The organism is Bradyrhizobium sp. STM 3557, assembly GCF_045571465.1.
Taxonomy (GTDB): domain Bacteria; phylum Pseudomonadota; class Alphaproteobacteria; order Rhizobiales; family Xanthobacteraceae; genus Bradyrhizobium.
The window spans coordinates 4595121-4818079 of sequence record NZ_CP120697.1 but is presented as its reverse complement, the minus strand read 5'-3'; the positions used below and the strand labels follow the sequence as shown (position 1 = coordinate 4818079).

General features: G+C 64.1%; 217 protein-coding genes, 5 tRNA genes and 3 pseudogenes (2 of these 225 cut by a window edge). 134 read left to right on the top strand and 91 right to left on the bottom strand.

Annotated elements, in window-relative coordinates; genetic code table 11:
* Positions 1–2407, top strand: the 3' portion of a protein-coding gene (gene clpA, locus P6U24_RS22075; RefSeq protein WP_407154609.1) for an ATP-dependent Clp protease ATP-binding subunit ClpA. 5 nt of this gene lie to the left of the window's left edge; the window shows 2407 of its 2412 coding nt (coding positions 6–2412); its start codon lies off the left edge, out of view; the stop codon is at positions 2405–2407.
* A 137-nt stretch (positions 2408–2544) separates the two neighbouring features.
* Here clpA and P6U24_RS22070 read toward each other — a convergent pair whose 3' ends face one another.
* The 3 genes from P6U24_RS22070 to P6U24_RS22060 form a co-directional block, all read right to left on the bottom strand.
* Positions 2545–3969: an MFS transporter gene (locus P6U24_RS22070; RefSeq protein ID WP_407154608.1), complete on the bottom strand. Its 1425-nt coding sequence runs from the start codon at positions 3967–3969 to the stop codon at positions 2545–2547.
* A 99-nt stretch (positions 3970–4068) separates the two neighbouring features.
* Positions 4069–4404, bottom strand: a complete 336-nt coding sequence (locus tag P6U24_RS22065) for a c-type cytochrome (protein ID WP_407154607.1) — start codon at positions 4402–4404, stop codon at positions 4069–4071.
* Between the two features lie 199 nt (positions 4405–4603).
* Positions 4604–6022 carry an MFS transporter gene (locus P6U24_RS22060; protein ID WP_407154606.1) on the bottom strand — a complete coding sequence of 473 codons (1419 nt, stop codon included), beginning with the start codon at positions 6020–6022 and terminating at the stop codon, positions 4604–4606.
* 253 nt (positions 6023–6275) lie between these two features.
* Here P6U24_RS22060 and P6U24_RS22055 point away from each other — a divergent pair, with 253 nt between their 5' ends.
* Positions 6276–6650: a hypothetical protein gene (locus tag P6U24_RS22055; protein ID WP_407154605.1), complete on the top strand. Its 375-nt coding sequence runs from the start codon at positions 6276–6278 to the stop codon at positions 6648–6650.
* A gap of 61 nt (positions 6651–6711) precedes the next feature.
* On the opposite strand, the gene P6U24_RS22050 is transcribed toward P6U24_RS22055, so the two are convergent.
* On the bottom strand, positions 6712–7647 hold the full coding sequence (locus P6U24_RS22050; protein ID WP_407154604.1) for a glycine reductase: 936 nt from the start codon (positions 7645–7647) through the stop codon (positions 6712–6714).
* A gap of 152 nt (positions 7648–7799) precedes the next feature.
* On the opposite strand from P6U24_RS22050, the gene P6U24_RS22045 reads away from it, so the two are divergent.
* From P6U24_RS22045 to tsaA, 3 genes are all read left to right on the top strand, one after another.
* The gene (locus P6U24_RS22045) at positions 7800–8921 is read left to right on the top strand and encodes a transglycosylase SLT domain-containing protein (RefSeq protein WP_407154603.1); all 1122 of its coding nucleotides are present in this window, start codon (positions 7800–7802) and stop codon (positions 8919–8921) included.
* 99 nt (positions 8922–9020) lie between these two features.
* The gene (locus tag P6U24_RS22040; RefSeq protein ID WP_407154602.1) at positions 9021–9311 is read left to right on the top strand and encodes an AzlD domain-containing protein; all 291 of its coding nucleotides are present in this window, start codon (positions 9021–9023) and stop codon (positions 9309–9311) included.
* 67 nt (positions 9312–9378) lie between these two features.
* A complete protein-coding gene (gene tsaA / locus P6U24_RS22035) occupies positions 9379–9873 on the top strand; it encodes a tRNA (N6-threonylcarbamoyladenosine(37)-N6)-methyltransferase TrmO (RefSeq protein ID WP_407154601.1) in 495 nt (164 codons plus the stop codon).
* 106 nt (positions 9874–9979) lie between these two features.
* Here the strand turns inward: tsaA and P6U24_RS22030 are convergent, their stop codons facing one another.
* From P6U24_RS22030 to P6U24_RS22015, 4 genes are all read right to left on the bottom strand, one after another.
* Positions 9980–10405 carry an HIT family protein gene (locus tag P6U24_RS22030; protein ID WP_407154600.1) on the bottom strand — a complete coding sequence of 142 codons (426 nt, stop codon included), beginning with the start codon at positions 10403–10405 and terminating at the stop codon, positions 9980–9982.
* Between the two features lie 49 nt (positions 10406–10454).
* Positions 10455–11666, bottom strand: coding sequence for a GNAT family N-acetyltransferase (locus P6U24_RS22025; protein WP_407154599.1), 1212 nt, complete (start codon positions 11664–11666; stop codon positions 10455–10457).
* Positions 11667–11760: 94 nt separating this feature from the next.
* Complete coding sequence (locus P6U24_RS22020; protein WP_407154598.1) at positions 11761–12513, bottom strand: glycerophosphodiester phosphodiesterase; 753 nt, start codon at positions 12511–12513, stop codon at positions 11761–11763.
* Positions 12514–12535: 22 nt separating this feature from the next.
* The gene (locus tag P6U24_RS22015; protein WP_407154597.1) at positions 12536–13003 is read right to left on the bottom strand and encodes a RidA family protein; all 468 of its coding nucleotides are present in this window, start codon (positions 13001–13003) and stop codon (positions 12536–12538) included.
* Positions 13004–13264: 261 nt separating this feature from the next.
* On the opposite strand from P6U24_RS22015, the gene P6U24_RS22010 reads away from it, so the two are divergent.
* The gene (locus tag P6U24_RS22010; RefSeq protein ID WP_407154596.1) at positions 13265–14122 is read left to right on the top strand and encodes a cell envelope integrity EipB family protein; all 858 of its coding nucleotides are present in this window, start codon (positions 13265–13267) and stop codon (positions 14120–14122) included.
* Positions 14123–14367: 245 nt separating this feature from the next.
* On the top strand, positions 14368–14637 hold the full coding sequence (locus P6U24_RS22005; RefSeq protein WP_407154595.1) for a hypothetical protein: 270 nt from the start codon (positions 14368–14370) through the stop codon (positions 14635–14637).
* Between the two features lie 78 nt (positions 14638–14715).
* Here P6U24_RS22005 and P6U24_RS22000 read toward each other — a convergent pair whose 3' ends face one another.
* Both P6U24_RS22000 and P6U24_RS21995 read right to left on the bottom strand, forming a co-directional pair.
* A complete protein-coding gene (locus P6U24_RS22000) occupies positions 14716–16041 on the bottom strand; it encodes a DNA polymerase IV (protein WP_407154594.1) in 1326 nt (441 codons plus the stop codon).
* Positions 16020–16319, bottom strand: a complete 300-nt coding sequence (locus tag P6U24_RS21995) for a DUF3572 domain-containing protein (protein WP_407154593.1) — start codon at positions 16317–16319, stop codon at positions 16020–16022. Before P6U24_RS21995 ends, P6U24_RS22000 begins: the two co-directional genes overlap by 22 nt.
* A gap of 218 nt (positions 16320–16537) precedes the next feature.
* On the opposite strand from P6U24_RS21995, the gene P6U24_RS21990 reads away from it, so the two are divergent.
* The 5 genes from P6U24_RS21990 to P6U24_RS21970 all read left to right on the top strand — a co-directional run bounded on the left by P6U24_RS21990 (position 16538) and on the right by P6U24_RS21970 (position 22726).
* A complete protein-coding gene (locus P6U24_RS21990) occupies positions 16538–16903 on the top strand; it encodes a response regulator (RefSeq protein ID WP_407154592.1) in 366 nt (121 codons plus the stop codon).
* Between the two features lie 10 nt (positions 16904–16913).
* On the top strand, positions 16914–18332 hold the full coding sequence (locus P6U24_RS21985; RefSeq protein WP_407154591.1) for a PleD family two-component system response regulator: 1419 nt from the start codon (positions 16914–16916) through the stop codon (positions 18330–18332).
* Between the two features lie 416 nt (positions 18333–18748).
* Complete coding sequence (locus P6U24_RS21980) at positions 18749–19849, top strand: IS4 family transposase (protein WP_407154590.1); 1101 nt, start codon at positions 18749–18751, stop codon at positions 19847–19849.
* A gap of 1059 nt (positions 19850–20908) precedes the next feature.
* The gene (locus tag P6U24_RS21975; RefSeq protein ID WP_407154589.1) at positions 20909–21886 is read left to right on the top strand and encodes a catalase family peroxidase; all 978 of its coding nucleotides are present in this window, start codon (positions 20909–20911) and stop codon (positions 21884–21886) included.
* Between the two features lie 429 nt (positions 21887–22315).
* Positions 22316–22726: a DUF1127 domain-containing protein gene (locus P6U24_RS21970; protein ID WP_407154588.1), complete on the top strand. Its 411-nt coding sequence runs from the start codon at positions 22316–22318 to the stop codon at positions 22724–22726.
* A gap of 279 nt (positions 22727–23005) precedes the next feature.
* On the opposite strand, the gene P6U24_RS21965 is transcribed toward P6U24_RS21970, so the two are convergent.
* The 3 genes from P6U24_RS21965 to P6U24_RS21955 all read right to left on the bottom strand — a co-directional run bounded on the left by P6U24_RS21965 (position 23006) and on the right by P6U24_RS21955 (position 25870).
* The gene (locus P6U24_RS21965) at positions 23006–23521 is read right to left on the bottom strand and encodes a DUF2231 domain-containing protein (RefSeq protein ID WP_407154587.1); all 516 of its coding nucleotides are present in this window, start codon (positions 23519–23521) and stop codon (positions 23006–23008) included.
* A gap of 301 nt (positions 23522–23822) precedes the next feature.
* Entirely contained in the window at positions 23823–25193 is a 1371-nt protein-coding gene (locus tag P6U24_RS21960) for a sensor histidine kinase (RefSeq protein ID WP_407154586.1), read from the bottom strand.
* Positions 25190–25870: a response regulator transcription factor gene (locus P6U24_RS21955; RefSeq protein ID WP_407154585.1), complete on the bottom strand. Its 681-nt coding sequence runs from the start codon at positions 25868–25870 to the stop codon at positions 25190–25192. The genes P6U24_RS21960 and P6U24_RS21955 overlap by 4 nt, the downstream gene beginning before the upstream one ends.
* 349 nt (positions 25871–26219) lie before the next feature.
* Here P6U24_RS21955 and P6U24_RS21950 point away from each other — a divergent pair, with 349 nt between their 5' ends.
* Positions 26220–27110 (top strand): MipA/OmpV family protein, encoded by an 891-nt coding sequence (locus P6U24_RS21950; RefSeq protein ID WP_407154584.1) that lies wholly within the window; start codon positions 26220–26222, stop codon positions 27108–27110.
* 8 nt (positions 27111–27118) lie between these two features.
* Positions 27119–27889 carry a hypothetical protein gene (locus tag P6U24_RS21945; RefSeq protein ID WP_407154583.1) on the top strand — a complete coding sequence of 257 codons (771 nt, stop codon included), beginning with the start codon at positions 27119–27121 and terminating at the stop codon, positions 27887–27889.
* Positions 27890–27909: 20 nt separating this feature from the next.
* On the opposite strand, the gene P6U24_RS21940 is transcribed toward P6U24_RS21945, so the two are convergent.
* The 8 genes from P6U24_RS21940 to topA all read right to left on the bottom strand — a co-directional run bounded on the left by P6U24_RS21940 (position 27910) and on the right by topA (position 39134).
* Positions 27910–29262: a protoglobin domain-containing protein gene (locus P6U24_RS21940; RefSeq protein ID WP_407154582.1), complete on the bottom strand. Its 1353-nt coding sequence runs from the start codon at positions 29260–29262 to the stop codon at positions 27910–27912.
* A gap of 204 nt (positions 29263–29466) precedes the next feature.
* Positions 29467–29634, bottom strand: a complete 168-nt coding sequence (gene rpmG / locus P6U24_RS21935) for a 50S ribosomal protein L33 (RefSeq protein WP_008960778.1) — start codon at positions 29632–29634, stop codon at positions 29467–29469.
* A gap of 119 nt (positions 29635–29753) precedes the next feature.
* A complete protein-coding gene (locus P6U24_RS21930) occupies positions 29754–31094 on the bottom strand; it encodes an LLM class flavin-dependent oxidoreductase (RefSeq protein ID WP_407154581.1) in 1341 nt (446 codons plus the stop codon).
* A 312-nt stretch (positions 31095–31406) separates the two neighbouring features.
* On the bottom strand, positions 31407–32744 hold the full coding sequence (locus P6U24_RS21925) for an amidohydrolase (protein WP_407154580.1): 1338 nt from the start codon (positions 32742–32744) through the stop codon (positions 31407–31409).
* A gap of 42 nt (positions 32745–32786) precedes the next feature.
* Positions 32787–33545 carry an NUDIX hydrolase gene (locus tag P6U24_RS21920; RefSeq protein ID WP_407154579.1) on the bottom strand — a complete coding sequence of 253 codons (759 nt, stop codon included), beginning with the start codon at positions 33543–33545 and terminating at the stop codon, positions 32787–32789.
* Positions 33546–33581: 36 nt separating this feature from the next.
* Entirely contained in the window at positions 33582–34037 is a 456-nt protein-coding gene (locus tag P6U24_RS21915) for a DUF983 domain-containing protein (RefSeq protein ID WP_407154578.1), read from the bottom strand.
* Positions 34025–36376, bottom strand: a complete 2352-nt coding sequence (rnr, locus tag P6U24_RS21910; protein ID WP_407154577.1) for a ribonuclease R — start codon at positions 36374–36376, stop codon at positions 34025–34027. The genes P6U24_RS21915 and rnr overlap by 13 nt, the downstream gene beginning before the upstream one ends.
* 4 nt (positions 36377–36380) lie before the next feature.
* Positions 36381–39134: a type I DNA topoisomerase gene (gene topA, locus P6U24_RS21905; protein ID WP_407154576.1), complete on the bottom strand. Its 2754-nt coding sequence runs from the start codon at positions 39132–39134 to the stop codon at positions 36381–36383.
* A 256-nt stretch (positions 39135–39390) separates the two neighbouring features.
* Here topA and P6U24_RS21900 point away from each other — a divergent pair, with 256 nt between their 5' ends.
* Positions 39391–39603 (top strand): hypothetical protein, encoded by a 213-nt coding sequence (locus P6U24_RS21900; RefSeq protein WP_407154575.1) that lies wholly within the window; start codon positions 39391–39393, stop codon positions 39601–39603.
* 51 nt (positions 39604–39654) lie between these two features.
* Here the strand turns inward: P6U24_RS21900 and P6U24_RS21895 are convergent, their stop codons facing one another.
* On the bottom strand, positions 39655–40152 hold the full coding sequence (locus P6U24_RS21895; protein ID WP_407154574.1) for a winged helix-turn-helix transcriptional regulator: 498 nt from the start codon (positions 40150–40152) through the stop codon (positions 39655–39657).
* A 135-nt stretch (positions 40153–40287) separates the two neighbouring features.
* Here P6U24_RS21895 and P6U24_RS21890 point away from each other — a divergent pair, with 135 nt between their 5' ends.
* Entirely contained in the window at positions 40288–41076 is a 789-nt protein-coding gene (locus tag P6U24_RS21890; protein WP_407154573.1) for an SDR family NAD(P)-dependent oxidoreductase, read from the top strand.
* A gap of 180 nt (positions 41077–41256) precedes the next feature.
* Entirely contained in the window at positions 41257–41433 is a 177-nt protein-coding gene (locus P6U24_RS21885; RefSeq protein ID WP_407154572.1) for a hypothetical protein, read from the top strand.
* Between the two features lie 68 nt (positions 41434–41501).
* Here the strand turns inward: P6U24_RS21885 and P6U24_RS21880 are convergent, their stop codons facing one another.
* Positions 41502–42116 carry an FMN-dependent NADH-azoreductase gene (locus P6U24_RS21880; protein ID WP_407154571.1) on the bottom strand — a complete coding sequence of 205 codons (615 nt, stop codon included), beginning with the start codon at positions 42114–42116 and terminating at the stop codon, positions 41502–41504.
* Positions 42117–42221: 105 nt separating this feature from the next.
* Between P6U24_RS21880 and P6U24_RS21875 the strand changes: the two genes are divergently transcribed.
* Positions 42222–42623 carry a winged helix-turn-helix transcriptional regulator gene (locus P6U24_RS21875; protein WP_407154570.1) on the top strand — a complete coding sequence of 134 codons (402 nt, stop codon included), beginning with the start codon at positions 42222–42224 and terminating at the stop codon, positions 42621–42623.
* An 8-nt stretch (positions 42624–42631) separates the two neighbouring features.
* On the opposite strand, the gene dprA is transcribed toward P6U24_RS21875, so the two are convergent.
* The 5 genes from dprA to P6U24_RS21850 form a co-directional block, all read right to left on the bottom strand.
* Positions 42632–43774 carry a DNA-processing protein DprA gene (dprA, locus tag P6U24_RS21870; protein WP_407154569.1) on the bottom strand — a complete coding sequence of 381 codons (1143 nt, stop codon included), beginning with the start codon at positions 43772–43774 and terminating at the stop codon, positions 42632–42634.
* A gap of 57 nt (positions 43775–43831) precedes the next feature.
* On the bottom strand, positions 43832–45154 hold the full coding sequence (locus P6U24_RS21865) for a patatin-like phospholipase family protein (RefSeq protein WP_407154568.1): 1323 nt from the start codon (positions 45152–45154) through the stop codon (positions 43832–43834).
* 203 nt (positions 45155–45357) lie between these two features.
* Positions 45358–45954, bottom strand: a complete 597-nt coding sequence (gene plsY, locus P6U24_RS21860) for a glycerol-3-phosphate 1-O-acyltransferase PlsY (RefSeq protein WP_407160547.1) — start codon at positions 45952–45954, stop codon at positions 45358–45360.
* Between the two features lie 34 nt (positions 45955–45988).
* Entirely contained in the window at positions 45989–47290 is a 1302-nt protein-coding gene (locus P6U24_RS21855; RefSeq protein WP_407154567.1) for a dihydroorotase, read from the bottom strand.
* Positions 47291–47309: 19 nt separating this feature from the next.
* Complete coding sequence (locus P6U24_RS21850) at positions 47310–48263, bottom strand: aspartate carbamoyltransferase catalytic subunit (protein WP_407154566.1); 954 nt, start codon at positions 48261–48263, stop codon at positions 47310–47312.
* A gap of 144 nt (positions 48264–48407) precedes the next feature.
* On the opposite strand from P6U24_RS21850, the pseudogene P6U24_RS21845 reads away from it, so the two are divergent.
* From P6U24_RS21845 to P6U24_RS21835, 3 genes and pseudogenes are all read left to right on the top strand, one after another.
* Positions 48408–48518 (top strand): annotated as a pseudogene (locus P6U24_RS21845) (peptidase M15); the annotation flags it as partial.
* 20 nt (positions 48519–48538) lie between these two features.
* Entirely contained in the window at positions 48539–50182 is a 1644-nt protein-coding gene (locus P6U24_RS21840; protein ID WP_407154565.1) for an acyl-CoA dehydrogenase family protein, read from the top strand.
* A gap of 60 nt (positions 50183–50242) precedes the next feature.
* On the top strand, positions 50243–51007 hold the full coding sequence (locus P6U24_RS21835; RefSeq protein ID WP_407154564.1) for a CPBP family intramembrane glutamic endopeptidase: 765 nt from the start codon (positions 50243–50245) through the stop codon (positions 51005–51007).
* A gap of 84 nt (positions 51008–51091) precedes the next feature.
* Here P6U24_RS21835 and ruvX read toward each other — a convergent pair whose 3' ends face one another.
* A complete protein-coding gene (gene ruvX, locus P6U24_RS21830; protein ID WP_407154563.1) occupies positions 51092–51577 on the bottom strand; it encodes a Holliday junction resolvase RuvX in 486 nt (161 codons plus the stop codon).
* A 22-nt stretch (positions 51578–51599) separates the two neighbouring features.
* On the opposite strand from ruvX, the gene P6U24_RS21825 reads away from it, so the two are divergent.
* Together P6U24_RS21825 and P6U24_RS21820 are read left to right on the top strand one after the other, a co-directional pair.
* Positions 51600–51797: an ATP-binding cassette domain-containing protein gene (locus P6U24_RS21825; RefSeq protein WP_407154562.1), complete on the top strand. Its 198-nt coding sequence runs from the start codon at positions 51600–51602 to the stop codon at positions 51795–51797.
* A gap of 456 nt (positions 51798–52253) precedes the next feature.
* Positions 52254–54521 carry a DNA/RNA non-specific endonuclease gene (locus P6U24_RS21820; protein ID WP_407154561.1) on the top strand — a complete coding sequence of 756 codons (2268 nt, stop codon included), beginning with the start codon at positions 52254–52256 and terminating at the stop codon, positions 54519–54521.
* Between the two features lie 15 nt (positions 54522–54536).
* On the opposite strand, the gene P6U24_RS21815 is transcribed toward P6U24_RS21820, so the two are convergent.
* Positions 54537–55427: a LysR family transcriptional regulator gene (locus tag P6U24_RS21815; protein ID WP_407154560.1), complete on the bottom strand. Its 891-nt coding sequence runs from the start codon at positions 55425–55427 to the stop codon at positions 54537–54539.
* A 124-nt stretch (positions 55428–55551) separates the two neighbouring features.
* Between P6U24_RS21815 and P6U24_RS21810 the strand changes: the two genes are divergently transcribed.
* The 6 genes from P6U24_RS21810 to P6U24_RS21785 all read left to right on the top strand — a co-directional run bounded on the left by P6U24_RS21810 (position 55552) and on the right by P6U24_RS21785 (position 60040).
* Positions 55552–56535, top strand: coding sequence for an NAD(P)H-dependent flavin oxidoreductase (locus tag P6U24_RS21810; RefSeq protein ID WP_407154559.1), 984 nt, complete (start codon positions 55552–55554; stop codon positions 56533–56535).
* 13 nt (positions 56536–56548) lie between these two features.
* Entirely contained in the window at positions 56549–57628 is a 1080-nt protein-coding gene (locus P6U24_RS21805; protein ID WP_407154558.1) for an NAD(P)H-dependent flavin oxidoreductase, read from the top strand.
* A gap of 111 nt (positions 57629–57739) precedes the next feature.
* On the top strand, positions 57740–58027 hold the full coding sequence (gene gatC, locus P6U24_RS21800; protein ID WP_407160546.1) for an Asp-tRNA(Asn)/Glu-tRNA(Gln) amidotransferase subunit GatC: 288 nt from the start codon (positions 57740–57742) through the stop codon (positions 58025–58027).
* Positions 58028–58059: 32 nt separating this feature from the next.
* Positions 58060–58284, top strand: coding sequence for a hypothetical protein (locus P6U24_RS21795; protein ID WP_407154557.1), 225 nt, complete (start codon positions 58060–58062; stop codon positions 58282–58284).
* Positions 58281–59756: an Asp-tRNA(Asn)/Glu-tRNA(Gln) amidotransferase subunit GatA gene (gatA, locus tag P6U24_RS21790; protein WP_407154556.1), complete on the top strand. Its 1476-nt coding sequence runs from the start codon at positions 58281–58283 to the stop codon at positions 59754–59756. Before P6U24_RS21795 ends, gatA begins: the two co-directional genes overlap by 4 nt.
* A complete protein-coding gene (locus P6U24_RS21785; RefSeq protein WP_407154555.1) occupies positions 59747–60040 on the top strand; it encodes a hypothetical protein in 294 nt (97 codons plus the stop codon). Before gatA ends, P6U24_RS21785 begins: the two co-directional genes overlap by 10 nt.
* A gap of 17 nt (positions 60041–60057) precedes the next feature.
* On the opposite strand, the gene P6U24_RS21780 is transcribed toward P6U24_RS21785, so the two are convergent.
* Positions 60058–60690: a CC0125/CC1285 family lipoprotein gene (locus tag P6U24_RS21780; RefSeq protein WP_407154554.1), complete on the bottom strand. Its 633-nt coding sequence runs from the start codon at positions 60688–60690 to the stop codon at positions 60058–60060.
* A 144-nt stretch (positions 60691–60834) separates the two neighbouring features.
* Here P6U24_RS21780 and gatB point away from each other — a divergent pair, with 144 nt between their 5' ends.
* Positions 60835–62319, top strand: coding sequence for an Asp-tRNA(Asn)/Glu-tRNA(Gln) amidotransferase subunit GatB (gatB, locus tag P6U24_RS21775; protein ID WP_407154553.1), 1485 nt, complete (start codon positions 60835–60837; stop codon positions 62317–62319).
* A gap of 1348 nt (positions 62320–63667) precedes the next feature.
* Complete coding sequence (locus tag P6U24_RS21770; protein ID WP_407154552.1) at positions 63668–63934, top strand: hypothetical protein; 267 nt, start codon at positions 63668–63670, stop codon at positions 63932–63934.
* 54 nt (positions 63935–63988) lie between these two features.
* On the opposite strand, the gene P6U24_RS21765 is transcribed toward P6U24_RS21770, so the two are convergent.
* Positions 63989–64465, bottom strand: a complete 477-nt coding sequence (locus P6U24_RS21765; RefSeq protein WP_407154551.1) for a winged helix-turn-helix transcriptional regulator — start codon at positions 64463–64465, stop codon at positions 63989–63991.
* 147 nt (positions 64466–64612) lie between these two features.
* Between P6U24_RS21765 and P6U24_RS21760 the strand changes: the two genes are divergently transcribed.
* The 4 genes from P6U24_RS21760 to P6U24_RS21745 all read left to right on the top strand — a co-directional run bounded on the left by P6U24_RS21760 (position 64613) and on the right by P6U24_RS21745 (position 66854).
* Complete coding sequence (locus P6U24_RS21760) at positions 64613–65533, top strand: alpha/beta fold hydrolase (protein WP_407154550.1); 921 nt, start codon at positions 64613–64615, stop codon at positions 65531–65533.
* 341 nt (positions 65534–65874) lie between these two features.
* Entirely contained in the window at positions 65875–66162 is a 288-nt protein-coding gene (locus P6U24_RS21755) for a hypothetical protein (RefSeq protein ID WP_407154549.1), read from the top strand.
* A 163-nt stretch (positions 66163–66325) separates the two neighbouring features.
* A complete protein-coding gene (locus P6U24_RS21750; protein ID WP_407154548.1) occupies positions 66326–66589 on the top strand; it encodes a hypothetical protein in 264 nt (87 codons plus the stop codon).
* A 28-nt stretch (positions 66590–66617) separates the two neighbouring features.
* Positions 66618–66854 carry a hypothetical protein gene (locus P6U24_RS21745; RefSeq protein ID WP_407154547.1) on the top strand — a complete coding sequence of 79 codons (237 nt, stop codon included), beginning with the start codon at positions 66618–66620 and terminating at the stop codon, positions 66852–66854.
* Between the two features lie 136 nt (positions 66855–66990).
* On the opposite strand, the gene P6U24_RS21740 is transcribed toward P6U24_RS21745, so the two are convergent.
* On the bottom strand, positions 66991–67146 hold the full coding sequence (locus tag P6U24_RS21740) for a hypothetical protein (protein WP_407154546.1): 156 nt from the start codon (positions 67144–67146) through the stop codon (positions 66991–66993).
* Between the two features lie 295 nt (positions 67147–67441).
* A tRNA-Ser gene (locus P6U24_RS21735) sits at positions 67442–67535 on the bottom strand.
* Between the two features lie 775 nt (positions 67536–68310).
* Here P6U24_RS21735 and P6U24_RS21730 point away from each other — a divergent pair.
* The 3 genes from P6U24_RS21730 to P6U24_RS21720 all read left to right on the top strand — a co-directional run bounded on the left by P6U24_RS21730 (position 68311) and on the right by P6U24_RS21720 (position 72668).
* Positions 68311–69870, top strand: a complete 1560-nt coding sequence (locus P6U24_RS21730; protein WP_407154545.1) for a porin — start codon at positions 68311–68313, stop codon at positions 69868–69870.
* Between the two features lie 296 nt (positions 69871–70166).
* The gene (locus tag P6U24_RS21725) at positions 70167–70949 is read left to right on the top strand and encodes a Crp/Fnr family transcriptional regulator (protein WP_407154544.1); all 783 of its coding nucleotides are present in this window, start codon (positions 70167–70169) and stop codon (positions 70947–70949) included.
* Between the two features lie 615 nt (positions 70950–71564).
* Entirely contained in the window at positions 71565–72668 is a 1104-nt protein-coding gene (locus tag P6U24_RS21720; protein WP_407154543.1) for an alpha/beta hydrolase family protein, read from the top strand.
* 1 nt (position 72669) lies between these two features.
* Here the strand turns inward: P6U24_RS21720 and P6U24_RS21715 are convergent, their stop codons facing one another.
* On the bottom strand, positions 72670–73209 hold the full coding sequence (locus P6U24_RS21715; RefSeq protein ID WP_407154542.1) for a MarR family winged helix-turn-helix transcriptional regulator: 540 nt from the start codon (positions 73207–73209) through the stop codon (positions 72670–72672).
* Between the two features lie 384 nt (positions 73210–73593).
* Here P6U24_RS21715 and P6U24_RS21710 point away from each other — a divergent pair, with 384 nt between their 5' ends.
* Entirely contained in the window at positions 73594–75153 is a 1560-nt protein-coding gene (locus tag P6U24_RS21710) for a porin (RefSeq protein WP_407154541.1), read from the top strand.
* Positions 75154–75883: 730 nt separating this feature from the next.
* Positions 75884–77428: a porin gene (locus P6U24_RS21705; protein ID WP_407154540.1), complete on the top strand. Its 1545-nt coding sequence runs from the start codon at positions 75884–75886 to the stop codon at positions 77426–77428.
* A gap of 149 nt (positions 77429–77577) precedes the next feature.
* On the opposite strand, the gene P6U24_RS21700 is transcribed toward P6U24_RS21705, so the two are convergent.
* Positions 77578–79863, bottom strand: coding sequence for a lytic transglycosylase domain-containing protein (locus P6U24_RS21700; RefSeq protein WP_407160545.1), 2286 nt, complete (start codon positions 79861–79863; stop codon positions 77578–77580).
* Positions 79864–80164: 301 nt separating this feature from the next.
* On the opposite strand from P6U24_RS21700, the gene dapA reads away from it, so the two are divergent.
* The 5 genes from dapA (at position 80165) to P6U24_RS21675 (ending at position 83049) form a co-directional block, all read left to right on the top strand.
* Positions 80165–81055: a 4-hydroxy-tetrahydrodipicolinate synthase gene (gene dapA / locus P6U24_RS21695; protein ID WP_407154539.1), complete on the top strand. Its 891-nt coding sequence runs from the start codon at positions 80165–80167 to the stop codon at positions 81053–81055.
* Positions 81056–81084: 29 nt separating this feature from the next.
* Positions 81085–81501: a large conductance mechanosensitive channel protein MscL gene (mscL, locus tag P6U24_RS21690; protein WP_407154538.1), complete on the top strand. Its 417-nt coding sequence runs from the start codon at positions 81085–81087 to the stop codon at positions 81499–81501.
* Position 81502: 1 nt separating this feature from the next.
* Complete coding sequence (gene smpB / locus P6U24_RS21685; protein ID WP_407154537.1) at positions 81503–81976, top strand: SsrA-binding protein SmpB; 474 nt, start codon at positions 81503–81505, stop codon at positions 81974–81976.
* A gap of 52 nt (positions 81977–82028) precedes the next feature.
* Entirely contained in the window at positions 82029–82313 is a 285-nt protein-coding gene (locus tag P6U24_RS21680) for a hypothetical protein (RefSeq protein ID WP_407154536.1), read from the top strand.
* A 160-nt stretch (positions 82314–82473) separates the two neighbouring features.
* Positions 82474–83049 (top strand): peroxiredoxin, encoded by a 576-nt coding sequence (locus P6U24_RS21675; RefSeq protein WP_407154535.1) that lies wholly within the window; start codon positions 82474–82476, stop codon positions 83047–83049.
* A 169-nt stretch (positions 83050–83218) separates the two neighbouring features.
* Here P6U24_RS21675 and P6U24_RS21670 read toward each other — a convergent pair whose 3' ends face one another.
* Together P6U24_RS21670 and P6U24_RS21665 are read right to left on the bottom strand one after the other, a co-directional pair.
* Complete coding sequence (locus P6U24_RS21670) at positions 83219–83917, bottom strand: uracil-DNA glycosylase (RefSeq protein ID WP_407154534.1); 699 nt, start codon at positions 83915–83917, stop codon at positions 83219–83221.
* A complete protein-coding gene (locus P6U24_RS21665) occupies positions 83898–84530 on the bottom strand; it encodes an NYN domain-containing protein (protein ID WP_407154533.1) in 633 nt (210 codons plus the stop codon). Before P6U24_RS21665 ends, P6U24_RS21670 begins: the two co-directional genes overlap by 20 nt.
* 386 nt (positions 84531–84916) lie before the next feature.
* Here P6U24_RS21665 and rpoZ point away from each other — a divergent pair, with 386 nt between their 5' ends.
* The 11 genes from rpoZ (at position 84917) to P6U24_RS21610 (ending at position 95105) form a co-directional block, all read left to right on the top strand.
* Entirely contained in the window at positions 84917–85309 is a 393-nt protein-coding gene (gene rpoZ, locus P6U24_RS21660; RefSeq protein ID WP_006612728.1) for a DNA-directed RNA polymerase subunit omega, read from the top strand.
* A gap of 169 nt (positions 85310–85478) precedes the next feature.
* Positions 85479–87776 carry a RelA/SpoT family protein gene (locus tag P6U24_RS21655; protein WP_407154532.1) on the top strand — a complete coding sequence of 766 codons (2298 nt, stop codon included), beginning with the start codon at positions 85479–85481 and terminating at the stop codon, positions 87774–87776.
* 83 nt (positions 87777–87859) lie between these two features.
* Complete coding sequence (locus P6U24_RS21650; protein ID WP_407154531.1) at positions 87860–88615, top strand: pyridoxine 5'-phosphate synthase; 756 nt, start codon at positions 87860–87862, stop codon at positions 88613–88615.
* On the top strand, positions 88612–89031 hold the full coding sequence (acpS, locus tag P6U24_RS21645) for a holo-ACP synthase (RefSeq protein WP_407154530.1): 420 nt from the start codon (positions 88612–88614) through the stop codon (positions 89029–89031). Before P6U24_RS21650 ends, acpS begins: the two co-directional genes overlap by 4 nt.
* Positions 89032–89393: 362 nt before the next feature.
* Positions 89394–90155, top strand: a complete 762-nt coding sequence (gene lepB / locus P6U24_RS21640) for a signal peptidase I (protein WP_407154529.1) — start codon at positions 89394–89396, stop codon at positions 90153–90155.
* Positions 90152–91081 carry a ribonuclease III gene (rnc, locus tag P6U24_RS21635; protein WP_407154528.1) on the top strand — a complete coding sequence of 310 codons (930 nt, stop codon included), beginning with the start codon at positions 90152–90154 and terminating at the stop codon, positions 91079–91081. The genes lepB and rnc overlap by 4 nt, the downstream gene beginning before the upstream one ends.
* Entirely contained in the window at positions 91071–92000 is a 930-nt protein-coding gene (gene era / locus P6U24_RS21630; RefSeq protein WP_407154527.1) for a GTPase Era, read from the top strand. The genes rnc and era overlap by 11 nt, the downstream gene beginning before the upstream one ends.
* 2 nt (positions 92001–92002) lie before the next feature.
* A complete protein-coding gene (locus P6U24_RS21625; RefSeq protein ID WP_407154526.1) occupies positions 92003–92383 on the top strand; it encodes a hypothetical protein in 381 nt (126 codons plus the stop codon).
* A gap of 163 nt (positions 92384–92546) precedes the next feature.
* Entirely contained in the window at positions 92547–93296 is a 750-nt protein-coding gene (gene recO, locus P6U24_RS21620; protein ID WP_407154525.1) for a DNA repair protein RecO, read from the top strand.
* Positions 93297–93328: 32 nt separating this feature from the next.
* Positions 93329–94315: a glutathione S-transferase family protein gene (locus tag P6U24_RS21615; protein ID WP_407154524.1), complete on the top strand. Its 987-nt coding sequence runs from the start codon at positions 93329–93331 to the stop codon at positions 94313–94315.
* A 166-nt stretch (positions 94316–94481) separates the two neighbouring features.
* A complete protein-coding gene (locus P6U24_RS21610) occupies positions 94482–95105 on the top strand; it encodes a glutathione S-transferase family protein (protein ID WP_407154523.1) in 624 nt (207 codons plus the stop codon).
* A gap of 105 nt (positions 95106–95210) precedes the next feature.
* Here the strand turns inward: P6U24_RS21610 and P6U24_RS21605 are convergent, their stop codons facing one another.
* The 3 genes from P6U24_RS21605 to P6U24_RS21595 form a co-directional block, all read right to left on the bottom strand.
* Positions 95211–95429, bottom strand: a complete 219-nt coding sequence (locus P6U24_RS21605; protein WP_407154522.1) for a hypothetical protein — start codon at positions 95427–95429, stop codon at positions 95211–95213.
* The gene (locus P6U24_RS21600) at positions 95413–95790 is read right to left on the bottom strand and encodes a hypothetical protein (protein WP_407154521.1); all 378 of its coding nucleotides are present in this window, start codon (positions 95788–95790) and stop codon (positions 95413–95415) included. Before P6U24_RS21600 ends, P6U24_RS21605 begins: the two co-directional genes overlap by 17 nt.
* 421 nt (positions 95791–96211) lie before the next feature.
* Positions 96212–97042 carry an alpha/beta fold hydrolase gene (locus P6U24_RS21595; RefSeq protein ID WP_407154520.1) on the bottom strand — a complete coding sequence of 277 codons (831 nt, stop codon included), beginning with the start codon at positions 97040–97042 and terminating at the stop codon, positions 96212–96214.
* Positions 97043–97532: 490 nt separating this feature from the next.
* Here P6U24_RS21595 and parC point away from each other — a divergent pair, with 490 nt between their 5' ends.
* The 3 genes from parC (at position 97533) to P6U24_RS21580 (ending at position 101916) form a co-directional block, all read left to right on the top strand.
* Positions 97533–99785, top strand: a complete 2253-nt coding sequence (gene parC / locus P6U24_RS21590) for a DNA topoisomerase IV subunit A (RefSeq protein ID WP_407154519.1) — start codon at positions 97533–97535, stop codon at positions 99783–99785.
* A gap of 240 nt (positions 99786–100025) precedes the next feature.
* Positions 100026–100991 carry a cation diffusion facilitator family transporter gene (locus tag P6U24_RS21585; protein WP_407154518.1) on the top strand — a complete coding sequence of 322 codons (966 nt, stop codon included), beginning with the start codon at positions 100026–100028 and terminating at the stop codon, positions 100989–100991.
* Between the two features lie 103 nt (positions 100992–101094).
* Positions 101095–101916, top strand: a complete 822-nt coding sequence (locus tag P6U24_RS21580) for an N-acyl homoserine lactonase family protein (RefSeq protein WP_407154517.1) — start codon at positions 101095–101097, stop codon at positions 101914–101916.
* On the opposite strand, the gene P6U24_RS21575 is transcribed toward P6U24_RS21580, so the two are convergent.
* Positions 101907–102086 carry a hypothetical protein gene (locus P6U24_RS21575; protein WP_407154516.1) on the bottom strand — a complete coding sequence of 60 codons (180 nt, stop codon included), beginning with the start codon at positions 102084–102086 and terminating at the stop codon, positions 101907–101909. The genes P6U24_RS21580 and P6U24_RS21575 overlap by 10 nt on opposite strands.
* Before the next feature lie 3 nt (positions 102087–102089).
* The gene (locus P6U24_RS21570; protein WP_407154515.1) at positions 102090–103238 is read right to left on the bottom strand and encodes an MFS transporter; all 1149 of its coding nucleotides are present in this window, start codon (positions 103236–103238) and stop codon (positions 102090–102092) included.
* 169 nt (positions 103239–103407) lie between these two features.
* On the opposite strand from P6U24_RS21570, the gene arsC reads away from it, so the two are divergent.
* Both arsC and P6U24_RS21560 read left to right on the top strand, forming a co-directional pair.
* Positions 103408–103812 carry an arsenate reductase (glutaredoxin) gene (gene arsC / locus P6U24_RS21565; RefSeq protein WP_407154514.1) on the top strand — a complete coding sequence of 135 codons (405 nt, stop codon included), beginning with the start codon at positions 103408–103410 and terminating at the stop codon, positions 103810–103812.
* Positions 103813–103854: 42 nt separating this feature from the next.
* Positions 103855–105114, top strand: a complete 1260-nt coding sequence (locus tag P6U24_RS21560; RefSeq protein WP_407154513.1) for an adenylate/guanylate cyclase domain-containing protein — start codon at positions 103855–103857, stop codon at positions 105112–105114.
* Here the strand turns inward: P6U24_RS21560 and P6U24_RS21555 are convergent.
* Both P6U24_RS21555 and P6U24_RS21550 read right to left on the bottom strand, forming a co-directional pair.
* Positions 105099–106358 (bottom strand): MFS transporter, encoded by a 1260-nt coding sequence (locus P6U24_RS21555; protein ID WP_407154512.1) that lies wholly within the window; start codon positions 106356–106358, stop codon positions 105099–105101. The two genes, P6U24_RS21560 and P6U24_RS21555, sit on opposite strands and share 16 nt — an antisense overlap.
* A gap of 135 nt (positions 106359–106493) precedes the next feature.
* Positions 106494–107288: a class I SAM-dependent methyltransferase gene (locus P6U24_RS21550; RefSeq protein WP_407154511.1), complete on the bottom strand. Its 795-nt coding sequence runs from the start codon at positions 107286–107288 to the stop codon at positions 106494–106496.
* A 210-nt stretch (positions 107289–107498) separates the two neighbouring features.
* Here P6U24_RS21550 and P6U24_RS21545 point away from each other — a divergent pair, with 210 nt between their 5' ends.
* Positions 107499–108839 (top strand): Nramp family divalent metal transporter, encoded by a 1341-nt coding sequence (locus tag P6U24_RS21545; protein WP_407154510.1) that lies wholly within the window; start codon positions 107499–107501, stop codon positions 108837–108839.
* An 88-nt stretch (positions 108840–108927) separates the two neighbouring features.
* Here the strand turns inward: P6U24_RS21545 and P6U24_RS21540 are convergent, their stop codons facing one another.
* From P6U24_RS21540 to hemB, 3 genes are all read right to left on the bottom strand, one after another.
* Positions 108928–109695, bottom strand: a complete 768-nt coding sequence (locus tag P6U24_RS21540; RefSeq protein WP_407154509.1) for an arginyltransferase — start codon at positions 109693–109695, stop codon at positions 108928–108930.
* 93 nt (positions 109696–109788) lie between these two features.
* A complete protein-coding gene (locus tag P6U24_RS21535) occupies positions 109789–110343 on the bottom strand; it encodes an RDD family protein (RefSeq protein ID WP_407154508.1) in 555 nt (184 codons plus the stop codon).
* 150 nt (positions 110344–110493) lie between these two features.
* The gene (hemB, locus tag P6U24_RS21530; protein WP_407154507.1) at positions 110494–111555 is read right to left on the bottom strand and encodes a porphobilinogen synthase; all 1062 of its coding nucleotides are present in this window, start codon (positions 111553–111555) and stop codon (positions 110494–110496) included.
* A 221-nt stretch (positions 111556–111776) separates the two neighbouring features.
* On the opposite strand from hemB, the gene P6U24_RS21525 reads away from it, so the two are divergent.
* The 12 genes from P6U24_RS21525 (at position 111777) to P6U24_RS21470 (ending at position 122636) form a co-directional block, all read left to right on the top strand.
* The gene (locus tag P6U24_RS21525; protein ID WP_407154506.1) at positions 111777–112229 is read left to right on the top strand and encodes a DUF6163 family protein; all 453 of its coding nucleotides are present in this window, start codon (positions 111777–111779) and stop codon (positions 112227–112229) included.
* 394 nt (positions 112230–112623) lie between these two features.
* A complete protein-coding gene (ldtR, locus tag P6U24_RS21520; protein WP_407154505.1) occupies positions 112624–113142 on the top strand; it encodes a transcriptional regulator LdtR in 519 nt (172 codons plus the stop codon).
* 718 nt (positions 113143–113860) lie between these two features.
* Positions 113861–114085 (top strand): hypothetical protein, encoded by a 225-nt coding sequence (locus P6U24_RS21515; protein WP_407154504.1) that lies wholly within the window; start codon positions 113861–113863, stop codon positions 114083–114085.
* 17 nt (positions 114086–114102) lie between these two features.
* On the top strand, positions 114103–114324 hold the full coding sequence (locus P6U24_RS21510) for a hypothetical protein (RefSeq protein ID WP_407160544.1): 222 nt from the start codon (positions 114103–114105) through the stop codon (positions 114322–114324).
* A 243-nt stretch (positions 114325–114567) separates the two neighbouring features.
* Positions 114568–115860 carry a serine hydroxymethyltransferase gene (glyA, locus tag P6U24_RS21505; protein ID WP_407154503.1) on the top strand — a complete coding sequence of 431 codons (1293 nt, stop codon included), beginning with the start codon at positions 114568–114570 and terminating at the stop codon, positions 115858–115860.
* A 12-nt stretch (positions 115861–115872) separates the two neighbouring features.
* Positions 115873–116361 carry a transcriptional regulator NrdR gene (gene nrdR / locus P6U24_RS21500; RefSeq protein WP_407154502.1) on the top strand — a complete coding sequence of 163 codons (489 nt, stop codon included), beginning with the start codon at positions 115873–115875 and terminating at the stop codon, positions 116359–116361.
* The gene (gene ribD / locus P6U24_RS21495; RefSeq protein ID WP_407154501.1) at positions 116358–117506 is read left to right on the top strand and encodes a bifunctional diaminohydroxyphosphoribosylaminopyrimidine deaminase/5-amino-6-(5-phosphoribosylamino)uracil reductase RibD; all 1149 of its coding nucleotides are present in this window, start codon (positions 116358–116360) and stop codon (positions 117504–117506) included. The genes nrdR and ribD overlap by 4 nt, the downstream gene beginning before the upstream one ends.
* Before the next feature lies 1 nt (position 117507).
* Positions 117508–118116, top strand: coding sequence for a riboflavin synthase (locus P6U24_RS21490; protein ID WP_407154500.1), 609 nt, complete (start codon positions 117508–117510; stop codon positions 118114–118116).
* Between the two features lie 77 nt (positions 118117–118193).
* Positions 118194–118685: a 6,7-dimethyl-8-ribityllumazine synthase gene (ribH, locus tag P6U24_RS21485; RefSeq protein WP_407154499.1), complete on the top strand. Its 492-nt coding sequence runs from the start codon at positions 118194–118196 to the stop codon at positions 118683–118685.
* Between the two features lie 4 nt (positions 118686–118689).
* Positions 118690–119190 carry a transcription antitermination factor NusB gene (nusB, locus tag P6U24_RS21480; protein ID WP_407154498.1) on the top strand — a complete coding sequence of 167 codons (501 nt, stop codon included), beginning with the start codon at positions 118690–118692 and terminating at the stop codon, positions 119188–119190.
* 114 nt (positions 119191–119304) lie between these two features.
* A complete protein-coding gene (gene thiL, locus P6U24_RS21475; protein ID WP_407154497.1) occupies positions 119305–120306 on the top strand; it encodes a thiamine-phosphate kinase in 1002 nt (333 codons plus the stop codon).
* A 209-nt stretch (positions 120307–120515) separates the two neighbouring features.
* The gene (locus P6U24_RS21470) at positions 120516–122636 is read left to right on the top strand and encodes a sodium-translocating pyrophosphatase (RefSeq protein ID WP_407154496.1); all 2121 of its coding nucleotides are present in this window, start codon (positions 120516–120518) and stop codon (positions 122634–122636) included.
* A gap of 168 nt (positions 122637–122804) precedes the next feature.
* On the opposite strand, the gene P6U24_RS21465 is transcribed toward P6U24_RS21470, so the two are convergent.
* A complete protein-coding gene (locus tag P6U24_RS21465; protein ID WP_407154495.1) occupies positions 122805–123266 on the bottom strand; it encodes an outer membrane protein assembly factor BamE in 462 nt (153 codons plus the stop codon).
* Positions 123267–123385: 119 nt separating this feature from the next.
* Here P6U24_RS21465 and P6U24_RS21460 point away from each other — a divergent pair, with 119 nt between their 5' ends.
* The 8 genes from P6U24_RS21460 (at position 123386) to P6U24_RS21425 (ending at position 129566) form a co-directional block, all read left to right on the top strand.
* Positions 123386–123937, top strand: coding sequence for a ubiquinol-cytochrome C chaperone family protein (locus P6U24_RS21460; protein ID WP_407154494.1), 552 nt, complete (start codon positions 123386–123388; stop codon positions 123935–123937).
* The gene (locus tag P6U24_RS21455) at positions 123934–124515 is read left to right on the top strand and encodes a YceD family protein (protein ID WP_407154493.1); all 582 of its coding nucleotides are present in this window, start codon (positions 123934–123936) and stop codon (positions 124513–124515) included. Before P6U24_RS21460 ends, P6U24_RS21455 begins: the two co-directional genes overlap by 4 nt.
* Before the next feature lie 255 nt (positions 124516–124770).
* Entirely contained in the window at positions 124771–125832 is a 1062-nt protein-coding gene (plsX, locus tag P6U24_RS21450; protein ID WP_407154492.1) for a phosphate acyltransferase PlsX, read from the top strand.
* Positions 125829–126803: a beta-ketoacyl-ACP synthase III gene (locus P6U24_RS21445; RefSeq protein ID WP_407154491.1), complete on the top strand. Its 975-nt coding sequence runs from the start codon at positions 125829–125831 to the stop codon at positions 126801–126803. The genes plsX and P6U24_RS21445 overlap by 4 nt, the downstream gene beginning before the upstream one ends.
* Positions 126804–126934: 131 nt before the next feature.
* Complete coding sequence (locus P6U24_RS21440) at positions 126935–127288, top strand: integration host factor subunit alpha (RefSeq protein ID WP_407154490.1); 354 nt, start codon at positions 126935–126937, stop codon at positions 127286–127288.
* Between the two features lie 104 nt (positions 127289–127392).
* Entirely contained in the window at positions 127393–127986 is a 594-nt protein-coding gene (locus tag P6U24_RS21435; RefSeq protein ID WP_407154489.1) for a MerR family transcriptional regulator, read from the top strand.
* Positions 127987–128301: 315 nt separating this feature from the next.
* Positions 128302–128811 (top strand): hypothetical protein, encoded by a 510-nt coding sequence (locus tag P6U24_RS21430; RefSeq protein WP_407154488.1) that lies wholly within the window; start codon positions 128302–128304, stop codon positions 128809–128811.
* A 5-nt stretch (positions 128812–128816) separates the two neighbouring features.
* Positions 128817–129566, top strand: coding sequence for a hypothetical protein (locus tag P6U24_RS21425; protein ID WP_407154487.1), 750 nt, complete (start codon positions 128817–128819; stop codon positions 129564–129566).
* Between the two features lie 133 nt (positions 129567–129699).
* Here P6U24_RS21425 and P6U24_RS21420 read toward each other — a convergent pair.
* The 3 genes from P6U24_RS21420 to P6U24_RS21410 all read right to left on the bottom strand — a co-directional run bounded on the left by P6U24_RS21420 (position 129700) and on the right by P6U24_RS21410 (position 132011).
* Positions 129700–129777, bottom strand: a tRNA-Pro gene (locus tag P6U24_RS21420).
* A gap of 164 nt (positions 129778–129941) precedes the next feature.
* Positions 129942–130841 (bottom strand): sterol desaturase family protein, encoded by a 900-nt coding sequence (locus P6U24_RS21415; protein ID WP_407154486.1) that lies wholly within the window; start codon positions 130839–130841, stop codon positions 129942–129944.
* A gap of 111 nt (positions 130842–130952) precedes the next feature.
* Positions 130953–132011 carry a helix-turn-helix domain-containing protein gene (locus P6U24_RS21410; RefSeq protein WP_407160543.1) on the bottom strand — a complete coding sequence of 353 codons (1059 nt, stop codon included), beginning with the start codon at positions 132009–132011 and terminating at the stop codon, positions 130953–130955.
* A 235-nt stretch (positions 132012–132246) separates the two neighbouring features.
* Between P6U24_RS21410 and P6U24_RS21405 the strand changes: the two genes are divergently transcribed.
* Positions 132247–133140 (top strand): class I SAM-dependent methyltransferase, encoded by an 894-nt coding sequence (locus tag P6U24_RS21405; RefSeq protein WP_407154485.1) that lies wholly within the window; start codon positions 132247–132249, stop codon positions 133138–133140.
* 395 nt (positions 133141–133535) lie between these two features.
* On the opposite strand, the pseudogene P6U24_RS21400 reads toward P6U24_RS21405, so the two are convergent.
* From P6U24_RS21400 to P6U24_RS21365, 8 genes and pseudogenes are all read right to left on the bottom strand, one after another.
* Positions 133536–133837: pseudogene (locus P6U24_RS21400) on the bottom strand (septal ring lytic transglycosylase RlpA family protein).
* Between the two features lie 126 nt (positions 133838–133963).
* Positions 133964–135523: an oleate hydratase gene (locus P6U24_RS21395; RefSeq protein WP_407154484.1), complete on the bottom strand. Its 1560-nt coding sequence runs from the start codon at positions 135521–135523 to the stop codon at positions 133964–133966.
* A 119-nt stretch (positions 135524–135642) separates the two neighbouring features.
* On the bottom strand, positions 135643–137172 hold the full coding sequence (locus tag P6U24_RS21390; protein ID WP_407154483.1) for an ABC transporter ATP-binding protein: 1530 nt from the start codon (positions 137170–137172) through the stop codon (positions 135643–135645).
* A complete protein-coding gene (locus P6U24_RS21385; RefSeq protein ID WP_407154482.1) occupies positions 137169–137852 on the bottom strand; it encodes a cysteine hydrolase family protein in 684 nt (227 codons plus the stop codon). Before P6U24_RS21385 ends, P6U24_RS21390 begins: the two co-directional genes overlap by 4 nt.
* An 11-nt stretch (positions 137853–137863) precedes the next feature.
* The gene (locus P6U24_RS21380; protein ID WP_407154481.1) at positions 137864–138790 is read right to left on the bottom strand and encodes an ABC transporter permease; all 927 of its coding nucleotides are present in this window, start codon (positions 138788–138790) and stop codon (positions 137864–137866) included.
* Position 138791: 1 nt separating this feature from the next.
* The gene (locus P6U24_RS21375) at positions 138792–139901 is read right to left on the bottom strand and encodes an ABC transporter permease (protein ID WP_407154480.1); all 1110 of its coding nucleotides are present in this window, start codon (positions 139899–139901) and stop codon (positions 138792–138794) included.
* Positions 139898–141007, bottom strand: coding sequence for a BMP family ABC transporter substrate-binding protein (locus P6U24_RS21370; protein ID WP_407154479.1), 1110 nt, complete (start codon positions 141005–141007; stop codon positions 139898–139900). Before P6U24_RS21370 ends, P6U24_RS21375 begins: the two co-directional genes overlap by 4 nt.
* Before the next feature lie 462 nt (positions 141008–141469).
* Entirely contained in the window at positions 141470–141610 is a 141-nt protein-coding gene (locus P6U24_RS21365; RefSeq protein ID WP_407154478.1) for a hypothetical protein, read from the bottom strand.
* Between the two features lie 202 nt (positions 141611–141812).
* Here P6U24_RS21365 and P6U24_RS21360 point away from each other — a divergent pair.
* Positions 141813–142780 (top strand): annotated as a pseudogene (locus P6U24_RS21360) (SDR family oxidoreductase).
* Positions 142781–143076: 296 nt separating this feature from the next.
* On the opposite strand, the gene P6U24_RS21355 reads toward P6U24_RS21360, so the two are convergent.
* Both P6U24_RS21355 and P6U24_RS21350 read right to left on the bottom strand, forming a co-directional pair.
* A complete protein-coding gene (locus tag P6U24_RS21355; RefSeq protein ID WP_407154477.1) occupies positions 143077–143568 on the bottom strand; it encodes a GcrA family cell cycle regulator in 492 nt (163 codons plus the stop codon).
* Between the two features lie 79 nt (positions 143569–143647).
* The gene (locus P6U24_RS21350; protein ID WP_006614936.1) at positions 143648–143845 is read right to left on the bottom strand and encodes a hypothetical protein; all 198 of its coding nucleotides are present in this window, start codon (positions 143843–143845) and stop codon (positions 143648–143650) included.
* Between the two features lie 302 nt (positions 143846–144147).
* On the opposite strand from P6U24_RS21350, the gene P6U24_RS21345 reads away from it, so the two are divergent.
* Positions 144148–144444 carry a hypothetical protein gene (locus P6U24_RS21345; RefSeq protein ID WP_407154476.1) on the top strand — a complete coding sequence of 99 codons (297 nt, stop codon included), beginning with the start codon at positions 144148–144150 and terminating at the stop codon, positions 144442–144444.
* Between the two features lie 470 nt (positions 144445–144914).
* The gene (locus tag P6U24_RS21340; protein WP_407154475.1) at positions 144915–145784 is read left to right on the top strand and encodes a transposase; all 870 of its coding nucleotides are present in this window, start codon (positions 144915–144917) and stop codon (positions 145782–145784) included.
* A 413-nt stretch (positions 145785–146197) separates the two neighbouring features.
* On the opposite strand, the gene P6U24_RS21335 is transcribed toward P6U24_RS21340, so the two are convergent.
* Positions 146198–147139, bottom strand: coding sequence for an acetamidase/formamidase family protein (locus P6U24_RS21335; RefSeq protein WP_407154474.1), 942 nt, complete (start codon positions 147137–147139; stop codon positions 146198–146200).
* A 139-nt stretch (positions 147140–147278) separates the two neighbouring features.
* Here P6U24_RS21335 and P6U24_RS21330 point away from each other — a divergent pair, with 139 nt between their 5' ends.
* The 3 genes from P6U24_RS21330 to P6U24_RS21320 all read left to right on the top strand — a co-directional run bounded on the left by P6U24_RS21330 (position 147279) and on the right by P6U24_RS21320 (position 150258).
* On the top strand, positions 147279–148070 hold the full coding sequence (locus tag P6U24_RS21330) for a YdcF family protein (RefSeq protein WP_407154473.1): 792 nt from the start codon (positions 147279–147281) through the stop codon (positions 148068–148070).
* Between the two features lie 106 nt (positions 148071–148176).
* Complete coding sequence (locus P6U24_RS21325) at positions 148177–148962, top strand: DUF169 domain-containing protein (protein WP_407154472.1); 786 nt, start codon at positions 148177–148179, stop codon at positions 148960–148962.
* A gap of 117 nt (positions 148963–149079) precedes the next feature.
* Positions 149080–150258 (top strand): saccharopine dehydrogenase family protein, encoded by a 1179-nt coding sequence (locus tag P6U24_RS21320; RefSeq protein WP_407154471.1) that lies wholly within the window; start codon positions 149080–149082, stop codon positions 150256–150258.
* A 3-nt stretch (positions 150259–150261) separates the two neighbouring features.
* On the opposite strand, the gene P6U24_RS21315 is transcribed toward P6U24_RS21320, so the two are convergent.
* The 3 genes from P6U24_RS21315 to P6U24_RS21305 all read right to left on the bottom strand — a co-directional run bounded on the left by P6U24_RS21315 (position 150262) and on the right by P6U24_RS21305 (position 154402).
* Positions 150262–151533 carry an O-antigen ligase family protein gene (locus tag P6U24_RS21315; protein ID WP_407154470.1) on the bottom strand — a complete coding sequence of 424 codons (1272 nt, stop codon included), beginning with the start codon at positions 151531–151533 and terminating at the stop codon, positions 150262–150264.
* Between the two features lie 69 nt (positions 151534–151602).
* Positions 151603–153129: an undecaprenyl-phosphate glucose phosphotransferase gene (locus P6U24_RS21310; protein WP_407160542.1), complete on the bottom strand. Its 1527-nt coding sequence runs from the start codon at positions 153127–153129 to the stop codon at positions 151603–151605.
* Positions 153130–153268: 139 nt separating this feature from the next.
* A complete protein-coding gene (locus P6U24_RS21305; RefSeq protein ID WP_407154469.1) occupies positions 153269–154402 on the bottom strand; it encodes a glycosyltransferase family 4 protein in 1134 nt (377 codons plus the stop codon).
* Between the two features lie 318 nt (positions 154403–154720).
* Between P6U24_RS21305 and P6U24_RS21300 the strand changes: the two genes are divergently transcribed.
* A complete protein-coding gene (locus P6U24_RS21300) occupies positions 154721–156913 on the top strand; it encodes a GumC family protein (RefSeq protein ID WP_407154468.1) in 2193 nt (730 codons plus the stop codon).
* Positions 156914–156925: 12 nt separating this feature from the next.
* Here the strand turns inward: P6U24_RS21300 and P6U24_RS21295 are convergent, their stop codons facing one another.
* Positions 156926–158110 (bottom strand): GNAT family N-acetyltransferase, encoded by a 1185-nt coding sequence (locus P6U24_RS21295; protein ID WP_407154467.1) that lies wholly within the window; start codon positions 158108–158110, stop codon positions 156926–156928.
* 249 nt (positions 158111–158359) lie between these two features.
* On the opposite strand from P6U24_RS21295, the gene P6U24_RS21290 reads away from it, so the two are divergent.
* Positions 158360–159445 carry a polysaccharide deacetylase family protein gene (locus P6U24_RS21290; RefSeq protein ID WP_407154466.1) on the top strand — a complete coding sequence of 362 codons (1086 nt, stop codon included), beginning with the start codon at positions 158360–158362 and terminating at the stop codon, positions 159443–159445.
* Here the strand turns inward: P6U24_RS21290 and P6U24_RS21285 are convergent.
* Complete coding sequence (locus P6U24_RS21285) at positions 159442–159663, bottom strand: DUF2842 domain-containing protein (protein WP_407154465.1); 222 nt, start codon at positions 159661–159663, stop codon at positions 159442–159444. The genes P6U24_RS21290 and P6U24_RS21285 overlap by 4 nt on opposite strands.
* 100 nt (positions 159664–159763) lie before the next feature.
* Between P6U24_RS21285 and P6U24_RS21280 the strand changes: the two genes are divergently transcribed.
* Positions 159764–160849 carry a COX15/CtaA family protein gene (locus P6U24_RS21280; RefSeq protein ID WP_407154464.1) on the top strand — a complete coding sequence of 362 codons (1086 nt, stop codon included), beginning with the start codon at positions 159764–159766 and terminating at the stop codon, positions 160847–160849.
* A gap of 763 nt (positions 160850–161612) precedes the next feature.
* On the opposite strand, the gene P6U24_RS21275 is transcribed toward P6U24_RS21280, so the two are convergent.
* The 9 genes from P6U24_RS21275 to P6U24_RS21235 all read right to left on the bottom strand — a co-directional run bounded on the left by P6U24_RS21275 (position 161613) and on the right by P6U24_RS21235 (position 167727).
* Positions 161613–162011: a hypothetical protein gene (locus P6U24_RS21275; RefSeq protein ID WP_407154463.1), complete on the bottom strand. Its 399-nt coding sequence runs from the start codon at positions 162009–162011 to the stop codon at positions 161613–161615.
* Positions 162001–162264: a hypothetical protein gene (locus P6U24_RS21270; RefSeq protein ID WP_407154462.1), complete on the bottom strand. Its 264-nt coding sequence runs from the start codon at positions 162262–162264 to the stop codon at positions 162001–162003. The genes P6U24_RS21275 and P6U24_RS21270 overlap by 11 nt, the downstream gene beginning before the upstream one ends.
* A 161-nt stretch (positions 162265–162425) precedes the next feature.
* Positions 162426–162926: a hypothetical protein gene (locus P6U24_RS21265; RefSeq protein ID WP_407154461.1), complete on the bottom strand. Its 501-nt coding sequence runs from the start codon at positions 162924–162926 to the stop codon at positions 162426–162428.
* A gap of 1 nt (position 162927) precedes the next feature.
* Entirely contained in the window at positions 162928–163248 is a 321-nt protein-coding gene (locus P6U24_RS21260; protein WP_407154460.1) for a hypothetical protein, read from the bottom strand.
* Positions 163249–163265: 17 nt separating this feature from the next.
* The gene (locus P6U24_RS21255; RefSeq protein ID WP_407154459.1) at positions 163266–164030 is read right to left on the bottom strand and encodes a hypothetical protein; all 765 of its coding nucleotides are present in this window, start codon (positions 164028–164030) and stop codon (positions 163266–163268) included.
* An 81-nt stretch (positions 164031–164111) separates the two neighbouring features.
* A complete protein-coding gene (locus P6U24_RS21250) occupies positions 164112–164435 on the bottom strand; it encodes a hypothetical protein (RefSeq protein ID WP_407154458.1) in 324 nt (107 codons plus the stop codon).
* Between the two features lie 185 nt (positions 164436–164620).
* Positions 164621–165904 carry an O-acetylhomoserine aminocarboxypropyltransferase gene (locus P6U24_RS21245; protein WP_407154457.1) on the bottom strand — a complete coding sequence of 428 codons (1284 nt, stop codon included), beginning with the start codon at positions 165902–165904 and terminating at the stop codon, positions 164621–164623.
* Positions 165905–166145: 241 nt separating this feature from the next.
* Positions 166146–166730 carry a CoA-binding protein gene (locus tag P6U24_RS21240; protein WP_407154456.1) on the bottom strand — a complete coding sequence of 195 codons (585 nt, stop codon included), beginning with the start codon at positions 166728–166730 and terminating at the stop codon, positions 166146–166148.
* A gap of 160 nt (positions 166731–166890) precedes the next feature.
* Entirely contained in the window at positions 166891–167727 is an 837-nt protein-coding gene (locus tag P6U24_RS21235; RefSeq protein WP_407154455.1) for an enoyl-CoA hydratase, read from the bottom strand.
* A gap of 251 nt (positions 167728–167978) precedes the next feature.
* Between P6U24_RS21235 and P6U24_RS21230 the strand changes: the two genes are divergently transcribed.
* The 5 genes from P6U24_RS21230 to P6U24_RS21210 all read left to right on the top strand — a co-directional run bounded on the left by P6U24_RS21230 (position 167979) and on the right by P6U24_RS21210 (position 171379).
* Positions 167979–168410: a PaaI family thioesterase gene (locus P6U24_RS21230; RefSeq protein ID WP_407154454.1), complete on the top strand. Its 432-nt coding sequence runs from the start codon at positions 167979–167981 to the stop codon at positions 168408–168410.
* Between the two features lie 156 nt (positions 168411–168566).
* Positions 168567–169031 (top strand): 50S ribosomal protein L13, encoded by a 465-nt coding sequence (gene rplM, locus P6U24_RS21225; protein WP_407154453.1) that lies wholly within the window; start codon positions 168567–168569, stop codon positions 169029–169031.
* A 1-nt stretch (position 169032) separates the two neighbouring features.
* Complete coding sequence (rpsI, locus tag P6U24_RS21220) at positions 169033–169518, top strand: 30S ribosomal protein S9 (protein ID WP_407154452.1); 486 nt, start codon at positions 169033–169035, stop codon at positions 169516–169518.
* Positions 169519–169772: 254 nt separating this feature from the next.
* On the top strand, positions 169773–170996 hold the full coding sequence (locus P6U24_RS21215) for a diguanylate cyclase (protein WP_407154451.1): 1224 nt from the start codon (positions 169773–169775) through the stop codon (positions 170994–170996).
* Positions 170997–171076: 80 nt separating this feature from the next.
* The gene (locus P6U24_RS21210) at positions 171077–171379 is read left to right on the top strand and encodes an antibiotic biosynthesis monooxygenase family protein (RefSeq protein ID WP_407154450.1); all 303 of its coding nucleotides are present in this window, start codon (positions 171077–171079) and stop codon (positions 171377–171379) included.
* Between the two features lie 18 nt (positions 171380–171397).
* On the opposite strand, the gene P6U24_RS21205 is transcribed toward P6U24_RS21210, so the two are convergent.
* Entirely contained in the window at positions 171398–172537 is a 1140-nt protein-coding gene (locus P6U24_RS21205) for an AI-2E family transporter (protein WP_407154449.1), read from the bottom strand.
* A 242-nt stretch (positions 172538–172779) separates the two neighbouring features.
* Here P6U24_RS21205 and P6U24_RS21200 point away from each other — a divergent pair, with 242 nt between their 5' ends.
* On the top strand, positions 172780–173547 hold the full coding sequence (locus P6U24_RS21200) for a gamma-glutamyl-gamma-aminobutyrate hydrolase family protein (protein WP_407154448.1): 768 nt from the start codon (positions 172780–172782) through the stop codon (positions 173545–173547).
* Positions 173548–173686: 139 nt separating this feature from the next.
* Here the strand turns inward: P6U24_RS21200 and P6U24_RS21195 are convergent, their stop codons facing one another.
* Positions 173687–174313, bottom strand: a complete 627-nt coding sequence (locus tag P6U24_RS21195; protein WP_407154447.1) for a TetR/AcrR family transcriptional regulator — start codon at positions 174311–174313, stop codon at positions 173687–173689.
* A gap of 144 nt (positions 174314–174457) precedes the next feature.
* On the opposite strand from P6U24_RS21195, the gene P6U24_RS21190 reads away from it, so the two are divergent.
* A complete protein-coding gene (locus tag P6U24_RS21190) occupies positions 174458–174763 on the top strand; it encodes a YciI family protein (protein ID WP_407154446.1) in 306 nt (101 codons plus the stop codon).
* A gap of 148 nt (positions 174764–174911) precedes the next feature.
* On the opposite strand, the gene P6U24_RS21185 is transcribed toward P6U24_RS21190, so the two are convergent.
* The 3 genes from P6U24_RS21185 to P6U24_RS21175 all read right to left on the bottom strand — a co-directional run bounded on the left by P6U24_RS21185 (position 174912) and on the right by P6U24_RS21175 (position 177593).
* Positions 174912–175082, bottom strand: coding sequence for a hypothetical protein (locus tag P6U24_RS21185; protein WP_407160812.1), 171 nt, complete (start codon positions 175080–175082; stop codon positions 174912–174914).
* A 184-nt stretch (positions 175083–175266) separates the two neighbouring features.
* Positions 175267–176676, bottom strand: coding sequence for a type I glutamate--ammonia ligase (gene glnA, locus P6U24_RS21180; protein ID WP_407154445.1), 1410 nt, complete (start codon positions 176674–176676; stop codon positions 175267–175269).
* Between the two features lie 578 nt (positions 176677–177254).
* Positions 177255–177593 carry a P-II family nitrogen regulator gene (locus tag P6U24_RS21175; RefSeq protein ID WP_009027873.1) on the bottom strand — a complete coding sequence of 113 codons (339 nt, stop codon included), beginning with the start codon at positions 177591–177593 and terminating at the stop codon, positions 177255–177257.
* Positions 177594–178112: 519 nt separating this feature from the next.
* Here P6U24_RS21175 and P6U24_RS21170 point away from each other — a divergent pair.
* Positions 178113–179612 (top strand): NAD(P)H-hydrate dehydratase, encoded by a 1500-nt coding sequence (locus P6U24_RS21170; protein WP_407154444.1) that lies wholly within the window; start codon positions 178113–178115, stop codon positions 179610–179612.
* Positions 179612–180049, top strand: coding sequence for a GNAT family N-acetyltransferase (locus tag P6U24_RS21165; RefSeq protein ID WP_407154443.1), 438 nt, complete (start codon positions 179612–179614; stop codon positions 180047–180049). Before P6U24_RS21170 ends, P6U24_RS21165 begins: the two co-directional genes overlap by 1 nt.
* A gap of 92 nt (positions 180050–180141) precedes the next feature.
* On the opposite strand, the gene P6U24_RS21160 is transcribed toward P6U24_RS21165, so the two are convergent.
* The gene (locus P6U24_RS21160; protein WP_407154442.1) at positions 180142–181230 is read right to left on the bottom strand and encodes an enolase C-terminal domain-like protein; all 1089 of its coding nucleotides are present in this window, start codon (positions 181228–181230) and stop codon (positions 180142–180144) included.
* A 72-nt stretch (positions 181231–181302) separates the two neighbouring features.
* The gene (locus tag P6U24_RS21155) at positions 181303–182604 is read right to left on the bottom strand and encodes a multicopper oxidase family protein (RefSeq protein WP_407154441.1); all 1302 of its coding nucleotides are present in this window, start codon (positions 182602–182604) and stop codon (positions 181303–181305) included.
* 186 nt (positions 182605–182790) lie between these two features.
* Between P6U24_RS21155 and P6U24_RS21150 the strand changes: the two genes are divergently transcribed.
* The 10 genes from P6U24_RS21150 to P6U24_RS21105 all read left to right on the top strand — a co-directional run bounded on the left by P6U24_RS21150 (position 182791) and on the right by P6U24_RS21105 (position 194348).
* A tRNA-Leu gene (locus P6U24_RS21150) sits at positions 182791–182875 on the top strand.
* 174 nt (positions 182876–183049) lie between these two features.
* The gene (gene tig, locus P6U24_RS21145) at positions 183050–184408 is read left to right on the top strand and encodes a trigger factor (RefSeq protein ID WP_407154440.1); all 1359 of its coding nucleotides are present in this window, start codon (positions 183050–183052) and stop codon (positions 184406–184408) included.
* A gap of 302 nt (positions 184409–184710) precedes the next feature.
* Positions 184711–185349 carry an ATP-dependent Clp protease proteolytic subunit gene (locus tag P6U24_RS21140; RefSeq protein ID WP_407154439.1) on the top strand — a complete coding sequence of 213 codons (639 nt, stop codon included), beginning with the start codon at positions 184711–184713 and terminating at the stop codon, positions 185347–185349.
* Positions 185350–185740: 391 nt separating this feature from the next.
* Positions 185741–187015 (top strand): ATP-dependent Clp protease ATP-binding subunit ClpX, encoded by a 1275-nt coding sequence (gene clpX / locus P6U24_RS21135; RefSeq protein WP_407154438.1) that lies wholly within the window; start codon positions 185741–185743, stop codon positions 187013–187015.
* 327 nt (positions 187016–187342) lie between these two features.
* Positions 187343–189766 carry an endopeptidase La gene (lon, locus tag P6U24_RS21130; protein WP_407154437.1) on the top strand — a complete coding sequence of 808 codons (2424 nt, stop codon included), beginning with the start codon at positions 187343–187345 and terminating at the stop codon, positions 189764–189766.
* Between the two features lie 84 nt (positions 189767–189850).
* The gene (locus tag P6U24_RS21125; RefSeq protein ID WP_407154436.1) at positions 189851–190252 is read left to right on the top strand and encodes a GFA family protein; all 402 of its coding nucleotides are present in this window, start codon (positions 189851–189853) and stop codon (positions 190250–190252) included.
* A gap of 39 nt (positions 190253–190291) precedes the next feature.
* Positions 190292–190368, top strand: a tRNA-Val gene (locus tag P6U24_RS21120).
* Between the two features lie 146 nt (positions 190369–190514).
* Complete coding sequence (locus P6U24_RS21115) at positions 190515–191912, top strand: cytochrome P450 (protein ID WP_407154435.1); 1398 nt, start codon at positions 190515–190517, stop codon at positions 191910–191912.
* Positions 191913–192158: 246 nt separating this feature from the next.
* Positions 192159–192605, top strand: coding sequence for a hypothetical protein (locus P6U24_RS21110; protein ID WP_407154434.1), 447 nt, complete (start codon positions 192159–192161; stop codon positions 192603–192605).
* A gap of 885 nt (positions 192606–193490) precedes the next feature.
* Entirely contained in the window at positions 193491–194348 is an 858-nt protein-coding gene (locus tag P6U24_RS21105) for a class I SAM-dependent methyltransferase (protein ID WP_407154433.1), read from the top strand.
* A gap of 15 nt (positions 194349–194363) precedes the next feature.
* Here the strand turns inward: P6U24_RS21105 and P6U24_RS21100 are convergent, their stop codons facing one another.
* The 4 genes from P6U24_RS21100 to P6U24_RS21085 all read right to left on the bottom strand — a co-directional run bounded on the left by P6U24_RS21100 (position 194364) and on the right by P6U24_RS21085 (position 196689).
* The gene (locus P6U24_RS21100) at positions 194364–194561 is read right to left on the bottom strand and encodes a hypothetical protein (RefSeq protein ID WP_407154432.1); all 198 of its coding nucleotides are present in this window, start codon (positions 194559–194561) and stop codon (positions 194364–194366) included.
* Between the two features lie 79 nt (positions 194562–194640).
* On the bottom strand, positions 194641–195903 hold the full coding sequence (pepT, locus tag P6U24_RS21095) for a peptidase T (RefSeq protein WP_407154431.1): 1263 nt from the start codon (positions 195901–195903) through the stop codon (positions 194641–194643).
* A gap of 242 nt (positions 195904–196145) precedes the next feature.
* Positions 196146–196222, bottom strand: a tRNA-Asp gene (locus P6U24_RS21090).
* 269 nt (positions 196223–196491) lie between these two features.
* Positions 196492–196689 (bottom strand): hypothetical protein, encoded by a 198-nt coding sequence (locus P6U24_RS21085; RefSeq protein WP_407154430.1) that lies wholly within the window; start codon positions 196687–196689, stop codon positions 196492–196494.
* 603 nt (positions 196690–197292) lie between these two features.
* Here P6U24_RS21085 and P6U24_RS21080 point away from each other — a divergent pair.
* The 21 genes from P6U24_RS21080 to mtnK all read left to right on the top strand — a co-directional run bounded on the left by P6U24_RS21080 (position 197293) and on the right by mtnK (position 220725).
* Positions 197293–199638 carry a TonB-dependent siderophore receptor gene (locus P6U24_RS21080; protein ID WP_407154429.1) on the top strand — a complete coding sequence of 782 codons (2346 nt, stop codon included), beginning with the start codon at positions 197293–197295 and terminating at the stop codon, positions 199636–199638.
* Positions 199639–200432: 794 nt separating this feature from the next.
* On the top strand, positions 200433–200798 hold the full coding sequence (locus tag P6U24_RS21075; protein WP_407154428.1) for an NADH-quinone oxidoreductase subunit A: 366 nt from the start codon (positions 200433–200435) through the stop codon (positions 200796–200798).
* Entirely contained in the window at positions 200789–201379 is a 591-nt protein-coding gene (locus tag P6U24_RS21070; protein WP_407154427.1) for a NuoB/complex I 20 kDa subunit family protein, read from the top strand. Before P6U24_RS21075 ends, P6U24_RS21070 begins: the two co-directional genes overlap by 10 nt.
* An 11-nt stretch (positions 201380–201390) precedes the next feature.
* Positions 201391–201996: an NADH-quinone oxidoreductase subunit C gene (locus P6U24_RS21065; RefSeq protein WP_407154426.1), complete on the top strand. Its 606-nt coding sequence runs from the start codon at positions 201391–201393 to the stop codon at positions 201994–201996.
* Positions 201993–203189 carry an NADH-quinone oxidoreductase subunit D gene (locus tag P6U24_RS21060; RefSeq protein WP_407154425.1) on the top strand — a complete coding sequence of 399 codons (1197 nt, stop codon included), beginning with the start codon at positions 201993–201995 and terminating at the stop codon, positions 203187–203189. The genes P6U24_RS21065 and P6U24_RS21060 overlap by 4 nt, the downstream gene beginning before the upstream one ends.
* Complete coding sequence (locus P6U24_RS21055; RefSeq protein ID WP_407154424.1) at positions 203189–204148, top strand: FkbM family methyltransferase; 960 nt, start codon at positions 203189–203191, stop codon at positions 204146–204148. The genes P6U24_RS21060 and P6U24_RS21055 overlap by 1 nt, the downstream gene beginning before the upstream one ends.
* A 12-nt stretch (positions 204149–204160) precedes the next feature.
* A complete protein-coding gene (gene nuoE, locus P6U24_RS21050) occupies positions 204161–204772 on the top strand; it encodes an NADH-quinone oxidoreductase subunit NuoE (RefSeq protein ID WP_407154423.1) in 612 nt (203 codons plus the stop codon).
* A gap of 43 nt (positions 204773–204815) precedes the next feature.
* Positions 204816–206141 carry an NADH-quinone oxidoreductase subunit NuoF gene (nuoF, locus tag P6U24_RS21045; protein ID WP_407154422.1) on the top strand — a complete coding sequence of 442 codons (1326 nt, stop codon included), beginning with the start codon at positions 204816–204818 and terminating at the stop codon, positions 206139–206141.
* 35 nt (positions 206142–206176) lie between these two features.
* Positions 206177–208249 carry an NADH-quinone oxidoreductase subunit NuoG gene (gene nuoG / locus P6U24_RS21040; RefSeq protein ID WP_407154421.1) on the top strand — a complete coding sequence of 691 codons (2073 nt, stop codon included), beginning with the start codon at positions 206177–206179 and terminating at the stop codon, positions 208247–208249.
* A gap of 10 nt (positions 208250–208259) precedes the next feature.
* Positions 208260–209330 (top strand): NADH-quinone oxidoreductase subunit NuoH, encoded by a 1071-nt coding sequence (gene nuoH / locus P6U24_RS21035; RefSeq protein WP_407154420.1) that lies wholly within the window; start codon positions 208260–208262, stop codon positions 209328–209330.
* Between the two features lie 19 nt (positions 209331–209349).
* Entirely contained in the window at positions 209350–209838 is a 489-nt protein-coding gene (gene nuoI, locus P6U24_RS21030) for an NADH-quinone oxidoreductase subunit NuoI (protein ID WP_407154419.1), read from the top strand.
* Positions 209839–210041: 203 nt separating this feature from the next.
* Entirely contained in the window at positions 210042–210680 is a 639-nt protein-coding gene (locus P6U24_RS21025; protein WP_407154418.1) for an NADH-quinone oxidoreductase subunit J, read from the top strand.
* Positions 210677–210985 carry an NADH-quinone oxidoreductase subunit NuoK gene (gene nuoK / locus P6U24_RS21020; protein ID WP_008968450.1) on the top strand — a complete coding sequence of 103 codons (309 nt, stop codon included), beginning with the start codon at positions 210677–210679 and terminating at the stop codon, positions 210983–210985. Before P6U24_RS21025 ends, nuoK begins: the two co-directional genes overlap by 4 nt.
* Positions 210986–211030: 45 nt before the next feature.
* Positions 211031–213142 carry an NADH-quinone oxidoreductase subunit L gene (gene nuoL, locus P6U24_RS21015; RefSeq protein ID WP_407154417.1) on the top strand — a complete coding sequence of 704 codons (2112 nt, stop codon included), beginning with the start codon at positions 211031–211033 and terminating at the stop codon, positions 213140–213142.
* Complete coding sequence (locus tag P6U24_RS21010) at positions 213139–214647, top strand: NADH-quinone oxidoreductase subunit M (protein WP_407154416.1); 1509 nt, start codon at positions 213139–213141, stop codon at positions 214645–214647. Before nuoL ends, P6U24_RS21010 begins: the two co-directional genes overlap by 4 nt.
* 24 nt (positions 214648–214671) lie before the next feature.
* A complete protein-coding gene (gene nuoN / locus P6U24_RS21005; protein WP_407154415.1) occupies positions 214672–216099 on the top strand; it encodes an NADH-quinone oxidoreductase subunit NuoN in 1428 nt (475 codons plus the stop codon).
* Between the two features lie 8 nt (positions 216100–216107).
* The gene (locus tag P6U24_RS21000) at positions 216108–216914 is read left to right on the top strand and encodes a biotin--[acetyl-CoA-carboxylase] ligase (RefSeq protein ID WP_407154414.1); all 807 of its coding nucleotides are present in this window, start codon (positions 216108–216110) and stop codon (positions 216912–216914) included.
* On the top strand, positions 216915–218585 hold the full coding sequence (locus tag P6U24_RS20995; protein WP_407154413.1) for a ribonuclease J: 1671 nt from the start codon (positions 216915–216917) through the stop codon (positions 218583–218585).
* Positions 218586–218628: 43 nt separating this feature from the next.
* A complete protein-coding gene (gene mce / locus P6U24_RS20990) occupies positions 218629–219033 on the top strand; it encodes a methylmalonyl-CoA epimerase (RefSeq protein WP_407154412.1) in 405 nt (134 codons plus the stop codon).
* Between the two features lie 19 nt (positions 219034–219052).
* A complete protein-coding gene (locus P6U24_RS20985; RefSeq protein ID WP_407154411.1) occupies positions 219053–219328 on the top strand; it encodes a DUF1467 family protein in 276 nt (91 codons plus the stop codon).
* Positions 219329–219435: 107 nt separating this feature from the next.
* Complete coding sequence (mtnK, locus tag P6U24_RS20980) at positions 219436–220725, top strand: S-methyl-5-thioribose kinase (RefSeq protein WP_407154410.1); 1290 nt, start codon at positions 219436–219438, stop codon at positions 220723–220725.
* 18 nt (positions 220726–220743) lie between these two features.
* On the opposite strand, the gene P6U24_RS20975 is transcribed toward mtnK, so the two are convergent.
* The 3 genes from P6U24_RS20975 to P6U24_RS20965 all read right to left on the bottom strand — a co-directional run bounded on the left by P6U24_RS20975 (position 220744) and on the right by P6U24_RS20965 (position 221548).
* The gene (locus P6U24_RS20975) at positions 220744–220989 is read right to left on the bottom strand and encodes an alpha/beta fold hydrolase (protein WP_407160541.1); all 246 of its coding nucleotides are present in this window, start codon (positions 220987–220989) and stop codon (positions 220744–220746) included.
* The gene (locus tag P6U24_RS20970; RefSeq protein ID WP_407160540.1) at positions 220878–221162 is read right to left on the bottom strand and encodes an alpha/beta fold hydrolase; all 285 of its coding nucleotides are present in this window, start codon (positions 221160–221162) and stop codon (positions 220878–220880) included. The genes P6U24_RS20975 and P6U24_RS20970 overlap by 112 nt, the downstream gene beginning before the upstream one ends.
* A 95-nt stretch (positions 221163–221257) precedes the next feature.
* Positions 221258–221548, bottom strand: coding sequence for a thioesterase II family protein (locus tag P6U24_RS20965; protein ID WP_407154409.1), 291 nt, complete (start codon positions 221546–221548; stop codon positions 221258–221260).
* Between the two features lie 117 nt (positions 221549–221665).
* On the opposite strand from P6U24_RS20965, the gene P6U24_RS20960 reads away from it, so the two are divergent.
* Together P6U24_RS20960 and P6U24_RS20955 are read left to right on the top strand one after the other, a co-directional pair.
* Positions 221666–222373 (top strand): MATE family efflux transporter, encoded by a 708-nt coding sequence (locus P6U24_RS20960; RefSeq protein WP_407154408.1) that lies wholly within the window; start codon positions 221666–221668, stop codon positions 222371–222373.
* A gap of 545 nt (positions 222374–222918) precedes the next feature.
* On the top strand, positions 222919–222959 hold the 5' end (the start) of the coding sequence (locus tag P6U24_RS20955) for an NAD-dependent protein deacetylase (protein WP_407154407.1). It continues 790 nt past the right edge of the window; the window shows 41 of its 831 coding nt (coding positions 1–41); its start codon is at positions 222919–222921; its stop codon lies beyond the right edge, outside the window.

Genomic DNA, 222959 nt, shown 5'->3' with positions numbered 1-222959 from the left:
GACTTTTTCTCAAAGCCTTGAACAATCCCTGCATCGAGCGCTGGCGATTGCCAACGAGCGTCATCATCAATATGCGACGCTGGAGCATCTCCTGCTGTCGCTGATCGATGACTCCGATGCGGCGGCCGTGATGCGCGCGTGCAGTGTTGATCTCGACAAGCTTCGCACCAGTCTCGTCAACTATCTCGAAACCGAATTCGAAAACCTGGTCACGGACGGCAGCGACGACGCCAAGCCGACCGCCGGCTTCCAGCGCGTGATTCAGCGCGCGGTGATCCATGTCCAGTCGTCCGGCCGCGAGGAGGTGACGGGCGCCAACGTGCTGATCGCGATCTTCGCCGAGCGCGAGAGCCACGCCGCGTACTTCCTGCAGGAGCAGGACATGACGCGCTACGACGCCGTCAACTATATCAGCCACGGCATCGCCAAGCGGCCGGGTGTTTCCGAGGCGCGCCCCGTTCGCGGCGTCGACGAGGAGACCGAGGCCAAGGGCAACGACGATTCCAAGAAAAAGGGTGAGGCGCTGGAAACCTATTGCGTCAATCTCAACAAGAAGGCGCGCGACGGCAAGATCGATCCGGTGATCGGCCGGAACTCGGAGATCAATCGCGCCATCCAGGTGCTGTGCCGCCGTCAGAAGAACAATCCGCTGTTCGTCGGCGAAGCCGGCGTCGGCAAGACCGCGATCGCCGAGGGGCTCGCCAAGCGCATCGTCGACAGCGAGGTGCCGGAGGTGCTGTCGGCTGCGACCGTGTTCTCGCTCGACATGGGCACGCTGCTTGCCGGCACGCGCTATCGCGGCGACTTCGAGGAGCGCCTCAAGCAGGTCCTGAAGGAGCTGGAGGCGCATCCGAACGCCATCCTGTTCATCGACGAGATCCATACCGTGATCGGCGCCGGCGCCACCTCCGGCGGCGCGATGGATGCGTCCAACCTGCTGAAGCCGGCGCTGGCCTCCGGAACGATCCGTTGCATGGGATCGACGACATACAAGGAATATCGCCAGCACTTCGAGAAGGACCGGGCGCTAGTACGGCGCTTCCAGAAGATCGACGTCAACGAGCCGTCGGTCGAGGATGCGATCGCGATCCTCAAGGGCCTCAAGCCGTATTTCGAGGATTATCACCGGCTGAAATATACCAACGAGGCCATCGAGGCCGCGGTGCAGCTTTCCTCGCGCTACATTCATGACCGCAAGCTGCCGGACAAGGCAATCGACGTGATCGACGAATCCGGTGCGGCGCAGATGCTGGTCGCCGAGAACAAGCGCAAGAAGACGATCGGCATCAAGGAGATCGAGACCACGATCGCGTCGATGGCGCGGATCCCGCCGAAGAGCGTGTCCAAGGACGATGCCGAGGTGCTCAAGCACCTCGAGCAGACTCTGAAGCGCGTCGTGTTCGGCCAGGACAAGGCGATCGAGTCGCTGTCGGCCTCGATCAAGCTGGCGCGCGCCGGCCTGCGCGAGCCGGAGAAGCCGATCGGCTGCTATTTGTTCTCCGGACCGACCGGCGTCGGCAAGACCGAGGTGGCCAAGCAGCTGGCGTCATCGCTGGGCGTCGAGCTGCTGCGCTTCGACATGTCCGAATACATGGAGCGCCACACGGTGTCGCGCCTGATCGGCGCGCCTCCCGGCTATGTCGGCTTCGACCAGGGCGGCCTTCTGACTGACGGCGTCGACCAGCATCCGCACTGCGTGGTGCTGCTGGACGAGATCGAGAAGGCGCATCCGGATCTGTACAACGTGTTGCTGCAGATCATGGATCATGGCCGGCTGACCGACCATAACGGCAAGCAGGTCAACTTCCGCAACGTGATCCTGATCATGACCACCAACGCAGGCGCGGCCGATCTCGCCAAGCAGGCGTTCGGCTTCACCCGCAGCAAGCGGGAAGGCGACGACCACGAGGCGATCAACCGGCAGTTCGCGCCGGAATTCCGCAACCGCCTCGATGCCATCGTGTCGTTCGCGCATCTGTCGGTCGACGTGATCGGCATGGTGGTCGAGAAGTTCGTGCTGCAGCTCGAGGCGCAGCTCGCCGACCGCGATGTCACTATCGAGCTGTCGGAGCCGGCCAAGGCCTGGCTGATCAGCCACGGCTATGACGAGCAGATGGGCGCGCGTCCGATGGGCCGCGTGATCCAGGAGCACATCAAGAAGCCGCTGGCGGACGAGGTGCTGTTCGGCAAGCTGAAGGGCGGCGGCCATGTCCGTGTCGTGCTGGTCAAGGACGAGGCCAATCCGGAGCTCGACAAGATCGGCTTCGAGTTCGTCGAAGGCCCGGTCACGCCGAAGCCGGAGGTGGCCGTGGCGCGCAAGCGCAAGCCAAAGTCCGGCGGGCCGGGCAGCGGCGGCGGAGGGGCTCCCAAAGGCCCGGCGTCGAAGGGACCGCTGGTCAAGGCTTAAGTTGCCAGACAAGTGAGATGCGAAAAGGCCGGCAGTCTTGCCGGTCTTTTTGTTTTGTCGCGGTCATCATCCCTCCCGTGCCCGTCGTCCTTGCGCGCGCTGCGCTTGGCAGGGACGACACGGGAGACAGCCCCGGCCTATTCGCCTTTCAGCCGCTGGCCGTCCTGGACCCGGACCTGCTCGGCGCCGCGGGCGCCGGCCGGCGAGAGGCGAAGCATGGACAGCGCCGCGCCGACCAGGGCGAAGCCGACGCCGGTCGCCAGCGACAACCGGGTGCCGTTATCAGGGCTGAGCGCCAGGAACATCGCGACCAGCGCAGCACCGGTGGTCTGGCCGAGCAGCCGCGCGGTGCCGAGCATGCCGCTGGCGCCGCCGGTGCGTTCGCGCGGTGCGGCCGCGATCATGGTGCGATTGTTCGGGGTCTGGAACAGGCCGAAGCCGCAGCCGGCCAGCGCCATCCGCCAGACCACCTGCAGCGGGCTGGGATCAGCCGGCAGCAGCGCCAGCGAGGCCAGCCCGCAGGCGAAGATCGCAAGCCCGATGCCGCCCAGGAGGCCCGCCGGCACACGCTCGACCAGGCGGCCGGCGATCGGCGCGGTCACCGCGACCGCGAGCGGCCAGGGCGTGATCAACAGGCCCATCTGTACCGCCGAATAGCCGAAATGGCCTTCGAGATAGAACGGGATCGCGACGAAGGCGAGCATCTGCCCGCAGAACGAGGCGATCGAGGTCGCGATCGAGAGCGCGAACACCGGGATGCGCAGGAGATCGAGCGGCAGCAGCGGCGAGGTCATGTGCGTCTGCCGGTGCACCAGCAGCACGCCTGATATCGCCGCGATGACGAGCTGGATCACGCAGGTCAGCACCGCCTCGCCATGGCCAAGGCTGTCGATCGCGGCGACGCCGACGCCGAAGGCCACCGCGCTGAGCCCCGCACTCTGCCAGTCGAACATATGCGGAGCAGGATTGGTGTGCGGCAGGCTGTGCGCGCCGAGCGCGAAAGTCACGAAGCCGAGCGGCACGTTGATGGCGAACAGCCAGGGCCAGGTGCCGAAGGACAGGATGCCGGCCGCGATCGTCGGGCCGACCGCGGCCGACACGGCGACAACCAGCGCGTTGATGCCGATGCCGCGACCGAGCAGCGCGTGCGGGTAGGTGAAGCGCACCAGCGCCGAATTCACGCTGAGAATGCCGGCAGCGCCGAAGCCCTGCAGGATGCGGGCGACGGTCAGCAGCAGCAGCGTGTGCGACAGCGCGCAGAAGGCCGAGGCGAAGGTGAACAGCACCAGACCGGCGAGATAGACGCGTCGATAGCCGATGATCTCGCCGAGCGAGGCCAGCGGCAGCAGCGAGATGGTGACCGCGAGCTGATAGCCGTTGACGATCCAGATCGAGAAGGCCGGGCTGGCATCGAGGTCGCGGGCGATCGTCGGCAGCGCGACATTGGCGATGGCGCCGTCGACCACCGCCATGATGATGCCGAGTGCGATCGTCAGGATAGCCCAGTTTCGTTGCGGCAGCGGCAGGCCGTCGGGATGTTCGGTCGGGCTGGCTGGGGTCAACGAACGAACTCCGGAACGGTCCACAGCGGCGCTGCGGAGCAGAATGACGCACCTGCAATGACAGCTACGCTGCCGCGTTCCCAAGACGCGCGACCCGCCTCATTTCGGCCTTTGGTGAATCTGGATCGCCCTGAGATAGCCGACCACCGCCTCGGCATCGGCCGGGCCGAACCGGAAGGTTGGCATGTCCTTGTGGATCGTCGATAGGCCGGTCTGCAATCGCTGGGCAAAGTCTTCGTCGTATAATTTCTGTTCGCCAAAAGTCCGGAAGGGCGGCGCGTCCGGATGCGGACTGACGCCGGTGGTTCCTATCGCATGGCATCTGCTGCAAAGCTTTTGCAAGAGCGCTTTTCCGTGCTGCTGCCCGCTGTCCAGCGCATGGCTGGCAGCGCTGGACAGGCAGAGCATCAGACATGCGAGGCAAAGCTGTCTCATGGGCGCGCGCCTTTCGACTTAAAACCGTCGGCGAGGCTATCAGCGGCCGGTCATTCCGGCATAGAGGGTTTGGCACCCGTAGGGCGGCCGTGGCGGTCGGAGCGACGCCTACAAGTGGCGCCGGATGTGCAGCGGCAGCGTTCGCGCACAGCTTTGGCCGATTCCGCTTCGAGCTCGGCGCGCTGCGCCGTCGCCCCGTCTAGCCTTTGACGCCCCGGGCGCCGATGGGCGATAGCCGCAGCACGCTCAACATCGCGCCGAGCAGCGCAAAGCCGGTCGCCGTGAACAGCGCGACCTCGGTGCCGCTGGCGGGATCGCGGCTGAGACACAGCGCGACCAGCGTGGTGCCGATCGTCATGCCGAGCGTACGGGCGATGCCTTGCATCCCACTGGCGCCGCCCGAACGTTCGCGCGGTGCAGCCCCGATCATGGTGCGGTTATTCGGCGTCTGGAAGAGGCCGAAACCGGCGCCGGAGAGCAGCATGCGCCAGATCACGTCGAGCCGTGCGGGATGGTCTGGAATCATCGCAAGTGTGCTGAGGCCGATGCCGAACAGGACGAGGCCAATGCCGCACAACAGGCCCGCCGGATAGCGCTCGACCAGACGTCCGGAGATCGGCGAAGCGAGCGCGACCGCGATCGGCCAAGGCGTCATCATGAGCCCGATGTCAACCGCCGAGTAGCCAAAGCGGCTGGCGAAGTACAAGGGGATCGCGGTGAGCGCCAGCATCTGGCTGCAAAATGAGGGAATCGAGGTGGTGACCGACAGCGTGAAGAGAGGGATGCGCATGAGGTCCAGCGGCAGCAGCGGCGAAACCATATGTGTCTGCCGATAGACCAGCATGGCGCCCGCCCCGGCCGCCACGACAATCTCCACCACTGAGATCGTGGATGCGGTGCCATGGCCTGCGCTACCGATGGCGACAACGCCGAGCCCGAACGTCACGGCGCTGAGGATCGCGCTCGGCCAGTCGAACTTGCGCGGCGCGCGCCGCGTATGCGGCAGGGAGCGCAAACCCAGCGCGAAGGTCAGAAGCCCGAGCGGAATGTTGACCGCAAACAGATAGGGCCAGGTCGCGATCGACATGATACCGGCCGCGACAGTCGGGCCAATCGCCGAGGACGTTGCGACCACCATCACATTGGTGCCGAGGCCGCGGCCGAGCTGCGCGCGCGGATAGATGAAGCGGACCAGCGCGGTGTTGATGCTCAGCATGCACGCGGCGCCGAAGCCCTGCATGATGCGCGCGACGATGAGCAGCGCCAGCGTATGCGCGACCGCAGCGATCGCCGACGTCACGATGAACAGAGCGAGGCCCGCCAGATAGACGCGCCTGTAGCCGATGATCTCGCCGAGCGAGGCGAGAGGGAGCAGGGAGATCGTGATCGCCAACTGATAGCCATTGATGATCCAGATCGCCGCGGCGGGGCTCGCGTTCAGATCCGCGGCGATGGTCGGGAGTGCGACATTGACGACGGTGCTGTCGATCACGCCCATCGCAAGCCCAAGCGCAATCGTCAGGATCGCTTGATGGCGCAGAGGTGAAGGGAGGCCGTCGGGCTGCTCGGTGGTGGAGAACGACGTCTGGAGAATGGCGATTGACCCTGCTTGAAACAACTTTCGTTCCAGCTAGGGCGTCCGATCAATCATGCAACGCGCCAAACGAAGCGATCGGGTTGCAGACGTCGCGCGGAAAGCTGCACGTGTAACAATCGATGGGCGAGTAGGAGCGGTTCGGGCAAGGGTTGCAGTATCGCAATACTGCATCTCAAGGAGGAGATTGTGTATAGCTGTCCTCAGGCTGTAGTTCTTCTTGCGCTCTCGGCTGAATTGCTCCACCGTTTTACTGGCTGAGGGGGGACCTTATTTTATGAATTATCGCGTCATGATCCCGTTGCTGGGATTAATTCTTGCTGGCTGTGCGTCAAGCTCGGCTGATATTGCGCCGAGTTACGTTTCGCCGGTGATGTACCAATCTTATACGTGCCAGCAGCTTGCTCTCGAGGCTCAGGGCGTATCAGCGCGTGCGGCTGCTCTTTCGGGAGCTCAGGATAAGCAGCGCACCAATGATACGATCGCGACCACAGCGGCCGTCATCATCTTCTGGCCAGCAGCATTCCTGGTCGGCGGCGACAAGCAAACCGCAGCCGAACTCGCACAGATGAAAGGACAGATGGCTGCCATTGAGCAGGCGTCCATCGTGAAGAAGTGCAATATTCAATTCCAAGGGAAGCCGGAAGGCTAACTGCTCAACGACAGAAGGTCCTTTCTGCCGTTGCGTCGCCGCGCTGCATGACAGACTTGCCTCATGCCGCGCCTTCGGGGATGCCCTTGGCGATCGCCTTTTGCGCCTCGAACTCGGCGCGCCGCTGCGCCAGCTCGCCCTCGCTCAGCAAGGCCGGGTTGCTGTAGTCGCGCTTCCAGCCAGGGTCTTCGCTCCAGCGCAGCGGCGACTGCACCGATGTCTGCGGGCCGGGGGCGCTTTCCAGCACGCGCAGCGCCAGCTCGAGCGTGAAGGCCTGCGAGGCGGCATCGTGCGGCTTGCCGGCGGAATTGCCGAGCGGGAAGTCGGAGAACAGGAAGCGCGGCACCGCGACGTGCTCGACGATGTCCTTGGCGCAGCCCATCACGATGGTGGAGATGCCATTCGCTTCCAGATGGCGTGCGATCAGGCTGACAGTCTGGTGGCAGACGGGGCAGTTCGGCACCAGGACTGCGGCATCGATCTCGTCAGCGCGGCAGCGCGCCATGATCTCGGGCGCATCGGTCTCGATGGTCACGCGATGGCTGCGGTTGGTCGGCGCGCCGAAGAAACGTGGCGCGACTTCGCCGACGCGGCCCTTGCGCGCGAGGCGGATCAGTTGTGGCAGCGGAAACCAGGTGCCGCTATCCTTGGCGGAGGTGTGCACGCGATCATAGGCGATGTGGGAGATGCGCAGGTCGTGCGTTTGTGAAGTGTCACCGGCGTAGACGCTGTAGAACTTCGCGCTGCCATTGTATTTCGCGCCCGGTCCCTGGTCGCCCTTGGCAGGATCGTAAGGCGCGGCCGTGGTGATGATGGTCACGCGGGATTGATTGAGCGGTTTTCTCAACGGCTGAAATGGCGCCGACGTGTAGTGGGCCCAGCGATACGGACTGTCATAGCCGATCGCGAGATAGTACTCGCGCGTGCGCGCCATATAGGGCAGGGGCACGTCCTCGTCGGACGCGAAGCCAAGCCTGTCGTCGGAAGCTGCGGCCATCTGTTGCGCTCCTTGCCACACAAAATCAGATTGCTAGACAACGTGCCTCATGTGTCAAGCCGCCGCGCCAGGGAACCCAGATTTGCCGTGGCCGTTTTTGACAGCGTGAAAGGATGTCGACACGGGGAACGGCTGTGCAGAGTGTCGCAGCGATGCGTGCCATCTTGGGTCTTTGCCTCTGCCTCGCGCTGGCAACGCCGCGTTCGGCTGACGCGGAGGACGCAGCCGCGCCGCCGGCTCCTGCCGAACCCTCGCAACCAGCGGAGCCGCCGAAACCCGCAGAGCCCGACAAGGCGCAGCCGCTCCCCGAGAATTCGCAGCAGGGCGCATCGCCGGGGCCTGCGGCCGATCAAGCCAAGCCGGCAGATGCGAAACCGGAAGACACGAAGCCTGCGGATGCAAAGCCTGCGGATACAAAGCCGGACACCGAGAAGGCCAGCACCGACCAGCCCGACGCCAAGGAAAGCGATACCCGCGAGGCGATCTGCCTGATGATCGAATCCGCGGCGAAAGCCAACGACCTGCCGCTCGAATTTTTCGCGCGCGTGATCTGGCAGGAGAGCCGCTTCCAGCCCAACGCGGAAGGGCCCGTGACGCGCAATGGCCAGCGTGCACAGGGCATCGCGCAATTCATGCCGGGCACGGCGAACGAGCGGCGGCTGCTCGATCCCTTCGATCCGGTGCAGGCGCTGCCGAAATCGGCTGAGTTTCTCGCCGAGCTGCGCAATCAGTTCGGCAATCTCGGGCTCGCCGCAGCCGCCTATAATGCCGGCCCACGCCGGGTGCAGGACTGGCTGGACGGCAAGGGGCAGATGCCCTGGGAGACGCGCAACTACGTCTCGGCCATCACCGGCGCGACCGTCGAGGACTGGAAGGATGCCGGCAAGGGCGGCAAGATGCCGGCCAGCGCGCCGCCGACCTCATGCCATCAACTGATGGCGCTGCTCAAGCGCGCGCCGAACCCGTTCATCACCCAGCTCGAACAGCATGTCGCGCTGTCAGCTGCAAAGCTCTGGGGTGTGCAGCTCGCCGCCGGCTTCGATCGTAACAAGGCGATGGCGATGTATGCGCGCGCGATCAAGGGGCTCGGCGCAATCATCGGCGACCGCGATCCCAGTCTCTTGTCCTCAGTGATGCGTACGCGCGGCTCCCATCCCTTCTACCAGGTGCGGATCGGCGCCGATACGCGCGGTGAGGCCGACGATCTCTGCAACCGCATTCGCCGCGCCGGCGGCGCCTGCTTCGTGCTGCGCAATCGCGGCGTCAGGGGCTGACCGACATCGTCATTGCGAGGAGCGTTTGCGACGAAGCAATCCAGTCTTTCTTGCAGTTCTGGATTGCTTCGCCTTCGCTCGCAATGACGGTTGACGTCGTTGTCCACTCCCAGCGTTATAGCGGCCCTGGGACTCTGGCTCGGCGGCGGCCTCGACGAAGGCTCCGATCTGTTGATGTGGGTGAAGGCGGTGGCGACCGCGATCCTCGCCGGCGTCATCGCCCAGGTCATCGTGCAGCCACCGGGCGCTCTGGCGAGCGTGCCCTGGTTCCTGCGCTACGGCGCGCTGGCGGCCGGCTTTGCCGCTTTCATGGCGACCCGCCGCTCGATCTTCGCCGGCGTCGTCTGCGGTGAACTGGTGATGCTCGCGGGCAAATGGTGGCTCCGCTGATTTGCGCGATCATTGCGGTCGGTCGGCAATGGGATAGACTCCAGCTTCGATCAAGCGGACCAGTTTCATGATTGCAGATACCGATCTCCGTCCCGGTGAAGTTACCGTCGATGTGGCGCCGCCGCGCGATGCGGCGCTCTATTTCATAGGCCGCATCCGCACACCCTGGACCTCGCGGCTGGATACGCCGCGGCAGGGCAGCCCCGAGGGGCCGGTGTGCCGGCTCGAGATCTTCGACCCATGGGTGCCGGCGCTCAAGGGCATCGACTTCTACACCCATCTCGAGGTGATCTATTGGCTGCACCGCTCGCGCCGCGACCTCGTGATTCAGCGGCCGAAGCATGAGGAGGAGAAGACCCGCGGCACCTTCTCACTGCGTTCGCCGGTGCGGCCGAATCCGCTGGGCACCTCGACGGTCAGGTTCGTGGCACTGGAAGGAAACACCGTGCTGGTGCGCGGGCTCGATTGTCTCGATGAGACGCCGCTGATCGACCTCAAGCCCGACCGCTGCGTGTTCTCGCCTCTGTCACAGCAGCAGTTGCAAGGAGCGGATGGGACGTAAGGCTCATGCCGTCATTGCGAGCGAAGCGAAGCAATCCAGTGCAACGCCAAGAGTCTGGATCGCTTCGTCGCTTGCGCTCCTCGCGATGACGGTTGGATAGCGAGGGTTAGCCCCTCAGCGCCGCACTCAGCCGGGCGGCATGCTCTTCCAGCACCTTCGGGTCTTCCTTGCGGCTTGCCGGCGCGAGCAGCGCGACACCGTCTTGGCGGGGCATGATGTGGACATGCAGGTGAAACACCACCTGGCCGCTGGCAGGCTCGTTGTGCTGCTGAACGGTGACGCCGTCGGCCTTGAACGTGGCCATTGCCGCAGGCGCGATCTTGCGCGTGGCGCGCGCGACATGGAGATAGTCCTCCTCGGTGATGTCGAGGATGTTACGGGATGGGGCCTTCGGGATCACAAGCGTGTGGCCCGGCGAGCGCGGCATGATGTCGAGAAAAGCGAGCACGTGCTCGTCCTCGTAGACCTTGTAGCAGGGCAGCTCGCCGCGCAGGATTTTTGCGAAGATGTTGTTGCTGTCATAGGCAGTCATGTCCGGCTCCTGAAATTCGGCCCTGAATGTCGCCGGTCCTATCGAAAGGTCAAGATGGCTCGTCGGCGCTCTTGCGGAACGGACCCGCCTCGGCGAGCTCGCGGCCGGCTTCCTCGACATAGGCGCGCTCGCGCGCGAGATAGTCGTCAATCGCACGCCGCAGGCCGCGGTCGGCGATGAAGTGCGCCGAATAGGTGGTCTGGGGCAGGTAGCCGCGTGCGATCTTGTGCTCGCCTTGCGCACCGGCCTCCACGACCTTGAGCCGGTGCTGGATCGCGAAGTCGATCGCCTGATAGTAGCAGACCTCGAAGTGCAGGAACGGATGGTGCTCGATCGCACCCCAGTTGCGGCCGAACAGCGTATCCGAGCCGATAAAGTTGATGGCCCCCGCGATCCAGCGGCCGTCGCGTTTGGCCATGACGAGCAGCACGTCCTTGGCCATGCTCTCGCCGATCAGCGAGAAGAACTTGCGATTCAGATAAGGGCGGCCCCATTTGCGCGAGCCGGTCTCCATATAGAAATCGAAGAAGGCGTCCCAGGCGTCCTCGGTGATGTCCTTGCCGGTGAGCCAGTGGATGGTGATGCCGGCAGCCCCGAGCGCGTCGCGGCGTTCGCGCTTGATGGCCTTGCGGTGACGTGAATTCAGCGTGGCGAGGAAATCGTCGAAGCTGGAAAAGCCCTGATTGTGCCAATGGAACTGCTGGTCGGTCCGCTGCAGGAAACCATGTTCCGCGAGCAGCTCCCATTCCTCCTCGCGGGCGAAGGTGACATGGACCGAGGAGGCCTTGCTGACGCCGCACAGCGCGATCAGTCCCTGTGCCAGCACTGATCCGATCTGCGCGCGATCCTCGCCGCTGCGGATCAGGAGCCGCGGCCCGGTCGCCGGCGTGAATGGAACCGAGGCTTGCAGCTTGGGGTAATAACGGCCGCCGGCGCGCTCATAGGCGTCGGCCCAGCCGCGATCGAAGACATATTCGCCTTGCGAATGCGATTTCAGATAGCAGGGCACGATCCCGACGATGCGCTCATCGATCTTCGCAACCAGATGGCGCGGCGCCCAGCCGGTGCGGATCGTGGCGGCGCCGGAGGTTTCAGCCGCCGAGAAAAACGCGTGCGATACGAAGGGGTTGTAGGCCTGTGACGCGCCGTTGCACGAAGTGGCGGGGATCTCGGTGAGCGGATTGGCGCAGGCGTCCCAATCCGCGGCGGGGATGTCGCTGACCGAGGGCAGCGCTTCGAGCGTGATCTCAGATGATGCCATCGAACCCCAAAGAACGAGCGGGGAAACGGGCGATGCCCGCTCCGTGAGCCCCTCCCAAAGATTGTGCATGACGGCAGCGACTTCAAGGCCGCTGTCAGCTCCCTGGCGTAAAGCCCTCGAAGATCATCTGGTCCGCATAGCGCCCTGCCGCCGCGCGCTGCGCGGGTGTACGCACCGTCCAGGCCAGCAGTGGGCAGCCGAACAGGTTCCGTGCGATCCAGGGCGCTGGCGCCGGCAGTTGCTCCACCCAATAGGCGACGAAATGGGGCTGGGTGCGGAAGCCGTGCTTCAGATGCAGCATGGAGTCACGCTGCGCCTGCGTCAGCTTCTCCCAATAGCCGTCATCGTAACTGCGCTGGGCGACGATGCCGCGCGTCAGCTTCGGCATGATCTCGCGCAGCGCGACCACCTGGTCGGGATCGAAGGACATGCCGACCACAGGGCCGGAATAGGCGGCGAGCACCTCGGCCATCCGCTTCACCAGCCGCCGGTCGCCGTTGAACTGGCTCTTCACCTCGACCACCAGCGGCACCTTGCCCGCGACCAGCGCGCAGAGATCACCGAGCGTCATCATCTGCTCGTCAGTCGCCTTGAACCTGATCGCCTTCAGCTCGGCGGCCGTCTTCTCGACAAGGGGCCCGGAGCCCTCAGTGAGGCGGCCGAGCTCATGGTCGTGATGCACCATGGCTTCGCCATCGGCGGACAGCTGGATATCGCATTCGATGGCGAAATTGCCGGTCACCGCGGCCCGCGCCGCCGCCGGCATGTTCTCGATCACGCCGCGTGCGGCGTCATGCAGGCCACGATGGGCGACGGGACGGGCCGTCAGCCAGTCAGGTGCACGCATCTCGCCCGTCCTTACGTCGTTATCAGGCGACTTCAAACACGCCTTCGACCTCGACAGCCGCGTCCGATGGTAGCGCGGCGACGCCGACGGTGGTGCGGGCGTGGCGGCCCTTGTCGCCGAACACGGCCACCATCAGGTCGGAGGCGCCGTTGAGAACCTTCGGCCCGTCGAGAAAATCGGGCGCCGAGTTGACGAAGCCGCCGAGCCGGACCACGCGCACGACCTTGTCGAGATCGCCGATCGCGGCCTTGACCTGCGCGAGCAGGTTGATCCCGCAACCGCGCGCGGCAGCTGCGCCTTGCTCGACGGAGAGGCCGGCACCGAGCTTGCCCTTGGCGATCAGCTTGCCCTCCGCGTCGAAGCAGACCTGGCCGGAGACGAACAGCAGGTTGCCGCTGCGGACGAAGGGGACGTAATTCGCCACCGGTGCCTTGGGCGCCGGCAAGACAATGCCCTGAGCCGCCAAATTCTGTTCGACCGTACCTGCCATGGTGATTCCCGCCTGCTCATGAAAGCCGGCCCGCCCTCGGACCGGTGGCTTTCTTTGGCGCATCGGGAGGTCACATGCAAGCTGCGGGGCGGACAGGGTAGGTGCACAGCCGTGGTGCGCAAATCTTGAGCGGTTGTCGGGATTTGACCTGCAACACCGCACTTTTACGTGAGCCGGCCCCAGTTGCGACGCAATGCGTCGGTCTTTAATGTGACACTTTCTTCCGCCGACCACAGGCTTGCGGCGCTCACGGGGAAAATCATGGCGCAGTCGTTTCGATTGTCGATGGCAACGCTGGCTGTTGCCGTGGTCGCGTTCGGCCCGGCAAAGGTCGCGGCCGCGGTGCCATTCCTGCCCCATCAGGCGCTCTATGAGCTTAGCCTGGTCAAGACGCGGGGATCGAGCCCGATCAACAGCGCACGCGGCCGCATCCTTTACAATTTCTCCGGCAACGCCTGCGAGGGTTACACCTCCGAATTCCGCCAGGTCTCCGAGCTTGACGTCGGCGAGGGCAAGGTCACGCTGAGCGACCTGCGCTCGACCGCCTGGGAGGACGGCGCGGGCAAGAGCTACCACTTCAAGATCGACTCCCGGATGAACGATTCCGAGTCGAGCCCGATCGACGGCGTTGCCGAGCGCAACGGCGACAAGATCACGGTCAAGTTGAAGCAGCCGGCGGCCAAGACCTTCACGCTCGATGGCTCGACCGTGTTTCCGACCGAGCAGATCCGTCGCATCGTCGCGGCTGCGCGCGAGGGCAAGTCGGTGCTCGAGCTTTCCGTCTATGACGGCTCCGACAATGGCGAGAAGGTGTACAACACGCTGACCGTCATCGGCCAGCCGGTCGCGCCGGACAAGGCGGTCGCATCGCCCGATCCCGCCACGCAAAGCGACCAGATGAAGCAGCTGACCCGCTGGCCGGTCACGGTCAGCTACTACGATCACGACGCGAAAAAGGCCGAGGGCGAGCAGACGCCGGTCTATGCGATGTCGTTCGAGCTGTATGAGAATGGCGTGTCGCGTGCGCTGGTGCTGGATTACAATGATTTCGTCATTGCCGGTGCGCTCAGCAAGTTCGATATCAAGGATGTCAAGGAAGGCAAGCCCTGCAGCTACTGACCGCCGAGCGCTCTTCGGCTGCACGTCAGCTCCGGGTCTGACATCGGTAACAACACTTGCTGCAATCTGAGACGGATGTAACGAGCTCACGACATCCTCGCATCAACGTGTTTGTCGTCCGCAAGCTTCTCCTCACGCGTTGAAATGATGTGACGCGCCGCTCTCTTTCGGCGCGCGCACCTGCCACTCATCTCCATTGCGCGAGCCGGTCTGGGATCGGCTTCACCAAGCAATGGAGAATTCAGATGGCCAAGTTGAAGCTTCTGGTTGCAGCGCTGTGTGCGACGGTCGTGATCAGCGCACCGGCGATGGCGCGCGAACATCATGCGCGGCACCGCGTCATCGTTTCCGGATCGGCGGAGCCCGGTGCAATCTATCTTGAGGGTCGTGCCTGCATTCCGGCGCCGCGCGTCGGCTCGTTCGCGACCGCGCCGTGGGACAATGGCAACATTCCGTGCGAACCGTATGGCTACGGCCATTACGCGTACGACGGCGGAGACGCCTGGAGCTACTGATCCATCGCCCAACGGGCGAGGCGAGCCGGAGCAATCCATCATGACGGTCGTTGGGTTGCTTCGGCGCGAAAGCCCATTTCAGTCTGCCTTCTCCGGGCCGTCATAGGCGATGCCGCGGAAAACCGCGCCGTGGCCGAACTTCTTGCGCAGGGCATCCATCGCGCGTTCGGCGGAGGCCGAACGACGGTCGAGCATGTCCGTGTCGGTGGCTTCCGAGCCCGGCCGGAGCGCGCTGACGCCGGCGCCCATCAGGCGGAACGCGGTGCCGTCGGTCTCGCGCGCCAGCATCTCGCGGCACACCGCAAAGATCTTGCCGGCGAGCTGGGTCGGCGCGGTGATCGATTGCGAGCGCGTGCGCTGGCGGAAATCCGCCGTCTTCAGCTTCAGCGTGATGGTGCAGCCGGACAGCCCGCTCGTCTTCAGCCGAGAGGAGGTCTTCTCGCAGAGCCGCCAGAGCAGCTTCTCGAGGGTGGCGAAATCGCGGATGTCGGTCTCGAACGTGGTCTCGCTTGAGATGGTCTTGGCGCCGCGGTCGGCGACGACCTTGCGCTCGTCGATGCCCCGCGCCAGCCGCCACAGCCGGCGGCCGTCGGACGGAAACTGCTTCATCAGCTCGATCTCGTCGGCGCGCTGCAGATCGGCGATGGTGCGGAAGCCGCGCTGCGCCAGCCGCTCCTGCGTGGCGGGGCCGACGCCGAAGATGAACCCCACCGGCTTGTCGGAGAGCATCTCGCGCGCCTCGTCCTGATCGAGCGCGGCAAAACCGCGCGGCTTGTCGAGATCGGAGGCGATCTTGGCCAGGAACTTGTTGCAGGACAGCCCGACCGAAACCGTGATGCCGATGTTGCGCTCGACTTCGCGGGCGAAACGCGCCAGCACCTTGGCCGGTATCATGCCGTGCACGCGCTCGGTGCCCGACAGATCGAGGAAGGCTTCGTCGATCGACAGCGGTTCAACCAGCGGCGTCAGCCCCTGCATCGCCTGCCGCACCTCGCGCCCGACCCGGACATATTTTGCCATGTCAGGCGGGATGACGGTTGCGGACGGGCAGAGCTCCAGCGCCTTGAACATCGGCATCGCCGAACGCACGCCATAGGTACGGGCGATGTAGCAGGCGGCCGAGACCACGCCGCGCTTGCCGCCGCCGATGATGACTGGCCTGTCGGCGATGTCCGGATTGTCGCGCTTCTCGACCGTTGCGTAGAAGGCATCGCAATCGATATGCGCGAGTGACAGGGCGGGCAGGGTGCGGTGGCGGACGAGGCGGGGAGAGCCGCAGGCGCCGCAGCGCCTGGCCTTGGCATCGAGGTCGGCGAGGCAGTCACGGCAGAAGCAGGTCGGCTGCGGCACCGCGGGCGGTCCTGCCTCGGTCCCGGATGCGCTCACGGCACATCGCGCTCCCATTTGCGGTCGCTCAGTACCTCTCGCGCCGCCATGATGTTCGTTGGATGTAACTTGGAGGCTGCCGCGAAAGCCTTTACGCTTTCGTCATCGCGCAGGACGAAATCGAGCACGCTGACGAGGAAATTTGGGTCGGACGCGGACGACCGCAGGGTTTCCGGGCCGATCCCGGTCTCCGCCAAAAATTGGCCCAGCCGCTCGGGCTCGCCGGCGAGGAAAGAAAGCGCCTGAACCGCAACGATTTCAGCCACTTCGCGGGTTTTTTGAGCAGGCTTTTTCAAAGACCGATTTGCCTTTCCGTTAACTTCTGGTCTCTACTTTAGCAGCATCATGCCCGAGTCTTCGGAATTGGTTCAAGCAATCGGAAACCATCTCGAACGAAAGATGGAACATCGCCTTAACGGCTTGGAGCGAATCTGGGGCTAGTTTGAATTAGATAGGAACGGCGGGCGAATGGTCCGCCGGAGGGCAGGCCGGTGTCAGAGAGTCGGAGGGACGGATGGGTAAGACCGTCCTGATCGTGGAGGACAACGAGCTCAATATGAAGCTCTTTCGCGATCTGTTGGAAGCACATGGGTATCAGACCTCCGGCACCAGTTCAGGCGTCGAGGCGCTCGACATCGTGCGCAAGACGCGACCTGATCTCATTTTGATGGACATCCAGCTTCCGCAGGTCTCAGGCCTCGAGGTGACGCGCTGGATCAAGGACGATCCGGAACTGCGCGCCATTCCAGTGGTCGCCGTCACCGCCTTTGCGATGAAAGGTGACGAGGAGCGAATCCGCGAAGGCGGCTGCGAGGCGTATTTGTCCAAGCCGATTTCAGTAGGCAAATTCATTGAAACGGTACGTCGTTTTATAGGCTGAGGGATTTTCGATGTCCGCGCGTATCTTGGTGGTCGACGACATCCCGGCCAATGTGAAGCTTTTGGAAGCGCGCCTGTCGGCCGAATATTTCGACGTGCTGACGGCGGCGAGCGGGACCGAGGCGCTGCAGATCTGCCAGCGTGCCGAATGCGATATCATCCTGCTCGATGTGATGATGCCGGACATGGACGGCTTCGAGGTCTGCCGGCGACTGAAATCCAATCCGGCAACGCATTTCATTCCCGTGGTCATGGTCACGGCGCTCGACAGCCCGTCCGATCGCGTGCGCGGCCTCGAGGCGGGCGCCGACGATTTCCTGACCAAGCCGGTCTCCGACGTCGTGCTGATCGCGCGCGTGCGTTCGCTGACGCGGCTGAAGATGATGGCCGACGAGCTGCGCATGCGCGCGCTGACCTCGCGCGAGATCGGCGTGCAGGCACCGGAGCGCAGCGCCATCGCCGACACGGGGAAGAGCGGTCGCGTCCTCCTGGTCGACGACCGGCCGTCCTCCTATGAGCGGCTGGCGCCGATGCTCGCCACTGAGCACAATGTCGATGTCGAGGTCAATCCGGCGGAGGCGCTGTTCAATGCCGCCGAGGGCAGCTATGACCTTGTGATCGTCTCGCTCGACCTCAACAATTTCGATGGACTGCGGCTGTGTAGCCAGATCCGCTCGCTGGAGCGGACCCGCCATATTCCAATCCTGGCCATCGCGGACGCCGAGAGCAATTCGCGCCTGCTGCGCGGGCTCGAGATCGGCGTCAACGACTATCTCCTGCGCCCGATCGACAAGAACGAGCTGTTGGCGCGCTCGCGCACGCAAGTACGCAGGCGCCGTTACACCGATCATCTGCGCGACAACGTCCAGAACTCGATCGAGATGGCAATCACGGACGCGCTGACCGGTCTGCACAATCGCCGCTACATGGAGACCCATCTCGCGACGCTTGCCGACCAGGCAGCGGGCCGCGGCAAGCCGCTGGCGCTGATGATGCTCGACATCGACTTCTTCAAAGCCATCAATGACAGCTATGGCCACGACGCCGGCGACGACGTGCTGCGCGAGTTCGCGCTTCGCATGCGCAAATCGATCCGCGGCATCGATCTCGCCTGCCGCTATGGCGGCGAGGAGTTTGTCATCGTGATGCCGGAGACCGATTTGCATGTTGCCGGCATGGTGGCCGAACGCCTGCGGCGCTCGATCGCCAACGAGCCGTTCTCGGTGCACAAGGGCAACAAGCGCATCGATGTCACGGTGTCGATCGGCCTCTCGACCCTGGAGCACAAGGGCGAGCCGCTGAGCGATGTGCTCAAGCGCGCCGACACTGCGCTCTATCGCGCCAAGAACGACGGCCGCAACCGCGTCGTCATGCTGCCGCCACCGAACGAGCCGAGCCGTCTGCCGCAGGCGGCCGGCGGAGGGCGGTGAGGGGGAGGGCGGCTGTTGCGTCATGGCGGCGGCCCCGTCGCGATGCGAATGAGATTCTCCGCTGTCATTACCCGCCACCGGGTCTCGCCTTCGGCGAGCCCGATGACAGGCTCCGGCGGGTGATCAAGTATTCCAGCGACGCTCGTGATCAACCGAGAGGCCGCGGCGTACTGGATCGTCCGCCGGAGCCTGTCATCCGGCCGGCCAAAGGCCGGACCGGGTGGCGGACGATGACCATTGAGTGTGTCGTTGCATCATCGCCTCACATGCGCCAAGGCGCGTCACTCCGTCCTCGCCACGCATCCTGCGTCCGAGCTTTGAAATTCGTCACGCCCTGAGATGGAGGGCGCAGGGAAGGCCGCATAGGCGTTAAGTTTAGTCTTGCGTGTTGGAATCGTTCGTGATTCGAACATGGGATGACACGAGATTCGCTTTTGAACGAAGACTGGGCGAGCGTCGTTACGCAGCTAGGTGGGGCTGCGCAGCTCAAGAGCAGCGCGCGCCAGACGAAAGCTTTCGTGCGGCAACGGCGGATCCCTGATGCGGTGGCGTTGCTTCGGCTGATGCTGGCTTATTGTCTGGGTGAAAGAGGGTTAAGATCGACGGCCGCGTGGGCTGCTTCTGTTGGCCTTGCCAATCTGAGTAGCGTGGCGCTGTTCTACCGCCTGCGTCAATGTGGCGATTGGTTTACCGTGCTTGTGGAGCGCTTGCTCGCGGCGGCGGCGCCAAAGGCGAGCCGAGGCCGTCTGATCCGTATCATCGATGCCACGACAGTGCCTCAGGCAGGGCCGGCTGCGCGCAAGAACAGCGAGCTTTGGCGCATTCATAGTGCATTTGATCTGCCATATGAGCGGTTTGGCCATTTCGAACTGACAGATCAGCAAGAGGGCGAGACGTTTGACCGCATACCAGTGGTCAAGGGTGAGATCCGTATTGCTGACCGCGCCTATCTACAACCTGATCGGATCTCGGCAGTGCTCGAAGCTGGTGCAGATGTTTTGATCCGAGCGGGCTGGAAGAACGCACGTTGGCTTGATGCCAAAGGCTGTCCGCTCGATCTGATAGCCGAATTACGGGCGGGGAACGCCCGCGGACTGATCGATCGGCCGATTTGGATCAAACGCAAGGCCGGCGCGCCTCTGGCTATGCGTCTGATCGCAGTCAAGAAGTCTGCCGATGCGGCTGCCGCGTCGCGTCGTAAAGCCCGGCGAGACGCCCAAGACGAAAACCGCACCATCTCTAAAGAAACTTTGGAAGCGGCGGATTGGGTCATCCTGGTCACCTCGCTAGCGCCGGACGAGTTCACCGTCGAAGATGTGCTTGCGCTTTACAGACTGCGATGGCGGATCGAACTCGGCTTCAAGCGATTGAAGAGTTTGATCGGCCTCAAGACACCGCCTGGAACCGATCCGCGCTCCGCCAAGCCCTACCTGCTGGCTCATCTCTTGATCATTTTGCTGCTCGAACCGCTTGTCCGCGAGTTCGAGGACTCTCCCCACTGGACGCAGGCCGCCTGACGACACCTGGCGCCTGGCGTGTCTTGCAGCAACTCATTGCGTCCTTGCTACAAGCAATCATTCCACAACCAACCATCCGCCGCCTCCATCACAGCAAACGGGTACTGGACCGGCACCTCTACGAGCCACCTCGAAAACGACGATATCAATCGATGCCCGCATTATCTTAACGCCTATGGGGAAGACCGGGCGTTGGCCTCGCCCATGGCCCGCCTGCAGAAAAGAAAGCAGGCGGCAGTCACCACAGGTCTGGCCGAAACTCCCGGCCTTCCCTGCGCGATGGCTTTACGGCTTATACGAGGTCTCCCCGGGGACCGGCGTTCTTGCCCCCGTATTCGCGACGATGCTTCGCATCATCGCGTCCGCGACCATGCGTAAACGCATTGTGCGGGACATCAGCACCGGGATGTCAGGACCACACGGCTTGACCGTGCGCATCGGATCGTTCGTCCACGCGACAGAAATCGCGCTGCAACCCGACACGCCCACCGCATCCCACCTCCACGTTCGTGACGATCGCGATACGCCCCTCTTAGGTCGAAGCGGGATGACGAGACATAAACATGATTTCTGAAAAAAAGAAAGAAGAAAATTGCGGTCGACGGAGCCGGCGGGGCGATCCGATTGAAGGAGTTTGCGAAATTAGTTTTTCCGGGCAGGCTGGGTCGAGGCAATGGACTCATAGCCACCGTCGGCGAATGGCGGACTTGACTGGACATAGCTCAATTCGTAGGGCGGATTGGCCTTAGCGTAGCTCGCCATTCCGCGACGAATGAGTGCGCCGCGGTGGTGCGGCACAGGAGGCAAGCTCATCCGCGAATTGGAGCAAGGGAGATGGTGCCGATAAAAGCGGGTCCTGATGCGATCGTTTCGACACGCGATCGTTTCGACCAGAAAAAAGTTCGAAAGCGCTCCCGCCGTGACGCGGATCGCGCTGGTTTCGTCGCCGCGATCAGCGGCTCTGGTCCCCGGGCTCACGCGTTTCGCCGTGCTGATATGAAAGGCGCTCGTGCCGATTCATGCTGTTATGATGTGCTCGCGACAGGAGGAGCCTCCAAGATGAATTGCAAAATAGCTGCTGTGCTGATCGGGTTTGGCTCGATCTTGCCGGGCGTTGCGCTGGCGCAGGACGCGCCGCTCGAGGAACGGCTCGTCAACGACATGAACAAGGTGTTCGGAGTCCATGCCGGATTCCGCGCCAATCACGCCAAGGGCGTCGTGGTCGAGGGGCATTTCAAGCCGTCCGCGGAAGCTGCCGGGTTGAGCCGCGCGGCGCTGTTCGGCGGCGCCGAGATTCCGGTGACGGTGCGCTTCTCCGACTCCACAGGCGTGCCGGACCTGCCTGACGGCTCCGACGACGCCAATCCGCACGGCATGGCCGTGAAGTTTCATCTGCCTGATGGCAGCGACATGGATATCGTGATCAATTCGCTGAAGTTCTTCCCGGTGTCGACAAGCGAGGAATTTCATGACCTGCTCGTCGCCATCTCGCAAAGCCCGCCGGACGCGGCCAAGCCGACCAAGTTGGAGCAGTTCGCCGCGAGCCACCCCACCGTCCCGGCCGCCCTTGCCACGGTCGCCACGCCGGACAGCCTGGCCCATGAGGCCTATTTCGGCATCAATGCGTTCGTGTTCGTCAACAAGTCCGGCGAGCGGCAGGCCATTCGCTATCAGATGCTGCCCGAGACGATCGTGCATCTGGACAAGGCTGAGGCTGCGAAGCGCGCGCCGGACTTCCTGATGCAGGAGCTGCCGCAACGGTTGAAGCAGGGCCCGGTGACGTTTCACTTCAAAGCCCAGCTCGGTGCGGCCGGCGACTCCACCAAGGATCCGGCGAAGCCCTGGCCCGACGACCGCAAGCTGGTCGAGCTCGGCGTGTTGACGATCGACAAGGCCGTGCCCGATAGCGACGAGGCGCAGAAGAAGCTGCTGTTTCTGCCGGGGCAACTCACAGAAGGCATCGAGCAGTCTGATGATCCGATGATCGACGTCCGCAATGGCGCCTATTCCGTGTCGTTCTCCCGGCGCAATCCGTGAACTTCCCGTTCTTGCTCGCGCGACATGCCAGATGTCGTGCATGCAGCGAACATCGCGTTTACGCTGGCGCCGATCCGCCCTGCGACCTGCAAGGGTTTGATAAATCAGTTATTTGGCGCAGGGATTTGCATTTCGCTCAGTCGAGCTCAGAACCAGGGAGATTTCGCGTTGGGCTAGGGGAGCTCGTCTCCACGATGCGGGCAACACCGGAACATCGCTTGATCTTGCGCGATCTCCGTGGTAACTACGTAGCATGATCAACGTCGTGCGCACCGCCAACCGTAAAAACATGACCCGCTCTCGCTGGGCCGTGGAAGGAGACGTGCGCTAGGATTTCGACGACGCGATCGTTTCACCAGGCCCCGCCGGCATCGGACGGGGCCTTTTGTTTGGCCATGCTCCTTGCCGGCACAACAGCAGGAGCATCCGATGCCACCCCACACGACGAACCCCACATCCGAGCGCGGGCGCGATGCCGCAGGGCTAAGCCTCGACGTCGCCATCGCGTTGGTGAAAGACGTCATGGGCGACGCTTTGACAGCTGCGCGCCCCGATGCGTCCATCGCAACGCTGAGAGACGCTTCGACGGAAAAAGACGCTGCTGGACCACCGGCTGCACCGGGGCGGAGCCTGTTCGGCTCGCTCAAGCAGCACTGGCGTGCGCTTCAGGAAGGGCGTCGACGTCGGAGGATGAGAGTTAGCCTGCGTGACCTTGATGAGAGGCAGCTGATGGATATCGGCCTGACGCCCGGTGAGATCGACTACATCACCGCTCACCGAGCTCTTGAGAGGCTCAGAGATGACACGAAATATCTCTGGTTGTCCCGAGGTGTGACGTAACGGATGGCAGTCGTCACCAATTCTGCATGTCGTAGCCGCAACATGTAGGGCGGATCAGCGAAGCGTGATCCGCCACTTTTCTCTAGAGCCTTTTCCGTTCCGATTGAATCGGAACGGGGCTCTAGTCTTTTGTTTTGACGCGTTTTCTTGACGCGAACCGGTGTCCACTTCGCTTGAAAACGCTCTAAGCGTCGTGAAAGGGCGGACTACGCCAACGCTATCCGCCCGACAAGCCTGGCGCGTGTTTCCGCCTGACAATTGCGGTGATCCCGGGCTAGACTAGGCCGCGCGCCGTCCTGGGCCGCCCCGGGGTGTCGTCATCGGCTCCGAACCGGTCTGGCCCGGTGCATCGAGGACGGCGACGTGATGGCTATAGACCATCTCCCAGCCTTTCCACCCCGTGAATAGCAGGATGCCGACGACCACCAGCGACAGGATCCAGCCCCAGGATCTGATGGTGGCTTCAGCGCCCTGACCGTAGCGGAGGACGAAGTTGATGAGCGCAATCACGACCGCGGTGAGATTACCTAACATGTGATACCAGGCATCGTTCAGTGCCCGGATTCGGGGCTCACCAAAAAAATCGGTAAAGCCGGCCGCGGCGGCAACAAGTGCCATCACGACGCCTGCACCGATCAACCATGTCGATGCTCTCGCCCAGAAACCGTCACCCGTTGCGATGAACGCAAGGTCCGTGACCAGCGCTCCGACCAGGAAGGCGACAGGAAATGGAATCAGCATCGGATGTAGCGGGTGAGTGCCGAGCTTTGCTGTACTAACAGGATTGATGCTCATGGCGGACCTCGCTCTCGAAGCAATCTCTCGGAACAATCTCCAATGGTCCCGCTGGTTCCTGTTGGACATTGATGCGGCGCAGGAATTTGGCTCCTTTCGCAAATGCGCAAGCGCCTGCGCGCATATCCACGATCGGCTCGGGTCAGATGCAGATATCCGCGAATGCGAGTTGCTTTGGGATCGGAAGCCATGACGTTTCGGAAAGCAGAACAAACAACCCTGTGTTCTCCAAATCCACGAGCTGTCCACTTCGAAGGGACGAGCAGCCGTCCGCCGGTGCTTGCAGCGAGGGGCGAGCCGATCAGGCCGTCTCCACACTGCCGGATCTGCTTTCGCCCGGCATTCCGGCGGTCGCTTCCGGAAAGCGCAAGCTCGCAGTTGTTCCGCCGCCTGGTGTGGAGGTGATGATGAACTCCCCGCCATGAGCGGCCATGATCTCCTGGACGATCGACAGGCCAAGGCCGGCACCGCCATCTGCAGCGTTGCCGGTCTGGAAGGGCTCGATGAAGGTGCGCTCGTCGCCGGGCGAGAATCCGGCTCCGTCATCGCTGATCGACACGCTGCCGCAACCGATTGTTGCCGTGATGCGTCTGGCGCCCCCGGCGTGGATCAACGCATTGCCGACCAGATTGGCGAGGGCGCTGCGGACGGCGGCCTCCACACCTTGCACGACCGTGCCATCCTCGTCCTGCTCCAGCGCCAGTTCGATTCCCGCATCCAGCGCCGACGGGCTGAAATCGGCAAGCACGTCGCGCGCCACCTCGGCAAGATCGATCGGCCGCTTTGCAATCGCATGATTTTGCAGCCGTGCCAGGTCCAGCATGGCCGAGACGAGTGAGGTGAGCCGACGCATGTCGCGCACCAGCGCGATCCTCAATTGAGGATCGGCGACATCCTCGATCTTGGCCCGCAGCAGCGTCAGCGGCGTTCGCAACTGATGGGCCGCATTGCCGAGGAAACGGCGCTGCATCTTGATGTAGGCGTTGATCTCGTCGAAGGCGCGGTTCAGCGCCTCCACCAGGGGCTTGAGCTCCACCGGGACTTCATCGAGCGAAATCGATCCCTGCGGCGCCGACGGGTCGATCGCAAGCGCGCGCCGCGTCACGCGATCGATTCCGCGCGCGACGAAGCGCCCGGACAACCATACGCCGATCAACACCATCAACGCGAAGGCGAAGGCGACAAGAAAGAGGGGGAAAATATTGCGGCCAACGAACGACATCAGCATCTGGCCGAAACGCACCTGCGCTCCGCCGACCATCATGACCAGATCGGAGGGCCCCCATGGGATCACGGCCAGGCAGAATGTCGCGTTCTGATCGAGCGTGTTGAGGACCGAGAAACCGACCGGTCCGCCATAGGGAAGCGAGAACGGCAGGGCCGGCCGGTGCTCACCTCCGAATTCGGTGATCATCTTCTCGTAGGACACGACGTACCACAGATTTGGGCTGATCGATTTCAGCTCCTCGACGCGGGGCGTGGACCGGATGGTCAGCGCATGGCCGGGATCGACGACTGCAGAATCGTAGAGAATGCCGGCCGCGACACGGCACACCACCGGCTCATATTCGCGCAGTTGCGATTGCCAGACGGCGATGGCGATCATGGCGAGGAAGAGGACGGTTGCGGCAAGGCCGAGCGACAGCGTAAACGTCCGGGCGATCGACTTCATCGGCTCTGCGCCAATCTGAGCAGATAGCCGATACCGCGCATGCTGCGGATCTCGACATTGCCGCCGAGCTCGGACAGCTTCTTGCGAAGCCGCGAGACCTGCGCCTCCAGCGTGTTGGATTCGATCTCGTCATCGAAGCCGTAGATCTCATCGATCAGGGCGGCGCGGGTGACGACGCGCTCGCGCCGCGTCAACAGCGCGGCCAGGATCAAGGCTTCCCGCCGCCGCAATAAGACCTTATGGCCGCCAACCACGGCCTCATTACTACCGAGATGCAGCTCGACGTTTCCGAACGACAGTGCCGGCTGAACGAGGAGCCGCGGCCGCCGTAGCACCGCCCGGACGCGGGCGATGAACTCATCCGGCTCGAACGGCTTGCCGAGATAGTCGTCCGCGCCGCCATTGAGGCCCTCGATCACGTCTTCCTTGGCATCCTTCGCAGTCAGCATGATGATCGCCGGCCGCTCCGGCAACTGGCTCAAGGCCGTGACGATCGCAAGTGCATCGCCATCGGGCAGCATGCGGTCGACGATCGCCAGATCGTATTTGAAGGTTTTCAGCGCATGCCGGGCGTCGCAAATCGAATCCACCGTATCGACCACACCGTGCAATTGCGTCAGCAAGCGACTGAGATAGGCGCCGATCTGTGGTTCGTCTTCGATCACCAGGGAGCGCACGATGAAACTTCCTTGGGTCTTCCTTAGCGGGCCGCCAACAAATGCAGGGATCGTGACACGCGCTCTTTGGCCCGATTGTGGCGCTCGGGTTCGGCAGACATCTTTCCTTACGCAGCGCGATTGACGAGAGCAAGCGACGGCGGATTGGCCATCGGCCGGCACTGCGTAAAGAAAAGCGATCAGCCGCGGCTCAGGCAATGTTCGGGCAATGTTTGGCAGCCGCTCGCTCACGTCATCGTCGAGCATGGCGCGCGGCAATCTTGGGGCAATGTTGGCCGGCGATCTGGAGCGGGTTCGAATCGACATCAAGCGGCCCTGACAGAGAGGCCCGCCGTCAAAGGTCCCTTCAATGAAGCTTACGATCGAAGCCGCTCTCTGCATCCTCGCGAGGGGCGCGTGCCGAACTCTCCTCGCCGCAACGCTCAACGCGATGCTAGCCGCTTGCGACCGCGCATCGGCCCAGACGGCATTCACCTTACCGGCGCCTCCTTTTGAGCTGCCGTTGCTGCCGCCGGTCTCCGGCAGCGCCTGGACCGTCATGATCGGCGCGGAGGGCAGATACCGGCCGGACTTCGAAGGCGCGAACCACAGCGCGTTCAGCCCGGTCCCGATCTTCTCCATCCGGCGAGCCGGCTCGGTGGAGCAGTTTCGCAGCCCGCGCGACAACCCAAGCATTGCGCTGATCGATTTCGGCAATTTCCGTGCGGGCCCTGCGGGCAAGTTCGTGCCGTCGCGCAAGGCAGGCGACTATGCCGGGCTGAGCGGCCTCGGCGACGTCAAGGCAGCGTTCGAGCTCGGCGGCTTCATCGAATATTTTCCTGTCGATTGGTTTCGCCTGCGCAACGAGACGCGCGGCGGCTTTGGTGGTCATCAGGGCGTCGTCTCCGACTTCTCGGCTGATTTCATCGTGCCGGTGACGCGGGCAATCACCGTCTCGGCCGGCCCGCGCTTCACCTGGGAGAGCACCAAGGCGGTCGCGCCCTATTTCAACGTCGATGCCGCTCAGGCGATGGCGACCGGGCTTGCGATGTTCGATGCCAAGGGTGGTGCGCATTCCGCCGGCGCGGGCGCGCAGGTGAAATATCGTATCAATCCGCAATGGGAGGTGCATTCCTACGTCGAATATGATCGGCTGCTCGGTGACGCGGCAAAAAGCCCGATCGTGACGGCGCGCGGATCGGTGAACCAGATGACGGTCGGCATCGGCGCGTCCTACTCCTTCGACTTCAAGATCCGGTAGGGGGCGCGATGCACACCGCCAGTCGATTTGCCTGGATCGCGATGATCATCCTGTTTTGTATCGCGATGACCATCCTTCTTGTCCTCAGCAGCGACGCGCATGCGTTGTTCGAGACGCGGGACCAGAAGCTCAGATCGGTGAAGACGATCGGCGTTATTTCGGCGATCGGCGATCAATTCACTCTGGCAAAGGCGGGGCTCACGGGTCTTGGCAACAGCGCGCGAAGCGTGTCGATCGCGTCCTGGGGGCTCGACGAGCTGATCGCGCAGCGGGTCGCCGAAGCGCTGAGCGTCCGCTTCCAGGTGCAGCCGGTCAGCTATCCGCGCGCCACCTTCGCGGCGATCCAGGAGTCAGCCATCGCTGCCGTCGATCTCGTTCGCGGCGATCGCTTCAAGAAGCTCGTTCAGACCGACGTGTCGCCGCAAGGACTCGACGCTTACATCGTCATTACCAAGGCCAAGGCCAATTTCGGCGGCGGCAACCGGAAGGTCGAAGGTGTCGGCCTGATCACTTACAGCGCTGTTCTGGAGTCATTCGGCCTGCTCCATGCGCTTTATGAGGTGAGGGTCATCGATGGCAAGACATTCGACGTCATTGAGAAACTGGCAGCCGGGCCGGCCGACGATGCATCGAGCATCCGGCTCGCCGGCCCCAGTCTCGTGATCGACGCAAATGTCGACGAACCGAATGAGACGCTGCGTCGCGCGGTCGTAGACCTTCTCATCCGCAGCCTTCCGAACACGCTGAGCGACCTGCACCTGGTCGATCAGAAGCAATAGACCTGCCGCGCCGGTCTTGCTTACGCGGCGCGGACGTTCTTCAGAAATCTTTCCAGCTCCTGCTTGAGCAGCCCGCTCTCCTTCGACAGCGCGTGGGCGGAGGAGAGCACCTGCGCCGAGGCCGCGCCGGTCGCATTGGCGCCCTGGCTGACATCGCCGATATTGCCGGCGACCCGCGCGGTGCCGCCCGCGACCTCCTGGACGTTGCGCGAGATCTGACCCGTCGCCGCGCCCTGCTGCTCGACCGCGGCGGCGATCCCGGCGGCAATCTCGGAGATCTGCTTGATGGTGCCGCCGATCCGCTTGATCGAGGCGACCGAGGATTGCGTCGCCGACTGGATGCCTTCGATCTGCTGGCTGATATCCTCGGTGGCTTTCGCGGTCTGCGAGGCCAGCGCCTTCACCTCCGAGGCCACCACCGCGAAGCCGCGGCCGGCATCGCCGGCGCGCGCGGCCTCGATGGTGGCGTTGAGCGCGAGCAGGTTGGTCTGCGCGGCGATCGAGGTGATCAGCTTCAAGACGTCGCCGATCCGCTCGGCCGTGCGCGACAGCTCGCTGATGCCGATGTCGGTCTGCTCGATCTGCCGCACCGCCTCCTCGGCGATCCCGGTCGAGGCTGTCACCTGCCGTCCGATCTCGTTGACGGAGGAAGTCATCTCCTCGGTCGCGGAGGCGACCGACTGCACATTGCTCGACACCTGCGCCGAGGCCGAGGCCGCGCTGGTCGAGAGCTGCTGGGTCTTCTCGGCCGTCTTGGTCAGCGTGCCCGCCGCCACTGCGAGCTCTTGCGAGGCGGTCGACACGTTGTTGATGATGCGGCCGACAGTCGTTTCGAAATCATCCGCCATCTTGCGCATGGCGATGTGCTGCTCCTGCCTGGCGGAGTCGAGATAGACCGTGATCGCAAGATCCATGTCGAGCATCGCGGCACGGGTGATCGCCGCCTGCATCAGCGTCTTCTTCTCGCGCGCTGCTGCGCTTGCAAACCAGCCGTCGGCCAGCTCGGTGTCGATCGCTTTGTTGAGGCCGGTGACGATCAGCGAATAGCCTGCGATGTACCAGCGCGGCTCGATGCCGAGCTTGCTGTGGGTCTGGCCGATCCGCGTCACCGATGTCACGTAGGCGTCGTCGAACTTGGCGTTCGCGATCGCGCTCCAATGATCGATCTGCGCCTGCTTGGCCCGGCGGACCGTGGCCGGGTCGGCGAACAGCCGTGCGACCTGCGGATATTTGCCAAGATGGGCGTAGAATTTGTCGAGCAGGCCAGGAAGGGCCTTGCCGATCAGCGGCCGCAGCTCGCGAAGCGCGTCCCTGCTGGCGCGATCGATACCGATGAAGTCGAGGCGGGTCTGAAGGCTGTGAGCGTCGGTCATCGGTGATCCGGAATGCGAGGCGGAGGCGCGCGTTGAAGGGCTGCTTCTTAGCTACTCCGGCAATTGCAAATGTTTGGTTTCCGGTTTCTTACCCGACGCGCAAAATTCGACCGGAGCGGCCTCGCCGATCGCGCGCACGGCATCGCCTAAAATAAAAACGGGGCCCAGAAGGCCCCGTCGGAAAGTCGGTAGATGTCCCGCGTCTTACTTGATCTTGGCTTCGCGGAATTCGACGTGCTTGCGCGCGACCGGGTCGTACTTCTTCTTGACCATCTTCTCGGTCATGGTGCGCGAGTTCTTCTTGGCGACGTAATAGAAGCCGGTGTCGGCGGAGGACACGAGCTTGACCTTGATGGTGACCGCTTTGGCCATGTCTTGAAACCTCAGGAATCGATAGGGAATGGGGCGCCGGCCAAAGAGGGGGCGCAGATGGCGCGCAACCTAGCCGCCCGGCGCCCAAAGTCAAGGTTTCGGGGCCGGATTCGAGGGGCTTAACCCTCGAAAAAGCGGTTTTTCGGACGCGGCAGGCCCAGATTTTCCCGCAAAGTCCGTCCCTCATACTCGGTCCGGAATATCCCGCGCCGCTGCAGCTCCGGAACCACCCGGTCGACGAAGTCGGTCAGGCCCTGCGGCAGATAGGGGAACATGATGTTGAAGCCGTCGCTGCCGCGGCTCTCCAGCCATTCCTGCATCTGGTCGGCGATCACTTGCGGCGTGCCGACAAATGAGAGCCCGCCATAGCCGCCGACCCGCTGCGCCAGCTGGCGCACCGTGAGCTTGTCGCGTGCAGCGACATCGACCAGGCGTTGCCGGCCGCTCTTTGAGGCATTGGTCTCCGGGATCGGGGGCAGCGGTCCATCAGGGTCGAAGCCGGAGGCATCGGTGCCAAGGATCACCGAGAGCGAGGCGATCGCGCTGTCGTAATGCACCTTGCTGTCGAGCAGCGCGCGCTTCTCCTTGGCCTCCTCGACGCTGTCGCCGACCACCACGAAGGCGCCGGGCAGGATCTTCAGGTGCTCGGGGTCGCGGCCGATCTTTTCCATTCGGCCCTTGATGTCGGCATAGAGCTTCTGTCCATCGGCGAGGCTGCCGCCGCCGGTGAACACGGCCTCCGCGGTCTCGGCGGCGAGTTGCTTGCCATCCTCGGAAGCGCCGGCCTGCACGATCACGGGCCAGCCCTGCACGGGACGGGCGATGTTCAGCGGTCCGCGTACTTTCAGATATTTGCCCCTGTGGTCGAGCACGTGCATCTTGTCGGGATCGAAGAACAGCCCGCTTTCGACGTCGCGCACGAAGGCGTCGTCGGCGAAGGAATCCCATAGACCGGTGACCACGTCATAGAATTCGCGGGCGCGCTTGTAGCGTTCGGCATGCTCCATATGGTCGTCGAGGCCGAAATTCAGCGCAGCGTCCGGATTGGACGTGGTGACGATGTTCCAGCCGGCGCGGCCGCCGGAGATGTGGTCGAGCGAGGCGAAGCGGCGCGCCACGTGATAGGGCGCATCGAACGTGGTCGAGCCCGTCGCGATCAGGCCGATGTTCTCGGTCACCACCGAGAGCGCCGACAGCAGCGTAAACGGCTCGAACGAGGTCACGGTATGGCTGCGCTTGAGCGCATCGATCGGCATGTTCAGCACGGCCAGGTGATCGGCCATGAAGAAGGCATCAAACTTGCCGGCCTCGAGCTTGCGGATCAGGTCCTTCAGGTGCTGGAAATTGAAATTGGCGTCCGGCCAGGCTCCGGGATAGCGCCACGCGCCGGTGTGGATCGAAACCGGGCGCATGAACGCGCCGAGCTTGAGTTGACGTTGGGCCGGTTGATTGGGGGCCATGGGCGCTTGTCCGCGGTGATTGCTCCTGCCATTGACATAGGAACCGTGTGGGGGCGCGCCATCAGATGACCCGCAGAACACGATTTTGTTTTTCACGGTGTTTGTAGCATCGCCATTCCGGGCGACGCAAAGCAATGCAGGAAACGCTGTCGTCCCGGCCTTGAGCCGGGACCCATACCGCGAAATCCATCGATCGGCCCGAATGGCCGAGACTATGCCTCACATATCGTTCACGGCGTATGGATCCCGGCTCGCACTCGCTACGCTCGTTGGCCGGGACGACGGCGGAGTGAGATGGCCGGGTGGCTCGCTCTACCTCCCTCTTGCGTGCTCGTCGAAGGCCGAGAGCACGGCGAGGGTCATCGCGGTGACGCCGGTCTCGATGGTCGGCTTCGGCACCGGCGCGAACAGCGGCGAGTGGTTGGACGGCAGCGGCGGGCCGCTGCCGTTGCGCGCCGCAGTGACGCGCTCCGGCTCATAGACGCCGATGTTGAAGAACATCGACGGCACGCCGGCATTGACGAACTCCGAATAGTCCTCGCTCGGCGTACCCGGGGGCGAGGTGTTGAACTTGTCGCCAAAGGCGACCTTCAGCACCTTCTCGGCGGTGGCGACCACGCCCGCGTCGTTGATGACGGCCTTAGCGCCTTCAACGATCTTGATCTCGGGAGGCGGCGCATCCGCCATCGCGGCGACTGCCTTGGCGGTGCGCTCGATGCCGGCCAGCATCTTCGTGCGGACCTCCGGCTTGAAGGTCCTAATTGTGCCGAACAGGGTGACGTCATCAGGAATGATGTTCTCGGCGGTGCCGCCGTGGATCGCGCCGATGCTGACGACGCCGAACTCGGTCGGGTCCTTCTCGCGGCTGATCACGCTCTGAACGTCAACGACGAAGCGCGACGCCATCATGACAGGATCGATCGTCATCTGCGGCGCCGCGCCATGCCCGCCGCGGCCATGGAATTTCACAAAGAGGCTGTCGGAGTTCGAGGAGCCGATGCCGACCCGATAAAGGACGTTACCATAGGCGAAAGGGCCATCATGCAGGGCGAAACCGAAATCGGGCTTCGGGAAACGGGTGAACAGGCCGTCCGCGATCATCGCCTTGGCGCCCGACACGATCTCCTCGGCGGGCTGGGCAATGAACATCAAGGTGCCGTGCCATTTGTCCTTCAGCTCAACCAGCGTCTTCGCGGCGCCGACCCAGCTCGCCATGTGGATGTCGTGGCCGCAGCTATGGTCGACGAAGGTTTCGCGGCCGTTCCAGACGGTCTTATCGTGGCTCGCGTAGGGGAGCCCGGTCTTCTCCTCCATCGGCAGCGCGTCGAGCTCGGTGCGCACCATGATGGTCGGGCCGTCGCCGTTGCGATACAGCGCGACGAGGCCGGTCTTGCCGACATTCTCGGTGACCTCGAAGCCGAGCGCGCGCATCTCGGCGGCGAGTTTGGCGGCCGTCTTGACCTCCTGGAACGCGAGCTCCGGATGGGCGTGGATGTCCTTGTAGAGCGCATCGAGCTTCGGGTAGTCGCGCTCGACCGAGCTGGCGATGGTGTTCTTGAGTGCGGGTACGTCGAGCTCGGCGCGGGCCTGCGCCGGCAGCAGCGCGCCCAGCGCAGCGGATAGGAGCAGGGCAGGGAGAACGTGCTTCATCGATCGGCCTCCGGCGTCTGTGACGCTCGATCTTAGCGCCACTCAGCTCGCGTCGCCCAGCACGTCCTTATGCATCCGGCCGCCATAGAAATGGAAGAACGGCACCTCGGCGTCGTGGCGTAGTGGCCCGGCGGCCAGCCGCCTCTCCAATTCGCCCAGCACATTCTTCGTCATGGCATGCAGGTCGGCGAGCGGCTTCGAGCCGAGCTCGACCCAGACCAGCTCGACCAGCTCGGCATCCGCATGCACCACGCCATCGACCCGATGGGCGATCGCTGAGGCATCGGCGGTGAAAAAGCGGGTGTCGAAGCGCTTGATGCGGCCGGGCGGGGTGATCGCGCGCGCGATCAGGAACAGGCCGGAGGGATCGGGCAGCAGGCCGGCCTCGGTGAAGGGGGCCCAAGGACCTTCGAGGCTGGGAAGCTTGCCCTCAACCTTGCGCCCGAGGCAAAGTCCGGTCTCCTCGCAGGCCTCACGGATCGCGGCGATTGCCAGCGACTTGGCGCGCGAGGCTGACGTCTTTGGGCTGCCCTTGAGCAGATTGGCCTCGAGCTCGCTGGGCATCGGTGCGGCCACCGGCACACGATGATCTGATTTGTCGACGCGGCCGCCTGGAAAAACGAACTTTCCGGGCATGAACACGACCTTGTCGTGGCGCTTGCCGACCAGCACTTTCGGTACCGCCCCGCTGCGGTCGATCAGGATCAGGGTCGCCGCATCCTTCGGCTTGGTATAGGGATGGTGATCGGCTTCCTTCTCCTCAGGCTTTGGCGCAGCGGCTCCCTGTGCGATGTCGGTCATTTCCATCCCTGAATGATTGTTGTCGTTTGGTGTGGTTCACACCGGAGGAATGCCGCTCTCGGGCGCCTCGTCAAAGCCGTGCATCCGGAGCGCCCATTGCAGGGCGACCACGCCACCCTTCACGGGCTGTAGCAACAGCAGCGACGAAACCAGCGTCAGTGGCAGATAGATCGCAAGCTGTAGCGCCACCGGCGGCGAGTAGTTGGTCTCGATGTAGAGCGCGAGCGGCACCACGATATGGCCGACGATGACGATCACGAGATAGGCCGGCAAATCGTCGGCGCGATGATGCGAGAAATCCTGTCCGCATCTGTCGCAGCCATCGGCAACCTTCAGGAAGGCGCGAAACAGCTTACCCTCGCCGCAGCGCGGGCAGCGGCCGCGGAAGCCGCGCTTCATCGCGGTCCAGAGATCGCGCGATTCCGCACCGCTGGTCTCGCGAGTCCAGGTCTTTGCGGGCAACGTGGTCGGCGTCGTGCTCATGGCGTCCATGACTTGCCTTTCTTCGATTTGCCGGACTTGGATGCGCTCTTCGGCTTGCGGCTTTTATCGCGACGTGCCTTGGAAGCTTCCTTCTTCACGCGCTTCGAGGATTTCTTTGTCGTTCTTCCGGCCGGGGTCTCACGCCGCCTGTGGCGCGGCACCAGCACGTCGGCCTCGGTCAGCAGCTCGAAACGCAGCGCGCCGGCCACCGGCGCAGCTTCTACCAGACGGACGTCGACCACGTCCCCCAGCCGGTGCATGGCACCGCTGCGCTGGCCGATCAGCGCGTGCCGTGTCTCGTCATAGGTGAAATATTCCGTGCCGAGCGTGCGGATCGGCACGAGGCCATCCGCGCCGGTATCCTCGAGCTTCACGAACAGGCCGGCACGGGTGACGCCGGAGATGCGGCCCTGGAAGGTGGCGCCGATGCGATCGGCCAGATGGTGGGCGATCAGCCGGTCGGCAGTCTCGCGCTCGGCCTTCATCGCGCGCCGCTCGGTGACCGAGATCTGCGCTGCGACCTCGCTCAAATGGTCGGCGGTCTCGCCGTCAGGCAGGGCACCATCGCCGAGGTTCAGCGCACGGAGCAGGCCACGATGCACGACGAGGTCGGCATAGCGGCGGATCGGCGAGGTGAAATGCGCGTAGCGCCTGAGGTTCAGGCCGAAATGCCCGTAATTCTCCGCCGAATATTCCGCCTGTGCCTGCGAACGCAGCACCACCTCGTTGACCATGTTCTCATAGTCCTGGCCGGCGACCAAGGTCAGCACGCGGTTGAACAGCGAGGGCCGCAGCGCGCCGGACTTCGCGAAGGGCACGTCGAGCGTCTTCAGGAACTCCTGTAGCGCATGGACTTTCTCGACCGTCGGCTCGTCATGCACGCGATAGATCAGCGGCAGCGCCTTCTTCTCCAGCATCTCGGCCGCCGCGACATTGGCCAGAATCATGAACTCCTCGATCAGCCGGTGCGCGTCGAGCCGTTCGGGAATGACAACGCGGTCGACGGTGCCGTCCGCCTTCAAGAGGATCTTGCGCTCGGGCAGATCGAGCTCGAGCGGATCACGCGCGTCGCGGCCGCGCTTGGCCACCTCATAGGCGGCATAGAGCGGTTTCAGGATCGGGTCGAGCAGGGGACCGGTGACATCGTCCGGCTTGCCGTCGATCGCGGCCTGCGCCTGCGCGTAGGAGAGCTTTGCGGCCGAGCGCATCAGGATGCGATGGAACGAGTGCGAGCGCTTGCGGCCGTCTGCCGACAGCACGATGCGCACGGCGAGTGCGCCGCGCGGCTCGCCCGGCACCAGCGAGCAGAGATTGTTGGAGATGCGCTCGGGCAGCATCGGCACGACGCGGTCCGGGAAATAGACCGAGTTGCCGCGCTGGAGCGCATCGCGATCGAGCGCCGAGCCGGGGCGGACGTAATAGGCGACGTCAGCGATCGCGACGTGAAGGATGTAGCCGCCTTTGTTGTTCGGATCGGGATCGGGCTCGGCATGAACCGCGTCGTCATGATCCTTGGCATCCGGCGGATCGATGGTGACGAGCGGCAGCTCGCGCCAGTCCTCGCGGCCTTTCAGCGTTGCAGGCTGGGCCGCTTCCGCCTCCTTCACGGCGGCAGCCGAGAAGTCGAGTGGGATCTCGTGGGCATGGATCGCGATCAGGCTGATGGCCTTCTCGGTCGCGATCGAGCCGTAGCGTTCCTTGACGCGCGCTGACGGCAGCCCGAAGCCGCGGCCGCGCAAGAGATCGACGCTGACGAGATCGCCATCCCTAGCCTCGCGACTGTCGGCATCCGCGATTGAGAGCTCGCGTCCGGCTTGTTTCTTGTCGATGGGAATCAACCGGCCGCCACCGCCGGGCAGCGCGCGGAAGATGCCGAGCACGCGACTGCGCGCCTTGTCGAGCACCTTGATGACGCGGCCGCGATAGGCGGCGCCGTCGCCCTCGTGCAGGCGCTCGATCCGCAGCAGCGCGCGGTCGCCGACCCCGGCGCTGGCGCCGGCGCGAGCATGGCGCGGTGTATGGATGCGGATGCGCGGCGGCTCGGATTGCTCGGCCTCGTCCCATTCGGCAGGCCTCGCGATCAGCTCGCCATCGCTGTCACGGCCGGTGATGTCGGCGATCAGCGTGGCCGGGAGGGTGTCGGTTTCGATGATTGTCTTGCGGCCGCTCTTCCTGACGGCGCCTTCGCCAATGAGTTCGCGCAGCAGTCGCTTCAGCTCCGCGCGGTCGGCATTCTTCAGGCCGAACTCGCGCGCAATTTCCTTGGTGCCAACCTTGCCCGGATTGGCGCGGACGAAGGCGACGATGGCTTCCCGTGACGGGAAGCCCTGGTCGCGCTTTTTGCTCATTTTCTCATCCGCGGGCCTTGCCGGCGCTCTTCTTGGGCGGCGCCTTCGCGGCCGGCTTGGCCGAGGTCTTGGCAGCCTTACCGACCGGCGCACGCGCCTTGCTGGTGGATTCAGATTTCGGTTTAGCGGCGGCCTTCTTGGCCGCAACCTTCTTCGCGGGCTTGGCCTCGGCCTCGCCTTCGCCGGCATCGGACTTGGCCTTGGACGCCTTCTTGGCCGGCTTCTTCGCCGCGGCTTTCTTGGCCTTGCCGCCACCCTTGGCGGCACGCTCGTCGAGCAGCGCGATCGCCTCGGGCAGCGTGATCGTATCCTTGTCCTTGTCCGACGGGATCGTCGCGTTGACGCCGCCGGCGGTGACATAAGCGCCATAACGGCCACTCTTGACGGCGACCGCGCCGAGCGAAGGATGATCGCCAAGCGCCTTGCCCGGATCGGCGCCGAAGCGCCGGCTCGGGCCCTTGGCGACCTTCTCCGCGATCAAGGTGACGGCGCGGTTCAGCCCGATGTCGAACACCTCGTCACCGGCCTCCAGGCTCGCATAGGTCTTGTCATGACGGACAAACGGCCCGAAGCGGCCAAGACCGGCGGTGATCGGCAGACCCGTCTCGGGATGGATGCCGACCTCGCGCGGCAGCGACAACAGCTTGAGCGCCAGATCGAGGTCGACGTCCGAAGGCTGGGTGCCCTTCGGAATGCCGGCGCGCTTCGGCTTCTCGCCGTCTTCGTAATCCTTCTGCTCGCCGAGCTGGATGTATGGCCCGAACCGGCCCGCCTTCACGGCGACGTCGAGCCCGGTGTCCGGGTCCTGCCCGAGAATGCGGTCGGCCGTCGCCTCGCTATCGGCCGCGAGCGGACGTGTATAGCGGCATTCCGGATAGTTCGAGCAGCCGACGAAGGCGCCGAACTTGCCGGCCTTGAGGTTCAGCCGGCCGGTGCCGCAGGTCGGACACTGGCGCGGATCGCCGCCATCCGCGCGCGGCGGATAGATGTGCGGCCCCAGCATCTCGTCGAGCGCGTCCAGCACCTGCGCGACGCGCAGATCCTTGATGTCGTCGACGGCGCCGATGAAGCCGGTCCAGAAATCCTTCAGCACCTGCTGCCAGGAGATCTCGTTGTTGGAGATGCGGTCGAGCTGCTCCTCCAGATCGGCGGTGAAGTCGTATTCGACATAGCGACGGAAGAAGTTCTCCAGGAACGCGATCACGACGCGGCCCTTGTCCTCGCCGTGCAGACGCTTCTTCTCCAGCTTCACATAGCCGCGGTCCTTCAGCACCTGCAGGATCGAGGCATAGGTCGAGGGCCGGCCGATGCCGAGCTCCTCCATGCGTTTGACCAGCGAGGCTTCTGAGAATCGCGGCGGCGGCTCGGTGAAATGCTGGGTGACGGAGAGATCCTGCCGCTTCAGCGGCTCGCCCTGGCTCATCTGCGGCAGGCGGCGGCTGTCCTCGTCCTCCTCGTCGTCGCGGCCTTCCTGGTACAGCGCCAGAAAGCCGTCGAACTTCACGACCTGGCCGGTGGCGCGCAGCTCCAGCATGCGCGCGCCGGCCTTGGCCGTGATGTCGACCGTGGTGCGTTCCAGCTCGGCCGATTCCATCTGGCTTGCGATGGTGCGGGTCCAGATCAGCTCGTAGAGCTTGGCCTGGTCGTCATCGAGGCGCTTGCGCAGATCGGCCGGGCGCCGCGACAAGTCGGTCGGGCGAATCGCTTCGTGCGCCTCCTGGGCGTTCTTGGCCTTGGTCTGGTATTGGCGCGGACTGTCGGGCACGTAGTTGTTGCCGTAGATCTCGCCGATCACCTTGCGGGCCTGGGTGATCGCCTCCGGCGCGATCTGCACGCCGTCGGTTCGCATATAAGTAATGAGACCGGTGGTCTCGCCGCCGATGTCGATGCCCTCGTAGAGCCGCTGGGCGATGCGCATCGTGTGCGCCGGTGCGAAGCCGAGCTTGCGGCTCGCCTCCTGCTGCAGGGTCGAAGTGGTGAACGGCGCCTGCGGATTGCGGCGCGCCGGCTTGGCGTCGACGGTCGTCACTGTGAAGGTCGCGGCGTTCAGCGCCTTCTTGAAGTCCTCGGCTTCAGCGCCGGTGCCGATGTCGAGCCTTTGAATCTTCTTGCCGTCGGCGCCGACCAGGCGCGCCTCGAAGCTGTCGCCGCGCGGCGTCGCCAAGGTCGCGATCAGCGACCAGTATTCGCGCGGGACGAACTTCTCGATCTCGAGCTCACGGTCGCAGACCAGCCGCAGCGCCACCGACTGCACCCGGCCAGCCGAGCGTGCGCCCGGCAGCTTGCGCCACAGTACGGGGGAGAGGGTGAAGCCGACCAGATAGTCGAGCGCGCGGCGCGCCATGTAGGCGTCGACCAGCGCGCCGTCGATCTGGCGCGGATGCTTCATCGCGTCGGAGACGGCCTGCTTGGTGATGGCGTTGAACACCACGCGCTCGATCTTCTGATCCTTCAGCGCGCGCTTTTCCTTGAGCACCTCCAGCACGTGCCAGGAAATCGCCTCGCCCTCGCGATCAGGGTCGGTCGCCAGAATCAGGCGCTGGGCGCCCTTGAGCGACTTGGCGATCTCGTTTAGCCGGCCGGCCGCCTTGGGATCGACCTCCCAGATCATCCGGAAATTTTCTTGCGGATCGACCGATCCATTCTTTGCGGGGAGGTCGCGGACGTGACCAAAAGAGGCTAAAACCTCATAGGAGGAGCCCAAATACTTATTGATCGTCTTGGCCTTCGCCGGCGACTCCACGATAACAATATTCATGTATTTCCAGTAGCTTACGGGAAGGATTGAGGCTGGTTTCGCGGGATTCGCGCCAACGCTCGCTGACCCCGAACATGGGTGGTGAGGGGGTTCCTGTCAAATCGTCAGATGTCGAAACCCAGCGTCGGTCGGCCCGATCCTATCTGAATGGTTGTGGAATACCACGCAAGGGTTGTGGTTTTTTAATAGGTAATTTGTCAACTCAACACGGATTCGGATGAATTTTTTGACCAAGCCAGCGCGCAAGCGAAAGCGCATGTCCTCCAGCCGAGAACGGCGCGAACTTCACGACGACATCCCCGAGGACGGCGGAGTCGATGAGGCGACGGCACTCATTGCCGAGACCACGCAGCGGCTCGCCGGGATCGCCCGGCGCCACAATCTTGAGATGCTCGATTACCTGTTGCGGATGACGCATCTCGAAGCCGAGGAGCGGCTGCGCCTGCGCAGCCGTCGGAAATTGTCATAACGCACTGGGACCGGTGCGTTCCTGACCGGTGGAGCGAAGGTCTCCGGCCTTCTATCTTGACCCATTTTCTCCCGACGCCCCCGCGCCGCCGCCCGCGAGTGCCCCTGACCGCGGCTTGAGCGTCGTATCGCTTGCCGCGAGCACGCGGCCGTCCTCGGAACACAGCATGAGTCTGCGTACCGGCCGTTCGTTCCTGCGGTCGACCAGCATAGTCGCGATTTCCTCAGGCCTTTCGTCGAACTCCTCGCTCCATTGCCGCAGGGCCACCAGGATCGGGAACAAGCCGCGGCCTTTGGCGGTCAGCACATAATCGCGATAGGCGCTGCCGTCCGATGCGGGTTCGGTTGCCAGGATCCCGCGCTCCACGAGATTGCGCAGCCGCACGGTCAGGATGTTCTTGGCGAGGCCGAGGCTGCGCTGGAACTCGCCGAAGCGGCGCCGCCCCATGAAGGCATCGCGGATGATCAGCAGCGACCACCAGTCGCCGATCGCGTCCAGCGATCGCGCGATGGGGCAGGCGTCGCCCTCCAGGCTCGTGCGCTTGACCATATGGGTGGCTCCTCAAATCCCGTTCGATCCCGTGTCGACGGCGATCACGCGCTTGTGTGGTTGCATTATAAAACCGATCCGACTAGATGGCTATATGGTTTCATGATGAAACTGATCAACATATGGAGACTGGTCGTGAGGCTCGCAAACAAGACGGCATTCATTACGGGCGGCAATAGCGGCATTGGCTTTGCGACCGCGAAGCGGTTCGTGGCCGAAGGGGCCAGGGTTGCGATCACCGGACGCAATGTGGAGCGACTGGAGGCCGCGGCCCGGGAGCTTGGGCCGGAGGCACTGGCGCTGGCGGCCGACGCGACCGACATTGCCGCCACCGAGGCCGCGATCGCCAAAGCTGCCGATCGCTTCGGCAAGCTCGACATTCTCTTTGCCAATGCCGGCATTCCCGGCCAGACCCCGGTGGGCAGCGCCTCGCTCGAGGTCTTCGAGCAGGTGATACGGACCAATCTGACCAGCGTCTTCTTCACGGTTCAGGCGGCGCTGCCACATCTCAAGGATGGCGCCTCGATCATCCTCAACGGCTCGGTGATTTCAGTGCTCGGCAATCCCGGCTACGCCGCCTATGCCGCGAGCAAGGCGGGCGTGCGGGCGATCGCGCGAGTGCTGGCCTCCGAATTGTCACCGCGCGGTATCCGGGTGAATGTCGTGGCGCCCGGTGCGATCCGCACCCCGATCTGGGGGGCCGCCACCGCGACGCCGGAGGCCGAGAAGATTTTCGAGGCGCGCATCGGCGCGACCACGCCGCTCGGCCATATCGGTGAGCCGGAGAACATCGCAAATACCGTGCTGTTCCTGGCGTCCGACGAGGCCGCGCATATTCAGGGCCAGGAATTGTTCGTCGACGGCGGCGCTACCAGCTCACCCGCCGGTGCGCCAATCTTTCGAGGCCAGGCGGCGAGGCAATGAAATAACGGAATAATAAGACGTCTGTCATATTCTATCGGTCAGCGCGCTTCTCCCAGTCGGTGAAGGCGCTGACCTCTCCGATCCGTGAAGCCGAAAGCTTTACGCTGCGTTGAACCGTCGTTGTCGCAGCGAAGACTTCCGGAAGGGCATTTTACTTACGCATTCATATTGGAGCGCATGATGGCCAAGGCTGCGCGTTCTTTTTTCATGATGTCGACACCGGCCGCATCGGCCGGGCGATCGGCGCGCGATCAATCGGTGACCGACATCTTCATGAGCGTCATGATCTTCTCGCTGGCGGGCCTGCTGGTCTCGCTGGGGGCTCTGGTGCTCGGCCTTCCGCTGGTCTGGGACTGATCCTGCGCAGGGCAGCCGGAGATGAAAAGGCGGCCGCCGCGCGAGCGAAGGCGGCCGCGATCACATCACTACGCCGCCTGCAGATGGCTCACCGCCTCGAGCGCGCTCGCCAGCGCCTTCTCGCGATGTTCGGGTCCGATCTGGATGCCATCGGCCGCGATGAATTCGAGGTTCTTGACGCCAATGAAGCCGAAGATGCCGTGTAGATAGCTCTCGAGGTGTTCGAGCACGGCCATCGGCGTCTCGGCTCCATAGTATCCGCCACGCGAGAGCGCGACGATGACGCGCTTGTCGCCGGCCAAGCCCTGCGGTCCCTGCGCGGTATATTTGAAGGTCTTGCCGGCGATCAGAATGCGGTCGATCCAGGCCTTGAGCTGGCTCGGGATGGAGAAATTGTACATTGGTGCGCCCAGCACCACGATGTCGGCAGAGAGAAATTCTTCCAGCACGGCCTGGCCGGCCGCGAGCTCCTGCTGCAGCAGCGGATCGGATGGCGCATTGCCTTGCGCGGCTGCAAGGTGCGTCCCCGACAGATGCGCCAGCGGCGCCGTCGTGAGGTCGCGATAGGTGATCTCGAGCCCGGGTGCCATCTGCTGCAGCCTGGCGACGATCGCGGCCGAAAGCTGCCGGCTCACGGAGTGGGGGCCGAGCACGCTGGAATCGATATGGAGGAGCTTGGTCATTGCCAGTTACCTTTTGGGTTTTGGTATCGGTTTGTGACTGGCGCTATATGCGTAACTGTGCGATGAGCGCGCAAGAACGCACATTTTTGAAACCCGGGCACATCCGTGAAACCTGAGAACATCTGTGGTCCCGCCGCTCCGCCGCACTCGCTGGATGACCATGACTGTCGCGGCGTCGCCTCGGTGCTGGCGCGCGTCGGCGACAAATGGAGCGTGTTCGTCATCATGATGCTCGGCGACGGGCCGAAGCGCTTCAATGAGCTCAAGCGGATGGTCGGCGGCATCTCGCAGCGGATGCTGACGCTGACGTTGCGCGGGCTGGAGCGCGACGGGCTGGTGACACGAACGGTGTTTCCGACCATCCCGCCGCGCGTTGATTACGAACTCACCGATCTCGGCCGCGGGCTTTGCACTCCCGTGAAGTCGCTCGGGGAGTGGGCGATCAAGCACCAGGATCAGATCGAGGCGGCGCGTTCGCGTTTCGACGAACGCAATGAGACGGACTGATCGTTTTCCTATTGGAGAGATACCAATCCGCCGCGATGCCGGATCAGCTTGCCGGCCAGCTCGAGCTCGAGCAGCACGGTGCGGACCACGCCGGGTGCGATGCCCGAGATGCGGATCAGATCGTCGAGCGAGACCGGTGTCGGCCCGAGCAGGCTGAGGATCTGGTCGCGGTCGTGGCTCTCGGGATCGGGCGCGAACGGCTCGTCATCTTCCTCGCGCAAGGGCAGGGATAATGGCCGCTCCATGATCGGCCCGACAGCCTCAATGATGTCGGAGGCGCCGGTCACCAGCGTGGCGCCCTGCTTGATGAGATCGTTGGTGCCGGCCGCGCGCGGATCGAGCGGCGAGCCGGGGACGGCGAACACCTCGCGGCCCTGCTCGCCGGCCATCCGCGCCGTGATCAGCGAGCCCGAGCGATGGGCGGCCTCGACCACGACGACGCCGAGCGCCGCGCCCGAGATCAGCCGGTTGCGGCGGGGAAAGTCGCGGGCGCGCGGCTCGTGGCCGAGCGGCATCTCGGAGATCGCAGCGCCGTCCGCCGCCAGGATCGCGGCCAGCAGGTCCTCATGCTCGGGTGGATAGATGCGGTCGTGGCCGCCGGCCAGCACCGCGATGGTGCCGCTCTTGATGCTTGCGCGATGCGCCGCCTGGTCGATGCCGCGGGCGAGGCCGGAGATGACGGCGAAGCCGGCCTCGCCCAGCTCGTGCGCCAGCTGGCCGGCGAATTTGAGCCCGGCGACAGAGGCGTTGCGCGAGCCGACGATGGCGATGATGGGACGCATCATGGTCTCAGTAGGGCCGCGCACGCCGAGCAGCGGCGGCGCATCGTCTGTTGCGGCAAGTCGCGGCGGATAGCCCGCCTCGCCCGGCGCGAGCAGGCGGATGCCGAGTCCATACGATGCGGCCAGTTCGGCGCGCGCCTCGTCCTTGCCGCAGATCCGCAGGTCGCGGCGGCCGCCCCGACGTGCCAATTCGGGTAGCTGTTCGAGCGCAGCACCCGCGCTGCCGCAATGGTCGAGCAACGAGCGAAACGTCCGCGGCCCGACATTGTCGGAGCGGATCAGCCGCAGACGGTCGAGCCGCTCGGCCTCGGTCAGCTCGATGGCAGTGGTGATGGCGTCCACGCTTGGGCCTCCGGATGGAGGTAACATGAAGAAACCTGAGCGCGCAGGGAAGGGGGCGCGTCACGAGCGCCCCGCGATGTCAGATCAGACCAGCAGCGAGTCCAGGATGGCTGCGTCGAACTCCGCCCGGCGCTCCTGAGGCGCGAGCGTGGTGCCGCTGGGCGCCTCGCGCAGCCAGCAGTCTGCCGCCTCGCGACCGCGCTGATGCAGCATCGCGATGAAGGTCGCTCCGAAATCTGTGGCGCTCTGCTCGGCGAGGCCCTCGACCGCGTCCTCCGCCGCCAGCCGGTGCACGCGCGGCGGATGCAGCCCGTCGCTGCGCGCCCATTCGAGCGCGGCAAGCTCGGCGTTGAGCACGGCATTGGCGGTGATCTGGTCGAGCCGGCCGTCGATCGCGGCCGGGCTGTCCGGAATGGCATCATCGCGCGTCGGCGTCACCTGCACCACCAACAAGTCGGCGGCGCTGGATTCGTGCACCAGGCTGACGATCGGCGGATTGGCAGCGAAGCCGCCGTCCCAATAGGCTTCGCCATCGATCCTGATCGGCGACTGAAGCTGGGGCGGGCAGGTCGAGGCGAGCAGTATGTTTGCCGTGATCTCCGCATTGCGGAAGATGCGCTGGCCGCCATCGCGCACGCGCGTCGCCGCGATCAGCAGCCGCGGCGCGGCCCGGTCCTGCACGGCGGCGAAATTGATGGTGCCGGTCAGCATCTCCTGCAGCGGCGCGAGGTCGAACGGATCGAAGCGCGAGGCGCGTATTCCCGAACCGACAGAGATCTCGCTGCTGGCGGGCGAGAAGCCGCCGACGAGCAGCAGCGAGCGGAACGAGGCTTCGCTGGTCATGCTGTTCCAGAACCGTGCGAGCAGCTTGCGCGCTGCCTCGCGGCCGCCATCGGCGAGCCCGCAGACGAGCAGCGCGGCATTGATGGCGCCGGCGCTGGCGCCGCTGATGGTGTCGAAGTCGACACCGGGCTCTTCCAACAGCCGCTCGATCACGCCCCAGGAGAAGGCCGAGAACGTGCCGCCGCCCTGCAGCGCCAGCGACAGCTTGCGCGGCGGCCAGATGCGGGGCGCAGGCGTGAGCGCGGGTGTCGCGGCGATGGTCTGCGCGAGCGATCGTTCGCCGGTCGCGGGCAGCTTCACCTCGGTGACGGTCGGCCGCAGCTCGGCGACGGGCTTCATGCCCGTGGCAGCGAGGATCAGCTCGGTAACGGCAGGCTGGCTCGCGACCTTCGGCGCCTCCGCCACAACGTCGTTCGGCCGCGGAGCTTCGACAGCTGGCGCGGGCTCGACGACCGCCGCGGCCGCGATCGGAGCCGGACTCGTGCTGTCTCCGGTCGACCAGATCTGGGCGGCGGAGAGCAGGGCGGTGGCATTGGAGCAACGCGGTGCGGCCTGCCGCTGCACCGGCTGTTGCTGTGTTGTGAGGTCATCGCGCGTGGCTGACGACCCACTCGAATTGGTCTTTCTGAACCACATGATTCGACGATGACAGGCTCGGCTGATTCCCGCCAGAGTCTCGCGTCGATGCGACCTGGGAACTTCGCGCAGTGTTGCTGCAATGCCGCGGAAATGCAGGGAAGACCGCAATGTCCGTAAGAATGCGGTGTCTACTTCTTCGCGCCGATCTTGCTCTCCGTTCCAGCTCGCAACCGCCTGATGTTCTCGCGGTGCATATAGAACATCAGGACAGTGAGAACGGCTGACAATGCGGCGAGGGCGGTGTGGCTGAAGGCCAACAGCATGATCGGCGTGAGCAAGGCTGCGACGAAAGCTGCTACCGAAGAGTAGCGGAAGGCGAAGGCGGTTGCGAGCCAGACCAGGCAGAAGAACAGCGCGGCGGGCCAGAACAGGCCGAGCAGGATGCCGATATAGACCGCAACACCCTTGCCGCCGCGGAATTTCAACCAGACCGGAAAGAGATGGCCGAGGAAAGCGCCGAGGCCGGCGAGCATTGCCGCGTTCGGGCCGCCGAGATAGCCGCAGAGCACGACCGCGGCGGTGCCCTTGAGCGCATCGCCGAGCAGGGTGCCGACCGCCAGCCCCTTGCGACCGGTGCGCAGCACATTGGTGGCGCCGATATTGCCGGAGCCGATGGTGCGCAGGTCCTGGGTGCCGGCGAGCCGGGTCAGGATCAGGCCGAACGGGATCGAGCCGAACAAATAGCCGATGCCGAGGGCGACGGGCAGGAAAGCGTCAGATCCCATCACGCATCACTCCTTGCATGCAGGCCGCAGCATATCAGACGTGTTCGAACACGGTACGGCCGCCGACGATGGTGCGCACGACGCGCCCGGTGAACCGCGCCTCGTCGAACGGGGTGTTCTTGCACAGCGACTTCAGATCGGCCGGATCGAGCACCCAGGGCACGTCCGCATCGATCACGATGATGTCCGCCGGCGCGCCCGCGCGCAAGGTGCCGCCGGGCAGGCCCAGAAGCTCGGCCGGGCGGGTCGCCATCGCGCGGATCAGCGTGGTCCAGGAGAGCTCGCCATTATGCGCGAGCCGCAGTGCGGCCGGCAGCATGGTCTCCAGGCCGACTGCGCCGCTGGCGGCCTCCGCGAACGGCAGCCGCTTCACCTCGACGTCCTGCGGATTGTGGTCGGAGACGATGGTGTCGACCAGGCCCGACGCCAGCGCCTCCACCAGCGCGCGCCGGTCAGTCTCGGTGCGCAGCGGCGGCGACAGCTTCAGGAAGGTGCGGTAGGGGCCGATGTCGTTCTCGTTCAACGTCACATGATTGATCGAGACTGAGGCGCTGACGGCAAGGCCGGCGTCGCGCGCCCGCTTGAGGATCTCGAGCGAGTCGACCGAACTCAATGACGCCGCGTGATAGCGGCCCTTGCTGAGCGCGACCAGCCGCATGTCGCGCTCCAGCATCACGGCTTCCGCCGCAGCAGGAATGCCTTCCAGGCCGAGACGGGAGGCGAACTCGCCCTCGTTCATGACGCCTTCGCCGACGAGGTCCGGATCCTCCGTGTGATGCACGATCAGCGCGTCGAAATCGCGCGCATAGGTCAGGGCGCGGCGCATGACCTGCGCGTTGGTGACGCTGGTATGGCCGTTCGAGAAGGCGACCGCGCCGGCCGCCTTCAACAGCCCGATCTCGGTCATCTCCTCGCCGCGCAGGCCCTTGGTCAGGGCCGCCATCGGCTGGATGTTTACCACGGCGGTGTCGCGGGCCCGCCGCAGCACGAAATCGACCGTCGCCGAATTGTCGATCACAGGCGCGGTGCCGGGCTGGCAGATGATGGTGGTGATGCCGCCGGTTGCGGCAGCGAGGCTCGCCGAGGCAAAGGTCTCGCGGTAGTCGTAGCCGGGCTCGCCGACAAAGGCGCGCATGTCGATCAGGCCGGGGGCCACGATCTTGCCGGCGCAGTTGACGATGTCGGTGCCCTCCGGCACGCCGGCGGCGCCGATGCCGCGCCGGCACTCGCGGATCATGCCATCGGCGATCAGCACGTCGCCGATGCCGTCGAAATCGCGCGACGGGTCGATGACGCGTGCGTTGGCGAGCAGGATCGGGCGGCGGTCGGTCAGCATGGTCGTTCCCGATTCTCGTTCAAGCATTCGGCAGGTTGCGGGCGAGCGCCTCGAGCACCGCCATCCGCACTGCAACGCCCATTTCCACCTGTTCCCGGATCAGGGATTGCGCGCCATCGGCGACGATGGAGTCGATCTCGACGCCGCGGTTCATCGGGCCCGGATGCATCACCAGCGCGTCTGATTTGGCGTAGGCGAGCTTCTTCTGGTCGAGCCCGAAATAACGGAAATATTCGCCCGACGACGGCACGAAGGAGCCATTCATGCGCTCGCGCTGCAGCCGCAGCATCATCACGATGTCGGCACCATCGAGCCCCTCGCGCATGTCGCGCGCGACCTCGACGCCCATCCGCTCGATGCCCTGCGGCAGCAGCGTGGAGGGCGCCACCACGCGCACCCGCGCGCCCATCGTGTTGAGGAGAATGATGTTGGAGCGCGCCACCCGCGAATGCAGCACGTCGCCGCAGATCGCGATCACGAGCCCTTCGATCCGGCCCTTGTTGCGGCGGATCGTCAGCGCATCGAGCAGCGCCTGGGTGGGATGCTCATGCGCGCCGTCGCCTGCATTGATCACCGAGCCGTCGACCTTGCGCGCCAGCAGTTCCACGGCCCCCGAGGCATGGTGGCGCACCACCAGGATGTCAGGATGCATGGCGTTCAGCGTCACCGCCGTGTCCATCAGGGTCTCGCCCTTGCGCATGGACGAGGAGGATACCGACATGTTCATGACGTCGGCGCCGAGCCGTTTTCCCGCGATCTCGAACGAGGACTGGGTCCGGGTCGAGGCCTCGAAGAACAGGTTGACCTGGGTGCGGCCGCGCAGCACCGTGCGCTTCTTGTCGACCTGACGGTTCAGTTCGACATACTCCTCGGAGAGGTCGAGGAGGCCAGTGATGTCGTGCGCGGAAAGGCCCTCGATTCCCAGCAAATGCCGGTGCCCAAGGACAAATGTCGATTTCGGAGAGGCTGTCATTAAAGCCAGAGCTATAGGCGCGGTTGCCATGGGGGGCAAGGGCGAAAGCCGGTGTTCCGAGTTATCCCCCGTTCGCCGCGGCGGCGCCTGGCCTCGCCGCGGGCGCTGCTTTCCCTCCAGCGGCTCTGACGCGTGAGCTCGCCAGCGATGGCGCGGCAAGGGTTTGTGAACTATGCAAGGGACTGGTGGCACTTTTCGCTGCCGGGTGCGGGCGCGACGGCCTATGATTTTCGCATTCGGCGGCACCGATCGTAAGAGCCAGACGGAACACGGCCATGACACAGCCTTCGTTCGCGACCCACGAGGTTTTCAACCAGTCGCCGCCGCTCGAGGACGTCGATCTGTATATGTGCGATCAGCCGCTGCTGGCGGCGGTCGCGGCCAATGGCGGCGCCGGCGCACGGCAGGAATTGTCGGAGTTCGGATCCCTCTGGGGCTCGGCGGCCATGGCCGAGCGCGGCCGGCTCGCCAATGAGAACACGCCGAAGCTTCGCACCTATGATGCCAAGGGCTACCGCCGCGACGTGGTCGAGTTTCACCCCGCCTATCACGACCTGATGGCGTGCTCGGCGCAGGCAGGCCTGCATAATTCAACTTGGACCAAGGAGGGCAAGCCGCACGGCGCTCCTTTCGAGGTGGTTCGCGCGGCGAAATTCTACATCGCAACCCAGGTCGAAAGCGGCCATCTCTGTCCGATCACGATGACGCGCGCCTCGGTGGCGGCACTGGCCGCGCAGCCGGACCTGCTGGCTAAGACCATGCCGGTGATCGCAAGCCGCGACTACGATCCGACGTTTGCGCCGTGGTGGCAAAAGCGCGGCATGACGCTCGGCATGGGCATGACCGAGAAGCAGGGCGGCACCGATGTGCGCGCCAACATGACGCGCGCGATGCGCACGTCGGATGGCTATCGCATCACCGGCCACAAATGGTTCATGTCGGCACCGATGTGCGACGCCTTTCTCGTGCTGGCGCAGGCCGATGAAGGACTGACCTGCTTCTTCATGCCGCGCTTCGCGCCGGACGGCTCGGTCAATGCGATCCAGTTCCAGCGGCTGAAGGACAAGCTCGGCAATCGCTCCAACGCATCGTCCGAGGTGGAGTTCATCGGCGCGCATGCGACTCGGGTGGGCGAGGAGGGCAAGGGCATCCGCACCATCATCCAGATGGTGCAATTGACTCGGCAGGACTGCGCGATCTCCTCCGCAGGGCTGATGCGCTCGGGGCTCGCGCACGCGCTGCATCACGCGCGGCATCGCAGCGTGTTCCAGAAGCATCTCGCCGATCAGCCGCTGATGCAATCGGTGCTATCGGACATGGCGCTGCATGTCGAGGTAACAGTGGCGCTGGTGATGCGGATGTGCCGGGCTTTCGACCACGCGCCAGTCGATTCCGGCGAAGCCGCCTATGTGCGGTTGCTGACGCCGGTGATCAAATATTGGGTTTGCAAGAGCGCGCCGGCGTTTCTCTACGAGGCCATGGAGTGCCTCGGCGGCAACGGCTATGTCGAGGACGGCACGCTAGCGCGGCATTTCCGGGAATCGCCTGTCAATGCGATCTGGGAAGGCTCCGGCAATGTGATGTGTCTGGACGTGCTGCGCGCCTTGTCGCGCGAGCCGGAAGCCGCGATGACCGTTCTGACCACGCTTAGTGGCGAGACCCGTGGCCTGCCTGGCGCCGCCGAGACCATCGGCGTCATCGGGCAAGCTTTCCGCCGGCCCGATTCCGAGCGTGTCGCCCGGCTCGCCGTCGAGAGGCTGGCGCTGCTCGCGGCAGCAGCGGCCCTCAGTCCCGTCATGCCGCGTCATGCCGAATTGTTTGCCGCCACCCGTCTTGCCCTGACCCATCCCGGCTTGTACGGCGCCGTCGATCTCGATCCCGCCGATGCGCGCGCATTGCTCGAGCGCGCGCTGCCGTGACAACCAGCTGAAAGCGCAGTGATGGATTCACTCGATCCCCATAGTCCTCTTGTCGCCGTCATGCCCGCATCTCGGGCGCCGCGCACGCTCGGCTTCTGGCGCACGGCGTCATGGGGTCTCCTCATCATCGCCGCGTTCTTCATCGGCCAGTTGACGCCGATCGGCTATTTGCTGTTCCTGCTCAGCTCCGCGGGGCCGCTTGATAGCCTGAACGCGTACCAGCAGGCCGTGATCAAGATCGCCGGCTCGCCGGCCACGGTCGCGTTGTCCGCCATCATGGGCCTGCCGGGGCTGTTGATCCCGATCTATTTCGCCGTCCGCTACACGCGCTTGTCGTTTGCGGAGTATCTTGGCCTGCGCTGGACCAGCTGGAAGAATGTGGCCTTCGGCATCGTCGGCATGGTCGTCATCCTGGGAGCCTGGGAGCTGATCCCAGGGCTGACGGGACGCGAGGAGGCGTCGTCGAGCTTCATGGTCGAGATGCTGAAGTCAGCCGAGGGCGACGGCTCGGTGTGGCTCCTGGTCATCGCCTTCTGCGTCGCGGCGCCGATCTCGGAAGAGCTGATGGCGCGCGGCTTTCTCTATCGCGGCTGGTCGGACTCCTTTCTGCGGGTCCCCGGCGCGATCATCCTGTCGTCATTGATCTGGACTGTGCTGCATCTCCAATACGACTGGTATGCTTTGCTTAATGTCTTTTCGCTCGGTCTGTGGTTCGGCTATTTGCGCTCCCGCACACACTCGACCTATCTGACGATGGTGCTGCACGGCCTCAACAACCTCGCGGCCACCGTGCAGACCATGTGGCTCGCGAGCGGGCATTCCTGACCGCGATTCCTCAGCTCACGATGGCTATGATGGCTATGGTGAGCGGCATCGTGACGGCGGCGCCGCGATGACGACGCCCATCGGTCAGCGCCTCTCGTCCCGCAATCGGCCGAGCCGGTCGAGCGCGCCCTGCAGGATGAAGATCGCGGCATGCTCGTCGATCACCTCGGCGCGTCGCGCGCGGCTGACATCCATGCCGATCAGCTCGCGCTCCACGGCAGCGGTCGAGAGCCGCTCGTCCCACAGGCCGATCGGCAGATCGGTCAATTTCGACAGGTTGCGCGCGAAGGCGCGGGTGGATTGCGCACGCGGCCCCTCGCTGCCGTCCATGTTGATCGGCAGACCCAGCACGAAGCCGGTCGCCTTGCGCTCGGCTGCAAGCGCAAGCAGCCGCGCGGCATCGGCCTTGAACGCCTTGCGCTGGATGGTCTCGACGCCGGTGGCGAGCCGCCGGTCGGGATCGGAGGCGGCAACACCGATGGTCTTGGTCCCAAGGTCGAGCCCGATCAGCGCGCCACGGTCCGGCCAGTGCGCGGCGATTTCGACGAGGGAAAGAATGAGAGCGGGCATAGATTGCGCTTAGCACGCACGCGTGCGGCGAGCCAGCGGGGCCCGGTCCGGGCGCGTCGGCCTCGTCGGCCGCAACGGATCCGGCAAATCGAGCTTGCGACGGATCATCGCAGGAAAGATTCCTGCCGCGGGTCACGATCGGTGGGATCTTCTCGATACCGGCCAAGCCCATCGCTCTGGCTCCGGATCCGACCCAGGTGTCGTGATGTCGTTATTGTAGGTCGCTCTGTTCGGACCGATTCCGGGGCTGCCAACAACGCGATCGAACAGCACAGCGCGCTTGTTTCGCGTTTGCAGGTGGTACATCCTGACGTGGCAGTATCTGCCATACAAAACTTTTTATTGTGCGGTGCGCCCGGATGCAACGGTTTCTGTCACCGGGCCACGAGGACACCGTCATCTTGCTGTAAAGCCTGAGCGTTTTCGTACCCGGCGATTCAGGGCGGTGGATGTGGGCGGGGCACCGGAATGATTTGTTTGCTTGCCGCGCCATCGAACAAAAGAGCCCGGACGACGACTAAGAAGGAGTCGGTGACGTTGATCCGGGCCGGATCGGCAGTGCGAGCTTTGCAGGCACGATTGCCAGGCGCGGAGCGAGGCTCGCGGCCAGGCAGGCGCGCTCGGTCGAGCGCCAACATTTTTGCCCGACACAAGATATTCATAGGGGAGACGACTCATGCTGATTAAACCAAATCTGATTGCGGCCTCGGAGAAGCGGCTTTCACAAGCGGCCATTGCCCCCAAGGAACTGGACAAGAAGCTTGGCGACGGCCGTCCGATCAAGATGTCAGTCGAGCGGAAACAGCTTCGCCAGCGCCAGTTGCTGGCCCAAACCGACAATGTTCAGGCAGCGCAAGTCGGCCTCGAGCGGATCATCCAGGGCAATGATCTCGACAGCATCAACTACCTGGCCAAGGGGACCTTCGTCTCGCGTTCGGTTTGCCGCATCCAGCTCAAAGACGTCCAAGCCAATCTGCTGGGCTACGCGACCGGCTTTCTGATTGGTCCTGGTCTGCTGATGACCAACAACCATGTTTTCGGCAAGCCGGGTGATGCCAGGACATCGCTGGCCGATTTCGACTATGAACTCGATATTCAGGGCATGGAGCGCGCGCCGGTTCGGTTCGGCTTCGAGCCCGACAAGTTCTTCTACACCAACAACAAGCTCGACTACACCGTTGTCGCGGTCGCTCCGAAATCCCAAGACGGCAGGCGTGATCTGCTTGATTGGGGGTGGTTGCCGCTGAGCGGCGAGCCAGGCAAGGGCGATCCTGGCGAGTATCTCACCATCATCCAGCATCCGGGCGGGCAGGCGAAACAGATCTGCGTCCGCGAGAACAAGCTCCTGCAATATGTCGGTGACTTCGTCTGGTATCTGACCGACACGTCCGCCGGCTCGTCGGGCTCGCCGGCCTTCAATCGTTTCTGGCAGGTGATCGCGCTTCACCACAGCGGTGTGCCGAAGAAGGACGCAAAGGGCAACATCTTGACCACGGACGGCAAGATCTGGGATGCCTCGATGGATGAGACGACCATTGACTGGATCGCCAATGAGGGCGCGCGAGTCAGCGCCATCGTCGCCGATCTCAAGGTCGCGGTCGGCACCAATCCGCTGATGAAGGCGGTGCTCGATCAAGTGCAGCCGCCTGCGCCTATTCTGGTGGCGACAAATGGGGAAAAGGCGACGATAAATGTCGCTCCACCACCCGGCGCCGACATCTGGCTCGAGCAGTCCGGCGAGGCGGCCTCGCTCGTGATTCCGATCCGGGTACCGATGCCGGTCTTTCAGCGGCAGCCATTGCATGCGGGTGTGATCGCCGCAGCGGGACTGCAAGCGCCGCCGGCGATGCTATCTGCTTCGCCCGCGATGCTGCCGGCACCATCCTCGATCGTGCCGGGGTCGCCGCCGCCGCTGCCACTTCCACCGCCCGCGATGATCCCGGCTGGTCCGCGCGTTGGCCCCGTTACCGGCATGTTGGTCGAGGTCGTCCATATCGATCAGAGCACGTTGAAATCACGGCCCGGATACAAGGCGAACTTTCTCGGGAGCGGCAAGTTCTCGGTGCCTCTGCCGAAGATTCCGGCTTCGCTGAAGTCCAAGATCGCGATGCTGAAACGCAACTCGGGCCAATCGGAGCTGAAATATTTCAATTACAGCGTGGTCATGAACAAGGACCGCAAGCTCGCCTTCTTCAGTTGCGTCAATATCGACGGCAGCGAGCAGCAGGATGTCGGCAAGCGGGAGGGCGACCGTTGGCTCCGCGATCCGCGGATCGACGACGACTTCCAGATCGGCGACGAGTTTTATCGCAAGCAATCAACGCTTGAGGCCGACCGTACTGCCAACCCGTTCGACCGCGGCCACCTGGTGCGCCGCCTGGACGCGACCTGGGGCGAAACGGTCGACGAGGCCAAGGAACACGGCGACGATTCTTTTCACTTCACAAATTGTTCGCCGCAGTTCTTCTCCTTCAATCAGGGCAAGCAGTTGTGGGCAGGGCTCGAGGACTACACGCGCGACGTCCTGCTTAAGAATGAGGAGAAGGGGATCGTCATGAACGGACCCGTGTTCGATGGTCCCGATGCAAATGATGCCGATCTGCCTGATCCTGCGGGGAAGCCGCACCCGGATCCCAGCTTCGGTGGCGTGAAAATCCCGAAATATTTCTGGAAGATCCTGATCACCAGAGACGACGACGAGTTGAAGGCGGCGGCATTCCTGATGAGCCAGCGCAATCTGATCATGGGCATCGACCGCATCAAGGACGAAGCGGACATACTGGAAAAGTTTTCGCAGGAAGACGTCAGTGTCTTCCAGGTGTCGATCGCCGATCTCACCAGGCTGACCAAGCTCGATTTCGGTCCGCTCGCCGCTGTCGACACCCATGAGGCGACCTCGGTCGGGCCGCGAAAAATCGAGGGTTATGACGATATCCGGATTTAGCCTAAAGACGAGCGATCAGGCCGCGATCTCGCGGCCCTGATCGCCGAGGCAGGAGATGAAGGCCGCCAGCGCGCTGGTGTGATGCTGGGTCCGGCGATGAATGAACAGCGTCTCGATGCGCGCGAACTGCGGATCCAGCGTCAGGATGCTGATGTCCTTGGCAAGCTCGCTGCGTTCGACCACTGCGCGCGGCAATAGCGCCACGCCCATGCCGGCGGCGACGCAGCCGATCATGCCGTCGAGCGTGCCAAGCTCGCAGCGCGCGGCGGAGGGCCAGCCCAACGCTGCAAAGAGGTCTTCCAGCCGGTGGCGATAGGTGCAGCCGATCCGGAACACCAGCGCCGTCGGTCCGGATTGCGACGTGCCGGCGCGGAGCGCGGCGAGACTGCCGAAGCGCCGCGCTGTGATCAGCACCAGCTCCTCGCGGAAGGCCGTGATGCCCGACAGCTCGGCATGGTCGATCGGGCTGGTGACGAAGGCGCCGTCGAGCGCGCGTTCGAGCACGGCCGTGGCGAGATCGGCCGTCGTCGCGGTACGCAGCGTCAGCGCGACATTGGGGAAACGGCGGTGAAAGCCGGCGAGCAGCGAGGGCAGGCGCACGGCAGCCGTCGTCTCCATCGAGCCGATCGCCAGCGGGCCCTTGGCGTCGCCGTCGTCACGCGCCGCGAGCAAAGCCTCCCGCGACAACGCCGCCATGCGCTGCGCATAGGGCAGCAGGCGGCGGCCGGCGCCGGTCAGCGTCATGCCGCGGCTGTGCCGCTCGAACAGCGCGGTGCCGATCTCCGCCTCCAGCGCCTTGATGCGCTGGGTGACGTTGGACTGCACCGTGTTGAGCGCTTGGGCAGCGCGCGTGATGCCGCCGGTGCGCGCCACGGCTGCGAACGTCTGCAGGTCGATCAGTTCCACGAGATCACAATCCGTTTCAATTTCGTGATGTCTGAGTTCTCAAGTATTCATTTCCGGAGAATGCTAGCGCGACCTACTGTCGGCGTCCAGCGCATGGAGAAATGTTGGCGCATGGAGCATGCTGATGTCGCTGAGGACGCCGCTGACGACGAAGCTCGGAATTCGCCATCCGGTGCTGCTGGCGCCAATGGACATCGTTTCCGGCGCGCGCTTGGTGCGTGCCGTCAGCGAGGCCGGCGGGTTCGGCATCCTTGGCGGCGGCTACGGCAATCGAAGCTGGCTCGAACAGGAAAGCGCGAAGCTGAAGGGGCTTTCGGCGCCTTTCGGCATCGGCTTCATCACCTGGTCGCTGGCAAAGCAGTCTGAACTTCTGGATATCGCGCTTGCCGCACGACCCCGCGCGATCATGTTGTCGTTCGGTGACCCCGCACCGTTTGCGCCTGCCATCAAAGAGGCCGGGGCGCTGCTGATCTGCCAGGTCCAGGACGAGGCAATGGCGGTGCAGGCGCTTGAGGCTGGCGCCGACATTCTGGTCGCGCAGGGCACGGAAGCCGGCGGGCACGGTGCCTCGCGCACCACGCTCGAGATCGTGCCGGCGATTGTCGATCGGGCTGCAGGGCTCGTGCCCGTGGTCGCTGTCGGCGGCATTGCCGACGGTCGCGGATTGGCGGCGATGTTGATGCTCGGCGCAAGCGGGGTGTTGCTCGGCACGCGATTCTACGCGAGCCAAGAGGCGGATGGAGCCGACGAGGCCAAGCGGCGGATCTGCGCAGCCAAAGGCGGTGACACGTTCCGGAGCATCATCTTTGATCTCTCGCGCGACATTGTGTGGCCGGCGCCATTCACCGGGCGTTGCCTGGTCAACGACCATGCCCGCCGCTGGATGGGCCGGGAGATCGAATTGCTGCAACAGAGCCGCGCCGTTGCGCCGGGCTATCTCGCGGCGCGCGCATCCGGCGATTTCGATGTCGCCGCCGTCATTGCCGGAGAGGCCGTCGCCTTCATTCATGATGTGCCGCCAGCGGCCGAGATCGTTGAACGCATCGTCACCGAAGCGGATCAGATCGTCCAGGGCCGGCGCAATTCGTCGCTTTCGTCTGCACTGTAGAAGGACATGCACCATGTGGCCTGATCGCCGTTTCCTTGATATCGTCAAGTCCGAGCATCCGATCGTGCTGGCACCGATGGCCGGCGTGATGGACGCGGGCCTTGCCATTGCAGTTGGGCAGGGCGGCGGCGTGGCGTCGCTGCCATGTGCGATGCTGTCGGCGGAGAAGGCGCGCGAGCAGGTCAAGGCGGTGCGCCAGCGCGTTCCCGGCGCGCCGGTCAACATGAATTTCTTCTGCCACATGGCCGTCGACGCAGACCCGGCGCGCGAGGCCGGATGGCGCAAGCGGCTCGCCTCCTACTACACGGAGCACGGGATCGATCCAGCAGCGCCGGTCAATGCGGCCAATCGCGCGCCATTCGATGCGGCGATGTGTGCGGTGGTCGAGGAGCTGAAGCCTGACATCGTGAGCTTCCATTTCGGCTTGCCCGATCAGGCGCTGCTGAGGCGCGTCAAGGCGACCGGCGCGCTCGTGATGTCGTCCGCCACCATCGTGCGCGAGGCGGTCTGGCTAGAACAGAGCGGCGCGGACATCATCATCGCGCAAGGCGCAGAGGCCGGCGGCCATCGCGGCATGTTCCTGACCGACAGCCTCGCCCAGCAGGTCGGCACTCTTGCGCTGGTGCCGCAGGTGGTCGACGCCGTGAAGGTGCCGGTGATCGCCACTGGGGGCATCGCCGACGGGCGCGGCATTGCGGCGGCCTTCGCACTCGGGGCATCCGGCGTCCAGATCGGCACCGCCTACCTGCGCTGTCCCGAATCCACCGAGAGTGGCCCCGCGCGCAAGGCGTTGGCCGAGGCCGATGACGAGTCGACCATCATCACCAACGTCATGACCGGCCGGCTCGCGCGCGGCATCGCCAATCGCGTGATGCGCGAGGTCGGACCGATCTCGCCCGATGCTCCGGCCTTTCCGCATGCGGCGACCGCGCTCGCACCTCTGAAGGTCGCTGCCGAAAAGCAAGCCAGGGTCGATTTCACCAATCTGTGGGCCGGGCAGGCGGTCCGGCTGGCACGCGAACTGCCGGCGGCGGAGCTGACGCGCAAACTGGCAGCTGAGGCTCAGGCGCGGCTGCGCCAATTGGCGGGGTAAAGACCCCTTCTTTACCGCCGCGGTCCGCGCCATGGTCCGGGCCGTGGTTGCGGCGCGAAAGGTGCCTCTGCTATACCGCGGGCTGAATTTCCCCGCATGAGGCTCTATATAATGTCGGTCGATGCCGCCACCGTCCGCCGGATCGCGCAACTCGCGCGGATTGCCGTCGCAGATGCCGAGGTTCCGCATCTGCAGGGCGAGCTCAACACCATGCTGGCCTTCGTTGAGCAGCTGTCGGAGGTCAATGTGGAGGGTGTCGAGCCCATGACCTCGGTGACGCCGATGGAGATGAAAAAGCGGCAGGACGAGGTCAATGACGGCGAGATCGCCGACGACATCGTCAGCAATGCGCCGGCGACCGAAAACCATTTCTTCCTGGTGCCGAAGGTCGTGGAATAGCCGAAACGCCGCAACAACCGACGAGCCAAACCATGTGTCTGCTCTGCGACGATGAAAAGGCCTATCAGGCCTATATGAACTATCTCGACGCGATGGAGCGCCAGGGCAAGTCGGCCGATCCCGACAAGGCTGTCGATGCCGTGCTCGATGTGCTGCAGGCGCAGGTCGATGCCGACGCCAAGGCTCGTGCCAAGCAAGACGACCCCGCCAACGACAAGACGCTTTCCCCCTTCTTCTGCAGCCCGATCAATAAATGACTGATTTGACTTCTTTGACGCTGGCCGACGCCCGCCAGGGCCTCGCGAGCAAGACCTTCACGTCGCTCGAGCTCACCGATGCCCATCTGAAGGCGATCGAGGACGCGCGCGTGCTCAATGCCTTCGTGCTGGAGACGCCGGATGTAGCGCGCGCGATGGCGCGCGACGCGGATAGCAAGATCGCGAGGGGCGAGGGCGGGCCGCTCGCTGGCATTCCGCTCGGGATCAAGGACCTGTTCGCCACCAAGGGCGTGCGCACCACGGCCTGTTCGAAGATCCTGGGCAATTTCGTGCCTCCTTACGAGTCCACCGTGACCTCGCAGCTCTGGCGCGACGGGGCCGTGATGCTCGGCAAGCTCAACAATGACGAGTTTGCGATGGGCTCGTCGAACGAAACCTCGTGCTTCGGGCCGGTCGGCAATCCCTGGCGGCGCGAAGGATCGAACACCACGCTGGTGCCCGGCGGCTCCTCCGGCGGCTCGGCCTCCGCGGTGGCGGCACTGCTCTGCATGGGCGCGACCGCAACCGACACCGGCGGCTCGATCCGCCAACCAGCGGCGTTCACCGCCACCGTCGGCATCAAGCCGACCTATGGCCGCTGCTCGCGCTGGGGCATCGTCGCCTTTGCCTCATCGCTCGATCAGGCCGGCCCGATCGCGCGCAGCGTGCGCGACGCCGCGATCCTGCTGCGCTCGATGGCCGGTCATGACCCCAAGGACACGACCTCGGTCGACCGCGCCGTGCCGGACTACGAGGCCGCGATCGGTAAGTCCGTGAAGGGCATGAAGATCGGCATCCCCAAGGAGTATCGTCTCGACGGCATGCCGGCCGAGATCGAGAAACTGTGGAGCGAGGGCCGTGCGTGGCTGGAAGCGGCAGGTGCCGAGACCGTCGAAGTGTCGCTGCCGCACACCAAATACGCGCTGCCTGCCTATTACATCGTGGCGCCGGCGGAGGCCTCGTCCAACCTCGCGCGCTATGACGGCGTGCGCTACGGGCTGCGCGTGCCTGGCCGCGCGATCGGCGACATGTACGAGAACACCCGTGCCGAGGGCTTCGGCGACGAAGTGCGTCGCCGCGTCATGATCGGCACCTATGTGCTCTCGGCAGGCTATTATGACGCCTATTACCTGCGAGCGCAGAAGGTCCGCACCCTCATCAAGAAGGATTTCGAGGATTGCTTCGCCAAGGGCGTGAATGCGATCCTCACCCCGGCGACGCCGTCGGCCGCCTTCGGCATCGGCGAGAAGGGCGGCGCCGATCCGGTCGAGATGTATCTCAACGACATCTTCACGGTGACCGTGAACATGGCCGGCCTGCCCGGCATCGCGGTGCCGGCCGGCAAGGATGCACAGGGCCTTCCCCTCGGCCTGCAGTTGATCGGCCGTCCGTTCGACGAGGAGACGCTGTTCTCGCTCGGCGAGGTGATCGAGCAGGCGGCGGGCCGCTTCACGCCGGTGCGGTGGTGGTAGACCTCGCGCAATTCAAGGCAAGCCTCGCGGGCGATGCGCCCGCAGGCAACGTCGCGCCGCCGCTCGCCGGCCTGTGGTGGACAGCGAAGGGCGATTGGGACCGCGCGCACAGGATCGTGCAGGACGAGGATACGCGCGAGGCCGCCTGGGTGCATGCGCATCTGCACCGGATCGAAGGCGATCTCGGCAACGCTTCGTATTGGTATCGGCAGGCCGGACAGCCGGTCGCCAAGGATGCGCTTGATGTCGAGTGGGAGCGGATCGCGACCGCGCTCCTGGCCTGACCTGTTTCGGCTTCCCGCTATTTGAGCTTGCCTTCAGGCAGCAGATATTCGTGCACATGCGGGCAGATATTACCCGCGCACTTCTCGCCCTTCATCAGCGGCTCGAGCTGCGCCAGCAGCGCCTTGGCGTTGAACACCTTTGGTGGCGCTGACTTGACCGGCGGCGGCAGGAAATGCACATCGCCCTCGATGGCCGGCTTCGGTGGGCCCCCGCCGCTGGGGATGAAGATGACAGCTGCTGTCTTGACCGGTGTGGCCGGCAGACTGATGAGGTCGCGCTGCTCTCGCCACGACGCGAAATCGGCGGCTTCGTCTGCCGAGACCGGGATATGGGTGCGCAGCGATGGAATCGCGCTCGCAAGCTGCGTTCTGACTGGCTCCTCGGCGGGGCGCCGCATCGCGAACTGCATGTCCGACAGGATCTCGAACCCTGCATAGCCCTTCGCGATCGCAAGCTCGGCGCAGCGGTTGAGCCAGTACACCTGCACGCTTTCCTTGGTCGTGAAGCCGTTACCCCGGAAGGCAACGCGATAGACATCCGGCCGCAATTCCTTGGCATCCGCGCCGCCCAATAGACTCTCGTCTTGATAAGGCGTCGCGCACGACGCAAGCGTGACGGCCGCGGCCGCCAGCAAAACCCAACGCAACATTGCACTCGTCCCCCTGCTGCTGGAACTCTAGGGGACAGATCGACGGTGCGTCAATGCCGGCACGGCGCGATTGGCTTGACTGGTGTAGTCTGTTGCGCGAAGCCCACCACGACCCAGATATCCTTTATGTCCGGAAAAGACACCATGAGCGCATCCACCACTCCTCACAAGCTGATCAAGGGCGCAACCGGCGACTGGGAGGTCGTGATCGGCATGGAGGTTCATGCCCAGGTGACCTCGAAGTCGAAACTGTTCTCCGGCGCCTCGACCGCGTTCGGCGGCGATCCGAACAGCCACGTCTCCCTCGTCGACGCGGCGATGCCGGGCATGCTGCCCGTGATCAACGAGGAATGCGTGCGCCAGGCAGTGCGCACCGGCCTCGGGCTCAACGCCAAGATCAACCTGCGCTCGGTGTTCGACCGTAAGAACTATTTTTATCCCGACCTGCCGCAGGGCTACCAGATCAGCCAGTACAAGTCGCCGATCGTCGGCGAGGGCGAGATCGAGGTCGAGCTCGACGGCGGCAAGACCGCCACCATCGGGATCGAGCGGCTGCACCTTGAGCAGGATGCCGGCAAGTTGCTGCACGACCAGTCGCCGACCATGTCCTATGTCGACCTCAACCGCTCAGGCGTGGCGCTCATGGAGATCGTCTCCAAGCCCGACATTCGCGACGCCGAGCAGGCCAAGGCCTACGTCACCAAGCTGCGCTCGATCCTGCGCTATCTTGGTACCTGCGACGGTGACATGGAGAAGGGATCCTTGCGTGCGGATGTGAATGTTTCCGTGCGCAAGCCCGGCGGTGAGCTCGGCACCCGCTGCGAGATCAAGAACATGAACTCGATCAACTTCATTGGCCAGGCGATCGAATACGAGGCGCGGCGCCAGATCGAGATCATCGAGGATGGCGGCGTCATCGAGCAGGAAACCCGGCTCTACGACCCGGGCAAGGGCGAGACGCGCTCGATGCGCTCCAAGGAGGAGGCGCACGACTACCGTTACTTCCCCGATCCCGACCTCCTTCCGCTCGAGTTCAGCCAATCCTTCGTCGACGAGCTGAAAGCGCAGCTGCCGGAGCTGCCGGACCAGAAGAAGGCGCGCTTCATCGCCGATCTCGGCCTCTCGCCTTATGATGCCAGCGTGCTGGTGGCCGAGCGGGAGAGCGCCGCCTTCTACGAGGCGGTGCTGTCGAAGCTCGAAAACCGCGCCCGCGATGGCAAGCTTGCCGCCAACTGGGTGATCAACGAGCTGTTCGGCCGCCTCAACAAGGAAGGCCACGACATCTCGGCCTCTCCCGTTTCGGCCGAGCAGCTCGGCGCCATCATCGAGCTGATCGGCGAGGGCACGATCTCCGGCAAGATCGCCAAGGACCTGTTCGAGATCGTCTGGACGGAGGGCGGCGATCCGCGCGAGCTCGTCGAGACGCGCGGCATGAAGCAGGTCACCGATTTGGGGGCGATCGAGAAGGTGGTGGACGAGATCGTCGCTGCCAACCCCGACAAGGTCGCGCAGGCGAAGGCGAAGCCGCAGCTGGTCGGCTGGTTCGTCGGCCAGGTGATGAAATCGTCCGGCGGCAAGGCCAATCCGCAGGCCGTCAACGACCTCTTGAACAGCAAGCTCGGCATCTAAACGACGTTACGTCGTCTTCGTTCCGGCGGCGCGCAAGCTTGCGCGCCGCATCTCGACACCCGGCGAGATGCGAATCGGTTTTGCGCGATTCTCAAAAAAGCCGCCTTTGACGACGCTCGGATCAAGCCCGGATCGCTGGCACGGGCGATATCAACGAAAATTTTTTTCGTGCCAAAATTCCCGACTCGGCGCCCGCATAGGCCGCTCTTGCCTTAAGTCCGTCGGCCGCGATGATGTCGTGCATGCTTCCTGCCCATCGTGATCGATTGCGAGAAATGCCTGCAGTGAAGGCGTTTCCTGCAACATCTATTAGTTCGACGGTTTTGCGTTCGTGCATTCGCCGCTTTCTCGGACGCGTCGTTCGTCGGCGCATGTCGCGAACTGCTTCGCTCTCTCGCGCCGTCGCGTGTCAACACTTCTTTAAGTCGGACGCTGTTTTTTTTGGTGCGTTGGTGTATTCGAGAAGGAGTGCATCTCGATTCCCGAATGCACGCAGCGACTAAGCCAAACTCATCGGAGGGCAAGATGGCTAAGAAAGCGAAGAAGGCGAAGAAGGCAGTGAAGAAGACTGCGAAGACCGCGGCCAAGAAGACCGCGAAGAAGACCAAGAAGGTCTCGAAGAAGAAGTAACTGACGTCTCGCGTTCGCGCGAGATGAGCCGGCGGCTTCTGATGCCGGCACGTCGCTGGAGCGCCAGGCCGGCCTGTTCCTCTTGAGCAGTTTAGGCCAATAGCCTCCAGTCGATGAAGAGGGTGTCGGCGAGACATCAGGTCGACGGCCGGATCGGACTTCAGCGGCTTTGCCGCTCGCATCCCGGTCCGGCAGAAGAAACGCGTTTTCTTCGTTCGGTGCAGATCCGCTGTTCGGTCTGCAATTTTGCCAAGGCGTCACTGCTGCGGCGAGATCTGATCCTGACGTGTTCGCCGACGCCCTCGTTCTGGTTCTGAGGGACGCTTGGTCCTGACGGGAGTGTCTGCTGGATTGTCCGCGGCTCCGCTTTTGTTTCCCCTGCAATAATCTTGCTTCGCAATCGTCCCGCTGGCCGCCGGCTCGCTTTGCGGGTTGCCCCGCGAGCGGTCGCCGCCACGGATGGTTATGGGTTTGCCAAGCAGAACGGTAAACCGACCCTTGCCAAGTTCGAAAACGATAGCGGAATCAGCGGTGTCGTGAACGGCTTAGCTGTGTGCGCCGCGTCACGTTTACACGTCGTTCAGCGCGATACTTAAACTGCCATTCAAACTTGATCGGTCATGATCAGCCCATAAGCCGGCAAACGGCATGGGGTGTTGAACAGGTGGACGGGGCCGCGCTCGCATGCGCCGCTCCCCTTGAGGAATGGAGAGCGACGATGTTTCAGGGGCAATTCAATCTCGATACGGCGGTCTCGGCGGAAGCGGCTGCGAATGGCGACGTGCTGTTCGAACTCGGCATGCTGCATGCGAGCGGACGCGAAGGTCCGGTGGATCTGATCGCCGCGCATAAATGGTTCAATCTGGCCGCCCTGAAGGGCCGACGGGATGCGATCGCGATGCGTCGCGAGATCGCCGAGATGATGTCGGACGCCGACATCGCCGCCGCGCAGCGCGAAGCCCGCGCCTGGATGACCGCGCACTGAAGCGCCGGCGTCGAACACGTCTTCAGGGTGCTCGCTTTCCGCAGCGCTCTGCCGTCATCGCGACGCGCGTCCTCGTCTGGCCGGCGGTGGCGGCATGCGTACCTCTGTGTCCTCCGGCCCGAGTACGCGGCCGTCCTGGGCGCGCAGCTCGAGACGTCGCACCGGCAGGCTGCTCCTTTTGTCGACCAGCAGCACATGGGCCTCATCGGGATCGAAGAAGTAGTCTTCGCCCCATTGCCTGAGCGCAACCAGCAGCGGGAACATGCCGCGACCCTTCGCGGTCAGCACATACTCCTGATAGGGGCTGCCGTCGGCGGCCGGCACGGTGTCCATGATGCCGTGCGCCACCAGATTGCGCAGCCGGGCTGAGAGGATGTTCTTGGCAAGCCCGAGGCTCTTCTGAAACTCGCCGAAGCGGCGCAGCCCATCGAAAGCATCGCGCACGATCAGCAGCGACCACCAGTCGCCTATCGCATCCAGCGGGCGCGCCACGCCGCACAATGAATCCTTGTGGCTTATTCTCTTGGCCATCTCGCCTGCCTTGCCACCTTGCACGTGTTGATCGTCGCGGGCTCCAGCCGAAGCGCTGCCCTATGGGTCTGAATATGTCGGTTGCAAATTGAAACCTCAAGCGCTAAGACTCGAACGGTTTCAATTTGCAACCACGTGGGAGAGGCCATGATCCCGTCCGATGCCACCTTCGCAGGCAGCTTTCCGTTCGATCCGCACTTCACCACGGTGCCCGCTTTCCGTATGCATTACCTGGACGAGGGACCGCGCGATGGCGAGGTCGTGCTGTGCCTGCATGGCGAGCCGACTTGGGGCTACCTGTTTCGCCACCCGATCGCGGCTCTCAGCCAAACCCATCGCGTGATCGTGCCTGACCACATGGGCTTCGGCAAAAGCGAGACGCCGCCGGCGCGCAGCTACTGGCTGCAGGATCATATCGACAATCTGGAGCGCTTCGTCCTCGCGCTCGATCTTTCCGGCATCTCGCTCGTGATGCATGATTTCGGCGGCCCGGTCGGAATGGGGCTGGCCGCAAGGCATCCGGACCGCATCCGCCGGATCATCTCGACCAATGGTCCGACGCCATTCGGCCAGCCCGATCTGCTCGATCGCGTGATGGCGAATGCAAGCGTATCGCCCTGGTTTCAATGGATCGCGAAGGCCGAGGCGGACGGCAGCCTCGAGGCGGTGCTCGGGCAGCTCGGCTTCAACATCCTCAGCACGCTGAAGCTCAACGGTTTCGAGAACAATGCCGTCATCACCGACGACTGGCTGCGCGCTTATGCTGCGCCTTTCGTCAGTCCCGCCGAATGTCTCGGCGCTATCGGCTGGGCCAAGGGCTTTGCTACTGCCGCCCACAGGTTCGAGCAGCCCGATCCGGCCGCCGACCGCGACATTCGCCGCAAGCCGGCGCTCGCGATCTGGGGCGAGGCGGATCGTACGCTGCACGCCGAGCACTTCCTGCCGCTCTTTGCAGCGGTCTTCCCGACAGCACGGATCGAGCGTCTCCCAGGTGTCGGCCATTACTGTCTCGAAGACGCGCCGTCTGCCATCACGGCGCTGATCGCGCAATTCCTGCATCAGACCTGATCGCCGCGCGAGTGCTCACGACCGGGCAGGGGGGCTTCCCGCTCACTTGGTTGCAAATCGAAACTTAGAGGGCGCGAGCCGGAGGACTGCAGGGCCGCCGCTGCGGCCCGCATGGGACATGCGAGAGCTCAACCTCCGCCGACAGCCGATCTCAAGGAAACAGTCGTCTCGCGACAGCGCGGCCTTCGCCCGCGGCCGTTTCACGGTGGCCTTATCTCACTCTGCTGATGCGTTCCTCCTCAGCCTCGGATTGAAAACCGCCTCGCCGTGCCTCATCTTCAGTCCACATGAACAAGAGTTTGCGACGAGAGCTGATCGCCTGCCACGATTGCGGAGGACGGGTGTCGTTCACCGCCGCGAGTTGTCCGCATTGCGGTTCGTCCGAGCCGACGGGACCGTATGTGCACAGCCGGCAAGAGCTGCGGAAGCTGCGGGCCGAGGCGATGAATGATCGCCGGCTCGTGATCGTGACGCTGGTCTGCTGCGCAATTGGCTTCGCCTATGGCGCGCTGATGGGGCCGGGCGGGGCGGCCTCCCTTTGGGGCGGTCTTGCCTATGGCTTCGTCGGGGCCGTCATCGGCGTGCCGGCGGCCTTCGTCATTAATGTGACGCGACATCTGCTGGAGTGATCGACGGCGGACGGTCGGTAGTGCCTGATCGCGATACCGATGCTGACCAGCGATCGTGCAGCTTGACCGGCTCGCTCATTTGCCGGGCGACGCTCGTGCGCGGGCTCAGGAACCTGCGCTGACGCTGCGAGTTTCTTTTTGGGGGCAATGCAGGAGTGCCGCCATGAAAGACCAGACCCTGGGTGCGATCGCACTGGGCGTCGTCGCGGTCGGTGCCGCATGGACCGTGCACACGCTCACAAGCACGGATTATTATTGTCCTGGTCCGTCCGCCGCGTCGGTCGTGGCGCTGTTGGCTCCGTGCCAGGCGTTCGATACGGCGCTTGGTCATACCGTCTCGGGCGATGAGGCGGTCCGGATGGCGCTGCCTTGGGGAAGCAATCCCGATCGCACCGATCCGCCGTCCACGCAATTTGCCGAGAAGTGATCCGCGGCGCAGACGAACGAGGTTGAGAATGAAGGCATGGCTCTTTGCGACAGTGCTGACGGCTGTGTCCGTGGGTATCAGCCCGGCAAGTGCCGAGAGCTGCGGACCCGGCTGCCATAACGCCGTGAACGGCGGCTGCGTTGTCGATGGCTGGGAAAGCGGCGCGCGCGTCTGGAACGAGTGTCCGGCTGGCGCTCATCCGCGTCCACCCTGCGGCGAGGGCTATGTCTGGAGACGGCACGCAAAGGCCTGCATGGTCAGGTGAGCTGCATCAACCTGCTCGCCCGCATCAGGGCCGGGCGGTATGGTCTTGCACCAGAACGGTCTCTCGTGAACAAGGCGCACTGACTTCACTACGGCGCGCGAGAAGTGTCGCCCCGCAGATCCAGTGCGGTCCTGTTTCAGAAGAAAGCCCAGCTCATGTCCAACTCATGGCGTGCCGCCACGACCGCGACCAGGAGGCCGGTCAGGCAGAAAATAGTCAGGATCTTGAGCGTCTCGTTATCATCGGTAGCCTTGGAAACGCGCGCAATAACCCGAGCGATCGCAGCGACCATCGCAACATCTCCAAGCATGTTCCTGACCCACGACGAGTTGTCGCATTGGCTGCTGAACTGGTTCACCCCGCGCAAGACGTTTTGTGAGTGACGCGGAATGTGAGTGAGGCGGAAGACGTTGACGCGCGGATGCCCGCACGTCCCAACCGGTGCTCGGTGCCGCGCAGGGCTCTCTCTGCGCAACGAAACGCCGCGATCGTGACAACGGAGAGCGCAAGAGCCACGCTTGCCGGGCGGGAAGAGGTCTGGCTGGGGGATCGGGAAAGCGCGAGGTTCTCGGCATTCCGCGGGGGACTGGCGGAGACGGAGGGATTCGAACCCTCGATAGGGCTTTACAACCCTATAACGGTTTAGCAAACCGCCGCCTTCAGCCACTCGGCCACGTCTCCGGCTGCGGTCGGTATGCCCGACGTCGCGGCGGGCCGCAAGCGGCAGATTGAAGACGCACAGAAATCTGGCGATCGAGGGCTCCGAAGAGGCATCGCGCCGGCACCTTTGCTGGCTGCATCGCGAGCTGGTTGCTGGAAGGCCCGCTGCTCCCGCGCGACCATCAATGATGTCCCGACCACATCTAGTCTAAAGGTCGGCACCCTCGGGCCGGTGTGCGTGCGAATCCTTCTGCTGCGGGCCCGCGCACACGAGCCGGGAAGGCCACTTCAGGCCGTTTGCCCTGCGCTGGTCCCGGGATGATCTGCCATCGCGATTCTATAACGGGGGCGCTTTCGCTCGTGCCGAATCCGGGCGGATGCGCGTCGAAGGTGCGGAGCCCTAGCCGTGCTGAATTTGTGGCCGGGAGAGGATCGAAATAGCCGACGCGCGAAAAATCTCACGAAAACAAAAGCTTGTGAGGCCGGGGGTGATCAAGACTTCGTGTTATTTGTGCAACACCGCCCCAAAAACGCCGCGCGGGACGGCTGGCCGAGCGGTTCCTTTGTTGCGTGTGCAATCTTGTTCGGTAATTCTGCCCAAGCGACGAAGGGGGGCATCCCGACGTCGTCCCGTTTAGGTCGTTCGCTCAAGTCCCTCGCGTTCACGCGGGTGTGTCCGAGTGCGCGGTGCGGCTGAGTGACGGGTCGAAGGGGTCAAGGGGACCAAACCTCAAGGGTGTCTCACACCCGGCGGAGCCGGAACCTTCCCTGACTGAGCAACTTGGAGGTTTAACATATGAACGTGATGAAGAGCCTTGCTCTGGGCTCTGCGGCGGCTCTGCTCGCTGTGGCCGGGGCGCAGGCGGCCGATCTGCCGATCAAGGCGAAGGCTGTCGAATATGTGCGCGTCTGCTCGCTCTACGGCGCGGGCTTCTACTACATCCCCGGCACCGACACCTGCATCAAGCTGGGCGGCTATGTGCGTGCCGACTTCCTCGGCAATGCCGGCAGTGACTTCGGCGGCCAGTTCACCGGTTCGAGCGCGGCGCATAATCGCCTGACGAACTACTACATGATGCGCTCCCGTGAAGACTTCAACGTCGACACGCGCACCGCGACCGAATACGGCGTGGTCCGCACCTTCGCCGACGTCGTCTTCACCTGGACTTCGGGCACTTACTCCGGCAACGGCGGCGGCAACGGCTCGACCTTCTACTCGACCGGCTCCGCCAACAGCGGCAACCTGACCAGCGTCAACGGCCTCAGCAATGACGGCATCGCCGGCGGTTCGCTCGGTGTGTACTACGCCTTCATCCAGTTCGCCGGCTTCACGATGGGTAAGGCCGTGTCGCAGTTCGACGCGCCCTGGACCAACTATCCCGGCAACAACTACGACTCGCTGTACGGCGGCTCCGGCACCGTCACCGGTGTGAACCAGTTCGCCTACACCGCCGATTTCGGCCAGGGCATCACGCTGTCGGTCTCGGCCGAAGACCAGGCCCTGTACTACCAGACCAACATCTGGAACACGTCGGGTGCTTCGGCTTCCGGCATTGTTGGCGGTAACTACGGCGTTTCCAACTACGGCGGCCTCGTGTCTCCGGACTTCATCGCCAGCGTGCGTGTCGACCAGGCTTGGGGTCTGTTCCAGGCGTCGGTGGCTGCGCATGACAACCATGTCGGCTATTACGGCGCCAACGAGCTCTCCGGTCATCCCGGCGACAAGTGGGGCTGGGCCGGCCAGTTGGCTTTGTCGATTAAGAACATCCCGACGGGCCCCGGTGACACCTTCTCGATCCAGGGCGTCTACACCAACGGTGCGGGCCGCTACAACGCGCAGAGCCTGGCTCCGATCGCGTTCTCGATGTTCGGCAGCAGCGGCATCGCGTATCAGAGCGTCGGCTTCGCCGGCCTATCCGATGCCGTGTATGCCGGCACCTCGGCCGCCAACGGCACGGGTCTTGAGCTGACCACGACCTGGGGCTTCCGCGGTGCGTTCACGCACAACTGGAACCCCTACTGGAACACGGCGATCTACGGCGCTTACTCCGGTGTCCAGTATAGCGGCACTGCCAAGGCGCTGATCTGCGGCAGCGCCGGTATGGCTGCCCTCGGCATCACCGCCGCGAACTGCAACCCGGACTACAATCTGGGCCAGGCTGGTATCATCACCCGCTGGACCCCGGTCAAGAACCTGACCTTCTCGGCTGATGTGGCCTGGACCCACCTCGACCAGAAGTACACGGGCGTCGCGACGGTTCCGGCTCTGAACGGTGTCGCCAAGCCGGCCACGACCTACGAGCTGAAGGACCAGGACACGGTCAGCCTGATGCTCCGTGCTCAGCGCAACTTCTGATCTGATCGTCCGATCTTGATCACGAAAACCCCGGCAGGCGACTGCCGGGGTTTTTTGTGCTGGGTGCCGATCGCTACCGGCAACGGAAGTGGGCGGTCGCTCCTGCGACCTCATTGCAGGAACAGTATGGAACGATCCCTCTCTCGTAAATTGCAGGTCCGCGTGCTTGCAGGGGATGCGAGATTATTCCAAATTGCGTTTCAGCCGTAGCGAAGCGCTCGCTTCGATTTTTGACAGGCAATGCAGCTCAATCGCCGCTAAGAGCGAAGAGCAATGGGATGGAGTTTCGTTGCAGGATGTTTGAGACCGCTTCCGCGGCGCCGGTCGTCGCGCCGTCATCCGCCGCACCTGCCGTGCGCAACATGGTGCTGGCGACGCTTCCCGAGGCGGAGTTTGCGTTCCTGCGTCCTCACTTGAAATCGGTGCAGCTGCGGCGAAACGAGATCCTGCATGACGCGTTCCGCTGCCCGCAGATGGTCTATTTCATCGAGAGCGGAATCGTCTCACGCGTTCTGCGCACGGGCAAGGACGGTGTGGCGGTCGAGGTCGCCAGCGTCGGCCACCGCGGGTTTGTCGGCGTTTCGGTTGTGCTCGGCACGATGCAGGCGCTCCAGCGCACCGTCGTTCTGGTGCCGGGAATGGCGCTTGCGATCGAGGCGGAGCGGCTGCGGCTGATTCTCGCGGAGCGGCCGACGATCAAGGAGCATCTGCTCAAATACGTGCAGATCCTGATGGCTCTGAAGGCGCAGATCGCGCTGTGCAACGCCAAGCACGAAATCCCCGAGCGAGTGGCGCGCTGGCTGTTGCTGGCGCGGGAACTGGCCGGCAGCGACGTGCTGCCGGTGACGCACGGCCTCATCGCCAGCGCGCTCGGCGTGCGCCGGCCCGGCGTCTCGCATGCGCTTGCGGAGATGGAGGCGGGCGGGTTCATCGCCTGCGCCCGCGGCTCGCTTGAGATCCGCGACGTCGCCGCACTGCAACGTCGTGCCTGCGAGTGTCATCTGGTCGTGAAGGACCGCTTCCGGCTGTTCTGCGACATGCCGCGATATGCGCATGATCTGCCGGAGCCGCAGGGCTAGAGCGTTTTCAAGCGAAGTGGATACCGGGTTCGCGTCAAGAAAACGCGTCAAGACAAAAAGCTAGAGCCCCGTTCCGATTCAATCGGAAGGCTCTAGTCTAGGGCGATTTGCGTCAAACTGCTCCCGAAGAGGACCGCCGGTGCGCCCGCAAGCGGGTCGGTGGCGCGCATGGCCGCGAATTCTTACGTCGATTCATCAGCTTATAAAGCGATGCGCAAAAGGCGAAGAAATGTGTTGAACATATATGAGTTGATAAGGTAATTTCATCTCGTGTCATCGCCCAGGAATGGGCATCCGGTCTCAGAGGAGACACAAGCTTATCTGATGTTAGACCTCCGAAGCCTCCAGCGATGCCCCGCTGGAGGCTTTTCGGTTTTGGCCGCCCGCCGACCAGCTAAAACGTAGTAAGAATTGAACACCTTATGCCGTGGGGCTGTGATTTGCCTTTCCGGCTCTTTCCGTCTTTGCGCGACAATTCCGCATCGCGGCAGTGTCCGGTAGCGTACCAACAAAGATCTCGCGAAGTCTTGACGGTAAATTCCTGGTGAAGTCACTCTACCTTAGTTGTGTGACGGTTCTGGTTCCCCAGGGAGGGAGCACGAAAGTGATCTTGCCATGCGGTCGGGAGACTTTCTGAAGACCTACAATCACTGGTTGGAGCGGGAAGATCTCTCCAACGAGTTCATGCGCCTGTTGGGCTCCGTGCCCCACGCCGGGCCGGACCTCGCCGACTGTCTCGCGGCAGCGCGGCGCATCGACATCGATGACGAGAATTCCTGGCACCGCGAATGGGGCATGATGGCGCATCAGGCGAGCACGGTGGCGGAGAACGCCATCGGTCGCGGCTGCCCAGAGACCGCCATGGGCGCCTGGCTGCGCGCCATCGCCTACTATCAGGCCGCCGCGTTTCCGTTCGAAGACGACGATCCACGCCACCAGGCCATGGTCGCCCGAATGCGGAGTTGCGCGCGGGCCGCGTTGCATTGCCGTGAGCCGCAGGGCGAGGTGGTCACGATTGCCTGGCGTGCGGACTATCCGCTGCAGGGCTACTTCCTGCCGGCGCGGGCCGAGGCGGGCCGGGCGCCGGCAGTGATCTGCATCAGCGAACCGGGGCAGCGCAAGGAGGCCTGCCTGCCCAAGCTCGCCCATCTCGCCCTCGAGCGCGGACTGTCGCTGCTCGTGGTCGACCTGCTCGGGCCCGGCACCGGCGCACGATTCGCCGAGATCGTCGGCAGCCGCGAGCTCGAATCGTCGGTCGGCTCCGCCATGGACTATCTGACGGCGCGCGAAGACGTCGACGAGGACCGAATCGCCGTGCTCGCCGACGAATGGGGCTCGTCCTTCGTCGCGCGCGGCATCGCCTTCGACCAGCGCTACGCCGCCGCGGTCTGCGATGCCGGCCTCTGGGACATGCACGAGCGGGCGTTCCTGGCCTGCTGCGCGGCCTCCGGCCGCGCCGTAGTGGACTCGGGCCGCGACGCGAGCCAGGTGGCGCGGCACATCATGTGCCCCGTCCTGATCGCGCTGCGCGAGCAGGGATGGCTGCAGCCCGACCACGTAACCAAGCTCGTGGCGCAGATGAAGCAGGACCACCCGGACATCACGCTGAAGCTCTTCGCCGGCGAGCAGGGCAGTGCCGACAATCCAGCGCCTGCCAACGCCTTCGTGTTCGACTGGATCGCGGCGCGACTGAGCAAGCCGCGCCGGCTCTGGAGCTGACTCAGATCCCGAGCGTGACCTTCATGCAGGCCTTCTCGATTCGGCTCTTCAGTGCGGCGAGCTTGTCGGTGAAGGCGGCCAGCGACTGCTCGTCGAATTCCTCGAAGATGAAATCGTTGATCGCGTTCTGCTGGGCCTCGAGATTGGCGAGCTGCTTGTAGGTCTTATCGGTCAAGGACATCCGGACGACGCGCGCATCGTCCGGCGCGGGCTTTCTGCGCATGAAGCCCTTCTTCTCGAGCAGCTTGGACTGCGTCGTGACGAACGACGAATCGACGTGCAGCATCTTGGAGACGGCATTCACCGGAATACCGTCGCCCTGATCGAGTTCCGAGACCGCCATCAGAATCATCCATTGCGGCCCGCTGACGCCGAGCGCTTTGGCCCAGAAGTAGCGCAGCTCTTCCAGATGGACGCTGATCGAGGCGATCTCCCAGGTGAATCGGCGGGCGGCGTCGCGATTCTTGTGCGCCGATCCGACGTGTTGCGTCGTTTGCGCCGGCTCTGCAGAGCCGGTCTTCGGTGGATTGCTAGGCGACATGACTCGCGATCGTATGACTTGCGATCATGACCCTAGTTTAAAAAAATCCATAATGAAATCACCCAACTAGAATGGTTCTGGCAGCCATGTGTGCGGTGCAGGCAGTATCGCACCGGTGTTGCCGGCACGACACATTACGGCTTCATTCAATTACCTGAGCCAATAAACTGTTTTGCTTACCAGAAAGGCGCAGGCATAGTTCCTGACGACGGCGGGGGTTACTCGATCGTCCCGTGGCAGATGTTTCGCTTAAGTCCCTCGCGTGATGCGGGTGTGTCCGATGGCGCGAAGCGGCTGAAGCGGTTTTTCGGGATGGGAAAGGCGGATCGTCCTGGGGGATTTTGGTCCGGACCTTTCCCAAGAGAGCAACTTGGAGGTTTATCCATGAAGACGGTGAAGAGCCTTATCCTCGGCTCAGCGGCGGGTCTGCTCGCCATGAGTGGGGCCCAGGCAGCCGACCTTCCGATCAAGGCCAAAGCGGTCGAGTATGTGAGGGTCTGCTCCCTGTACGGTGCCGGTTTCTTCTACATTCCGGGCACTGACACCTGCATCAAGCTGGGTGGTTATCTGCGCGTCGACGGTCTCGCCAATGCCGGCAGCGACTTCGGTGGCCAGTTCACCGGCGTGAATGCCGCGCACAATCGCTACAGCAACTACTACTTCGCCCGGTCCCGTGAGGACCTCAACATCGACACCCGCACCGCGACCGAATACGGCGTGGTCCGCACCTTCGCCGATCTGACCTTCAGCTGGACCACCGGCACCTACAGCCCGAACGGCGGTGGCAATGGGTCGAGCTTCTACTCGACCGGCTCGGCCAACACAGGCGGCCTGACCAGCGTCAACGGCCTCAGCAATGACGGCATCGCCGGCGGTTCGCTCGGTGTGTACTACGCCTTCATCCAGTTCGCCGGCTTCACCATGGGTAAGGCCGTGTCGCAGTTCGACGCGCCCTGGACCAACTATCCCGGCAACAACTACGACTCGCTGTACGGCGGCTCCGGCACCGTCACCGGTGTGAACCAGTTCGCCTACACCGCCGATTTCGGCCAGGGCATCACGTTCTCGGTCTCGGCCGAAGACCAGGCCCTCTACTACCAGACCAATATCTCGAACACGTCGCTGGCTTCGGCTGCCGGCATCGTCGGTGGCTCCTACGGCGCCAGCAACTACGGTGGCATGGTGTCTCCGGACTTCATCGCCAGCCTGCGTGTCGACCAGGCCTGGGGTCTGTTCCAGGCGTCGGTGGCTGCGCATGACAACCACGTCGGTTATTACGGCGCCAACGAGCTCACCGGTCATCCCGGCGACAAGTGGGGCTGGGCCGGCCAGTTGGCTTTGTCGATCAAGAACATCCCGACGGGCCCCGGTGACACCTTCTCGATCCAGGGCGTCTACACCAACGGCGCGAGCCGCTACAACGCGCAGAGCCTGGCTCCGATCGCGTTCTCGATGTTCGGCAGCAGCGGTCTGGCCTACCAGAGCGTCGGCTTCGCCGGCCTGTCCGATGCGGTGTATGCCGGTACTTCGGCGGCCACTGGCACGGGTCTCGAGCTGACCACGACCTGGGGCTTCCGCGGTGCGTTCACGCACAACTGGAACCCCTACTGGAACACGGCGATCTACGGCGCTTACGCGGGTGTCCAGTATAGCGGCACTGCCAAGACGCTGATCTGCGGCAGCGCCGGCATGACTGCCCTCGGCATCACCGCCGCGAACTGCAACCCGGACTACAACCTGGGCCAGGCTGGCATCATCACCCGCTGGACCCCGGTCAAGAACCTGACCTTCTCGGCCGACGTGGCCTGGACCCACCTCGACCAGAAGTACTCGGGCTTCGCCACGGTTCCGGCTCTGAACGGTGTCGCCAAGCCGGGCACCACCTACGAGCTGAAGGACCAGGACACGGTCTCGCTCCTGATCCGTGCGCAGCGCAACTGGTAATCCCAGTCGCCTGACGACGATCCAACAGACCTCCGGCGGGCAACCGCCGGAGGTTTTTGTTTGGGTAGGCCACTTGGCAGGCCATTCATATGTGTTGCGAGCGGCAGGCACTGTTCTTTTCCACCTGAAAGAGCCTTTGCACTGCGCGCGCTGAACTCTTCCCGGAGCATTGCTGCGAATTCGTCCAATATTGCGGAGAGTTGTTGGGCGGCCGGTGCTCATCTGATTTCGGTTTCGCGTTGACCGTATGGCAGCCGCGCCCAAACTTGCGGTCGCCACGTCAAAGCTGTGTCACGTCCGAGGCGGGACCTTTGCTGGGCAGCCTTGCAAGTCCGGCGAACGCCTGGAGCGTTTTCAGGCGAGGCGAGTCCCGGCACCCTCCAGGAAAAACGCGTCAAGAAACAACGCGCAATGGCGTGTTGTTCAGGTGTTGCCCCATTGCCAGGCGCAGCGGGGCTCGGGATCAATCGAGACAAATCCGCGGAATATTGACGTCGCACTCCGGGGAAGACCGGGGCATGCACGGGGCAAGCGGCAAAACCCCGTCTCGGCGTCGTCACGACAATGGTCCGATAAAACACCAAAAACGCCCCCCGATTGTTGCGAGCGCAACGTTAATGGCCGGCACTGTGTGGATCGTAGGTGATCGACCGGCGCTGGTGGGCGGCGAAGCCCGGCATCGTGATCCAACGTCGTGAGTAAGAGTTAAGAGAACAGTTCGGAGGTCGGAATGAATACGGGGAAGAGCCTTATATTTGGCTCGGCGGCGGTGGTGCTCGCCGTGAGTGGAGCGCAGGCAGCCGATCTGCCGATCAAGGCCAAGCCGGTCGAGTATGTCAGAGTCTGCTCTCTGTACGGCGCGGGCTTCTTCTACATTCCCGGGACCGACACTTGCATCAAGCTGGGCGGCTATCTGCGCGCCGAGACCGCCTTCGCAACAAACGCCATGTTTCAGAACGCGACCAACGGCGTCGCTGGCGCCCACAATCGTCTCAGCAACATCTACACGAGCCGCGCGCGCACGGACCTGAACATCGACACCCGCACGGCGACCGAATACGGCGTGGTGCGCACCTATTTCGAAGGCGTGTTTCAATGGACCACCGGCACTTATGCCGGGGCTGGCAACGGCTCGACCTTCTATAACACCGGCGCTGCCAATACGGCAGGCCTGACCACAGTGAACGGTCTTTCCAATGACGGCATCGCCGGCGGTTCGCTCGGCGTATTCTATGCCTTCATCCAGTTCGCAGGCTTCACGATGGGCAAGGCGGTGTCGCAGTTCGATGCGCCCTGGACCAACTATCCCGGCAACAATTTCGACGGCCTGACCGGCGGTGGCGGGACCGTCACCGGCGTCAATCAGTTCACCTACACGGCGGACTTCGGCCAGGGCGTCACGGCGGCGATCTCCGCGCAGGATCCATCGCTCTACACCCAGTCGAACCTTTGGAACACATCCATCCAGACGGCCGCCGGCGTGATCGGCGGCGCCTATGGCGGCAACGCCTTCGGCGGCACCACCTCTCCTGACATCGTCGGCATGGTGCGCGTCGACCAGGCCTGGGGCCTGTTCCAGGCATCGCTCGCCGCGCACGATAACCACGCAGCCTATTTCGGTGCGACGGAGGTCACGGGCCATCCGGCCGACAAATGGGGCTTTGCCGGTCAGCTTGCTCTGTCGATCAAGAACATCCCGACAGGCCCTGGCGACACGTTCAACGTTCAGGGCGTCTACACTAACGGTGCGAGCCGCTATAATTTCCAGAGCTTGGCGCCGATCAACTATGCGATGTATGGCGGCACCAACCTCGCAGGCGCCTATCAGAGCCTTGGCTTTGCCGGCGTGTCCGACTCCGTTTTCGCCAATGGGACTCAGCAGCAGCTGACGACGACCTATGGCGCCCGCGGCGCCTTCACCCATAACTGGGATCCCTATTGGAATACGGCGCTGTATGGATCCTGGAGCGCCGTCAGGTACAACGCGACAGCGAAGGGACTGATCTGCAACGGCGCAGGCATGGTCGCGCTGGGAATCGTGGGGCCGAACTGCAATCCGGACTTCAACATTTCCACGGTGGGCCTGATCACGCGCTGGACGCCGGTGAAAAATCTGACCTTCTCGGCCGATGTGGCCTGGACCCATCTGGATCAGAAATTTGCCGGCACCGCGACCTCTCCGGCCGCTGCGGCGATCGCCAAGCCGGCAGCCGTCTACCAGCTCAAGGACCAGGACTCGGTCTCGCTGCTGATGCGTGCTCAGCGCAATTTCTGATCTCGGTCACGCAATCTGACTAATCCCCCGGCGGCTAGCCCAGCCCGCCGGGGATTCTTGCTGGCGAAGGGATTAGCGAGTAGCGAATAGGGAATGGCCTGCTGCGACGACGCGCTATTCGCTATTCGCCACTCCCTATTCGCAACTCGCTATTCCACCGTCGCGCCGCGGCGCAGATCGGCCTCGATCTGCAGCCGCGACGAGCCGCCGAAGCGGGCGCGATAGACCTGCAGGTTCTCCATCACCCGCTGCACGTAGTTGCGGGTCTCGGAGAATGGAATCAACTCGACCCAGTCGACCGCATCGACTTTGGGATCGCGCGGATCGCCGTAGCGATCGATCCATTTCTTCACGCTGCCGCGGCCGGCATTGTAGGCCGCGAACGTCATGATGTAGGAGCCGCGATAATCCTCCAGAAGGCCACCGAGCTCCGCGGCGCCGAGCTGCGCGTTGTAGACGGAATCGGTCTTCATCCTGTTGAGGTCGAAACCGACGCCGGCGCGTTTGCAGACGTAACGACCGGCATCGGGCGTGACCTGCATCAGGCCATAGGCCTGCGCCGGCGACACCACGGCCGGGTTGAAGGAGCTCTCCTGGCGCGCGATCGAGAAGATCACGCTCGGCTCGACCTCGGGACCAATCGCGCGGAACGCCGGAACGCCATTGACCGGATAGGCGTAATGGTCGAACGGCAGGCCGCGATTGAGCGCGGACTTGCCGACCAGCAGCATCGCGCGCGCATCGCCGTGCCGCGCGGCAATCTCGGCAAGGCCGAGCAGGGCGTCCTGGTCGCCATTGTCGCCCATGTCGGCGAAGATCGGGATCGCGATCTCGCCTTCGTCAAGATCGTAGAGCAGCTGCACCGCGCGCACGATCTCTAGCCGCTCGACGCCACGGCCGCGTCCGGCGAGCGAGGCGTTGAGCGCGAGCTGCGGCATGCCGAGCTTGGCGCGCGCGAGCTGGCCATAATAGCTGGTCGATTGCGCGGCGGCTGCACTGTAGGCGGCACGCGCCTCCTGCATATGGCCCATCGCCTCGGCGGCACGTCCCTGCCAATAGCCGGCGCGCGCCAGCGTGGTCGGGTTGACGCTGCCGACACCGATCCGGGCAAAGTGCTGAGCGGCGGTGGCGGGGTCGTTGAGGAAGCGCAGCGCGATCCAGCCCGCGGTAAATTCCTGCTCGGTCTTGTAGATGTCGCGATTGGGCAACGCCGCGTCGCGCGCGATCTGATAGGCCGTGCGATATTCGCCGAGGTCGATCATCTTGCGCGAGATCAGGCGGCGCTCGATCCACCATTCGTCGACATTGTAGAGGCGGTTCGGGTCGCGCGGCGCGCTCATCATCAACTGGGCGGCTTCCGCGAACTTCTCCTCGCGCCGCAAGAGCTGGATCTTGGCGAAGATATAGCCGGTGTCGTTGTGCAGCTCGGCCGGCACGGCCTCGAGCAAAGCACGGCTGTTCGCGGCCTTGTGGTTGGAAGCGATCCGCGCCTTGGCCAGCGCGACATAGCCCGAGCCGAGCCGCTTGGCGGCTCGCAGCGCGGCTTCCTGCTCGCTGCCATAGAGCAGGGTATCCATCCGCGCCTTGTGGTCGCCGCCCGACAGTAGCGATCCGAACAGGTCGAGGGCGTTGTTTTCGGTCTCCTCCGACATCGCGTCATTGCGCCAGGCCTCGCGCACCAGCCGCTCGGCATTGGTGCGATCGCCGCGCGCCAGCAGGGCGCGGGCGAGCGAGAAGCGGCCCTTGGCCGACAGGGGCGATTCGTTCTCGAACCAGGACCACACCACCTGGTCCTCGCGCTTGTCGTCCCACAACGCGGCCTCCAGACGCCGCCGCATGAAGCTCTGCGACGGCCAGCTCGGATTGGCCGTGATGAAGGCGCGGTAGCGCTCTACGCTGGCGTTGTTGTTGTCGCTGCGCAGGATGATCCATTCGGCGAGCTTGCGCGCCACCGGGTCCGAGATATTCGTTTCGACCTGGGTGGCATCGTCAGGCTTGTGCTTGCGCACCAGCTCGATCACGTTTTCTAGCGTATCCTTGTCGCCCTGCGAGGTCGACGAGGTGGCGGCGACGGCGGACGGCAACACCGGCTTGCGTGCTGGCGGCAGGGCGGCGTGCTGCCGCGGCGCCGGCGGGATGCTGGCCGTCGCGCCAGGGACGATATCTTTCGGCCCGGGCTTCCTGGCATCGGTCTTCATCTCGGCTAGGGCGTCCGCCTTGGTATCCGCCTTGTTGGAAGCAGCGTTCGAATCAGACTTGTTGGCAGCAGACTTGGCGCTGGATGAGCTGCCGGCCTTGCCGCCGTCACCTGATGCGGTCTTCGGCACCCCCGCGCGCGAGATCGGGCGGGGCTTCGGCACCGGAACCTTGTCCTTCGCCCAGGCGTCGCCCCAGATTGCGGCAAGACTCACGGCGAGACAGGCTGTCAAGGACATCGACACGGCGGTCGATCGCAATGCGGCTGAACGGGCAAAGGGGGGCACGGCGTTCCTTCGCGGGGCTGGTGTTCAATCCCTGTCGGCCTTGGTCTATCGAAAAGGTGAACAAATCCTAAATATACCCTGAGCTTGCGCCATACTGCGCCGACTCCGCGGCAAAATCACGACCGGAGAACGGCGGGGTGCTGTTGACAGGGCTCGTTCACAGGCGGCGGGCCTTCCGCCGGGTCCTAAGACCCGGTATGAAGTGGCGTTTCGGCAAAAATCGGCGCGCGAGCTTGCGTCCGGGAGGAGTTTGATGGCGGCCAAGACCAATTTCCGGGGCTCTTTCACAGCCCTGGTGACCCCGTTCAAGAATGGATCTCTGGACGAGGCCGCCTTCCGTTCACTTGTCGGCTGGCAGATCGCCGAGGGCACCCACGGCCTCGTTCCCGTCGGAACCACCGGCGAGAGCCCCACACTGAACCACGACGAGCACAAGCGGGTGGTCGAGTGGTGCATCGAGGAGGCCAAGGGCCGCGTCCCGGTGATTGCAGGAGCCGGCTCCAACTCGACGAAGGAGGCGATCGAGCTCGCCCAGCATGCGGAGAAGGCCGGTGCCGATGCCGTGCTGGTGGTGACGCCTTATTACAACAAGCCCACGCAAGAGGGCATGTACCAGCACTTCAAGGCCATCAACGACGCGATCGGCATCCCGATCATCATCTACAACATCCCGCCGCGCTCGGTGATCGACATGTCCGTCGATACCATGAAGCGGCTGTTCGAGCTGAAGAACATCGCCGGCGTCAAGGACGCCACCGCGAGCATGGTGCGGGTGTCGCAGCAGCGCGCCGCGATGGGCGAGGATTTCAACCAGCTCTCCGGCGAGGATGCGACCATCATCGGCTACATGGCGCATGGCGGCCATGGCTGCATCTCGGTGACCTCGAACGTCGCGCCGCGGCTGTGCTCGGAGTTCCACACCGCCTGGCAGAAGGGCGATCACGCGACCGCGCTGAAGATCCACGACAAGCTGATGCCGCTGCACACCAACCTGTTCATGGAGTCGAGCCCGGCGCCGATCAAATATGCGATGTCGCTGCTCGGCAAGATGGACGAGAAGCTGCGCCTACCGATGGTGCCGGCATCCGAGCCGACCCGTGTCGCGGTGCGCGCAGCGATGGTGCATGCCGGGCTGATCAACTGAGGTCGTTCGCGTCATCAGCGGGGTGATCGATGCTGAAGGAGTTTCGTGAGTTCGCGATGAAGGGCAATGTCGTCGACCTCGCGGTCGGCGTCATCATCGGCGCGGCCTTCGGCGCCATCGTCAACTCGCTGGTCGGCGATATCATCATGCCGATGATCGGCGCGGCGACCGGCGGGCTGGATTTCTCCAACTACTTCCTCCCGCTGTCCAAGGCCGTGACCGCGACCAATCTAGCCGATGCCAAGAAGCAGGGCGCGGTGCTGGCCTACGGCAATTTCATCACCCTGACGCTCAATTTCCTGATCGTCGCCTTCGTGCTGTTCATCGTGATCCGCCTGATGAATCAGCTCAAGCGGCTGCAGGAGACGGCGCCACCGCCGCCGGCAAAACCCTCGCGTGAGGTCGAACTGCTGACCGAAATTCGCGATCTCCTGAAGAAGGCCTGACGTGGCTGAGAAGAACGAACCCGCAATCAAGGTCGTCGCCGAGAACCGCAAGGCGCGGTTCAACTATGCGATCGAGGACACCATCGAGGCCGGCATCGCGCTGACCGGCACCGAGGTGAAGTCGATCCGCGGCGGCAAGTCGACGATCGCTGAATCCTATGCCGATTCCCGCGACGGCGAGATCTGGCTGATCAACGCCAACATTCCCGAATATCTGCAGGCCAATCGCTTCAATCACGAGCCGAAGCGGCCGCGCAAGCTGCTGCTGCACCGGCGGCAGATCAACAAGCTGATGGGTGCTGTCGAGCGCGAGGGCATGACGCTGATCCCGCTGAAACTCTATTTCAACGAGCGAGGCCGGGCCAAGCTGCAGCTTGCCGTCGCCAAGGGCAAGAAGCTGCACGACAAGCGCGAGAGCGAGAAGAAGCGCGACTGGGGCCGCGAGAAGGGCCGCCTGCTAAGGGCGAGGGGCTAGTTCACCTCTCCCCGCTTGCGGGGAAGGATCAGCAGGACTCTGAGGTGCTAAGGTGTCGAATGACATTCAGGTTGGCGACCGTGTGAGGCTGCTTGGATTGCCTGATTGGCTGGTGCATGACCTGCCCGCGAGCGAGCAAACGGAAATGCGCAGCTTTGTTGGCCAATCATGCGAGGTGAGTGAAATCGACGCTTATGGCTACTATTGGCTTGGATTCGGTACGACTGTCGACGACACAGATGTAGCTTACTACAGCGGCCACTCATTCTGTGTTCCGCGCGAGTTCATTGAACGAGATCCAGAGGTCGGTTCGCATCGTCAGATGCAATCTGGGTGAGGGGACAGGACTAACGATATGCACCGAGCAAGCGTCTGCCCCTCACCCCAACCCTTTCAGCGCGAGCGAAGCTCGTCGCTGGCGCGGTAGGAACCGGGAGAGCGGGAGCACACCACCTTCCGCGCGACAGGTCCGCGCATCTTGTCCAAGGGACATCGTGATGAACCAGAAGAGCCTGCAGGACGTCGACTGGAGCAAGATTCCGGCCCCTCACGACGACGGCGCGGCTGCGCATCTTGTCGGCATGACGATCCCGCCGATCGGGCTAAGGGCCACCGACGACCGGCTGGTGACGCTGTCGCAACTTGAGGGACGCTCGGTGGTCTTCGGCTATCCGCGCACCGGCGAGCCCGGCAAGGTGGCGCTGGTCGAGGACTGGGACATGATCCCGGGCGCCCGCGGCTGCACACCGCAGACCTGCTCCTTCCGCGACCTGTTCGGCGAGCTGAAGGCCGCCGGCGCCTCGCACGTGTTCGGCCTCTCGACGCAGAGCAACGACTACCAGATCGAGATGGCCTCGCGGCTGCACCTGCCGTTTCCGGTGCTGTCGGATGAGAAACTCGAGCTGACGAGCGCGCTCGATCTGCCGACCATGGAGGTGGCGGGGCTGACGATGATCAAGCGACTGGCGCTGATCGTCGATGACGCCCGGATCACGCACGTGTTCTATCCGGTGTTTCCACCCGACCGGAACGCGGCGGATGTGCTGGCCTGGCTTAAGGACAATCGGGCGTAGAGCGCCGTCATTGCGAGCGAAGCGAAGCAATCCAGAGACGAACGGGAAGTCTAGATTGCTTCGTCGCTTCGCTTCTCGCAATGACGAAGCTCATGATGAGCGCATGGTGGGGCAAGGCTGCAATGGCGGGGACGCTTTCGCTTTGCCCACCCTACGAGACCTGCGAGGTCTAATCCAGCTCAGCCTTCACCCGCGCGAACACCTGGTGGAACATCTCGGTGGTGAGAACGCCGGTGTTCGTGTTGTAGCGTGAGCAGTGATAGCTGTCGTAGAGCCTGAGATGGCCCGCCTGGTGAACCGCACCGTGGGCGAACGGCGCGGCCGCGGCGCGCAGGCCGAACACCTTGAGCAGCGTGTCGTGCGAGATCCGGCCGAGCGCGACGATTGCGCGCAGGCGCGGCATGGTGGCGATCGTGGCGGCAAGAAATGTCCGGCAATGATTGATCTCGGCCGGCAGCGGCTTGTTCTGCGGCGGCACGCAGCGCACGGCATTGCTGATCCGGCAGTCGACCAGCGTCAGGCCGTCGTCCGGACGGGCGAGGAATTGCCCTTTGGCGAAGCCGAACTGCAGCAGCGTGCTGTAGAGCAGGTCGCCGGCATAATCGCCGGTGAAAGGCCGGCCGGTCCGATTGGCGCCCTGCAACCCCGGGGCGAGCCCGACGACCAGGAGCCGCGCACCCGCGTCGCCAAAGGACGGCACAGGTGCGTTGAACCATGACGGTTCGCGCGCGCGCTGCGCATTGCGGAAATCCACAAGGCGCGGGCAGAGCGGACAGTCGCGATCGGGCGCGGTGGGGAGGGTGTGGGCAGTCCCGGACGCAACCGCGCCGGTTCCGGTTTTTTTATTCTTAATCGTCGAAATCGTCATCGTTGCCGCCACGCGGAGCCACCGGGGTCGCGCGCTGCAGGAACTGCGGCGAATGATGGCGCGGCTCGCGCGGCGCCGGGCGTTCGGACGGATCGCGGCCGAGCTTGGACTGCAGCTCGACGAGATCGGTGAAGACGTCGGCCTGGCGGCGCAACTCGTCGGCGATCATCGGCGGCTGGCTGGAGATCGTCGAGATCACGGTCACGCGAACGCCGCGGCGCTGCATCGCCTCGACCAGTGAGCGGAAGTCGCCGTCGCCCGAGAATAGCACCATCTGGTCGATATGCTCGGCCAGCTCCATGGCATCGACCGCGAGCTCGATGTCCATGTTGCCTTTCACCTTGCGGCGGCCCGAGGCGTCGATGAATTCCTTGGTGGCCTTGGTGACGACGGTATACCCGTTGTAGTCGAGCCAATCGATCAGCGGCCGTATCGACGAATATTCCTGATCCTCAATGATCGCCGTGTAATAGAAAGCGCGGAGCAGCGTGCCGCGGCTCTGGAATTCTTTGAGGAGGCGCTTGTAATCGATATCGAAACCGAGCGTCTTGGCCGTCGCATAGAGGTTGGCGCCGTCAATGAAGAGCGCAATCTTGTTGGTAGAAGATGACATTCAGTTTCTCGCGTTGAGTTGAGCTTCTGTTTTTTGGCGCGGCTGGAGCAGCCAGCGCATTTGTTAAGGTACTGTCAGGTCGCGCTGCCAAGTCGCACTGCCAAGTCGTATTGCCAAGTCGCGCGGACCGTCAGGTGTGACGCTACCGCAAACGGGAGTAGTCAGGGTAACAAAGCTGCACTTTTGACGACGCAATAAAGCGTTTTCTTGTCCAAAAGCCGCATTCTGCCCATTCGGCCGCCCGAGACCAGACAATTCCAGAAGAGGAGCGTTCCGAGCGCGTCAGGAGGCCGCCCGCCAGATAAGCCTTGCGAAAAGCGAGCAGTCCCTATAACTACCCCAACATAATCAGCAAATTACGCAAACGAAAGACCGGAGCGACATCAATGGCGCGCGTCACCGTGGAAGACTGCATTGATAAGGTGGACAATCGGTTCGACCTCGTTCTCCTGGCGGCCCATCGCGCCCGCATGATCTCGTCGGGTTCACAACTTACGATTGACCGAGATAATGATAAGAATCCGGTTGTGGCACTCCGGGAGATTGCGGATTCAACCATCTCCCCGGAGGACCTGAAAGAGGAATTGGTGCATTCGCTGCAGAAGTTCGTCGAGGTCGACGAGCCGGAGCCCGATACGGTGCCGCTGATCGGCTCGGCAGGCGCCAGCGTGGATGCCGACGACACCGAGGTGGCGGTCGAGCGGATGACCGAGGAGGAGCTCCTGAAGGGCCTCGAGGGCCTGGCTCCGCCCGAGGAGCAGCCCGAAGAGGACGAGTGAGGGCTTACGGCATCGCCGCCTCCGATCTCAAATCAATTCAAGCAAATGCGAGGCCCGGACCGTGTCCGGGCCTTTGCATTTGCAGGTGATTTCGTGGTTACCATGTGCTCTGCACCGCGCCCGAAGCGGGCGCTTGCGTTCCAATTTCCGAGATAAAGGCCTTTGATTCATGGCGGCTTCGCGCCAGAGCCCACCGCAGATGCACGCCGCAGCCGATTCGGTTGTCGCGGCGTCGCAACAGCCCGTGCAACCGCGCACGCCGAAGACGCCGCGGTCGCGGATGATGCGGCAATATGACCTCGTGGAACGGGTGCGTTCCTACAACCCCAACACCAACGAGGACCTGCTCAACCGCGCGTATGTCTACGCCATGAAGGCTCACGGCTCGCAGACCCGTGCGTCCGGCGATCCCTATTTCACCCATCCGCTGGAGGTCGCGGCGATCCTGACCGACCTCAAGCTCGACGACGCCACCATCGTCGCGGCGTTGCTGCACGACACCATCGAGGATACCGAGGCGACACGGGCGGAGATCGACCAGATCTTCGGCCACGAGATCGGCGCGCTGGTGGAGGGCCTCACCAAGCTGAAGCGGCTGGAGCTGGTGTCGCGCGAGGCCAAGCAGGCCGAGAACCTGCGCAAGCTCCTGCTTGCCATCGCCGACGACGTGCGGGTGCTGCTCGTCAAGCTTGCCGACCGGCTGCACAACATGCGGACCCTGGAGTTCGTCCCGGAGGCGTCGCGGCGGCGCATCGGCGAGGAGACGCTCGATATCTACGCGCCCTTGGCAGGCCGCATGGGCATGCAGGAGATGCGCGAGGAGCTGGAGGACCTGTCCTTCCGCACCCTGGACGCCGATGCCTACAATGTGGTCATGCAGCGGCTCGACGCGCTCACCGAACGCAACCGCAACCTGATCAGTGAGATCGAAAGCCAGCTCTCCAAGAAGTTCCGCGACAACGGGCTCAGCGCCCGCGTCACCGGCCGGCGCAAGAAGCCCTTCTCGATCTGGACCAAGATGGAACGCAAGTCGGTCGGCTTCGAGCAGCTGTCCGACATCTTCGGCTTCCGCGTCATCATGCCGGATGTCGCGTGCTGCTATCGTGCGCTCGGCATCGTACATACCACGTGGCCGGTCGTTCCGGGCCGCTTCAAGGACTACATCTCGACTCCGAAGCAGAACGACTACCGCTCCATCCACACCACAGTGATCGGCCCGGGGCAGCAGCGGGTCGAGCTGCAGATCCGCACCGAGGAGATGGACCAGATCGCCGAGCTCGGCATTGCTGCCCATGCCTTCTACAAGGACGGCGTCGGCTCGCCGACCGAGCTTTTGAAGCGGGAATCCAACGCCTTTGCCTGGCTGCGCCACACCATCGGCATCCTGTCGGAGAGCGCAAATCCGGAGGAGTTTCTCGAACACACCAAGCTCGAGCTGTTCCACGACCAGGTGTTCTGCTTCACGCCGAAGGGCAAGCTGATCGCGCTGCCGCGCCACGCCAATGTGATCGACTTCGCCTATGCCGTGCACACCGATGTCGGCAACAGCGCGGTCGGCTGCAAGATCAACGGCAAGTTCGCGCCGCTGTCCTCCGAGCTGCAGAACGGCGACGAGGTCGAGGTTCTGACCTCGGACGCGCAGTCGGCGCCGCCTTCGGCCTGGGAATCGCTCGCGGTGACCGGCAAGGCGCGCGCGGCGATCCGCCGCGCCACCCGCACCGCGGTGCGCGACCAATATGCCGGGCTCGGGCGGCGCATCGTCGAGCGGCTGTTCGAGCGCACCAAGCTGGAATACGCCGACGACAAACTGAAGGGCGCGCTGCCGCGGCTGGCGCGCGCCTCGATCGACGATGTGATGGCGGCGGTCGGCCGCGGCGAGATCAAGGCTTCCGACGTCGCCCGCGCCATGTATCCCGACTACAAGGAAGAGCGGGTGGTGCGCTACGGGGCCAAGAAAGGCCCGGCGCCCGCCGCGGCGGCAGTGAAGGCGCCGCCGGACCCGCATCGCGCGCCTTCGGCGATTCCGATCCGTGGTATCAATTCAGGGTTGCCGGTCAAATTCGCACCGAATGGCGGCGCGGTGCCCGGCGACCGCATCGTCGGGATCGTCACGCCGGGCGAGGGGATCACGATCTATCCGATCCAATCGCCAGCGCTGAAGGATTTCGAGGAGGAGCCGGAGCGTTGGCTCGACGTGCGCTGGGACGTCGACGAAGCCTCGCCGCAGCGTTTTCCGGCCCGCATCCGGGTCGAGAACGTCAACGAGCCCGGCAGCCTCGCCCAGGTCGCGACCGTGATCGCCGAGCATGACGGCAACATCGACAATATCAGCATGAGCCGCCGTTCGCCCGATTTCACCGAGCTCACCATCGATCTCGAGGTCTATGACCTCAAACATCTCAGCGCGATCATCAACCAGCTCCGCGCCAAGACCATCGTCGCTAGGGTCGACCGCGTGAATGGCTAATCTGCTGCATTCGGTGCGGCGCCGCGGCTGAAGATAGGGTAGAGCTGTCGGACTGCCTTATTGACGTTCTTGCGAGTCCTTCGATGTCCAAAGCTGCCCCGCTGCGCCTCGGCGTCAATGTCGACCACATCGCCACCCTGCGCAATGCCAGGGCCGGGGCTGCGCCGGATCCGGTGCGCGCCGCTCTGCTGGCGATCGAGGCCGGCGCCGACGGCATCACCGCTCACTTGCGCGAGGACCGGCGGCACATCCGCGATTCCGACATGGCACGGCTGAAGGCCGAGATTTCCAAGCCGCTCAATTTCGAGATGGCGGCGACCGACGAGATGGTGGGCATTGCGCTCGCGACCAAGCCGCACGCCGTCTGCCTGGTGCCGGAGCGGCGGCAGGAACTGACGACCGAGGGCGGGCTCGACGTGGTCGGCCAGCACAATGCGCTGGCCCCTGTCATTGCCCGCTTCAACGATGCCGGCATCCGGACGTCGCTCTTCATCGCGGCCGATCCGCGCCAGATCGAGGCGGCGGCCCGGCTGCACGCCCCCGTGATCGAGATCCATACCGGCGCCTGGTGCGACGCCATCACCGACGGCGAGACCGCCAAGGCGGAGGCCGAATGGCAGCGCATCGTCGCCGGCGCGGCGCTGGCACGCTCGGCAGGGCTCGAGGTCCATGCCGGCCATGGGCTCGATTATGCCACCGCCGAGACAATCGCGGCCCTGCCTGAGATCGTCGAGCTCAACATCGGCTACTTCATGGTCGGCGAGGCGCTGTTCGTCGGCCTCGCCGAAACGGTGCGGCAGATGCGCGCGGCGATGGACCGGGGCCGGAGCAAGCTATGATTTTGGGCATCGGCTCCGACCTGATCGACATCCGCCGGGTCGCCAAAGTGATGGAACGCCATGGCGAACGTTTCCTCGCGCGCGTCTTCACCGAGGCCGAGCGCGGCAAGGCCGCACGGCGGGCCAAGAACCAGAACATGGTGGTTGCCACCTATGCCAAGCGCTTCGCGGCCAAGGAGGCCTGCGCCAAGGCGCTCGGCACCGGCATCCGGCAGGGGGTCTGGTGGCGCGACATGGGTGTCGTCAACCTGCCCGGCGGCCGTCCGACCATGCGATTGACGGGCGGGGCGCTGGCCCGGCTGCAGGCGCTGACGCCGAAGGGCTACGAGCCCCGGATCGATGTGTCCATCACTGACGATTGGCCGCTCGCGCAGGCCTTCGTCATCATTTCGGCCGAGAGCGCCGGCGGGTCCTGACGCCCGTCCTCCGCGGAGTCGCGTAAAACTAAAATAATCCATTGTAGTCAGTGGCTTATAAAGTTTTGATGCGGCCGTTGATTGCGCGCGTGGAAACAAACGTCTAAAAGTCCGCGCGTATCGAGCAACGGCTGCATGGGTGAACTCGGGTTTTTGCGCCGGAGTTGGCCTTGACCACCAGAATCAAGACAGAATCTCCCCGCAAACCGCGACACGGCAGCTGTTCGCGGGACGGGCGGTCTGTCGTGAGCGGGCGGGCCGCCGACGCCCGATTCGCCATAAGGACTGCGAAAGAAAGTCGGTAGCGCAGGGGCACGCCGGTTCGGTAGAAGCGGATTCGCCAAAAGGATATTGGAAGAAGCATGAGCGTGACGTCCGGAACCAAGACTGAGAGCGGCCTCGGCGAAACCGTTCGCGTCGTCGTTCATGCGCTCCTGATCGCGCTCGTGATTCGGACCTTCCTGTTTCAGCCGTTCAACATTCCGTCGGGATCGATGAAGGCGACGCTGCTGGTCGGCGACTATCTCTTCGTGTCCAAATATTCCTACGGCTACAGCCATTTCTCGATTCCGCTATCGCCGCCCTTGTTCTCGGGGCGGATCTTCGGCTCCGAGCCTCGTCGCGGCGACGTCGTCGTATTCCGCCTGCCGAAGGACACCGACGTCGACTACATTAAGCGCGTGATCGGACTGCCAGGCGACCGCATCCAGATGCGGGACGGGCTGCTTTACATCAACGACACGCCGGTGCAGCGCGAACGGCTCAGCGACTATGTCGGGGAGGACCCCTGCGGCGCCGTCGATTCCACCGCGCGGGTGAAGCGCTGGAAGGAGACGCTGCCGAACGGCGTCAGCTACGAGACGCTCGATTGTTTCGACCACGGCTTCTACGACGACACCAACGTCTACACGGTGCCGCCGGGGCATTTCTTCATGATGGGTGACAACCGCGACAATTCCAACGACAGCCGCGTGCCGTCGGCGGTCGGCTATGTCCCGCTCGAGAACATCGTCGGCCGGGCCCAAATGATCTTTTTCTCGATTGCCGAAGGTGAGCATGCCTGGATGTTGTGGCGCTGGCCGGTCTCGGTGCGCTGGAACAGGCTGTTCAAAATCGTGCGATGATCGACGATACGACCGATATCCAGATCGCACAGGCGGCAACCGCCTCCAATCCGGCCGCGCAGGGGTCTGATGCCCGAAGTTCGGACGCCAGAGGCCCTGAAGCGTCTGCGTCCGAGTCTGCGCCAGCCGACGCCGGCCAGTCGCCCAAGACGAAGCGCAGCCGTAGCGGCGTCAAGGGAGCCAAGGGAAAAGGCGCGGAGAAGGGCAGCGAGAAGTCTGCTGCGAAGGCGGCGGCTGCTGCAATCGAGGGGCGTATCGGTCACCGCTTCGCTGACCCCTCGCTGCTCGTGACGGCCTTCACCCATGTCTCGGCGCTGAAGTCGACCAAGAAGCGCGGCGACAGCTACCAGCGGCTGGAGTTTCTCGGCGACCACGTGCTCGGCCTGATCGTGTCCGACATGCTCTATCGCGCCTTTCCGAGCGCCGATGAGGGCGAGCTGTCGAAGCGACTCGCCGATCTCGTGCGCAAGGAGAGCTGTGCCGATGTCGCGAAATCGCTCGGCCTGCTCGACGACATCAAACTCGGTGCGGTCGGCGCCGGCGCGGGTGCGCGCTTACGCAAGTCCGTGCTCGGCGACGTCTGCGAGGCCGTGATCGGCGCGATTTTCCTGGATGGCGGCTATCAGGCCGCTGCCGGCTTCGTCGAACGCAACTGGACCGAGCGGATGCACAAGCCGCGCCGCCCCTTGCGCGATCCGAAGACGGTGTTGCAGGAATGGGCGCAGGGCAAGGGCCTGCCGACCCCGGTTTATCGCGAGGTCGAGCGCACCGGTCCGCATCACGACCCGCAATTCCGCGTTGCCGTCGACCTGCCGGGGCTCGAGCCGGCGGAGGGCGTTGGCGGCTCCAAACGGGCGGCAGAGAAGGTCGCGGCGTCCGTGATGATCGAGCGTGAAGGCGTGAGCGGCGGCAGCAATGACGGATGAGTCCCAGGCTGCTGCAGTGCCGTCCGAGACCCGCTGCGGTTTCGTCGCGCTGATCGGCGCGCCAAATGTCGGCAAGTCCACGCTTGTCAACGCGCTGGTCGGCTCCAAGGTCACCATCGTCTCGCGCAAGGTGCAGACCACGCGGGCGCTGATCCGCGGCATCGTTATCGAGGGCGCCTCGCAAGTGATCCTGGTCGATACCCCGGGCATCTTCGCTCCGAGGCGCCGGCTCGACCGCGCCATGGTCACCACCGCCTGGAGCGGGGCCCATGACGCCGATCTCGTCTGCGTGCTGCTCGACGCCAAGAAGGGCCTCGACGCCGAGGCCGAGGCGATCCTGACCAAGGCGGGTTCGGTGGCGCACAGGAAGATCCTGGTCGTCAACAAGGTCGATCTGGTGCCACGCGAAACGTTGCTGGCGCTGGTCAAGACGGCCAACGAGCGGCTTGCCTTCGTCAGCACCTTCATGATCTCGGCGCTGTCGGGTGACGGCGTCGACGATCTGCGCCGCGCGCTCGCCGAAATGGTGCCGCCGGGGCCGTTCCATTATCCCGAGGACCAGATGTCGGACGCGCCGCTGCGCCAGCTCGCGGCCGAGATCACGCGGGAGAAGATCTACCAGCAGCTCCATCAGGAGCTGCCGTATCAGTCGACCGTGGAGACCGACAGCTGGACCGAGCGCAAGGACGGCTCGATCCGCATCGAGCAGACCATCTTTGTCGAGCGTGACAGCCAGCGCAAGATCGTGCTGGGCAAGGGGGGCGCCACCATCAAGTCGATCGGCGCAGAGGCGCGCAAGGAGATCGCGGAGATCACCGGCGCCACTGTGCATCTGTTCCTGTTTGTCAAAGTGCGCGAGAACTGGGGCGACGATCCCGACCGCTACCGTGAGATGGGGCTCGAATTCCCCAGGGAATAGTAATGAACGTGCCCAGGAACGTGTTGCGGTTCGAAGTCCTGATGTACATCTCGCTGATGCTGGACGCGATATCGGTGGCCGTGCAGGACCGCTCGCCGACGGCAGAGAATACCGACACCGCCATCATGGTGCTGACGATCCTGAACGGCATCGAGATCGCGGTCCTGACATTCTTCGTCTATCTGGCGGCGCAGGGCCGCAGGAACTGGCCGCGCTGGGTGCTGCTGGTGATGCAGGTGCTGGCAAGCATCTCGCTATGGCTGTTCCTCCGGGACAAGGGAATGACGCTCGATGCCGGCATCGAGATCATCTCCTGCGTGCTGACGACGATCGGGCTATATTATTCCTTCACCGGCGACGCGCGGGGCTGGTTCAATGCCTGATGCAGTGCGCCATTCGTGACCGTCATTGCGAGGAGCGATAGCGACGAAGCAATCCAGACTTCCTCCTTGTCCCTGGATTGCTTCGCGGAGCCTGTCATCGGGCCGCGCGTTCGCGCGGACCCGTTGGCTCGCAATGACGGAAGCAAGATAGGCACGAGCAGCGATGGAATGGACCGATGACGGCATCGTGCTAGGCGTGCGGCGGCACGGCGAATCCTCCGCCGTCGTGGAGCTGCTCACGCGCGAGCACGGCCGACATCTGGGCTTGGTGCGCGGCGCCAGCGGGGCGCGGATGCGTCCCGTCCTGCAACCGGGCAATACGGTGCGGGCGGTGTGGCGCGCCCGGCTCGATGAGCATCTCGGCATGTATGCGATCGAGGGGCTTGAGCTGCGCGCCGCCAACCTGATCGCCGCCGCGCACGGCGTCTATGGCGTGACGCATCTCGCCGCCTTGGCGCGGCTGCTGCCGGAGCGTGATCCGCATGAGGAGATCTATGCCCAGCTCGCGCATGCGCTTGACGATTTCGAAGAGGCCGGCGATGCCGCGGTCCATATCATCAGGTTCGAGCTGGCGATCCTGGCCGAGCTCGGCTTCGGGCTCGATCTGTCCAGCTGCGCGGCCACAGGCGAGACATCAGACCTGATCTATGTCTCGCCCAAATCCGGCAGCGCGGTGTCGCGCAGCGTCGGCGAACCCTGGCGCGACCGGCTGCTGCCGTTGCCAGCCTTCCTGCGCGAGGATGGCGAGGCGCATCATGGCTGGTCGGACCAGGACCTCGCCGACGGGTTCCGCCTTACCGGGCTGTTCCTGCTGCGTCACGTGCTGGAGCCGCGCGGGCAGGGCCATTCCGACGCGCGCGAAGGCTTCATCAACGTGGTGGCGCGCATGCGGGCGCGCTCGGCACCGACATAGAGGCACCGCCGGCATCGGCAGGGAGAACAAGCATGGGACTGCTCGTCGATGGACGATGGCGCGACGTCTGGTACGAGACCGCGTCGACAGGCGGCCGTTTCGTTCGCAAGGAGTCCGCCTTTCGCAACTTCGTCACGCGGGACGGCAGCGCCGGTCCGAGCGGCACCGGCGGCTTCAAGGCCGAAGCCGGACGCTATCACCTGTATGTCAGCCTGGCCTGCCCTTGGGCGCATCGCACGCTGATCATGCGGGCGCTGAAGGGGCTTTCCGACATGATCTCGGTTTCGGTGGTGCACTGGTTGATGCGTGAGCACGGCTGGACCTTCGCCGACGGCCCTGGCGTCGTGCCCGACAGCATCAACCAGGCGCAATTCCTGCATCAGGTCTATACCGCCGCGGAGCCGCGCTATTCGGGGCGGGTCACCGTTCCCGTGCTGTGGGATAAGGCGCGGCACACCATCGTCAACAATGAGTCGGCCGAGATCATCCGGATGCTGAACTCGGCGTTCGACGGTGTCGCTGCCATGCCCGGCGATTATTATCCCGCTGCCCTGCAGGGGGAAATCGATGCCATCAATGCCCGCGTCTACGAGACGCTGAACAACGGCGTCTACAAGGCGGGCTTTGCGACCTCGCAATCGGCTTATGAGGAGGCGATCGGTCCGTTGTTCGCGACGCTCGACTGGCTCGAGGACCGGCTGGCGACGCGGCGCTTCCTGCTCGGCGATGCGCCGACGGAAGCCGACATCCGGCTTTTCACCACGCTGATCCGTTTCGACGCGGTCTATGTCGGCCACTTCAAATGCAATATACGCCGCATCGCGGACTATCCGCATCTATCGGCTTATGTGCGCGACCTCTACCAATGGCCCGGGATCGCCACGACGGTGAATTTCGAGCACATCAAGCGGCATTACTATGAGAGCCACCGCACCATCAACCCGACCGGCATCGTCCCGGTCGGGCCAGAGCAGGATTTCACCTTGCCGCACGGGCGAGAGCGCTTGTCTCTGTCCTGAGACGGACGAACAGGGGCTGTCATCAGGCGAACGTGAGCTGGAGACGTCCGGCTGAGCAGCGGATCGTCCTTCGGTGAGGGATTGGCGACGCCAAATTTTTTGCGGGAAGGCTGTCGATCCGGCCCGCCTCCGTTCGTCTTGAAGTCATCACGGATGGAGAACCGGCATGAAAATCTACTGGATCAAGGCTCAGGCGCCGCGGCGTGTCTTGGCGCTGGTCAAGCATCTCGGCGTGCAGGCGGAGTTCGTTGATATCGGGAGGGAACTGAAAACGCCGGAATTTGCCGCGCTCAATCCCAACCTGAAGGCGCCGGTGCTCGTCGATGGCGATACCGTGTTGTGGGAGTCCAGCGCCATCATGGCCTATCTCTGCGTCAGGGAGAGCTGCGACATGTGGCCGGCCCGAAATCCGCCAGAGCAGGTCGAGGTGCTGCGCTGGCTCTCATGGAACGATTGTCATTGGGCGCCTGCGGTCGGGCCGTTTTATTTCGAGCACATCGTCAAGCGGACATTCGGATTCGGCAAGCCCGACCGCGCCGCGCTGATCGACAAGGTGCCCAATCTGAAGACGTTCGCGGCCGTCCTCGACGGTCATCTGAAATCGCGTACGGCTGTCGCCTGCGACCGCCTCACCATTGCGGATTTCGCGCTGGCCTCGATGGCGACGGACTGGCGCGAGACGGAGATGCCGCTCGATGCGTTTCCCAATATCGTGCGATGGCTCGACGGGCTGATGCGCCTGCCGGCCTGGGCCGAGCCGTGGCCGGACCTGCAATCGGCTGCCGCTTGAGACGCGGGATCTCCCGCAAGGCCGAGGCACGCACTCTGGACCGCAACGTACCCGGCCTCGGCAACTCCTGAGGTCATCGGGTTCGCGAGGTTTCGGCTTTGTGTCTTACATCCGCGGCATGAGCTGTAGTTCGAGCAGCGCCAGCCGCTGCAAGGCAGCGACGTCGCGTTCGCCGGCCTTGGCGGCGCGCAGCACCGCTTGCGCGAGCAGGTTGACATGGGTCGAACTGACCGGCTCCGGCAGCGCCGAGACCGCGGCGTCGAGCGCCTGGGTCATCAGCGCAATGACTTCGGGAGAGAATGCGGCGTCAGAGAAGTCTTTCATCGGACTGCTCCTTGGGGCGCTCGCGCTCCCAGCCGATTGATCTGATGACGGTTGCGCGGAGCGCGACGAACCGCGCCCAGAGCCGAGCAAACCACGGCAGCATCAGCAGCTTCGGTTTGACAATCAGGAGCAGGCGTTCGATCAGCAGCAGGCTCGCAGCATAGGTGGCGACGATCATGTCGGTGCCGGAAATCCAGTGCCCGGCGATCGCCACCGCTGCGAGCTTCATCGGTTCGACCAGGCAAACCGGTGCGATCAGCAACAGCAAGGATTGATGGGGTCCAAGACTTTCGATCCACGCGCGGGCGCGTGTCCCAGGGCCATTGCCGGCCCCGCTAGCGTCGACGTCAACGCGCGACATTCAGGTCTCATGCTTCGGTCGGTTGGGTCTAACGCGGTGACTACTTGATAGAACAAAACGCGCTGGGACAGGGCGAGTTCCGACCGTAGAAACGCGGGGAAAGTCGGCCACCGGTCGGCGGCCGGTGATCAGATGATGGCTTCGAGTTGTAATTCTTTAACTGCTCAACTTATCAGCAGGGCGGGATCGACGAGCCATGTTCGAGTGGTGGTGCAACAATATTCAATGTCATTTTCCGGGCTCGCCGTGCGGCGCCCCGGAACGACGGGAGGAGAGGGCGGCCAATTTCGGGTCGCCATTGCGAGGAGCGAGGCGGGCGAAGCGATCCAGAATCTTCTTCCATAATTCTGGATCGCTTCGCGGAGCCTGTCATCGGGCCGCGCTCGGCGCGGACCCTCCGGCTCGCGATGGCAGCTTCGAGCTATCCCTTGATGAACGCCAACAGGTCCGCGTTGATCACGTCGGCATGGGTGGTGGCCATGCCGTGCGGGAAGCCCGGGTAGGTCTTGAGCGTCCCCTGCTTGAGCAGCTTGATTCCGATGCGCGCGGAATCGTCGATCGGCACGATCTGGTCGTCCTCGCCATGCATCAGGAGCACCGGCACGTCGATCGCTTTCAGATCCTCGGTGAAGTCGGTCTCGGAGAACGCCTTGATGCAGTCGTAATGGGCCTTGGTGCCGCCCATCATGCCCTGCCGCCACCAGTTGCGGATCACGCCCTCGGAGACCTTCGCCCCGGTTCGGTTGAAGCCGTAGAACGGCCCGGTCGGGATATCCAGGAAGAACTGCGCGCGATTGGCGGCAAGCGCGGCGCGAAAGCCGTCGAACACCTCGATCGGCAGGCCGCCAGGGTTCTTGTCGGATTTGACCATGATCGGCGGCACGGCGCCGAGAAGGGCGGCCTTGGCTACGCGGCCCTTGCCATGGCGCGCGACATAGCGGGCGACCTCACCGCCGCCGGTGGAGTGGCCGACATGGATGGCATCCTTCAGGTCGAGCTTGGCGGCGAGCGCCGCGACATCGGCCGCGTAGGTGTCCATCTCGTTGCCGGTCTCGGTCTGGCTGGAGCGGCCATGGCCGCGGCGGTCGTGGGCGATGACGCGATAGCCCTTGTCCAGGAAGAACAGCATCTGCGCGTCCCAATCGTCCGCCGACAGCGGCCAGCCATGGTGGAAGACGATCGGCTGGCCCTTGCCCCAATCCTTGTAGAAAATCTGGGTGCCGTCGGATGTCGTCACGAAGCCTGAGCTCATCGGATACTGCCTTTCTGTCTTGGCCGAACATGCCGCCTTGAAGGAGCGGGATGGAGTGAAGATTGCGGCGGCTTCGACCGACCTATCTGCCGCCATCATGGGCGTGTTCTAACTGATGTCGGTGACAAGGCTACACAGCAGGAGGCCTTGCTTTGTCATTCCGAACGATTCAATTGCCTCTCGTCACGATGCCGGTCTTTGCGGCGGCTGCCGCTGGAGCGCAGTTGCTCAGTGCGGCGCCAGGGGATCGGCCGCCAGATGATCGCTCGACAGCAACGGACGCGCCTTGCACCTTGCACCAATTGATTCGTCAGCTGCTGCCGCAGGGGTGCGGTTCCGAATCGCCGCAATTCGAGCCCCGCGCGCACCTGCCGCTATGCCACTGCGGCCGCTCAGGATTTGCACCGCGCCGCCCAATCGCATAAAGCGTGGTCCAAACCTGATCCAGGACATCGATTCTCCGACTTAACCCACTGAAAGCGCGAAGCTAATGGGAAAAGCAACACCGCCGCCGGAGCCGGCTGAAATCCACGAGGTCGCACTGCGCGAGGCGCTGGAAGAGCGCTATCTCGCCTATGCGCTCTCCACCATCATGCACCGCGCGCTGCCGGATGCGCGCGATGGCCTCAAGCCGGTGCACCGGCGCATCCTCTACGGCATGCGATTGCTGCGGCTCGATCCCGGCACCGCGTTCAAGAAGTCGGCCAAGATCGTCGGCGACGTGATGGGCTCGTTCCATCCGCACGGCGACCAGGCGATCTACGACGCCATGGTGCGTCTGGCGCAGGACTTCTCCTCGCGCTATCCGCTGGTCGACGGCCAGGGCAATTTCGGCAATATCGACGGCGATAACGCTGCGGCCTACCGCTATACCGAAGCGCGCATGACCGATGTCGCGCGGCTCTTGCTCGAAGGCATCGACGAGGACGGCGTCGAGTTCCGCCCGAACTATGACGGCCAGTCGAAAGAGCCGGCGGTGTTGCCCGGCGGCTTCCCGAACCTGCTCGCCAACGGTGCGCAAGGCATCGCTGTGGGCATGGCGACCTCGATCCCGCCGCACAATGCGGCCGAGCTCTGCGACGCCGCGCTGCATCTGATCGAGAAGCCGGAAGCGAAGTCCCGCGCGCTGCTGCGCTGGGTCAAGGGCCCGGACTTCCCGACCGGCGGCACCGTCATCGATTCCAAGGAATCGATCATCGAAGCCTACACCACCGGCCGGGGCTCGTTTCGTGTTCGTGCGAAGTGGAAGCAGGAAGAGGGCTCGCGCGGCACCTGGGTCGTGGTCGTCACCGAGATTCCCTATCTGGTGCAGAAATCGCGATTGATCGAGAAGATCGCCGACCTTCTGAATGAGAAGAAGCTGCCGCTGGTCGGCGACATCAGGGACGAATCGGCCGAGGACGTTCGCGTTGTCATCGAGCCGAAGTCGAAGAACGTCGATCCCGAGCTCATGATGGAATCGCTGTTCCGGCTCACCGAGCTGGAAAGCAAGATTCCGCTGAACCTCAACGTGCTGATCAAGGGCCGTATTCCCAAGGTGGTGGGCCTTGCCGAGGCCTTGCGCGAATGGCTCGACCATCTGCGCGACGTGCTGCTGCGCCGTTCGAACTACCGCAAGAAGCAGATCGAGAACCGGCTGGAGATTCTCGGCGGCTATCTGATCGCCTATCTCAACATCGACGAGGTGATCAGGATCATCCGCACCGAGGACGAGCCGAAGCCCGTCTTGATGAAGCGGTTCAATCTCACCGAGGTGCAGGCCGACGCCATCCTCAACATGCGCCTGCGCAGCTTGCGCAAGCTCGAGGAAATGGAGATCCGCACCGAGGACAAGGACCTACGCAAGGAGCTGAAGGGCATCAACTCGCTCTTGGCCTCCGAGACCGAGCAGTGGGCCAAGGTCGGCGAGCAGGTCAAGACGGTGCGGGAGATGTTCGGGCCGAAGACGCCGCTCGGCAAGCGCCGCACCAATTTCGCCGACGCGCCCGAGCACGATCTCGCCGCGATCGAGGAGGCCTTCGTCGAGCGCGAGCCGGTCACAGTCGTGGTGTCGGAGAAGGGCTGGGTACGTACGCTCAAGGGGCATGTGGAGGATCTCTCCAACCTAGCTTTCAAGACCGACGACCAACTCGGCCAGGCGTTCTTCGCCGAGACCACCTCGAAGGTGCTGCTGTTCGCCAGCAACGGCAAGTTCTACTCGCTCGATGTCGGCAAGCTGCCCGGTGGCCGCGGCCATGGCGAGCCGATCCGCATGTTCATCGATCTCGACCAGGACGCCTCGATCGTCTCGATGTTCGTCAACAAGGGCGGCCGCAAATTCCTGGTGGCGAGCTCGGATGGTCAAGGCTTTGTCGTCAGCGAGGATGACTGCGTCGGCACCACGCGCAAGGGCAAGCAGGTGCTGAACGTGTCTGCGCCGGCGGAAGCGCGCGCGATCGCGACGGTCGCGGGTGACCACGTCGCTGTCATCGGCACCAACCACAAGATGGTGATCTTCCCGCTCGACCAGGTGCCGGAGATGGCGCGCGGCCGCGGCGTACGATTGCAGAAATACACCAGCGCGCAGCTCTCTGATGTGGCGACCTTCGACCAGAAGGACGGGCTCACCTGGAAGGATTCGTCCGGCCGCGATCAAAGCCTTTCCTGGAAGGAGCTCGCCGACTACCGCGGCAACCGCGCCGACGCGGGGCGCATCGCGCAGGGCCTGCCGAAGTCGAACAAGTTCCTGAAGCCGATCGAGTGAGAGTCGAGATACATCAGATGCCTCATGGTTCTCAGGCGATGCGAAGCATCGTCCGGAGACGCGCCTGCGGCGCTCCTCACCATGAGGATCCACAGGGTTGGTGACGCTACAAGCGTAGCCCTCGTCCCGAGGAGCCCGGGCGTCTCGAAGGACAGCGGCAGAGTAATAGTATTCGGTCGGCGACTAGCCATATAGGAAACCTGCGATCGTGAGGTGCGATCGCAGGCGGAAAGCTGTCGCATGGCCCATTCTCACAGTCATTCCCACGATCACGGTCATCATGATCATGGACACGGCCACGATCATTCGCATGGTCATCACGGCCACAGTCATGCGCCGGCCAATTTCGGCATGGCCTTCGCCATCGGCGTGACGCTGAACAGCGTTTTCGTCATTGCCGAGCTGATCTTCGGCTATGCCGCGCACTCTCTCGCGCTGATCTCGGACGCGATCCATAATCTCTCCGACGTCATGGCGCTGCTCTTGGCGTGGGGCGGGTTGTGGCTGTCGCGCCAGCAGCCGACCGACCGGCACACCTATGGCTACCGGCGCGCCTCGATTCTGGCGGCGCTGGCCAATGCGGCGCTGCTCTTGATCGTTGTCGGCGGCATCGCGGTCGAGGCGATCGACCGCCTGCGCGCGCCCGCGGACGTGGCTAGCGCAACGGTCATGTGGGTCGCTGCGCTCGGCATCCTCATCAATGGCGCGACTGCGCTGTTGTTCATGCGCGGCCGGCATGACGATCTCAACATCCGCGGCGCTTACCTGCACATGGCAGCGGATGCCGGCGTGTCGTTCGGCGTCGTGGTCGCGGCGGCGTTGACGATGGTGACCGGCTGGCTCTGGATCGATCCGGTGGTGAGTCTGGCCATCGCCGCCGTCGTGCTGGTCAGCGGCTGGGATCTGGCGCGCGACAGCGTCAATTTGGCGCTCGACGCGGTGCCACGCGATATCGCGCTGGGCGAGGTCCGCGACTATCTCGCCGCGCTCGATGGCGTCAGCGAGGTCCATGACCTGCACATCTGGGCAATGAGCACCAACGAGACCGCGCTGACTGCGCATCTGGTGCGGCCCGGCGGCTCGAATGACGCCTTCCTGCACCGGGTCTGCGAGGGCCTGTCGCAGCGTTTCAACATTCATCACGCCACCTTGCAGGTCGAGTCCGACGGCGATGCCTGCAAGCTGGCGCCGGCCAGCGTCGTGTGAGGGGACGTCGTCGGATCAAATCGGCGTCAGCACCAGCCTCTGTTGCGGTGCTGTCGTGTGGGATGCCTTAGTCTGTACATCAAACGACGCGGGAGGCATCGCGATGAAACGAATTGCAGGCGTGGTGGCATTGGTGGTGTCGAGCGTGCTCTGCGGCACGGCGGCCTTGGCCCAATCAGGCGTCGAGAAGCTCTACATCCTCAATTGCGGCGAGGGCGCAGCCGGCGACATCTCGCGCTGGTCGCCCGGCGTCAACGAAGGCCAGTCGATGGACTTCGTTGACAATTGCTATTTGATCAAGCACGGCTCCGATTGGTTTCTGTGGGACACCGGCATCCCGGACGCGGTCGCGGCGATGCCGAACGGCCTCGCGCCTTCAGATCCCAAGGCGGTGACCTGGCATCGTCCGAAGACGCTGGTCTCCCAACTGGAGGCGATCGGCGTCAAGCCTGCCGATATCAAGGCGATGGCGGTGTCGCACACCCACCCCGATCACATCGGCAATGTCGAGCTGTTTCCGGACGCGATGCTCTATGTGCAGAAGGCGGAATATGAATGGCCCAGCGCCGACGGCAAACCGCGTTTCAACAAGGCCCATCCGGTGACTCTGCTGGAGGGCGATCGCGACCTGTTCGGCGATGGCAGCCTCATCATCCTGTCGACGCCTGGCCACACGCCGGGGCATCAGTCGCTGCTGGTCAAGCTGCCGAAGACCGGCACCGTGGTGCTCTCGGGCGACGCCGTACATTTCAAGAGCAACTGGGACAACCGCCGGGTGCCGGCGCTGAATGTGAGCAAGGAGCAGACAGTCGCCTCGATGGAGAAGATCGCGGATGTTCTGAAGAACGATCACGCGCAGCTCTGGATCAATCACGACAAGGCGCAGCGCGACACGCTGAAGATGGCGCCGGAGTTCTATGAGTGAGGCGTGGTGAGCTGGGATGATGGCGCGGGCGGCGCCTTCTTCGGGCTCAAGGTCCCGGCATAAAAGGAGATGCCCCAGACCAGGATCAGCGCAATCAGATAGACAAGGTAGGCCTGCGGCGGGGTCGTCGCCCACCGAACCAGCTCTTTGAAGCTGCGATCCCCTGCCATGGCCTATTTGTGCTTCGGCAACAGCGAGAGCGCAAGCAGTGCACTGAGGCTCAGCGCCGAGGAGACGATGAGGACCTTGCCGCCGAGCAGGTCGGTCAGCAGGCCGAAGGCCAGCGGGGCTCCGGCCTGCGCCATCCGTGCCGGCGCCCCGATCAGGCCAAGCCGGTAGCCGTAATTGCCCGGACCGAAGATCGCAAGCGGCAGCGTCCCGCGCGCAATGGTAAGGACGCCGTTGCCGGCGCCGTGGAACAGGGCGAAGACGCTGGCCGCGCCGCCGCCGGCAAGGCCGATGATGGCGGCGCCGAGCGGATGGGTGATGCAGGCAAGCTTGGTCGAGAACAGGGGATGGTGACGGCTCAGCACGAAAGCTTCGACGATGCGGGCTGCCACTTGCGCCGGGCCGATCAGCGCGCCGGCCGTGACCGCCTGCAGCGGCGTGGCGCCGGTCGCCTCTAGGATGCGAGGTAGATGCGCCGCCATCGCGCCGGTGACGCTCCAGGCGGCGGCAAAGGTGATGGCGAGCAGCACCATCGGCCGGTCGATCGGGATCTGCGGCGTCGCTGCGGCGGCCGCCTTTTTCGCGCCGGCCGGGACCGGCGGGATGATCAGGAGATTGAGCGGCAGGCCGATCACGAGTTGCGCCGCAGCCCAGGCAAAGCAGGTGTCGCGCCAGCCGAGATGGGCGAGGCCGAAGGCCGTCAGCGGCCAGCCGATGGTGGAGGCAAAGCCCGCCATCAGCGTGATGCCGGTGATCGGCTTGCGCGCGGCCTCGCCATAGATGCGCCCGAGCGCGGCAAAGGCGGCGTCATAGAGCCCGGCGCCCATGCCGAAGCCGAGCAGCAGCCACGCGAACGTCATGGTCCAGATCGATTGCGAGACGCCGAGCAGCGCAAGGCCCGCGGCCATCGCCAGATTGGAGGCGGCGAGCACCGAGCGGCCGCCGACCTGGTCAATCTGGCGGCCGATGCGCGGGCCGAGCAATGCGGAGAGCACCAGCGATGCCGAGAAGGCGGCAAACACCCAGTTGGAGGAGATGCCGAGATCTTGGGCGATCGGATCGGCCAGGATCGCCGGCAGGTAATAGCTCGAAGCCCAGGCCAGGGTCTGCGTCGTGCCGAGCGCCAGGACGATGATGAGCTGGCGTCGGTTCAAATCGCTGGTACTCCTGTCGTGGCGGCCATGGGAATCCGCTGCGGCCAAGTTGCGGCTAGGTGCATTTGCAGGCCGCGTGCCGTATGCGTCAACATCGTAAAAGGGCAGGGCTCGGTTGCCCGAATGCGAGCGCTATCCGTAGGCCGAGCTTGCGAGGGGAAACATCTCAATGCGCGTGACGATCTACCATAACCCGTCCTGCGGGACCTCGCGGAATACGCTGGCGATGATCCGGGCGAGCGGCGAGGAGCCCGAGGTGATCGACTATCTGAAGACGCCGCCGAGCCGGGAGCAGCTGATCGCGCTGATCACGGCGATGGGGATTCGCGTGCGCGACCTGCTGCGCGAGAAGGAAGCAGCTTATGCCGAACTCGGTCTTGCCGATCCCGCCCGCGGCGACGACGCGCTGCTCGATGCCATGCTGGCGCATCCGATCCTAATCAACCGGCCGATCGTGGTGACGGAGAAGGGCGCACGGCTCTGTCGGCCCTCGGAACTGGTGCTCGATCTGCTCGACCGTCCGGTCGCACGTTTCACCAAGGAGGATGGTGAGGTGGTCGCGCGCTCGGGCTAGACCCGCTTTCGTTCTCCGCGCCGCTCCGGCATAATCACGATCATGGACATTCCATCCCGTCTTGAGATCATCAACTGGCTCATCGGCCAGAGCCTGACCGGCCTGCCGGAAACCGACATCCTGCGTGGCTTCTGCGAGCGCTGCCGTGCGGCCGGCGTGGAACTGTCGCGCGGCCTCGCTTTCATCGACACGCTGCATCCGATCTTCGAGGGCCGCGGCTTCCGCTGGAGCGACCGGCCGAGCAACGAGAGCGATACGTTCGAATATGGCTCGACCAACGAAGGCGAGGCCGCGCAGAACTGGCGACGCTCGACCTTCCATCACATGCTCGAAAAAGGCCATGACGAGTTCTCGATCGACCTGACCGATTGCGCCCATCTCGACTTCTCGATGATCCATGAGCTCGCAGAGAAGGGCCACAAGCATTTCCTCGCCTTCGTGCACCGCTTCGGCGAGGCCGGCACGCTCGGCCAGATGGACTGCTTCTATTCCTATTGGACGACCCGCCGCGACGGCGGCTTCACCGAGACGCAGATGGCCGCGCTCCGCGATCTGGTGCCGCCGCTTGCGCTCGCGATCAAGTCGGCGCAGCAGGTCGACATCGTGCGGACGCTCGGGCGGGTCTATCTCGGCCGCGATGCCTCGGAGAAAGTGCTGAGCGGCCGGATCTCGCGCGGCGTCACCGAATGGATCAATGCGGTGCTGTGGTTCTCCGACCTGCGCGGCTCGACCGCGATCTCGGAGAGCATCTCACCCGACGAGATCATCCCGTTCCTCAACGATTATGCGGAAGCCTCGATCGAGGCGATCCACGACGCCGGTGGCGACGTGCTGAAGCTGATCGGCGATGGCGTGCTGGCGATGTTTACCGGCACCGACATGGCGCAGGCGCGGCGTGCCGCGCTGCGGGCCGAGCATCGTTTTCGGCTCAACATGAGCGCGCTGAATGTGCGCCGCGCGCATGAGGGCAGGCCGGTGACCTCGGCCTATGTCGGCCTGCATGTCGGCGAGGTGTTCTATGGCAACATCGGCAGCGACGAACGGCTCGATTTCACCGTGGTCGGGCCGGCCGTCAACGAGGTCAGCCGGATCGCCTCGATGTGCCGCTCGATCGACCGCGATCTGCTGGCCTCGGCCGAGTTCTGCGACGGGCTCGATGCCGAGGCCCGCCGCTACCTCGTATCAACCGGCCGTTATGCGCTGCGCGGCATCGGCCGCGCCCAGGATCTCTACACGCTCGATCCTGACATAGCCGCCAGCGACGCGGTCGCCGGCGGCTATGAGAACTATCTGGCGAACTGAGGCCGTCCGCTGCACGCGCCGATCATGTCCGGCTGGCGGTCGAGCGCCACCGCCGGCGAGAGCCAGATCACCAGCGCCTGAACTGCGAAGATCCCGGCTGCAAGATACAGGCACATGTCCGCGCCATAAGCGCCGCCAACTACCGCCCCGAGCAGCGAGCCAAGCGGACGCGCGCCATAGCTCAAGATGTTGATCGCGGAGACCCGCCCGAGCAACCCGGACGGCGTCACCGACTGCCGCAGCGTGGTGGTCGAGATCACCCACAGGATCGGGCCGGCGCCGAGCAGGAAGAAGCTGAGGCCCGCCAGCCATGGCGACGGCACGAGTGTGGTCAGCGCCATCACCAGCGCAGCGGCAAAGCCGGCGACGGGTCCGAGCCCGATCACCCTGCCAAAGGCGAGGTGACGCATCACCCGCGTTGCGAGCAGGGCGCCTACGACCATGCCGACGCCATACATCGACAGTGTGACGCCAACCTCCGTGGCCGACAGCGCCAGCCGATGCACCGCATAGGGCACGAACACGGCGAGCAGCAGGAACGAGGCGGTGTTGAAGATGAACTGGGTGATGAACACCGGACGCAGCAGCGGATGATGCAGCACGAACACCGCGCCTTCCTTGATGTCCTGCAACGGATGTCTCTGCGGCACCGCCGGCCGCGCCGGCTCGTCGATGCCGGCCAGGAAGACGACAGCAACGGCTGACAGCACCGCAGCGCAGCCGAAGGCGGGGCCGCCGCCGATCCAGCCGACCAGCAGGCCGCCGAGCGCAGGCCCCGAGGCGAAGGCCACGGTGCGCGCCAGCTCGATTCGGGCATTGGCCGCCGGCAGCAGTTCCTTCGCCACCAGCGACGGAACCAGCGCCGGCGCCGCAACGCTGAAGACCACGGTTCCGCAGACCGCGACGAAACCCAGCATCGCGAGCCCGGAGAGCGTGATCTCGCCGAACCAGATCGCCGCGAGAATGGCAAGCAGAGCCAGCGCGCGCAGCGCTTCGGCCACGGCCATCAGCACGCGCCGCGAGATGCGATCAGTCAAAAGGCCGGCCGGAATGGCGAACAGCACGAACGGCGCCGTCAGCGCGGTCTGCAGCAGACCTGTCTCGCCCTCGCCGACGCCAAGAAAGAGCACGGCCACGATGGGCGCCGCGGCAAGAGCGATCTGCTCGGCGGATTGGGCCGCGAGGTTGGACCAGGCGAGGCGATTGAAGGTCGCCGGAAGGGCAGGCGTGTCGGAGCGGGGCATGGCGGATTCCTTGGACGGTGATGGCCGGCATTCTCCGCAACGCCGGGGCATCACCCACCCGTTTTCCGATCTGCTTGCTGCCGGCAGCCTCGTGTCGCCTGCAGCAAACGCCCCGTGCCGGGGACCGGCCGTTGCCTACGCCGCCGCGCTCTGGACCTCCGTCAATCCCCAATGAGCCGGCAAGTTGCGGAACGCCAAGTGTGATCCGGGGCTGAGCGCTGCGGTCTTGAAGCCGTAACGTGCCCAGGCGGCGGCCAATGCTTCCTTGGTGAAGATCGAGATGTGACCGTTGCGTGGTCCAATGTACCACCACGACATGCCCTGGGCGTGGAAGTCATCAGGCTGGGTCAGAGTCGAGTAGAACACGGCGCCCGGATCGGCCACGCATTCGGCGATCTTGCCGATCGTGGCGAGCGGATCCGGCACATGCTCGAGCGTTTCGAAGCAGGTCACGAGGTCGAACTTGCCGTCCGGGCGGGCGGCATGCTCCGGCACCATGGGGTCGTACGTCACGGCTTGCTGGAAACCGCTGGCGCGCAAGCTTGCGCAGAAAACGTCGTTGCCGCCGCCGAAATCGAGCACGCGCATGCCGGCCTTGTGAGGCGCCCAGAAGCGTGCCACCGCGCCTGCATTCGCGGTTGGCCGCGTGACCTGGTAGTCCGGATCCACCGCGACATAGCCATCATTATAGATGTGCGCCTTGAACTGATCGACGCTCCAGTCATCGAATGCATCGGTAAACAGGAAGCCACAGGCCGCGCAGCGCCGGTAGTAGATCGGCACGCCGGAGAGGGGGGCCCTGTGCGCATGATGGGTTTGGCAGGGCCGGTTCATGTCGACCACGCCGTACAGGTTCGAAGGACCGTCACAGATCTTGCAAGACACGGCGGTGGTCGAAACTGGCCTGAGGCCCAATTGGGTTGAGAACACGTCTGCTCCAAAAAGCCGTGCTGCGGTCGATCAGCATCGAGCGTTCGCACCACGCGAACCGTGGCGGCGCGATCGAATCAACTGGTGCGCCGCGACTCGATGAAACAGCGGTATCATGTAACTTATAGTTAATAGCGTGCATTTGAGGTTCTTCTCAGCTGCAGTTGCAAATCAGTTGCATTTAAGTGAGGCTTCGTTCAAGATCGCGCGATGGATGCACAATCGTCAGATTTTGCCCGCGCATGGCGCAGCGAGCGTGGTAACCCGTCGCTCGGCGAGATGTTCGGCACGGTACGGACCGCCGGGCGTGGCTCGTTCTGGCGCAAGCTGCTGGCGTTTCTCGGCCCCGGCTATCTCGTGGCGGTCGGCTATATGGACCCCGGCAACTGGGCGACCTCGCTCGCCGGCGGGTCCAAATTCGGCTACGCGCTGCTGTCGGTGGCGCTGCTGTCCAACCTGATGGCGATCGTGCTGCAGTCGCTCTGCACCCGGCTCGGTGTCGCCACCGGGCGCGATCTCGCCCAAGCCTGCCGCGACTCGACGCCGCGCTGGGTCTCGGTGCCGCTATGGCTATCGGCGGAAGTCGCCATTACAGCCACCGATCTCGCCGAAGTGATCGGCACCGCGATCGGCCTCAATCTGCTGCTCAACATCCCCTTGGCGATCGGTGTCTGCATCACCGCGCTCGACACCTTCCTGATCCTGGCGCTGCAGGCGTTCGGCTTTCGCTGGATCGAGGCTTTCGTGGTGGCGCTGCTCGGCGTGATCGCGGCCTGCTTCGCGGCCCAGATCGCGCTGGCCGATCCGGATTGGGGCGCGGTGGTCAGGGGCTTCGTGCCGAGCGGCCAGCTCATCACCAATCCCGAGATGCTGTATCTCGCGCTCGGCATTCTCGGCGCGACCGTGATGCCGCATAATCTCTATCTGCATTCCGGCCTGGTGCAGACCCGCGGCTATGGTACCTCGGTGCAGGACAAGCGCGAGGCGATCACGCTATCGACGATCGATTCCACGATCGCGCTGTGCCTTGCGCTGATCATCAACGCCTCGATCCTGATCCTGGCTGCCGCCACCTTCCACAAGGCGGGCCGCGTCGATGTGGCCGAGCTTGACCAGGCGCATTCATTCCTATCGCCGCTATTGGGCTCGGCCATCGCGCCGACCCTGTTCGCGATCGCGCTGCTCTGCTGTGGTCTCAACTCGACCATTACGGCGACCCTCTCGGGCCAGATCGTGATGGAGGGATTCCTGAATTGGCGGATCGCACCCTGGCAGCGCCGGCTGATCACACGCACGATCGCGATCCTGCCGGCGGTGATCGTCACCGTCTGGGCCGGTGAGAAGGCGACCGGACATCTCCTGATTTTGAGCCAGGTGGTGCTCAGCCTGCAATTGCCGTTCGCCGTGGTGCCGCTGGTGCTGCTCACCGCGAGCCGCGCCAAGATGGGCATATTCGTCGCGCCACGCTGGCTGACGGCAACCGCGACGGTGATCGCGGTCGCGATCATCGGGCTGAATGGGAAACTGGTTTTTGACTACGTGGTGGGATGAAGAGGGCGAGTAGCGAATAGGGAGTAGCGAATGGCGGACGTCATGTCCCGGTCCCTATTCGCTATTCCCTATTCGCCATTCGCTTCTCTCAATCCTGCGGCTCGGACGCCATGTTGCCGGCGGCGTCGACACGGAGCCAGCCGGCAGCCGCCAGCCGCTGCTGCGGCAGATAGCGGCTTTTGTAGTCCATTTTCTTGGAGCCCTCGATCCAATAACCGAGATAGACGTAAGGCAGGCCCTGACGCCGGGCGCGCGCGATGTGGTCCAGGATCATGAAGGTGCCGAGTGAGCGGGTGGTCTCGGACGGGTCGAAGAACGAATAGACCATCGACAGCCCGTCGCTGAGCACGTCGGTCAGGGCAACCGCGATCAGTTCGCCACCACGACCGGATATGGCATTGCGCCGACGGTACTCGATGATTCGGGTTTCGACATGGCTGTCCTCGACCATCATGGCGTAGTCGAGCACGGTCATGTCGGCCATGCCGCCATGACGGTGACGCTGGTCGAGATAGGAGCGGAAGATCGAATATTGTTCGGAGGTCGGTACTGCACTGCGCTGCTCGCCGACGATGTCGGCATTGCGCGCCAGCACCTTGCGGAAATTGCGGGACGGGCGGAACTCGTTGGCGATGACGCGCACCGAAACGCAGGCCCGGCACTGGTCACACGCCGGCCGGTAGGCGATAGACTGGCTGCGGCGGAATCCGCCATGGGTGAGCAGGTCGTTGAGATCGGTGGCCTTGTCCCCGACGAGATGCGTGAAAACCTTGCGTTCCTGGCGCCCGGGCAGATACGGACAGGGCGACGGCGCGGTCAAATAGAACTGCGGGGTGTCACGCGAGTGCTGGGTCAAGGACGGTCGTCAGCCTCCAAGGCAATCACCGATAGAATTGCGCGTCCGAAGGCTGGCGGTCAATCAGTTTGATCTCAATCAGTTTGATCATTTTCAGTACGGCCGCGCTGACTCGGCGAGCTGTGATCGGACCGACGTGTTGATGACAACGGTTCCTAACAGGAAGTCATGCAGCAGCCGGCGCCGGCTGTTGAACAGACCGATCAGCAGCACGAGCGGCGACAGCACCGAGATCGAGATCCAGAAGCAGACCGCGTGCACCGCGCCGAGCACGAAATAGCCGGGAGCGCCGTACCAGGTGCGCAGCTCGAGATCCATCACCCGCATGCCGATCGTGGCGGAATGTGGTCCGCCGATTGTCGAGCCGTAATAGACGAGCGCCCAGATCACCGAGGCCGGGGAGACCAGCCAGAACAGCGCCCAGCCCAGCCCAAGGGTCACCAGTCCGAAGATGGCGATGAAGATCACGGCGAGTATGATCGGGACGGCGAGCACGAACAGATCGATCAGGAAGGCGATCATCCGCCGCGTCGCAACACCGCGAAACAAGTCCGGCTGCGTATAGGGATCGAATGCGTGTGGATACAGGTGTGATCCGCCGCCGCTCGACCAGCCACCGCCAACATTACCAGAACCCGTATCGGTCATGGATCGCTCCTCCACATCTGGCCATGCAGACATGGGAACCAGCAGGCGGCCCGCAAGGGCCTGTGGCGAAGCGGTCGCTGATATTCCGGCGATTCCGCGGCCGGTGCGGCATGTGATCGATCGCGCGGCGAAAGGCGCGCGATCCTGGCCTCAGCCCTGCTGCCGCAGCTTCTCGGCTGCCTGGGGCGCAAAATAGGTCAGCACGCCATCGGCGCCCGCGCGCTTGAAGGCGACGAGACTCTCCATCATCGCACGCTCACCGTCGATCCAGCCGTTATTGGCCGCGCCCGCGATCATCGCGTATTCGCCCGACACCTGATAGGCGAAGGTCGGCATCGCGAAGGTGTCCTTCACGCGCCTGACAACGTCGAGATAGGGCATGCCGGGCTTGACCATCACCATGTCGGCGCCCTCGGCGATGTCGAGCTCGACCTCGCGCAGCGCCTCGTCGGTGTTGGCGCTGTCCATCTGATAGGTGCGCTTGTCGCCGGTCAGGGTCTTGGCCGAGCCGATGGCATCGCGGAACGGGCCATAGAAGGCCGAGGCATATTTGGCTGCGTAGGCCATGATCTGCACGTCGAGGAAACCGGCCCCGTCGAGCGCCTGCCGGATCGCGCCGATCCGGCCGTCCATCATGTCGGAGGGCGCGATGATGTCGCAGCCGGCCTCGGCCTGCACCAGCGCCTGACGCACCAGCACTGCGACGGTCTCGTCGTTGAGAATGCGGCCGTCCTGGAGCAGGCCATCATGGCCGTGGCTGGTGAACGGATCGAGCGCGACGTCGCAGAGCACGCCGATCTCAGGAAATTCCTTCTTGAGCGCGCGCACCGCCTGGCAGACCAGATTATCAGGGTTGCAGGCTTCCGACCCCGTCTCGTCGCGCAGCGACGGCTCGGTGTAGGGGAACAGCGCGATGCAGGGGATGTTCAGCTTCGCCGCGCGTTCGGCGTCGCGCACGATCTCATCGACGCTGAGCCGCTCCACGCCCGGCATCGAAGCGATGGGGGTGCGGGTCTTCCTGCCCTCGACCACGAACAGCGGCCAGATCAGGTCGTCGGTCGTCAGCACGTTCTCGCGCACCAGACGCCGGGCCCACTCGGCTTTGCGGTTGCGGCGCAGACGGATCGTCAGATCGAGGGCAGGGGCCGCGGCGGTGGCCGGTTGGCGCGAGGTCTCGCGCAGTTCGATCGGACGCCCGAATTTGATCGCCATGGGAGCTCGGTTCCTTGAGAAGGCTATCGGAGGCTGGCTGCTTTGAACTGATGTAATTCGAATGCTTCTAGCACCCAGGGCCGCTTTCGTCACTTGACCTTGCTCAACCCAGCCATTGATTTCGGCTCGGATTTTGGCTTGGCTCGCGGCCAAGAATCGCCATGCTGTTCGTGACTTAAAGACGTTTATGAAGATGCATTACGAGGCCATGCGGGCTGACCATGCCTGAGATACCCACCTCGCGGGACGGCGCCATCTCGGTGGCGGCGCTGTCGGCGGAACGGACCGAAAGCGACGACAACGTCTGGACCCGGCGACTCGTGCTGTTCCTGCGCGTTATGGCCATGCTGTCGATCATGAAAGGCCTCTATCACTGGGCGCAGGTGACGGGCTTCATCGGCGGCGAAGACGACGCCTTCGAGAGCCAGACCATGGCCTGGCAGGCGGCCACCGTCTATTTCGCGGTCATCGAACTGGTCGCCGCCGTCGGGTTGTGGCTCGCCACGCCCTGGGGCGCCGTGGTGTGGTTGACCACCGTGGTCTCGATGGCGGTCATCGAGCTGATGTTTCCTGCCATCTATGGCGGCAGCCTGGTCGTGGTCGGGATCGAGGCCGTAATGCTGGCTGCCTATCTGGTGCTGGCCTGGATGGCGGCGCGCGAACGCCCGCCATAGCGGCGAATTTCGACGCGATTTGCGCCGATCGGGACGCCCCGCGCACAGATATTTCCGTCTATCAATATTTCACGCTGCTTACGGGTAATGTTTCGAACACCTTAAAGCCCGCCGCCACAGCTGTTACGCGCTTCTTAGCGGTATTCGCATCACCTGTGTTGGAATGCGACAGGCGGTGAGACGAAGCGTGAACATCGGGGTGCTCACCGTCAATGGAAAGTTGCAAAAGTCCCTGTAATCACAGGCTTAAAGGACGATTCACTTTCATCGATTCATTCTCTCTTTATGCTCTTATTTAAGCGGATCTTCAAATCGGCCCCCTTAAGCTCGGTTTATCAGGCGGGACAAAAGTTTCGTCGAAAAAGTCGATAAAACCGACGACAGGGGAAGTGTCATGATGAAAGCCGTTGCAACGGCCGTCGAGACTGTTGAGCGCGCGCCTGGTCAGGGCGGCGCTGTGCAGTCGTTGTATCTGGAAGCCTTGACGCTGGTCGAGCGGCTGCATCGCCGCCTGCTGGACGTCATCAAGGATGAGTTCGATCGCCGTGGTCGCTCGGACATCAACTCGGTGCAGGCGCTGCTGCTCTATAATATCGGCGACAAGGAACTGACCGCCGGCGAACTGCGCACCCGCGGCTACTATCTCGGCTCCAACGTGTCCTACAATCTGAAGAAACTGGTCGAGCTCGGCTTCCTCGATCATCAGCGCTCGCGCGTCGATCGCCGTTCGGTGCGCATCCGCCTGACCCCGCAGGGCCAGGAGATCCGCCGTATCGTCGACGCGCTGTATCAGAAGCACGTCAAGACCGTGGAGCAGGTCGGCGGCATCTCCAACGAGGAGTTCGCGACGCTGAACAAGTCGCTGCATCGTCTCGAGCGCTTCTGGACCGACCAGATCCTGTATCGGCTCTGATCGCCGCATCATCGAGACAGGCGGAGCCGGCGCCAAAGACCGGCACGCCTTCGCTTGGCGAAAACTGACATTGTCCGCGCTGGCTCACTCAGGGCCGGCGCTTTGTTTTTGTCGTCGGGGAAAGCGTGCCGCCGTCGCGGGCGCTGCGGGTCTTCAACCAAGAGGGCGCGTGCTGCAATCACCCAAGGGGTACAACCGCAAGGCGAGCAATATCTCGCTCCGAAGCGTGAATGCTTGCTGACGTGCATAGGTTCGAAGACAAAAGAAAACCCCGCGGGGCTGGTAGCGGGGTTTTCTGCAGCCGGCAGCGGGATTCAGGGCCGGAGCCGCCAACTGTTTTCCGTCACATATGATTCAATTTCAACAAAAGCAACAGCGTTGCCCTGAGGAATATGTTCTCACGGCAACGCTGTTCTGATTACTGGGCCCTGAAATCCCCAGCAAAGGTATGTCTGCCGGCTGCTCTCAAGGTTCAAAAGAAATTCAGCTCGCATAAAGAATTCTCGCCGACCTGAATCAATGACTGTCTGTCTGCCCAGCGCGTAAGAAAGTCCGAAGTCGCGGACGGTTCCAAATCATCGCATCGGCCCGGCATGTTTTCGGTCGCCGGTGCTGTGATGCTACGCCCCGCGTTCGGTTTGGCATCCGCAAAACATCGGGGCGAAACGGAACCCGTTCCCTGTCGAGGGCTTATCTCTCCGATACCGGAGGACAGACGATGCTGGTCGAACGGGGAATGCAGGTGCCGAGCGTGGAGGTGGTGAGCGATGCCTATGCCATCGCCGCCAATTACCTCCGCCGGTCCGGCGCGATTCCGGACACGGTCCATCCCAACGACGAGCTCGTCGACATCGTCGTTCAGCTGTTTCAGCGAGGCGAGTTCAACAAGCTCAAGCTCGCCAACAAGGCGATCTCGGTCTTCGAGGCAGAGCACGCCGCGTGATCAAAAAAGGGGAAGAGATGGAAGCTGCGATCGATCGCATCATGCACACTTATGATCTGCTCGCGAACCGCACCGCTGCGGCGAGCGAGGAGGCCCGTCAAAAGGTCTCGACCTATATCCAGACCTTGTTCGAGGCTGGCGAGCGTGATCCGCATCGGCTCACCGTGTGCGGTCTGACCTATCTGCGCCAGCTCGAGGGCCGCATCGATCCGGTGAAGGCGGGCTATACGGGTCTCTGATCACGGGCGCAGATTTCCATTTCAGCGAAGAGCCGGGCGAAGCCCGGCTTTTTTGCGTTGATACCGCCGCTGCTAGCCCTCTGGTAATTGCCGCCGTCCACCATATCTGGCCCAAATATCCGGTTTGACCCGCAAGTGCTTGGCCTGACACCGGCGCTGTGGTAATGGCGAGGGTCTTTCCGACCGCCTCTAGGAAACCGACCGCATCCCTTAAGGGCTTGCGGCCGTGGAGATATTTCACCCATGACCACCTCCAGCGCCACATCCGATTCCTTTTTCAACGCCACGCTCGCCGATGCCGATCCGGAAGTCGCCGCCGCCATCAAGGGTGAGCTCGGCCGGCAGCGCCACGAGATCGAGCTGATCGCCTCGGAGAACATCGTCAGCCGCGCTGTGCTGGAGGCGCAGGGCTCGGTGATGACCAACAAATACGCCGAGGGCTATCCGGGCGCGCGCTACTATGGCGGCTGCGAATGGGTCGACGTTGCCGAGAACCTCGCGATCGATCGCGCCAAAAAGCTGTTCGGCGCCAATTTCGCCAATGTGCAGCCAAACTCCGGCAGCCAGATGAACCAGGCGGTATTCCTGGCGCTCTTGCAGCCGGGCGACACTTTCATGGGCCTCGACCTCGCGGCCGGCGGTCACTTGACCCATGGCTCGCCGGTCAACATGTCCGGCAAGTGGTTCAAGGCCTCGCACTACACGGTGCGACGCGAAGACCAGATCATCGACATGGACGCGGTGGCCAGGCAGGCGGAGGAGGTGAAGCCGAAGCTGATCATCGCCGGCGGCAGCGCCTATTCGCGCGCCTGGGACTTCAAGCGCTTCCGCGAGATCGCCGACAGCGTCGGCGCCTATTTCCTGGTCGACATGGCGCATTTCGCGGGGCTCGTTGCCGGCGGAGCGCACGCCTCGCCGGTGCCCTACGCCCATGTCACCACCACCACGACGCACAAATCGCTGCGTGGCCCGCGCGGTGGCCTGATCCTCTGGAACGACGAACAGCTGACCAAGAAGCTGAACTCCGCAATCTTCCCGGGCCTGCAGGGCGGCCCGCTAATGCATGTGATCGCGGCCAAGGCGGTGGCCTTTGCCGAGGCGCTGCGTCCGGAGTTCAAGGTTTACGCCAGGAACGTGGTCGAGAACGCCAAGGCGCTCGCGGAGGCGCTGCGCGGCCACGGCTTCGATATTGTTTCCGGCGGCACCGACAACCATCTGATGCTGGTTGACCTCAGGCCGAAGGGCCTGAAGGGCAACGTGTCCGAGAAGGCGTTGGTCCGCGCGGGCCTGACCTGCAACAAGAACGGCATTCCGTTCGATCCCGAGAAGCCGTTCGTTACGTCGGGCCTGCGGCTCGGCACACCGGCCACCACCACCCGCGGCTTCGGCACAGCCGAGTTCAAGGAAGTGGCTGCCATGATCTCCGAGGTGCTGAACGCGATCGCGCAATCGTCCGACGGCAGCGCGCCGCTGGTCGAGGCCGCTGTCAAGGAGAAGGTGAAGGCGCTGACCAGCCGCTTCCCGATCTATCAGTAAGGCGTCGTCAAGATGCGTTGCCCGAGCTGCAACAGCCTCGATACGCAGGTCAAGGATTCCCGTCCCACCGAGGATTCTGCCGTCATCCGGCGGCGGCGGGTTTGCGTCTCCTGCAATTTCCGCTTCACCACCTTCGAGCGCGTGCAGCTTCGGGAGCTCACTGTCATCAAGCGCAACGGCCGCCGGGTGCCGTTCGATCGCGACAAGCTGATGCGCTCGGTGCAGATCTCGCTCCGCAAGCGCCCGGTCGATCCGGAGCGGGTCGAGAAGATGGTCTCCGCGATCGTGCGCGAGCTCGAAAGCGCGGGCGAATCGGAAGTCTCGTCGGAGGTGATCGGCGAGATCGTGATGGAGCATCTGCGCCAGCTCGATGACGTCGCCTATGTCCGCTTCGCCTCGGTCTATCGCAATTTCCGCGAGGCCAAGGATTTCGAGGCCGTGCTTGGCGAGCTCAGCGCGGAAGACGACACGCCGCCGCGGCTGGCGCCGGTCCGCAAATGATCTTCCGCATCCTGGAAGATCAGATCGGCGAGAAGCTGCGCGCCCAGAAAGAGACCGATCGCCGCTTCATGCAGCTTGCGCTCGCGCTCGGCCGCCGCGGCCTGGGCCGGACCTGGCCCAATCCGGCGGTTGGCGCTGTCGTGGTGAAGAATGGCGTGATCGTCGGCCGCGGCTGGACGCAAGCAGGGGGCCGGCCGCACGCCGAGCCCGAGGCGCTAAGGCGGGCAGGCGAGGCGGCGCGCGGCGCCACGCTTTATGTGAGCTTGGAGCCGTGCTCGCATATCGGCCGATCGCCGCCCTGCGCCGACGCGGTCATCGCCGCCGGCATTGCCCGCGTCGTCACCGCGATCGAAGATCCCAATCCGCTGGTGGCGGGACAGGGTCATGCGAAGTTGCGCGCGGCCGGAATCGCGGTCGATGTCGGGCTCTGCGCCGGCGAAGCCACGCAGGACCATGCCGGGCATTTCCGCCGCGTTCGCGATCACCGTCCGCATGTCATCCTCAAGCTCGCAGTCTCCTTGGACGGCAAGATCGCCGCAGCCGGCTACAAGCCGGTCGCGATATCAGGTGAAGCCGCGCGCACGCGCGTGCATCTCTTGCGCGCGCAGTGCGACGCCATCCTGGTCGGCATCGGCACCGTGCAGGCGGACGATCCGCTCCTGACCTGCCGGCTCCCCGGCATGGAGAAGCGCTCGCCGGTGCGCGTCGTATTGGACACTGCGCTGCGCATCTCCGGGGCGAGCAAGCTGGTGCATTCGGCCCGGACCACGCCGCTGTGGGTCATGACCTCGGAGACCGCGGAGGCAGCCGCCGCTGCGCGGCTTGGCGCCGCTGGCGCGCAGGTCGTCCGCCTGCCGCCGCGCCAGGCGCCAGGGCTTGATCTCGCCGCGGTGTTGCATGCGCTGTCCGAGCGCAACATCACCCGATTGATGGTGGAGGGCGGCAGCCGCGTCGCCTCGGCGTTCGTCGCGGCTGACCTCGCCGACGAGATCTGGCTGTTCCGCGGTCCCAATGCGATCGGCGAGGGCGGTATCGCTGCGCTGGATGCATTGCCGCTCGACGCAATCACACGGTCGCCGGCCTATCGCGTTCGTGCTAGCGACACGTTCGACCAGGACACTCTCACGATCTACGAGCGCGCGTAAAATGTTCACCGGCATTGTCACCGATATCGGCGAGATCGTAAGCCTGACGCCAACCGCGCAGGGCCAACTGCACCGCCTGCGCATCGCCTGTCATTACGATCGCGCAGGCATCGCGGATGGCGCCTCGATCGCCAATAACGGCGTCTGCCTGACCGTGGTGCAGTCGGGCGTCACCGACGGCAAGACCTGGTTCGAGATCGATGCCGCTGCCGAAACGCTGGCCCTCACCACGGCCAAGCATTGGTCTGTTGGCACCAGGCTCAATCTGGAGCGGGCGCTGAAGATCGGCGACGAGCTCGGCGGCCATGTCGTCGCCGGCCATGTCGACGGCATCGCCACCATCGAAAGCCGCGAGGACCTGCCGGACATGGCGCGCTTCGTGCTGAAGACGACGCGCGAGCTCGCACGCTTCATCGCACCGAAGGGCTCGGTCACGCTGGACGGCGTATCGCTCACGGTCAACACCGTCGACGACGTCACATTTTCGGTGCTGATCATCCCGCATACACTGGCGGTGACGACATTGTCATCCTGGCAGGCCGGCAGCGAGGTGAACCTCGAGGTCGATCTGATGGCGCGCTACGCCGCGCGCCTGACGGAGATGAAATAGCGACGTCGAGCTTTATCCTTGGCATTGCAGGCGCATGCGCCTACAAGGCCGACCCAATTGTATCCAGGACAGTTCCGATGGCAGACGCACGGCGCGCGCCGCTGAAAGATCAGACCGACATTTCCGGCGCAAAAGCGCTGATCGTCGAGGCGCGGTTCTATGACGACATCCAGGACGCGATGCTCGAGGGTGCGGTGGCGGAATTGAAGGCGGCAGGCGTGTCGCACGACGTCATCACCGTCCCCGGTGCGCTGGAGATCCCGGCGGCGATCGCGATCGCGCTGGATGCTGCCGAGAAAAACGGCAAGCCCTATGATGCGGCAATCGCGCTCGGCTGCGTGATCCGCGGCGACACCATCCATTTCGAGATCGTGTCGAACGAGTCCTCGCGCGCGCTGATGGACCTCGCGGTTCAAAGGCGCTTCCCGCTCGGCAACGGCATCCTCACCGTCAATAGCGAGGACCAGGCATGGGCGCGAGCGCGCGCCTCCGAGCTCAACAAGGGCGGCGACGCCGCGCGCGCGGCGCTTGCGATGCTGCGCATGAAGCGCCGCCTGGCGCAGGGCTGACGATATGGCCGAGAGCAAAAGCAAACCGGGCGCCAAAGGCTCCGACCGCAAGGCCAACCGCCGCGGCGCCGCGCGGCTCGCCGCCGTGCAGGCGCTTTACCAGATGGACATGGCCGGCACCGGCATCAACGACATCTTCGCCGAGTATGAAAGCCACTGGATCGGCAGCGAGGTCGAGGGCGAGCAATATCTGCCGGCCGAGGCCGCATTCTTCCGCGACATCGTCTCGGGCGTGGTGCGCGACCAGATCCGCCTCGACCCCGTCATCGATGAGGCGCTGGAGCGCGGCTGGCCGCTGAAGCGGATCGATGCCATCCTGCGCGCGGTGCTGCGCGCCGGCGCCTATGAGCTCGAGCATCGCAAGGACGTGCCGGCCCGCGTCGTGGTGTCGGAATATGTCGACGTCGCCCACGCCTTCGTCGAGCGCGAGGAGACCGGCATGGTCAACGCCGTGCTCGACCAGATCGCGCGGAAGTATCGCGGCGATGAATTCGAACAGAGGTAGTTTCCGTCATTGCGAGGAGCCGAGGGCGACGAAGCAATCCAGACTGTTTCTGTTGGACGATTCCTGGATTGCTTCGCTCGCTATGACGGCGTTCCCGGAGGAGTTGGGTCACGCATGTCCGACAGAAGCGACGCCCCCTCCGGCGAAGACTCCCTGATCGCGCAATACTTCAAGCCGCTGGCCACCGATCCCGGCGCTTTCGAACTGCGCGACGATGCGGCGATCATCAAGGCCGAGGGTCACGACCTCGTCGTCAACACCGACGCCCTCGTCGAAGGCGTGCATTATCTTCCCGGCGATCCGCCCGACACGATCGCGCGCAAGGCGCTGCGGGTGAACCTGTCCGATCTCGCGGCCAAGGGCGCGGAGCCGGCGGGCTTCGTGCTGACGCTGGCGCTGCGCGAGAAGAACGACGCCTGGCTCTCGGCCTTCGCGCAGGGGCTCGGAGAGGATGCCAGAGCGTTCGGCTGCCCACTGCTCGGCGGCGATACCGTCTCGACGCCAGGGCCGGTGATGATCTCGATCACGGCCTGGGGCAGGGTGCCTGTGGGGCGCATGGTGCATCGCTTCGGCGCCCGGCCCGGTGACCGCGTGATGGTGACCGGCACGATCGGCGACGCCTCGCTCGGGCTTGCCGTCCTGCAGGGCAGGCCCGCTGCGGCAGCGTTGGCCGCTGATCCCGCCGCGCGGGAGATGCTGATTGGCCGCTACCGTCTGCCGCAGCCGCGCAACACGCTGTCGGCCGTCGTGCGCGACTTCGCCAGCGCATCGATAGACGTCTCCGACGGGCTGGCTGGCGATCTCGCGAAGCTCTGTGCTGCATCAGGCGTGACCGCCGATATCGATGTGTCGAAGGTCCCGACCTCGCCGGCCGCAGCGATGCTGCTCGCTCGCGGGGCGGCCGACATCGAAGCGATGATCACTGCTGGCGACGATTTCGAGATCCTGTGCACGGTTCCGGACAGCCGCTGCCAGGCTCTCGCTGCTGAAGCGCGGCGCATCGGCGTCGCTGTGACCCAGATCGGGGCCATTGTGGCGGGCGAGGGGCTGCCGCGCTTCCGCGACGCGCAGGGACGCGCCGTCACGCTGCAACGGCTGTCCTTCAGTCACTTTTGAGAGGCATTCGCAACCGCACATTGCGGCCTGGAAGAGGCCGAATTTAAAGCGGTTCGGCCTTTCGCGGCGTTGCGCCATGAAGGCGATTTTGGCAAGCTTGCAGCGTATTGAGGAACTTCCCTTCAGCGGAAGGTCTCTTACGGGGGACGTGCGCCGCGATATCAGCGGCGACGCGCGGGCATAAATAAGCAGAAAGCCGAGGAAACTACATGTCAGCATTATGGGTGATCGTGCTCTGCGGAGCGCTTTCGGTCGTCTACGCGATCTGGGCCACACAATCGGTCCTGAACGCGGACGCCGGCACTGCGCGAATGCAGGAAATCGCAGCGGCGGTCCGTGAGGGCGCGCAGGCCTATCTGCGCCGCCAATATACGACGATCGGTATCGTCGGCGTCGTGATCTTCGTGCTCCTGGCGATTTTCCTCGGCATTCCCGTCGCGATCGGCTTTGCCATCGGCGCCATCCTGTCGGGCGCGGCCGGCTTTATCGGCATGAACGTCTCGGTGCGCGCCAATGTCCGCACCGCGCAAGCGGCGACCACCTCGCTCGCCGGCGGCCTCGAGCTCGCCTTCAAGTCCGGCGCCATCACCGGTCTTCTGGTCGCGGGTCTCGCACTGCTCGGCGTCACCATCTACTTCGCCATCCTGACGCAGTTCGCGAAATACGCACCCGACAGCCGCACCGTGGTCGATGCCATGGTCGCGCTCGGCTTCGGCGCCTCGCTGATCTCGATCTTCGCCCGTCTTGGCGGCGGCATCTTCACCAAGGGTGCCGACGTCGGCGGCGATCTCGTCGGCAAGGTCGAGGCCGGCATCCCCGAGGACGATCCGCGCAACCCCGCGACCATCGCGGACAATGTCGGCGACAATGTCGGCGACTGCGCCGGCATGGCCGCCGACCTGTTCGAGACCTACGCGGTGACCGCGGTCGCCACCATGGTGCTGGCGGCGATCTTCTTCGCCAAGACGCCGCATCTCGAGAACATGATGATCCTGCCGCTTGCCATCGGCGGCATCTGCATCATCACCTCGATCATCGGCACCTTCTTCGTCAAGCTCGGCGCCAGCCAATCGATCATGGGCGCGCTCTACAAGGGCCTGATTGCGACCGGCATCCTGTCGCTGGGCGGCGTGGCGCTTGCGATCTCCTGGCTGGTCGGCTTCGGCAAGCTCGACGGAGCCGACTACACCGGCGCGGCGCTGTTCGGCTGCGGCGTGGTTGGCCTTGCCGTTACCGGCCTGATCATCTGGATCACCGAGTACTACACCGGCACCGATTATCGGCCGGTGAAGTCGATCGCCCAGGCCTCCGTCACTGGCCACGGCACCAACGTGATCCAGGGCCTCGCGATCTCGATGGAGGCGACCGCGCTGCCTGCGCTCGTCATCATCGCCGGCATCCTGATCACCTACAGCCTGGCCGGCCTGTTCGGCATTGCGATCGCCACCACGACCATGCTGTCGCTGGCCGGCATGATCGTTGCGCTCGATGCTTTCGGCCCCGTGACCGACAATGCCGGCGGCATCGCCGAGATGGCGGGCCTGCCGAAGGAGGTCCGCAAGTCCACCGACGCGCTGGACGCGGTCGGCAACACCACCAAGGCCGTCACCAAGGGCTATGCGATCGGCTCTGCTGGTCTCGGCGCTCTCGTGTTGTTTGCTGCCTATAACCAGGATTTGCAGTTCTTCATCTCGGACTCTGCGAACCACGGCTACTTCGCCGGCATCAAGCCGGACTTCGCACTGACCAATCCTTACGTCGTGGTTGGCCTGTTGTTCGGCGGCCTGTTGCCCTATCTGTTCGGCGCCATGGGCATGACGGCGGTCGGCCGTGCAGCCGGCGCGATCGTGGAGGAGGTGCGGCGCCAGTTCCGCGAGAAGCCCGGCATCATGCAGGGCACCGACAAGCCTGACTACGGCAAGGCGGTCGACCTGCTCACCAAGGCGGCGATCAAGGAGATGATCATCCCCTCCCTGCTGCCCGTGCTGTCACCGATCGTCGTCTACTTCCTGATCTATGCGATCGCGGGCGGCGGGCCGGCTGGCAAGTCGGCAGCGTTCTCGGCTGTCGGCGCGATGCTGCTCGGTGTCATCGTCACTGGCCTGTTCGTGGCGATCTCGATGACCTCGGGCGGCGGCGCCTGGGACAACGCCAAGAAGTACATCGAGGACGGCCATTTCGGCGGCAAGGGCTCCGATGCCCATAAGTCCGCGGTGACCGGCGACACCGTCGGCGATCCCTACAAGGACACGGCGGGACCGGCGGTCAACCCGATGATCAAGATCACCAACATCGTGGCGCTCCTGCTGCTCGCGATCCTGGCGCACTGAGACTCGGTCCTTGGCTGAAACGACAAACCCCGCGGTGCGAGCCGCGGGGTTTTGTTTGTCTGTTTCGCTGTCATTCGGGGCGCGACGACGTCGCGAACCCGGAATCTCGCGCTATCACAATCCCGGATTCGAGGCCTGCGGCCTCGCTCCGGGATGACGGCTTCGCCGTCAGTTGAAGCTGAGCAGCTTGAACAGCGGCGTCAGGTAGCTGAGCTCCTGGCCCGATGTCGGGGTGGTGCGGCTGATGAAGTCGAAGATCTTGCCGTCCTTCAGGCCGTAATTGGCCAGCCGGCGCACCTGGCGGTTCTTATCGAAATAGATCGCGATCACGCGCTGGTCGACCACCTTCTGGTTCATGAACGCAACCGGGCGCTCGGCGCGCTGCGAGATGTAATAGAACACCTCGCCGTCCAGGGTGGCGACTGTGGAGGGCGTGCCCATCACGATCAGCACCTGGTCCTGGCTCGCCCCGATCGGGATCTGCTCGAGCGCGCCGGGGGGCATGATGTAGCCCTTCTGGAACTGCTCGCCGGTGCAGGCGCCGAGCAGCAGGCAGGTCAGCGCGACCGCGCCGGCGACGCGCAGGCGCGCGCCAAGGCCACGGGAAGCCGTAGGAGCAGAAATTCGCATTGTCTGGGTCATCTCACGAACGAGTCCCGGTCCCCTTGCGTCGGGCAGGGCGTTGACGTACCGGGCAGCGGCACGGATTGCAACAGGCGGCCCAGCAGGGGGCACGCGTGGAACCTCGGATGCTCTGGCCGTTCAACCATTTCAGGAAATCCCCGAAGTCGCCGCGCGGGACCATCGAGGCCATCTATGGCATGATCGTGGCGCAGGCGCGAGAACCGTTGTTTTATAAACACTTGGACGTGCCCGACACGGTCGATGGCCGGCTCGATCTGCTGATTCTGCACCTCTGGCTGATGCTGCGGCGGCTGCGCCAGGTCGCAGCCGGCCGAGAGCTGTCGCAGATGCTGTTCGACCATTTCTGCGACGATATGGACGCGAACTTGCGCGAAATGGGGGTCGGGGACCTTGCCGTCCCGAAGCGCATGCAGAAGTTTGGCGAGGCCTTCTATGGCCGCACCGCCGCCTATGACCTCGCCTGGTCGGACAGTGAGGCACGGCTGGCAGAAGCGCTGCAGAAGAATATCTTGAACGGAAAGCATCCGGAGAGCGCGCAACGGCTGGCGGCCTATGCGGCACGCGCCGCCGCGGTCCTGGAGGCGTGCGACGAGGCGGCGCTGCTGCGCCCCGCCTGGCGCTTCCCGGCGCCGGTCGAGCAGGATTTGACGACATGAGCAGAAACAGAGATCTAGCCAGGGACAAGGATCCTTGGCGTGCGGCCCCCGTCATCGTGGCGCAGATCCCCGAAGCCGGGCTGCACCGGGAGCTCCAGGCCGATGTCGCTGCCCGGAACGCTATGGCGGCGATTGCGGGTCTGCGCGAGATTGTCTCGGCCCAGGCTGCGTTCGACCTGACGCTGAAGCCTGATGGCAAGGTCCATGTCATCGGCCGGGTGCGGGCGCGGGTTGGGCAGGAGTGCGTGGTCACGCTCGACCCGGTCGAGAACGAGATCGATGAGCCCGTCGACCTGATTTTCGCCCCGCCGGAGCAGATTCCGCAGTTGGCGGACCTCGTCGACGACGATCCGGACGACGATGCCGAGGTTCCGGACCCGCCGGAGCCGATCGTCAACGGCCAGATCGATCTGGGGCGGATCGCAACCGATGCGCTGTTCCTCGGCATCGATCCCTATCCGCGCAAACAGGGCGCGGTATTCGAGGCTGAAATCGAGGCCAAGGACCCCGAAGATCATCCGTTTGCCGCGCTGAAGGTGCTGCGATCCCAAGGGGCGAAGAAGGGCGATAAGGAGTAGGCCGGCTGCCGAATCGGCTCGAAAAGCCGTCACAAGGCCTTGATCCCTTTCGGCTAACTGACTATTCGGGCTTGCCGGTACGACGCCGCGGGCCAGGAAAAGGCCTGTGGTCAAGAGGTTGTTTCGGCTCCGAGAGACGTTATTGTCGCGGCCCGGCCGGAGCGGTGTGTGGTGCTTGGGCCGGCTGTGCGCGCCTTATCCTTGTCGTGAAGCGCCGCGCGACCGCATGAAGAAAGATCAGGTTTCCGGGACGTCATGCCTCAAAAGGTTCGAATCGCGCTGGACGCCATGGGCGGGGACGTCGGCGCGGATGTCGTCATTCCCGGTGCGGCGCTGGCGCTTGCGCGGCATCCGGATTGCGAATTTCTGTTGTTCGGCGACCGGGCGCGGATCGCGCCGCAGCTCGAGCAGCACGCGGCACTGAAGGCGGTCGCGCGCGTGATCCACACCGATGTCGCGGTGGCCAATCATGACAAGCCGAGCCAGGCGCTGCGGCGGGGCCGGAAGACCTCCTCAATGTGGCTGGCCCTCGAGGCGGTGAAGAAGGGCGAGGCCGACGTGGCGGTGTCCGCCGGCAATACCGGCGCGCTGGTGGCGATGGCGCGTTTCTGCCTGCGCACGCTGGACGGCATCGACCGGCCGGCGCTGGCCGCGATCTGGCCGACCACGCGCGGCGAATCGGTCGTGCTCGACCTCGGCGCCACCATCGGCGGCGATGCCCGCCACCTCGTGGCGCTATCGGTGATGGGCAGCGCGCTGGCGAGCGTGCTGTTCAACAAGCCGAGGCCGACGGTGGGGCTGCTCAACATCGGCGTCGAGGAGATGAAGGGCCACGAGGAGATCCGCGAGGCGGCCGAGCAGCTCCGTGCGATGAACCTGCCGCAGCTCGACTATATCGGCTTCGTCGAAGGCGACGGGATTGGCAAGGGCGCGGCCGACGTGGTCGTGACCGAGGGCTTCAGCGGCAACATCGCGCTGAAGGCGGCCGAGGGCACGGTGCGCCAGGTCACGGAGTTCCTGCGCGGCGCGATCCAGGCGAGCCTGCTCGCGCGGATCGGCTACCTGTTCGCGCGCGGCGCTTTTGCGGCGCTGCGTGCCCGGCTCGACCCCCGTAAATCCAACGGCAGCGTGCTGCTCGGCCTCAAGGGCATCGTGGTCAAGAGCCACGGCGGAACCGACGCCGAGGGCTTTGCTTCGGCCGTTCGGGTTGGCTATGAGATGGCCCGCTACGATCTCCTGACCAAGATCAATCAAACACTCAATCGCGACGGCGGTGCCCTGGCTTCCATGCCGGCCGCCCAGGAGGCTGTCTCGTGACAATACGTTCGGTGGTGCTCGGCTGTGGTTCCTACCTGCCGCAGCGAGTGGTGACCAATGCCGAACTGGCAGGCCGGATCGATACCTCCGACGAGTGGATCGTTCAGCGCACCGGGATCCGTGAGCGGCATATCGCTGCCGAGGGCGAGTTCACCTCGCATCTTGCCCTCAATGCGGCGCGCGCGGCGCTCGCGGCCGCCGATGTCGACCCGCAGTCGATCGAATTGATCGTGCTCGCGACCTCGACGCCGGACAACACCTTCCCGGCGACGGCAGTCGCCGTGCAGAACGGGCTCGGCATCCATCATGGCGCGGCGTTCGACCTGCAGGCGGTCTGCTCCGGCTTCGTGTTCGCGCTCGCCACGGCGGACAATTTCCTGCGCACCGGGGCCTACAAGCGCGCGCTGGTGATCGGTGCCGAGACTTTCTCCCGCATCCTCGACTGGAACGACCGTGGCACCTGCGTGCTGTTCGGCGACGGTGCCGGCGCGCTGGTGCTGGAGGCGCGAGAGCAGCCGGGAACCTCGGCCGATCGCGGCGTGCTGACCACGCATCTGCGCTCCGACGGCCGCCACAAGGCTAAGCTCTATGTCGACGGCGGCCCGTCTTCGACCCAGACCGTCGGCCATCTGCGCATGGAAGGGCGGGAGGTGTTCAAGCACGCCGTCGGCATGATCACCGACGTGATCGTGGATGCCTTCAACGCCACGGGGATGACGGCCGAGGACATCAAGTGGTTCGTGCCGCACCAGGCCAACAAGCGCATCATCGATGCCTCCGCCCACAAGCTGCACATTGCGCCGGAGAAGGTGGTGCTGACCGTCGACCGCCACGGCAACACCTCGGCCGCCTCGATCCCGCTGGCGCTCGATGTCGCGGTCAAGGACGGCCGGATCAAAAAAGGTGACGTGGTGCTGCTCGAGGCGATGGGCGGCGGTTTCACCTGGGGCTCGGCGCTGGTGCGCTGGTGAGGCGGCATCATGGAACCGGCCTCCTTCCGATGAGCGCTTTTGACTCCGATTCTCTTCACAGTGCTGTTGACCAACGTCCCTTAAGCCCTTAATTTCAGAGCTAAATTATTCGCCATGGTTTGGGGCAGGCGATGTCGGGAACGGGCAAGACAGTTACACGCGTCGATCTCTGTGAGGCGGTCTACCAAAAAGTGGGGCTATCGCGGACGGAGTCTTCGGCATTCGTCGAGCTGGTGTTGAAGGAGATCACGGATTGCCTCGAAAAGGGCGAGACCGTGAAGCTCTCCTCGTTCGGCTCGTTCATGGTACGCAAGAAGGGCCAGCGCATCGGACGTAATCCGAAGACTGGCACCGAGGTACCGATTTCGCCTCGCCGAGTCATGGTGTTCAAGCCGTCCGCGATCCTCAAGCAGCGGATCAACGGCCATGCGTCCGGCAAGGTCAATGGCGAGAGCAAGGCTGAGCTGAGCGCGGAGCCGGAATAGGTGCGCGCGGCCGCGCCACCGCCATTGCGTCGTTCTGAAAATGTCTGGTCCTGAGTTCCGAGTAAGCTAGTCTCTTGGCAGCACGATCGAAGGGGAACGGGCATTTGGACAAGGCGCCGGATGCTTTTCGGACGATCAGCGAGGTCGCGCAGGAGCTCGACATTCCGCAGCACGTGCTGCGCTTTTGGGAAACGCGGTTCTCCCAGATCAAGCCGATGAAGCGGAGCGGGGGCCGCCGCTATTACCGGCCCGACGACGTCGACCTGCTCAAGGGCATCCGCCGTCTGCTCTATGGCGAGGGCTACACCATCCGTGGGGTGCAGCGAATCCTCAAGGAGCACGGCATCAAATCGGTCCAGGGTCTGGCGGACAGCTCCGCGGCGGTATCGTTCGGCGCGCTGGAGGAGACGCTCGGGCAGGCGCTGATGGAGGACGACCATGGCGAGGAGGCCGAGGTCGAGACCGCCGAGGAGGACGAGGAGTACGAGGGCTCCGACGACGAGGGCATCGATTTCCGCTTCGTCGAGACCGAGGACGACATCCTTGAGACCTTCCGGGTCGGCACCCACCACGGCAATAGCGCAGCCACGAAACCAAGCCCTGGGATGCGCCCCGAGGACCGCGAACGGCTGGAGGGCGCGCTCAAGGAGCTGCTCGACTGCAGGCAGCTGCTCGATCGAGTCATGAAGGACGGGTAGGGCCGGGACTCCTTGTACCACCGGCCTCAGCGAGATGGCTGGCGGCGGTGCCCAGGTCATCGAGATTGAGTTCGGCTGATCGGCATCGGCGCGCACTGCAGGACGCTCCAAGATCTTGCCGACATGCCGGATTTCATCATGTCACAGCAGCGGCCGGCATGAGTGATGCGGTGATCCGTAATTTCACGCCGGCTGAATTTATTCATTTGCTTACGATGATCTTCTTTGATGACACCATCGCTTCAATGCCGTGTGCAACGACGCTTGGATGCAACGGGCCGGTTGTCCGATCAGGTGGAGCGGAACCGCGTGGTCATGAGAGAGGCCGATCGGATTGGCGATTATTTGCGGCAACTAACCCCGCATGCGCGCAGCTGTCTGCTTGAACGGCTGGAGGCCTGCGGAGCGGAGGTGCCGGGAACTGCGGCACTGCTCGAAAATTTGCGTGCGGAATTTCGCGAAAGCGGAAAAACGCACCACCGTATCGCCAATCCGTCGCGACACTTCTTCTATCTTGTCGAACCGTTGCTGGTCGATGGTGCGCCGGAACACGAAAACTCGGGTCGCATCCTTCGCAGTTCGCTGGCTCCTATCTGGGAATGGATCAGCCGGGACTTGCTGCCGAGAATGGCAGACGAATATATCGCTCAGATGCGGCCGTTGATCGCCGCCGACAATCAAACGGAGATCCGAAAGGCCGCTGCTGCGTTTCAGACCAAGGTCGTCAATACCTCGACAATGTTCTTAGCTCGCCTCAGGGGGCCGCGAGCGCTCGCAACAAGCTGGCGACCTATACGGCTTCGCACGCGGCCTACGGCGATCTAGCCAAATTGCTGTGTGTGCTGCGTGCGCGCGACGCGTTGGCCAGGTTCAATGAGGCGCTGCCGTCGTCGATCGAGAAGTTCGACGATGCGAAGGTCCTCAAGACAACCAGGCTACTGCACGCGTTCAGAACAGACCACCCCGAGGAAGTCCCTTTCGCGCTGGCCCTCATCGCCAAGCGTCTGAAAAGTCGCTGGCAGCTGATACGCTTGGCCACCAAGGCTGCGCCGAGCAAGAGCGCCGCAGATGTCGCCGCCGCACCTTATGCGATCGTCGTCCCGATGGTGCTCGACCGTCTGGAGGACAGGCTGTCGGAATTGCGCGTCGCTCTCAAGAACAACCGGGTGCTGGTCGCCAAGGAAATCCTGACCGACATCTACGACACCGAATATGCGCTGCAAGTTCGCATCGATCGGCTCGACCACTGCGAATGGGGGAAGCGGCTCGACCGTCTGATGAAGTCGACCGCCGCGCTGGTACAAACGGAGGTCGCCCGGTTTCCCGATAAGGTTGGACACGTCCTTGGATCGATCAAGCTGCGCGATCATCATCAATCGCCTGTGGGTCGCCTGATGAGCTATCTGGTGCGGAAGGCACGAGACGTATTGAGCCCGCGGAACTGTCCGCTGCCTGAAATTGATCAGCCAGCATCGCGCCTGATTGGCCTGCCTCCATTCGGATCCCCGAGCGGGCAGCTTTCCGCGGGCTCGAGCAGAGGTGGCAGGCATGGCCGTGAAGGCTCCACAGGCACGTCTTGATGGGCGCCAGCCCGCGTCAGCGGAGCGGGGCGGCTGACGAATCTCCGGGGCAAGTCTTGCAAAACCGTCTGCAAGCGGGCGCTGGGCCGCAAACTGATCGCGAACTTGGGCTATTGATTTTATTGAAGAAAAATGGTCGGAGCGGCGGGATTCGAACCCACGACCCCTAGTCCCCCAGACTAGTGCGCTAACCGGGCTGCGCCACGCTCCGATGCCGTTCCCTTAGCCGCGATCAGGCCGCGACGCAAGGCGTGACCGCAGGCTTCCAACGGATGCATCTGGCGCGCAGCGCACGTCCGGTCCGCCGACAGCCGTATCCGTCTTTTGTCCCGCACCAGGACTGTCCACAAGCTCTCCGGCCGGACAGGAAACTTTTCATGCCGCGGCGCGACCGACTTGCCGATCCGCCTCCTGGACTACTGCTGCGACCAACGGCGCCGCCGGATCGTCCCCAGGCGGACCGATCAGGCAGGCGAGCCGTTCGCGCCAGGAGCGCGCGCGCCAGAGATCGCGGGCGAGCGCCGCCCATTCGTGAAACGCAATGACGATCGGATTGTTGGAGCGCAACGGTGTCACCAGGCCGTAGCGACAAGGCAGGTCGTCCCGCTCGGCCACGAAGGTCCCGAACAGGCGATCGAACACGATGAAGATGCCGCCGTAATTGCGGTCGAGATATTCCGGATTGGCGGCATGGTGCACGCGATGGTGCGACGGCGTGTTGAGCACATATTCCAGCCAGCCGAGCTTCGGAATCCACTCGGCGTGCAGCCAGAATTGATAGAGCAGATTGATCGCCGCAGCGATGAACACCGGACCCGGCGCAAATCCGGCCCAGATCATCGGCACGAAGAAGAGTCCCGCCCCGGTCAATCGGCCGGTCCAGCCGAAACGGCTGGCGGCCGCCAGATTGAACTCGTTCGAGGAATGGTGGATCGCGTGCGTCGCCCAGAACCAGCGGACGCGATGGCTGCAGCGATGAAACCAGTAATAGCTGAAATCCTGAACGATCACGAGCAGCACGACCGCGGCCGCGCTGTTGAGCGGGATGGTGAACAGGCGATGACGCCAGGCAAGATCGATCGCCGGGCCCGCGAGGCTGAGCGGCAGGAACGCGTAGACGAGGTATTCGCGGCCGAGCGCGTCGGCGAGCGAGGCCAGATAGGCGCGCCAATTGTAGCTTCGCCGCATCACGACGGCGATGACGATGGCCTCCAGTGTCGCTATCGCAATCACGGCCGGAAAGGCGAATCTGAGCACCTGGATCAGTTGGGCCATGGCGTTTCTCCGGATCGGCGGGACCTGTCTGGCGATTCAGGCTCGCACATGCGAAATCCTGCAGCGCGCCGATTTCGGAAGCGCGGTTCGCCGAATTCGACAAACGGCCAGTCAGTTCGGAATCGGCGAGCGCTCGCCGCCGCTCGGGGCGAGGTGAGCGCGTCGATACTCCGTCGGTGTCAGCCCGGTATGTGCCTTGAAGGCGCGATTGAAGGGCCCGATCGAGCCGAAGCCGGCGTCGAGCGCGATCGTCAGGATCGGGACATCGGCCTGGTCGGGATCGCTCAGCGCTGCCTCGGCTTCCGTCAGGCGATAGCCGTTCACGAAGGTGCTGAAATTGCGCTGGCCGAGCTGCCCATTGATCAGATGGCGCAGCCGATATTCCGGAATGCCAAGTTTCTGCGACAGCGAAGCGACGCTCAGGTCCGGCTCACGATAGACCTTGTCGTGCTCGATCAGCTTCCGAAGCGCCGCGATCAGCGCAGCGTCGGCTCCGGTCGTCGCGTCTGCGCCAGGAGGGGACGGCACTGGCGGCAGATCGTTGCCGAGCGAGGGCGTCGAGCCGGCCGTTGCCGCGGCGGGTACGAATGGCTCTGCAGTCGATAGCAGCGACCCCAAGACCGCGAACAGGAAGATCAGCGTGAGCAATCCGGCCGCATTGGCGAGACTGAGCGGCGCAGCCGACAGGCCGCCCGGCCAGAGCCAGTCCAACGCGACGGTCAGGGCCGTATACAGCGCGGTCGCAACCGCAAGCAGGATGCGAAGCCGCCGGCGTCCCTCCACCAGGTCGGCCGCGCGACCGGCCAGCGCATGCCAGACGCCGAGCAGGACGAAGAGCAGCAACAAGGCCGAGTGCAGTGCATAGATCGGCGTGCGATGGACGAAGAGCTCGACCGTTCCGAGCGTGGCGAGCGCGAGCCAAGCGAGAGCGTGGTACCAGCGCAGGCGAAAGTCATCGACGAATATCGCACCCATCGCAATCCAGAATATGGCCAGCGTGCCGCAGTCCACGACATGGATGGGAAGCCTCCAGCCTAAGGCCAGCGTGCCGAAGCCGGGAGCCGACTCGACGACATAGGCCGCGATGCCCAGGAGCAACAGGGCCGAATAGCGGCTCACTTGATCGCTTCGTGCGCTCCGGGTGAGGACCACCACGCGGAGAAGGAGCATCACGACGGCGCCTCCGCGCAATGCGGCTTCCAAGGTGGACATGCAATTCAATGGCTCGATGTGGGACGGTCTCGAGAGAAGAGCATCGCATCCGGATCGCTCGTGTCAACGGCTCGTAAATCTCTTCCGGGGCAGCCTCAGCGTGCTCTGGCTTTTCAAGCCAGCGGCAGCCCCCTACAATCCGGACCCGGGCTGCTCGCAGGCCAATGCGAGCGCTCGTTTTTGTTCGAGACATATGCAAAGCGATACGACCACCATGGACAACGGCCCCGATACTTCCTTCGGCCATTTCGAGAATGCCGCGCAGATTGCATTCTGGAATGGCTCGGGCGGGGCGCGCTGGGTGGCGCGGCAGGCGGCGCTCGACGGCATGCTGGCGCCGATCAATGCGCTTCTCATGGATCGTGCCGCGATCCAGGCGGGCGAGCGCGTCGTCGATATCGGCTGCGGGTGCGGTGCCACCACGATCGCGGCGGCGGAGAAGGTGGGCCCTGGTGGTAGCGTGCTCGGGATCGACGTTTCGGCGGCGATGCTGATCCGCGCCAATGAGCTTGCGTCACAGGACGCGCCGGTCAGCTTCGTCCAGGGCGACGCGATGGTGCATCACTTCAAGGCGGCGACCTGCGATCTGATGATCTCCCGGCTCGGCATGATGTACTTCGCCGATCCCGTGCGCGGCCTGCTCAATATTCGCAACGCGCTGCATTCCGAAGGCCGCGTGGCCTTCGCGGCCTGGGGCGACCTGCGCGACAATGCATGGGCGCTGGAGCCGCTGCAGGCAGCCTATGATCACGTGCCGAAGCTGCCGGGCCTGCCGCCGCGCGCGCCGGACGACTTTGCTTTTGCCGAGCAGGATTGGCTCGAGCATGTCGTGAATGAAGCGGGCCTGCGGCGCGTGCGGCTGGAGCGCTGCGAGCTCGCGCTCGACCTGAGCGGCGGGCAGGGGCTCGAAGGTGCGGCGCTGTCGGCGCTCGCGATCGGCCCGGCCAGCCGCGCGATCGACGGACAGCCGGTCGAGGCTGTCGCGACGGCAGCGACAGCGATCAGCAAGGCGCTGTCGCGCTATGCCCAAGGAGCTGCCGTGCCGGTGCCGGCCTGCGTCTGGATCGTCACCGCCGTCGATCCCTAGCCAGCGCAAAATAGGCATTTTCGTGAATGGCTTAGTTCCACGGAACGGGTCCGCCGTCTGCTGCATTAGCTAGCTGTGACAAACAACGTGGTCATCGGGGGCCGGGATTGCCAACCAGACCGCGCCAGTGTGTCACAGCAATCGGCCGTGGTTTTGAACCTTTGATTGCCGAGATGAACAAATGGGAGTCGGCGCGTGGATGCCCCGGCTCCCCAGGAAATGCAGTTCACCGTCGGGATGATCCCGATACCAGCCAGCTTTCGGCGGGAGGCGCGTATGGTCCTCAAAACCTTGAAGGTCTCATTGTCAGTCCTTGCGGCCGCGACATCGGTCGCCTCGCTGTTCGCCGTGAGCTGGGTCGGGCTCGCGCTGCTCGGCTATTAACGGAAACGAGATCACTGCAGCGAGACCCGCGCGACGCCTGCTTGCATGATGCCGAGCGCGCGGGCCGCACTGACTGAGAGGTCGATGACGCGACCGCGGATGAAGGGTCCACGATCGTTGACGCGACACTGGATCGAGCGGCCGTTGTGGGAAACGGTGATGATGCTGCCGAGCGGCGGCTGCGATGCGCACAGGTCATTTCGCCGCGGTGGCCGCGTCCGCCATAATAGGACGCCAATCCGGATTCGGCCTGCGCCCGAGTTGCCGCAGCAAATGATGTCATCGCGCCGAGCAAGCCGGCCGCGATCATCATGACTCTCGCCATGTGAGCCCCCGCCTGAATTGAACTCAGCTCAGCAACTGCCCGAACTTTGGCGGGATCATGTTAGTTCCGCGGCGGGAACACGGAATGAGCTTGGCGCAATCGCGTCTTTCCAACTCAGGCGAACGCCTTCTCCGCAGTGTCGATCAACACGCGCAGCGACCTGTCGTGGCGGGTGATTTTGGGAATCGGGCGCTCGATGCCGAGCAACTGATAGACCGCCATCTGAGCCGCACGCACCGAATATTCCACCGTGAACACGACGTCGTCGGGGATCTCGACAAACTGGCTGACGAAGGCGAGGTTCTTCGACGTGGCCGGCACCGGCAGCGGGCGATCGCTCCTGTGGCGCGGCATGAACATGCTGGTGATGTAGGGCATGCGGCATGGCACACAGGTCGCATTCTCGAAGACTGAGAGATCGAAATTGAGATGGCCGCACAGCTCGGTCAGAATGTCGGCACCGCCGCAATCGGCCATGGGCTTGGCAACGAAGTTGCCGATGCGGTCGGGATGCAGCGCATAGCCCCAGAACACCTGGATGTCAGCCGGCTGATCGAGGAAATGCGGCTGGTGATAGAGCACGATCGACATCAGCCAGTTAGAGTCCTTGAAGGTGACGAGCCCGCCGGTGCCGGCCTCGTTGCCGCTGAACGCCTGCATCGCCTCGAAGAAGCGTGGATTTCGGCAGGTCACGGTGAAGGATTCCCAGCACGATTCCGGGATCGACGAATTGAACGCAGCCGGATTGCCGAACTCCGGCCGTCCTGCCGCGATCTTCTCCCATAGCTTCCAGCCGCGGCTGTCGGCCTTGGTCAGGCGCGGCGGCGGGCTGTCATGGGTGCCAAGGCTGGAGCCGTCCGTCATCGAGCCGTTCTGGAAGAAAACCAGATCATCGTCGCCGAGGGCGACCGTGCTGATCTCGCCATCCTTGTCGAGCGTCAGCTGTTGCACGCAGTGACGCGTGTGCTTGATCACGATCTCCATGTCGGTGACATCGACGCCACCGACCAGGTTTACGCCGTGACGTTCGAGCCATCGCGTCAGGGGCAGCACGATCGCATCGTACTGATTGAAGACAGTGCGCTTGACGCCAGCCAAAGTGTCGATGCGCGGAAACTCGTTCATGAAGCGATGCAGATAGCGCTTGAACTCGACCGCGCTGTGCCAGGGCTGGAAGGCAAAGGTGGTCTGCCACATGAACCAAAAGTTGGTCGTGAAGAACGGCGGCGACAGCCAATCGGTGATGCGGGAGTTGCGAAGCGTCTCCTCCGAGGCTTCCGTCAGCCGGATCAGTTCGACCCGATCACGCATGGAAAAGCCCATGGTGGAGACGTCCACCTTGTGGCGATTGCGGTCGACGAGGCGCGCCCGCGAATGCGCGACGTGCTCCTCGTTGAAGGCGACCGTCTCGTCGCGGATGGTCCGGTTCGAGGCGGTGCTGCCGGGAATGGTCGACAGCAGGTCCCAGGTGCATTCGTAATGGTCTGTTGTCAGCATGCGGCCGCCGCGCAGCGAGTAGGAGCCGTCGGCGAGCCGCGCACCATCGAGACTGCCGCCGAATGGCAGGTGCTTCTCGAAGATGGTGATGTTGCTGCCTTCGATGCCACCATCGCGGATCAGGAAGGCGGCGCCCGCGAGCGAACCGATACCGCTGCCGATGAAATACGCTTTCATGGTGCTCATCCTGGATCGTGAAAGTTTGATCCCGGATAGCAGCGCAGGCACAGGCCAAAACTGACCTAGATCAATCGCATCCTTGCTACACGTGCACGTGATGGCCGCGGCGCAGCCTGTCAATGCCCGGCCATGTGGCGGCCGATCTCGGTGAGGTCGGCTTCGCCTGTGCGGGTCTCGTAAGTCAGCCGGCCGTGGAACATGACGACCAGCCGGTCGGTTAGTTCCAGCAGTTCGTCGAGGTCCTCGCTGACCAGGAGCACGGCGGCGCCGCGGTTGCGCGCGGCCATGATCTCGGCGTGGATCTGCGCCACGGCCGCGAAGTCGAGGCCGAAGCAGGGATTGGCGGCGACCAGCACCTCGATATCGTGACCGAGCTCGCGCGCCAGCACCGCGCGCTGCACATTGCCGCCTGACAGCGCCGCGATCGGGGTGTCGGGCGTGCGGGTCTTGATCTTGTAGCGATTGATCTTGCGCGTGGCGTCCTGGCGGAATGCTGCGCGGTTCAGCCACCAGCCGCCGCTCGCGAACGGCGCGCGGTCGAACTCGCGCAGTGCGATGTTGTCGGCGACGCTCATGCCGCCGACGCAGGCGTTCTTCAGCGGCTCCTCGGGGAGCAGCGACATCTTGTGTCGCCGCATCTCCTCGCGCTGGGCATGATAGATCTCGCCGGCGACGCGGATCTCGCCGCTTTCGGCCTCGCGCTGGCCGGCCAGCACCTCGACCAGCTGGCGCTGGCCATTGCCGGAGACGCCGGCGATGCCGACGATCTCGCCGGATCGCACATGAAGCGAGAGATCATGCACTGCGATGCCGCCGGCATCGTCGCGTGCGACGATCTGATCGAGCTCGAGTCGAATGGTGCCGGCCTCGCCCGATCGCGCCGGCTGCACGGTCAGCTGCTCGGCGCCGATCATGGTGCGGGCCATCTCGTCGGCCGTGAGTTCGGAGACCTTGCCGCGCCCGGCGAGCTTGCCACGTCGCAGGATCGTGACCTCGTCGGCGAACGCCATCACCTCGCGGAATTTGTGCGTGATCATCAGCACCGTCAGCTCGCCGGCAACCACCAGGCTGCGCAGCATGCCCAGCACCTCGTCGGCTTCGGCCGGTGTCAGCACCGAGGTCGGCTCGTCCAGGATCAGGAAGCGCCGCTTGAGATAGAGCTGTTTGAGGATCTCGCATTTCTGCCGCTCGCCGGCAGAGATGTCGGCGACCTTGGCATCGAGCGGGATTTGGAACGGCATCCCCGCCAGGAATTTCGCGAGCTCCTGCCGCTCCCTGGCCCAGTTCACCACCGCGGGCACGTGGTCGCGCGCCAGCACCAGATTCTCAGCGACCGTCATCGCCGGCACCAGCGTGAAATGCTGATAGACCATGCCGAGGCCGAGCGCATGCGCATCCCTGGGGTTACTGATCGCGCGCTCGCGGCCCGCAACCAGTACGTCGCCTGATGTCGGGTGGTAGTAGCCCATGATGCATTTGACGAGGGTCGACTTGCCGGCGCCGTTCTCGCCGAGCAGCGCGTGGAAGGTACCGGGCTTGACCTTGAGCTCGACATCGTCGAGCGCGGCGAAATCCCCAAAGCGCATCGTCATGGCGATGGCCTCGACGCCGAATGTTCCAGATGGGGCCGGCTCTTCCCCGATCATGACAGCGCCTCGATCATTGCCGAGGAGGTGGCGACCGCACCGAACACGCCGCCCTGCATCTTGATCATCTTCAGCGCGTGGTCGTGGTTGCTCTTATCCGTCGCGCCGCAGCAGTCCGACAGCAGCACGCATTCGAAGCCGCGGTCATTAGCCTCGCGCATCGTGGTGTGGACGCAGACGTCGGTTGTGATGCCCGTGAGCACGATGTTCTCGATGCCGCGCAGCCGCAGGATCAATTCGAGGTCGGTGGCGCAGAACGAGCCCTTGCCGGGCTTGTCGATGATGACTTCCCCAGGCAGGGGCGCCAGATCGGGGATGATCTCCCAGCCCGGCTCGCCGCGCACCAGGATGCGGCCGCAGGGGCCGGGATCGCCGATCCCGGCGCCGATCTGCTGGGAGCGCCAGCGCTTGTTGGCGGGCAGATCGGAAAGGTCGGGGCGGTGGCCCTCGCGGGTATGGATGATGTGATAGCCCTGCGCGCGCATCAGTTTGAGCAGCCGCTTGATCGGCTCGATCGGCGCCCGCGTCAGCGACAGATCATAGCCCATCTTGTCGACATAGCCGCCGACGCCGCAGAAATCGGTCTGCATATCGATGACGATCAGCGCCGTATTCTCCGGCCGCAGGTCGCCATTGTAGGGCCAGGCATAAGGCTCGGAACGGATGGTGCGCTCGGGCATGGGTGGCCTCTTCAGCGGGTGATCGATAGCTCGGCGGGCGCGCCGGTCAGCGTGCGCTTCGGCGAGCAGGTGATGATCATGATCAGCAAAGTGAGGATGTAGGGTGCGGCATTGAACAGATGGTAGCCTGAGGTGATGCCGACCGATTGCAGCGCGGGGCCGAGCGCGGCGGCGCCGCCGAAGGCGAGCGAAGCCCACAGGCAGAGCATCGGATCCCAGCGCGCGAAGATCACCAGCGCCACGGCCGTGATGCCCTGGCCGGAGGAGAGGCCTTCGTTCCAGCTGCCGGGATAGAACAGCGACAGGAACGAGCCGCCGATCCCGGCGAGGAAGCCGCCCGCCATGGTGGCGCGCAGGCGGATCAGGAGCACCGAATGGCCCATGGCGCGCGCGGCGTCCGCGCTCTCGCCGGCGGTGCGAATGAGAAGACCCCAGCGGGTGGTCTTGAAAGCCCAGAGCAGAAGCGGCGCGAGCACCACGCCAATCAGGAACAACGCATTGATACGCAGCGCCGCACGCAGCTGCGGGATATCGCTCCACCAGCCGAAATCGATCGCGGGCAGCCGTGCAGCCGTCGGCTCGATCAGCGGCTTGCCAAGGAAGAACGCAAGGCCGGTGCCGAACAGCATCAAGGCGATCCCGACCGCGATGTCGTTGACTCGCGGCAGCGAGCAGATGCCGGCATGCAGCGCGCCGAACAGCGCGCCGGTGATGCCGGCGGCGAGCACGCCTGCCCACGGCGATCCCGTCATATAGGAGATGCCATAGGCGCTCATCGCCCCCATCACCAGCGTGCCTTCGAGACCGAGATTGATCCGGCCCGAGCGCTCGGTGATGCATTCGCCGAGGCTCACGAACAGGAACGGCGTGGAGACGCGGATGGCGCCGCCGAACACGGCGAGCGGCACGGTCCAGAGCCCGATGGAAGCGTCCGCCATGTCAGGACTTCCCCTTCAAGAACCCGATGCGGCCATAGAGCGCGTCGCTCGCCAGCACGAACACGAAGATGATCCCCTGCAGCACCAGCACGGAGGCATCCGGCAGGCCGAGCCGACGCTGCAAGAGGCCGCCACTCGCATTCAGCCCGCCGAGCAGGATCGCGACCGGAATGATCGCCAGCGGATTCTGCCGCGCCAGGAAGGCGACCAGGATGCCGGTGAAGCCGTAACCGACCGCAAGATTGGCATTGGTGCGCCCCTGAACGGCGGCGACCTCGACCATGCCGGCGAGCCCCGCGCAGGCGCCGGCAAGAAAGCAGATCGTGAGGATCAGTCTGCCCACCGAGAGGCCGACGATCTTGGCCGCGCGGATGTTGCCGCCGGCAACGCGCGCGGCAAAGCCGAAGGTGGTGTGATAGATCAGGATGTAGGACATGACCGCGGCGATCAGGCCGAACACCAGCCCCCAATGCACGTCGGTGCCGGGAATACTGCCGATCATGTTGGCGGCGCCGATCTCGCGCGTCGACGGCTTATTGAGGCTCGCCGGATCGCGCATCGCGCCTTCGACTAGATGGTTGAGCACCGCGAGCGCGATGTAGACCAAGAGCAGGCTGGAGATGGTCTCATTGACGCCGCGGTAGTGGCGCAAGGCCCCGGACAGCAGGATCCACAAGCCGCCGCCGGCCATGCCGGCGCAGACCATGGCGAGTTGCACCACCAGCGGCGGCATGGTGTGCAGCGCCAGCGCCGCGGAGGTGGCGGCCAGCGCGCCGATCAGCAGCGCGCCCTCACCACCGATGATAACCATACCAAGCTGCGCGGGCAGGGCGGTGCACAGTGCGGTGAGGATCAGCGGCGCGGCGCGAGTCAGCGTGTTCTGCCAAGAGAACCAGGTGCCGAACGCGCCGTAGTACATGTAGTAATAAAGATCGAGCGGGTTCTTGCCGTACAGCGCGATGAAGCCGCCGAAGGCCGCGAGCGCGGCAAGCAGCGCCGCGCCGGGGATCATCACATATTCAATGCTTGCGCCGTGGCGCTGCAGGAAGCCGGGATCGGCCGCCGGCGCGATGGCGGCCGCTGGGACAGTGTCGGCCGCCTCCGAGGTCATGACGTGGCTCCGAGCACGCCTTCGACCAGATAGTTCATCTTCTCCAGCTCCGCGTCCTGCTGGCCCCGGCTGGTGCCGTCAGCAATGACGACGTTGCCCTTGTTGTCCTTGATCGGGCCCTTGAAGATGACGTAGTCGCCGGCCATGAACTTGGCCTTGACCTCGTCGGCATGCTTCTTCGCCTCGTCCGAGACCGCCTCGCCGTAAGGCGACACCTTGACGATCTCCTCTTTCAGGCCGCCGCGATAGAAATTCGGGATGCTCTCGCCCGATTGCATCATCTTGACGAACTTCGGATACAGCGCCTCCCAGTTCCACTCGGCGCCGGTGAGATAGGCCTTCGGCGCGAGTGGCGACTGGTTGACGTGATAGCCGCAGACGAAGGCGCCGCGGCGCGCTGCGTTCTCCACCATCGTCTTCGGGCCGTCGACATGGCAGGTCAGCACGTCGACGCCCTGGTCGATCAGGCTGTTGGTGGCTTCGGCTTCCTTGACCGGCATCGACCAGTCGCCGGTGAAGATCACCTGCGTCGTCGCGTTCGGATTGGCGAGGCGGGCGCCGAGCGTGAAGGCGTTGATGTTGCGCAGCACCTGCGGGATCGGCTTGGCGGCAACGAAACCGAGCTTGCCGCTCTTGCTGGTATGTCCGGCGACGATGCCGGAGATATATTGTGCCTCGTCGATATAGCCGAAATAGGAGCCGGCGTTCTTCGGATCGTTCTCGCTCCACAAGCCGCCGCAATGCTCGAAGCGGTTCTTGGGATATTTCGCCGCCATCTTCAGGACGTGCGGATTATAGTAGCCGAACGAGGTCGGGAACAGCAGGGTGGCGCCGTCGAGATTGATCATGGACTCGATGGTCTTTTCCACCGCGTCCGTCTCCGGCACCTTCTCCTCTTCGATCACCTTGATGCCGGCGAGCTTCTTCAGCGCGGCCGCCCCTTGCGCATGGGCCTGGTTGTAGCCGTAGTCGTCGCGCGAGCCGACATAGACGAAACCGATCGTCGTCTCTGCCGCGAGCGCCGGCCGCAGCCCGCTGGCCGCACCCAGGGTGAGCGCCGCGCCGCCCTGCAACAGATGCCGTCGTGAAATCCTGCCAAAATCCATTTGGTGTGCTCCCCTCTGGCGGCGTGACGCGTCCGCCCCGTTTCGGCTTCACCGGCTGGGCCAAGCCTTCGAGGAGAGAGCTTTCGCAAGCTTCGTGCCACAGCCGCTTTGCTGGGCAGATCCAACTAGTGCGCTGATTTCAAAGGGAATTTGTCAAGATGTCGGAATGCCTCGGCCGTCGGCGCGGCGACGCGGCGACGCGGCGGTCTATAATTTCAGCAATCGATGCCAATTGTATGCAACGCGAGCGACCGATTTGAGGGCAGTATGTGGATGGCGGCGTGTCGGCAAACCCGTCCGGCAACGGCCTGAGCCATCCTTCGCCCCGTGGTTCGACGCTCACCCAAACGGACCCGGCCGCTGATCATCATCGTCCGGCCAGGCCGAGACAACAAGCACGCGACCACGGCCCTGGTGCAGGCGCAACCGGGCCGCTTCTTGATAAGGCATGGGCGCTCGCGGTCAGATCCCGAGCAGCCAGACAGCGACGATGGTGCCGAGCACCGCGATCCCGCTGATCGTCCATCCCGTCACGTAAGCGCCGTCCTGCATATCCGGCTGCTCGACCATCCGGTCGTGCCAGTGCTGCTGCGGCTGTGCCATGCACGCCTCCTCGCCCCCCGGGGTGAGGAATTGATGACCCTGTTGTCCCTGTCGTTAAGTCGTCTTGCCGCAATCTAAGGTTCAACGCGGCTGCTCACAACGGGCTCCATAAAATGTTGCGGGCGCGCTGGTCATGCTCGCAAAAGCCCCTAAGGTTGTGGCGCCCCGGCGAGGGGCCAACGACAAAGGGGAGCGACGCGACATGAAGGATTTCGCCGGCAGGATCGCCGTCATCACCGGGGGCGGCACGGGCATGGGCCGCGAGCTCGCCCGCCAGCTGGTCGCCGAAGGCTGCAATGTCGCGCTCTGCGACGTCTCCGCAGACGCCATGGCGGAGACGAAGCGGTTGTGCGAAGCGGAAAGGCTGCCGCAGGGCCTGCGTGTCACCACCCATGTCGCCGACGTCGCCAGCGAGGATGACTTCCTGCGCTTTCGCGACGAAGTGGCCGAGCAGCAGGCGACCGACAAGATTCATTTGCTGTTCAACAATGCCGCATCGGCGGCGGCGGCAGCCTGTTCACCACCCCAAGGGCGCAGTGGGAGCGCGCCTTCAACATCGACTGGGGCGGCGTCTATCTCGGGGTGCGCACCTTTCTTCCGATGCTGATGCAGGCCGAGGAGGGCCACATCGTCAACACCTCCAGCGTCAATGGCTTCTGGGCCTCCGTCGGCCCCAGCATCTCGCACACCGCCTATAGCGCGGCGAAGTTCGCGGTGAAGGGGTTTACCGAGGCGCTGATGACGGACCTTCGGCTCAACGCGCCGCACATTAAGTGCTCCGTAGTGATGCCTGGGCATATCGGCACCTCGATCGTGTCGAACTCGCGCAAGGTACAGAATGCGAGTGCGTCCGATCGCCTGAGCGAGGCCGAGATCGCGCAGGCGCGGCTGCGCATGCAGGGCATGGGCATCGACGTCGCGGCAATGACGGACGAGGACGTACAGGAAGCTGCGCGGGAGCGCGCCCGCCGTTTCCTCGAGGAGGCGCCGACCACCGCCGCCGAGGCGGCCAAGATCATCCTGGACGGCGTCAAGGCCGGGCAGTGGCGCATTCTGGTCGGCGAAGACGCCAAGCTGCTCGACCTGCGCGTCCGCCAATCGCCCGACCAGGCCTATGAGCCCGAATTCTTCCAGCGCTTCGCCGAGGAGGCCGGCTGGCGGCTGGGGTAGGGATTCTAATGACGTTCGCGAACTGAAGATCGCGATATGAGACAACTAGGACGACTAACAAGTGCACGATGAGTAGTGCATCCGCGAGTCATCTGCACCCTCTCCCCTTGTGGGAGAGGGTGGATCGCCGACGCGGAAGCGGCGGCGATCCGGGTGAGGGGTCTGTCTCCGCAGATGCAGACCCCTCACCCCGCGCGCATTCGCTCCGCTCACGCACGCCACCCTCTCCCACAAGGGGAGAGGGTAAACCGAGCAAGACGGATCCGATTTCGTGTCTTAACGACTTACTTCGACGATTACCTTGACGACGCCACGCGGTAGGCCATTCGGCTGTGCCCCGGGCAATAGGGCAGGCCTTCCACCGGCCTCGAACCGCAGAAGCAGAAGTCGTCCGCGCCTGGCGTGGAGATCGGCCAGCGGCAGCGCTCCTTGGTGAGCTCGAACAGCGAGCAGCCGTTCTCGATGACGGCAGGGGCTTCTTCCACCAGCGGCACCACCGAGGACGAAGGCTCGCTGGGGGCGGCCCGCAGAACGCGCCGGCGCAGCTTCGGCACCGGCCGCGGCCGTGAAGGGTCGCGCGCCGCGTCCGCGCGCACGACGCGGCGCGCGTCGCCGCCATTGTCGCGCACCAGCGCGAGGCGGGAGATCTTGCCGATCACGGCGTTGCGGCTGACGCCAAGCTCGGCGGCGATCTCGCGGCAGGTCAGACCGGCCTCAAAGTGCAATTTCAGTTGCTGGATCCGTTCCGTGGTCCAGGTGGGTTGGGCAGTCGTCTGATCGGCGGGCATATTCTATCGCTTCCAAGTTTGATCCGTCCTGGATCGTCCTCGGCCGACGCGCGCACAAACTGGTCCGCTTTACGCCCCCTTACGCCCTGCCATTGTCGCGGATCGACAGCAGCCCGTCCTTGATGGCGAGCCGGATGCCTTCTTCAATCAATGTCCTGCAGACACCTGGAACGCTGGTGCCGTGGGTTCCCTGCTTCACGAGCTTTTCGAGATAGCCAATCGTTGCCAGGGCGAGGGTTACGGGAATGCGGTCAGTCTCGGCTTTTTCCGTGGCCATGCCAAAAGCTAGTCCGTAACCGGTGTACAGAAAAGTAACTTTTTAGACTCTATTAGGAATCGGAATGGTTGTATAGATGCCTGGGGATAAGTGGTTAAGATACTGATTTTAAAAGAAATGCGACAATTTGGATTCGCGCCGCGGTGACTCTCGTCGAGATCGGTGACTCCCCGTACCTCCCGACCGATGCGGGAACAGCACAGGCAGGATTCGGCCCTCGGCCATTCGGAGGCAGTTCGGCGCGTGCTTGCAAGCCGTGACCCGTCGGGCAAATCGGTTGCGTGTGCGTGCGATCTCCCGGCGTGGATCTGCCCGCCGGCCGCCGCAAATCGCCCGCGCGCAAAAACTATTTTCGCGAGCGGCATCAATCCGATCGACGCCGTGCGGCCGTCCGGCGAAAATATTTCTCTTTCGTTTTTTCGGAAATTGTGGTTGGCTGCATTCATCCCGCCTCGATGAGAGGGGCGTTGCGCGCGATCGTCACGACACGTGAGGCGGGGATGCGGTGGACGTCATGGCTTGCAGCAGGCGATGAGCGTGCGGACGAACAGGCTCGTGACGGACGGCGAAATCGTGTGGTCCTGGCCTCCCGGTGCTGAGGCCGTGCGACAATGCGTTTCACGCATTGCGCAGGGGGCAATCAAGCCGGTCCCCAAGGAGAGCGCGTATAAGCGTTAAAACCGCCGCGCAGGGAATGCCGGATGATCTGGCTGCACCTGTGGTGACTGCCGCCTGCTTTTCTTGTTGCAGGCGGGCCATGGGTGAGGCCTTCACCCGGCCTTCCCCATAGGCGTTAAGTTTAGTCTTGCGTGTTGGAATCGTTCGTGATTCGAACATGGGATGACACGAGATTCGCTTTTGAACGAAGACTGGGCGAGCGTCGTTACGCAGCTAGGTGGGGCTGCGCAGCTCGAGAGCAGCGCGCGCCAGACGAAAGCTTTCGTGCGGCAACGGCGGATCCCTGATGCGGTGGCGTTGCTTCGGCTGATGCTGGCTTATTGTCTGGGTGAGAGGGTTAAGATCGACGGCCGCGTGGGCTGCTTCTGTTGGCCTTGCCAATCTGAGTAGCGTGGCGCTGTTCTACCGCCTGCGTCAATGTGGCGATTGGTTTACCGTGCTTGTGGAGCGCTTGCTCGCGGCGGCGGCGCCAAAGGCGAGCCGAGGCCGTCTGATCCGTATCATCGATGCCACGACAGTGCCTCAGGCAGGGCCGGCTGCGCGCAAGAACAGCGAGCTTTGGCGCATTCATAGTGCATTTGATCTGCCATATGAGCGGTTTGGCCATTTCGAACTGACAGATCAGCAAGAGGGCGAGACGTTTGACCGCATACCAGTGGTCAAGGGTGAGATCCGTATTGCTGACCGCGCCTATCTACAACCTGATCGGATCTCGGCAGTGCTCGAAGCTGGTGCAGATGTTTTGATCCGAGCGGGCTGGAAGAACGCACGTTGGCTTGATGCCAAAGGCTGTCCGCTCGATCTGATAGCCGAATTACGGGCGGGGAACGCCCGCGGACTGATCGATCGGCCGATTTGGATCAAACGCAAGGCCGGCGCGCCTCTGGCTATGCGTCTGATCGCAGTCAAGAAGTCTGCCGATGCGGCTGCCGCGTCGCGTCGTAAAGCCCGGCGAGACGCCCAAGACGAAAACCGCACCATCTCTAAAGAAACTTTGGAAGCGGCGGATTGGGTCATCCTGGTCACCTCGCTAGCGCCGGACGAGTTCACCGTCGAAGATGTGCTTGCGCTTTACAGACTGCGATGGCGGATCGAACTCGGCTTCAAGCGATTGAAGAGTTTGATCGGCCTCAAGACACCGCCTGGAACCGATCCGCGCTCCGCCAAGCCCTACCTGCTGGCTCATCTCTTGATCATTTTGCTGCTCGAACCGCTTGTCCGCGAGTTCGAGGACTCTCCCCACTGGACGCAGGCCGCCTGACGACACCTGGCGCTTGGCGTGTCTTGCAGCAACTCATTGCGTCCTTGCTACAAGCAATCATTCCACAACCAACCATCCGCCGCCTCCATCACAGCAAACGGGTACTGGACCGGCACCTCTACGAGCCACCTCGAAAACGACGATATCAATCGATGCCCGCATTATCTTAACGCCTATGCGGCATTCCCTGCGCCCTCCGTTTTTCAGGAGGGTCCTCGTTGTGATCAGCTCGGGCGCGTTCGTGCAGCGAGAGGACAATGCATGCTTTCGTCATTGCGAGGAGCGTTAGCGACGAAGCAATCCAGACTCCGAAACGAGACTCTGGATTGCTTCGCTTCGCTCGCAATGACGGAGCAATGCGCCGCCGCTCTGACGGCGGCGCTGCGGCGAACCTCGACTCGATGTCCGCCATATCAGCCGTGGACGACCGACTTCGCGATCATGCAATGAATGCCTTTGGAGCCGTTGACGGTCTGGGTCACACGCAGATCCGCGGCGAGGCTGCACAGCGTGTAGGCGTCCTCGCGCGACAGGTTTCGTTTTTCGCCGAGCAGCGCGATCATGTCGCGCAGCGCCCGCACCACGCATTGGTCGAGGTCCGGGTCCATCGCCATCGTCATGTAATGGGTTGCGGTCTCGGCGCGGGGATAATCGAGGCGCAGATCCTTGCGCACGGTGAGGCGGAAGCGGCCCTGCAGCGCGGTCTCGATCGCGGTGACGCAGACCTCGCCATCGCCCTGCACGCCGTGACCATCGCCGCAGGAGAACAGCGCGCCCGGCACGAACACCGGCAGATAGAGCTTGGCCCCAGGCCTAAGCTCCTTGTTGTCGAGATTGCCACCCATGGCGCGCGGGATCAGCGAGGTGATGCGGCCCCAGGCCGGCGGCGGCGCGACGCCCATGACGCCGAAGAACGGCGCCAGCGGCAGGTCGAGCCCCCAGGCCAGCCTGCCGACCATCCGCTCCTTGTCGAGCGGGATGTTGAGCAGCCGCGTTTCGTGGAAATCGTCGGGCAGCGTGCCCGACAATGGCTTGATCATGTTGTAGCCCCAGTCCTGCCGCAGCCGCACGTCCAGGATGTCGACTTCGAGCACGTCGCCGACCTCGGCGCCCCTGACCGCGACCGGGCCGGTGAGGATGTGCCCAGGCACCATGCGCTCGGACCGTGCGTGAACCTCGAGCAGCTCCGGAGGCACATGGAATTTGCCGTTGTCCGGCACCACCTCCGGCCCGCCGCTGATGCTGTCGATCGTGACCTCATCGCCGCTGTCGATCGTCAGCACGGGCTTCAGCCTGGCCTCGAAGAAGCCCCAGTGACAGGTCTCGGGGCTCGCATGCAGGTGGTGATGGGTCATGAATGTCTCTTTGACTGTCGAAATGCGCCGGCGGTTTTCTCCATAGCAGATCAAACCAGTACTGCGGAGAGATGGATACGCAGGGCCCGATTGCGATATGAGGTCCTGAAACGCGATTCCAGCCAGGCCGGAGCCCTGAATGTTCTTTGTGCTGTCGAAAACATTCGGGCTGCTCGCGCTGCCGACCAATTTCATGATCGTTCTCGGCCTTATCGGCGTGATCCTCACAATGACGCCGTTCGCGTGGCTCGGCCGCGGCCTCATGCTGGTCGCGATCGTGCTGCTTGCGGTCGCGGGCTTCACGCCGTTCGGCAACCTCGTGCTGGCGCCATTGGAGGACCGCTTTCCCGCCTGGGATGCTGCCAAGGGCGCGCCGGACGGCATTGTGGTGTTGGGCGGTCCGATCGATCCCGATCTGTCGCTCGTCCACGGCATGCCGGTGACGCTCGGCGGCGCCGACCGACTGATCCAGGCAGCCGCACTGGCGCGCCGCTATCCCAACGCGCGCGTCCTGTTCACCGGCGGCAGCGCGAACTTGATCTCGACCAATGCCAAGGAGGCCGATCAAGCGGCGGAGCTTCTTGTCAGCCTGGGCGTACCGAAGGAGCGGCTGATGCTGGAGCGGCAATCGCGCAACACCTACGAGAATGCGGTGTTCTCCCGGGCGATGGTGATGCCGAAGCCCGGCGAGCGCTGGCTGCTGGTGACCTCGGCCTATCATATGCCGCGTTCGGTCGGTCTGTTCCGCAAGGCGGGCTTTCCGGTCGAGCCCTATCCGGTGGACTGGCGCGTCAACGGGATCTTCGATTTCGAGATGTTTGCAGTGCAGGGCCTGCGACGTACCGACATTGCGGTGCGCGAATGGGTCGGGCTCGTGACCTATCGGCTGCGCGGGCGAATCGACGAGCTGTTCCCGGGCCCGGAGTCCTGAGCGCGGAGCTGGGATCGAAAGGCTGGCGGGATTCCGCGCAAGGGTCTAACAAGCGCCGCGGGATCGAGGCGCGGGGCAGCCGGCGTCCATGTGAGGAGTTAAGGCCATGCAACAGCAGATCGCGCCTGAAGCGCTGGACTTGGCCGGCATGGTCGCCGACCTCAACACCCTGTTGCGGCTGAAGACCACCGTCGTCGGCATCAAGATGTTCGCCCGCGTCGAGGACATGATGGCGGTGGAAAAGATCCGCCGCCCGAACGCGGTGCATACCACCGACCAGATTGTCAGCATGGCCTCTCGTCTGGGCTGGACCGTCGGCATCACCGCGGACGATCTGGTGGGCGCGCAGTGTCGCGCGGTGATCGGACTCGGACCGCAGGACGAGACCTGGCTAGCCGGTGCGAACTATGTCGGCGTCTGGCATGGCACCGCGGAGGATGCACGCAAGCGTCAGGAGGCGCTCGATGTGGTTCCGTTCGGCCGCTACCAGGCGATGGCAGTGAGTCCGCTCGCAAGCCTCCGGCTCAATCCGCCGGACATCTGCCTCGTCTATGCGACGCCGGGGCAGATGATCATCCTGATCAACGGCCTGCAATATATCGGTTATAGGAAGTTCGAATGGGGCGTGGTCGGCGAGACCGCCTGCGCGGACTCCTGGGGGCGGGCGTTGAAGACCGGCGAGCCCAGCCTGTCGCTGCCGTGCTTTGCCGAACGGCGCTACGGCGGCGTGCCTGACGAGGAGATGCTGATGGCGTTGAAGCCGTCCGACCTCGCCACGGCCATCGCCGGCATGAAGCAGCTCGCCAAGAACGGCTTGCGCTACCCGATCGCGCCCTACGGCATCCAGAGCGACGTCCGCGCCGGCATGGGCGTGTCGTATGGGAAGAAATGACATTCGAACCTGCGTCATTGCGAGGAGCCGAAGGCGACGAAGCAATCCAGACTCGTTGCTCGATGCTGGATTGCTTCGCTTCGCTCGCAATGACGGGGGCAGTTGCAGGGACCTGATATGACCTCTTCGAAATTCGACATCATCGTCTATGGCGCGACCGGTTTCACCGGCCAGCTCGTCGCCGAATATCTGACTTCCGAATATCGCGGCGACAATGCGCCGAGATGGGCGATGGCCGGGCGCAGCCTGGGCAAGCTCGCCGCTGTGCGCGATGCCGTCGGCGCGCCGGCCGATACGCCGCTGATCGCCGCCGACTCCAGCGATGGCGCATCCATTCGCGCGATGGTCGATCAGACCAAACTCGTGCTCACCACCGTTGGGCCGTATCAGCTCTATGGCGCCGATCTGCTTGCGGCCTGTGTGGCCACGGGCACCGACTATGTCGATCTCTGCGGCGAGCCGGTGTGGATGCGGCAGATGATCGAGAAGCATCAGGCGGACGCCGAGAAGAGCGGCGCGCGCATCCTGTTCTCCTGCGGCTTCGATTCGGTGCCGTTCGAGCTCGGCGTGTTCTTTGTGCAGGAGCAGGCGAAGAAGGCGCTCGGTGCGGCGGCGGCGCGGGTCAAGGGCCGCGTGCGTGGCATGAGCGGTTCGCTCTCGGGCGGCACGGCCGCCAGCGCAAAAGCGACGTTCGATGCGGTCGCCAATGATCTCAGCCTGGTTTCGATCCTGCGCGACCCGTTCGCGCTGACGCCCGGTTTCAAGGGACCGAAGCAGCCGCCCGGCAATAGAACGCTCTACGAAGAGGATTTGAAATCGTGGGCGGCGCCGTTCGCGATGGCGCTGATCAACACGCGCAATGTCCATCGCTCCAACATGCTGATGGGTTTTCCCTATGGCCAGGATTTCGTCTACGACGAGATGGTGCTGACCGGTGACGGCGAGCAGGGCCAGGCCAATGCCAAGCTGGTGATGGCGGCCAATGCCGAGAAGACCGGACCGAATGCGCCCAAACCGGGCGAGGGACCCTCGAGGGAGGAGCGCGAGAAGGGCTATTACGATCTGCTGTTCGTGGCGATCGGCGCCGACGGGCGACAGGTTCGTGCGGCGATCAAGGGCAAGGGCGATCCGGGCTATGCATCCACGGCGAAGATGATCAGCGAATGTGCCATCGGCCTGTTGCACGATGGTGGTGACGTCAAGGGCGGCTTCTGGACGCCGGGCGCGGCGCTGGGGGATCGCCTGATCGCGCGGCTCGCCGGCCATGCCGGCATGGCCTTCGAGGTGGAGGCCTGACGGCTACGGCAACGAAGGATCGATCGCGCTGAGCGACCGGTCCTTCTGTCTGGCATGGATTTGGGCCGCCGCGAACATGCCCCACATCGTGCCGAGCATCATGAAGAAATGGCGCCAGTGGTCGGTGTCGATGATGAAGCTTTCGCCGACCGTGCCGAGAAAGGCCGAGAAGATCGCGATGTAGCTGCGCTGCCAGGGCACACGCACGAAGAGGTGGCGGAAGCCAAGGATCACGGTGGCGAACACCAGGGTCGGATAGCAGATCCCCGACAGCCAGCCGCCGGACATGAAGGCGTTCAAATAGGAGTTGTGGGTGTCTTCGGGGAAGTAGTGATGGAACTGCAGCGGGCCGATCCCGAACGGCAGATCCAGCGCCATCTGTGCGCCAAGGATATGGCGTCCGAACCGGCCGAAGCGGCCTTCGTCATAGCTCTGGTCGAAGCTCGCGCGCTGCTGGAACATGTCGGCGATCGAGGGGAACGAGAGCAACACGGCGATCAGCAGCACGCCCGCTGCCGCTGCCGCGAGCGTCGTCATGACGATGCGCGAGCGCTCGCTGCGCGAGGCGCTGGTCAGCACCATCATGGCCAGCATAAAGGCTCCGGTCAGGACCAGACCGCCCCAGGCCGCGCGGGAGAAGGCCAGCAGGATCGCGAGCGCCATGATGAGAAGTGCTATGCCGCTCCGCAGCGCCTTTGCGAAAGGCGCCGTCACCACGTTCTGCAGCACGAGCAGCGACGGCAGCAGCAGGAATGCGCCGAACACGTTCGGGTCCTTGAAGGTGCCTCGCGCGCGGCCGTAGAGCGTCAGCAGATCATAGCCGCCCGGCACTGCGTGGAAATAGCCTGCCACTCCTGCGAGCGATGCGATGAGGGCGCCGACCACGAGGCCACGGCGCAGCATGTCGAGCCGCGCCGCGCTGTCCTCGGCCATGATCAGCGCGAAGAACATCACCGTCACGGCCATGTACCAGGAGGTCGCGATCCAGCTCGCGATGACGGAGTCGCCAAGCAGCGGGACCGCGCAGATCGTGTAGCCGAGATTGAGCAGGAAGAGCAGCAGCAGCAGCGGCACGAACACGATCCGCAGCCGCACGCCGGTCGCAATGAAGACCGCCGCGGAGGCGAGCGTCACGAGTTCATAGGGGCTGGGCTCGATGAAGACAATGGCGCCGGACGCACCGGCCAGCCAGACCAGCGCGCGCTGCAAGGCGACAACTCCCGGGGGAGCCACCGGGCGGGGCGCGAAGTCTCCGGCTGCCGCCGCATACGCCATCACATCCAACTCACATCACGACGCAACTCTTGGACGATGCTTGGCGCCGGCCTTGCCCGGCGCTACGCATCAATAGGCGTTCTCGTTTTTGGTCAGCAGCGCCAGTGGCGTCTTGAGCAGAATGAAGAGGTCGAACAGCACCGACCAGTTCTCGATGTAGTAGAGGTCGAACTCGACGCGCTTCTGGATCTTTTCCTGATTGTCGATCTCGCCGCGCCAGCCATTGATCTGCGCCCAACCGGTGATGCCCGGCTTGACGCGATGACGCGCGAAGTAGCCGTCGACGGCTTCGTCAAACATCCGGTTCTGCAGCTTGCCTTGCACCGCATGCGGCCGTGGTCCGACCAGCGAGAGATTGCCTTTGAATACGACGTTGAAAAGTTGCGGCAGCTCGTCGAGGCTGGTCTTGCGAATGAAGCGGCCGACGCGCGTCACGCGCGGGTCGTTCTTGGTGACCACCTTCGAGGCGAGCGGGTCGGCCTGGTCGTGGAAGAGCGAGCGGAACTTGAAGACGTCGATGCGCTCGTTGTTGAAGCCGAAGCGCTTCTGCCGGAACAGCACCGGGCCCGGGCTGTCGAGCTTGATCGCGAGCGCAACCAGCGCCATCACCGGCAGCGCGAACAAGAGGGCGAGACCGCCGACGAGATGGTCGAACAGCCATTTCATCACCAGGTCCCAATCGGTGATCGGCGCCTCGAACATGTCGAGCGTCGGCACCTCGCCGACATAGGAATAGGAGCGGGGCCGGAAGCGCAGCTTGTTGGTGTGCGCGGACAGGCGGATATCGACCGGCAGCACCCACAGCTTCTTCAGCATGTCGAGAATGCGCGTCTCGGCCGAGATCGGCAGCGCGAACAGCACGAGGTCGACGCGGGTGCGGCGGGCGAATTCGACGATGTCGTCGACCTTTCCGAGCTTGGGGCTGCCGGCGCAGGTCTCAAGCGCGCGGGAATCGTTGCGATCGTCGAACACGCCGAGCACGTCAATGTCGGAGTCGTCCTGCGCCTTCAACGCGCGGACCAGTTCCTCACCGCTCTCATCGGCACCGACAATGATGGTGCGCCGGTCGAGCCGTCCCTCGCGTGCCCAGCTGCGCACGAGGCTGCGCAGGAACATGCGGCTTGCGATGAGCGCCGCGAGGCCAACCGCAAAGAAGGCGCTGAGCCAGAGCCGCGACACCTCGCCGCCGAGCTTGGCGAAGAAAGATGCACCGATGAAGAGGAGGAAGACGAACGCCCAGGACGAGATCATGCGCGTCATCTGCCGCAGCTGGCCGCGGAAGATTTGGACCTGATAGATGTCGGCGGCCTGGAAGCAGACAACGGCGGCCGCCCCCACCGCCATGATCGCCGCGATGTATTCCCAGCGGAAGCCCGATTGCGGCACGACGTAGCCGAAATAGAGCGTGACGCCGATGAGACTGAGCAGGATGAGGTCGGCAATACGGACAACGCCCGCGATCACGATGGGCGAATAGGCGCGGCGGACCTTCTGATTGGCAACGGCCAGCGCTGCGGGAGTCAGCCGCCGCCGCCGTTCAGCGGCCGGGCGATCGGCCGAAGCAGTCGCTGCGACCGCTGCCGCAGCATTGAGCATCGAGCGTGCGTTGATCGGTTCCACAGTAATGCACCGTAAAATTTTCTTGTTATTTAAGCGAGCGAGGCGAGCGAGGAAAATCCCCGTCGGCCGAATTAGCCGGCAATTCGGTACAAACTGTTAGCGATGGTAAATGATGTCAGGTCTTGGTAAACGCAGCGCGGTAACCCGCTAATACGCCTTCGACCATCGCTGTCTGCGAGAATCGCTCGGAGACACGTTCGCGCAACCCTCGTGCACGCTGCTGTGTCGCGTCCGAATTAGCTAGTGCAGCTTCGATCGCATCGGCGAGCGCTGCGGGGTTGCTCGGTGCGAACAACGCATCGCGGTAGGGGCCAAAGATCTCGGGAATGCCGCCGACATTGGCCGCAATCATCGGAATACCGGCCGCGGCCGCTTCGATTACGACATAGGGCATGGAGTCGCCGCGCGAAGGGACGACAAGCAGGCGACCTTGCGAAAAGCCATCGCGCGCCTTGACGTGTCCGATGAAGCGGATCGCCTGCGTCAGCTTTAATCGCTCGACCTGCGCCTTTAGCCGCTGCGTTTCCTCGCCATCGCCGCCCAGCGTGAGCGTCAGCGGCTTGCCGGCTGCGTGCAGCCGCGCCAGCGCATCGACCAGGATGTCGGCGCCTTTGATGTGCCTGAACTCGCCGACATAGGCGATGTCGGTCGCGTCTGGAGCGGTCTCCACGGCATCGAACTCGCTGGCCGTGACGCCATTGAAAACGCAGTGCACCAACCCCTTCGGGGTGCCGATCATTCTCTGATAGGTGTCGCGCGCGAATGCGCTCTCGAACAGGAACAAATCGGTGCGGTCCATCAACGCGCGTTCGAGCCGGCCGTACAGTGCGCCCTTTACCGTATTGACCGGGTAATGCAGCGAGCCGCCATGGGGCGTGTAGACCCGGATCGTGCCGGGCCGATGTCCGATCATGCGGATGAAAGCGCCGGCTTTCGCGCCGTGACCGTGCAGTACATCCGGCAGCAGCCGTCGATTGAGGCGCGCGAACTTGTTGATCGCCATGACATCCGTCGGCCATGGTTCGCGGCGGATCGCGATGCGATGGAGGCCTAGCTTTAGCCCCGGCGCAATCTCGGCCAGCGCCTGATCGGCACGCTCGCCGCCGGTCAGGCTGTCCGCGACGATGCCGACGTGATGGCCGCGCTCGATCTGACCGTAAGCAAGATCCATGATGTGACGGAAGATGCCGCCGACCGGCGCCCGGACGGTGTGCAGGATGCGCAGCGGCCGGTCCGATGCTGCTGCCATCGTCAGGCCGGCCCTGCAGAGCGGCGTCCGGTCGGGTGCAACAGACGAGCTCCGCGCAAGCGCGCGTGACAAGACGGGCAGGGCGGTGCGTCCGCGGTTCATTGCGTCGGCCTTTGGCAGTGACCTGAATGCGATACGCTTTTCGCGCTTAAAAAAGCGTGTCGCACGCGGCCGCTCGGGGCCGACAGGATTTCGGAAGGCAGCTTGTCTGACGGCACCGCGGGAGGCTCGGCCGGATTAACCCAGCAGCAACCTTAATGGAGTGTAATTCTGCCCTGTTGTGCGGAGTGGTGGCGTTTGGCCTCGCGGGAGTGAGTGATGCGGTTGGCGTTCTGGCGTGCCGGCAAGGCGAGGGCGGAGGTCGAACAGACCGTTGCGATGCCTGCGCCCACTCGGGTGGCGTCGGCTGAAACGATTGCTCCGGCCGGAGACATCGACGTTCGTCTGCTTGGCCGGGCCTTGGTGCGCAAGCGCGGCTTCATTATCGTTCCGACGCTGCTGGCGCTCGCGCTTTCGATGACCGGCGTCAATTTCATCACGCCACGCTACAAATCCGAAGCGCGCATCCTGATCGATGGACGCGAGAACGTCTTCTTGCGCCCGAACGGAGAGCGCAACGAGGAGCGGACGGCGCTTGACCCCGAGGCGGTGGCCAGCCAGGTGCAACTCGTGCTGTCGCGCGATCTCGCGCGCGAGATCATCAAGAAGAACAAGCTTGCCGAGTTGCCTGAGTTCGATCCGGTGCTGCGCGGCATCTCCCAGCTGAAATCGCTGGCGGCGCTGCTCGGGGTCGTGCGCGATCCGTTGTCGATGACGCCGGAAGAGCGGGTGATGGACGCCTATTACGAGCGGCTGACCGTGTACGCCGTCGACAAATCGCGCGTCATCGTGGTCGAGTTCCAGTCACAGGATCCGGACCTCGCCGCTCAGGTCGCGAACTCCATCGCGGACGGCTATCTGGTGTTGCAGCAGAACGCGCGGCAGGCGCAGGCGAAATCGGCGAGCAACTGGCTGGCGGGCGAGATCGAGAATTTGCGCAAAAAGGTCGCTGAGGCGGAATCACGGGCGGAGGATTTCCGCTCCAAGTCGAGCCTGTTCGTCGGCACGAACAATACGACGCTCTCCAATCAGCAGATGGGTGAGATCAACACCCAGCTCAACAATGCCCGTGCCCTGAAATCGGATGCCGAGACCAAGGCGCGGCTGATCCGCGAAATGATTCAGGGTGGCCAGCCGATCGAGGCATCCGAGGTGCTCAATTCCGAGCTGATGCGCCGGCTGTGGGAGCAGCGTGTCACCCTGCGTGCGCAGCTTGCCGAGCAGTCCTCGACCTTGCTCGACAACCATCCGCGCATCAAGGAGTTGAAGGCGCAGCTCGCCGATCTCGAGCGTCAGATCCGTGACGAGGCCGGCAAGATCTCGCGCTCGCTCGACAATGACGCGCGGATCGCCGGAGGGCGTGTCGATGCCCTGAGCGCGAGCCTCGACCAGTTGAAGAAGCAGGCGTCCTCGGCCAACGGCCAGGACGTTCAGTTGCGGGCGCTCGAGCGCGAAGCGAAGGCACAGCGCGATCTGCTCGAAACCTATCTGGCCAAGTATGGCGAGGCCAACACCCGCGAGAGCCTGGATATCGCGCCGGCGGAGGGGCGGATCATCTCGCGGGCGGTCGTGTCGAACACGCCGGCCTACCCGAAGAAGCTGCCGATCGTCCTGATCGCAACGCTTGCGACCTTGATGCTGACCTCGGGCGTGGTCGTGACCGGCGAATTGCTGCGCGTCACCGCACCGGATGTCGCTGCCATTGTCCCTGCGCCGGCTCGCAACGGTGCTCCGACGCCGCGCGTCGAGCCGGGGCTGACGCCAGTCGCGCCCCCAGCCGCTCCGCCGCCCGAGCCTGCGACCCGTCAGGCCGGCGAGATCGAGCAACTTGCCGGCGAGCTGCTGGCGGCCGGCAGCGGGGCGCGCAAGGTGACCGTACTCGGCACGGCCGCGGGAGACGACATTACGCGCACCGCGCTCGGCCTGGCACGGACGATGGCGCGGGAGGCGCGCGTCGTGCTGGTCGATCTCGCTGGCGCGCCGCTGGCGCTTGCCGCTGTCTCGTCCGACCCGATGGCACCGGGGCTGGTCGAGCTGATGCTCGGCGAAGCCTCGTTCGCCGGCATCATCACCAGGGACCAGCGCTCGCGGCTTCACCTCGTCGGCGCGGGCCGTCCGGGCAGCGACCGCTCGCAGCTGCAGTCGCCGCGGCTGATGCTGGCGCTCGATGCCTTGCAGCGGGCCTATGACCATGTGCTGCTCGATGCCGGCAACGCCTCCGATCTGCCGGCCGAGCTGCTCACCAGCGGGGCGCGCGCCGTGGTGGTGCCCGACGCCGCGATGCCCGAAGAAGCCCGCGCGCAGATGTGCGAGCAGCTCGCCGCGGTCGGCTTCGGCGCGGTGACCATGCTCAAGAAAGCAGCCGATGCGTCGGAGCTCGGCGAGTTCAGTTCTCCCAACGTCGCTGCCTGAGCAGCGATAGTCCTATCTCAGCGCCTGGCGCAGTTTGACCGCGAGGCCAAGCAGCGCCGGGCTATGCTTGACGACATGCTTGCCGCGATTGACCGCCGACAGCACCGCTGCGGCGAGACCGCCGCGCCCCGTGAGCGCAACGAAGCTGTCGAAGATCGGCTCGTCGGCTTTGCAGAACAGCCGCTTGTAGTCGTCCGCGCCGATACCGAGATCGAGCGCGCGGGTGCCGAGACCCGCATAGTGGTCGACGATATGGCGCATCAGGATCAGCCCCGGGCTCCAATGGGCATGCGGCGACAGCGTGTAGGTGTTGAACATCATCGAGAAGCGCTGGCCGTCGGCGACGCCGGCGAACAGCGCGATCACCTCCTCGTCGCAGGTGAGCGCATGGATGTCGATGGCGCGGTTACCTGACGCCAGCCGCGCCAGGCAGGCCTCGCGCACGAAGGCCTCGACGCCAGGCTCGGCGAACACGTTCGGCAGCTTCTGCTCGGCCATCCGCAGCGGCTTGACCTGAAAGAACCAGTCGAGCAGGCGTGTGATCTCGGCGTCTGATGTCGCGATCGTGTAGCCATAGCCGGGAAGCGCCTGCAGTTTCTTCTCCTTGCTCTTCAGCCGTTTGCGGAAGGAGCTCGAGATCAGGTCGGTCGGCGCCGCGCCCGGGGGAATCGCGAGCAGCGGACAATCGTTGACCGAGAGCTGGCGCGGCAGCAACGCGAGCGGATTGCGTAGATCGTGCCAGGTCAGCGGCTGCTGCGTCAGCGCCAACACGTCAACGGCATCGTGCGCGCGCAGACCGGCGAGCAGACGATCGAGATCGGCCGGCGTGGCGGACGCCGCAAAGTCGCGATCCCAGAGTCCCATGTTGAACGTGGTGTGCTTGCCGCCCATGAAGGCGGCGACACGACAGCCGTATGACCGTTTCAGCGCCAGGGGCAGGAGCGCCAGTGGGCGCTGTTCTCCATCGAGCGCGACGACGATGAAGGGTGACGCGTTTTCGTGACGGCCGGCATGATTCTGCCAGGCGGACAGGAAATCGTAGCGCTGATAGGGGCTGCAGAACCGACCCCGCGCTTCGAGCGCGCGCCAGATCGGCTCCGCGGACGACAGGTCTGTGAGGATGTCGACGCGTGCGATGCCTGCGGCCCGTGACGGCGCCTGCGCCGGTCGGCTGTCGATCACGGCCGCCATCGTCATTGCGCAATCCGTCGTTTTTTGAAAATCGGGTCCGTCGGCGTCGGCGGACCTTTGCAAAGAAGTGTCAACAAACGGTAACGAGGGTATCGCGTGTCCCCGCGCATATCGCCGCCGCAACTTAGACCGTTTCCAACCGTTGACCAACGGCCGCCATGAACCATTGACACGATCGCGCCGCTTTTGCTCTCGAACAGATGGATGCGGGCTCATTCGATTCAGGCGCTCCTGGCCCCCACGGGTTTCACCATCATGATTCATCCTGGGACGGCGCTCCCGTCACCCGGCAGCCGATGGCGCGAGAGCCTGAAGCTCGAGCTTGCCTTTTTCTCCGGTCGCGCCTGGCTGGCCTCGCGCCGGGCCGGCGGTGCCGGCGCCATCCTGCGCTTTGGCCGTGTCAGGCCGCGCCGCAACGAGAGCTTCCAGCCGCTCGCCGCCGACGAGATCACACCTGATTTCCTCGATCGCCTGATCGCGGCGATCAAGCGCTGGGGCTACGACATCGTAGCGATGGACGAGGCCTGCGAGCGGGCGGTGCGGCTCGCGGCGCCGCGGCGGTTCGTCAGCCTGACCTTCGACGGTGCCTCGAAGGATTTGCTCGGCCACGCCCATCCGGTGCTTCAGCGCCACGGCGTGCCGTTCACTCTGTATGTGCCGACATCGTTTCCCGACGGGCTCGGTCAGGCCTGGTGGCTGGCGCTGGAGGCGGTGATCGCACGCGAGGCGCGCATCAGCCTGATGATCGAGCGGCGGGAGCAGCGTTTCACGGTGTTCAAGACGTCGGAGAAATACGAGCTGTTCGCCTATCTCGCGAATTGGCTGCGGACGTTGCCGCCGGCCGAGCTGGCCACGGCCATCCGCGATCTCTGCACCCGCCATGGCATCGATCTCGATGCGCTGAGCCGCGAGGCCGCGCTCGACTGGAGCGACTTGTCGAAGCTCGCCGCCGATCCCAAGGTGACGATCGGCAGCGCCACGGTGAATTATCCGGTGCTCGCCAATGTGAAGGACGCCGACGCACGGCGCGAGCTCGGCATGGGCAAGGCGGTGCTGGAGAGCGCGCTGCGCCGGCCGATCCGCCATGTCGCGTTTCCGTTCGGCGATCGCGCCGCGTTCAACCGCAACCATGTGAGGATGGCCGCCGAGCTCGGTTTCGCCAGCGCGGCCTCCACGATCCCGGGCGTGGTGCAGACGGAGGGCCACACCAATCTGCATGCACTGCCGCGTATCGCCTGGGACGGCCGGTCGCGCTCGCTGCGGGCGATGCGAGTGCTGCTGTCGGGCGCGATGTTTGCGCCGGTTGCGCCGATGCCGCACCTCGCACTTGAAGGTGATTAGGCCTCCGGCTGGCTTGTATCAGGGCGCAGCATCCAGCTCACGATCGGCATTGCCGGCAGCACCCAGCCCATTCCGACCACGATGTAATAGATCCATTGCAGCATGCCGGAATTGGCGATCAGCGGGAACTGCGCCACCACCATCCCCATGATCGACCAGACGAAGGCGAGAATGAGCAGCGCGATGGCGCCGAGGAATTTGCGGGTGCGGATGGTCATGAAGCCGATGTAAGGGAGCCTGTGGCCGGCGCGCCTTGCGCGCGAGATGGGCCGGACTATAAGGGCACGGTCTCCCTAGTTCAATCGAGCCCCGCCAGCGATGACCACGGTTCCCCGCACCCAGGATATTGCCGCCATCCGGATCTGGCTCCTGATCGTGGCCGGCCTGATCGCGCTGATGGTGCTGGTCGGCGGCGCGACGCGGCTGACCGAATCCGGACTGTCGATCGTGGAATGGAAGCCGGTCGAAGGCGCGTTGCCGCCGCTCACCGAGCAGGCGTGGAACGAAGCATTCGCGGGCTACAAGGCCATTCCGCAATACCGGCAGATGAATGCCGGCATGACGCTGGCGGAGTTCAAGACCATCTTCTGGTGGGAGTGGAGCCACCGGCTGCTGGGCCGCGTCATCGGCATGGTGTATCTGCTGCCATTCCTCTGGTTCCTGTGGCGCGGCGCGGTCTCCGGGCCGCTCGGACGGCGATTGTGGGCGATCTTCGGCCTCGGCGCCCTGCAGGGCGCGGTCGGCTGGTGGATGGTGGCCTCGGGCCTCACTGAGCGCACCGAGGTGTCGCAAGTGCGGCTCGCCACGCATCTGGTGCTGGCGCTCTTGATCTATGCCGCCATCGTCTGGACCTTGCGGCGATTGAGGCCGCGCGAGGTCGGCGAAGCGCCGGCGCGGCTGCGCTGGACGGCCTGGGCGATCGTCGTTGTCACCTTCGTGCAGCTCTATCTCGGCGCGCTGGTAGCGGGCCTGCGGGCCGGGCGCATCTACAATACCTGGCCCCTGATCGACGGCACTTTCATTCCGCCATCCGCGCAGTTGCTGTTCGAGACGCCGTGGTGGCGCAATTTGTTCGACAACATGCTGACGGTGCAGTTCGAGCATCGCATGACGGCCTATGCGCTGGTGCTGCTGGTCGCCTTCCACGCCTTCGACGTGATGCGTGCGCGCGCCGGTCGTGAGGCGATCCGCGGTGCGCACCGGCTGCTTGTCGCGGTGCTGCTGCAGGCCGCGCTCGGCATCGCGACCTTGCTGCTGGTGGTGCCGATCCATCTCGCGCTCACGCATCAGGCGGTCGCCATCGCCGTGCTGACGCTTGCCGTCCTGCAGGCTGAGCGGCTGTCGCCGCGCCGCGCGACGGCGGCGGTGCCGCAGGCCGCCGTGCCGGTCGGGCAGGCGGGGTAGGGCACTCCGTTTCAGTTTTGTCATTGCGAGGAGCGTAGCGACGAAGCAATCCAGAGTCACTCGCGTAGCTCTGGATTGCTTCGCTTCGCTCGCAATGACGCGGAGACATGCGTTCTCACTCTCGCACGCTTTCGCGCCGAGCTCTACTGACGGCACACCCTCTAAAAATCGAGGGCGCAGGGAAGGCCGGATGCCTGGCCGGCACCCATGGCTCGCGTGCGAAAGAAAATGCACGCGGCGGTCACCACAGGTACGGCCTGATTACATCCGGCCTTCCCTGCGCGATGGTTTTAACGCTTATACGCGATCTCCCCGGGGATCGGCTGTCTTGCCCCCGTTCTGCGACAACGCTTGCGCGTTGCGCAGGGCGCCAGCACCGAGGCGCCAGGACCACGCGATTTCGCCGTCCGCGATACGCCGCTCGTCCGCGCAAAACAATCGCGCACGGCGCATCACGTCCACCGCATTCCCATCCCACGCAGCTGGACGATCCGGACGCGCCCCTCGAGTGGACAAGAACGGGAGGAATGTATTCTGATTTGCCGAATTTTGCAGGAGCCAAGCCGGGCATTGGCGCGACGGGCGCTGAGAGCTCAAGTCGCCCAATTGACCACGAGCAGTCCCGGTACACGCTCGAACTCGCGCGCGTTTTGCGTCACCAGCGCCGCACTACGGCGGCGAGCCTGCGCAGGCGCCCGTACCGGCAGCCACCGCCGGGTATCTCCCGCCGTGCGCACGCGAGGAGCAGCGTAGCCATGTGTCGTCACGGCGCGCGGGATGTCGATGATCTGGGTTGCGGCAGCAGAAAGGTTTGGCGTGCCAGCGCGTCGTCCAGGCGGCCGGCGTCGTACACGGATAGCAGGCAGCTCTTGTCGAGCAGATCGCTGTTGGACGCTGCAAAGTCGTCGAAGGTCGGGCTCTTGCCGAGCAGGATGCGCTCGCCGATGAGTGACAGAAACGCCGTGGTGATCGTTTCGTGATAGGCCTGAGGCCGCCCGGCGCGCTCGGCCATCCGCCTGAGGCCGCCGGCATAGAGCGGCAGCGTCCGCATGAAGCCGTCGCGTCGGAGCATCTCGTACGCAAGCCGGACATGTTCCGCATGGTGAAATCGGGCCGCGTCCATATGGCCCGCGATGAAATGCCGGATGTCCTCATCGCTCATGGCCGGCTCCTTCGCTGTCGATCAATCGGTGCGCGTCCTGCGCGCTGAGATCGAGGCCGTACACGTCCTTGAGCTGGGCAATCCGCTCGAGCGTCTCGGGCGAAAACGGCGCCTTGCCTTCGAAGGCGTGCAGCAGGATTCCCTCGATGAGGTCGCCGAGGGACATGTCCAACAAATCGGCCAGCGCTTTCGAGACCTTGAGGACCCGCTTCTCGAGGCGGACGCCTGTCTGGATACGATCGATCGTTTTCATGTTACCTTGGTACCAAGATAACACGTGCGGGTCAAGCGGAGAACACCTGGCAGCGGCAAGCGGGCGTAGGCGCCTGCTGATCGAGTTCGCAGAGATGATCGCGAGATCATTTCAGCCGTCTGGAATTGCCAAGTGGCTAGGGCTTCGCCGATTGCCTGGCGCTAGGCGTGCTCCTTCTTCGATCGAAGCCCCTTCAGGATCGACAGCACCGCGGGAACGAGAAGCTTCTCCGCCGCGGCGTCCAGCGGATTGTGGACCACGGCGGCAAAATTGTCCTTCACCGCTCTGATCTCGCCGACCATCGTATCGAGCGAGAGCTTGAGATGGCGTGCGTCCTCCTGCATGGCGTCGACGGCGAGCCTTCGCATTTCGAACGCCATGTCGATTTCCGGACCAGGCCGGGAGTGATTGGCCAGCAGCAGGACGAGCGCCGCAATCAGGAGATCCACGACCGCCACGGCCGACGCCGACCAGATCGCCCCGATCGGCGCCAGCAACGCGTTGTAGGCGGCGAGATTGGCCATCCCGAGCCCGAACACCGCGATCAACCCTGCAAGGATGGACAGGCCAAGGCGACGCGCGAACACCCCGAGCCAGATCTTTCCGATCAGCAGATCGGCTTTCCGGAGCACCTGCAGATCCCGAACAAGATGATCGATCATGTTATCTGGCTCCCCATCGTCCGAGCGACCATCCGATCAGAATCCCAGCGACCAGCGCGATCGCGACACTCTGGGCCGGATGCGCAGAGATGTCTTTCTCGGCGTCCTCAAGGAAGCTCGTCACTGCGTTTGCAAGCTCGCCCAGTTGATCCCGCAACTCACGCTTCTCGTCGCCGCTCTCCTCAGCCCCGGTAACGGGCTCGGCCGGGGAGGGCGGCTGGATTGGAGGAGCAGCCGCCGTGGCCTGCCGCTCGCGCTGCGCGGCCGAAAGCTCCTCCTGCAACGCCTTCAACTCGCGCGACAGGACCTGATCGGAAGCCATCATTTGCCTCCAGGAACCTAGTGTCCCTGTTGTCCAGGAGGCACAGCCCGCTTCAGCGCGTCCCAAGCCTGCTGTGTTGCAACGTCGAAGGCCTTGCGCGACTCCGCCAGAGTGGCGCTGAGCGCGGTCCACGACTCGCCGCCGGCCTGCTTCATCTTCTGGAATCGGGCTTCGGCCTCGGCGGCGCCAGCCTTCATCTGCGTGAGCACAGCGTCGAGATCGTTGCGCTTTGCCGCCGCGACCTTCGCGGCCGAGTCGCGAAACTCATCCGCCGCTTTTTGCCAAGCCTGGATCTGCACGGCCGCGATATCGCGGAATGCGGATTGCTGCTGCTCGACCTGCTTGCCGACGGTTTCGAAATAGGTCTTCACCTGAGCCTCGAAGCCGGGCCACTGCGCCTCAAGCTCCGCCTTGTTCGCTCGTATGGCCGCTTCGGCCGCCTCGAACTGCGCTTTGATGGTCGCTTGAAATTCGTCGCGCCGCTTCTTCAAGTCGGCGATCACCTCATCGGCCTTCACTTTCGACTCGGCTTTGAGCTGGCTCGCTCTTGTTTCAAGCGACGCCAGAGTGGCGTCCATCTCGTCAATTCGCTGCTTGGTCCAATTCAGGTAAGCATGCATGCTGCTTTGTTCTGGCATGACGACCTCCGTATCAAGAGCCTCAGCCAAGCAAAGCGCGAATTGCCCGGTTGCGTTTTGACCTGCGTCAAGATCCGGGCCGCCAGGCGGCCGATAACGACGTTCGCCGAGCGGTGCGCTCGTCGCGGTCGAACACGTCGCCACCTCAGTCTCTATCGAAGCAAGGTCTCCCGGAAGACCGGCTGCTACTCTGGGCTTACGCGGCGCTGCGGCCGCGGATCATGCTCAGCAATAGCCGTAAACCCCGCAGGCATAGGGCAGGCGCCAGATGTAGCTCGGATAGCCTCCGCCGCCGTAATAGGGGCCCTGATAGTCGTAGGAGAAGGCGCGGCCGTAATAGCCGGGCAGCTCCTGCCTGCCGAGCAGCAGCGGCGTCGACGGCTCCATTTCGGAGATCAGCGAGTCCTCGTCCTTGACCACGACGGCGACTGGGGGCGGCGCCTTGACGACGCGGCGCGCCTTGTAGTGCACGCCGGGGAGGTCCGCGGCGAGCACCGCGCCGTTTGCCGCGATCACAGCCAGCAGCATGAGGATGATAGTCGCGCGCATATCGGGTCTCCCGAGCGGAATCATATCAGGCGCGGGAGGATGGGCCGACCATGGTTAACGAATGCCTGACGAGCACGCAGCGGCGCGCGAAATCGGTGAGTACGGATTCCGGGCACGCCTCTTCCACGCAAATGGCTTCCCCATTTGGCGCACGAGGCGCCCCGGAATGACGCGAGAGCAGAGAGCTAAGCGCTCAAAGCCTGCTCGAGGTCGGCGATCAGATCTTCCTTGTCCTCGATGCCGATGGAAAGCCGCACGATGTCGGGACCGGCTCCGGCCTTGGTCTTGGCGGCATCGTCAAGCTGGCTGTGTGTGGTCGAGGCGGGGTGGATCACCAGCGAGCGGGTGTCGCCGACATTGGCGAGGTGCGAGAACAGCTTCAGGTTCGACACCAGCTTGACGCCGGCGTCATAGCCGCCCTTCAGCGAGAAGGTGAACACGGCGCCTGCACCGCGCGGGCAATATTTGCGGGCGAGGCTGTGATACTTGTCCTCCGGCAAGCCGGCATAGTTCACCGCTGATACCGCCGGATGGCGATTGAGATATTCGGCGACCGCCTTGGCGTTGTCGCAGTGCTTCTGCATGCGCAGCGGCAGCGTCTCGATGCCGGTGAGGATCAGGAAGGCGTTGAACGGCGACAGCGCCGGTCCCAAATCGCGCAGGCCCAGCACGCGGCAGGCGATCGCGAAAGCGAAGTTGCCGAACGTCTCCTGGATGCGGATGCCGTGATATTCAGGGCGTGGCTCGGTGAGCATCGGATATTTATTGCCGCTGCCGGCCCAGTCGAATGTGCCCGCATCGACGATGACGCCGCCGATCGAATTGCCGTGACCGCCAAGGAATTTGGTCAGCGAGTGCACGACGATGTCGGCGCCGTGATCAATGGGCCGGATCAGATAGGGCGAGGCCAGCGTGTTGTCGACGATCAGCGGCACGCCGGCCTTGCGCGCGACCTGCGCGATCGCCTCGATATCGGTGACGGTGCCGCCGGGATTGGCGATGGATTCGATGAAGATCGCCTTGGTGCGCGGGCTCACAGCGGCCTCGAAGCTTGCGACGTCATCGGTGTCGGCCCAGACCACGTTCCAGCCAAAGCTCTTGAAGGAATGCGTGAACTGGTTGATCGAGCCGCCATAGAGTTTTCGCGCAGCGATGAACTCGTCGCCGGGCGTCAGCAGCGCCTGCAGGGCGATCACCTGCGCGGCGTGGCCGGATGCGACCGCGAGTGCCGCGGTGCCGCCCTCAAGCGCAGCGACGCGCTCCTCCAGCACCGCGTTGGTCGGATTGCCGATGCGGGTGTAGATGTTGCCGAACGCCTGCAGGCCGAACAGCGAGGCGGCGTGGTCGGCGTCGTTAAAGACAAACGATGTGGTCTGATAGATCGGTGTTGCGCGCGCGCCGGTGGTCGGGTCGGGCTGCGCCCCGGCATGAATGGCGAGGGTGGAAAATCCGGGAACACGATCGGTCATTCTGTTTCCTTATTGACTGGACTGCCAAACTTCGCCGCCAAGCGCATCATGAGAGCAGCGAAGGGGTGCTACGACAAGAGCGGTGTTGTTAGCGCACGACGGCGCCGGACCGCGTCCTCCCAATGAGGGACAATCGCGTCCACGCAAGGTGTCGTCAAGGCGCGTTCCGGCGCACGCCCCGATTTGAAAGAACCATGCTCAGACGAATGCTATCGCTGAAATGATTGTTTCGAAGGTGATGCTACGACGGCTCATTTCTGTTTTTCGCAGCACGATCGGAGGCCGAGGTCGCGGCACCGCCGAGGCTCGTGCGCGCGAGCGACAGACGCATGCCCTGTGTGGGGACCGGCGCGCGCTTGGCGCTGATGGTGCGTGAATTGACGCCCATCCAGGAAATCTCCGATGACAGCCGGCCATATTCGATCTTCGGGCAGCGGTTCATGACGACCTTGAGGCCGGCCGCTTCGGCCTTTGCGGCGGCCACGTCGTCGCGGGCGCCGAGCTGCATCCAGATCACCTTGGGCGGCGGCGATAGCGTGAGCGCCTCGTCGACCACGGGCATGATATGCGCCGAGCTGCGGAAGATGTCGACCATATCGAGCGGACGGCCGATGTCACGCAGCGAGCCGACGAAAGGACGGCCGAGCAGGGTTTTGCCGACATGGCCGGGATTGACCGGGATCATGTCGTAGCCGCGCTGCACCAGATATTTGAAGGCGAAGTAGCTCGGCCGCACGTCGGACGGCGAGGCGCCGACCATGGCGATCACCTTCACGCCATTGAGGATGCCGCGGATGTAGTCGTCGGAATAGGTGTCGTGGTTCATTGCGTGCGACTCTGTTCGTTGCCGTCATTGCGAGGAGCGAAGCGACGAAGCAATCCAGCATTCGTCCCGCGGTGCCGCTGGATTGCTTCCGCCGTCGCCCTTCGGGCTATGGCGGACAAGTCGCTTCGCTCGCAATGACGAAGCATCCAGATGGGACCTGTCACTCATCCCGCCAGGTCGGCTGGCGCTTTTCGATGAAAGCCTTGATGCCTTCCTCGGCATCGCGGGCCAGCATGTTCTGCGTCATCACCTTTGCCGCATAATGATAGGCATCGGCAAGGTTCATCTCGGCCTGGCGGTAGAAGGCCTCCTTGCCTAGCTTGACGGTGTAGGCCGATTTCAGCGCCACCTGCTGCGCCAATGCGATCGCGGCCTCGCGTTCGGTGCCGGGCGCGACCACGCGATTGACGAGGCCCATCTCTCTCGCGCGCGCTGCCGGCACGGGCTCGCCGGTCAGCAACATCTCCATCGCCTGCTTGCGCGTCACGTTGCGCGACAGCGCCACCATCGGCGTCGAGCAGAACAGGCCGATGTCCACGCCCGGCGTGGCGAAGGATGCGCTCTCCGATGCGACGGCAAGATCGCAGCTCGCGACCAGCTGGCAGCCTGCCGCGGTGGCGATGCCCTGCACGGCGGCGACGACGGGCTGCGGCAGATGCACGATCGCCTGCATCATCGCGCTACAGGCGTTCATCAGTTTCGCGAAATAGGCGCGGCCGCGATCGGGGCCGGCGCGATGCGCGGTGATCTCCTTGAGGTCATGGCCGGCGCAGAAGGCCGGACCATTGGCCGCGATGACAACCGCGCGCACTGATGTGTCGGTGCCGATCTCGTTCAGCGCTCCCTGCAGTTGCGCGATCAGCGCGTCCGACAGGCTGTTGCGTTGCGCCGGACGGTTCAAGGTCAGCACGGCGACCGGACCATTCATCTCGCGCAGCAGGATCGCATCTGATGCGGCAGTCGCAGAGGCGGCATCACGAGCAGCTCGAGCGGGCATCGGAATTTCCTGTGGCATCGATCGGAAGCTAACGCATGATCCGGAAAAGTGGATGCCGGTTTTGCATCGTGCTCAAACAAAGGATTTAGATCATGATCCGACCAGATTCCGTCATTGCGAGGAGCGTTAGCGACGAAGCAATCCAGACTTCCTTCTCGACGCTGGATTTCTTCGCTTCGCTCGCAATGCCGGAATCTGATCGGATCATGATGTAGTCTACCAGAAGGCCGGCTGACAGAGCAGGGGGGCAGATGGCTGATGCGAAGATGAGCGTGGCGGAACTCGAAGCGTTCCTGCACGCAGAATTCCCGCAGGCCTTCACGCAAGGCGGCGATATCACCATCGAGCAGGCGGATGGCGCGAGCTGCCGGCTGCGGCAGCGTTTCAACGAAGGGATGCTGCGGCCGGGCGGCACGGTGTCGGGCCCGACGCTGATGGCGCTCGCCGACTTCGCCATGTATGTCGTGCTGTTGTCGGCGATCGGGCCGGTCGGGCTCGCCGTCACCACCAACCTCAATATCAATTTCCTGCGCAAGGGCGCTCCGGGACAGGATCTGCGAGCGGATGCCAGGCTCTTGAAGCTCGGCAAACGGCTCGCGGTCGGCGAGGTCACGCTGCTGTCCGGCGACTGCGACGCGCCGATCGCCCACGTGACCGCGACCTATTCCATTCCGAATGCGTGAAGTTTTTACAGGTAACATCGCACCATATTTTTAAGTAACTGATATTCAAGGTATATTTCTGGAGCCTGACCGTTGACGCGGGCGCCCGGCTTCTCTAGAAGCTGCGGCCAGTTCGGCGCGGTCAGCGCCGCGAGCTCCCTTTCACGGATATCTCTCATGAAAACCTTTTCGGCCAAGCCCGCCGAGGTCCAGAAGAAGTGGGTCGTGATCGACGCCAAGGGTCTGGTGGTCGGTCGTCTTGCTTCGCTGGTCGCCATGCGCCTGCGCGGCAAGCACCTCCCGACCTACACGCCCCATGTCGATTGCGGCGACAACGTCATCATCGTCAACGCGGCGCACGCCGTGCTGACCGGCCGCAAGCGCGAGAACAAGGTCTATCACAAGCACACCGGCTATGTCGGTCACGTCAAGACCCGCACCGCGCGCCAGATCCTCGAGGGCCGCTTCCCCGAGCGCGTGCTGGAAAAGGCCGTGGAGCGCATGATCCCGCGCGGGCCGCTCGGCCGCGTGCAGATGGGCAATCTGCGCGTCTATGGCGGACCGGAGCACCCGCACGAAGCGCAGAACCCGGAAAAGATCGACATCGCCAAATTGAACCGTAAGAACACGAGGGCCGCATAAGATGGCCGAAAGCATCCAGTCTCTCGATCAGCTCTCGCAGCTCAAGGGCGCGGTTTCAGCTCAGCCGGAAGCGCCGAAATATGAGAAGAAGGTCGACAAGTTCGGCCGCGCCTATGCCACCGGCAAGCGCAAGGACGCGGTAGCCCGTGTCTGGATCAAGCCCGGCTCCGGCAAGGTCACCGTCAACACCCGCGACATCGAGGTCTATTTCGCCCGTCCGGTGCTGCGCATGATGATCCAGCAGCCGCTGGTCGCAGCCGCCCGCGCCGGTCAGTACGACGTGATCTGCACGGTCGCCGGCGGGGGTCTCTCCGGCCAGGCCGGCGCGGTGCGTCACGGCCTGTCCAAGGCGCTGACCAATTTCGAGCCGGAGCTGCGCGGCGTGCTCAAAAAGGGCGGCTTCCTGACCCGCGACTCCCGCGTGGTCGAGCGCAAGAAGTACGGCCGCGCCAAGGCCCGCCGCTCCTTCCAGTTCTCGAAGCGCTGATTTAAGCGGTATCGCTGGCGGGCTTTATGCCCTTGGAACACGACGACGGGCGTCCCTTGCGGGGCGCCCGTTGTTTTTTGATTGCCGTTCGCTGCGTTTTTATCGACGAAATTGCCGTGAGTTGAGGCGGATTTTTTCCAGAAAACTTGGAAGCGCGCGCAAACCTGTTTGGAACAGACGGGTCGATATTCTGATCCCTCGAATCGCGCAGCGTCTGAAATGTTTGCGCTGCAACAGTCATCCGGGGTCAGACCATGGTGCTCGACAGCCTGACGCTAGACATCGTTGCCACGATGGTTGCAGCGCTGCTCGGGGCCATGCTGCTGTTCCTCGGCCGCCAGGAGAACATCCCGGCGCTGCGCTGGTGGGGGGCAGCCTATCTGTTGGGAGCCGTTGCGGTCGCGCTGTGGACTTTGGTCGGCAACCGCTTCGGCGAGGTGGTGCCGCTGCTGCTCAGCGCGATCGGCCTCTTGGCCTGCGCCACGGTCTGGAACGCCGCGCGCGTCTTCCATGGCGAGCGGCCGCATCTCATCGGGCTCGTGCTCGGTCCCATGGTCTGGATCGCGAGCGGCATGCTGCTCGATCCAGCGGCGGTTGCGCCGCGGTTGACCATCGGCGCCGGCCTCGTCGCTATGTATGCCGTGCTGACCGCCGGCCAGCTCTGGCAGGAGCGCCGCAAGCACCTGCAACGGCGCTGGCCGGCGCTGATCGTGCCGGTGCTACACGGCTTCGCGCTGATGCTGCCGATCCTGCTCGGCAATGTGCTGCGCGAGGCCAACGGCAGCTTTGCCGCCGCCTGGGTGACCATCTTCTCGATCGAGCTCGTGCTCTATGCGGTCGGCACCGTGTTCGTGATCTTCATGCTGGTCTCCGAGCGCATCGTCAGCGCCCACAAGCGGGCCGCATCGATGGATCCTTTGACCGGAATGCTCAACCGCCGCGGCTTTTCCGAAGCCTGCGGCCGGGTGATTGCGCGCGAGGCGCAGGAGGGGCGGCCAGTCACGGTGCTGATCTTCGACATCGATCATTTCAAGTCGATCAACGACCGGTTCGGTCATGCGGCGGGCGACGAGATCCTGAAGCTGTTCGCCGCGATCGTGCTCAACAATCTGCGGATCAGCGATCTCTCGGGGCGGATCGGTGGTGAGGAATTCGCAGCACTTTTGCCCTGCTCGCTCGAGGAGGGCGTGGTCGCCGCCGAGCGCGTGCGCGAGGCGTTCGCCGCCTCGGGCGTGGTCTGCGACGAGGGGCTGGTCGACACCACGGTCAGCATCGGGGTCGCCGGAGGGCCGGCCGGCACCGAGCTCGACGTGCTGCTCGCCGCCGCCGACACCGTGCTCTACAAGGCCAAGCGCACGGGGCGCAACCGGGTCGAGACCGCGGCCGAACTGCCGCTATCGCTGTCGCTGGACCGCTTCCGCCGGCAGACCGCCGGCTTTGCCGCGGCAAGCCAAGCCGCGGACCCATCGCAAGCGTGATATCGGGCGGGGCGACGGCGCCTTTTTCTTTGCGCCGGCCTGGTCTAGGAAACTCCGATCATTCACGCGGAGAGACCTCGATGATCACCGAAATCGCGCAAATCGACATCAAGCCCGGCATGGAAGCGGAATTCGAGGCGGCGGCCGCCAAGGCGCGTCCCTTGTTCGCGCGCGCCAAGGGCTCTGTTGGCATCGAGCTGCACAAGTCGATCGAGAAGCCGCAGCGCTACCGGCTGCTGGCGAAATGGGAAACGCTGGAAAACCACACCGTGGACTTCCGCGGTTCGGAGGATTTCGCCGCCTGGCGCGCGCTGGTCGGGCCGTATTTCGCTTCTCCTCCAGAGGTCGAGCACACCGTGACCGTGCTGACCTCGGAGAGCTAAGAGCGGCGCTGTGGTGATTCAAATCGCAGCGGCCGGATCCTCGGTGCTGCGATCCGTCTTGAAATAGTCGATCATGACCTTGGCGACCGCCATCAGCGGCAGCGCGAGCGTCAGGCCCCAGATGCCGAACACGATGCCGAGCAGGATCTGGAACGCGAACAGCGTCGCCGGCGGAATGTCGAGCGCCTGGCGCTGGATCAGCGGCGTCAGCACGTAGCTCTCCATCGCATGCACGCCAAGGAACAGCACGGCGGCGCTCACCGCGGCGACCCAGCCCGAGGCAAGGCTCGCCAGCACCACGACGACGCCGGCGATGATGGCGCCGACCGTCGGGATGAAGGCGAGCAGGCCGGCCTGGATGCCGAGAATGAACGAACTCTGGATGCCGATGATCGCAAGCCCGATCCAGGTGACCAGGAACACGGCGAACATCGTGATGATCTGTGCAATCAGCCAGCGCTCCAGCGTGTCGCTGATGCGGTCGACGATGACGGTGGCCTGATCTCGGTATTTCACCGGCGCCAGGAACAGAAGCCCGCTGCGATAGATCGAGGGCTGCGCGGCGGAGGCGAGCCCAAGGAACAGCACGATGAAGAAGTTGCCGACGGCATTGACCGTGCCAAGCAGCAGCTTCAGCGTCTGGCTCACGATCGCACCGCCCGATGAGGCCAGCGCGCTCGGCGAAGGCAGGCCGCCCGGCAAACCGTGGCTCTGCGGCGTGATGGGCGCCGTGCCGCCCGCCGGATTGTTCGTCGCGTTGTTGGTGAAGTCGAAATAGCTGGTGTCGATGCCGTTGCGCTCGAGGAAGGCCTTCACATGAACCAGCTGTTCCTTGATCGTGTCGCTCAGCACCTTGGCCTGATCGGCGATGGTGGCGCCGCCGAGGAACACGATGCCGGCGAGCAGCGCGGCGAGCAGAACGCAGACGATGATGAGCCGCAGCGCATGGGGCAGGGGGACCACGCGTCCAAGCCGGTCGGTCAATGCGTTCAGGGCGACCCCGAGCAGCATGCCCGTGAACAGCAAGAAGATCGCCGCCGCATAGTACCAGGCGAAGGCGATGAAGGCGGTGAACAGCACCACGGCAATGCCGCCGACCGCGATCGCCCAGGCGAGGTCGCTGCGGTCCTGGAGGCGTTCGTCTGCGGGGGCGGACATGGGACTTCCTTCTTGAAGCGTGCTCTGCACACATTGGCCAAAACCAGGGCGGGATCAAGCGCGCCTGAAGCTGGGCTCCGCGCCGGTTTGCCGCGCCGCGCGTGTCCAGGGCGCTAAATTGCATTGCGGCTCCCTCAAGCGGGTTGTTGATCCGCACCCGCGGCGCAGGCATGATCTTCTCACGCAAACGCCCTCGGCGTTTATCGCAGGGAACGTGCCTTAGGGAGAATGGAAAACTGGCGATGAAACGACCGGTGGTCGGCGTGATCGGCAATTCCCATCGCGTCGAGAACAGGTTTACGGTCCAGATGGTCGGCGAGCGCAACTTGCGTGCGGTCGCGGAGGTGTCGGGAGCGTTGCCGCTGATGTTCGCGGGCCTGCCCGAGATCACCGATATCGGCGCGCTGCTCGAGGTGGTCGACGGCATCGTGCTGACCGGCGCCCGCGCCAATGTGCATCCGACCCGCTTCAACGCCGAGCCTGACGTCAAGCACGAGCCCTATGACATCCATCGCGACGAGGTCGCGCTTCAGCTTTCGGAGGCCTGCGTTGCCCGCGGCATTCCGCTGTTTGGCATCTGCCGCGGCCTGCAGGAGATGAACGTCGCCTTCGGCGGCTCGCTGCATCCGGAAATCCGCGAGATTCCGGGCCGGATGAACCACCGCATGCCGCGGCTGGAGAATGGCGAGATCCATCCCGATCCGACCGTGATCTTCGCCGACCGTCACGAGGTCACGCTGACGCCGGGTGGGACGTTCGCGACCATCCTTGGCTGCGAGCGGATCAAGGTCAATTCGCTGCATGGGCAGGGAATCCTGCAGCCGGGCAAGCGGGTCGTGATCGAAGGCATCGCCGAGGACGGCACCATCGAGGCGATCCGCATCGCGGACGCGCCGAGCTTCGCGCTCGGCGTGCAGTGGCACGCCGAATACGATCCGCAGAAGAACCCGATCAACCGCAAGCTGTTCGAAGCGTTCGGGCAGGCGCTGAAGTCGGCTGGTCGCCAGTAGGGCTGGTTAAGCGCAGCCGTAACCCGCCGCGTAGTTCGTTCGTTGATGGCGGATGACGCTTCCGCCTTCGCTCTTTGAGCTACGGCCGACAAGTCGCTAACTAATTAACCTAATCCGCCCCACGGTTGCGGCTGTTCGTTTAATCAGCTGCCTCGGCGCCGAGCTGCGTGTCGATCAGGGCGTTGGCCGCCCAGGCCGCCATCTTCGCCGGCCCGTTGCGGCCGCCGAGGGTCTGGCTGCTGGCATAGGCTCCGTCGATCACGAGGAAGATGGCGTCCGCGAGCCGCGTGGCGTCGCCAATGCCGGCGGCCTTGATCAGGCCGGTCAGGCGATCGCGCATCTTCTGCTTGTTGGCGGTGGCGATCCGATGCCCCGGATGGGATCTGTCGGGAAATTCGGCGGCGTAATTGATGAACGGGCAGCCGCGATATCCGGGCGTGGTCGTCCGGGCCGCGACGTAGTCGACAAGCAAGCGCAGCTGCGCGCGCGGATCTCCTTCCTTCCTTGCAAGCAGCCGGTCAATCGAGCGCCAATACGTCTCGTTGCGGTCGTTGAGATAGGCGACGATCAGATCGTCCTTGGAGGCGAAGCTCCGGTACAGGCTGATCTTGGCGACACCGGCCTTTTGGACGATCGTCTCCACGCCGACCGACCGAATGCTCTCACGATAGAACAGGTCGGCCGCCACCTCGAAGATGCGTTCGCCGGCACGCTTCTCCGGTCTGTCGCCAGGACTTCCGCTCACGCGCTTCGATGGCTGCTTCAATGTCAACTCCATGCGCCTGAGAGGTAACCGGCTTGACACGTAACCGACCGGTTCGTAACATTTAGCAGATGAAGCAGCGGCTGAACAGCGCTTTGTGGTGCGCCGCAGGGTGTCATTCGATCGATACGGCGGGGAGAGGTCGAGATGAAATATTTCTTTCTCGAGGGAGAGCATCTGGTGCCGTTCGAGGAGCGCGATCCCGGCATGATCGCGGCACATCGCCAATTCCTGCAGCAGGGCTATGAGGAAGGGCGTTTTCTCCTGAGCGGGCCGAGCGTTCCGCCGACAGGCGGCGTGCTGGTCGCCCGGGCCGAGTCGCGCGAGCAGTTGGACCAATTCCTTGCCGACGAGCCGTTCTGCAAGGCCAAACTGATGCGCTTCAGCAAGATCATCGAGTTCAACCCGGTGCAACATCAGCCGATCTTGGCGGAGTGGTTCGCCGCATCCTGACCGTGCGCCCTATACACGGATCGTTGCCGTCATTGCGGGGAGCCCACCGGGTCTCGCCTCAGGCCGCGCATACGCGCGGACCCGTTGGCTCGCAATGACAACCGATCTTGCTGCGAGCTTGCCTGCATTGAGGTGAAGGCGGTTGAACTCAGGGCTTGGCGAGATGCCAGGCGCCGTTCAGGAAGCCATCGCCCGTGATGTTGCCGGGCTTCTGATCCTTCGGCGGCGGTTTCGTCATCAACTGGAAAGGCGGCGTGTTGGAGCGTCCGTTGCCGGGCGGTTGCAGCATTGGGATGCGTTTCGGCAAGGGCGACGACATGAAGGCACCCATTGGGGATAAGATCTCGTCCGATAGGGGCAAGCTGCTCAAATGGGGACCGGTCGTCGAGCAGATCGCGGTCTACTTTCCAACAAAGTGAATGGCTGACGAGCCAAGCAAAAAGGCGCCTCTCGCGAGGCGCCTTTCCGTTTGCGTCTGATCCGCCGATTTTGCTCGGGCGTTATTAGCCCGAGTAGTACATCTCGAACTCGACCGGGTGCGGCGTCATCTCGAAGCGCTCGACCTCGGTCATCTTCAGCGCGATGTAGCTGTCGATGAAGTCGTCGTCGAACACGCCGCCCGCCTTCAGGAAGGCGCGGTCCTTGTCCAGGCTCTCCAGTGCCTCACGGAGCGAACCGCAGACGGTCGGGATCTCCTTCAGCTCTTCCTTCGGCAGATCGTAGAGGTCCTTGTCCATCGCCGGACCCGGATCGAGCTTGTTCTTCACGCCGTCGAGGCCGGCCATCAGCATCGCGGCGAAGGCGAGATACGGGTTGGCGAGCGGATCGGGGAAGCGCACCTCGACGCGCTTGGCCTTCGGCGACGCGGTGTAGGGAATGCGGCAGGAAGCCGAGCGGTTGCGTGCGGAATAGGCGAGCAGCACCGGCGCCTCATAGCCCGGCACCAGACGCTTGTAGGAGTTGGTGGACGGGTTGGTGAAGGCGTTGATCGCCTTGGCGTGCTTGATGATCCCGGCGATGTAGGACAGGCAGGTCTCCGACAGGTCGGAGTACTTGTTGCCGGCGAACACCGGCTTGCCTTCCTTCCAGATCGACTGATGGCAGTGCATGCCGGAGCCGTTGTCGCCATAGACCGGCTTCGGCATGAAAGTGGCGGTCTTGCCGTAGATGTGGGCGACCTGCTGGATGCAGTATTTGTAGATCTGCATCTGGTCGGCCATCAGCGTCAGCGTGTCGAACTTCATGCCGAGCTCGTGCTGGGCGGAAGCGACCTCGTGATGGTGCTTCTCGACCTTGACGCCCATCTTGGCCATCGCGCCGAGCATCTCCGAGCGCATGTCCTGCACCGAGTCCTGCGGCGGCACCGGGAAATAGCCGGCCTTGGTGCGGATGCGGTGGCCGAGATTGCCGCCTTCGTATTCGGTGTCGGAGTTGATTGGCAGCTCCGAGGAGTCGAGCCTGAAGCCGGTGTTGTAGGGGGTGGTCTGGTAGCGGACGTCGTCGAACACGAAGAACTCGGCTTCGGGGCCGAAATAGACGGTATCGCCCACGCCCATCGACTTCACCATCGCCTCCGCCTTCTTGGCGATGCCGCGGGGGTCGCGGTTGTACGGCTCGCCGGTGGTCGGCTCGAGCACGTCACAGGTGAGGATCATGGTGGTTTCGGCGAAGAACGGATCGATGGTCGCCGTGACCGGGTCGGGCATCAGGCACATGTCGGATTCGTTGATCGCCTTCCAGCCGGCGATCGAGGAGCCGTCGAACATGAGGCCTTCGGCAAAGGTGTCCTCTTCGATCATGCTGACGTCGAAGGTCACGTGCTGCCACTTGCCGCGCGGATCGGTAAAACGCAGGTCGACGTATTTGACGTCATTGTCCTTGATCGCTTTCAGGACATCTTTGGCGTTCTTCATGAATACCCCTTTTCGGCTAGAGCAGATCCGGACCCGGAAGGGCCGCGAAGCGCAAAGTGCGAGCGGTTTTCCCGAAAAGATCGTGCTCAATCAAAAATTTAGAGCGCGACGGCGTTCTCCCTGGCCGCAATCGCGCCCTCGTTTCCCGTCCCGGCCGGCCGCAGGCTGTGGCCGCAGGTCATGCTCCATAGCCTCGCGCGCCGTTCAAGACAATATCGGAAACGGCAGAACGGCCGGCTGCGTTTGCCCTCAAAGAGGGCACCTTGCGCTGCCGTGCCGGCTACCTGCACGTCGAGTCTTCATCTGTTCGGGGCCTGGCAGATGATCTCTGCCGTGCCCGCAGTGAAGGTCCTGGACGACCGTTTCCAAAGTCACGGCCTATAAATAAGCCCGCAGTCATCGTCCGCGAAGGCGGACGATCCAGTACGCCGTGACGTTTCGGTTCGATCTCTTCTGCCGCGGAGTACTGGATGCTCCGCCGGAGCCTGTCATCCGGCCGGGGTGGCGGAGCATGACAGCGTCGGAGATGGCGAGAGCTCAACCCATCCACCGATAGCCGATTTCAAGGAAACGCCAATCTAGATTGCGTCGAGGCCGGACTCACCGGTTCTGATGCGGATCGCTTCCTCGATGTTGGAGACGAAGATCTTGCCGTCGCCGATGCGGCCGGTCTGGGCAGCGCGCCGGATCGCCTCGATCGCGCGCTCGACCAGGTCGTCGCCGATCACGATCTCGATCTTCACCTTGGGCAGGAAGTCGACGATGTACTCGGCGCCGCGATAGAGCTCCGCGTGGCCCTTCTGCCGGCCGAACCCCTTGGCCTCGGTCACGGTGATGCCCTGAAGTCCCACTTCCTGAAGCGCTTCCTTCACCTCGTCCAACTTGAACGGCTTGATGATGGCTTCGATCTTCTTCACTGAGCGCCTCCCGGGCATTCCGAATAAAACTTCAAGGTCGTCGTCAGGCTGCGCCAGACGCACAGGTTGTTCGATCGCACCATACCGGGCCTGACTGCTCCGGCAGACGCCCGGCAACTGACAGCCCGTCTCGCCCAAGCCGAAGTAGCTCTTCAAAAGCAGGGTCTATGCCAAGTGGTTAACTGGTACAAATCGAATAGATAATCAGGCTCTTAGCCGCAAGTTGCAGACTCGCTTGCAGCTTGCTCAGAATAGCGGAGCCTTCAGAATAGGCAAACAGGCCAAATGTTGGGCAGAAAAAACGTTCGCGTTCGCGGTGCGGCCGAAATGCCTCAGGATAAGGCGACGAAGTGCGGGTCGCGCGATCCGGCGCGCTTTTCCGCACTTGGAACTTCGGAGCCGGCACGGCAATAGAAGATCCGGACGCTTGTATCGGTTGAGTGCCTCCTTGTGCACAAGCGATGTCGCCGGCGGGGCGGAGGCATCTGCGCATCCGGGCACGATCGGGGGATGTTGACGATGGAAGTTCTGACAACGAGCGAGATGGAGCGGGCGGACCGGCTGACCATTGCCGCAGGCACGCCGGGCTTCGCGCTGATGCTGAGCGCCGGCCAGGCGGTGGCCGAGGCCGCCATGGATCTCGTCGAGGAGGGACCCATCCTGGTCATCTGCGGGCCCGGCAACAATGGCGGCGATGGTTTTGTCGCGGCAGCCGAGCTTGCGGCTCAAGGCCGCGAGGTCTCGGTGATCCTGAGCTGCGAGCGCGACGCGCTCCAGGGCGATGCGGCGTCCGCCGCCAGGGGCTGGAAATACCCGGTGCTGCCGTTCAATCCGCAGGCGATCGGCAAGCCGGCGCTGATCATCGATGCGCTGTTCGGTGCAGGCCTCAGTCGCGCGGTGACCGGCGAGCCTTCCGACGTGATCGCGGCGGTCAATGCCAACGGCGCGCCGGTGCTCGCCGTCGACCTGCCGAGCGGGGTCAACGGCACCACCGCCGCGGTGATGGGCGTCGCCGTCAACGCGACCGAGACCGTCACGTTCTTCCGCAAGAAGCCGGCACATTTGTTGATGCCGGGCCGGCTGCATTGCGGACGGGTGCGGGTGGTGGATATCGGGATCGATCCGCAGGTGCTCGGCGAGATCGCGCCGCGGGCTTTCGAGAACACGCCGGCGATCTGGAAGTCCGCCTTCCCGGTGCCGCGCATCGATGGCCACAAATACGCGCGAGGGCATGTCGTTACGGTGTCCGGCGACGTCGCTGCGACCGGGGCGGCGCGCATGGCCGCCCGCGGCGCGCTGCGCGCCGGCGCCGGTCTCGTCACGCTGGCTTCGCCGCGCGATGCGCTCGCCATCAACGCCGCTGCGCTGACCGCGGTGATGGTGCGCGGCGTCGACACGCCGGTCGAGTTCGCGGAGTTGCTGGATGACAAGCGTCTCAATACCTGCATCATCGGTCCCGGCGCCGGTGTTGGCGAGCGGACGAGGGATCTCGTGCTCACCGCGCTGTCGGCGCAGCGCCATCTCGTGCTCGACGCCGATGCGCTGACCAGCTTTGCCGATGCCCCCGAGCGCCTGTTCGAGCAGATCAGGAGCACGCCAGGACTCGAGGTGGTGCTGACCCCGCATGAGGGCGAGTTTCCGCGCCTGTTCTCCGATCTCAGCAACAAATATCCCGGCCGCTCCAAGCTCGAGCGGGTGCGCGATGCCGCGACCCGTTGCGGAGCGGTGGTGCTGCTGAAGGGACCGGACACCACGGTGGCCGCACCCGACGGCCGCGCCACCATCGCCGCCAACGCGCCGCCCTGGCTCGCGACCGCCGGCGCCGGCGATGTGCTCTCCGGCATCATCGCCGGCCTGCTCGCTCAGGGCGTGCCGGCCTTCGAGGCCGCCAGCATTGGCGTATGGATGCACGGGGAGGCCGGCAGCGAGGCCGGGCCAGGCCTGATCGCCGAGGACCTGACGGAGACGCTGCCCGCAGTGTTCCGGCGCATCTATGACGAGCTCGGGGTCGATTACTAATGCTGCGGCGGCTAGCGCTTTCCGACATGGATGAGGCCGCTCGCGTGCATCGCGCCGCCTTCGATGTCGCGATGCCCTGGCTCGCCGGCCTGCACACACCGGATGAGGACTGCTGGTTCTATCGCGAGCGCGTCTTTCCCACCTGCGAGGTGTGGGGCAGCTTCGCGGCCGATGAACTGACCGGGATGATCGCCTTCCGCGACGGCTGGATCGAGCAGCTCTATGTGCTGCCACGCGCACAGGGGCATGGCAGCGGCACCGCGCTGCTCGAGATCGCCAAGCGCGCCTTCGATCGGCTTCAGCTGTGGACCTTCCAGCGCAACAGTGCCGCGCGCCGCTTCTATGGGCGGCGCGGCTTCGTGCTGGTGGAGGAGACCGATGGCGCGCGCAACGAGGAGCGCGAGCCCGACGCGCTTTATTGCTGGACGCGTGACTGACATCGCGGCCGCAGTAGCCCGCGTGAGCGAAGCGACACGCGGGATCTCCCTAAAGCCCCGGGTCTCGCTGCGCTCACCCGGGCTACAGGATTCTACTGCACCTGATATTTCGCCACCGCCGTCTCGTTCCAGACCAGGCCGAGTCCCAGTCCCCGCGCGGTTACGGTGCCGTCGGTGACCTCTAGCGGATCGGCCAAGATGGCGCCGGCGAAATCCAGCACCTCGAGCCAATGCGCCGTCGGCGTCACGGGTAACACATGCGCGCTGGCTTCGGGCAGGATGTGGCTCGACATCGGGATCGAGGCAGCATCCGCTTGCCCTGCGACATTGAGCCAGCCGGTGATGCCGCCGACCTTCATCAGATCCGGCATAATGAAGTCAGATGCCTGTGCCGCGATCGCCTCGGCGAAGCCGCGCGGAAACCACCAGTTCTCGCCGGCCTGGATCGGAATTGCCGAGCGCTCGCGCACCTTGGCATGTCCCGACAGATTTTCCTGCGGCACCGGTTCCTCGATCCAGGTGAGGTCATAGGGCGCGAGCCGTTCGATCCGTCTGGTCGCCTCCGCCGGATCGAGCGACTGGTTGAAGTCGAGCATCAGGGCAACATCAGGCCCGAGCAGGGCGCGCAGGCCCTTGATCATCTGCTCGTCGGCCGCGAGATCGCCGTGACCGCCCTTGGTCTTGATCCCGCGGAAGCCGTGCTCGTCGCGCGACGTGCGCAGCGTCCGTTCGTCGGCGGCCGCATCGAGCACGCCGTAACTGTCATAGGCCTGGATCGGCCGGACGCTGCCGCCGAGCAGCTCCACCACCGGCTTGCCGGCGATCTGCCCGAGCGCATCCCAGAATGCCATGTCGAGGCCGGAGACGGCCATGCCGACCAGGCCTTGCCAGCCGACCAGCCGGAATTTCGCGTCCATGGCAGCCATCAGGTCGAACGGCGCCACAGGCTTGCCAACAAGATCGCGCCCGATCTCTTCGATCAGCAACACCAACGGCTTCAGCGCCAGCTTCGCATAGGCAAACAGGTAAGAATGGCCGGTGACGCCCTGATCGGTGGCGACGTCAATCAACACCAAAGGGCCATTGTCGATCACGCCGAAGGCATTGCGCAGCGGACGCTTCATCGGGGTGACGACGGCGCGCGCGGCGACACCGGTGATCGCGGGGACTGTCTTGGTCATTTTCCTTGCCCTTCTGTCTTGTCGTTATTGTTGCCGCTCATTCTTGGCGCTTGTTCTTGGACAGGCCGCAGCTCAGCTCAATTCGAACCATCGCACAAGGCGTGGCGCTGCCCAGTCGATTGCCGTGCTCTCGATCAGGAAGCGGCCGGGATTTTCCGCGGCAAAGGCCACGCGCTGAGTCTGGCCGGGTTCGAGCGCCAGCGTGTCCAGCCAATAGGGCTTCCAGCCATCGTCCAGCCGGTCGAGCAGCCGAAACGAGTAGCCCCGCAAATGAAAGACCATCGCCGTCTGCGTGCGATTGGTCAGCGCCAGCATGATGGTGCGGCCGGCCTTGGCCTGGAACGCCGGTGGGGCTGATGTCGAGAATCTCTGAGCTGAGACCCAATCGGCGCCGCCAAGCGGCAGCTCGATCCGGAGGGCGCTCTTGAGATCCAGCCGGTCGGGCAGGCCGTTGGAGGGCAGAGGAGGCGCCGGCGACAGCGGGGCAGGTCGGATCGGCGGCTCACTGCCGATGATGAGGCTGCCGACCGGGCGGGCGGTGGTGCCGTCGTACAGCAGAATGGTCTTGGTCGCGCCCGGCGTCGGCGGCACGTCGATAAAGACGTCGGTGCGGCCGCCTGGAGGCAGCACCACCGCGCCGTTGCGGGCCGAGAACGGCTCGGCCGGCTGGCCGTCCATCGCCATCACTCGGACGTCGATGTCGGCGATTTTGATTGCGATCACCGCGCGCTGGCAGCCATTGATGAGACGGAGCCTGAGCCGCTGATGGCCGCGGGCTGCAATGTCGGCCCGGGCCGCGCCGTTGACCGTGAAGATGGTCTCCGCGCCTTTGGGATCGACGCCCGGCGGCAGTGCGGCTCCGTCCCCCGTCACGCGCCAGTCCTCGATCAGGAAGACCTCGTCATGGTCGACGTTTACCGGCTCATTCTCATCGACGATCAGAGGCAGCGGACGGGTCGGGGCCGCACCGCCGTCGGCGAGCGGCCTGATGTCGCACAGGCCTGTGCCAGCTTGCGACGCCGGCACCACGAGCCTGGCGTGGGCGCCAGCGGCCAGCTTGGCCATGGGCTCCATTTGGACAGACCGACCCAGGCCACGCCAGGAGAAGGCTACCGGCAGCGGCAGCTCGTTCGCCAGCACCATATCGAGAGTTGTGCCCCGCTTGACACGAAACGGCGCCGGTGAGGTCTCCAGTGCCCAGGCCGGGCTCGCAGCCTGGCCTGACCGCAGCGCAATGGTCCCGGCCTTGGCCGTCACGGCCAGCGACGCCGATTCGGCAGCCCGCACTGAAACGGGGAGCAGGGCGGCCGCACCGCTCGCGCCAAGCCCGGCCAATAGGGCCCGCCGGTGTAGGCTGAAGCAGCTATCGCTCATCGTGAAAACATTGCGCCTTGAGGGGGATGCGGACCATGCTCGGACACCTATCTTTACCAGGACGCTTGGCCGAACCCGGCCTGCTTTCGCGCGATCGAGATGCCATTTTTTTGCTGCGGACGGACAAGTGCGTGGTATAAGCCGCGCCGCCCGCGGCATCGCGGCCGGGCTTGAGATGCAGTTCACGCGGGCGTGGCGGAACTGGTAGACGCGCTGGATTTAGGTTCCAGTGACGAAAGTTGTGGGGGTTCGAGTCCCTCCGCCCGCACCAGGCGCTCTCAAGCGTTTGCCTCGAGATTTACGGGCAGACCCGCTCTCCCTCGCCTGGGAAGACGGGTGTGCCGCCCTTAACCGGCGCAAGGCTTCGTCGAGCCGCGCGTCGAACCACAATTCAAAAGTGCTTCGGCTGCCATGGCCGGAGCCGTAGCGGAAGAAGATTGACGCCATGCAGGTCACAGAAACCTTGTCCGAAGGGTTGAAGCACGAGTTCCAGATCAGCGTCCCCGCTGCCGATCTCGATGCCAAGGCGGATGCCAAGCTGGTCGATCTGAAGGACAAGGTCCGCCTCAACGGCTTCCGTCCGGGCAAGGTTCCGGTCGCGCATCTCAAGAAGATCTACGGCAAGTCGGTCATGGCCGAGACCATCGATCAGACCATCCGCGACACCAACACCCAGATCTTCACCGAGCGCGGCTTCCGTCTCGCCACCGAGCCCAAGGTGACGATGCCGAACGAGGAGAAGGAGGTCGAGAAGATCCTCTCCGGCCAGTCCGACCTCACCTACACGGTCGCGATCGAGGTCGTGCCGCCGATCACGCTCGCCGACTTCAAGAGCTTCTCGGTCGAGAAGCCGGTCGCCGACGTGACCGACGCTGATGTCGATGAGGCGATCAAGCGCGTCGCCGATGGCAATCGCAGCTACACGGCGAAGGCTGACGGCGCCAAAGCCGAGAGCGGCGACCGCGTCACCGTGAACTTCAAGGGCACCATCGACGGCACGCCGTTCGACGGCGGCACCGGCGAGGGCATTCAGGTGGCGATCGGCTCGAACACCTTCATTCCCGGTTTCGAGGACCAACTGATCGGCATCAGTGCCGGCGAGACCCGCACGCTGAAGGTCACGTTCCCGAAGAACTATCTGAACGACAAGCTCGCCGGCAAGGATGCGGAGTTCGAGACCACCGCGACCGCCGTCGAGGCGCCGCAGGACGTCACGATCGACGACGAGTTCGCCAAGACGCTGGGCCTCGAATCGCTCGACAAGCTGAAGCAGGTGATGCGCGACCGGCTCGCCGGCGAGTTCAACACCGCGACGCGCCAGCGCGTGAAGCGTGCGCTGCTCGACAAGCTCGACGAGACGCACAAGTTCGATGCGCCGCCCTCGCTTGTCGACGAAGAGTTCAACCTGATGTGGAACTCGATCAAGGCGGAGATGGACTCGAGCGGCAAGACCTTCGCCGACGAGAACACCACCGAGGAGAAGGCGCGCGAGGAATATCGCGGTATCGCCGATCGTCGCGTTCGTCTTGGCCTGGTGCTCTCCGAGATCGGTGAGAAGAACAAGATCACCGTGACCGATGACGAGGTCAGCCGTGCGGTGATCGAGCGCGCACGCTCGATGCCGGGCCGAGAGAAGGAAGTCTGGGATTTTTATCGCAACAATGCCCAGGCGCTCGCCCAGCTTCGTGCACCGATCTACGAAGACAAGGTCGTCGACTTCATCCTTGAGCTCGCCAACGTGACCGAAAAGAAGGTCTCGAAGGAGGAACTGTTCAAGGACGACGAGGCTGACAAGGCGGCTTGAAAACTGCCGCATGCGCACGTAAGCCCACGATTAAGGTTGACCGGCGAAACCGCCGGTCGGGCGCGCGTGGCCCGCTAGGCGGCTGCTCGCGAATCGGCTTGAACAGGTGCGGGCCCACCGCGAAGAGTCCCGGTCTTGTCACCGGAAAATTGCTCCATATCTGTGGGCTCGGTCTTGAAGTTCTGCATCACGGGACGCCCGCCCGCCGCCGTCGCAGGGTTCTTGTTTTTCACAAGAGCGCGCGCCGATCTTCCCGGTAGGGCTGTCGTCTCCAACGGCTAGTCCAACTCCTGGGTGAATCCATGCGCGATCCCGTCGAAACCTACATGAACCTGGTCCCCATGGTGGTCGAGCAGACCAACCGCGGTGAGCGCGCTTACGACATTTTCTCGCGCCTTCTGAAAGAGCGCATCATCTTCGTGACCGGTCCGGTCGAGGACGGCATGTCGACCTTGATCGTCGCGCAGCTTCTGTTCCTCGAAGCGGAAAATCCGAAGAAAGAAATCGCGATGTACATCAACTCGCCGGGCGGCGTGGTGACATCGGGCCTCGCGATCTACGACACGATGCAGTTCATCCGTCCGGCGGTGTCGACGCTGTGCACCGGCCAGGCGGCCTCGATGGGCTCGCTGCTGCTCGCCGCCGGTCACAAGGACATGCGTTTCTCGCTGCCGAACTCGCGCATCATGGTGCACCAGCCCTCCGGCGGCTTCCAGGGGCAGGCGACCGACATCATGCTGCACGCTCAGGAGATCCTGAACCTGAAGAAGCGGCTCAACGAGATCTATGTCAAGCACACCGGCCAGAGCTACAAGGCGATCGAAGACGCCCTGGAACGCGACAAATTCCTGACCGCGGACGCCGCGCAGGAGTTCGGCCTGATCGACAAGGTCATCGACAAGCGGCCTGAGGATCCGGCGCCGCTGGCGAAGACCCCGTAAAGTTGCGGGATACCGCTGCCCCGCGGGATGCGCGAAGATTGGCTGTTCCGCGGGCCGGGACCGGATGTTCCGCGTTCGTGCCGGCCCGTCGTGGTAATCGAGCAACTACGGTGCGATTTTGGTCGCTTTCCCTCTGTTAATGCCGAAAATCACGGTATTGTCACGGTGAGCCGCGTGTCATCCGATTAGCGAATTCTTGATAGTCGGATGACAGCATGGTTGGCTAGAGTGACCAGTCATGGATCGTGGGGGATTCGCGTTAAGCTGTGGTACGCACGGCGAATGAAGAACAAGGCCTTTATATTGGTACGAGATTTGCTCTTTCACAATTCCGGTCCGGCTTGCGTCGGATTGGGACGAATGAGCGGACGAACCGCGGACGGAGACAGGAATGAGTAAGGTCGGCACGAACGACTCCAAGAACACGCTGTATTGCTCGTTCTGCGGCAAGAGCCAGCACGAAGTGCGCAAGCTCATCGCGGGTCCGACCGTTTTCATCTGCGACGAATGCGTCGAGCTGTGCATGGACATCATTCGCGAGGAGAACAAGTCCTCGCTGGTGAAGTCGCGCGACGGCATTCCGACGCCGAAGGAAATCTGCAAGGTCCTCGACGACTACGTGATCGGCCAGAGCCACGCCAAGAAGGTGCTCTCGGTCGCCGTGCACAATCACTACAAGCGGCTGAATCACCAGACCAAGCATTCCGACGTCGAACTGGCGAAGTCGAACATCCTGCTGATCGGCCCCACGGGTTCGGGCAAGACGCTGCTGGCGCAGACGCTGGCGCGCATCCTCGACGTGCCCTTCACGATGGCGGATGCGACGACGCTGACCGAAGCCGGCTATGTCGGTGAGGACGTCGAGAACATCATCCTGAAGCTGCTGCAGGCCGCCGACTACAATGTCGAGCGCGCGCAGCGCGGCATCGTCTATATCGACGAGATCGACAAGATCAGCCGCAAGTCGGACAATCCCTCGATCACGCGCGACGTGTCGGGCGAGGGCGTCCAGCAGGCGCTGCTGAAGATCATGGAAGGAACCGTGGCTTCGGTCCCGCCGCAGGGCGGCCGCAAGCATCCGCAGCAGGAGTTCCTGCAGGTCGACACCACCAACATCCTGTTCATCTGCGGTGGCGCCTTCTCGGGCCTGGAGAAGATCATCTCCGCGCGCGGCCGGTCGACCTCGATCGGTTTCGCGGCGCAGGTGCTGGCGCCGGAAGACCGCCGCACCGGCGAGATCTTCCGTCACGTCGAGCCTGAGGATCTCCTGAAGTATGGCCTGATCCCCGAATTCGTCGGCCGTCTGCCGGTCGTGGCGACCCTGGAGGATCTGGACGAGAACTCGCTGAAGAAGATCCTGACCGACCCGAAGAACGCGCTGGTGAAGCAGTACCAGCGGCTGTTCGAGATGGAGAACATCGAGCTCACTTTCGCCGATGAGGCGCTGGGAGCGGTGGCCCGCAAGGCGATCGAGCGCAAGACCGGCGCCCGCGGCCTGCGGTCGATCCTGGAGAGCATTCTGCTCGAGACGATGTTCGACCTGCCGGGCCTGGAAGGTGTCGAGGAAGTCGTGATCTCGCGCGAAGTCGTCGAGGGCACCGCACGTCCGCTCTACATCTACGCCGATCGCTCCGATCGGGCGGTGGAAAGCAGCGCCAGCGCGTGATCCGCGCCGGCGCCAACTATTCCGACAGGACCTCGTTTCTTGCAAAGATTTGCGCTGCGGAAGCCATTCCGCAGCTGTGTTTTGCGTACACGTCACGTCGCGTAAACCTCTGTATGGCGGACGTTTTTCGACACTTGACACCCCCTGGGTCGATAGCCACCTAATGCGCGTGGCGGAACAAATCTCGATCTCAGGATTCGCCTCAACAACGATCCGGCATCGGCTGGCTAGAGGACTGCCATGCGTTGACCGGATCAGATCGCACCTTGTGGCGGTCGCGCGAGCGAGCGGGCTGCGTGCAAGGGGGCAAAACAAAAGGAACAGGCCATGACCACTCCGAAACCCCGGCCAACCATCGTTTACGGCGAAAGCCACGCCTACCCGGTGCTTCCGCTGCGCGACATCGTCGTCTTTCCGCACAACATCGTGCCGCTGTTTGTTGGCCGCGAGAAATCGATCCGCGCCCTCGAAGAGGTCATGAAGAATGACGCGCTGGTGATGCTGGCGACGCAGAAGAACGCGTCCGATGATGATCCGGCACCCGAGGCAATTTACGAGACCGGTACGCTGGCGAGCGTGCTGCAGCTCCTGAAGCTGCCCGACGGCACTGTGAAGGTGCTGGTCGAGGGCCTGGAGCGCGCGCGCGTCGAGAGCTACACCGACCGGAGCGACTATTACGAGGCGACTGCAGTTGCGCTCGAGGACACCGACGCGAAGTCGGTCGAGGCCGAAGCACTGTCGCGTTCCGTCGTCTCGGATTTCGAGAGCTATGTGAAGCTGAACAAGAAGATCTCGGCAGAGGTCGTCGGCGTCGTTCAGTCGATTACCGATTTCGGCAAGCTGGCCGACACGGTCGCTTCGCATCTGGCCGTCAAGATCGCCGATCGCCAGGGAATCCTGGAGACGCTGTCCGTCACCTCGCGCCTGGAGAAGGTGCTGGGCCTGATGGAGAGCGAGATCTCGGTCCTGCAGGTCGAGAAGCGGATTCGTTCGCGTGTCAAACGACAAATGGAGAAGACCCAGCGCGAGTACTACCTGAATGAGCAGATGAAGGCCATTCAGAAGGAGCTGGGCGACGAGGACGGCCGCGACGAGCTCGCCGACCTGGAAGAGCGGATCAACAAGACCAAGCTCTCCAAGGAAGCGCGCGAGAAGGCGCAGCACGAGTTGAAGAAGCTGCGCCAGATGTCGCCGATGTCCGCGGAAGCGACCGTCGTGCGCAACTACCTGGATTGGCTGCTGTCGATCCCGTGGAACAAGAAGTCCAAGGTGAAGAAGGATCTGGAGGCCGCGCAGGCCGTTCTGGATGCTGATCACTATGGGCTGGAGAAGGTCAAGGACCGCATCGTCGAGTACCTGGCGGTGCAGTCGCGCGCCAACAAGCTGACCGGCCCGATCCTGTGCCTGGTCGGACCTCCCGGCGTCGGCAAGACCTCGCTCGGCAAGTCGATCGCGAAGGCCACGGGCCGCGAATTCGTTCGCGTGTCTCTGGGCGGCGTGCGCGACGAGGCGGAGATCCGCGGTCATCGCCGGACCTATATCGGCTCGATGCCCGGCAAGATCATCCAGTCGATGCGCAAGGCCAAGACTTCGAACCCGCTGTTCCTCTTGGACGAGATCGACAAGATGGGCTCGGACTTCCGCGGTGACCCGTCATCGGCGCTGCTGGAGGTGCTCGACCCCGAGCAGAACACGACCTTCAACGACCACTATCTGGAGGTCGACTACGACCTGTCGAACGTGATGTTCATCACGACCGCGAATACGCTGAATATTCCGGGCCCGCTGATGGACCGCATGGAGATCATCCGGATTGCCGGCTACACCGAGACCGAAAAGCTCGAGATCGCCCGCAAGCATCTGATCCCGTCCGCGCTGTCGAAGCACGGCCTGGATTCCAAGGAATGGTCGATCGACGACGAGGCGTTGCTCTTGGTGATCCGGCGCTACACCCGCGAGGCGGGCGTGCGCAACCTGGAGCGTGAGATCTCGACACTGGCCCGCAAGGCCGTGAAGGAGCTCATGATCTCGAAGAAGAAGTCGGTGAAGATCACTGAGAAGACCGTCGAGGAATTCTTGGGTGTTCCGAAGTACCGTTTCGGCGAGATCGAGAGCGACGACCAGATCGGCATCGTTACAGGTCTGGCATGGACCGATGTTGGCGGCGAGCTGCTCACCATCGAGGGCGTCATGATGCCCGGCAAGGGCAAGATGACGGTGACGGGCAATCTGCGCGACGTCATGAAGGAGTCGATCTCGGCGGCGGCATCGTTCGTCCGGTCGCGTGCGATCAACTACGGTATCGAGCCGCCGTTGTTCGACCGGCGCGACATCCACGTCCACGTGCCTGAGGGGGCGACCCCGAAGGACGGCCCCTCGGCCGGCGTGGCCATGGCGACGACCATCATCTCGGTGATGACCGGGATTCCGGTCCGCCATGATGTCGCAATGACCGGCGAGATCACGCTGCGCGGACGGGTGCTGCCGATCGGTGGTCTGAAGGAGAAGCTGCTGGCGGCCGCGCGCGGCGGCATCAAGACGGTGCTGATCCCCGAGGACAACGCCAAGGATCTCACGGAGATTTCCGATGCGATCAAGGGCGGCATGGAGATCGTGCCGGTGGCCCGCCTGGACGAGGTCATCGCCCGCGCACTTGTGCGCAAGCCGGTGCCGATCGTCTGGGAAGAGGATACCAAGGTGCCGGTGAAGGCCGAGGGCGACGAAGCCGCCGGCGGCCTGACCGCCCACTGAAACACGAAGCAGATTTCGGGAACGGCGCCTTCGGGCGCCGTTTTCGTTGAGGAGGCTGCGATCTGGTTATGGGAGGGTGCTGCGATGCAAATCGACGGCGGCTGCCATTGCGGCCGTATCACATATCAAGCAGATATCGATCCGGAGCGGGTCTCGATCTGTCACTGCACCGATTGCCAGGCGCTCACCGGCTCGCCGTTCCGCGTCACCGTGATCTGCGCGGCAGATGAGGTGCGGCTGACTGCCGGCTCGCCGAGGCGCTACACCAAATTCGGCGACAATGGCCGTCGCTGGCACCAGCATTTCTGCGGCGATTGCGGCGCACCGCTGTTCACCAGCAGCGACGGCGGCTCGGATGAATGGGGCATTCGCTGGGGCAGCATCCGCCAGCGTAACGAGCTGAAGCCCCGCCGGCAGTTATGGTGCGCCTCCGCCGTTCCCTGGATCGATGAGATCATGCATTTGCCTGCTCGTCCCGGCGATTGATCCGGCTGCGGTCACGGGGTAAAGAGACGCTGCGTCGAGGGGCGGTTAGCTCAGCTGGTTAGAGCATCTCGTTTACACCGAGAGGGTCCGCGGTTCGAATCCGTGACCGCCCACCACGTTCGCAATGTTCGAACGGTATCGCAAGGGTGCCGGTATTCCGCGTCGCCTGTTTTCCCGAAATGGCGAACTCGCAAGACGATAGCTTTGGCGATAGTCTCGTCTTTGGCCGTTTATATTTCGGCTGAGAATCGTTGTTTTGCGGATGCCGTTGATTTCTGACGTCGAAGTTGCGCCCTTATATCGGCCGCCAGCGCCGGAGCCGCCTGCAAGGCGGCTTGGGCTGTTCAAGCTGCTCTCGACACTCCAGCGCAATCCATTGGAATGCTGGAGCGCCGATGTGTTCGAGCAGCCGATCGCACGCGTGAAGCTGCCGTTGCTCGACGCCGTCCTCGTGCACGATCCCGCCGCGATCCGGCGTGTGCTGGTCGACAATGCTGCGAACTATCGCAAAGACCCGATCCAGCGCCGCATCCTCTCCGTGGGGCTAGCCGACGGCCTGTTGAGTGTCGAGGACGAGCGGTGGGAGGTGCAGCGACGTACCCTCGCGCCGTTGTTTGCCCGCCGCACGGTCGCCGCGCTGACGCAGGCGATGCTGACGGCGGCCGATGCGTTGACGCAGCGCTGGAACGCTCTCGCCGGGCGGCGCGTGCTCGACATCGCCGCCGAGATGACGCTCGTGACGCTGAACGTGCTGGCGCGGACCATCTTCTCCGACGGCCTGTCCAGCGATCTCGACGAGTTTCGTCGAGCGATGAACGCCTATTTCGGCAGCATTGGCCGGATCGGTGCGCTCGATTTGCTGGGGGCACCAAGGGCAATACCGCGTCCGGGTGGTCGGACCCTGCGGCGGACCATGAGCTATTTCGAAGGCGTCATCGACGAGATCATCGCAACCCGGCGGCGCCGACTCGATCAGATGCCGCAGGCGGAAGCGCCGGCCGATCTGCTCACACTGCTGTTGCGCGCGCTCGATCCATCGACGGGGCGGCCGATGAGTCTTGCCGAGGTTCGCTCCAACATTCTGACCTTCCTCTCGGCCGGCCACGAGACCACCGCAAACACGCTCGCCTGGTCGCTTTTCCTGTTGTCGCAGGCGCCGGACTGGGCGCGGCGGGTGCGGGAGGAGGCCGATCGCGAACTTGCCGCGCCGGTGGAAGGCCTCGCCGACCGTCTGGTCGTGACCCGGGCCGTGGTGGAGGAGGCCCTGCGGCTCTATCCGCCGATCGCCGCCTTGAGCCGCGCGGCGGAGCAGGGCGACAGTCTGGGCGCCGAGCAGATCAAGCCCGGTGCGCTGATCGTGATCGCGCCCTACGTGTTGCATCGACATCGGGCTTTGTGGCAGCAGCCGGACCGGTTCGATCCCACGCGTTTCCTCCCTGAGAAGCGCGTGGCCATCGCGCGCTACACTTATCTGCCGTTCGGGGCGGGGCCGCGCACCTGCATCGGCTCGTCCTTCGCGTTGCAGGAGGCAACGCTGATCCTCGCCGTGCTGGTGCAGCGCTTCGACATGCGCCTCGCGCCGGGGGCCAAGGTCTGGCCTCAGCAGAAGATCACTTTGCGGCCGGCGCACGGTCTCCCCATGGTGATCACGCCACGCTAAGGAGCGCTTGCAGGGAAGCGGCGCGTCCAGAGCGGCCTGTTGTCACGTGCTGGTTGAGCGCTACGGGCCGTTGTGCTACAAGATGTAGCATCACGCTCCATGCCGTTGAGCACAATCATGCGAAGTCAGCGCAAAACAATGTCGGTGGCCTTCATCCGGACCGGGGAGCGACGCTATGCCGTGCGTGCGATTCCTGAGGGCGCGGCACCGCTCGAGATGAATCCAGCGCCTGGATTCGATCCCCTGATGCCGCATGACCTGCAGCATTTCATTGTGGAGAAGCATCTGGGAATTGAAGGCGGGGTATTCGGACGTCTCGCCGCGGGTGGGACAGCAAAGAGCTTTCACGCGCTGGCCGACAACATGTCTCCGCGCGAAGCCTCCCGGGTGCGAAGAAAGCAGCAAGGCAAGGACCGCCGGCTGATGCCGGACCGGACTGAGGACTACGCGCGCTCCGAGCGCGCCACCTATATCTGCTGGCACGACTGGCTGAGCCACGCGTCCGACCCCGCGCTGCGGGCGCGCGCCGCACAGATGCGTCAGACTGCGGGTCACGTGCTGCAGCAGATGGGAGCGGCCGAGCGCGCCAGCTACACGGCCCAGAAGCTGCGCGAGATCAGGGCTGAGTTTGAGCGCCTCGGTGCGTGCTGGTCAGCGCTGCGGATCGGCGACAGCCTGGTCGAACGCTGGTGAACGTCGTTCGGCCTTGCCCCGCGAAGCAACTCAGCAGCCATTGAGCGACACGCCTGGGACGATGCTGGTGAGGTTCACCGAACCTCCATCGGTCGTCGGCACCGCGGGCCCGCAGATCGGCCCTCCGGCAGCGCCCGCAGAGGATGCACCGGCTAAGGATGCCGTAGCCTTGGCGGCATTGGCCGACGAGGAGTCCGGCGCTTCGCCTGGCAGTTGAAGCGGAGTCTGAGGACTGCTCGACGGCGATGCGCCGATCGATGAGCTTGACAGGTTCGTCGTTCCGCTGCCTGCAGCGCCGGTTGCGATCGAGCCTGTCGCGTCATTCGTTGCAGTTCCGGTCACCGTCACACCTGTTGTCGGGGAGGTGAATGCGGATGTCGCCGGTGCACGCGCGCAATTGGATGCCGCGCCGCCGGTCCCGGCGGTCGTGCTGTTGTTCGCCGCCGCGCTCGTGTTGCTGTTGGAGGCCGCCGTCGTCGTGCCGCTCGACGCGCCCGTGGCGGGACCTTGCATGTTTGTCGATGTGGTCGTCTGGGCTTGGAGCGCGGTCGTTCCAAGCAGGAGCAGTGCACCGGCGACGGCGCTCGATCGACGCGGTGTCGCTCGGACGACAGGATGATCGTCTTGAGGTGAACTCTGCAATGCATGCGCGAGGCTGTGCTTCATCTGATCCTCCTGCCTCGTGAAGGGTGACACGCCGTTGCGGCGATCCGATTTCGGATCTCAACAGATGCATCCGAACGATGTTCCCGGCCTTGGTTCACCGCCAGCTCGCAGACAGATGAATTGTTGGCGCCGTTGATCGGTCCCAGGTTTGTGCCTTGACAGGCGAGCACCTTGCGTGTGCCGTTGCGGCCCTCGTCACCGCAATCCGAGCAGACATCCATGGACGCACCGCAGGGCCACGAACGCAACGCCGACCAGATCGCCTATTGGAACGGCCCCGGTGGCCAGCGCTGGTCTGACCGGCAGGCTGCCCAGGACGTGCTGCTGGCGCCGGTCTCGGACATGCTGATCAGTCGTATCGCGGCCAGACCTGGCGAGCATGTCCTTGATGTTGGCTGCGGCTGCGGTGGTCTGTCCATCGCATTGGCTGAACAGGTCGCGCCTGATGGTTCGGTGCTGGGCATCGACATCTCCGCGCCGATGCTGGCGCGTGCGCGCGAGACCGCGCCAGCCGGCCTTCCCGCCGCATTCGTGCTCGCTGATGCGACCGTGCATCCCTTCGAGCCCGCGAGCTTCGATTGTCTGGCGTCGCGTTTCGGTGTGATGTTTTTCGCCGATCCCGCAGCGTCCTTCACCAATCTGCGCCGCGCACTGAAGCCATCCGGGCGCGTGGTGTTCGCCTGCTGGCGTGAGCCGAAGCAGAATCCATGGATGATGGCGCCATTGCAGGCGGTCTATCGGCACGTGCCGAAGCTGCCGCCGCAGGAGCCCGACGATCCCGGTCCGTTTGCTCTTGCCTCCCAGGAGCGCGTCACACGCATCCTGCGTGAGGCCGGCTTCCAAGACATCGCGCTGGAACCGCGTGAGCTGTCGCTCGACATCGCGATCGGCAAGGGGCTGGAAGCGGCAGTGCAATCGGCCTTCGAGATTGGGCCGGCGAGCCGCGCCCTGGAAGGTCATCCGCAGGCGCTGCGCGATGCTGCCCGGCAATCGGTTCGCGAGGTGCTCATGCCCTACCAGCGCGGGGACCGCGTGACGCTGCCGGGCGCGATCTGGCTGGTGACGGCGAGAGCCTGAGCGGACCGTCGCGGCTCAGCCGCGGCCGGTCTTCCCGGTTGGCCGCCGTTCCGGCACGTCCTCCGATTTCACGGAATCGAGTGGCTTGGGCCGCGGCTCGGGTTTTGGCATCCCCTTCTGGCCGCCATGCTTGCCGCCCATGTCCTGTGTGCCTACGAGATCGTTGGCCTTGTTGTTTTCCTTGTTGTGTTCCTTCTTGTGTTCCTTGGGCATCGGGACCTCCACCGTCAGCAGCCACGACGCCGGGCGGGGCGGATGGTTCCTTCGTGTCCTGATCTCGGAGCCGGCAGGATCAGGCGGGTGCGCGTTCCTCCCAGATCATTGCCAGATGGACGATGGTCTGCACCGCCTTCTCCATATCCTGCACGCTCACCCATTCCAGCCGCGAGTGGAAGGCGTGCTCGCCGGCGAAGATGTTCGGGCAGGGCAGCCCCATGAAGGATAGCCGCGATCCGTCGGTGCCGCCGCGGATCGAGGTCTTCACCGGCGTGAGCCCTGCGCGCCGGATCGCCTCGACAGCGTAATCGACGATCTCCGGATGGCGATCGATCACCATCTTCATGTTGCGATACTGCTCGCGCACCTCCATGCGATAGCTCGAGCGCGGATAGGCTCGCATTACGTCCTTGACGATGCCCTCCAGCAGCGCCTCCTTCTCTTTCAGCCCGTTTTCGGTGAAGTCGCGGACGATGAAGTCGAGCCGGGCCTGCTCCAGCGTGCCGGAGATCGAAATCGGATGCAGGAAGCCTTCCTTGCCTTCGGTGGTTTCGGGCGAGCAGGTCTCCTTCGGCAGCCGGTCGACGATTGCGGACGCGATCTTGATCGCATGCTCCATTCGGCCCTTGGCGAAACCGGGATGGGCGCTCACGCCTTCGATGGTGATGGACGCGCCGTCGGCAGAGAAGGTCTCATCCTCGATATGACCTGCGGTCTCGCCATCCATGGTGTAGCCGAAATCCGCGCCGAGCTTTGTCAGGTCGACCTTGTCGACGCCGCGGCCGATCTCCTCGTCCGGGGTGAACAGGATCTTGATGGTGCCGTGCTTGATCTCCGGGTTGCTCAACAGGAACTGCGCCGCATCCATGATCTCGGCGATCCCGGCCTTGTTGTCGGCCCCGAGCAAAGTGGTGCCGTCGGTCGTGATGATGTCGCTGCCGATTTGGCTCGCCAGCGCCGGATGCTCGGCGGCGCGGATCACTTGGGCCGGATCGCCTGGCAGCACGATGTCGCCGCCGCGATAGTTCCGAACCACTTGCGGCTTCACATTGGCGCCGGAGCAATCCGGCGAAGTATCCATGTGCGAGCAGAAGCAGATCACCGGCACGTTCTTGTCGGTGTTGGCCGGGATCGTCGCGTAGACGTAGCCATGCTCGTCGAGATGGGCGTCCGAAAGCCCCATCGCCTGCAGTTCGGCAGCGAGCAGGCGGCCGAGATCCTTCTGTTTTGCCGTGGACGGGGTGGTCGGGGAGTTCGGATCGGACTGGGTGTCGATGACCACATAGCGCAGGAAGCGTTCGGCCACGGTGTGGGTGAAGGCGAGTTTGGTGTCGGACATGGATACCCGGGGAATAGGAGGGCGGGACGGCCATTATACGCCGAATCTATCGGCTGCAGGGGCCATGCGCGCACGAACGGCGGAAGCCGCACGAGGAACGGCCGTCGGCCAGGGACCATTTGCATGCTTGAGAGCAGGGAAACGGTTCGCCGCGGGCTTTCGTTGGAATCGCAATGCCGCCACCGGGCAGGCGCCCGAGGCAGCGATGCGGCGTGGAATTGGTTGCTAAGCCATTGAAAACATGGCGCGAGAGACGGGGCTCGAACCCGCGACCTCCGGCGTGACAGGCCGGCGCTCTAACCAACTGAGCTACTCCCGCGTGATCGCGAAACCCGCGGAGGACCCGGGACTTAAAGGGGGCGACTATCGAAGTCAAGGACAATGAGGCCGACCTGTGGGAAGTCCGGCTCATTGTAATGCCCGGTGAAAAAGTAAGGCAGAGTCACGCCCGGCCGCGTGCAGCAAAGCCATCGTGCCGGCAAGTGGCGATGATTTCTGGGGCACGACGGGGCGTCGGGCATCGCGGCGCAATAAAAAGGCCGCCTGGACGGCGGCCGCTCGGTGGCGTCGGAGGCCGGGCGCGGCTCGTCAGCGGATCACCGCGTTATCCGAACTGGTCACGACGACCGGCTTGCCGGCCTTGATCACGTGGGCCGCGGCCTGGCTGTCATCGAGGGTGGAGCGGGCAGCGATTCCGAACGCCGTCACCGCGATGCCGGCCACCAGCGCCACCACCACGATCTTCAGGTGGGTCGCACGATCGACAGAATGGAAAGAGTGGTTCACTGCAGCCTCCCGGCGTCTCAAGGCGCCACTTGGTTGCCTGCACTCTTACCGGCCGTTTGTTTCGATCCGGTTTCTTCGGTTCCTCAAAATGGTTTCATTGAGTTGAGGAGGCGGGCTTTGCAACCGTTCGAGGAGACTCGCGCCGAGCGGACCGGACGCCTGGCTTCCATCGGAAGCTCGAGCCAGACGCGCGACGTGCACCGGGAGAGCTGCGCTGGTGAAGGCCGGATGCCGTCGCAGCGGAGAAAGGCCCGTGGTGCGGAAACCCGGGCGCAGTTCGAACGCTACACCGGCGAGCTGACTTTCGCGCTGATGGCGAATCCTGCTTGCGGTTTGACGTTCGCGCCCCGGTCTCCCGGTTCAACGTCAGATCCGACGCTTGATTAAATTCGCTTGTCTGACGAGCATCCAGCAACGAACGGAAACAACATCTCGTCATCGCAAGTTGCGCTGCGGCTTCTCGCAATTCTGCCGATGAGCCTCGAATTGTTCTAAGAGCCATTCAATTAGTGGAATCGTCCACCATCCCATAAGCGTCATCTCATCGTGTGCTGCAGGTGTTCCGGCGGCATTCTGGGGCTCGAATTGGGATTGGGGTGGCGCGTGAAGTCGCAGAGTTTGTTGCGGGTTGCCGCATTGGCAACCGTGTCATTAGTTGTCTTGTTGCCGAAGGCGTCTGTTGCGCAGTCGGCCGCATCGGGCGGAGCCGCCGCCTCGCAGAATCTTCCGCCGGTCACGATCGACGCGCCCAAGCCGCGCCGCGTGCGCACCGCAACTCCAACTGCGGCTCCTAGCACCACCACCACCCGCGCCGGGGCACGGCAGTCGCGGAGCGCGCCGGCCGCGGCGGTCACCGCCAGCGAGACTGCTGGCGCCAAGGGGAATGCGACCCCCGGAAGCGATCCGCGTGGACCGATCAACGGCTATGTCGCGACGCGCTCGATGACGGGTACCAAAACCAACACTCCGATCATGGAGACGCCGCAGGCGATTTCCGTGATTGGGGCCGAGGAAATCCGCGACCAGAAGCCGCAGAGTCTAGCGGAGGCGCTGCACTACGCCCCCGGTGTCAACGCGCAGTTCTTTGGTTCTGACGTCCGCAACGACTGGTTCAAGGTGCGCGGATTCGATGCCGAGGACGTCGGCTTCTTCATGGACGGGCTGCAATTGTTCAGTACCGGCTTTGCGACCTGGAAGCTGCAGACTTGGGGGCTGGAGCGCATTGACATCCTGCGCGGTCCCTCGGCGGTGCTTTACGGCGGCAGCGGCCCTGGCGGCATCATTAACGCCATCAGCAAGGTGCCGTCGTTTGCTCAGTCGAACACGGTCGAGGCCGGCATCAACTCATTTGGCAACGCCTACACGGCATTCGACTTTACCGGTCCCTTCATGACGGCGGATGGACCGAGCAAAGAGCTCGCCTATCGGGTGCTCGGGTCGATCCGAAATGGGGGCACGCAGACCGACTTTACGCCCGACAACAGCTATTTCATCGCGCCATCATTCACCTATCAGCCCGATCTCGACACCAGGTTCACGGTGTTGGCGTCGGCAACGAAATACGATACGCGGCCGCAGAACTTCCTGCCTTATACCGGAACGGTCGTGAACGCCCCGTTCGGCAGGATCCCGACCAGCCTCTACGCCAGCGATCCGGCCAACGATACGTTCAAGCGCGAACAGGAGATGATCGGCTATCAGTTCGAGAAGAACCTGACCGACAGCCTGACCTTCCGGCAGAACGCGCGCTTTGCCCATGATGACGTCACCCTGCAGCTCCTGCTCGGCAACAATTACGACCTCGGACCCGACGGCAAGCCAAATCCGGCAAGCGCGTCGCTATCGCGCTTCAACAGCTTCAATCACGACATTGCGAACCAGGCTAATCTCGACAACCAGTTCGAGTACCGCTTCAACACCTGGGGCATCCAGCACACCACGTTGGTCGGTGTGGACCTGAAGCACTACCGGATCGACGACCTGCAGTCGTTCGCGTTCGGGGCGCCATCGCTGAACCTGTTGAACCCGACCTACGGCTATGATGGCGGCTTCCCGAGTACGATTTTCCTAGACCGGACGATCACGCAGAAGCAGGCGGCGATCTATGCTCAGGAGCAAATGAAGATCGGCAAGTTGACATTGGTGTTCAGCGGCCGCAACGACTGGGTCGATACCGATCTGAACAACCGGATCGGCACCGGCCTGAGCCGTGACGACAGCCGCTTCAGCGGCCGCGTCGGCGCGATCTACAATACCGATGTCGGCATCGCGCCGTACGTCTCCTATTCGACGAGCTATAATCCCGTAATCGGGACCAACGCTATCACCGGGCTCTTGCTCATTCCGGAGACGGGCCAGCAGGCCGAGATCGGCATCAAGGTCAAGCCAAGCTGGCTGGATGGCTACTTCGCTGCCGACGTCTTCGACCTGAAGCGTCAGAACGTCCTGACGGCGACACCGACAACGACCCCCGCCGGCCTGGCCCAATCGCTGCAGATCGGCGAGGTCACCTCGCGGGGCGTCGAACTCGAAGCGGTGGCCAACATCACGCCCGAGCTGAAGGTGAGGGGGTCCTACACCAATTTCCGGATCTTCGTCAGCAAGGACCTGGATCCAAGTCTGATCGGCAATGTCCCCACGAACACACCGAGCGAGATTGCAGCCTTATGGGGGGATTACACCTTCAAGTCTGGCTGGCTCTCCGGCTTCGGCTTCGGTGGTGGCGTTCGCTACAATGGCCATTCCTATGCCGACGCGGCCAACACGTTGGAAGTGCCATCCTTCGTTGTCGGTGATGCGGCGCTGCATTACGAGGTCGACCGGTGGCGTTTCGCGCTCAACGTCACCAACATCACCGACAAGATCTATGTTGCAGGATGCAGCAGCGCGAGCGCCTGCTTCTATGCCGACCGGCGGCGTGCGACGTTGAGCGCGACGTACAAGTGGTGAGGGGCAGATCGGTCGCTCAATTCCGGCCAGGCTGGCGCTTTTTGGCGTCTGATTGCACCTTCTGACGCTCGTGATGTCGCTGCGGTTAAGCGCGACGGCGTCGCGGGAAGTCGCCCCGCCGGGCAGATGCGTGCCGATCGCATCTGCCCGGCCGCAGTTCGGCGGCGCGATCGGGCACGGCCCGCGGTGCGCCCGGTCCGGCCGAAGGCATGCCGGCTAGGGGCTTTCCTGCCAGCCAGCCCGGGCCGGGAGGGGTCCGGGCGGTTCCAGTCCTTCTGATCACATGCGCGTGCAGCAGACGCGGCAGTGCCGCCCGCCCCAACGCGGGAGCTGATGGCGTCGTGGCATTGATGGCGTCGTGGTATTTTTGTCTTGTCGTCGTTGAAATTTCATCGGAATTTGCATAGATGCGCTTTGCGCCGGGAACGGCGCAGGCCACCCTTCCGACATGCCGATGACCGAGCAGCCGGGCGGCAAGGTCAGGAGCATCGTCGAGGCTCGCTGCAGCCGATGATGCCGCAGCCCGAGCGGTGAGCAGAGGATGCGGAGGCGATCCTCCCGAACCGCGTTCGAGCCGCCAGAATGCCGAGGACGATAGCTCCGCACCGAACGCGGTCGCTGTTCGTCATCGCTCGCGACCGGGCGCGACCTGTGTCTGCATCTCCGCAATGTGGGGAGCGATGATCTTGTCAAGTCAGCTTGTCTTGCGCGGCTTGGTGCGCTGCGCTAAGGCTCAGAACAATTCCAATGAGAGCGAGTCTGCGGCCGCCCGGGTCGCAGGGAAAGTGGCGCCGATGACCGGCATCCTTCAGAATTATCTTCCCCTTGTCGTATTCATAGGTGTCGCAGCCATCATCGGGCTGGTGCTGTTGATCGCGCCCTTCGTGGTGGCGTTCCAGCAGCCGGATCCGGAGAAGCTGTCGGCCTATGAGTGCGGCTTCAATGCTTTCGATGACGCCCGGATGAAGTTCGACGTCCGCTTCTATCTGGTCGCCATCCTCTTCATCATTTTCGACCTCGAGGTCGCGTTCCTCTTTCCCTGGGCGGTCGCCTTCGGAAAGCTCGGCGCTGCCGGCTTCTGGTCGATGATCGTGTTCCTGGCCGTGCTCACGGTCGGGTTCGCCTATGAATGGAAGAAAGGCGCGCTTGAATGGGATTGAGCCCGACCACGCCCGCAACCGGACCGGCGATCGCGCCGGCACCGAAGGGCATTCTCGATCCCGCGACCGGCAAGCCGATTGGTGCTACCGACCCGTTTTTTCTCGAGGTCAATCACGAGCTGTCGGACAAGGGGTTTTTCACGGCTGCCGCCGACGATCTGATCACCTGGGCCCGCACCGGCTCGCTGATGTGGATGACGTTTGGCCTGGCCTGCTGCGCGGTCGAGATGATGCAGGTCTCGATGCCGCGTTACGACGTCGAGCGCTTCGGCTTCGCGCCGCGTGCTTCGCCGCGCCAGTCCGACGTGATGATCGTCGCCGGCACGCTGACCAACAAGATGGCGCCGGCGCTGCGCAAGGTCTACGACCAGATGCCGGAGCCGCGCTACGTCATCTCGATGGGCTCCTGCGCCAATGGTGGCGGCTATTACCACTATTCCTATTCGGTGGTACGTGGCTGCGACCGCATCGTGCCGATCGACATCTATGTGCCCGGTTGCCCGCCGACCGCTGAGGCACTGCTCTACGGTGTGCTGCTGCTGCAGAAGAAGATCCGCCGCACCGGCACGATCGAACGCTGAAGGTTTTTCGCATGGACGACGGCAAGCTCGACGCCTTGGGGCAGACGATCGTTGGCGCGCTCAAGGGCGCGGCGACGGCGCATTCGGTTGCCTTCAATCAGCTCACGGTGACGGTCGAGGCGAGCCGGATAGTCGAGGTCGCGACCTATCTGCGTGACGATCCGGCCTGCCGCTTCGTCAACATCACCGACGTGACCGCAGTCGACTACCCCGAGCGCGAGAAGCGCTTCGACGTGGTCTACCATTTGCTGTCGCCGACGCTGAATGCCCGCATCCGGCTGCGCGCCGAGGTCGGCGAGATGGAGCCGGTGCCCTCGCTGATCGAGGTATTTCCGGGTGCCGACTGGTTCGAGCGCGAGGCCTATGACCTCTATGGCGTGATCTTCACCGGCCATCCCGACATGCGCCGCATCCTTACCGATTACGGCTTCGATGGTCATCCGCTGCGCAAGGACTTCCCGACCACCGGCTTCGTCGAGGTGCGCTACGACGACCAGGAGAAGCGGGTGCTCTATGAGCCCGTGCGCCTCAACCAGGAATTCCGCAAATTCGATTTTCTCTCGCCCTGGGAAGGCGCGGACTATCCGCTGCCCGGTGACGAAAAGGCGAAGCCATGAACGAGCAAAGCCCAGGTCTCCGCAATTTCACCATCAATTTCGGGCCGCAGCATCCAGCTGCGCACGGCGTGCTGCGCCTGGTGCTGGAGCTCGACGGCGAGGTCGTCGAGCGCGTCGATCCGCATATCGGTCTGCTCCATCGCGGCACCGAAAAGCTGATCGAGACCAAGACCTATTTGCAGGCGATTCCCTATTTTGATCGGCTCGATTACGTCGCGCCGATGAATCAGGAGCACGCCTTCTGTCTCGCCGCCGAGAGGCTGCTCGGCATCGAGGTGCCGCGCCGCGGGCAGCTGATCCGCGTGCTCTATTGCGAGATCGGCCGGCTGTTGTCGCACCTGCTCAACGTCACCACGCAGGCGATGGACGTTGGCGCCCTGACCCCGCCGCTGTGGGGCTTCGAGGAGCGCGAGAAGCTGATGGTGTTCTACGAGCGCGCCTCGGGCTCGCGCATGCACGCGGCCTATTTCCGCATCGGCGGCGTGCACCAGGACCTGCCGCCGAAGCTGATCGACGACATCGAAGCGTTCTGCGATCCGTTCCTGAAGGTCGTCGACGATCTCGACCGGCTCTTGACCGGCAACCGCATCTTCAAGCAGCGCAACGTCGATATCGGCGTGGTCACGCTGCAGCAGGCCTGGGAGTGGGGCTTCTCGGGCGTGATGGTGCGCGGCTCCGGCGCGGCCTGGGACCTCCGCAAGTCGCAGCCTTATGAATGCTACGCCGAGATGGATTTCGACATCCCGATCGGCAAGAACGGCGACTGCTACGACCGCTACCTGATCCGCATGGAAGAGATGCGCCAGTCGGTGCGCATCATGAAGCAGTGCATCGCCAAGCTGCGTGCGCCGGACGGCCAGGGGCCCGTGCTGATCGCCGATAACAAGATCGCGCCGCCGCGCCGTGGCGAGATGAAGCGCTCGATGGAAGGCTTGATCCACCATTTCAAGCTCTATACCGAAGGCGTGCACGTGCCGGCCGGCGAGATCTATGCCGCTGTGGAAGCGCCGAAGGGCGAGTTTGGCGTCTATCTGGTCTCCGACGGCAGCAACAAGCCCTACAAGTGCAAGATCCGCGCACCCGGCTTTGCGCATTTGCAGGCGATGGACTTCATCTGTCGCGGGCATCTGCTCGCGGACGTCTCGGCCATTCTCGGCTCGCTCGACATTGTGTTCGGAGAGGTCGACCGCTGATGGGGCAAGCGCCGATCCAGTTCGACCGGGCTTCAGGGGCGCTCGAAGGAGCGAACCTCTGGGAGCGCACGGCTGCGCTGGCGTTGGCGACCGGCTCGAAGATCTCCTCGCACTTCTCGCATCGCGGCTACAATTATTGCGCCAATCTGCTGCGCAAGACGCTGCCGGAGCGCGACATCGCGATCAAGCTCAATCCGGATGCGGTGTTCGAGTTTCCCTATGGCGACGGCTATTGGAGCAAGCTGCTCAATCGCGGCTATCGCTATGAAGACGAGCTGGAGCTGCTGTTTCTGGGCTCCGTCGACGTCGACTACACCTTCATCGATTGCGGCGCCAATTACGGCTACTGGTCGGTGCTGGTGTCGAGCGCGCCCTATGGCTCGCACCGGGCCATCGCGATCGAGCCGTCATCGGCGAATTTCGCCAAGCTGGCCAACAACGCCCGCGTCAATGGCGACCGTTTCGAGGTCATGAAATGCGCGATCGGCGCGGTGCGTGGCACGGCGCATCTGAGCGGCACCAAGCACGAGGCCTTCAGCATCGCCGGTGACGTCGCGGGCGGCGAAGAGGTCCCGGTGCTGGCGCTCGACGATCTGATCGATGACGGCAAGGTCGTGGCATCGGGGAAATATCTGATCAAGCTGGATGTCGAGGGTGTCGAGATCGAGGCGATCAAGGGCGGCACTCGCCTGCTCGCGGCCGATAGCATGATCCTGTGCGAAGAGCACGGCAACGACCGCAATCACACGGTGTCGCGCTACATTCTCGACCAGACGCCGATGAAGCTGCTGGTCTACGACCCGCAGAGCGGCCGGCTCGAGACCGTCACCGAACTATCCATCCTCGACCGGATCAAGGTGTCGGCCCACGTGGGCTACAACGTGTTCGGCACGGCGAGCGCGTTCTGGCAGAACCGCATCGACGCGCTGAACGCCAGTGCCGCGCGCCGCATACAATGAAAGACTGAGAGCATGTCCGTCCGCCGTCTTGCACCGAAGGAATTGCAGCCCGCGAGCTTCACGTTCACGGACGAGAATCTGGCGTTCGCCAAGGCTCAGATCGCGAAATATCCGGAAGGCCGTCAGGCGTCGGCTGTCATCGCCATCCTGTGGCGGGCGCAGGAGCAGAACGAGGGCTGGGTCTCGGAAGCCGCGATCCGCGTTGTCGCGGACATGCTCGGCATGCCCTATATCCGCGTGCTGGAGATCGCGACCTTCTACACGATGTTCCAGCTGCAGCCGGTCGGCAAGAAGGCGCATGTCCAGGTCTGCGGCACCACGCCGTGCCGGCTGCGCGGCGCGGAGGATCTGATCGAGGTCTGCAAGCATCGCATCCACCACGATCCCTTCCACCTCTCCAAGGACGGCGATTTCTCCTGGGAGGAAGTCGAGTGCCTCGGTGCCTGCGTGAACGCGCCGATGGTGCAGATCTGGAACGACACCTATGAGGACCTGACGCCGGACAGCTTCGGCAAGGTGCTGGACGGCTTTGCCACCGGCCAGCCACTGAGGCCCGGCCCGCAGAACGGCCGTCAGTTCTCCGCGCCGGTGGGCGGGCCGACCACGCTGAAGGAAAACACATGAGCTGCTTCAGCATCCAACCCTTGATCGAGGAAGCCTTCTGATCATGCTCGACGACAAGGACCGCATCTTCACCAACCTCTACGGCCTCCATGATTGGGGTCTGGAAGGCGCGCGCCGCCGCGGCAGCTGGGACGGCACCAAGGCGCTGATCGAGAAGGGCCGCGACTGGATCATCAGCGAGATGAAGGCCTCGGGCTTGCGCGGCCGCGGCGGCGCCGGCTTCCCGACCGGGCTGAAATGGTCGTTCATGCCGAAGGAATCGACCGACGGCCGGCCGAGCTATCTCGTGGTCAATGCCGACGAGTCCGAGCCCGGCACCTGCAAGGATCGCGAGATCATGCGGCACGATCCGCATCATCTCGTCGAGGGCTGCCTGCTCGCGAGCTTCGCGATGGGCGCGCATGCCTGCTACATCTATGTGCGCGGCGAGTTCATCCGCGAGCGCGAGCGGCTGCAGGCCGCGGTCGATCAGGCCTATGAGGCCAACCTGATCGGCAAGAACAACATCCACGGCTGGCCGTTCGATCTCTACGTGACTCACGGCGCCGGCGCTTATATCTGCGGCGAAGAGACAGCGCTGCTGGAAAGCCTGGAGGGCAAGAAAGGTCAGCCGCGGCTGAAGCCGCCATTCCCGGCCAATGTCGGCCTCTACGGCTGCCCGACCACCGTCAACAATGTCGAGTCGATTGCGGTGGCGCCGACCATCCTGCGCCGCGGCGCGGCCTGGTTCGCCGGCATCGGTCGCCCGAACAATGTCGGCACCAAGCTGTTCTGCATCTCCGGCCATGTCGAGCGGCCCTGCAACGTCGAAGAGGCGATGGGGATTCCGTTCCGCGAGTTGATCGAGAAGCATTGCGGCGGCATTCGCGGCGGCTGGGACAATCTGAAGGCCGTGATTCCCGGCGGCTCCTCGGTGCGCATGGTGCCGGCCGAGCAGATCATCGACACGCCGATGGATTTCGACAGCCTCTCCAAACTGCGCTCGGGTCTCGGCACCGCGGCCGTGATCGTGATGGACAAGTCGACCGACCTGATCCGGGCGATCGCGCGCATTTCCTATTTTTACAAGCACGAAAGCTGCGGCCAGTGCACGCCCTGCCGCGAAGGAACGGGCTGGATGTGGCGGGTCTTGAGCCGCATGGCCGAGGGCCGCGCCCACAAGCGCGAGATCGACATGCTGCTGGAAGTGACGAAGCAGATCGAAGGCCACACCATCTGTGCGCTCGGCGACGCGGCGGCCTGGCCGATCCAGGGCCTGATCGCGCATTTCCGCCACGAGATCGAGGCGCGAATCGACCAGTATTCGCATAAGGCCGATATCGATGATGCCGGTGTGCGCGATCCCGTCCAGATGGTGGCCGCGGAGTAGGGCGCGCGTAGCTGCATTGAGAAAGACTTGATGTCATGACCAAGATCATCATCGACGGCAAAGAGATCGATGTCCCGCCCGAGTACACGCTGCTGCAGGCGTGCGAGGCGGCCGGCGCCGAGATTCCGCGCTTCTGCTATCACGAGCGGTTGTCGATCGCCGGTAATTGCCGGATGTGCCTGGTCGAGGTGAAGGGCGGCCCGAAGCCGGTCGCGAGCTGCGCCTGGGGCGTGCGCGATTGCCGTCCGGGTCCGAAGGGCGAGCCGCCGGAGATCTCGACCCGCTCGCCGATGGTGAAGAAGGCGCGCGAAGGCGTGATGGAATTCCTTCTCATCAACCATCCGCTGGACTGTCCGATCTGCGACCAGGGCGGCGAGTGCGACCTGCAGGACCAGGCGATGGGCTATGGTGTCGACACCAGCCGCTTTGCCGAGAACAAGCGCGCGGTCGAGGACAAATATCTCGGCGCGCTGGTCAAGACCTCGATGAACCGCTGCATCCAGTGCACGCGTTGCGTCCGCTTCTCGGCGGAAGTGTGCGGCGTGCCTGAAATGGGTGCGATCGGCCGCGGCGAGGACATGGAGATCACGACCTATCTGGAGCAGGCGCTTACCTCCGAGCTCCAAGGCAATCTGGTCGACATCTGCCCGGTCGGCGCACTGACCTCCAAGCCCTATGCGTTTGCGGCGCGGCCCTGGGAGCTCGGCAAGACCCAATCGATCGACGTGATGGACGGCCTCGGCTCGGCGATCCGCGTCGACACCCGCGGTCGCGAGGTGATGCGCATCCTGCCGCGCGTCAATGACGCCGTGAACGAGGAGTGGATCTCGGACAAGACCCGCCACATCGTCGACGGTCTGCGCACGCAGCGGCTCGACCGGCCTTACATTCGCGAGAACGGCAGGCTGCGGGCGGCGTCCTGGCAGGAGGCGTTCAATACGATTGCCGCCAGGCTGAAGCGGATCGACGGCAAGCGCATTGGCGCGATCGCAGGCGATCTCGCCGCGGTCGAGGAGATGTTCGCGCTGAAGGACCTGCTCGCCAGGCTCGGCTCCGGCAACGTGGCGGTGCAGGGCGGCGACAGCTTCGATCCGAAAGCGGGGCGCGGCTCCTACATCTTCAACCCGACCGTCGCCGGCATCGAGCAGGCCGACGCGATCCTGATCATCGGCGCCAATCCGCGCAAGGAAGCCGCCGTGCTGAACGCGCGCATCCGCAAGCGCTGGCGCTCGGGTCAGCTCAAGGTCGGCGTCATTGGGCCGAAGGTCGATCTGACCTATGCTTACGAACACATCGGCGCCGGCACGGATTCATTGAACAACGTGGCGGCCGGCAAGCACTCGTTCGCGAGCGTCTTCAGGAACGCCAAGAACCCGATCGTGATCGTCGGGGCGGGCGCCGCCGCGCGTCATGACGGCGCGGCGATCCTGTCGCTTGCGGCCAAGATGGCGCTTGACGCCAACGCGCTGCGCGACGATTGGAACGGCTTCGCCGTGCTGCACGACACCGCCTCGCGGGTCGGGGCGCTGGACATCGGCTTTGCCGGCACCGGCCTGACGGCGGCGCAGATGACGACCTTCGGCACCATGGACGTGCTGTTCCTGCTCGGCGCTGACGAGATTAACGTGCCGGAGGGGGTCTTCGTGGTCTATATCGGCACACATGGTGATCGCGGCGCCCATCGCGCCGATGTCATTCTTCCGGGCGCGGCCTACACCGAGAAGTCCGGCATCTATGTCAACACCGAGGGGCGGGCGCAGGCGACCGGCCGGGCCTCGTTCCCGCCGGGCGAAGCCCGCGAGGACTGGGCGATCATCCGCGCGCTCTCTGATGTACTCGGCAAGAAGCTGCCTTACGACTCGCAAGCAGCCTTGCGCGCCGCGATCTTCAAGGTCGCGCCGCACCTTCAGCGCCTTGACCAGATCGAGCCGGGCAAGCTCGCCGATCTCAAGGCATTGGCGGGCAAGGGCGGCAGCATGGAGAAGGCACCGTTCAAGACCCTCATCGAAGACTTCTATCTCACCAACCCGATCGCACGCGCATCGGCGGTGATGGCGGAATGCTCCCGCCTCGCCGCCGGGCACGCGGTGCTGACGGCAGCGGAGTGAGCGTGATCTGATGGCTGATTTCTTCGCAAGCTCGTTCTGGACCGGCTTTCTCTGGCCGCTGATCATCATGGTCGCGGAAAGCGTGCTGCTGCTGGTCGTGCTCCTGGTCGCGATCGCCTACATCTTGCTCGCTGATCGCAAGATCTGGGCGGCGGTGCAGATCCGGCGCGGTCCAAACGTGGTCGGCCCCTGGGGACTGTTCCAGTCGTTCGCGGACCTTCTGAAGTTCGTGCTGAAGGAGCCGATCATTCCGTCCGGCGCCAACAAGGGCGTATTCCTGCTGGCGCCGCTGGTCTCCTGCGTGCTCGCGCTCGCGGCCTGGGCGGTGATTCCGACCAATCTCGGGTGGGCGATCGCCGACATCAATGTCGGCATCCTCTACATCTTCGCGATCTCGTCGCTGTCGATCTACGGCATCATCATGGCCGGCTGGTCGTCGAACTCGAAATATCCGTTCCTGGCAGCGCTGCGCTCGGCGGCGCAGATGGTGTCCTACGAGGTCTCGATCGGGTTCGTGATCATCACGGTGCTGCTCTGTGCCGGCACCTTGAACCTCTCGGCCGTGGTCGAAGCCCAGAACGCGCGCGGGCTCGGCAGTCTGATCGGCCTGCCGCAGTTGACAATCCTGAACTGGTACGTCTGGCCGCTGTTTCCGATGTTCGTGGTCTTCTACGTCTCGGCCATGGCAGAAACCAACCGCCCGCCTTTCGATCTCGTCGAAGCGGAATCCGAGCTCGTCGCCGGCTTCATGGTCGAATATGGCTCGACGCCCTATCTCCTGTTCATGCTGGGCGAATATGTCGCGATCTGCACGATGTGCGCGCTGGGCGCGATCCTGTTCCTGGGTGGCTGGCTGCCGCCGGTCGCGCTGCCGCCGTTCACCTGGATCCCCGGCGTGATCTGGTTCGCGCTGAAAGCGTTCTTCATCTTCTTCTTGATTGCGATGTCGAAAGCCATCGTGCCGCGCTACCGCTATGACCAATTGATGCGGCTGGGCTGGAAAGTGTTCCTGCCGCTGTCGCTGGCGATGGTCGTCGTCGTGGCCGGCGTGCTGCATTTCGCCGATATCGCTCCGAAATGAGCCGTCAAGTGAGGCTGCCATGAGTGTCAACGCCACCGCCCGTTCGCTGCTGCTGTCGGAATTCGTCTCGGCGTTTTTCCTCGCCATGCGTTATTTCTTTCAAGCGAAGCCGACGCTGAACTACCCGTTCGAGAAGGGGCCGATCTCGCCGCGCTTCCGTGGTGAGCACGCGCTGCGCCGCTATCCGAACGGCGAGGAGCGCTGCATCGCCTGCAAGCTGTGCGAGGCGGTCTGCCCGGCGCAGGCGATCACCATCGAGGCCGGTCCGCGCCGCAACGACGGCACCCGCCGCACTGTGCGCTACGACATCGACATGGTGAAGTGCATCTATTGCGGCCTGTGCCAGGAAGCCTGCCCGGTCGATGCCATCGTGGAAGGTCCGAACTTCGAATTCGCGACCGAGACGCGCGAGGAGCTCTATTATGACAAGGCGAAGCTGCTCGCCAACGGCGACCGCTGGGAGCGCGAGATCGCCAAGGCGATCGCGCTCGACGCGCCGTACCGGTGAGGTATGAACGTGGATAGTTGGATGCACATGCGCGCCACGACCGCGGTCGGGTCTCTCCCCCCTTGTGGGGGAGAGCTGGAGAGGGGGGTAAGCCCCGCACTCCGGACTCGCGGTTTACCCCGCTCCCTGGCCCTCCCCCACACGGGGGGAGGGAACGCAGCACCCTTTGCCACGGCGTTCGTCGTGACGAGCGGGAGACTCGTATGATCCTGCCTGCGCTCTTCTTCTATCTCTTCGCCGCGGTCTGCGTCGCCTCCGCGGTGATGGTGATCGTCTCGAAGAACCCCGTTCACTCGGTCCTTTATCTGATCCTCGCCTTCGTCAACGCCTCCGGCCTGTTCGTGCTGATGGGCGCCGAATTCCTGGCGATGATCCTGGTCGTCGTCTATGTCGGCGCGGTCGCGGTGCTGTTCCTGTTCGTGATCATGATGCTCGACGTCGACTTCACCGAGCTGCGCGAGGGCGTCCTGCAGTATATGCCGATTGGTCTCGTGATCGCCGGCATCTTCCTGCTCGAGCTGTTGCTCACCGTGTCGTACTGGGTCATCAACCCCGGCACGACCAAGACGATCACGGCCGCGATCCCGACCAACGTGACCAACACCGAGGCGCTCGGGCTCGTGCTCTACACGAAGTATATCCATTACTTCCAGCTCGCCGGCATGGTGCTGCTGGTGGCGATGATCGGCGCCATTGTGCTGACGCTTCGCCACAAGGCCAACGTCAAGCGGCAGGACATCAACGTGCAGAACGCCCGCACGCCCGAGATGGCGATGGTGGTGCGCAAGGTCGCGGTCGGGCAGGGGTTGCAGGATGCGGACGCGGCGGAGTGGGTGAAATGACCATCGGGCTCGGACATTATCTCTCGGTCGCCGCGATGCTGTTCACGCTCGGCATCCTTGGCATCTTCCTCAACCGCAAGAACATTATCGTCATCCTGATGTCGGTCGAGCTGATCCTGCTCGCCGTGAACATCAATCTGGTGGCGTTTTCGACCTTCCTCGGCGACATCGTCGGCCAGGTGTTCGCGCTGCTGGTGCTCACGGTTGCTGCGGCCGAGGCTGCCATCGGCCTTGCCGTGCTGGTGGTGTATTTCCGCAACCGCGGCTCGATCGCGGTCGAAGACGTCAATCTGATGAAGGGCTAGGCGCATGAACTGCAACAGCATGATCATGCGTAAGGGAACGGACGAATGATCCAGGCCATTGTCTTTCTGCCGTTGTTCGGCGCCATTCTCGCCGGCCTGATTGCGCTGTTCGGCGCACATGCACGCAACCCGAGCGGCGATACCGTCGAGCATCATGATGATGGCCATCATCATGCCTCGACCACGCATGTGAACGAGGACGCCAGCGTCATCCACGCGACGAGCCATGAGCCGGATGCGCAGGACGCGCACGGTCACGATGACCATGTCGCCGAGCCGCCGGCCGCGGGATCGCGCGCGGCCGAACTGATCACCACCGCGTTCCTGTTCGTCGCCGCAGCGCTGTCATGGGTCATGCTTGTCAATGTCGGCTTCCTGCACCACGAGGCAGGGGTGATGGAGATCCTGCCCTGGATCAATTCCGGCGACCTGCAGGTGTCCTGGGCGCTGCGTGTCGACACGCTGACGGCTGTGATGTTGGTCGTGGTGACGAGCGTCTCATCGCTCGTCCATCTCTACTCGATCGGCTACATGGACGAGGATCCGTACCGTCCGCGCTTCTTCGGCTATCTCAGCCTGTTCACCTTCGCCATGCTGATGCTGGTGACCGCGAACAATCTGGTCCAGCTGTTCTTCGGCTGGGAAGGCGTCGGTCTGGCCAGCTACCTCCTGATCGGCTTCTGGTACCAGCGGCCCTCGGCCAACGCTGCGGCGATCAAGGCGTTCGTCGTCAATCGCGTCGGCGACTTCGGTTTCGCGCTCGGCATCTTTGCCGTGTTCATGCTGGTCGGATCGACCGATTTCGAAACGATCTTCGGCGCAGCGCCGGGTGTTGCCCTTGCCCACAGGACCATCGATTTTCTCGGCTGGCATGCCGACGCGCTGACGCTCGCCTGCCTGCTGCTGTTCATGGGCGCGATGGGTAAGTCGGCGCAGTTCCTGCTGCACACCTGGCTGCCGGACGCGATGGAAGGCCCGACGCCCGTCTCAGCGCTGATCCACGCCGCGACCATGGTGACCGCCGGCGTGTTCATGGTGGCGCGGCTATCGCCTTTGTTCGAGCTCGCGCCCACCGCGCAGGCGGTGGTGATGTTCTTCGGCGCTACCACCGCGTTCTTCGCCGCGACCATTGGCCTGGTGCAGAACGACATCAAGCGCATCGTCGCGTATTCGACCTGCTCGCAGCTCGGCTACATGTTCGTGGCGATGGGAGCAGGGGCCTATTCGGTCGGCATGTTCCATCTGTTCACGCACGCCTTCTTCAAGGCGCTGCTGTTCCTGGGCTCAGGCTCGGTGATCTACGCGATGCATCACGAGCAGGACATCCGCAACATGGGCGGCCTGTGGCGCAAGATTCCGTACACCTTCGCGGTGATGTGCGTGGGCACGATGGCGCTGACCGGCGTGCCTGGCTTCGCGGGCTTCTTCTCCAAGGACGCCATCATCGAATCCGCCTATGCCGCGCATAACCCGTTTGCGACCTATGCCTATTTCCTTACGGTGGCCGCGGCCGGGCTGACGTCATTCTATTCATGGCGCCTGATCTGGAAGACGTTCTTCGGCCAGCCGCACGACCAGCATCATTACGAGGCGGCGCATGAAAGCCCGATCTGGATGCTGATCCCGATCGGCGTGCTGGCGGCCGGCTCGATCCTGGCTGGCTTCCCGTTCAAGGAGCTGTTCACAGGGCCGCATGGGGTCGAGGAGTTCTTCCGCGAATCCCTCAAGATGAACCCGCATATCCTCGAGGATATGGAGCACATGCCATTCTGGCTCGGTCAGCTGCCGCTGGTGATGATGCTGGGCGGTTTCGCCGTGTCCTACGTCTTCTATATCACGCGGCCCTATATCCCCGAGGAATTGGCGAAGCAGCAGCCGCTGCTCTACAATTTCCTGCTCAACAAGTGGTATTTCGACGAGCTCTATGACCTCATCTTCGTCCGTCCTGCGAAGTGGCTCGGCCGCTTCCTGTGGAAGAAGGGTGACGGCCTGGTCATCGACGGCTTTGGGCCGGACGGCGTCTCGGCGCGGGTGCTCGACGTCACCCGCAGCGTCGTCAAGATCCAGACCGGCTATCTCTATCATTATGCCTTTGCCATGCTGATCGGCGTTGCCGGCCTGATCACCTGGTTCATGTTCATGGGGGGCCAGCAATGACCACCTGGCCAATTCTGTCTGTCGTCACCTTTCTTCCGCTCGTCGGTGCGCTGCTGATCTATCTGCTCAGCGGCGACGACGAATCCGCCCGGCGCAACGCGCGCTGGATCGCGCTCTGGACCACGCTGATTACCTTCGCGGTGTCGGTGATCCTGGTCTTGCGGTTTGATCCGGCGCAGACCGATTTCCAGTTCGTCGAGAAGACGAGCTGGCTCGCCAGCGGCATCACCTACCACATGGGTGTCGACGGCATCTCGCTGCCATTCGTGATCCTGACCACCGCCTTGATGCCGTTCTGCATCATCGCGAGCTGGAAGTCGGTGACCGTCCGAGTGCGCGAATACATGATGGCGTTCCTGATCCTGGAAACGCTGATGGTCGGCACCTTCTCGGCGCTCGACCTCGTGCTGTTCTATCTGTTCTTCGAGGGCGGACTGATCCCGATGTTCCTGATCATCGGCGTCTGGGGCGGCCCGCGCCGGGTCTATGCATCCTTCAAGTTCTTCCTCTACACGCTGCTCGGCTCGGTCTTGATGCTGCTCGCCATCATGGCGCTGTACTGGAATGGCGGGACGACCGACATCCCCGCGCTGATGCACACCAATGTGCCGCGCAGCTTGCAGACCTGGGCATGGCTCGCCTTCTTCGCTTCATTTGCGGTGAAGATGCCGATGTGGCCGGTGCACACCTGGCTGCCGGATGCGCATGTCGAGGCGCCAACTGCCGGCTCGGTGATCCTGGCCGCGATCCTCTTGAAGATGGGCGGCTACGGCTTCCTGCGCTTCTCGCTGCCGATGTTCCCCCTGGCATCGCATGACTTCGCGCCGCTGATCTGGACGCTGTCGGCGATCGCGATCATCTACACCTCGCTGGTGGCGCTGATGCAGGAGGACATGAAGAAGCTGATCGCGTACTCCTCGGTCGCGCATATGGGCTTCGTCACCATGGGCATCTTCGCCGGCACCATGCAGGGTGTCGCCGGCGGCGTGTTTCAGATGATCTCGCATGGTATCGTCTCCGGCGCGCTGTTCCTTTGCGTCGGCATCGTCTACGACCGCATGCACACCCGCGAGATCGCGGCCTATGGCGGCCTCGTCAACCGGATGCCGCTCTACGCGCTGGTCTTCATGGTGTTCACCATGGCCAATGTCGGTCTGCCCGGCACCTCCGGCTTCGTCGGCGAGTTCATGACCTTGCTCGGCACCTTCCGCGTCTCGATACCGACGGCGTTCTTTGCGACATCAGGCGTGATCCTGTCGGCGGCCTACGCGCTCTGGCTCTACCGCAAGGTGGTGTTCGGCGCGCTGGTGAAGCCGTCGCTGATGACGATCAAGGACCTGACGGCGCGCGAATGCCTGACACTGTTCCCGCTGGTGGCGCTGACCATTTTGTTCGGCGTCTATCCGAAGCCGATCCTCGACATGTCGGCCGCCTCGGTCCAGCAGCTCGTCAACAACTACAACACCGCCGTGACGGCCGTGAAGGCGGCCTCGCTGCTGCAATAGACCCCATAGGTCGGGACAAGAACGATGATCGAGAATCTTGGGGCTCAGCTCGGGGTGGTGCTGCCGGAGTTGATTCTGGCCGTGGGCGCGATGGCGCTCTTGATGCTGGGCGCCTTCCGCGGCCAGGGGACGACGGCGGTCGTCACGACCCTTGCCGCGTGCCTGCTGGTCGTGGTGGGACTGCTGGTGCTCTGGCGTCCCACGGGGCAGGCGTTCGGCGGCAGCTTCGTTGCCGACGACTATGCGCGCTTCCTTAAAATTCTGGCGCTGATCGGCTCAGCGGCGACGCTGATCATGTCGGCGGAATTCCTGTCAGCCCCCGACCGGCGCATTTTCGAATACGCCATCCTGGTGTTGCTCTCGACGCTCGGCATGATGGTGCTGATCTCCGCCGGCGACCTGATCTCGCTCTATCTCGGGCTCGAGCTGATGTCGCTTGCGCTCTACGTCGTCGCGGCAAGCCATCGCGACAATGTCAAGTCGACCGAGGCCGGCCTGAAATACTTCGTTCTCGGCGCGCTGTCCTCGGGCATGTTGCTTTACGGTGCTTCGTTGATCTACGGCTTCACCGGCACGGTCAGCTTCGCCGGCATCGCGGCGGCGGCGAAGGGCGGCAGCGTCGGTATCGTGTTCGGCATCGTCTTCCTGTTCGCGGGCCTCTGCTTCAAGGTCTCGGCGGTGCCGTTCCACATGTGGACGCCTGACGTCTACGAGGGTGCACCGACCCCCGTGACGGCCTTCTTCGCTTCGGCACCGAAGGTCGCGGCGCTCGCGGTGTTCACCCGCGTGGCGCTGACCGCGTTCCCAAGCATTACGTTCCAGTGGCAGCAGATCATCGTGTTCGTCTCGATCGCCTCGATGGCGCTCGGTTCGTTCGCCGCAATCGGACAGACCAACATCAAGCGCCTGATGGCCTATTCGTCGATCGGCCATATGGGCTTTGCGCTGGTCGGCCTCGCCGCCGGCACGGTCGAGGGGGCGCAGGGCGTGCTGATGTACATCGCGATCTATGTCGCGATGACGCTCGGCTCCTTCGCCGTCATCATGTCGATCAAACGGAGCGGCCAGTCGTTCGAGAAGATCAGCGACTTCGCAGGGCTGTCGCGCACCAACCCGTTGCTCGCTTTCTTCTTCGCGATGCTCTTGTTCTCGTTGGCCGGCATTCCGCCGCTCGCGGGCTTCTTCGCCAAATGGTACGTGTTCGTCGCGGCGATCAAGGCCGGCCTGTTCACGTTGTCGGTGATCGGCGTGCTGACCAGCGTCGTCGGCGCGTATTATTATCTCCTGATCGTCAAGACGATGTATTTCGACGAGCCGCTTCCGGTGCTCGATCCGGTCCGGATCGAGTTGCGTTCGGTGCTTGCGGTTGCCGGTCTCTTCAACATCCTGTTCTTTGCCTATCCGGGACCGCTGGTCAGCGCGGCGACCGCCGCGGCGAAGTCGCTGTTCTAGCCGCCGAGATGCCGTTTGCTCTCGGTCCGCGCGCTATCGGGGCAGGCTACGGGCTGATTGCGTTCGACCAGGTGGGCTCGACCAACGCCGAAGCGTTGACGCGCGCCCGAGCCGGTGAGCGCGGGCCCTGCTGGTTCGTCACGACGGAGCAGACCGCCGGGCGCGGCAGGCGGCAGCGGGCATGGATCGCGCCGCGCGGCAATCTCGCCTCCAGCGTGCTCGAGATATTGGACGTGACACCGGCGACCGCCGCGACGCTGGGCTTCGCCGTCGGCGTCGCGATGGTGAGCGCATTGCGGCAGGTGAGTCTCGAGGCTGCAATGCGGAGCGGCGGCGGTCAGCTCGATTTCGCGCTGAAATGGCCCAACGACGTGCTGGCCAACGGTGACAAGCTTTGCGGTATCCTGGTCGAGGCTGAACAGGTGTCAGCAGGCTTGGCCGTGGTGGTCGGAATTGGCACGAACATCGTGGCGGCGCCGACGGGAACGCCGACGCCGGCGACTTCGTTGCATGCGCTCGGCATTATCGTTTCGGCTGAGGATCTGTTTGCGGCGCTGTCGGACAGCTGGGCGGAATACCGTGCCATCTGGAGCGATGGTCGTGGCTTCCCAGAGATCCGCAAGGCATGGCTCGGCTGCGCTGCGGGGTTGGGTCAGCCCGTTGCCATCAGCTCCGGCAATGCCATTATCCAAGGAACATTCGATACGATCGACGAGCAGGGCTGTATGGTGGTCAGGACCACGGAGGGACGGTTGGTGCCGATCACGGCGGGCGATGTCTATTTCGGCTCGGCAGCCACGGCGAGGGCGCTCTAGATGGCGCGGCCGGATGAACTGACTTTCGCGCCGCTCGGCGGCGTCGGCGAGATCGGCATGAACCTGTCGATCTATGGCCTCGGCAACCGTCACCAGCGCTCCTGGCTCGCAGTCGATCTCGGCGTCTCCTTCGGCGACGAGGAGCATCTGCCGGGCATCGACCTGATCATGCCCGACATCAGCTTCCTGGAGAAGGAGCGCAACAATCTGGTCGGGCTGGTGCTGACGCATGCCCATGAAGATCATTTCGGCGCTATCATCGACCTGTGGCCACGGCTGAAATGCCCTATTTACGCGACCAAGTTCAGCGCGGCGCTGTTCGAGGCCAAATGCGAAGCCGAGCGCAATCCGCCGAAGATCCCCGTGACGGTCATTCCGTCTGGTGGCCGCGTCGATGTCGGTCCGTTCAATGTCGAGTTCATTCCGGTTGCGCATTCGATTCCGGAAGCGCATGCGATCGCGATTCACACCGAGGTCGGTACCGTCCTGCACACGGGGGACTGGAAGATCGATCCGACGCCGGTGCTGGGTCCGCCGACCGACGAGAAGCGATTGCGCGAGCTCGGCGATGCCGGGCTGCTCGCTCTCATCGGCGACTCCACCAACGCCGTCCGCGACGGGCGCTCGCCTTCGGAGGCCGAGGTGGCCAAGACCATCACCGAGCTGGTGAAGGGCGCCAAGGGCAGGGTGGCGGTGACGACCTTTGCGTCGAATGTCGCGCGCATCCGCGCGGTGGCGGATGCGGCCAGAGCCGCCGACCGCGAGGTCGTGGTGGTCGGCCGCGCCATGGATCGCGTGGTGCAGGTGGCGCGCGAAACCGGCTATCTCGATGGCGTGCAGAATTTCCGCGGCATGGATCTCTACGGCCATTTCCCGCCGGATAAGGTGCTGGCACTTTGCACCGGCAGCCAGGGCGAGCCGCGCGCGGCGCTGGCGCGGATTGCCAATGACGATCATCCGCAGGTGACGTTGAACCGCGGCGACAGCGTGATCTTCTCCTCGCGCACTATCCCAGGCAACGAGAAGGCGGTCGGCGCGATCATCAACGGCCTGGTCGCGCAGGGCATCAAGGTCATCACCGACCGCGATCATCTCGTGCATGTTTCCGGCCATCCGCGCCGCGACGAGCTGCGCGACATGCTCGCCTGGACGAGGCCGCAGCTCGTGATCCCCGTGCATGGCGAGGCGCTGCACCTGTCGGAGCATGCGCGGCTGGCGCGCACCTGCGGCGTGCCGAAGGTGATCACCTGCCGCAACGGCGACCTGGTCAAGCTCGGTCCGGGCGAGCCCGGCATCATCGGCGAGGTGCCGGCGGGCCGCTTCTACAAAGACGGCACGATCATCGAGGATGCGAAGTCGCGCGCGGTGGCCGAGCGGCGTAAGATGGCGTTCGCCGGCTGCATCTTCGTCGCTATCGCGGTCACCGAGAAAGGCGAGCTCGCCGACGATCCGGAAGTCGATCTGGTCGGAATCCCTGAGAAGACGATGGCTGGCGAGGAGATCGACGACATCGTCTTCGATGCGGTGGTGTCGACAGTGGAAGGTCTGCCGCGGGCACGTCGGCGCGATCCGGACGCATTGGCGGAATCGGTGCGACGCGCTGTGCGGGCGGCCGTCAATGAGCAGTGGGGCAAGAAGCCGATCTGTCTCGTACATGTGCTGGACGTGTGAGCGCCGGCAAGGGCCGGCGGCGCAGGCAAGGATGGAGGGCGCAATGCAGGGCCGGCTCAATCACGTAGCCATCGCGGTCAAGGACGCGGAGAAGGCCGCGAGGATCTATGGCGCGGCCTTCGGCGCCGAGATCTCGCCTGCGGCGCCGTTGCCGGAGCACGGCGTGATCACCGTGTTCGTGACGCTTCCGAATACCAAGATCGAATTCATCCAGCCGCTCGGCGAGGCCTCGCCGATTGCGAAATTCCTCGAACGGAATGCCGATGGCGGCATTCATCACGTCTGCTACGAGGTCGCCGACATTATTGCCTCGCGCGATACCTTGATCAAGGAAGGGGCGCGGGTGCTCGGCGACGGCGAACCCAAGATCGGCGCTCATGGCAAGCTGGTGCTGTTCCTGCATCCCAAAGATTTTTCCGGCGCGCTGGTCGAGATCGAGCAGGCCTGAGCAGGCAGGGCGGTTTCCGATGGCGTATACGATTTCGACCTGGCTGGCGATCTACTTCGTGCTGTGGTGGGTCACGCTGTTCGTGACCCTGCCGTTCGGCGTGCGCAGCCAGCACGAGGATGGCGTCGGGGCACCCGGCACTGATCCCGGTGCGCCAATCATCAGCCGCATGGGGCTGCGGCTGATCTGGACGACACTGCTCTCGGCTGTGATGTTCGCCGCCGGGCTGATGGCCTATGACGCCGGCTATCTGAACATCGAGCGGCTGTCGAAGCTGATGGGCACGCCATTCTAAGTCTTTTGCAGCGCAGGAGCGAATGACGAAGCCGACGCGCGGACGCATATCGGCTTTTTTGCTATAACAGGAGACAAACAAAAATCGATCAGGGGAGGCCGACCACCATGACATTGCACGCCGTGCCGCCGGAGGGCTATCGCATCCTGCGCGAGGGTGATCTGCGCGACTATCTTGCCGGTATTCCTGCCGCGGCCGCGCAGCTCGGCGGCCCGCCGGACGGCTGGTCGATCAACGAGGTCGGCGACGGCAATCTCAACTTGGTGTTCATCGTCAAGGGGGCGTCCGACGGCCTCGCAGTCAAGCAGGCGCTGCCTTACGTGCGGCTGGTCGGCGAGAGCTGGCCGTTGCCGCTGTCGCGCTCGCATTATGAGTATCTGGCACTGACGCATCAGGCGAGGCTCGCACCCGGTCTCGTGCCGGCCGTGCTGCATCACGATGAGCAGTTGGCACTGGTCGCGATGGAATTGCTCGAGCCGCACATCATCATGCGCAAGGGGCTGGTTGCCGGCACCATCTATCCTGCCTTCGTCGACCACATCACCATTTTCATGGCGCGCACGCTGTTCTTCTCCTCCGACCTGGCATTGCCGGCGGCGCAGAAGAAGGAAGCGATTGCGGCCTTCGCCGGCAATCATGCGCTATGCAAAATTACAGAGGACTTGATCTTCACCGATCCCTACCGCGTCGCGGAGCAGAACCGCTGGACATCGCCGTGGCTGGATGCGGCCGCCGCGCAGTTTCGTGACGATCTCGATCTGCACGTCGCGATCTCGCGGCTGAAGCTGAAGTTCTTGAGCCACGCGCAGGCGCTGCTGCACGGCGACCTCCACACCGGCTCGATCATGGTCACCGCGCGCGAGACACGCGTGATCGATCCCGAGTTCGCCTTCTATGGCCCGATGGGTTTCGACATCGGTGCCGTCATCGCCAATCTGCTGATGGCCTATCTTGCCTCTGCCGGACATGAGAGCGAGCCGGGCGCACGCAGCGCGTTCGAAGCCTGGCTGCTCGAGACAATCGAGCAGGTCTGGAGCGAGTTTGCGCGCAAGTTTCTTCAGCTGTGGCGGACCGAAGCGAAAGGGGATGCTTATCCCGTATCGCTATTCCCTGGGGAAGCAGGGGCCGCACGGCTGGAGCGGGAACGGCAGGCTTATGTCGCACGGCTGTTTCAGGACACGATCGGCTTCACGGCTGCGAAGATCATTCGTCGTATCCTTGGGCTTGCCCATAACATCGATTTCGAGCTGATCGAGGATACCAGGCTGCGGGCGACCTGCGAGGCGCGCAGCCTGCGGCTGGCACGAAAGATGATGGTCGACGCGGCGTCGTTCACGACGATCGGCGCTGTCACCCAAGCCGCGCGGGCCGCACGCGAGTGGCAGCCGGAGTTCTGAGCTGCATCGACGTTGCGGCTACTGCGCCTGCAGGAGAAAGTCGCTCAATGCGCGCGTCACCGCCTCCGGCTGATCCAGCGGCGCCAGATGGCCGCAATCGGGAATGATCTCGAGCCGCACGTTCGGGATCAGGCGGCTGGCACGTTCGTCGATCAGCGCAAGGCGGTCGATTCGCTTCGGTGCATCGAGCGCGAAGCCGAGCGCAACGCCGCCGCCCATCGATAAGCCGACGAGAGCGACGCGTGGAAGATCGAGCGCGCGCAGCAGCGGGGCAAGAAAAGCCGAATGCTCCGCAAAGCCCAGCCGTCGGGCATCGGATCGCTTTCTCCGAAGCCGGGCAGATCCGGCGCGAAGACCCGACAGCGTGTCGCCAGCACGGAGATGGTCGCGCCGAAACTCACGCCGGCCGCATCGAAAGCAGAGCCATGCAACAACATCACCGCAGGACCATCTGCGCCGGCGGTGAGACACCGGATGCGCAAGCCCTCAACCGTCAGCCAGAGCACAGTGCCGGGTCGTCCTGTCGATGCCGCTATCGCGTCGCCGTGCACGGCACTATCGGCTCTGTTGCCAGGGCATTGAAGATGTCCCGCTCCAATGCAGAGACGACCTGGTTCGCGCAATCGCTGATGAAGAAATGGCCGCCCGGAAACATCCTCACCAAGCAGGAGCCCGCGGTCTCTTCCTGCCAGTCGTGCAGCGTTTCACGGCTCGTATCCCTGTCGGCGAGGCCGCCATAGACGACGATCGGGACCGGCAGGCGCGCGCGATGCTGCGGCGAATAGATTTCACAAGCGCGGAAGTCCGCGCGCAGGCCCGGCAAGACCAATTCCAGCAGGTCAGGCGCGTTGAACAGTGCTGTCGAGCAGAAGTTGACTGATCTTGGTCCCGTGACCTGGATAATCCAGCGCGCAGATCTCGATTCCATTCGCAATAGCTTTTGCCACGGCCGGAAGATCTGCGCGGTGCCTCCAGCGCGCGGCAGGCGATCTATTTCGGCCAGCTTCTCGGCCCGTCCGCGCTTGCGGTCGCTTCGGCATTTTTTCCGATCTTCTTCCTCTTGGTGTCATTCCTGATTGGGCTGATCGCCGGCGGCATTGTGCTCGTCGCGCGCGCCCATGGCGCAGGCGATCGGCTGCAGGTCAAGAATGCGACCGGAACGACGCTCGTGGTCTGCGGCCTGCTCAGCCTCGCCATCGCGGTTATTGGCTATCAGCTGTCGCCTCGAATGCTCGCGGCCATGGCGACGCCGCCGGATATTCTAAGCGCCACGATCGACTATGCCAGAATCACGTTCATATCGCTGCCGGTCGTCACGCTGCTGTTCGCCTACACGTTCCTGCTGCGTGGCACGGGTGACGCGGTGACGCCGCTGCTAGCGATGACCTTCTGCATTGGCATCAGCCTGGTGCTGACGCCGGCGCTGATCCTGGGATGGGGCGGCTTGCCTCAGCTCGGCGTCACCAGCGCGCCGTGGGCCAATCTCGTCGCGTGCACGGTCTCGCTGCCGGTGCTGATGATCTATCTCGGTGTCCGTGGCCATCCGCTCGCATTCGATCGCGATCTGGCGGTGCGGCTGCGGATCGATCCGGCCATCGTGGAGCCGTTTTTGGGCATCGGCATTCCGGCGGCATTCAGACCGCGGTGACCTCGCTGTCGGAGGTGGCCATCGTCGTCCTCGTAAGCATCGCGAACTTGGCATCAGCACCGGGATGCCAGGACCACACGATTTCGCCGTGCGCATCGAGATCGTTCGTCGGCGCAGGTAAACCACGCTGCGACCTGACGCGCCCACCGCATGCCCGCCTCGCGTGTCGTGACGACCGCGATACGCCCCTCCGATCGAGGCGGGATGGCTCAGCATATGCACGAATTCTGAAAAAAAGAAAGAGGAATTTTCGCACGGCCAAGCCTCGTGGCGGCGAGCGACTTGAACTCGCTTGCGAAATGAGTTTATCGGCGCGCGAGATCAAGTCCGATTCACGGCAGGTCCGAACGGTCCAATCGCGTCGTCATGCGCAGGTGATTTGCCCGACGACCTGGAACATCGGCGGGATAGCGCCGACCGCAGGCGCCGTCGGAAGAGACATATCGCGGCGGCCATCGTAGGACGATCGGCTCAGGATGGGACGGAAGCCCGCGATTGTGTAACCGATCTGGCGGATGAGGAGGAGGCGCACTAGATTGAGTTCCATGCCGGACCCTCATGCGCTCGCCCATTTCATCGACCATCA

Excerpts from the sequence above, each read along its gene's own strand:
- P6U24_RS22065 (WP_407154607.1), bottom strand. The coding sequence starts at position 4,404 with ATGAGACAGCTTTGCCTCGCATGTCTGATGCTCTGCCTGTCCAGCGCT.
- P6U24_RS22055 (WP_407154605.1), top strand. The coding sequence starts at position 6,276 with ATGAATTATCGCGTCATGATCCCGTTGCTGGGATTAATTCTTGCTGGC.
- P6U24_RS22050 (WP_407154604.1), bottom strand. The coding sequence starts at position 7,647 with ATGGCCGCAGCTTCCGACGACAGGCTTGGCTTCGCGTCCGACGAGGAC.
- P6U24_RS22045 (WP_407154603.1), top strand. The coding sequence starts at position 7,800 with ATGCGTGCCATCTTGGGTCTTTGCCTCTGCCTCGCGCTGGCAACGCCG.
- tsaA (WP_407154601.1), top strand. The coding sequence starts at position 9,379 with ATGATTGCAGATACCGATCTCCGTCCCGGTGAAGTTACCGTCGATGTG.
- P6U24_RS22030 (WP_407154600.1), bottom strand. The coding sequence starts at position 10,405 with ATGACTGCCTATGACAGCAACAACATCTTCGCAAAAATCCTGCGCGGC.
- P6U24_RS22025 (WP_407154599.1), bottom strand. The coding sequence starts at position 11,666 with ATGGCATCATCTGAGATCACGCTCGAAGCGCTGCCCTCGGTCAGCGAC.
- P6U24_RS22020 (WP_407154598.1), bottom strand. The coding sequence starts at position 12,513 with ATGCGTGCACCTGACTGGCTGACGGCCCGTCCCGTCGCCCATCGTGGC.
- P6U24_RS22015 (WP_407154597.1), bottom strand. The coding sequence starts at position 13,003 with ATGGCAGGTACGGTCGAACAGAATTTGGCGGCTCAGGGCATTGTCTTG.
- P6U24_RS22010 (WP_407154596.1), top strand. The coding sequence starts at position 13,265 with ATGGCGCAGTCGTTTCGATTGTCGATGGCAACGCTGGCTGTTGCCGTG.
- P6U24_RS22005 (WP_407154595.1), top strand. The coding sequence starts at position 14,368 with ATGGCCAAGTTGAAGCTTCTGGTTGCAGCGCTGTGTGCGACGGTCGTG.
- P6U24_RS22000 (WP_407154594.1), bottom strand. The coding sequence starts at position 16,041 with ATGGGAGCGCGATGTGCCGTGAGCGCATCCGGGACCGAGGCAGGACCG.
- P6U24_RS21990 (WP_407154592.1), top strand. The coding sequence starts at position 16,538 with ATGGGTAAGACCGTCCTGATCGTGGAGGACAACGAGCTCAATATGAAG.
- P6U24_RS21985 (WP_407154591.1), top strand. The coding sequence starts at position 16,914 with ATGTCCGCGCGTATCTTGGTGGTCGACGACATCCCGGCCAATGTGAAG.
- P6U24_RS21980 (WP_407154590.1), top strand. The coding sequence starts at position 18,749 with ATGACACGAGATTCGCTTTTGAACGAAGACTGGGCGAGCGTCGTTACG.
- P6U24_RS21975 (WP_407154589.1), top strand. The coding sequence starts at position 20,909 with ATGAATTGCAAAATAGCTGCTGTGCTGATCGGGTTTGGCTCGATCTTG.
- P6U24_RS21970 (WP_407154588.1), top strand. The coding sequence starts at position 22,316 with ATGCCACCCCACACGACGAACCCCACATCCGAGCGCGGGCGCGATGCC.
- P6U24_RS21965 (WP_407154587.1), bottom strand. The coding sequence starts at position 23,521 with ATGAGCATCAATCCTGTTAGTACAGCAAAGCTCGGCACTCACCCGCTA.
- P6U24_RS21960 (WP_407154586.1), bottom strand. The coding sequence starts at position 25,193 with ATGAAGTCGATCGCCCGGACGTTTACGCTGTCGCTCGGCCTTGCCGCA.
- P6U24_RS21950 (WP_407154584.1), top strand. The coding sequence starts at position 26,220 with ATGAAGCTTACGATCGAAGCCGCTCTCTGCATCCTCGCGAGGGGCGCG.
- P6U24_RS21945 (WP_407154583.1), top strand. The coding sequence starts at position 27,119 with ATGCACACCGCCAGTCGATTTGCCTGGATCGCGATGATCATCCTGTTT.
- P6U24_RS21940 (WP_407154582.1), bottom strand. The coding sequence starts at position 29,262 with ATGACCGACGCTCACAGCCTTCAGACCCGCCTCGACTTCATCGGTATC.
- rpmG (WP_008960778.1), bottom strand. The coding sequence starts at position 29,634 with ATGGCCAAAGCGGTCACCATCAAGGTCAAGCTCGTGTCCTCCGCCGAC.
- P6U24_RS21930 (WP_407154581.1), bottom strand. The coding sequence starts at position 31,094 with ATGGCCCCCAATCAACCGGCCCAACGTCAACTCAAGCTCGGCGCGTTC.
- P6U24_RS21925 (WP_407154580.1), bottom strand. The coding sequence starts at position 32,744 with ATGAAGCACGTTCTCCCTGCCCTGCTCCTATCCGCTGCGCTGGGCGCG.
- P6U24_RS21920 (WP_407154579.1), bottom strand. The coding sequence starts at position 33,545 with ATGACCGACATCGCACAGGGAGCCGCTGCGCCAAAGCCTGAGGAGAAG.
- P6U24_RS21915 (WP_407154578.1), bottom strand. The coding sequence starts at position 34,037 with ATGGACGCCATGAGCACGACGCCGACCACGTTGCCCGCAAAGACCTGG.
- rnr (WP_407154577.1), bottom strand. The coding sequence starts at position 36,376 with ATGAGCAAAAAGCGCGACCAGGGCTTCCCGTCACGGGAAGCCATCGTC.
- topA (WP_407154576.1), bottom strand. The coding sequence starts at position 39,134 with ATGAATATTGTTATCGTGGAGTCGCCGGCGAAGGCCAAGACGATCAAT.
- P6U24_RS21900 (WP_407154575.1), top strand. The coding sequence starts at position 39,391 with ATGTCCTCCAGCCGAGAACGGCGCGAACTTCACGACGACATCCCCGAG.
- P6U24_RS21895 (WP_407154574.1), bottom strand. The coding sequence starts at position 40,152 with ATGGTCAAGCGCACGAGCCTGGAGGGCGACGCCTGCCCCATCGCGCGA.
- P6U24_RS21885 (WP_407154572.1), top strand. The coding sequence starts at position 41,257 with ATGGCCAAGGCTGCGCGTTCTTTTTTCATGATGTCGACACCGGCCGCA.
- P6U24_RS21880 (WP_407154571.1), bottom strand. The coding sequence starts at position 42,116 with ATGACCAAGCTCCTCCATATCGATTCCAGCGTGCTCGGCCCCCACTCC.
- dprA (WP_407154569.1), bottom strand. The coding sequence starts at position 43,774 with ATGTTACCTCCATCCGGAGGCCCAAGCGTGGACGCCATCACCACTGCC.
- plsY (WP_407160547.1), bottom strand. The coding sequence starts at position 45,954 with ATGGGATCTGACGCTTTCCTGCCCGTCGCCCTCGGCATCGGCTATTTG.
- P6U24_RS21855 (WP_407154567.1), bottom strand. The coding sequence starts at position 47,290 with ATGCTGACCGACCGCCGCCCGATCCTGCTCGCCAACGCACGCGTCATC.
- P6U24_RS21850 (WP_407154566.1), bottom strand. The coding sequence starts at position 48,263 with ATGACAGCCTCTCCGAAATCGACATTTGTCCTTGGGCACCGGCATTTG.
- P6U24_RS21840 (WP_407154565.1), top strand. The coding sequence starts at position 48,539 with ATGACACAGCCTTCGTTCGCGACCCACGAGGTTTTCAACCAGTCGCCG.
- P6U24_RS21835 (WP_407154564.1), top strand. The coding sequence starts at position 50,243 with ATGCCCGCATCTCGGGCGCCGCGCACGCTCGGCTTCTGGCGCACGGCG.
- ruvX (WP_407154563.1), bottom strand. The coding sequence starts at position 51,577 with ATGCCCGCTCTCATTCTTTCCCTCGTCGAAATCGCCGCGCACTGGCCG.
- P6U24_RS21820 (WP_407154561.1), top strand. The coding sequence starts at position 52,254 with ATGCTGATTAAACCAAATCTGATTGCGGCCTCGGAGAAGCGGCTTTCA.
- P6U24_RS21810 (WP_407154559.1), top strand. The coding sequence starts at position 55,552 with ATGTCGCTGAGGACGCCGCTGACGACGAAGCTCGGAATTCGCCATCCG.
- P6U24_RS21805 (WP_407154558.1), top strand. The coding sequence starts at position 56,549 with ATGTGGCCTGATCGCCGTTTCCTTGATATCGTCAAGTCCGAGCATCCG.
- gatC (WP_407160546.1), top strand. The coding sequence starts at position 57,740 with ATGTCGGTCGATGCCGCCACCGTCCGCCGGATCGCGCAACTCGCGCGG.
- P6U24_RS21795 (WP_407154557.1), top strand. The coding sequence starts at position 58,060 with ATGTGTCTGCTCTGCGACGATGAAAAGGCCTATCAGGCCTATATGAAC.
- gatA (WP_407154556.1), top strand. The coding sequence starts at position 58,281 with ATGACTGATTTGACTTCTTTGACGCTGGCCGACGCCCGCCAGGGCCTC.
- P6U24_RS21780 (WP_407154554.1), bottom strand. The coding sequence starts at position 60,690 with ATGTTGCGTTGGGTTTTGCTGGCGGCCGCGGCCGTCACGCTTGCGTCG.
- gatB (WP_407154553.1), top strand. The coding sequence starts at position 60,835 with ATGAGCGCATCCACCACTCCTCACAAGCTGATCAAGGGCGCAACCGGC.
- P6U24_RS21770 (WP_407154552.1), top strand. The coding sequence starts at position 63,668 with ATGTTTCAGGGGCAATTCAATCTCGATACGGCGGTCTCGGCGGAAGCG.
- P6U24_RS21765 (WP_407154551.1), bottom strand. The coding sequence starts at position 64,465 with ATGGCCAAGAGAATAAGCCACAAGGATTCATTGTGCGGCGTGGCGCGC.
- P6U24_RS21760 (WP_407154550.1), top strand. The coding sequence starts at position 64,613 with ATGATCCCGTCCGATGCCACCTTCGCAGGCAGCTTTCCGTTCGATCCG.
- P6U24_RS21750 (WP_407154548.1), top strand. The coding sequence starts at position 66,326 with ATGAAAGACCAGACCCTGGGTGCGATCGCACTGGGCGTCGTCGCGGTC.
- P6U24_RS21745 (WP_407154547.1), top strand. The coding sequence starts at position 66,618 with ATGAAGGCATGGCTCTTTGCGACAGTGCTGACGGCTGTGTCCGTGGGT.
- P6U24_RS21740 (WP_407154546.1), bottom strand. The coding sequence starts at position 67,146 with ATGGTCGCTGCGATCGCTCGGGTTATTGCGCGCGTTTCCAAGGCTACC.
- P6U24_RS21730 (WP_407154545.1), top strand. The coding sequence starts at position 68,311 with ATGAACGTGATGAAGAGCCTTGCTCTGGGCTCTGCGGCGGCTCTGCTC.
- P6U24_RS21725 (WP_407154544.1), top strand. The coding sequence starts at position 70,167 with ATGTTTGAGACCGCTTCCGCGGCGCCGGTCGTCGCGCCGTCATCCGCC.
- P6U24_RS21720 (WP_407154543.1), top strand. The coding sequence starts at position 71,565 with ATGCGGTCGGGAGACTTTCTGAAGACCTACAATCACTGGTTGGAGCGG.
- P6U24_RS21715 (WP_407154542.1), bottom strand. The coding sequence starts at position 73,209 with ATGTCGCCTAGCAATCCACCGAAGACCGGCTCTGCAGAGCCGGCGCAA.
- P6U24_RS21710 (WP_407154541.1), top strand. The coding sequence starts at position 73,594 with ATGAAGACGGTGAAGAGCCTTATCCTCGGCTCAGCGGCGGGTCTGCTC.
- P6U24_RS21705 (WP_407154540.1), top strand. The coding sequence starts at position 75,884 with ATGAATACGGGGAAGAGCCTTATATTTGGCTCGGCGGCGGTGGTGCTC.
- P6U24_RS21700 (WP_407160545.1), bottom strand. The coding sequence starts at position 79,863 with ATGTCCTTGACAGCCTGTCTCGCCGTGAGTCTTGCCGCAATCTGGGGC.
- dapA (WP_407154539.1), top strand. The coding sequence starts at position 80,165 with ATGGCGGCCAAGACCAATTTCCGGGGCTCTTTCACAGCCCTGGTGACC.
- mscL (WP_407154538.1), top strand. The coding sequence starts at position 81,085 with ATGCTGAAGGAGTTTCGTGAGTTCGCGATGAAGGGCAATGTCGTCGAC.
- P6U24_RS21675 (WP_407154535.1), top strand. The coding sequence starts at position 82,474 with ATGAACCAGAAGAGCCTGCAGGACGTCGACTGGAGCAAGATTCCGGCC.
- P6U24_RS21670 (WP_407154534.1), bottom strand. The coding sequence starts at position 83,917 with ATGACGATTTCGACGATTAAGAATAAAAAAACCGGAACCGGCGCGGTT.
- P6U24_RS21665 (WP_407154533.1), bottom strand. The coding sequence starts at position 84,530 with ATGTCATCTTCTACCAACAAGATTGCGCTCTTCATTGACGGCGCCAAC.
- rpoZ (WP_006612728.1), top strand. The coding sequence starts at position 84,917 with ATGGCGCGCGTCACCGTGGAAGACTGCATTGATAAGGTGGACAATCGG.
- P6U24_RS21655 (WP_407154532.1), top strand. The coding sequence starts at position 85,479 with ATGGCGGCTTCGCGCCAGAGCCCACCGCAGATGCACGCCGCAGCCGAT.
- P6U24_RS21650 (WP_407154531.1), top strand. The coding sequence starts at position 87,860 with ATGTCCAAAGCTGCCCCGCTGCGCCTCGGCGTCAATGTCGACCACATC.
- acpS (WP_407154530.1), top strand. The coding sequence starts at position 88,612 with ATGATTTTGGGCATCGGCTCCGACCTGATCGACATCCGCCGGGTCGCC.
- lepB (WP_407154529.1), top strand. The coding sequence starts at position 89,394 with ATGAGCGTGACGTCCGGAACCAAGACTGAGAGCGGCCTCGGCGAAACC.
- rnc (WP_407154528.1), top strand. The coding sequence starts at position 90,152 with ATGATCGACGATACGACCGATATCCAGATCGCACAGGCGGCAACCGCC.
- era (WP_407154527.1), top strand. The coding sequence starts at position 91,071 with ATGACGGATGAGTCCCAGGCTGCTGCAGTGCCGTCCGAGACCCGCTGC.
- P6U24_RS21625 (WP_407154526.1), top strand. The coding sequence starts at position 92,003 with ATGAACGTGCCCAGGAACGTGTTGCGGTTCGAAGTCCTGATGTACATC.
- recO (WP_407154525.1), top strand. The coding sequence starts at position 92,547 with ATGGAATGGACCGATGACGGCATCGTGCTAGGCGTGCGGCGGCACGGC.
- P6U24_RS21615 (WP_407154524.1), top strand. The coding sequence starts at position 93,329 with ATGGGACTGCTCGTCGATGGACGATGGCGCGACGTCTGGTACGAGACC.
- P6U24_RS21610 (WP_407154523.1), top strand. The coding sequence starts at position 94,482 with ATGAAAATCTACTGGATCAAGGCTCAGGCGCCGCGGCGTGTCTTGGCG.
- P6U24_RS21605 (WP_407154522.1), bottom strand. The coding sequence starts at position 95,429 with ATGAAAGACTTCTCTGACGCCGCATTCTCTCCCGAAGTCATTGCGCTG.
- P6U24_RS21600 (WP_407154521.1), bottom strand. The coding sequence starts at position 95,790 with ATGTCGCGCGTTGACGTCGACGCTAGCGGGGCCGGCAATGGCCCTGGG.
- P6U24_RS21595 (WP_407154520.1), bottom strand. The coding sequence starts at position 97,042 with ATGAGCTCAGGCTTCGTGACGACATCCGACGGCACCCAGATTTTCTAC.
- parC (WP_407154519.1), top strand. The coding sequence starts at position 97,533 with ATGGGAAAAGCAACACCGCCGCCGGAGCCGGCTGAAATCCACGAGGTC.
- P6U24_RS21585 (WP_407154518.1), top strand. The coding sequence starts at position 100,026 with ATGGCCCATTCTCACAGTCATTCCCACGATCACGGTCATCATGATCAT.
- P6U24_RS21580 (WP_407154517.1), top strand. The coding sequence starts at position 101,095 with ATGAAACGAATTGCAGGCGTGGTGGCATTGGTGGTGTCGAGCGTGCTC.
- P6U24_RS21575 (WP_407154516.1), bottom strand. The coding sequence starts at position 102,086 with ATGGCAGGGGATCGCAGCTTCAAAGAGCTGGTTCGGTGGGCGACGACC.
- arsC (WP_407154514.1), top strand. The coding sequence starts at position 103,408 with ATGCGCGTGACGATCTACCATAACCCGTCCTGCGGGACCTCGCGGAAT.
- P6U24_RS21560 (WP_407154513.1), top strand. The coding sequence starts at position 103,855 with ATGGACATTCCATCCCGTCTTGAGATCATCAACTGGCTCATCGGCCAG.
- P6U24_RS21555 (WP_407154512.1), bottom strand. The coding sequence starts at position 106,358 with ATGCCCCGCTCCGACACGCCTGCCCTTCCGGCGACCTTCAATCGCCTC.
- P6U24_RS21545 (WP_407154510.1), top strand. The coding sequence starts at position 107,499 with ATGGATGCACAATCGTCAGATTTTGCCCGCGCATGGCGCAGCGAGCGT.
- P6U24_RS21535 (WP_407154508.1), bottom strand. The coding sequence starts at position 110,343 with ATGACCGATACGGGTTCTGGTAATGTTGGCGGTGGCTGGTCGAGCGGC.
- hemB (WP_407154507.1), bottom strand. The coding sequence starts at position 111,555 with ATGGCGATCAAATTCGGGCGTCCGATCGAACTGCGCGAGACCTCGCGC.
- P6U24_RS21525 (WP_407154506.1), top strand. The coding sequence starts at position 111,777 with ATGCCTGAGATACCCACCTCGCGGGACGGCGCCATCTCGGTGGCGGCG.
- ldtR (WP_407154505.1), top strand. The coding sequence starts at position 112,624 with ATGATGAAAGCCGTTGCAACGGCCGTCGAGACTGTTGAGCGCGCGCCT.
- P6U24_RS21515 (WP_407154504.1), top strand. The coding sequence starts at position 113,861 with ATGCTGGTCGAACGGGGAATGCAGGTGCCGAGCGTGGAGGTGGTGAGC.
- P6U24_RS21510 (WP_407160544.1), top strand. The coding sequence starts at position 114,103 with ATGGAAGCTGCGATCGATCGCATCATGCACACTTATGATCTGCTCGCG.
- glyA (WP_407154503.1), top strand. The coding sequence starts at position 114,568 with ATGACCACCTCCAGCGCCACATCCGATTCCTTTTTCAACGCCACGCTC.
- nrdR (WP_407154502.1), top strand. The coding sequence starts at position 115,873 with ATGCGTTGCCCGAGCTGCAACAGCCTCGATACGCAGGTCAAGGATTCC.
- ribD (WP_407154501.1), top strand. The coding sequence starts at position 116,358 with ATGATCTTCCGCATCCTGGAAGATCAGATCGGCGAGAAGCTGCGCGCC.
- P6U24_RS21490 (WP_407154500.1), top strand. The coding sequence starts at position 117,508 with ATGTTCACCGGCATTGTCACCGATATCGGCGAGATCGTAAGCCTGACG.
- ribH (WP_407154499.1), top strand. The coding sequence starts at position 118,194 with ATGGCAGACGCACGGCGCGCGCCGCTGAAAGATCAGACCGACATTTCC.
- nusB (WP_407154498.1), top strand. The coding sequence starts at position 118,690 with ATGGCCGAGAGCAAAAGCAAACCGGGCGCCAAAGGCTCCGACCGCAAG.
- thiL (WP_407154497.1), top strand. The coding sequence starts at position 119,305 with ATGTCCGACAGAAGCGACGCCCCCTCCGGCGAAGACTCCCTGATCGCG.
- P6U24_RS21470 (WP_407154496.1), top strand. The coding sequence starts at position 120,516 with ATGTCAGCATTATGGGTGATCGTGCTCTGCGGAGCGCTTTCGGTCGTC.
- P6U24_RS21465 (WP_407154495.1), bottom strand. The coding sequence starts at position 123,266 with ATGCGAATTTCTGCTCCTACGGCTTCCCGTGGCCTTGGCGCGCGCCTG.
- P6U24_RS21460 (WP_407154494.1), top strand. The coding sequence starts at position 123,386 with ATGCTCTGGCCGTTCAACCATTTCAGGAAATCCCCGAAGTCGCCGCGC.
- P6U24_RS21455 (WP_407154493.1), top strand. The coding sequence starts at position 123,934 with ATGAGCAGAAACAGAGATCTAGCCAGGGACAAGGATCCTTGGCGTGCG.
- plsX (WP_407154492.1), top strand. The coding sequence starts at position 124,771 with ATGCCTCAAAAGGTTCGAATCGCGCTGGACGCCATGGGCGGGGACGTC.
- P6U24_RS21440 (WP_407154490.1), top strand. The coding sequence starts at position 126,935 with ATGTCGGGAACGGGCAAGACAGTTACACGCGTCGATCTCTGTGAGGCG.
- P6U24_RS21430 (WP_407154488.1), top strand. The coding sequence starts at position 128,302 with ATGAGAGAGGCCGATCGGATTGGCGATTATTTGCGGCAACTAACCCCG.
- P6U24_RS21415 (WP_407154486.1), bottom strand. The coding sequence starts at position 130,841 with ATGGCCCAACTGATCCAGGTGCTCAGATTCGCCTTTCCGGCCGTGATT.
- P6U24_RS21410 (WP_407160543.1), bottom strand. The coding sequence starts at position 132,011 with ATGCTCCTTCTCCGCGTGGTGGTCCTCACCCGGAGCGCACGAAGCGAT.
- P6U24_RS21405 (WP_407154485.1), top strand. The coding sequence starts at position 132,247 with ATGCAAAGCGATACGACCACCATGGACAACGGCCCCGATACTTCCTTC.
- P6U24_RS21395 (WP_407154484.1), bottom strand. The coding sequence starts at position 135,523 with ATGAAAGCGTATTTCATCGGCAGCGGTATCGGTTCGCTCGCGGGCGCC.
- P6U24_RS21390 (WP_407154483.1), bottom strand. The coding sequence starts at position 137,172 with ATGATCGGGGAAGAGCCGGCCCCATCTGGAACATTCGGCGTCGAGGCC.
- P6U24_RS21385 (WP_407154482.1), bottom strand. The coding sequence starts at position 137,852 with ATGCCCGAGCGCACCATCCGTTCCGAGCCTTATGCCTGGCCCTACAAT.
- P6U24_RS21380 (WP_407154481.1), bottom strand. The coding sequence starts at position 138,790 with ATGGCGGACGCTTCCATCGGGCTCTGGACCGTGCCGCTCGCCGTGTTC.
- P6U24_RS21375 (WP_407154480.1), bottom strand. The coding sequence starts at position 139,901 with ATGACCTCGGAGGCGGCCGACACTGTCCCAGCGGCCGCCATCGCGCCG.
- P6U24_RS21370 (WP_407154479.1), bottom strand. The coding sequence starts at position 141,007 with ATGGATTTTGGCAGGATTTCACGACGGCATCTGTTGCAGGGCGGCGCG.
- P6U24_RS21365 (WP_407154478.1), bottom strand. The coding sequence starts at position 141,610 with ATGGCACAGCCGCAGCAGCACTGGCACGACCGGATGGTCGAGCAGCCG.
- P6U24_RS21355 (WP_407154477.1), bottom strand. The coding sequence starts at position 143,568 with ATGCCCGCCGATCAGACGACTGCCCAACCCACCTGGACCACGGAACGG.
- P6U24_RS21350 (WP_006614936.1), bottom strand. The coding sequence starts at position 143,845 with ATGGCCACGGAAAAAGCCGAGACTGACCGCATTCCCGTAACCCTCGCC.
- P6U24_RS21335 (WP_407154474.1), bottom strand. The coding sequence starts at position 147,139 with ATGACCCATCACCACCTGCATGCGAGCCCCGAGACCTGTCACTGGGGC.
- P6U24_RS21330 (WP_407154473.1), top strand. The coding sequence starts at position 147,279 with ATGTTCTTTGTGCTGTCGAAAACATTCGGGCTGCTCGCGCTGCCGACC.
- P6U24_RS21325 (WP_407154472.1), top strand. The coding sequence starts at position 148,177 with ATGCAACAGCAGATCGCGCCTGAAGCGCTGGACTTGGCCGGCATGGTC.
- P6U24_RS21320 (WP_407154471.1), top strand. The coding sequence starts at position 149,080 with ATGACCTCTTCGAAATTCGACATCATCGTCTATGGCGCGACCGGTTTC.
- P6U24_RS21315 (WP_407154470.1), bottom strand. The coding sequence starts at position 151,533 with ATGGCGTATGCGGCGGCAGCCGGAGACTTCGCGCCCCGCCCGGTGGCT.
- P6U24_RS21310 (WP_407160542.1), bottom strand. The coding sequence starts at position 153,129 with ATGCTCAATGCTGCGGCAGCGGTCGCAGCGACTGCTTCGGCCGATCGC.
- P6U24_RS21305 (WP_407154469.1), bottom strand. The coding sequence starts at position 154,402 with ATGGCAGCAGCATCGGACCGGCCGCTGCGCATCCTGCACACCGTCCGG.
- P6U24_RS21300 (WP_407154468.1), top strand. The coding sequence starts at position 154,721 with ATGCGGTTGGCGTTCTGGCGTGCCGGCAAGGCGAGGGCGGAGGTCGAA.
- P6U24_RS21295 (WP_407154467.1), bottom strand. The coding sequence starts at position 158,110 with ATGACGATGGCGGCCGTGATCGACAGCCGACCGGCGCAGGCGCCGTCA.
- P6U24_RS21290 (WP_407154466.1), top strand. The coding sequence starts at position 158,360 with ATGATTCATCCTGGGACGGCGCTCCCGTCACCCGGCAGCCGATGGCGC.
- P6U24_RS21285 (WP_407154465.1), bottom strand. The coding sequence starts at position 159,663 with ATGACCATCCGCACCCGCAAATTCCTCGGCGCCATCGCGCTGCTCATT.
- P6U24_RS21280 (WP_407154464.1), top strand. The coding sequence starts at position 159,764 with ATGACCACGGTTCCCCGCACCCAGGATATTGCCGCCATCCGGATCTGG.
- P6U24_RS21275 (WP_407154463.1), bottom strand. The coding sequence starts at position 162,011 with ATGAGCGATGAGGACATCCGGCATTTCATCGCGGGCCATATGGACGCG.
- P6U24_RS21270 (WP_407154462.1), bottom strand. The coding sequence starts at position 162,264 with ATGAAAACGATCGATCGTATCCAGACAGGCGTCCGCCTCGAGAAGCGG.
- P6U24_RS21265 (WP_407154461.1), bottom strand. The coding sequence starts at position 162,926 with ATGATCGATCATCTTGTTCGGGATCTGCAGGTGCTCCGGAAAGCCGAT.
- P6U24_RS21260 (WP_407154460.1), bottom strand. The coding sequence starts at position 163,248 with ATGGCTTCCGATCAGGTCCTGTCGCGCGAGTTGAAGGCGTTGCAGGAG.
- P6U24_RS21250 (WP_407154458.1), bottom strand. The coding sequence starts at position 164,435 with ATGCGCGCGACTATCATCCTCATGCTGCTGGCTGTGATCGCGGCAAAC.
- P6U24_RS21245 (WP_407154457.1), bottom strand. The coding sequence starts at position 165,904 with ATGACCGATCGTGTTCCCGGATTTTCCACCCTCGCCATTCATGCCGGG.
- P6U24_RS21240 (WP_407154456.1), bottom strand. The coding sequence starts at position 166,730 with ATGAACCACGACACCTATTCCGACGACTACATCCGCGGCATCCTCAAT.
- P6U24_RS21235 (WP_407154455.1), bottom strand. The coding sequence starts at position 167,727 with ATGCCCGCTCGAGCTGCTCGTGATGCCGCCTCTGCGACTGCCGCATCA.
- P6U24_RS21230 (WP_407154454.1), top strand. The coding sequence starts at position 167,979 with ATGGCTGATGCGAAGATGAGCGTGGCGGAACTCGAAGCGTTCCTGCAC.
- rplM (WP_407154453.1), top strand. The coding sequence starts at position 168,567 with ATGAAAACCTTTTCGGCCAAGCCCGCCGAGGTCCAGAAGAAGTGGGTC.
- rpsI (WP_407154452.1), top strand. The coding sequence starts at position 169,033 with ATGGCCGAAAGCATCCAGTCTCTCGATCAGCTCTCGCAGCTCAAGGGC.
- P6U24_RS21215 (WP_407154451.1), top strand. The coding sequence starts at position 169,773 with ATGGTGCTCGACAGCCTGACGCTAGACATCGTTGCCACGATGGTTGCA.
- P6U24_RS21210 (WP_407154450.1), top strand. The coding sequence starts at position 171,077 with ATGATCACCGAAATCGCGCAAATCGACATCAAGCCCGGCATGGAAGCG.
- P6U24_RS21205 (WP_407154449.1), bottom strand. The coding sequence starts at position 172,537 with ATGTCCGCCCCCGCAGACGAACGCCTCCAGGACCGCAGCGACCTCGCC.
- P6U24_RS21200 (WP_407154448.1), top strand. The coding sequence starts at position 172,780 with ATGAAACGACCGGTGGTCGGCGTGATCGGCAATTCCCATCGCGTCGAG.
- P6U24_RS21190 (WP_407154446.1), top strand. The coding sequence starts at position 174,458 with ATGAAATATTTCTTTCTCGAGGGAGAGCATCTGGTGCCGTTCGAGGAG.
- P6U24_RS21185 (WP_407160812.1), bottom strand. The coding sequence starts at position 175,082 with ATGTCGTCGCCCTTGCCGAAACGCATCCCAATGCTGCAACCGCCCGGC.
- glnA (WP_407154445.1), bottom strand. The coding sequence starts at position 176,676 with ATGAAGAACGCCAAAGATGTCCTGAAAGCGATCAAGGACAATGACGTC.
- P6U24_RS21170 (WP_407154444.1), top strand. The coding sequence starts at position 178,113 with ATGGAAGTTCTGACAACGAGCGAGATGGAGCGGGCGGACCGGCTGACC.
- P6U24_RS21165 (WP_407154443.1), top strand. The coding sequence starts at position 179,612 with ATGCTGCGGCGGCTAGCGCTTTCCGACATGGATGAGGCCGCTCGCGTG.
- P6U24_RS21160 (WP_407154442.1), bottom strand. The coding sequence starts at position 181,230 with ATGACCAAGACAGTCCCCGCGATCACCGGTGTCGCCGCGCGCGCCGTC.
- P6U24_RS21155 (WP_407154441.1), bottom strand. The coding sequence starts at position 182,604 with ATGAGCGATAGCTGCTTCAGCCTACACCGGCGGGCCCTATTGGCCGGG.
- tig (WP_407154440.1), top strand. The coding sequence starts at position 183,050 with ATGCAGGTCACAGAAACCTTGTCCGAAGGGTTGAAGCACGAGTTCCAG.
- P6U24_RS21140 (WP_407154439.1), top strand. The coding sequence starts at position 184,711 with ATGCGCGATCCCGTCGAAACCTACATGAACCTGGTCCCCATGGTGGTC.
- clpX (WP_407154438.1), top strand. The coding sequence starts at position 185,741 with ATGAGTAAGGTCGGCACGAACGACTCCAAGAACACGCTGTATTGCTCG.
- lon (WP_407154437.1), top strand. The coding sequence starts at position 187,343 with ATGACCACTCCGAAACCCCGGCCAACCATCGTTTACGGCGAAAGCCAC.
- P6U24_RS21125 (WP_407154436.1), top strand. The coding sequence starts at position 189,851 with ATGCAAATCGACGGCGGCTGCCATTGCGGCCGTATCACATATCAAGCA.
- P6U24_RS21115 (WP_407154435.1), top strand. The coding sequence starts at position 190,515 with ATGCCGTTGATTTCTGACGTCGAAGTTGCGCCCTTATATCGGCCGCCA.
- P6U24_RS21110 (WP_407154434.1), top strand. The coding sequence starts at position 192,159 with ATGCCGCATGACCTGCAGCATTTCATTGTGGAGAAGCATCTGGGAATT.
- P6U24_RS21105 (WP_407154433.1), top strand. The coding sequence starts at position 193,491 with ATGGACGCACCGCAGGGCCACGAACGCAACGCCGACCAGATCGCCTAT.
- P6U24_RS21100 (WP_407154432.1), bottom strand. The coding sequence starts at position 194,561 with ATGCCCAAGGAACACAAGAAGGAACACAACAAGGAAAACAACAAGGCC.
- pepT (WP_407154431.1), bottom strand. The coding sequence starts at position 195,903 with ATGTCCGACACCAAACTCGCCTTCACCCACACCGTGGCCGAACGCTTC.
- P6U24_RS21075 (WP_407154428.1), top strand. The coding sequence starts at position 200,433 with ATGACCGGCATCCTTCAGAATTATCTTCCCCTTGTCGTATTCATAGGT.
- P6U24_RS21070 (WP_407154427.1), top strand. The coding sequence starts at position 200,789 with ATGGGATTGAGCCCGACCACGCCCGCAACCGGACCGGCGATCGCGCCG.
- P6U24_RS21065 (WP_407154426.1), top strand. The coding sequence starts at position 201,391 with ATGGACGACGGCAAGCTCGACGCCTTGGGGCAGACGATCGTTGGCGCG.
- P6U24_RS21060 (WP_407154425.1), top strand. The coding sequence starts at position 201,993 with ATGAACGAGCAAAGCCCAGGTCTCCGCAATTTCACCATCAATTTCGGG.
- P6U24_RS21055 (WP_407154424.1), top strand. The coding sequence starts at position 203,189 with ATGGGGCAAGCGCCGATCCAGTTCGACCGGGCTTCAGGGGCGCTCGAA.
- nuoE (WP_407154423.1), top strand. The coding sequence starts at position 204,161 with ATGTCCGTCCGCCGTCTTGCACCGAAGGAATTGCAGCCCGCGAGCTTC.
- nuoF (WP_407154422.1), top strand. The coding sequence starts at position 204,816 with ATGCTCGACGACAAGGACCGCATCTTCACCAACCTCTACGGCCTCCAT.
- nuoG (WP_407154421.1), top strand. The coding sequence starts at position 206,177 with ATGACCAAGATCATCATCGACGGCAAAGAGATCGATGTCCCGCCCGAG.
- nuoH (WP_407154420.1), top strand. The coding sequence starts at position 208,260 with ATGGCTGATTTCTTCGCAAGCTCGTTCTGGACCGGCTTTCTCTGGCCG.
- nuoI (WP_407154419.1), top strand. The coding sequence starts at position 209,350 with ATGAGTGTCAACGCCACCGCCCGTTCGCTGCTGCTGTCGGAATTCGTC.
- P6U24_RS21025 (WP_407154418.1), top strand. The coding sequence starts at position 210,042 with ATGATCCTGCCTGCGCTCTTCTTCTATCTCTTCGCCGCGGTCTGCGTC.
- nuoK (WP_008968450.1), top strand. The coding sequence starts at position 210,677 with ATGACCATCGGGCTCGGACATTATCTCTCGGTCGCCGCGATGCTGTTC.
- nuoL (WP_407154417.1), top strand. The coding sequence starts at position 211,031 with ATGATCCAGGCCATTGTCTTTCTGCCGTTGTTCGGCGCCATTCTCGCC.
- P6U24_RS21010 (WP_407154416.1), top strand. The coding sequence starts at position 213,139 with ATGACCACCTGGCCAATTCTGTCTGTCGTCACCTTTCTTCCGCTCGTC.
- nuoN (WP_407154415.1), top strand. The coding sequence starts at position 214,672 with ATGATCGAGAATCTTGGGGCTCAGCTCGGGGTGGTGCTGCCGGAGTTG.
- P6U24_RS21000 (WP_407154414.1), top strand. The coding sequence starts at position 216,108 with ATGCCGTTTGCTCTCGGTCCGCGCGCTATCGGGGCAGGCTACGGGCTG.
- P6U24_RS20995 (WP_407154413.1), top strand. The coding sequence starts at position 216,915 with ATGGCGCGGCCGGATGAACTGACTTTCGCGCCGCTCGGCGGCGTCGGC.
- mce (WP_407154412.1), top strand. The coding sequence starts at position 218,629 with ATGCAGGGCCGGCTCAATCACGTAGCCATCGCGGTCAAGGACGCGGAG.
- P6U24_RS20985 (WP_407154411.1), top strand. The coding sequence starts at position 219,053 with ATGGCGTATACGATTTCGACCTGGCTGGCGATCTACTTCGTGCTGTGG.
- mtnK (WP_407154410.1), top strand. The coding sequence starts at position 219,436 with ATGACATTGCACGCCGTGCCGCCGGAGGGCTATCGCATCCTGCGCGAG.
- P6U24_RS20970 (WP_407160540.1), bottom strand. The coding sequence starts at position 221,162 with ATGTTGTTGCATGGCTCTGCTTTCGATGCGGCCGGCGTGAGTTTCGGC.